The organism is Desulfobacca acetoxidans DSM 11109 (genome assembly GCF_000195295.1).
Classification (GTDB): domain Bacteria; phylum Desulfobacterota; class Desulfobaccia; order Desulfobaccales; family Desulfobaccaceae; genus Desulfobacca; species Desulfobacca acetoxidans.
The window spans coordinates 2,938,739-3,125,000 of the sequence record NC_015388.1 but is presented as its reverse complement, the minus strand read 5'-3'; the positions used below and the strand labels follow the sequence as shown (position 1 = coordinate 3,125,000).

Sequence of the window (186,262 nt, the reverse complement as noted above, 5' to 3'; positions counted from 1 at the left end):
TGGTTCGCTCTTTGCCGCCCAGACCCAAAATGACGTATTCGCTCAGTTCCAAACCGGCCTGTCGTACCATCCGACCGGCGGCGATCTGTATCTGTTGGTTGCAGCCTTTCTTGACGCGCCTCAAGATCTCATCATCACCGCTCTCCAGACCGACATGAATCCGGCTCAGACCGGCCTCTGCCAGTTGTTTGAGTTCGATTATCCCTTTTTGATTGATGTAGGGAGCCGAACCATAGACCGTGATGCGCTGCAAGCGCGGAAATAATTTCCTGCTATAACGGCAGATCTCTGCCAGGGCGGCGGTGGGCATGGCAATCGTGTTGCCGGCCGGGAGAAACAGTGTCCGGATGGCGTCGCCGTAGATTTTATAAGCCTCGTCCAGATCTTCTTTGATCTCTGTCGTGGCTCTCACCTTAAAGCGTACATTATCTTTATAAACCATGCAGAAGGTGCACTTATTGTGAGGGCAACCGACCGTAGCCTGGATCAGGAGGCTGTCGGCTTCGCTGGGGGGACGGTAAATAGGGCCTTCGTAACGCATGGAAGAGTTAGATCAGGAGATTTTTTCCACTAGCACCACCGCGGTCGCGGCGATGCCCTCGCCCCGGCCGGTAAAACCCATGCCCTCGGTGGTGGTGGCTTTGATGTTTACCGCTGCTGGTTGAACTTGCAAAACCGGGGCTAGGCGGGAGATCATTTCGGGGACGTAGGGAGAGAGTTTGGGGGCCTGGGCGATAATAACGGCATCCACATTGCCGACGCGGTAGCCCCGGGCGTGGACCACCGTCAGGATACGGGCTAACAGGATCAGGCTGGAGATGCCCTTCCAGGCCGGGTCGTTGTCCGGAAAATGGCGGCCCAAATCTCCGGCCCCCACTGCTCCCAGCAAGGCGTCGCCAATAGCATGGGTGAGGACATCGGCGTCGGAATGCCCGGCCAGCCCCAAAGCATAAGGGATTTCCACTCCGCCCAGAATCAGGGGGCGGCCGCTCACCAGACGATGGGCGTCGTAGCCGTTTCCAACCCGTATCGTCGTCATGGCTGATCTTTTCTGTCCCGGGTGGTAGTTCGAGATTGCTGCCGGAGTGCCAAGATGGCCTCTGCCAGGACCAGGTCTTCGGGTGTAGTTACTTTAATGTTGTAAACAGAACCGGGAATCGCGAAGACTGGTATCCCGATGGCCTCCACCAGGGAGGCCTCGTCGGTACCGTAAAAATCTCGGCCGTAGGCCTCAACGAAGGCCCGCCAGATGATAGGAGCCTGAAAAGCCTGAGGGGTTTGGGCAAGCCAAATATCCTGACGGTTCAGGGTCTTCTGGATGCGGCCGGTGTGGTTAACTTTTTTCACGGTATCATTGGCCGGCGTGGCTAGGATCGCTGCCCCGTGCTCTAAGGCGGCACCGATTACCCGGCGAACTTCCTCCGGGGTGACAAAAGGCCGTACGCCGTCATGCACTACGATAAGATCGTAGTCATCCTGCCGCTGTAAGGCCTTAATGGCGTTGTAGACGCTGTCTTGGCGCTCTTTACCGCCAGGCACCAGCCGTAGCACTTTTTTAAATCCGAAGGGGGTGATGATTTGGTTCTGGCAGAACTCCAAGGCCTTGGTTTGGGCTACCACGGTTATCTCATTGATTTCGGGCAGGTTCTCAAAGACCTCAAGAGTATGAGCCAATATGGGTCTGCCCCCGAGACAGAGATATTGTTTGGGGGTGGCTTGGTGCATCCGTCGCCCGGTTCCGGCAGCCGGAATAATAACCGCCACTCTCATACTGTGCCTCTCTTTGAGTGCTGGCAACTAACAGTTCCAGCCCGTCCTGGCAACCTTCCCGGTGCAACTTCCGCCTTTTCCAAAAGCTCCGGGTATCGCCAAAGCTCCTGGGCGTAATCAAGCAGACGGATGAATTTTACCCCTTTGTCCTGAATCTGATCAAGCAGGGAGGAAAACTCTGCTGCATACAGTCGACCCTCAACTTCGGCATGAATCGTCAATACTTGGGTCTGTCCGGATTTGAGGCTGGCCAGAATCTCCCGGTTAAAATCAGCCCCGGTGCGTCCATTTAGTCCCAACAGTTCATCCATGGTTGGAAGCGTCGTGGGAATCTCTAACAACGGCCAGGTTCGGTCGGGCGTGCAGGGAAGGTAAGGACCATACCCTCGGGTGTTGCTGCAATAATAAAATTTTTCCTGTACCAGGACGTCCAAAGCGGCTGCGGTGCATTGCCAACCCGGCGCCGCGAAGGAGACTGCAGGATAGCCCATGATCTCTACAAAAACTTTCTGGGCCTGGATTATTTCCTTAAGCACCGCCGGGGTGGAAAGTCGGCTTAAGGAATCCTGCCAACGGACGTGGTCGTAGCCATGAAGCCCCAATTCATGCCCGGCCGCAGTAATCTTGTGCAGCAGTTCGGGAGCGGAAGCAGCAATAGGGGGACCGGGAAGAATTGTCCCATAACACATGGTCTTGAAACCGTACAACCGCGGCGCGCCGGTCCGCAGCATTTTCTGCAGGAATCCCTTGTGGGTAAAGAGGCGGCGGATGGCCCGACCGGAATGATCCGGCCCCATGGCCACAAAGAAACTGGTTTTTATGCCCTTCTGGGCCAATAAAGCCAACAGGGCCGGAACACCCTCTTTAAATCCCACCAGGGTGTCAACGTCGATTTTCAGAGCCAGGCGCATCAATATGTCTCTTGTCCGGCAATCTGGTTGTTATACTGCCGAACCTCTTCTAAAAAGGCATCAAGCGTAATTCGCAAAGAGGTTGCCAGATCCGTCTCAGGCGTCCAACCTAAATATTCTCGGGCATTAGCGATAGAAGGTTTCCGGGTAAAGATATCCTGGTAGCCCTGACCGTAATATTCTTCGTGGGGAACTTCGATAATCTCGGCATAATCCTCATCCTGGCAATGCTCCGGATGCTCTTTGAACATCTGCAGCAGCATCAGGGCCAGTTCCTTTACCGAAGCCTCGTTGTCGGGGTTGCCGATATTAAAGATTTTGCCATCCGCAACACCTCCCGGATTTTCGATGATCTTCATCAAACAACCGATACCGTCTTCTACAAAAGTAAAACAGCGTTTTTGCCGACCGCCGTCGACTAGGCGGATGGGCTCCCGATTCACCAGGTTGATGATAAATTGGGTTACTACCCGGGAACTGCCTTCTTTGGCGGCATAGATATCATCTAACTTCGGCCCGATCCAGTTAAAGGGACGGAAGAGGGTGAACTGCAGGTTTCCTTCTTGTCCATAGGCCCAGATTACCCGATCCAACAGTTGTTTGGAGCAGCTATAAATCCAGCGCGGTTTATTGATCGGACCCAGAACCAAGGTACTGGAGTCCTCATGGAATTCAGCTTCAGGACACATACCATACACTTCAGAGGTTGAGGGGAAGATGATCCTGGTGCCATACTTGACACACTGGCGTACTACCCGCAGATTTTCCTCAAAATCAAGCTCAAAGACGCGAAGTGGCTGCTTTACGTAGGTCATGGGCGTGGCGATGGCCACCAGAGGAAGCACTACATCACATTTTTTGATGTGGTATTCAATCCATTCCTTGTTGATGGCGATATCGCCTTCCAGAAAGTTAAAACGGGGATGGTTGAGAGAATGGTCCAATTTATTATTATACAGGTCCATGCCGTAGACTAGCCAATTCGTGGTGTTGAGTATTCGGCGGACCAAGGCGTTGCCGATAAAACCATTCACTCCGAGGATGAGTATCTTCAAAAATACCTCCACATTGCTGTCCTACATGGTAATTGTATTGTTCCAGGTCTTTTAGGCGGCAGACATTATGGCGCTGACCTGGTTTAAAGTTCAAGGGGGTAGGGTGCTAGTAAAGCGACTACTCTTTATAGAAGGTCTCTTCAGGACCTCCCCAAGATCTCGCCCGCTAGAAATCCCAACTGCTGAACCAGGGCCTCGCCAACCACTTCCGGAGATCCCTCCAACTGGGCTGCAATCACCGCCAGTCTTCCCTGGCCAGCACCGATGACCAGTTGTTGGGCCGCCGAATCTAATGCTACTTCGCCCGGCTGCAATAGCGGTCCCTGATTCTCCGGTTTCGGCCTGCCAGCCCAAAGAAATAGTCTCTTGCCTCGCCAGAAGGTAAACGCGCCAGGGAAAGGATGGGTCACGGCTCTGATAAGATTATAAATCTGCACCGCTGGCTGTTCCCAGTCAATCCGGCCGTCCTCCGGCTTCCGGCCACCGAAATAAGTAGCGCGGTTATGGTCTTGCATAATCCGGGGTGCCAGATCCACCCGCAGGAGAGGATACACCTGTCGCATCAATGTTCCAGCCGCAATAGCCATCTTGTCGGACAGGGTCAAGGCTGTATCTTCCGGAATGATGGGGACCTGTACCTGGGCTACCATGTCGCCATAGTCCGGCTTTTCCTCCATATAGTGAAGAGTGAGGCCAGTCAAAGGTTCCCCGTGTAACAGAACCCAATTAATGGGGCAGCGTCCCCGGTAACGCGGCAGCAGGCTGCCATGCAGGTTGAGAGCACCCTTAGGAGGAATGTTCAATATGGCCTTTTTAAGCATCTTGCGATAATAACAGGAAAAAATAAAGTCGGGCGCTAACCCGCGCAACAATTCCACGAATTCCGGATTATTGGGGTCTTCCGGGGTATATACTGGCAAGTTATGGGCTAACGCCAATTCCTGAACGGACCTGAACCAGATCTGCTCCTGAGGATTGTCCTCGTGCGTCACCACCGCAACGATATTATCGTCAAGTTGGCGACACAGATCGATAAGCACCTTCAGACAGGTATGACCGATATTGCTATAACCCATAAAGAGGAGGCGCATAGTTATCCTGCCAAAAGGGATTCTTTGAGATTCAGCAAATATGTGAAGTTAATTTGCAGACGGAATAAATTACCGAGGATACCGTATCCTACCGGTTACCTTCGTTAAGCTGACGGCTGAGAGCTAAGTACGGAAAACTTACCTAATCTGCTCGGATAGAGAAAAAAGCTCGCTTAGTTGCCGTCTGGCAAACATATGACTACGATATCAAGAAGAAAATTGTTAGTCAACCTGATAAGAAATCAACTATCTTAAAATAATTGCATATTCAGCGACTTTTATTATGAATCTGGATTCCGATGGCGCCGTTTGCTATGAAAAATTGCTACGATAGTAATAGAAGGATAACTTACTGCTATTCCTTTTCTATTTCTATTTCTTTTGCAACTCCCATTCTTTCAGGTCAACACCTCCCGGTGCCGGGTCACCGAATCCAGTCGACCCGGGTGGGGAGAAACGCCCAGCCCGAATCCATTGCTCAGGACATTGCCGACGCTTAGATAGCCGCCAGGATCCCCTCGGAAAGGGTCCTGCTGCAGGAGAATTCGAGGGAAACCGAACTCAACATGCCGGAACGGGCACAGCCCCAAACAGGCCCGGGCTGCGGCCGTCAGAATGGACGTTTCACCTACCAAGGTTCCCAGTTGCATCTGGGGCCGATAGCCGGTTACGAGGGGTTTGGGGGTCCAGGGCAACGGGAAGCCAGCGACTTCGAGCATAGCCAGCAGACCGGTAAAACCCCCGATCTTGGCCAGCCGCAGGTTCCAGATATCGGCGGCCTGATGTTCTAAAAGATTTTTGGCGTCTGTAAGGGTGCAGAGGGACTCATCCGCCATTACCGGAAGACCTCCCTCCCGCTGTACCAGGGCCAGTGTCTGAGAATCTCCGGCGGGGATAGGCTGTTCCACTGAGCTAACTCCGAACTGCTTAAATTCCTGGATCCGGGTTATAGCCTGGTCGACGTTCCACCCCCCATTGGCGTCTACTCTCAGGTCCCGTTGGCGTCCGATAATCTGGCGCACCAGTCGCACGGTGGCTAAGTCACTGGAATTGCCGACTTTCAATTTAAATTGCGAAAATCCCAGGAATCTCATAAGACTGGCTAGCTTCCAGACCCGATGTAATGAGCCGACCCCCAAGGGTCCGGTGATGGATACCGGCAAGGGCCGCCTCTGTCCAAAAAGGCTGTAGCCCGGTCGTTTGGCGGTTCGGGCCCAGGCATCCCACACAGCCAGATCGAGCCCGGCGTAAGCCGCCGTCTTCCGATGAGCTGTGGCCCAGGCGAAGCAAGGCTGCAGCGCCTCCCAGGGAGAGGCCGCGGTGGACAGTTTCAACTCTCGGATTGTGGGCCAATAATGAGATCTGATATCCTGCCAGGCGGTCTCAACAGATTCTCCGGTGAGATAAGTGCGAGGGATGACCTCGCCATACCCAATTACCCCGGCATCGGTTGCCAGCGTCAGGATGAGATTGTGGGCCTCGCGTCGAACTGCCAGAGAATGTTTAAAAGCAAAACGGAAAGGGATTCTTACTTCCCGCAGTTCCAGCCTGGTGAATCGCAATGTCATAACTCCGCCTTGAAGTGTATCGGTCTGTCACGATGTGTGGAGAACATTGCCCTGAAGGAATGCCTAGGGCAGCTATTGGAAGAGAAAGGCAATGGTCCGAATGTCAGCCTCCGGAATAATTCAGTGTTTTTGAGCGCCTTGTTTGGCAGTAATATATAACTGTCGGTTTCTAGGCTATTATCGGAATCTATGTCTTCCTATGTAACCTATCTGTCGGGTTGTTGCACAGAAATAAATCCTTTTACAGGTGTCGGGGAAGAAATTTATGGTTGGGTGTAGCCCGAAAGGTCCAAGTTTCCGGTTTGCTAATAGATTGCCGGAATAATCTACCACGATTAGAGTACTAGTGCTACCCGAAAACCTTTCCCTGGCAACAGACAAGAGGGAGCAGCTATTAGACCTTTTGCTTTTCGGATAGTATTGACATTACTTCTCCAAGTATGATTAACTGACTATAAGTTCAGGTGATTTTCCTAAATTTGCTATAATGGCCGTTTGATATAACCGGAAGGTCATGCCAGGCGGCGCAGGAGGAGCGATGCAGGTTAGAATCGGATGGATTTTTACGTTGGCGGTGGTTGTGGGGTTGGCCTCAGTAGCAATCGGTTGGGCCTATAACGGCGGCCAGGGACCTGGCTCCGGCGGGTGGGAATTTTTTTCATCACCCACCGGCGGTCCGGTAGGGCTTATGTGGGGTGGATATAAAAATGAGATGCGGTTGGAGCGTGAGGCCGCGGCGGCCAAGCATAATTATTGTCCCACCGGTGGCTGCGTCGTTCGGCTGGAGAAATTAGCCATCTTTCCGAAACGGGTGCAGCGGGGCCGCACCGCCTATATCGATCTGGCCTATACCATATTGACGGCGAGTGATATCGGTATTCCGGTAACCATCAGCCGGGAAATCTTTTTCCAGGGGAAATCACTCGGTAAAACGTTCTCTAAAAATTTGCGTACCCCCAACGGCTCCTTCAGCCAGGAGGTCTCTTTTGTTATGCCGGATAACAGCGCTCCCGGCGTATACAGCCTCAAGACCCAGGTTATCACCGGCTACGGTCAGGATGAGAAGACCATTGACTTTACGGTGGAATAAAAAAAGGACTATCCCGAATCTTTACTAAAAAAAGTATAATACTTCAGCTATCTGAGAGAATAGATCAAGGAATAGTGGGTGGTGCCCAATCTACCACACTACAGCACCGACAGGCCCGTCTGGAGGGGCGAATCTTGTATTCGCCTCAAACAACTGAAGTGTTACAAAAGAGAAACTTGCCACCGCGATATGATAAAATTAAGGGCGTCATGCGAAGATATTCCTGATAAAAGGTCCTCTGCAGCGTCAATCGGCTGAACTCTGCTCCTTCGGGTCGTTTGCCTAAAAGATTCCTTTCCCAATCATGCCTCTGCCCAAGACTCGCGTCATCTCATTTCCCTAAGATTTTAACCTGGTTGGTCATTTTTCACATAAATCTATTTTTTGAGAGAGGATAATCTCTACGATTACTCTCCGCCGGAAAGGAAGATTTAGCGTGTTGATTACCTAAGGGGGCAACGCCATGTCGCCAATTTTATAGGTCGGACCCTGCCCCCGATAAATGCCGTAGCGATTATCAAGAAGGTAGATTATCATGAAAACGTTTCCTAAGCTGATGCTGTTGTTTGGTTTGACCTTTTTATTACTTACCTCTTCTTCCTGGGCGCAGGGCCGTACGGCCTCGAGGGCAGATAGAGGGCGGATTCACTACAGTACCCTCTACAAACCCGAGACAGTCGAGAAGATTCGCGGCGAGGTCGTCTCTTTGGGGAAGACCATCTCCGGCAACGGTAGGGATATGTGTGAGTATCTTACCCTTAAAACCTCCAAGGGCAATGTCTGGGTTATCTTGAAACCTCAGAGTTACAAGCCTGCAGTAAATCTAAACATTAAGCCGTCGGATCAACTGGAGATTACCGGGTCTCGGATCATGCTTCCCGGGAAGACCTCTTTGATTGCAGCCAAGGTTCAAATAGGCAACGACATAATGCTGCTCCGAGATGTCAAAACCGGGCGTCCGGCATGGGCCGTGGGTGATGATTGGCATGTGCGCTGAAATTCTGGATAACGAGAAGGTGCTGCTGATCTGTTTTTTGGCTTTTTTATCTGATGGTTGAAAGGATGGTGCGGATGGATAAAGGCAAGTTGAACTTCCTCATTGATGCCTTGATGTTTCTGTGTATGGCCGGTATAGCAGGCATTGGTTTTCTGATGAAATACGTGTTGCTTCCCCGCAGTGCAGCTCGGGCGCTCTATGGCAGGAGGGTTGAACTATCCTGGCTGGGCTGGGACCGGCATGACTGGGGCGAAGTGCATCTCTACCTGGCATTTCTCCTGTTGGGGCTTCTTGTGCTCCATATCATTCTGCACTGGGATATGATTGTCGGCCTGTTCAAGAGATTTTTTGCTAATGCTGCCTACCGTCCGATTATTATGGTCAGCTTTGTCTGTCTCTGCGCGGTGTTATTCCTCTTCGCTTTCTTTATCCAGCCGGATATTGAGGAGAGGGGGCCAGGGAAGGGTAGGGGACAGGGCCGGGTGGAATCTCGCGAACAGGCTCCCAAACATCTGGCCGCACTCACGCATTTTGACAAGAGCTCTTTACCAGGTTGCCTTTATTCAACCGGACAGGGACAGAACAAATCAAGCTTGGCCTGACGCCTGGAAGAAAATGAAAAAGGGCAGGGCCGCTTTTGCGGCCCTGCCCAGAGTGATGTTTTACGTGATGCGATCAGGTCTTAGAAGTCAATCTGAAAACGGGTTTGGGCAACGTGTGCCGTGCCGTTGACGATGTCTTGAGGATAGGTCGGCGGGCGCGGGGTAACCAGGCGACCATCAACATCGGCATAGACGTAGTTAAACATCCAGCGGGTGTTGGGGGTTAGGTACCAGTTCAGACCGGCAGTGAAGTTGTTTTCTCTGCCGCCCCCGACGCCTTTATCGCTCAGGCTCAGATAGGAGTAGCGGGCGCCGAGTTCCCAGGCACCCCAACCGCCTTTCAGGTCAAAGTTGTTGTTCGGCTTAATTCGATCAAAACAAGCGCCAGATTGGCTATAGTTACGGCTTTCGCCGGTGAGAAAGACGCTGCCATAGATATACGCTCCTTGGAACGTCGGATCACTCTGGTTTAGGAACAGGTTTTGGGCTGGTGACTGCCGGCGGCTGGCCTCGGTGAAGGCAAACATATATTCCCCTTGCAGGGAGAAGGGTCCCCACACAAAAGCGAGTTCGGGGTTGACTAGATCGATGTTTTCGGTCCATAACCGGTTAGTAAACATGTCCACCGTCCGGGCGTCGGTGGTATGCACCTCGGGGCGCTGCCGGTAGCGCAGTTGAAAATCATTGCTGTTGCGGAACTGGTGGCTGTAGGATAAACCGACGTGGAGTAGGTGCCTGCCCTTATCCTCATACCATGGGGTTCCGGCGATTCGCAGCGTCGTGTTCCAGTCCTGGTTATTGTCAAAGTCATTGCCGAAGTCATCCACATCCTGAAAAACCCCAAATCCCCAATACATCCGCTTATTAAACGCCGTATTGTACGCCATGATCCCGGTGTTGCGGGAAGGGGCGAAAACGTTCGGCAGCCCGCGTTCCATAAAGGTGATGAACCGGCTGCTGGTTTGCTCTTCCAGAGAGAACGGCTCTTTCTGATGGCCGATGCGGATATGCCCGATACCGGGGATATTTTTCATGCCGATGAACACGTCTTTGAATCCCACGGTGCCGTTGCCTTCCGCAAAATCATACTCCCCCTTGAAAAAGTAATTGTCATAAACAGTTCCCGACACATAGATCCGGGCCCGCCGGAATTCGCTCCCGAAACCGGTTAGGGGGGTTCCTTCATCCTGCCGGACCTGGTCGGCAAATCTACGGCTAGTTGAAGAGACGCTGGCGAAATCCACCATGATTCTTCCCCCTAAACCGAATTTGTTTTTGCCGTCCGGACTCTCTATTTTCAAGCCGTTCTTCCAGTGAACCTTCCAGGAATCTTTGGGCGCCGGTTTCGCGGCCACCTTCTTTTCCACTGAGGTTAGCTTCTTGTCGACCTGGTCAACGACTTTCTGCTCCGATGCCTTGACTTTTTGGTCGACCTGCTGTTCCCGGGTTTTTTCCAAATCTCGGGCCTCTTTTTCTATCTGCATGGCCTCACCCGGCGTGAGTACTCCTTTCCTGATGAGCACCTCAATTAGCGGATCGCTGGTGGCCTGAGCAGGAGATATCGCTATTACGCCGCAGAGCATGACTGCAAATGCCGCGGCAAAGCCGAGCAGAGCTCTGCCTCGCAGCATGGCTGCGACAGCCGTCAGCAGCCCGATTCTAAAAGGTGGTTTTTTTCTCATTTCTCTTCTCCCCCTGAATAAAGTTTTAAAACTTCCTGATGGGGGAGTATGATTGAGAATTATTTGGAAAATAATATTCTTCGAATAGAATTTGATTTAATCTGAGGTCTTCTCAGGAGGGCAGAAATTCTTTCATAGAGAATCTTGGGTCAAAAAGATTAACTGAGGTATTACCTCATTTCAAGTTTAAATCGATTCCACTGTATCGGGTTGGATCCTGGCAGATTTCGCCATTACCGTAGTAGGTTCCTAAAGTGTATTGCCAGACAGGCAAAACTTGGCGTTATTGGTTGAGCTTTACCAACGGGGGGAGAAAAATTGTCAGGACGGGATATCCCCGCCCTGACACGAAGATATTCATTTTTGGGGGAAGCCCAAAATGGCCAGGAACGTTTCTCGGTACTGCCATTGGAGTTTATTCACCTTTTGGCGGTCCCGTTTCCAGTTCGTAGGGCCATTGTACCCAGCCGCCGTCCATAAACTGTACATTGGTGAATCCCATCCCCTGTAGAATCTTCTGGGCCTCGTAGCCCCGCAGACTGAGTTTGCAGAAGGGGATAAAACGTTTGTCTTTCGGGAACTCCTTGGCCTTCTCCCTAAGTTTTCCGAGGGGCATGAAGAAGACCTTGGGGTGTTTGAGACGGACTTCCTGAAACTCTCCCGGACTGCGGACGTCAAGCAGCATAAAATCTTCGTTTTTGGTCGTTAATTCCTGCACTTCCATGGGAGTCACGGCTTGCGCCAACCCGGTAAGCTTGTTCTCCATCACCCAGGCGGCGTTGATGAGTACATCGATGGCCGTGGAGTAGGGCGGGGCGTACCCCAGGTTGAGTTGAGTGAGGTCGGAAACGGTAGCCCCCATGGTAATCGCCGTGGCGGCGGCATCGAGGCGTTTGGCGGCGTCGCCCGGGCCTACCACCTGAACCCCCAGCACCCGGCCGCTGCTCCGGTCGGCGATCATCTTTAAACCGACGAATTTGGAACCGGGATAGTAATGAGCGTGATCGGGGCTCGGCGCCAGGGTCGTGATAACGTCATATCCCTCTTTCCGGGCCACTGCCTCTGTCAGACCGGTGCAGCCGGCAGTAAACTCGAAGACTTTGGCAACTCCGGTTCCCACCATGCCCTGATAGGCAACCTTGCCGCCGGTGATGTTGGTGCCGATGATGCGTCCATGAACATTGGCTATCTGACCGGAAGAGATGAAGACCGGTCGTTTGAGCAGGCGATGATAGACCTCAGCGCAGTCGCCGCCGGCGTAGATATTCTCATCTGAAGTCCTGAGGTAAGAATCCACCTTAATGGCGCCGGTCTGGCCGATCTCCAGTCCGGCCTGACGGGCCAGTTCGACGCTGGGCCGCACCCCGATGGCAAGCACCGCCAGATCTGCCGGATACTCGCCTCTGTCGGTGTAAACTACTTCCAGACGGCCATCCTCATCTCCGCCAAAGCTGCTGACCCGCTCGCCAGTGCGGACCTGAACCCCTTTGCTGGCGATATGACGCTGCAAAATAGCGCCCATTTCGAAGTCCAGCCAACCGGGGAAGACCTGATCCATAGCCTCGACAACCGTAACTTCCAAACCCCGATCTACCAGGGCCTCGGCCACCTCCAGGCCGATGGCGCCGGTGCCGATGAGTACGGCTCTCTTGGGTTTGTTTTCCTGCAGGCTGGCCAAAATATTCAATCCATCACCCGGGTGGCGGAGGACATGGACGTTTTTCAAACTGATACCGGGTAGCGGCGGGCGCACGGGAACGGCCCCGGTCGCCAGCACCAGCCGGTCGTAGGGGTAGGTCTCCTCTTGGGAGGTGGCCAGGTCCCGGACCTTGACCAGGCGGTTGGCCCGATCGATTGCCGTGGCTTCCTTTCCCGTGAGGACAGTAACCCCTTTCACGGCCCGGAAAAAATCGGCGTTGCGCATCACTCCCACCGGCGTCGCCAGGAGTTCCTTAAGGTCCGGAACCTGGCCGCCGATAAGATAAGGCAGACCGCAAGCGCCGTACGAAATAAACTGTCCCTTCTCCAGGACGGTTATCTCCGCCTGGGGATCACATCTCCGGGCTCGCGCTGCGGCTTTAGGACCCGCAGCAACGCCGCCCACGACGACAATTTTTAAGTTTTCAGCCATAACAGCCTCCGAAGGTTAGCGTTGAGGTCACCCCGTTGACTTTTAATACTTCACCACATTCCATATTGGGTTGCGCGCCGGAACCCACCAAAAAGTCAAGCGGTCTTGCTATAGTAAAAAGCTTTTTTACCGATTAAGCAAGTATAATAATGAACCACTGTTCTGCTGTTAACTATCAATTAATTGTAATAATCGATAGTTAATTAAAATTCAAGAAAAATAGAAAAGGAGATCAGCGCGAAGACTCAGGCATTAAGATTAATCTGACCGTCTCTGAGGCGATAAATAAAATCAAATCCTTCGATCATCCGTTCATCATGGGTAACGCAAATGACCGCGGTCTGGTTTTCCCGAGCGATCTTTTTTAACATCTCCATGACCTTCTTGCCACGGACGCTGTCAAGAGCGCCGGTAGGTTCATCAGCCAGCACCAGTTTGGGGGAGCCGGCCAAAGCCCGGGCAATGGCCACCCGCTGCTGCTCTCCGCCCGACATCAAAGCTGGCAGGTAGTCGGCCCGATCGGCGATTTCCATGTACTCCAGCAGTTCCATGGCCCGGCGGTGGGCCTCACGTTGTGTCATCCCCAACAGGTTCAAGGGCAGCAGGACATTTTCCAGGGCCGTCAGGAAAGGAATAAGATTGCGCGCCTGAAAAATAAAGCCGATCTTTTCAAGGCGCACCTGCCGGATGTTTATGTTCCGCCACCCATGATCCCAAAGAGTCGCCCCGTCCAACTGGATTTTGCCGCCGCTGGGTTCCAGAATCAGGCTGATGCAGAGTAACATGGTGGTCTTCCCGGAGCCGCTCGGACCCAGGAGGGCCACCAGGTCCCCAGGTTTCACGGAGAGGTTAATGTTTTTCAATGCCTCTACCGCCAGGTGGCCGGTACCGAAGGTTTTGCTTAAGCAGTCGATTTTCAGGATTTCAGTTATGTTCATTGTTCTCCCAGTGCCAGAGCGGGAGGCGTCTTCAGGGCCTTCCAGATGCCCAATAGACTGGCGATGATGCCTCCTATCAGTGCTAATCCAAAGGTGACCAGGTCATCCAGGGGAGTCAGCAGCACCAGTCGAGGCCAGACGTGATACGTATTATGAATTATAACCCAGCCAATCAGATAACTGCAGGAGGTCAAAAGGATGGACTGCTCCATAATCAGCCGGATGATCACCCGGTTGGGGGCGCCGATGAGTTTCATCACCGCAATGCTGCGAATTTTTTCCATAGTTAACGTAAAGATCACCATGGCAATGATCACCACGCAAACAATCAACAGCAGAGTGCGAAAAAGAAACAACTGCATGCGAGGGCGGTTCAAACGTCCCTGGGACATGATTTCGATCTGTTCAGGAGTAGTGAAAACTGAGAGATAGAGGTAGTCTCGAATACTCTGGGCAACTTCTCTTGCCTGGGCGCCTGGCATCAGGCGAACTAACACGGCGTTGATGCGGTGCATTTCGATAGAATAGCGGGAAAGATATTTTTCTGCTTCCTGAACGGTGAAAAGGCCGGGATGCACCAGGCTCTGGTAAATTCTCAGCCGCTGGTTGCGGACTTCTTCGTTATCCGGCAGCCATATTACCTCCTGGGCGTCAGGCAGGGAGAGATAGAGGAGGGGTTCGCCGTCGGGAGAGGTTCCTTCTTTGGTTAATCCGACCACGGTGTAGGTGTGTAGACCCAGTCGAAAGTTTTCATTCAGGCGCAAACCAAGTTTCTGATGAGCTACGGCCTCATAATGGGCTTGGGTGATGGGACGGCCAGCCAGAAGTTTTTTGGGCCCGCCCAATCCGGTAAAGACATCATAGCCAACGATAGTGAAACGTCGACTTTTCCCGGCAATGCGGCGCTCCACTGGATAGACGATGAAAGGACTGGCCTTCTCCACCCCGGGCATGGCGGCGACGCTATAATGAAAAAACTCTGGGAGAATGGATTGCTCGTTAATAGGGCCGCCACGGTAGCGCTCCACCACCCATAAGTCCGGATTGGTGCTGTTGATGAGAGCAAGTCCTTCAAAGACAAACCCCCGATAGATGCCGTTCATAGACAGGACAATGGCAAAGAGCAGGCCGATGCCCACGACGGTGGCCAGAAACCGTCCCAGATGCTGCCGAATGTCCCGAATGGCCAGGTCCATGGGATTATTTCCCCGCCACTAGACGGCTTTTGACTTTCACGCCGGGTTTGGTTTGGGAGGATGGCGAAACAATAAGTTCGCCTTCTTTTAGACCTTGTTTTACCGCTACCCGTTGGCGGTCTCGCAATCCCAGGGTGATAGGACGAAATTTGACCACTCCGGCATCCACGACCAACACCCCGGGATGACCGTCTTGCTCCTGCACGGCATTCCAGGGGGCGGCAATAACCCGAGTATAGCCGGTGGCAATGGCCACTTCGGCTTCTTCACCTATCACCAAAGGCTCAGGGAGAGAAGCGAACTTGATATTTACCTCCATTTCCCGAGTCACCATGTCGGCTTCCTTATTCAGGCGCACTACCGTGCCAGTGAAATTGCGGCCGGAGCGCAAACGAATCTGGGCCTCCTGCCCCGCCTTTAAGACCGCAATCCGGGTTTCATCAATCCAGGCCGCTACCCAAATCCAATCCATATCTACCATGTGAAAAATAGGGGTTCCCGGCGTGATTGTATCTCCAACCTCAGATCGACGTACGGTGAGCAGCCCGTCCATAGGAGCCAAAATACGAGTGTAATCCAAAGTTGCCGCCGCCGCCTGGGCTTCGGCCACAGCTTGTTTAAAAGCCGCTTCGGTCGCTGCGACACTAGCCTTAGCCTCAGCAGTCTCTCCCGCTGCCACTTTCAAAGCGGCGCTGGTGGTGTCAAAGGCTGCTTCTGAGATGTAGCCGGGTTTGAAGACCTCCTGGTCGCGGCGATAATTGCTCTGGGCCAGGTTTAGATTGGCCTGGGCCTTAGCCAGGGTAGCCCGAGAGCGAGCAACATCCTTCTGGGCCCGGTTTTGTGCCGCTCGAGCCGCTGCCAAGCGGGCCTTGAGTTCCGCTGCGTCCATTTCCGCCAGGAGCTGACCTTTTTTCACCCGGTCTCCCTGGTCAGCATAAAGCTTCTCAAGAATCCCCGTTATTTTGCTGCTCACTACCACAGGCACCTTGGATTGGACCGTGCCCGGTCCCCGAACCTCTCCCCGAATCTCCACCGGTTGGGCCGCTATAACCATGACGGTCGGGCGGTAGAGGAACAGACTATATCCCAAGAGAAGCAGAACAATAAAGGCGAGGGCGGCCACAATGATCTTTTGCCCTCCCCACGGGTTTTTCATTTATTTCCCTCCCTTGGCTTCCTGCTTGAGACGGTTGCGGGGTCAGAACCGACAAGCTGTTGCACCCGGGCCCGGCCAATGCCGTAGCCAGCCTGATAACTGATGAGACTCAGGCGGGATCGAGTCAACTCTACCTGAGCGGTAAGCACGTCCAGGGCGATAGCCTTGCCGTAACGGTACAAGGCCAAAGCGCTGGCATAGGCTTCTTCATTAGTAATCAGCGTCTGCCGGGCAGTGCTCACGCCTTGCCTGCTGTTCTCCTGGTCCTTCCAGGCTGTGGTCAGGTCAGCCTTGAGACTGTTCAGACGGTCCCGCTTTTTCTCCATGAGTTGTAGGTATTGAGATGAAGCCTTAGCGACCTGGGCTTTGGTCAGCCCACCTTCAAAAAAGGGATATTCCAAAAAAACCGCGGCCAGCCATTCGGTTTTTGTGCCTCCCAAATCGCGGTGGCGGAAATCGCTGGTGGCCTGCAGGCTGACTTCGGGGAGATATCCCCCTTGCGCGGCTTTTACCAGGGACCGGCTCTGGGAGATTTCCAGGTCCAGCCGTTTGATTTCCGGATTGTTCTTAAGGGCCTCCTGCCAAAGCGTCGGGATATCAGGAGCCGCAGTAAATTGCTGGGGCAAATGGCCTCTCACATCCACCGGAATTGTCTCCTTAAGCCCAATAGTGCTTGCGAGAATTTCCCTTGCCAGGCACACGGCATTTTGGGCCTCCACCACAGCCTGCTCGGCCTGGGAAACCTGCGATTGGGCCCGGAAATTATCCAACCGGGTGACCTTCCCGGCATTAAAAAAAGCCTCGGTAAGCTTGGCAAAATCTTCTCTTTCCTTCAGAGCCTCATGGGCTACTTGGAGATTTTCTTTGGCCTCTACTAATCGGTAGAAGGCCTCGGTTACGTTATAGGATACTTCAAGAGCAGTTTTATGGACTTCCTGTCTCTGGGCCTGGGTGCCGGTTCGAGCCGCCTGAGTATTATAGTAGGTTTTCAAACCATCAAAAACGAGTTGTTTACCGGCGATGCCTGCATACCCCTCACGTTTAAACAAGGCGAAAGGGGTGGAGCCGCCGGCGGCAAAGCGATTGGTCGGCTGTCGATCATAAAACGATAACAGTGTCAGGTGAGGGAAGAACTTGGACCTGGCCGCCTGGTAATCAGCCACCAACTCCCGAACTCTATCCCGACTGGCAGTAAGGACCGGGTTTTGCTCCCTCGCCAAGGCTAGACAGTCCTCCAGGCTGAGGGCGTGAAAATCTTGTCCCACCGCCGTGGTATTGCCTATACAACCGATAATGACGAAACTGACTGAAAGGATAAATTTCCAGCCTTGCAACAATGACAGCATATCCCATACTCCATAGCACAATCCATAGGATTGATATCTCTGTGTAAACCTCGCCCTGTGATTTTTCAGGATCATAGGCTTATCCGACTTAATTCTAAAGTCTGCCGGTCAACGGTTGCTCCTTAGGTTGTTCTGAGATGAGTTTTTACAGCTCAAAGAAAATAATTCCTCTCTTTGACGCCTGCGGTGAAGACGGCAAAGGGATAGCGCAAGCACCACAAAGGGATCGCCGTGATCACCAGGATGCTACTCTCCTGAGAATTAAGAACTCGGGACTTATTTTCTGACCAGGCAAATGTGAATAACCGCATTAACAATTACATAAACCTAAAAAAAATCATACGACCGGAAGTCCTTGGGATAACTGCCTTGGCCCATCACCCCCGCTTTGGGTGTACCTGTGTTGATTTTTGGTAATACTCCAGCTATCTGAGAGAATAGATCAAGAACTGGTGGGCGGTACCCACTATACAACATTACAGCACCAATAGGCCCATCTGTAAGGGCGGATCTTGTATTCCCACCAAACAATTGAAGTGTTATAATTCCCGGCTTTCGGGAGAAATGAAAGTTTTTCCCGCAGCATTTGTGCCTCATGATTCTCAGCAAATATTCTACGCAAAAGTCTGAGCAGCTTCTCATTGGGGCTGGCAGGGATTACGGTCAGGTGATACTGCATCCAGGGACCATCCCGGCGGTCGCTGGCCCAACCCAAATGCTAGAGGCGGCAAGAGGCCTTGGACTGGGTGATCTCTAAAAAACTCATGATGCCGCAGACACAGAGTTTCTCGGTGATTGGCAAGAGCCAGAGAATTATCAGGCGGGTCTTGTCCGCCAGGGATTGGCAAAGCTGTGATACCTGTTACAAGTTTAGATTATAACCGGATATACGGATATTGTCAACTTACCTTTTTACTTTAGGCTATCAAGAGTTATTCTCACCCATCAGCTTGACGCCCTGAGAGAGAAGGGGTAGCGGTATTGCAATCAGAAGGCGGGATGCCTCTCGTTTTCCCGCCTTATCGAGACTTAGGAGAGACGCCGTTTTAGAGCGAGCTTTTTGGCCTGCCACCATAAAAATACACTGGCGATAAACATAAACAGACCGACGCCGAAGAAGGCTTTAGTTCCAAGGTTGGTTGACCCGGAGGACGATGGCGTCTGCTGTCCTATCAGGCCTTTTTCATCCACCTGTACCTCCAGATCAAGGCGATGCCCCATTTCGTCATTAAATACCAGATGCCATTTCCCCGGCTTATCGGGAGCGAAGGCGAAACGGCCGTTTTTGTCGGACCGGCCCACTTGAAAAGGCTTCTCCGATTCCGGCGACGTAACGGTTACCTTCGCATAACTCATGGGCTCTCCCCCCTGATAATTGGCTGTCGCTACCAGCCCGCCCGGTGCAACGACTCCCTCTACTCCATGGCTATGGGCGAGAGCGGGAAAAAGCAGCAGCAACCACAACAATCCCATAATATTCAGTACGAGTCTAAACATGGATAATCTCCTCCGACCGAAGTTTAAAGTGAAAGAAAATACTTAAATTCTGCACTAGAAGCTATTTTAAAACCTTTCATCCTACAATGTTATCGGTTTGAGCATAGCGAAGCATCTTGTATTTTTAAAGACTTGAGAACTTCACTGCACCTTGGCTGACAGAAAAAAGGGTTTGCAGGTAGCTTTTAACGAAAAAAAGGCCCAACCTCTAGGTAGTTGAGCCTTCATGGTTCATTATTGAATTTGATTAGGTACTTTTATACCCGGAGGGTTCTCCCCCCATTGTTAGAGTGGAAAGTATAATAAAAAATAAAACAATGTCAAGCATCCTTTTCCTAAACAGTAATACTCCAGCCAGTTGAGAGAAAAGATCAATTAATGGTGGGCGGTGCCCATCCTACAGCACTAGAGCACCGACAGGCCCATCTGTAGAAGCGAATCTTGTATTCGCCCCAAACAACTGAAGTGTTGCCCGGAACACAATCTGGAGATTGCAACGGTTGACAGATCTTTTTCTAGCCTAACGGTTCTGCTCCACCCGCGTCTTGTCCCGAAGGATATAATCAAGCAATTTGCGGGCGAAGGGGGAAATCAAGTGGATTCGATCCGGGTCCAGAGTGGCATTGAGGTACTGGAGGCGCAAGAAGTCTCCGTCGGAGGCGAAGCCTGGCCGGACCCCGGAAAAAAAGAAGCCGATTGTCTCGGCGGCTTCGCAGAGATCAGGGGTACCACCTTGAGACAGCGGTAAATCGAGGAAGACCGCTACGGATTCGGCCAGATCACACAAATCCCGGCAGGCCTGCTCAATTTTCGGGAAAGTATCCGAACCGATGCGATCGACCTGGATGAGTCCTACACCGTAGTTCTTCCTATACTGTACTGACAGCCGTCCGTTTCCTGCAGCAGGCTCAGGCTTTAGAAATTCCACCGGTACTCCGAGGTTCCTATAAATATCCGTTAGAATCTGCCGATGGCGGTCCGGAGCATAGAGGCGCGTCGTTTTCGGGGGCGACAGGTAATCGAAATAGAATACCAGCGCCGTCTCCCCCTGAAAAACCGGCCCCGGTTTTGTATCCCGATAGCCGAGATTGTGTTGGATGATCTCCAGTTTTTTAAAATGAACCCCTAGATGTAAGAGCTCAATGCCGGCCGCGTGCAAACCTTTATTTTCGCTACCCTCCTGGCTGATGGTATGAACGGTGACGGCCTCGGCGTAGAGACCAACCAGTTCCATCCGCTGGATTTCTCCTTGCAGCAGCTTATCCATGCGCTTAAATAAACCTTGCCCCCGGTGCGATGGCGCTATCGCAAGTTGCTCCAATTCGGCCAGGGAGCCTAACTCCGGTCGGATTAACCCTACATGTCCGACGATCTCGCCATCTGCAGTCACGGCCACCACACCCACGTGGATGCCGCACTTAATGTTGTGGGCCAGACGATCGGGGTAATAGATATTGACCCGAGGATAGGTATAGCCGTATACCCGGTACATTAATTGTGCCACCCGAAGAGCATCTTCAGGGTCAACAAAGCGGATGGTATAATCTTGAGGGCTTTGAGCAACAGGCGGCTCGTGAGGGGGGCCGTGCGGCGCTGCGGTTTGCGGCTGAAGACGGCAGCACTCACTGCGGTATTTCGTAAGGCGCAGCTCCTTGCCCTGAGGCCCATGATTAATCCAGTGCACCTCGTCGACGCATCGGTGGATCAGGGATAAGCCCAGAGTGTGCTGCGAGAGATGTCGGCAGGCATCTGTATCAATGGGGTGAAGTTTCGGTTCGAGAGTCTCGTCGAAGGGCAGGCCTTGATCGTGTACCGCCAGGATCAGGGCATTAGGCGTCAATTCTCCAACCACGGTGATAATACCGGGTTCATCATCATAGGCGTGCTGAATGCTGTTCTCGCAGGCCTCCCACAGGGCCTGGGCCAATAACTCCGCCTGATGCTGGGGAAAATCTGCCAGGACCGCCAGATTATAGCCATAATCATGTACCAGTTGCAGTATTCTGGCATCTGCCGGCAAGGTAATATCAGTCCGGAAATCAGGAGTCATCGGGTACCTTCCAAGAGTTTTAGAAAAAGCCGAGATCAGGCAGCAACCGTGGTTATCGCGGTAAAAATGGTTTAAGGGGCCTGCCCGGACAGGATCAATACAACTTTCTGCCTTAAGAAGAAAGCGGACATGGTTATCTTACTGACCGAGACCTGCGATTGCCTCCCTAAGCCCCAAGGCCGCTACCTCATCTTGCTGCCCCTCTGGACTCAGCCGCCGTCCCCGCGCCACTAGTTGGGCATACGACCTCTGCGGACCGAAGGTAATCCGGATGGGATGGGGACGGGGAAAGGCCATACCTACCCCCCAGGCCTGGCGGGAGCCCTGAATAAAGGCCGGGATGATGGGAATATCCAACTCTTTGGCCAGGATCAGCACGCCCTTCTTGATCTCCCGCAACTCCCCGGTGATGGTGCGGGCGCCTTCCGGGAAGACGCACAGGCTCTTGCGGTGGCGCAGCACGTAGGCCGAAGCCTGCATAGCCGCCACCAGGTGGCGGGCCGAATCCACCGGAATAACCCGCAAGGCCTGAACCAGATGGCGGACTAACGGCAAATCAAAGTAAAAGGTCGTGCCCAAAAAAAACAAGGACTGCCGCCGCCGGTGGGGGACAGCCAGGAAGATGAGAAAACCGTCCAAAAAACTGGCGTGGTTGGGGCAGATGAGCGATGCGGCAGGGCTGAGATGCTCCTGCCCATAGACCTGCAGCCGGAAAAGCGTTTTGGCCAACAGGCCGAAGCAGATTGAACATCCGAGGGTGAAAAAGCGCGCCCCCCAGGGGTGGCCCAGTTCGATGCGCCGGAGCAGTTCCGGCGGAGGGTCCTGTTGTAGGATTTCTTCCCAGGAGCGCTGTCTGGCCAAGGCGACTTCCCCGGCCTGGGATTGTTGCGCTTCAATAAACCGGATCAGTTCGCCCACCGTGAACAGATCGGCAAAACCATCTTCTTTGACGGGCGCCTGAAACCGCTCTTCCAATGCCACCGCCAGTTCTACCAGGGCTAGGGAATCCAGCCCCAGATCCAGTTCCAGGTGATCGTCCAGGGCAATGAGCCGCCGACCGGTCTTATCCAGGAGCAGATTGACCACCTCAACCCCCGCGGGCGAGAGATTCTCTGTTAGAGCGGACTTTTTGGCTTCATATTGCTTACCGGTCCGAGCTTGATAGATTTTTGCCGCTTCCTGCATCTTGATTTTGCCCAACCGGGTCTTGGGCAGTTCCTGGTTGGTCAACACAAAATCCCGCACCCGTTTGTAGGACTCCAACTGCTGTGAATAGAAATCCAGATACCACTTCACCCGGTTGTAAACGTCGGTTTCTCCGAACTGGCGGAAATATTCGAAATCAGGGACCACCACGGCCACGAGTTTTTCCTCCCGGGCGTCGGGCATAATGAAGATTTCCTTGATGGCCGGGGCCTGAAGATAATGCGCCGCCACCTCCTCCGCTGAGATATTCTTGCCGGAACTCAGGATAATAATATCTTTGGCCCGTCCCTGGACGTAGAGGTAGCCATCCTCATCCAGGCGGCCCAGGTCGCCGCTGTAGAACCAGCCATCCGGGATGACCGCCTCGGTGGCGGCGACGTCGTGCAGATAACCGGCCATGACATTATCCCCGCGGATCAGGATTTCTCCCACTCCCTGGGTATCGGGTTGGGCGATTCTCACTTCGACGCCGGCCAGCGGCCGACCGACCGAACCGAAACGGGGGGCCTCCGGCGGGTTGATGCTGACCACCGGAGAGGTCTCGGTGAGGCCATAGCCTTCGAGGATGACAAAGCCCAACCTGGCGAAACCCGCCGCCAACTCCCCCGGCAGCTTGGCCCCGCCACTGACAAAATAGCGGAATTGCCTCCCCAAGGCCTGCCGGAGAGGCTTGGTGAGCGGACCGGTCAGGTTGAGGCTGCATTTCTGTCGCCCGCGTTGAGCCAGATCAAGTCCCAGGTTGAGAAGCCGGCCCAGTCCTAATGGCAACTCCTCCAGCTTTTTGGCGATACCCCGATAAAAATGCTGGAGCACCATGGGAGTGACCGGCAGGATGGTGACCTGCTGTTCTTTGATACAGCGGATTATGGCTTCGGCCTTCAGGGTGTCGATAAAGGTTACCGTGGCGCCGGAAAAGAGCGAGCTGATCATGGTGATAAAAGGAAAGGCGTGGAACAGGGGCAGAATAGCTAAAAAGTTGTCCCTGCCGGTAATAGCCTCGAGGGCGGCAATGCCGACGTAGTTGGCGGCAAAATTTCTTTGGGTCAGCATGACGCCTTTCGGCGGTCCGGTAGTGCCCGAAGTAAAGATGATGGAGGCCAGGTCATTTAATTGCACAAGCGGCAGATCATTAGCTTCCGGCGTTTTCCGGAGTTCATCAAAGTCGATAATCCGGGGGTGAGGCCGATCGCCGCCAGGGATTTTAGCATTTCGATTCTCTCGGCTCGTGGGCCAAAGACCAGGGTGAGCAAGGAAATCTCCCACTATCACAATATGTTTAACCGACGGTGCCGCGGCAATCTCGGCTAGCGGCGCCTTGGCCGAGGCGAAGACCACTCGGGCCTGCGTCTGTTCTAAAACATAAGCGACAAACTCCGGTCGGGACTGGAGGTCCACCGGTACGGCCGTCCCCCCGGCAAGCAGCAGCCCGAAATAGCAGATAGGCCACTCCGGCCGGTTTTCCATGATGAGCAGGCCGCAGTCATTTTTGCCGATACCGCTCTGCCGCAGCCAACCGGCGGTCCGGAGGGTCTGTTGATAGAGTTCCCCGTAGGAAATCTGCTGAACCGTCTTACCGACCACGTTGATGATGGCCGTCCGGTGCGGCTCCGCCTGAACCCGCCGCCGCAGGTGTTCAATCAGGGTGAGGTGCATGAGTTCCTCGGTTTTAATGGCGGATACTGAATACAGCAGTTCATAAATTCACTACCGCATTTTTCTGTCACCCTGAGCCGAAGGCGAAGGGTCTTAGGTCGTGGTTTTAAGATTCTGCGCTGTTTCCGAAGGCTCAGAATGTCAAGATTGAATATATAAAATGATGTAGTAAGGCTGGATACTGTTTGTCAGTTAAAAAAAGTATCGGCCTTATTTTCTCTTAGGCTCATTCATTAAAAAACCAGGGGTGACCTCATCCAGCCGCCCCTGGTTTTGTGTTAAAACAGCCCGACTGCCACTGATCGCTAGGAGGTGGCGATAATCAGCAAGACGGCATCCTTGGCCACCGAAGCACCGGGTTCGTAGTTGATAGCCTTCACCGTGCCGGTTGCCGGGGAGGGGAGATTGTTCTGCATCTTCATGGCTTCAAGGATACACACCGGGCTACCGGCTTCGACCTTATCGCCCAGGGCGACGCTGTAACTGATGATCATGCCCGGCATGGGGGCGCGCAGGGCCACTTCGCCGGCCGCCACTTCTTCTTTGGCTGCCGGGGCGGCAGGTTTGGGCGGAGCCGGGGCCGCCGCCGGGGTAGGTTTAGGTGGCGCCGCCGGACGCGGGGCCGTAGCCGCCGCCATCGGGGTAACGGCGCTGATGACCGGAGCGCCGGAGGTACATTCGACCTCTACCTCATAGTAGTCGCCATCCACAAAGACGTTGAAGGTGCGCAGGCCTTCACCTTTGGCTGGAGGGGTTTTTTCCAAACGGTCGAGGTATTCCTGAACTTTGGCGAAGAGGTTTTTCTGCTTGATGCGGTTGTAGACGTCATCCTGCATCTTGATGCGGTCCAGCTCTATGGGCTTGACCTCTTCGGGAACGGGTTCGACGCCGTACTTCCATTTCAGATAACGCAGGCCGGTAGTAGGATAGATGGCGTAGATGAGAACGTCGCCGATGTTTTTGGCCAGACCTTTGGTGGCTTCCCGGGCCTTTTCCAGTTCCGGCTCTATCTCGTCGGCCGCCCGACAGGAGATAGGTTCTTCACCGCGTTCGTACCCCTTCAGGCAGATCTTTTGGACTTCTTTGTCCATCGGGGCCGGAGTCCTGCCGTATAAGCCGTAGGCCATGCCTTTGACCTCGCCGGTGATCATCTTGTAACGGCCAAAAAGTACGTTCTGTACCGCCTGGATGCCGACAATCTGGCTGGTGGGGGTGACCAGCGGCGGGTAGCCCAGTTCTTTCCGGGTGCGGGGCAGGTCTTCCATCACCTCGAGGATGCGATCCAGGGCATCGGCCTGTTTTAGCTGGGAGACCAGGTTGGAATACATGCCGCCGGGGATCTGGTGGAGGAGGACGCCGGTATCGATGATCGACATCTTGCTGGTGTCCAGAAAGTCGCGGTACTTGGGGGCCACTTTTTCCAGATCCTGGCCTAATCCAATCATGGTGGCCAGATCGATGGCGGATTCCCGCTCGGTGCCCTCTACGGTAACCAGGATAGGTTCGATAGCCGGCTGTGAGGTCCGCAGGGCGAAGGGAGAGAGGGCGGTGTCGATGATGTCCACCCCGGCTTCGATGGCCTTGAGGTAACTCATGGAACCCTGGCCGCTGGTGTAATGGGTGTGAAATTCCACCGGGATCTTGACCGCCGCCTTCAGGGCGGAAATCAGTTCGAAAGCGTCGTAGGGAGAGACCATGCCAGCCATATCTTTCAGACAGAAGGAATCGGCGCCCATGGCTTCGGAGCGTTTGGCGAAATCGACGTAATATTCCTTCGTGAAGACCTCCCCGCCCATTCGCCGCTGGGTCAAGGAGTAGCAGACAGCGGCCTGAATATGCACGTCCAGCCCCTGTTTCTTGCAGTCCTGGAGGGCTTTGAAGGAGGCCTCAAAGTTGCGGATGTCATTTAAGGCGTCGAAAACCCGGAAGACGTTCATCCCGCAGTCGGCGGTATATTTCACAAAGGCGTCAACTACATCATCGGGATAGTGGCGATAACCCACCAGGTTCTGACCCCGGAGCAGCATCATCAAGGGGGTTTTTTTGATAAATTTTTTCAGGGTGCGCAACCGCTCCCAGGGATCTTCACCCAGGAAACGGTGGGTGACATCAAAGGTAGCGCCGCCCCAGACCTCGATGGCCCAAAAACCGGCGTTATCCAATCTTTCCGCCAGGCCTAGCATGTCTTCGGTGCGCATCCGGGTGGCCAATGAGGACTGGTGCCCGTCGCGCAAGGTGGTATCGGTAAATCGGATCGGATTCTTTCCTGCCATGATAATCTCCTCAATCTTTCAAACTAAAGTGATAAACCCTTCAGGGTGTAGTTTTTCAATGTATTTCTCATATCGGCCATGAGCTGGCACCTGTCTGAGGCCATGCAAAAGATCAGGTTTCATTATCAAAAATATGAAGATCACTTTTACTAGTGTCTGTCGACAGCTAACCGCTGAGGATCAAACATTATGTCAAGCTCCGCCTCTGAATCAGATAACGCATCTGCATACCGTGCTGCCGACCGGCCAGACCCCAGATATTATGGGTAGTGGAGGGAACCGGTGCCGCCACCATGGCTGGGGCGGCCGCCTGGGAGGCCAGCCAGGCCTCTTCATCCTGGATGTAGGCCTGAACGGCGGCTGCAATGACTGCTCCCACTTTTGGATTGATGGCCATACGCTCCCCTTTCCTTACATCGGAATATTGCCGTGCTTCTTCGGCGGCAGATTTTCCCGCTTGGTGCACAGCAGTTCCAGAGCGTCGATCAGACGGGGGCGGGTTTCCCGAGGAATAATGACCTGGTCAATATAGCCCCGGCTGGCGGCAATGTAGGGATTATAGAGCAGACCTTTATACTCCTCGATCTTCTCCTCCCGTTTAATCTTGGGGTCGGACGCTTCCTGGATTTCTTTGCGGAAGATAATGTTGGCCGCGCCTTCGGCTCCCATAACGGCGATCTCGGCAGTGGGCCAGGCCAGGACCATATCAGCCCCCAGGTCCCGGGAACACATGGCCAGATAAGACCCGCCGTAATCTTTCCGGGTTACCAAGGTAATTTTTGGTACGGTGGCCTCGGAGTAGCACCACAGGAGCTTGGCCCCATGCCGGATGATACCGCTCCATTCCTGATCACTGCCGGGTAGATAGCCCGGAACATCGGCGATGGTTAATAGTGGGATGTTGAAGGCGTCGCAGAAGCGGATAAAACGGGTGGCCTTGTCCGAAGCGTTGACATCGAGGCAGCCGGCCAGGACAATCGGTTGGTTGGCAATGATGCCGATCGGCCGGCCGTTGAGCCGGGCAAACCCGGTAATGATGTTTTGGGCGAAGATTTCGTGGGGTTCGAAGAAGTCTCCATCATCGACAATGGCCCGGATGACATCCTTCATATCGTAACCCATATTGGGATTGTCGGGGATAATGGCATCCAGGGCGGCATCCTGCCGCTCCACCGGATCGCTGCAGGAAGAGATAGGCGGATCCTCCATATTGTTATTGGGCAGGAAACTGAGCAACCGCTTGATCTGCTCTATAGCTTCGGTATCATTGGCGGCGATAAAATGCGCCACGCCACTCTTGGTGTTGTGCGCCATGGCACCGCCTAAGTCCTCCTGGGTGATGACCTCGCCGGTAACGCTTTTGATCACGTCCGGTCCGGTGATAAACATGTAGCTGGTCTTGTCAACCATGAAGACGTAGTCGGTCATGGCCGGGGAATACACTGCCCCGCCGGCACAAGGACCCATAATGGCTGAAAGTTGGGGAATGACGCCGGAGGCAATAGCATTGCGGTAAAAAATCTGGCCGTAGCCGGTGAGGGAGTCAACACCCTCCTGAATGCGGGCACCCCCGGAATCATTAAAACCGACGAACGGGACCCCGGCTTTCAATGCCAGGTCCATGACCTTGCAGATCTTACGGCTATGCATCTCACCCAGAGTCCCGGCCCGGGAGGTAAAATCCTGCGCAAAAGCAAAGACCGGACGGCCGTTGACCCGGCCGTAACCGGTGATGACGCCGTCCGCCGGGATGTCCATGCGGTCCATGCCAAAATTGACCGAGCGGTGTTTGACGAACATGTCCGTTTCCCGGAATGTGCCCGGATCGTAAAAGAGCTCAAGGCGCTCCCGGGCGGCCAACTTGCCGGTCTGGCGTTGTTTCTCAACCGCCTTGGCGCCTCCCATGGCTTTGATTACGGCCTCTTTCGCTTGTAATTCAGCTAGGCGTTCGGCCACTGATTTCATACATTCCACTCCTTTCGCTCCGGACGCCAGATATCGTCTTGATGTAAAAGCTTTGTGCTGAGCGCCGGCCTTTCCGGATTCACCGGTTTTAGACAAAGTATATATAAATTGGCATGTTCTGGTGATCACAACGAGGCGTGAAAACAGAACCGTGGCTGCTGTTCACAATAATGCTTTTTCTGCTCACCGCCCACTGCCCACTGTTGTCATATAACAATTCGCTAAGAATATGATCACGAAAACCTGAAGGTGCAAGTCTTTAGAAAAATTTTTTATGACGGGTACCGAATATGAATCGGAACCTGATAAAAGAGGTACCAAACGTTATACTTTTTCTACAATTTAACCATTATTGTCAAGGGAAAAGAATATTATCGGGATATCGGGATGAGCTCTTTGGCTGTGGTCAAGAGACCCTTCACCCCCGGTCCGGGGTGGCACAATCGTGAGATTTCGTCCGAGTATTTATGACGCGATGTCTGCTTCTGACGCAGAAATCTGAATACTTCCAGTGAGAGGGATCAAACCGGCGATATTTAAGAAGTCTGAAAAAAAACCGATATGTAAAAATAGGGCGCGTTTCTGCCAACTGTTCTGCAGTTTCATTAAGGTTGTCTCCTGAGAAAACCGTTTCTTGCCTTCCCCCCCTACGCCGAGATAGCTCGATAGGGTCATTGAGATATGGAAAAAAAATATCACATCATGGTGGCAGATGACGAACCATCCGTCCGAGAAATCTTGAAGGACTTGATCCTGGCGTTGGGTGATGAATATAATGTCTACCCGGTGGCTGACAGCTTCGAAGCCCTCCATTTCCTGCGAAGTATGCCAATAGATTGTATTCTGGTTGATATATTTATGCCCGGATTGAACGGCTTAGACTTCTTAAAAAAGATTCGCCCGAAATATCGGGATCTTATGGTAGTGATTATCACCGGCCAGCCGTCTTATGATATTGTTCTGGAGGCCCTCCGCTTAGGTGCTACGGATTTCCTGGCCAAACCGATTTCCTTATCTGAATTGAGAAAAATACTAGATAAACTCAAGCAGCAGAAAGAGCAGGCGCAACAGCAGAAAGAACCAGCTTCCAGATCGGAGCAGTTGAGTCTAAAAACCATGACCGAGCAGGTACACCAAAAAATGCAGGAGCAATATACGCTGCATGCCTTAGGGGAGCAATTAGCGAATATTCGCAATACCGAAGAATTTTATGCCAATCTGGCGAACATGGCGTTGATTCTTACCGGCGGTATTCAATCGACTTTTTTCCTCTACGATCAGGTTCTTGGTCGTCTCCGGGCAGTAACTCACACCGGAGACCAAACCAGCAGTGATAATGTCTTGAAGGTGGCCAGCCAGGCAATTTCGCAGAGTGATCCTCTTTATCTTCCGGCAGAGAAAGGATCAGGGAAGCAACGGGCATCGCTATCGAGCATAAGTCTTCCCATCAGGCTGCGAGGAGAGCTGTTAGGAGTGCTGCATGTCAATGGCGCTCCGGGTAAGGATATTAAACCGGAGGATATCGCCCCGCTTCAGCTCCTGATAGATCGCTCACTCATGACTCTGGAGAATCTCACCCTGCATGAAAGCGCTTCTGCTAATCTCTATGATACCTTGAGGGCGCTTATTAATTCTCTGGAGGCCCGAGATCCTTACAGTCGTCATCACTCTGTGCGGGTGACCCGCATCGCCGCCTACTTTGCCGAAAAGATGGGTCTTTCCGCCGAAATGATTGATTCGATCAACCTGGCCGGCCCGTTGCACGATATCGGCAAGATCGGCATTCCCGACGCCATCCTGCTGAAACAGGATGCGTTAGTACCGGAAGAAATCGAAATTATGCGCCAGCATCCCGTTGTCGGGGATAACATCGTGGCCCCGCTTAATCTTCTCCCGAGAGAGAGATCTATTATTTTACACCACCATGAGCGGTGGGATGGTCTGGGTTATCCCATGGGTTTAGCCGGTGAGAATATCCCTTATCTGGCCCGCATCATAGCTTTGGCGGACGCCTATGACGCTATAACCACCGATCGGCCATATCGTCTGCGTCGTACCAGTATGGAAGCCTTGGCGGAAATTCAGGCCTGCGCCGGGACCCAGTTTGATCCGGAACTGGCAGGACGTTTCGTCGATATTATGGGCCAATTGGGAGCGGCTGACGAAATCAGCGGTGATATGGCGCCGGTACCTCAATCTACGGAGCTATTGTTGTCCCGACAACAATTTGACATGCTAAAAAAGAAATATCATAGTAAAATAATCCCATTGAAGGACCACAAAAGGAGTTCGGCGGCCCCGGAGCAATCCGCTGCTGCCCGGACTGAGATAAAATGAGTCTTACCGGCCAACGGTTTACCGGAATTTTCCCGGCGGACTGGTCGAATAGCGCCTGAGACTTACCGAAATGGTTTTGCATGCTTTAGCGCGAAGGCGTATGGAGGTGAACCTGAACACCCGAAAACAGGTAAATAACACCGATGATTGGGATCGTCTTTTTCAAGAGCTAAGGGTCTATTATCGGCATTCCGCCGTCGGGCGGCGCACTACCGGCATTATCCACCATTTTAACACCCCCCTGCAGGCCATCCTCATGCAGTCCGAATTAATGGTGCGGAAACTCCAAGAAGAAGAAAATACCTTTGCTCCTCGCCTGTCTCCGGAACTCAAAGCGGAGTGGCAAAAGTTTTTCGACTACCGCCGGAAGAAAAACCGCCAACTTCAGGAGGAATTGGCCCAATTACAACGATTGGTGCATCTTATAAGATATCAGAGTTTCCACGAAGATGACCAGGGGGTACAAAATATTGACCTCAATGAGCTGGTGCGGGAAGAATTGGCCGCCTACCAGACAGAGTGGTTCTTTAAATACCGGGTGGAAAAACACTTGCAGTGGCGGGACCGGCTGCCCCCCATTTCGGGTTTCTATATTGACTTTAGCCAAAGCTTCCGCAACATCGTGGATAACGCCTTGGAGGCCCTCTCATCGGTCGATAAGCCATCTTTGACCATCGAAACCAGATTGGATGCAAACCGCCGGATAATCGCCGTGGGTGACAACGGTCCGGGTCTGGCTCCGGAGATCCGAGATATTTTGTTTACCCCTTTTGTCACAACCAAAGGCAATCCCGAAAAACCCCGCGCCGGTCTGGGGCTTTTTATGGCACAGCGATTGCTCTCTCCTTACGGGGGCGTTATTACGGTAAAAAGTCGTCCCGGTGAGACCTGGTTTCTTCTTTCTCTCCCCTGATAACCCATACCTATTCTATTCCTAGCCGATTAACTGTCATTTGTAGAAGTAGTTTATTCGTTGGGGCGAAATCTTTAAAGCACTCCTTTGGTGGAGGGTGTGCCGCTAAGGCGGGGTTCAGGCAAAGTAGCCTGGTCTAAGGCGCGGCCGGCAGCCTTAAAGATGGCCTCGATGAGGTGGTGAGTATTCTCTCCGTAAGGGGCTTCGATATGCAGGGTCATGCCGCCGTGTTGGGCCGTGGCCCGCCAGAACTCCTTGACTAACTGGGGGTCGAAGCGACCGCCGCCGGCAAGGAAATTGACGTTATAGACCAGGAAAGGGCGGTTGCTCAAATCCACTGTAACCTGGGCCACGGCCTCATCCATCGGCACCCGAGCAAAGCCGTAACGTTTAAACCTTGGCAATACCTGAAGGGCCTGCCGGAAGGCCTGACCCAGGCAGATGCCGATGTCCTCTACCGTATGGTGATCGTCGACCTCCAAGTCGCCTTTGGCTCGGAGGTTCAGATCGAAAAAACCGTGCGCCGCAAAGAGATGGAGCATATGATCCAGGAAGGGGATGCCGGAATCGATCTCAACCTGGCCACTGCCATCCAGGCGCAGTTCCAAAACGATATCAGTCTCACGGGTGGTGCGGGCGATACGGCTCTGAGCGGTCATAGGCGGGTTCTCCTTGCTGATCGGATTGTTTTATAAGTTGGCGAAATCTTCCCTGCTGCTATAATAAGTGGCATATTTTGAGCTGTAAGCATAGTCCAAAATATAAAAAAGTGTAGAGTCCTGAGTGCAGAGAGAAAACGGAGGGTGGGAAGGCATCGCGCATCCCGCTGTTAACTCTTGGGGCGTATAGCGGAGGAAATTAAAAGCAATATGTTGCGGGTTGTTTGGTTAGCATTATTTTTGATGTGGGGAGGGTGGATCGGTTTAGGCAGTCTATTAGTCATTCCAACGGCGGCGGCCGCGGCGCCCAGATTGGAGATTGACCAGCCGGTATATAATCTGGGAGAGGTTTTCGAAGATCAGCCCCTGGAGCATACCTTTATGCTGAAAAATACCGGTGAAGAATGGCTGCAGATCCGGAAGATAGAGTTAGACTGCGCTTGCAGCCTGGTAAACTATGATCGGCAGATTCCTCCTCACGGTGTTGGCAGAATAGTCTTTAAGATCAAACCATATTCCGTCATTCACCAGTTCTGCAAAAAAGGTGAGGTTTTTAGCAATGATCCCGAAAAGCCGGTAGTGGTGATTCAATTGTGCGGCAGGGCCAAACCGTTCATCGAGATTCAGCCCTCGCACATTATCCGGTTTGTGGGTAATCCTCAGGAAAGTATGAACGCCATAGTGCGCCTGATCTCTCACCAACAGGCGCCGCTCAAAATCAATGGAATTGAGACGGATCTGGATGACAAGGTGACCGTAACTGTCAAGCCTGAAAAGCCGGGGAAGATTTTTAACGTGGAAGTGGCTAATAAAATTAAAAACCCGGCCCACTATAAAGGCAAGATTGAGATCTTGACCTCGAGTGACAAACGGCCGCGTCTGATCTTACGGGTGTTTGCCGATCTTTATCCTTCGTCGGCCGGGGCACCCTGAGGGGCGGAGGGGATGATTACGGGCTCCAAAGGCGTCGGCGGCAGCAGCATTTCGTTCAGGAGGTTGATGGCAAAACGCCGGGCCGCCTGGCGGGCGATAAGCTCTGGCTCCAAGGTTGGACGACAGCGCGGGTTAATGGCCGGGGCAATGGTCACCTCATCCTGAAAGGCAAAGACAACTTCCTGTCCCTGGCGGATTTCCCCTTCGATTCGTAAATCGGCCCGGCCTTTGCCGGTAAAAAAGCGCAGGGCGGGCGAACGGATAGCGAAGCGGCGGACTTGGCCACTGAGGATATAACGGGGGTTGTTCCCGCTTACTGTCAGACCGTTGGCCTGGATCGCCTGCAGCAATTCTTCGTTAAAGAGGCGGCCGCCGGCCTCAGCGTCAAATCCGGATACCTGTTCCACCGAAAAGGGTTCCACTTGAAAAATGGCGCCAACTGGTGCCAGATCGGGGCTGCGGTAAAATTTCTGCAAGAAGCGTCCCGACTGCAACGGTGCGCCGGAAAGCCCGGACGGATGCCAGGATGAAGTGCAGGCCGATAACAGCATCATTCCCAGCAGGCAGCTAGCTAAAACTTTGGCGGTTCGCGTCAGCATGTTTTTTCATATCACATATGTCAGCCGACTGACAACCCGGAAGACGGGCGGCGGAGAAAAATGAATCCCCTCAGGAGCATTGTCATTGGCCTCATATGGCTGACCGTTATCCTCTTGGCAGGAAGTTTCGGCTACATGGTCCTCGAAGGCTGGCATTTCTTTGAAGGACTGTACATGACGGTCATCACCCTGACTACCGTGGGGTATGGCGAGGTGCGGCCACTGTCGGAATACGGACGGTTCTTCACAATGCTGTTGATCTTTTCGGGTCTTGGCTTTATGTTCTATGTAGCCGGAGCGCTGGCCCAGGTAGTGGTGGAAGGGCAACTTCGAGATGTTTTTGGAAGGCGACGTTTGGAAAGAGAAATTCACGGTTTAAAAAACCATTATATTATCTGCGGCTTTGGCCGTATTGGCGAAGTTATTGCCCGGGAGCTTCGTCATAACCACATTCCCCTGGTAGTAGTCGATAACCGCCCGCAGCACACCCAGATCATGGAACGGTCGCACTACCTCTATGTCATCGGCAACGCCACCCAGGAGGAGGTATTGCTGGCGGCGGGTATCGAGCAGGCCCGGGGCTTGATCTCGGTGGTCACCTCTGATGCCGATAATGTCTATATCGTACTGAGCGCCCGGAGCCTGAATCCGAACCTGATTATTGTGGCCCGCGCCGGTGAGGCCGGCTCCGAACAGAAGCTCAGGCGAGCGGGGGCCAACGAGGTCATCTCACCGTATGAATTAGGCGGGCAGCGCATGGCCCAGACTATCTTGCGGCCAACGGTGGTGGACTTTATGGACGTGGCCCTGGGAGAGGGCATCGATCTGAGTCTGGAGGAGATTCCCGTGGGCGGGGGCAGCGACATTATCGGGCGGGCAATCAAAGACTCCGGCATCCGGCAGAACCTGGATCTGATCATTGTTGCCATCAAAAGATTGGATGGCGCCATGCTTTTTAACCCCCAGTCCGATACGCCCATCCTACAGGGGGATACCTTGATTGCTCTGGGGGCCAAAGCTAACCTGGACAAGCTTATGCGTCTGTTGCAGGCTTGAGGGAGGTTTCATGAGTCAGTCGGTTATCGGTAAAGGCGTCAAAATTACGTTCTATGGCCACTCGGCCGTGAAACTGGAAGGGGTCGGGGCCAGCGTCCTCATTGATCCCTGGATCAGCAACCCCCTGCTTACCACACCCATTGCGGCCCTGGGAACGGTGCAGTTAATTTTAGTGACCCACGGACACTTCGACCACCTGGGACAGACGGTCGAAATTGCCCAGGCCACCGGCGCCGAAGTGGCGGCTATCCACGAGTTGGCTCAGTACCTGCTTGGCAGAGGCCTGAAAAAAGTCATCGGCATGAATAAAGGGGGGAGTATGACGACCGGCGGGGTGACGGTGACCATGACCCACGCCGTTCACTCCTCTTCGATCGAAGAAAGGGGGCAACTTCTTCCGGCCGGTGAAGCAGCAGGTTTTATAGTGAAGTTTGCCAATGGTTTTACGGTCTATCACGCCGGCGATACCGCAGTTTTTAAAGACATGGAGCTCATCCGGGAGCTCTACCGGCCACAGGTGGCCATGCTGCCCATCGGCAGCCATTATGTCATGAGCCCGGCGGAGGCGGCCCTGGCCTGCCGGATGTTGCAGCCGGAGTTTGTCATCCCGATGCACTATGGCACCTTTCCGGTGCTGACCGGCACCCCCGAGGAGCTGGCGGCCCACCTGCAGGATCAGCCCCGGATAACCATCATCGCCCTGCGGCCGGGAGAGTCCGTTGCGTAGCGGCTTTGGAACCGGGCTGACCGGGTCCGGGACCTCCGCATGAGGCGGCGGCAGCGATGGCGGCCATACCCCTCCCAGCCCGAGTTGGTACGGGATGTGAGCCGTCGGCATCAGGTGCCGGAACTGGTGGCCCAGATCCTCTTGAATCGAGGGTTGGCCCAGGCGGGGGAGATTGACTCTTTTCTGGATCCGTCCCTGAACCGGTTATTGCCGCCGGGAGGTCTGCAAGACCTGCCATCGGCGGCGGCGCGTTTGGTCCAGGCCTTGGAAAAGGGTGAGACCATCGCCATCTATGGGGATTACGACGTTGACGGCCTCACCGCCACCGCCCTGCTGCGGCATTTCCTTGAAAGTCTGGGGGCGGCAGTCATCAGCTATATCCCCAACCGATTGAACCAGGGCTATGGCCTGCATGAATCGGCATTGTCCGAGTTGGCCCGGAGGGCGCAGGTCGTAGTCACCGTCGATTGCGGCATCAGCAATGCTTCGGAAGCCAGGGTGGCACGAGATTTGGGTCTGGACGTCATTATTACCGATCACCATGAGGTCCCTGCCACCCTGCCGCCGGCCATCGCGATACTCAACCCCAAGCGGCCGGATTGCGGCTATGCCTTTAAAGAACTGGCCGGAGTAGGAGTAGCCTTGAATCTGGCCCTGGGTCTGCGGGCCTACCTGCGGGAGATGGGTTGGTTTGCCAGGCGCCCGGAACCTAACCTCAAGGCCTATCTTGACCTGGTGGCCCTGGGAACTGCGGCGGACGTGGTGCCGCTCGCAGGGGTGAACCGCATCCTGGTGAGTCAGGGACTGAAAGTATTGGCGAAAAGTCGGCGTCCGGGGATCGAAGCCCTCAAGGCCGTTACCCATCTGGAAGATCGGCCGGTGTCGCTGCGGGAGGTAGTCTTTCGTTTGGCCCCCCGATTGAATGCCGCCGGTCGGATGGGCCAGGCCCAGGCGGCTTTAGAGCTGCTGCTTACCGAGGACCGGGATAAGGCCCGGCTGTTGGCCGGAGCATTGGACCGGCTGAATCGGGAGCGCCAGTCGTTGGAGGCAAAGATTATCCGCGACGCGGAAACCCAGATACTGCAGCAGGGGTTCGGAAACCGCCCGGCCCTGGTGTTGGCCGGCGAAGACTGGCATCCCGGCGTTATCGGCATCGTGGCCGCTAAACTGGCGGAGCGTTTCTTCCGACCGGTAGCGCTGTTAACCTTAAAAAACGGGGTTGGTCGGGGCTCGGCCCGGTCGGTGGAAGCATTCGATCTGTATAAGGGTCTAACCTCCTGTCAGGAACACCTCCTCCAGTTCGGGGGCCATGCTGCGGCCGCTGGCTTCACCCTGGCCCCGGACAGAGTCGGCGATTTTCGCCAGGCCTTTGAGGCTACAGTTTTGCAGGAGTTGGGGTCTGAACCCAAACGGCCGGAACTGGCGGTGGACGCCGTAGTGACGCTGGCGGAGCTTGACGACGAATTCTTTTTTCACCTTGATCGACTGCGTCCATTCGGACAGGGCAATCCTGAGCCGGTGCTGGCCTGCCTGTCGGCCCAGCTTGTCGACTCCTGGGTGGTGGGGGAGAAACACCTGAAATTAAAGCTGGCCAGCGAAGGGCGGATTATGACCGCTATTGCTTTTGATCAGGCCTCCCTCCATCCTCTGCGGGGCTGCTACGATGTGGCCTTTGGCACGCGGCTGAACTTTTTCCAGGGCCGCAATCAACCGGAGCTCAGGGTTCTCGATCTGGGGAAGGCTGTAAGCTAATAACAGGTTCGCTCGGAGTTTTTCTGCCTCCCGAGGCCATTTGAAAAAGTGCAGTTTTTAAGTCGGCAAACGCTTGACAGAGTAAAACTGATCTGTTAATAAGAAAAGAGAATCGACGTGGGGCTGTAGCTCAGTTGGGAGAGCGCTTGAATGGCATTCAAGAGGTCGTCGGTTCGACTCCGTCCAGCTCCACCATATAATGCCAGTGATAAAGGCAAGTTACGGGGATAGAACCTGAGCTTGCCTTTTTCTATTTGGAAAGCATTCTTATGCTTCGTTGTGCTCCGGAGACCATGTAAACTTGCATGAAAGCAGTGCTCTTAAAAACTATCCCCGGGTGTGGCGGGCCCTGCTGCTGGCCGGTCTGAATCCCCACATCAGTTTCTTGCATTCCTTCCAGGAACAGAAGCCCACTTTAGCCTTTGATCTCATTGAAGAATTCCGCTCCCAGGTGGTGGACCGAGCCATTCTCAGCATGTTGACCCGGAAAGCTACCGCTCTTTTCGGGGCCGCTATTGAGGCATTTAACGGGCCGGACATCTTCAAACTTTTCGAAAATCGGTCCAATGAGGTTTTTTCTCTTTGAATACCAATAGGTTGGAGCCGATAAAAGCCGATTTTGGTCTTGGGTCAAAAAGTTTGAAGATCCCCCCTTTCGGGACCGGCCGTTAGGGGATCTTCAAACTTTTTGGTTTTGGCCCCTCAAGGCCCAACAATCGCATCTATATCTATAAATAAATCAATATGATAGCCATGACAAAAAATAGATACAAGCTCACAAGCGCCAAAAGTTTGAAGATGTCCTTTTCAGGAAATATTTTTTGGGATCTTCAAATATTCAATAATCCTAATATACTAGTATTAATCAATAGATATCGAGATTGTGAACATGCACTCTGCGAAGTCGGCATTTTATTCCGGGACATCTTCAAACTTATTTCGGGAATAACGAAAAGAGCAATTTTTCTCTTGACATGTCCTCTATGGTTGTGGTTAGCTAAAAAGCAAGGATGCTCGCTGAGCGGCATAAAACCTGCTCTCTGCTTCATTGACCTGATTACGAAGGGATTGCGACACCGCCCGTGATGGTCTTGATCAACGTCAAACTCGAAAGCTCTGCTTCATTGACCTGATTACGAAGGGATTGCGACGATAAAGCCAGGTACGAGTAGCGAGGACTGAGGACTGAGTAAAATACAACGCTTCGAAGATTTGATTGCTTGGCAGAAGGCTCGGTAGCTGGCTAAGGCGGTGTACCTGGTTGCCACGAAGGGGGAATTGTCTCGGGATTTTGGGTTTCGGGATCAGATCAGGCGGTCGGCCGTATCAGTCATGGCCAATTTGGCGGAAGGGTTTGAACGGGGCCGACGGACCGAATTCCATCAGTTTATTTCCATTGCCAAATCCTCTTGCGCCGAATTACGGTCGCATCTCTATCTCGCCCTTGATATTGGCTATCTTGATTAAGAAACATTTTCCCGGCTGCATGCTATGACCGAGGAACTCTCCCGCATTTTAGGAGGTCTCCGGGCGTCCGTGGAGAAGCAGAAGGGTTGAGGAAGCTTCACCACTCAGTCCTCAGTCCTCGGCCCTCGTTACTGCCCTTGGCCTGATTACGAAGGGATTGCGACGATAAAGCCAGGTACGAGTAGCGAGGACTGAGGACTGAGTAAAATACAACGCTTCGAAGATTTGATTGCTTGGCAGAAGGCTCGGTAGCTGGCTAAGGCGGTGTACCTGGTTGCCACTAAGGGAGAATTGTCTCGGGATTTTGGGTTTCGGGATCAGATCAGGCGGTCGGCCGTATCAGTCATGGCCAATTTGGCGGAAGGGTTTGAACGGGGCCGACGGACCGAATTCCATCAGTTTATTTCCATTGCCAAATCCTCTTGCGCCGAATTACGGTCGCATCTCTATCTCGCCCTTGATATTGGCTATCTTGATCAAGAAACATTTTCCCGGCTGCATGCTATGACCGAGGAACTCTCCCGCATTTTAGGAGGTTTGGGGGCGTCCGTGGAGAAGCAGAAGGGTTGAGGAAGCTTCACCACTCAGTCCTCAGTCCTCGGCCCTCGTTGCTGCCCTTGGCCTGTGCCAAATCCTCTTGCGCCGAATTACGGTCGCATCTCTATCTCGCCCTTGATATTGGCTATCTTGATCAAGAAACATTTTCCCGGCTGCATGCTATGACCGAGGAACTCTCCCGCATTTTAGGAGGTTTGGGGGCGTCCGTGGAGAAGCAGAAGGGTTGAGGAAGCTTCACCACTCAGTCCTCAGTCCTCGGCCCTCGTTACTGCCCTTGGCCTGTGCCAAATCCTCTTGCGCCGAATTACGGTCGCATCTCTATCTCGCCCTTGATATTGGCTATCTTGATCAAGAAACATTTTCCCGGCTGCATGCTATGACCGAGGAACTCTCCCGCATTTTAGGAGGTTTGGGGGCGTCCGTGGAGAAGCAGAAGGGTTGAGGAAGCTTCACCACTCAGTCCTCGGCCCTCGTTGCTGCCCTTGGCCTGTGCCAAATCCTCTTGCGCCGAATTACGGTCGCATCTCTATCTCGCCCTTGATATTGGCTATCTTGATCAAGAAACATTTACCCGGCTGCATGCCATGACCGAGGAACTCTCCCGAATTTTAGGAGGTCTCCGGGCGTCCGTGGAGAAGCAGAAGGGTTGAGGAAGCTTCACCACTCGGTCCTCAGTCCTCGGCCCTCGTTACTGCCCTTGGCCTGATTACGAAGGGATTGCGACGATAAAGCCAGGTACGAGTAGCGAGGACTGAGGACTGAGTAAAATACAACGCTTCGAAGATTTTGATTGCTTGGCAGAAGGCTCGGTAGCTGGCTAAGGCGGTGTACCTGGTTGCCACGAAGGGGGAATTGTCTCGGGATTTTGGGTTTCGGGATCAGATCAGGCGGTCGGCCGTATCAGTCATGGCCAATTTGGCGGAAGGGTTTGAACGGGGCCGACGGACCGAATTCCATCAGTTTATTTCCATTGCCAAATCCTCTTGCGCCGAATTACGGTCGCATCTCTATCTCGCCCTTGATATTGGCTATCTTGATTAAGAAACATTTTCCCGGCTGCATGCTATGACCGAGGAACTCTCCCGCATTTTAGGAGGTCTCCGGGCGTCCGTGGAGAAGCAGAAGGGTTGAGGAAGCTTCACCACTCAGTCCTCAGTCCTCGGCCCTCGTTGCTGCCCTTGGCCTGATTACGAAGGGATTGCGACGATAAAGCCAGGTACGAGTAGCGAGGACTGAGGACTGAGTAAAATACAACGCTTCGAAGATTTGATTGCTTGGCAGAAGGCTCGGTAGCTGGCTAAGGCGGTGTACCTGGTTGCCACTAAGGGAGAATTGTCTCGGGATTTTGGGTTTCGGGATCAGATCAGGCGGTCGGCCGTATCAGTCATGGCCAATTTGGCGGAAGGGTTTGAACGGGGCCGACGGACCGAATTCCATCAGTTTATTTCCATTGCCAAATCCTCTTGCGCCGAATTACGGTCGCATCTCTATCTCGCCCTTGATATTGGCTATCTTGATCAAGAAACATTTTCCCGGCTGCATGCTATGACCGAGGAACTCTCCCGCATTTTAGGAGGTTTGGGGGCGTCCGTGGAGAAGCAGAAGGGTTGAGGAAGCTTCACCACTCAGTCCTCAGTCCTCGGCCCTCGTTACTGCCCTTGGCCTGATTAGAAGGGATTGCGACGCCTTTGCCCTTGCTTTTGCCGTTGGGGACTTTGCGCTCTCTGCTTCATTGACCTGATTACGAAGGGATTGCGACATTTCTCTTAATTGCCGTACTAATGCTGGCATGCGGAGCGTAATCCTGGTATTTGAGCCTTTTATGTTTCTTTGCGATCCTCCCCCTTTATTGTCCTAGTAAATTTCCGAGTATTTTTTTCGAAGAAGACCTGAAAAAATATTTCCCTAACAGGATTTTTGTGCTATGATGCGGCACCATTATGGGGATATTCGTACGAAGTCAGATGTTTACTTATTTGGTAGCGTATTGGTAAATGGGGGCAGACCGATTGTTGAAGCCATCGTCTGGAGGCTTAATTATTATGGTGAAAATTTCTGCCAATCCGGGGAAAGGATGACGCATGTCATTTTTGGTGCTCTTTGATACAGATCGAATTCAGGAATATGTTTTTGCCACTCAAAAGCTGAAGGCCATCCGGGGCGGCAGTTTCCTGCTGGAAGATTTGAATTTGAACCGGCAAACCTTAGGCCTTATTAAAAAATATAAAGGTCAGGTAATCTATGTGGGCGGGGGTGCCGGGGCCGCCACCTTTGACGAAGCCAAACGGGCGGGTAATTATTGCCAGGAATTAGAGCAGTTATACCGTGACGAAACAGTCATTGCCGGGATAACCTCCTGGATTGAACCGGAGAAGGCGGGAGAATCTTTCCTGAAATGGGTGGAACGTGCCGAAAGAGGTTTGCGCCGCCGCAAGGACGAAAAAGTTCGGATAATACCTTTGGTAAGCAATCCCTATGAGAAAGTCTGCGAGCTCTGCGGCCGGCTGCCAGCAACAATATGCCAAAAAGATGAGGGTTATATCTGTAGGTCCTGTCAGATTCAGATGGAAAATGGGGCCAAATACAAGTACTCACTCATGTACCAGGCCATCGAGGACAGTTTATCGCCAGGGAGTGTAAAATGGCCTGAAAGTCTGGCAAATATTGGTGAAAAGTCAGACCCTGAGGGTTACATCGGCCTGATCTACTCCGACGGCAACCGCATGGGGTTGCGGCGCCAGGAACTTTTAGAGGAAGAACCACAAAAGGCCCGGGAGAATTACGCCAGGTTCAGTAAATGTGTGGATCAGGCGACACGCTGGGCCATGGTTCAGGCGGTAATCGAAGTTTTGGGCCAACCGCAGGACAACCGGACCTATCCGGTGCAGTTTTTCATCACCGGGGGGGATGATATGCTGGCTGCGGTTCCGGCTCACCAGGCTGTTCCCATTGCCTTGAAGTTCGCGGAATTATTTAGGGAATACTATAAAAATGGCCGAAAAGATGAAAACGGGGAAATTCTTTTCACCGGTCTGGATAATACTGCCTCCGTGGCCATCGGCGTGGCCCTGGCCAAGCAGAATTACCCTCTGTACAGTCTTATCGATACCGCCCGGGAGCTGCAGAAGTTGGCCAAACAGCGGGCCTGGAAGGAACGGGAAGGTGATGTTTCCACTCTTGATTTTCTGGCCACGTCTAGTTCACTGCTGCAGCCCGTAAAGGAGCAACGGCAGAAGGAACTGGCCTATGACAACCTATCTTTGACCCAACGCCCCTATACTATCGAGGAGGCCAAAATCCTGTTGGAACGGATACGGACATTAAAAAAGAGTGGGTTCCCCCGGAACAAGATCAACGATTTGTGGCAGCCTCTTTATAAAGGGCGTCTGGCCGCCAGCCTGGATTACTTGGTTCTCCTTTCCCGGCTGTCCGACCAGGGCAGTCCGTCACCCCGGCAGGCGCTGTTGCAGGTGGCCGAGGCCTTTGGCCTTTCACCCTTCCCCTGGCGTTTAAATAATCACTTTACCTACCACACGCCGCTTTTGGATTTAGCTGAGCTGTATGATTTTATACTAGAAGAGGAGAACTGACTATGCCGGCGCATGAACGCCACTTGCAGATTACTTTCAGCACGCCATTTCGGGTGGGCAGCGGCTTGGGCCGTGGTCTGGGAGTGGATCACACCGCAGTGCGGGATGCCGACGGCCTGCCGTATATTCCTGGCTCCATGCTCAAAGGCCGCCTGCGCAGTATGTGTAAGCGCCTGGCTTTGAGTCTGCCGGGGGATTTTGGCAAAGTTTGCCAGACCGCCACTGATACCGAATCGTGTAAGTCCCCTCACCCCTGCGTCATCTGTCGGCTTTTTGGTTCGCGGTTCTGGCCGGGAGCATTGCGCTTTGGCGACGGCCGGCTGGATGACACCAAGCGCACCGAACTGCTGCTGCGCCAGTGCCTCTACCCCGGCGGCATCGATCCCAAGGTGGCGCAGGCCCGCACCCAGGTGCGCCTGAACCGGCGCCGAGGGGTAGCAGAGGCTAAATTGCTGTTCTGCGGGGAGACCATCTCTCCGGAATACAGCTTTACCGCCACCGTTTTTCTGGTCAAACCTCTGGATAAGCAGGCCGAACAATTGTTTACCTGGGGAGTGCAGCTCCTAACTCATCTAGGGGCCAACAAGTCCCGGGGGTTGGGCCGGTGCAGTCTCAGTCTGACTTAAGGGAGACGCTATGACCTGGAAACTGACGGTAAAGCTTCTGTCCCCTGTCTGTCTGGTGCAAAATCGGGGAGTAGGCAACACCCTGCCCACCTTAGATTATATCCCCGGATCCACCGTGCGGGGTCTACTGGCCCAGTTGTATCTGGAACAACCCGGCTGCAGCGCCGACGCTAACTTCCGGGATCTCTTTATCAATGAGGTCGTGAGCTATCCTAATCTCTACCCCGAGGGTGCCCAGGTTATCCCTTTCTCGGCCCTTACCTGTAAGTATCATCCTGGATTTGGGACAATGAATGATATTCACGGGGCCGTGGACGGGGTCCTCCCCTGGCTGCGCCACCAGTTCAATTCCCAAGTCCCTCTGGAAGAGCTGGCTAAAGTTTGCCAATGGGAGGGTTGCGGCGCCCCCCTGGACCGACTGAACGGCTATTACCTTGTGGCAGGCGGCTCAGAACGACAGGTTACCGTCAAGAAACGTCTCCTGGCCCGCACTGCCATCCTCGAAACCCTGGAGGTGGCCAAGTCCGGAGACCTCTACTCCCTGGAAGTCTTACAGGAGGGGCAGGAATTTTTGGGGGACCTGGCGGCGCCGTCGGACAAGGTCCAGCAGCTCTTGGCCTTGCTGGCGACTCAATCCCGGGGCTGGTTGGGCACGGCCCGGAGCCGTGGGCTAGGTGAGGTTGAGCTGTCCCTGGCTGAGGAAGAGGATACAGCATCGTATACCGTGGGCCAGCGTCTGGCCGGGTTCAACGCCGGGCTGCATCAGGACGGTCGGCTGCGGTGTTTCAATTTGACCCTGCTCAGTGACGCCATAGTCCTGGATGAATTGCTGGGCTACCGCTGTCAGCCCCTCATTGAGGATCTCAAGCTTGCAGTTGGCGTTACCGGGAAATCAGTGTTGGATGAATTTCGCCTCTTCACCGCCTGGAGCGGTGTCCAGCGGCTGAGTGGCTGGCAGGCTGCCTGGAAGCTTCCCAAACCCGAGGAGCAGGCCATTCGCCGGGGCTCGGTGTTTGTTTTCGGACTGAATCGGATAGATCAGGCCCTCGACAGCCAGCAGATTTCCGAGGTGGTGAAGATTTTGGCCGACCTGGAAAGGAACGGGTTGGGGGAGCGCCCCGCCGAAGGCTTCGGCCGGCTGCGGGTCTGCCACGAGTTCCATTGGGAGAATCCATTCAAATGATTGCCGAAACATTAGTAGAGGAATTACTGACCCAAACCCACGATACGGTGGCGGAACAGGCGTGCGTTTTTTTCAAACAGCATAACGGTCTGGCAGACCTCAAAGCCAGCCAGATGAACATCCTAAAGGGGGAGTGGGAAAAATGGTCGGATTGGCCATCCTTAAAAGAAAATCTTGAACAATTCCTTAACCATCAAAAAAAACGGGATGAGCGGCAGGGTGTCACCGGCTGGGGGAAGATTGCCGCCGATCTTCCGAAGACCGTCAAGAACCTGGTCAAAAAACTACAAGATGACGTCTTGGCGATGGTGAACAAACTCGCTGAAAATGTAAGAGTCATTGCTGGGGATGTGGCTGACGACGTGCGCAATTATTTTGACGAACCCGAAGGCGACCTTTACCAGCAGCGGGTAGCAATGGCCAAGTATTGTCTGGCCCGAAACTTTCTGGCCTGCCTCTACCGTCTCTACCGCAGCAGAGATGTCTTGGAGGTGACTCTTACCCAGGGGCAACTCTATTCCCAAGGAGACTGCTCATGATAACCTTTGAAAAAATGTATAACCGCTACCATCTCACCGGTACGCTGATGTTAAACCAGGCCGCCCATATCGGCAGCGGCGCCGGGAATGATGAAATTGATTCCTTGTTTATCTGTGACCATCAGGGCCGCCACTTTATACCCGGCTCCTCCCTGCGAGGGGCCTTGCGGTCCACGGTGGAGCGGGTTATTGGTGTCTTGCTGAAAAATGGGAGTTGCTGTCTGGACCCAATGAGTGACCTGGCTTGCCCGTCGGGAAATCGCGCCAAACAGGAAAAAATGAATGAATTCGTTGGGAAAAATAAAGAGACGGAGATCTGCCAAAAGATCGCAACCGATCTCTGTCCCACCTGCCAGATCTTCGGCTCACCGTTTCTGTCTTCCCGGGTCCGCCTGGCTGATCTTTTCCCGCAGAACAACTGCCATCCCCAGGGGCAGAAACGCTTCGGTGTGGCCATTGACCGGGATACCGAGACTGCAGCCAAGGGTCTGCTCTTCACCTATCAGGTGGTGGAGGCCGGGGAAAAATTCGATTTTGAGCTCTGGGCTGAAAATATGACCGATGACAATTGGGGGGTGTTGGCCATAGGCCTTTTGGAGATGATCTCTGGCCATTTCTGGCTGGGCGGCAAGAAAAACACCTCCGGTCTGGGCCAGTGCCAGCTCCGGGAAGATTCATTAAAGCTGGAATACTTTGACGGATCCTCCGGGCTGAAGCACTATCTTCTCAAGCAAGCGTGGCCGGTAATTAAAAACGGCGGCCAGGTCAAGGCTTTCCTGACCGAAAAAGTAAAAAATTTGTTGGAAAAAGCTGCTGCCTGAGGGAGGACCGGAAAATGCTCAAGCGACTTGTCAACGAATGCCGGTTCACCTTGACCATCGAGACCAAGGGGCCGTTTATCATTCGGGAAGGGCGTCTGAAAAAAGCTGAAACCGAGGAGGAAAAGGCCAAAAAGGTGAAGGGCGACCCGGACAGTCTGCCCATCCGGCGGGTCTGGCATGACAACCGCCAGGATTTTCAGAAAAATCAGGAGTACTATCTGCCCGGGACGTCGTTGCGGGGAGTAATGCGCAGTCATCTGGAGCGCATTGTGCGGACGTTGCTACCTAATCCCCCGGTCTGCTGCGACCCTCTGAGTCCAACTGACCCGGAAATGGGCTGCAGCACCTGGTTCGGCAACCTGAAAGCGAAAAAGCAACCTCCCGGCTTTGCCTATAGCCATGCCTGCGTGGTCTGCCGCCTCTTCGGCTGCACCGGCCAGGCCAGCCGCATCCGCATCGCCGACAGCCCTACCGTGCAAGTTCCCGCCGACAAGCTGAGCTACCGGGATCATATCGGCATCGACCGCTTTACCGGCGGGGTCTGCTCCGGGGCCAACTTCCGGGACCTGGTCATCGAAGCCGGAGTGAAATTCCACAATGCCATCCTCATCCGCAACTTCGAGCTTTGGCAATTGGGCCTGCTGGCCTACGTCATCCGGGATTTCTACTGCTGGGAGGACGGACTGATCCGCATGGGCTACGGCAAGACCAAAGGCTACGGCCAGGTGCAGGGGGTAGTGGGGGATATCATCATTTCCTATTACGGCCAGGCGGCGCTGACCGCACCGCCGCCTCTCCAGGACATGGGAGATTTGGTGGGCGAGGAGGAAAAGAAACGATATGACCTGAAACCAGGCACGGGTGAAGCTGGTCTTTTAGAGACGTACTGCAGCGATCGGCCCTACTGCACTTCCTGGAAGGTAAAGGAAAATAAGAAATTTTGGGCCGCGGCAGCCAAGGCCTGGGCCAAAAACCAAGGTACGTTTAGTTCCCTAGAAACCTTACGGGCGGCCGGAACCGACTCTGCGGCTGAGCCGGTCCCGGAGGTGGAGGAGCAGCCATGAACGTGGGCTACCGTCTGGGCGCCAATATAACCGATTTAGCCTCTGTCCTCACGGCCATACCTGACTGGCGATACATGATCCTCCAAAAACCGGCTGATATTCAATGCACCACCTATGACCCTGCTACCTCCTGGGCCGATTGGGAGCAGGGCGTCGTCTTCGGTCCCACCGCCCATTTGCAGTGGCGGCGACGCCGGGGGGGAGCTTTTCATCTGATGCTCCTAAGCTCGCAGGAGCTGCCCGCAGGTTTTACCTCAGTGGGACAGACTGACTCATGCAAGACCGCCTCGGTTTACCTCTGGGGCGAAAGGCAGTTTACCTCAAAAGGCCAGCCGACAGCCGAGTGGGTGGAGGGCCGCATCCCCCAGGTTATCACCGGGCTTCGGGGCTATCCACTGGATACCAGCCCGGTCCAGAAAACCTGCCGGGTCAAGCTGGAGATGGAGGTGCTGGAACTTCCCCGGCCGAATGGCGATAATCCAGAGCAGTTTGATCCCTCGCCGGCCAAGTGGCTGGAACGCTATCTCAGCCTCAAGGAAGTCTGCGGGGAGGAGGTATGAGCAGATTTATCCATCCGTATAATTTCGTGCCCCTGCCGGCCTCAGTGCCCCGGCAGCCGGTGGAAACCGCCCCCGGCTGGGGCAGGTTGGCTGAAGACACCTACAGCGGCTATCTCCAGGCCGACATCACCGTTTTCACCCGCCTGTTTATTCCCAGCCGACGGCCGATGGATGTGGGCTGGGAAATCACGACTGATAAACACCAGGAAAACAAGCATCCGGTTTATAAAAAATTCCTTTACCATTCTGTGGGCAACAAGAAGATGATACCGGGGTCCTCGATAAAAGGGCCGGTGCGGTCGGTCATGGAGGTCCTCAGCGATTCCTGTCTGGGCTTGTACGGCGGAAAGTATAAAAAGGATCAGCACGATAAAAAACGGCGGTTAGATTATAGTAACAAAGCCTCTGCCGAGGTCAAACCCGGCCGTTGCCGGCTACGGGCTGAAACCGGCGGTCCGGTTACAAATCCGGCTGATGGCCTCTGCGTCTGTTGCCGCCTCTTTGGTCTGGCGGCTGGCGGCGGGGCGGAACCGGAATCAGGAGAGTATACCGCCCTGCAGGGTAGATTGACCTTTGATGATTTTTATCTGAGTGATGCTGACAAAAAAGTAATCTCCACCTCTCATTTTACTCTGCCGGAGCTCTCCGACCCCAAACCCTGGCATGCCCAATTTTACCTGGACACCGGCGGCCAGATTAGAGGGCGAAAATTCTACCTGCACTATGATCCTGATCCCACTAAGTTAAATACGAAGGATAAGACTGAGCGCAACTGCACCATCCAGGAATCCATCCTGCCGGGGGCGGTGTTTACCGGCCGCATCCGCTTTACCAACCTCACGGGTTGGGAATTGGGCCTGCTGCTTTGGGGCCTGGAATTGGACGACCTGCCCCCCTTTGATGCAGAGGGTAAACGGACCCCTGATCTCAAGGCACATAAGCTGGGGATGGGCAAACCTCTAGGTCTGGGAAGCGTTAAGATTCGGGTGACAGGCATGGCCCTGATGCAACCGGCCCGACGTTATGGTGAGTTCACCTGGCCGGAAGATGGGAAGGACGGATTAGAGACCTCAGTGACCGGAGATGAGCTGCGTACCCAGGTACGGGAGCTGAAAGAAACCTGGGCTGCAGATGCCTTCCAGGACCGGAGCCAGCTCAGTACCCTGCTCACCTTTCCCGCCAGGCGGGCCATATCGGTGCGCTATCCGGGCTACGGCTGGTTCCGCCCGTGCAGCCACGTGAACTTGGCGGCCGACGGCATTCTCGCTGACCCATGCCCACCCCCGGCCACTCCCCCAAAGCCCGAAGGGTCGCCTCAAGGGCTGCAGGATGACGTACAAACTGACCCTGTTCCTCCACCCAGACGGGTCCCCAAAAAGCCGGAGAAGGCCGGACCAAAGGAACGTGTGGTGACCGTGCTGGCGGTTACCGCCAAGGGGGCCAGGATTGAGTTCGACGGACAGACCCTGACCGTCACCGGGATTAGTTCGTATCTGAACATCAAGCCGCAGGACAAAATCAAAGTCCGGATCAACAAACAGCCGGATGGCCGCCTCAAAGTCGATTTCAAAGGCAAGGCTTCATAAGAAACAGGAGATGACCGCATGACTGTGCAGGTGTTTGTGACCGTGGGGACGTCGGCAGTTACCAATAATCCTGATCTGATGGGAAAAATGTCCCTGGAAGCATTGAAGAAAGAATTAAAAAAGGAAGAATATTATGATTCCCTAAAAGCCAAGTTAATCAAGCGGATCGGCGGAAATCTGAAAAGATACTCGGGACCCGAGGACACCAAAGACTTCAGGTATTACACTGCCGAATTGGGCAGCCTTTTGGCGATGAAGCGTACCGAAGGTATGTTAGAACAAGGTGAAAAAGCCGACGATAACGAGTTTTTCCTGCTGCACACCGATACGGATGATGGCAAGCTCTGCGCTGAGGTCTTGGAGGAGGTGATTAAAACTTCGTATGGCCCAGCCAAGTTGACGGTGAATGTCAAATCTATAAAAACTGAGTTTCTCAATTTGGATGACTCGGAAGGTTTTAAAAAGGGTTTATTAAAGCTCCAAGAAACGGTTGAAATACATTGTAAGAATTCCGACAAAAAAGATACCCGACGTTATTTTAATGTTACTGGCGGTTATAAGGCCATTATTCCATACGCCACTATTCTTGCTTGGAATAAAGACATGGATGTTTGTTATTTATATGAACAAAGCACTGATCTTATCATTATTCCAAAAATAGCTGTAGATTGCTTCCCTTCATATGAGAAAATTGTAGAGGAATCAAAAATAAGTCGAAAACAAAAAAGAATACGAACGCTTGATGACTAGAGAAGATGCAATAAAGACTTTTGACTGGACTCTGGAGGATTGGCGCTCGGCTGAGAACGACGGCAAAATCTCCTTGATAGGGGTATTATCCAGTGAAAAGTGGGAGGAATTCGAAAAATTTCATGCCATCCGGGCCTTGGCCTGGGCCTATATGACCTCTCCTCAGAAAGCTATCGAGAAGCCCGACTATTGGGAGGACTATCGCAGTGCCCTGCATGATTGGTTAAGGATATGTGTTTCACCCAAGCCTCCCGATGAGTTTTATTTTCAGACGTGCACCCTCAAAGGGAAAGATGGTAAGGGCTATACCCTGGATAGAGAAACCTGCATTAAAGACCTGATGCGGGATGGTGATGGCCTCAATAGTTTCTTTTTCGGCAGCGAAATTAAAACCCTTGACAAAGAAGGTGAACTGCACCTGCGCTATCTCATCACCTGGTTCATCCGGCGCTATGATTTGAAAACCGCCTCCTGGTTACTACAACAGCTTAAAAAATATCAGCCCCGACCGGAGTCTAAAAAGGCCTCGCCAACGAGTGGGAGTGGGTCGGCAACATGGCAATGGGGAGGGGCCTTCCAAGGTCTTTTCTTGGTTATCATGCTGGTTCTGGCCCTTGGACCTCTGCTCACCCTCTGGTCACGCTATGTGTATACCTTTTTTATCTCTCTGACGTATCTCGCTTTGCCGCTGGGTGTCATCTGGCTTCTGACTGATCCCATGGCCAATCTTTATATCCGACTCCTGGTGCCCCGGATGGCTGGATGTATTATTGTCGGGTATCTGCCTCTGGTAGTGGGTATCGAAACCTGGCAGGCGATAAGTTTTTTGGCGCAAAGTCCCTCTTCCTGGCAAATGTTGTTTCTCATCGGTCTTGCGGCGGCGGCAGCTTTCGGCTACCTGATCTTAGAGATACAGCATATCACCTTGAAAAGATGGGAACTTCTTTGTCGAGGTTTTAGGGTCTATACCCTTGGGTTGGGCTGGTCTCTGGGCATTGGGCTGGTCATATTAGACATGTTAGCTCTGTCTTACCAAAAAATGGATGAGCATATATTCCTTGATGAAACCCAGCTTACCTGGCTACCGGGTCTTCTCGGCAAAATCCCTTGGGAAATACTGGTGGGTTATGTCCCACTGGCTCTCCTCATCGGCATCTTTCTGCAGATTATCTGGGAGGAGAAGCCCATCACCGAACCTTTGTAAGCGGACGAGGGTTGCTCTATGAACGGCAAAAAAAAGAAAAAGAAAAAAGAGGGTGCCCAGAAATATCCCGGAGCATCCCAATCTCCTCCCGCAGCCTCAGAAAGTAATTTTCCCGATAACAACCCCTATAATTTCATTCCTTTCGGGCCGCCGGTGCGGCTGCGTCCGGCCCCGCCTTCCCATAAGCGCCTCCAGGGACTCAGCGGCACCATCACCCTCCATCTGACCAACGAGACCCCCATGTTGGTGGCCCAACGGGTCAATCCGGAAGACGAAACGCCCCCCAAACTGGAGAACTTCAAAATTGGGCACAAGTTGGCCCTGCCCGGCACGGCCCTCAAAGGCATGCTCCGGAGCGTCCTGGAGGCCGTCACCAATGCCTGTTTCGCCATTTTTGACGGCGAGCGCCTGGACTACCGCATGGCCACCCAAAACGCCCTTCGTCTGAAAGCCGGCCGCATCACCAAGATGCCAGCCCATGGTCAGGATGGGGAAATTGAGGAAATGGACCGGGCCTGGGTGGCCATGAATGGAGCGCCTAATCAGGTAAAGGCCAAGATAAAGGGTACTTCGCAAGATATTACCCTCGCCCGAGTTCTAGCCGGTACGAGGAGCGGGCAGGAAGTTTGGGTAAAGGGCAGGGCTATAACCGAATATATTAATTCCCGCGGCATACCCATTCGTGCTCCCAGTGGCTCATTTAACTTGGTGACGGCGGTTTCTCCAACCCGGGCCGCCGGTTTTTCCAGAGCCATCTACAAAATCACCGCAGGCAGCATCAATAACAAAAAGCGGGATCGGTTTTTTGTTTTTAAAAATCCAGCGCCTACCTACACATTCGGCAACGCCGAAGTGGAGGACTACAATAAAGTTCTGGCAGGGCAGTTGGAGGAAAAGAAGAAACGCGGCGGTTTTGTCATAACCGAGGATCAACCGTTAGCCGTGGGAGCCCTGGTTTATTTTCTTGTGGAAGGCCACTGCGCCGTGCGCCTCAGCCGGGTGGAAATCCCTCGCACCCGGTATAATAAAAGCCGGGCCGACCTGCTGCCCCAAATGTTTCATAAATGTACTGACCCGAATAATCTCTGCGCCGCCTGCCAGCTTTTCGGGTTTGTAGCGGACGTGCACAGCGCCCGGGGGCGGGTCAGCGTCAGCGATGCCGAATGGCTTTCCGGTCCGGGCGAACTTGACCAGTTCTTCCCCTTGAAAGTATTGGGCGAACCGCACCCCACGTCCTACAACTTTTATCTCATTGATCCCACCAACCCTGAACAGGTTCGCAACTATGACGGCCACCCCGTTACCGACACTAGAGGACGGATAAATGAACAGGTCACCGGTGAGGTGCAGCTCCGGGGCCGGAAGTTATATTTCCACCACCCGAGAAAAGACTGGGCCGCGTACCGATGTCCGGATCCTCAGCAATTCCGAAAAGTCATCAACGAAGTCAAACCCCTTAAGTCTAATAACACCTTTAAATTCAGGGTGAATTTCCGCAACCTCAGCGAGATAGAGCTCGGCCTGCTCTTGTATTGCCTGGTGCTTGAAGACAACCTCCGGCACAAACTGGGGCTGGCCCGGGCCGTGGGTTTCGGGACCGTGAAGATTACCTGCCAATCTTTGCAGCTTTATCAAGACGGAGACCGCTACAGCTCTCTTGAAACCACTCCCCAAGATGCCACTACTGATTTGCAAACATATATTGACGCCTTCAAAGCGGCCGTAGCCACGAGCAACGACGAGGCAAAACCTTTTGATGAGCTTTCAAACATCCAAAAGTTGAAAAAAGTCCTGGATCCGTCCCAGGTGCCAGCCAACCCTGATTATCCTGGGTTTCAGTGGTATGTCCACAACCGTAACGTCTCTTTAAAGCCGTTATAATAGTCCTTATTCGAAACCAACAGCGCCTTTATGGTGGCGTGAGAGCGAGGCTGGCAGACGACAGAAGCAGGATAACATTATACTGTAAAGGAAACACAATGCCTTCTAAAGCCTTCCCCCACACCTGGATTACCCTGTCCGGCCACCATCTTTATGAGACCTTGAACCCGTTCTGGCTGCACCTGGACCAGCAACTGGCTAAACCCAAAAGCCTGCATCTCTGGATCACCCCAGAGCAGGCCGATCTACAGCAACAGCTGCAGGCTGCCCTGATTCTTCTGGGCAAACATTATCACGTGAATTTTAAACTGGAGTTCCATGCCTTCGATGAAGAAGACGTGGACCAGTTTGCCGGTCAGGTGCGGCAACTGTTCAGCCGCCTGCAAGCAGATTCTCCTCAAGTAATACTGGACATCTCGCCTACCACCTGGAGCTTCGTGCCGCTGATACTGGTGGGCCAGGCCGCCAACCTGCAGCCGCCGTGTCAGATCATCTATCTCCAGTACGGCAGCCACCTGTTCCGGCAGCGGCCTTATCCCCTGATACCCCGACAGGCCGTGCGGCTGCATCAGGTGCCAGTTTCAGGATGGCACAGTGAGGAAGAGACCCCATGAAAAGTTTTGTGCTCCCGGCGCCCCAGGCCATCCTGCTATTCAATGCGCTCTGTGATTTGGAGTTTGCCCGCGACCTGAGACTCCAGGTCCCATTGTTGCGGGACCTGACCCTAGTCCATTGTCAAGCCGGGGCTGGGGGGATGCATCTGGAGAACCTGGTCTCTCCTAAGACCTACGAAAACAGGCATCAGCAGATAACCAGGGTATTGAGGGAAAGTATACGGGAGGAAATCCCGGACTACCGCCGTTTTCGGGACAGCTTTTACCAATGCGGCGCCCTGCTGCCCCAGGGCTGCGAAACCCTGGCGAATCTGATACAGGAGGCCGGCCGCCGCCCCCTGACTCAGGGAGGAGACGTGTATTATCTGGCCTTGGACACCAATCTGTTGCGGGATCGGTTCTATTCCACCTATCTGCGCCAACTCCGCCAGCGGCCCGGCATCGATTTTGTCCTGTGCGATACGGTTCGGGAGGAGTTGAAAAACCGTCGGGCCAAATTCAGCCGCAAAGCCTTGCAGGAGTTCGACGTCCTGAATTTTCCGTTTTTCCGGGGACTGTTCAGCAATCAAAACCACCTGGAGGACCGCCTGCGTTACCTGGGATTTCTGGAATATAACCGCTTGCGGGAAGAGACCGGTTGCGTGGAGTTGGATTCCCCGCCGCCTTTGCCGGGAATGTCGGCTGATCGCCTGATCCGGGATGCCTACAGTAATTTTGTGGAGGCCGGGCGCAAAGTAGTCTTCTTGTCTCGAGACCAGGAAATCATCCGCCTTATGACCGGTGAGGATAATGTCATTCCCCTGGCCCTGGTTCAGGGCGAAGACCTACCGGACACCCTGGAAATGGGCTGGGACCAGTTTCTGACCTGGCTTTATATCCTTGGTCTCCACTATGGCCGCATCACCCTGGCGGTAGGCACCCTGCCGGTGGCGGTCCTGGACGCCGTCTGGAGCCGGAAAAAAGTCCAGGAATGGGAAGAGTCCCGGCTGAGGCTGGAATTGTTGCTGCCGGTAGCCGGAGAACAGGCCGATCCCGAAGCCGTCTTTTTGGCCAGATCGATCCAAAGGCACGTGGAAGTGCTGCCGGCCCTGGAACAGATCACGGGAAAACGTTGGGTCCTGTAATGCCAGGGGGGAGGTCTACCTTTTCCTGACAGAAAGGTTCTGCCGGCGGGAACTTGCCAGAGGGGTCCTTATCATGATGGCGGCACCGACCTCGCTGTTTTTAGAGATCTGCTCCATTACAGTCCTCCTGGATGCCTGGCGGCGGATTCAAAAAAAGGGGGCCCGGGGAGGTTTGGACGGCGTCAGTGTCCAATCTTTCGGCGACCAGGCCGCCAGCCATCTCGAAGACCTGCGGCAGGCGCTCCAGGCTGGAAACTACACACCCGAACCGCACCAGAGAATTAAAGTGCCGAAACTGGACGGCTCCGGCGAGTTGCGCCCCCTGTCTCTGCCCACCATTAAAGATAAAATTGTCCAGGAGGCGGTGCGGCGCATTATCGAACCGTTGTTCGAACCGGAGTTTCTTCCCTGCAGCTATGCCTACCGACCCGGCCAGGGTCCCCGGCGGGCTATTGGCAGGGCTATTCATTACCTGGAGCATGATAAATGCCGGTGGGCCGTACATGCCGACTTTGATAAATTCTTTGATACTCTGGATCACGAAGTTCTGCTGCGGCGTCTCCAGGAAAAGATCAAGGAGCTACCGGTCCTCAAACTCGTCCGCATGTGGCTGCGCACCGGCAGTATCGGCGCCAAGGGAACCTATGATGATGCGGATCTGGGCGTTGGCCAGGGCGGCATCCTCTCACCCCTCCTCTCAAATATTTATGTTCATCCGTTGGACGTTTACCTTACCGACAAAGGCCACCGTTATATACGCTACGCCGACAACGTCCTCATCCTGGCCGACAGCCAGCCCCGGGGGACAGAGGGTCTCAATGATTTAATCTATTTTTCCCAGGAAATGTTGAAACTGCGACTTAATCCCGAGGCCAAGCCCCTGCGGCACGTGGCCGATGGCTTCACCTTTTTGGGTATCCATTTCAAAGGTCGCCACCGCCGCTTGAGTGACCCCAAAATGGAAAAAATCCATCGGAAAATCGATTGGCTGACCAACAGGCGCCAACGTCGGGACCTGACGAAAATTGTTGCCGACCTGCAAGAAGCTCTGGACGGCATCCGGCGTTACTACACGGTGATCAATCCCCAGGCCCAGTTTCAGCAGTTGGAAAAGCATCTTAGAAATCGCCTCAGCCAACTAGTGGCAGAACATTTCCGCCGGGGAACTTTCAAAAAGATCAGTGATGCCGCCAACATCTTGACCCCTCTCACCTGGCTGGCCCGGCCGGACCCCGAGGCCCAGGCCCAAAAAGCCCAGGAAGTAGCCCGTCAGGGCCGGGAAATGGCCCGTGAGTTCAAGGGCGCTCCCGGTAGCAATGCCGCCCTGCAGTCCATTTCCAAACCCCCGAAAGAAAAAAGAGATAGAGCAGTAGAACAGACCTCCAGGTCTGTTCCCACGCCGATCCCAACGTCTGTCCCGGCGACTGACCCTGCGGCCGCAGCCTACCAGAACGGCGGCCAGGCAGATGGTGCAACGCCTCCCTTCCCAACCCCGGCCGCAGATCAGAAACCTGACCAACAGGCTGGGAAGTCTGCCCGGACAGATACCGCAGGGTCTGGGGCAGCCCCAGCTGCTCCCGGTATTTCCGAGATTTCGGAGGCGGCCCCCTGGGACGAGACGCCGCAGGCCGCCCTGGCCCAGGCGGATCAGGCCGTAGCCCGTAAAAAACGAAAATATATCAAAAAACTGGCAGTTGAAACCGAGGTGGCGGTCACAAGCCCCGGGACCTTTGTCGGCAAACAGGGGGGGCGTCTGTTTATCCGCCGGGAGCGTAAACAGGTCTACAGCATTCCCCTCATCAAGGTACGGGGGCTGAACGTACACAGCTCCGGGGTAACCCTTTCCAGCGATCTTATCAAAGCCCTGAGCGATAAGAAACTGGCCATCCACTTCTGCACTCCGGGAGGCGAACCCTATGCCCTGCTGCACGCCCCCATCTCCCCCCAGGCAACTTTAAGCCGGTTGCAGCTCACTGCGTCGCAATCCCGTACCGGTTTAGAGCTGGCCAAAGAATTTGTTGACGGCAAAATTCGCAATCAACTTAATCTCCTGAAATATTATCTTCGATCGCGTCAGGCCGAGACTGAGGATCCTTACACCAGCCTCTATCCTGAAAAATCGTCCATCCTGCAGCGTTGCCAACAAGAATTAGGAAAGTTACAACTTGACGAAGACTATGATACCGGACGCAAGCGCTTATTCGCCCTCGAGGGACAGGCCGGTGCTGCTTATTGGGCCATGATCAAAACCTTGCTGGCTCCCGAGATAGACTATCCCGGCCGAGAACGGCGCGGCGCCGTTGATCTGGTTAACTCTTTGTTAAACTATGGTTACGGTATGCTCTATCCCCGGGTGTGGCGGGCCCTGCTGCTGGCCGGTCTGAATCCCCACATCAGTTTCTTGCATTCCTTCCAGGAACAGAAGCCCACTTTAGCCTTTGATCTCATTGAAGAATTCCGCTCCCAGGTGGTGGACCGAGCCATTCTCAGCATGTTGACCCGGGGCGAAAAACTGACGCAGATAAAATCGGGGGCACTGCTGACGCAGGAGACCCGACGCAAAGTCATTACCCAGGTGGTGGAGCGTTTAGGATCCCTGCATCCGTATCGAGGCCAGAAAGTCTCGCTGGAGGAGATTATTCGGCGACAAGCCCGCCTGTTGGCCGACCACCTGGAGGGCAAGAAACGCTACCGCTCTTTTCGGGGCCGCTATTGAGGCATTTAACGGGCCGGACATCTTCAAACTTTTCGAAAATCGGTCCAATGAGGTTCTTTCTCTTTGAATACCAATAGGTTGGAGCCGATAAAAGCCGATTTTGGTCTTGGGTCAAAAAGTTTGAAGATCCCCCCCCTCGGGACCGGGCGTTAGGGGATCTTCAAACTTTTTGGTTTTGGCCCCTCAAGGCCCAACAATCGCATCTATATCTATAAATAATTCAATATGGTAGCCATGACAAAAAATAGATACAAGCTCACAAGCGCCAAAAGTTTGAAGATGTCCTTTTCAGGAAATATTTTTGGGATCTTCAAATATTCAATAATCCTAATATACTAGTATTAATCAATAGATATCGAGATTGTGAACATGCACTCTGCGAAGTCGGCATTTTATTCCGGGACATCTTCAAACTTATTTCGGGAATAACGAAAAGAGCAATTTTTCTCTTGACATGTCCTCTATGGTTGTGGTTAGCTAAAAAGCAAGGATGCTCGCTGAGCGGCATAAAACCTGCTCTCTGCTTCATTGACCTGATTACGAAGGGATTGCGACGCCAGTGGCCTCCAGGGACTCTAGCCCCCAAATGGTCTCTGCTTCATTGACCTGATTACGAAGGGATTGCGACCTTTGGCTCTATTCCGAAGCGCAGTTTCCACTTGCTCTCTCTCTGCTTCATTGACCTGATTACGAAGGGATTGCGACTCAGCTCTTCGTAGCTGATCCCCTCAGCAGCAGCTTTGGCTTTCCTCTGCTTCATTGACCTGATTACGAAGGGATTGCGACGCCGAGATCAAGGCTGCATTGAAATCCCTGTGAATATGTGACTCTGCTTCATTGACCTGATTACGAAGGGATTGCGACAAGACCAAATCCCGGCACTACCCGAGGAACAAGAGACCGCTCTGCTTCATTGACCTGATTACGAAGGGATTGCGACCAGGATTTTCTCAATCAAATTGACGTTTTCCACGGCCCATACTCTGCTTCATTGACCTGATTACGAAGGGATTGCGACGATAAAGCCAGGTACGAGTAGCGAGGACTGAGGACTGAGTAAAATACAACGCTTCGAAGATTTGATTGCTTGGCAGAAGGCTCGGTAGCTGGCTAAGGCGGTGTACCTGGTTGCCACGAAGGGGGAATTGTCTCGGGATTTTGGGTTTCGGGATCAGATCAGGCGGTCGGCCGTATCAGTCATGGCCAATTTGGCGGAAGGGTTTGAACGGGGCCGACGGACCGAATTCCATCAGTTTATTTCCATTGCCAAATCCTCTTGCGCCGAATTACGGTCGCATCTCTATCTCGCCCTTGATATTGGCTATCTTGATCAAGAAACATTTTCCCGGCTGCATGCCATGACCGAGGAACTCTCCCGAATTTTAGGAGGTCTCCGGGCGTCCGTGGAGAAGCAGAAGGGTTGAGGAAGCTTCACCACTCGGTCCTCAGTCCTCGGCCCTCGTTACTGCCCTTGGCCTGTGCCAAATCCTCTTGCGCCGAATTACGGTCGCATCTCTATCTCGCCCTTGATATTGGCTATCTTGATCAAGAAACATTTACCCGGCTGCATGCCATGACCGAGGAACTCTCCCGAATTTTAGGAGGTCTCCGGGCGTCCGTGGAGAAGCAGAAGGGTTGAGGAAGCTTCACCACTCAGTCCTCAGTCCTCGGCCCTCGTTACTGCCCTTGGCCTGATTAGAAGGGATTGTGACGATAAAGCCAGGTACGAGTAGCGAGGACTGAGGACTGAGTAAAATACAACGCTTCGAAGATTTGATTGCTTGGCAGAAGGCTCGGTAGCTGGCTAAGGCGGTGTACCTGGTTGCCACGAAGGGGGAATTGTCTCGGGATTTTGGGTTTCGGGATCAGATCAGGCGGTCGGCCGTATCAGTCATGGCCAATTTGGCGGAAGGGTTTGAACGGGGCCGACGGACCGAATTCCATCAGTTTATTTCCATTGCCAAATCCTCTTGCGCCGAATTACGGTCGCATCTCTATCTCGCCCTTGATATTGGCTATCTTGATCAAGAAACATTTACCCGGCTGCATGCTATGACCGAGGAACTCTCCCGCATTTTAGGAGGTTTGGGGGCGTCCGTGGAGAAGCAGAAGGGTTGAGGAAGCTTCACCACTCAGTCCTCAGTCCTCGGCCCTCGTTACTGCCCTTGGCCTGTGCCAAATCCTCTTGCGCCGAATTACGGTCGCATCTCTATCTCGCCCTTGATATTGGCTATCTTGATTAAGAAACATTTTCCCGGCTGCATGCTATGACCGAGGAACTCTCCCGCATTTTAGGAGGTCTCCGGGCGTCCGTGGAGAAGCAGAAGGGTTGAGGAAGCTTCACCACTCAGTCCTCAGTCCTCGGCCCTCGTTGCTGCCCTTGGCCTGTGCCAAATCCTCTTGCGCCGAATTACGGTCGCATCTCTATCTCGCCCTTGATATTGGCTATCTTGATCAAGAAACATTTTCCCGGCTGCATGCTATGACCGAGGAACCCTCCCGCATTTTAGGAGGTTTGGGGGCGTCCGTGGAGAAGCAGAAGGGTTGAGGAAGCTTCACCACTCAGTCCTCAGTCCTCGGCCCTCGTTACTGCCCTTGGCCTGTGCCAAATCCTCTTGCGCCGAATTACGGTCGCATCTCTATCTCGCCCTTGATATTGGCTATCTTGATCAAGAAACATTTACCCGGCTGCATGCCATGACCGAGGAACTCTCCCGCATTTTAGGAGGTCTGCGGGCGTCCGTGGAGAAGCAGAAGGGTTGAGGAAGCTTCACCACTCAGTCCTCAGTCCTCGGCCCTCGTTACTGCCCTTGGCCTGATTAGAAGGGATTGCGACGATAAAGCCAGGTACGAGTAGCGAGGACTGAGTAAAATACAACGCTTCGAAGATTTGATTGCTTGGCAGAAGGCTCGGTAGCTGGCGAAGGCGGTGTACCTGGTTGCCACGAAGGGGGAGCGGAGCGCACCCCGCCTGCTGGAATGGTCCGACACCGATTTTCATGGTTTGCGGGTGACCTACAGGCAAGGGCAATTATCGAGCCATCGAGGTTTTTACATGTAGGGTGGGCACTGCCTACTATTCCTAGATCTATTCTCAGAAGGACATTTCAATAAAATTGCATTCAAGCGGTCGTCGATTCGACTCCGTCCAGCTCCACCAAAGCCTAGAATCGAAGGGCTAAGTTTACCGGAGCTAACCTTTTTTCTTTTTTAGCGACACCCCGGTATACTGATAGGAAAGGGCAGGCTAAAAGCGCCTGCCCTTTATCATATCCTTCCGCTGGTGTGGGGAGGTGCTTAGACCTTGTTGACCTTCCTATATCCCAAGAGAATGATCATGCCGCTGGCCAGAAGCAGTAGGCTGCCCGGCAGCGGGACCGTCCCGCCGGCCATATCACCGGTCATATTGTCAACTTCCCAATAATTGCCGCTATCATGGACAATGACGTAAGAAATGTTTTGGCCAACCGGCGCATCTACCCGCAGCCATACCATATCGGTATAACCCTGCTGGCGGGTACAAGGCCCGGTTGATGCACTGTCGAGGAGATTATCAGCGGCGTCATAAGCCTCTACAGAGAAATTCGAGTAGCTGCTGACGCCGGTTTGGAACCAGGTGCCGTTCTGATCGTCAAAATCAATCCGGCCCCAATTACCCGAGGTTCCCAACCAGGCGCAGACATAATCATACATGTTGTAATAGCCGGTGCCATAGCTAACGCCTTTATTTACAGACGTAACATTGTAGCCGCCGGTAGTGATGTCGCAATACCTCCAGTTCAAGCCGGCGGAATTAGTAAAGGTTACCCCCGGGATACCGACGATTTGGCCACCGTCATTGCCCAGACCCTCTTCGAAGTTCATGAAGAAGGCCGAAGCGCTTCCGGCGAGAATCAGAATAAAACCTAATAAAACTAAACCGGTTAAACACCTTCTTTTCATAATCTCCCTCCCGAAATGAATACCTTCAGTTAAATCTCGAAAGAACGTTAAAACAATGAAATACTTTCACCTCCTTTGGGAAAAATAAAAACTATACCGTGACCTGCTGCAATAATTACGCCAGTAAAAAGAGGCTAATAATTCAATGGGTTATATTCCTGTCCAATTACCCAACGCCTATTAATGTATTAATTTTTAAACATAAATTTGCGATAATATTAATATATATAATCATATCAAGTAGATGATATGTTTAAAAAGATTAACACAGATAATAACTAATAAAAAGAATTTTACAATAGTGAAGATTATGAAATTATTAGAACTTTTCCGGATGGCGGAAGAGCGGCAGGATGACGGGCAGCCAGGTTGGATGACTTATATAAAAACAGAATGTATTTGTAGTAGGGTGGGCAATGTCCACCTACGCCTCTACGCCTCTGTTTTCATGCTTCGTTGTGTTCGGCAGAACATGTGAACTTATATAAAAACAGTGAGCGGTGGGCAGTGGGCAGAAAAAACATTATTGTGAGCAGCCGCTACGGTTCGGTTTTTATATTTCGTTGTGATCATCAGAACGTGACAACTTGGGCGGAATTTTGATGGGCGGCGGGAATATGAGAACATTATGATATGAGCGCCGATCAGGGCAGATGCATTGCCTGCTTTTCCTGTTCCTCTGCCTCAATCAGGTGCAGGTTGATATGCCGCCGGCGGAGGTCCACGCGGGCTACCTGAACGGTGACCTTGTCGCCGATGTGGAAGCTGCGGCCGGTGCGTCGGCCAACCAATCGCATGCGGGATTCTTGAAAGGCATAGTAGTCGTTGGGCAGGTCGACCAGCCGCACCAGGCCCTCGGCAAAAATCTCGTCCAGGGCGACGAAAAATCCGAAGGCGGTAACGCCGACGATGACGCCGTGGAAGATTTCGCCCACGTGCTCCGCCAGGCACCGGACCTGCATGCGGGCCAACATTCCCCGTTCGGCCTCGATTGCCACCCGCTCCCGAACGGTAAGCTGTTCGGCCTGTTCCCCTAGTTGTTCGGCCTCCTGCGGGGAGATGGTTTTACTCTCGAGGCGTCTTAACAGCAACCGGTGGACCAATAGATCAGGATACCGCCGGATGGGGGAGGTAAAATGGGTATAGGAAGAAGACGCCAGACCGTAGTGGCCGACGTTGTGACTGGAATACCGGGCCTGCTTCAGGGAGCGCAGGAGCATGACCTGCACCATGAAGGCCAGGGGCAGGTCCTTGATGCTGTCCAGAAAATTTACTAAAGCGCGGGGGTCGCGGTCAACCTCTTTGGGCAGGACAAACCCGAGTTTGGCGAGGAATTGTCGGAAAGCGGCCAACTTATCACCCTCGGGGACATCATGCACCCGGAAGATGCAAGGCTCGCCTAAAAATTCGGCTACCGCCTCATTGGCGGCGATCATGAATTCTTCAATCAACTGATGAGAGAGCAGGTGATCCAGGCGGCGGATATGGTAGGGTATACCCTGATCATTGAGCAGCACTTCGGCCTCGGGTATAGTAAGCAGGAGGCTGCCTCGCTGACGGCGGTGCTCCCGCAGCAGGAGGCAGAGGTCGGACATCTGGGTGAGCATTTTGACCAGAGATTTACGCCCCCGTCGGAGTTGGCGGTCTCCCTGGAGAATCTGCTCCACTTCGTCATAGGTCAACCGGTCCTGGCTGCGAATGATGCTGCGGGCAAATTCTTTGGTCTTCAGCCGTCCGTGCCGGTCATAGGTGAGAATGACCGTTACAGCCAACCGTTCCACCCCCGGATTCAGACTGCAGATGCCGGTAGACAGCTCCGGAGGAAGCATCGGCAGGACCCGCTGAGGGAAGTAGACGCTGGTCCCCCGTTTGGCCGCCTCCTGGTCCAGGGCCGAACCGGGTTGAACGTAGTAGCTGACATCGGCAATAGAAACGTAGAGCACCGAAACGCCGCCGGGTTTTTTGATGAGGGCGACGCCGTCGTCAAAATCCCGCGCCCGCAAAGGATCAATGGTAATGATGGGCAGGTGGGTAAGGTCCAGACGTCCTGAACGGGCTGATTCCGGTATATCTTGAGGTGCAGCCAGGGCCTGCCGCTGAGCGGCAGCAGGAAACTCGTGAGGAAGTTCGTATTTCAGGATGACCACTTTGACCTGCACTGCGGGGTCTTCCGGGGGACCTAAGACTTCCACGATTTTGCCCAGGGGATTGAGCCGCGCCGAGGGGTAGTCGGTAATTTCGGCAACCACCATCTGGCCCACCACCGGCGCCAGGGAGTGATCATCCGGGATGACTAGATCAAAAAGCAGGTGTTCGTCTTCGGGAGCGACAAAATACCTGCTGCCGGTCTCATGCAGAATCCCCACAACCCGCGTCACGCGGCGCTCCAGGACCCGGATGATCCGACCCTCCTGTTTGCCCCGCCGCCCCCGGCGCTCCAGGCGCACGACCACTTTGTCACCGTGCAGGGCCTCGGTGAGATTGCCAGGATTGATGAAGATATCTCCGGTTTGGCTCTCGGGGGTGACAAAGCCGAAACCGTCGGGATGAACCGAAACCTGGCCGACAACGAGGTTCATGGCGGCAGTCAGTCCGTAGCGGCCTCCCTCCAGAGCTACCAGCTTGCCCCCGTTGATGAGCTCTTGAAGATACTCCTCTAATTGTCGCTTTTTGGAAGGGCGCTCTCCCAACCGCGCGGCCAGCTCCTCCAGACCAAGGGGATGCTGGACCTCCCGGAAAACCTGCATGACTGCCTCCAAGAGGCGGCGCTGGCGTTGGCGGGTCTTTTTCATAATCGTTCTATATAGATTCCTCACCCTAAAAAGGCTCATCTATCTCTTGGAATTGAATCAAGCCGAGACAAGAAGAACCGAAATAAATTGCTAACCGAATGTATCATGTTTTTGATCTGTCGGTCTACAAGAAGTTTTCTTGGCCAGGCTGCTAGCTGCCAGCATTGGAGTCATAATTTGTAGGAGATTGACCTGCTGACTTTTTTTGTATACCATTCTCATGTGAAAGCAGTGGGCAGTGGGCAGTAAGTGGAAAAAGCATTATTGTGAGTACTGCCAAGGTTCGGTTTGCAGGATCCGTTGTGGTTTTTAAACATAATGAACCTCGTGCCAAATAGCTGTCTTGGTCATCCTTGACAAAGTGGGAAATCTTTGCCTCTTAGGGACATTAGATTATTCGCTCAGCTCAGAATGACCAAGGAGGGAAAGATTAATCTTGCAAGAGCCGATAATGATAAGTGGTTTCTAAGAGATGCGCCCTTCCTGGGATGAATATTTTATGCTGATCGCCAAGCTGGTGAGTACCCGTTCCACCTGTAACTCCCGGCCGACTGGGGCGGTGTTAGTCAAGGACCGGCAGATTCTGGCCACCGGCTATAACGGTTCCATGCCCGGCGCACCCCATTGCACCGACCAGACCATGCCGGATGGCAGTCCCTATTGCCATCGCCGGGCTTTGCAGGTGGCTGATTCGGATAAATATAACTTCTGTCGGGCTTCCCATGCCGAAGCCAATGCCATTGCCCAGGCCGCCCGGCACGGTGTCGCTATCAAGGGGGCTTCCCTATACGTCACTCTGGAGCCCTGCTATGTCTGTCTCAAGCTGTTGGCCACGGCCCAGATCGACCGGGTCTACTTCGAGTTGGGTTATGACTCCAAAGACGCCGACCGCGATCGCTACTGGCGGCGGCAGGCGGTCTGGGAAGCCGGATTTTCCGTCTACCAGCAGCTTGTCATCAGTCCTGAAACGCTGGCCAACGTCGTACCGGCTCTAAGCGAAATTACCTCCCGGCGGCGTCTGTTGTCGGTTTGAGGAACTGAAACGGCTTGACCGGCGCTTGGGGTTGAAAGACTGGCTTCCTGATAACGCCCCGACTACCTTCATCCAAACCATCGATATTGGTCTAACGTCTTTTTCCCTTTTGAGCTTATGCGCCTCTTGACGCTCGGCCGCCTCGTGCTTACCTAATAAATATACGACTCAAAAACCGATTTAATCAAATATATCTTAAAGATAAGGAGGGTATAAAGATATGCCGTGGTATACCTTTGAGCCGTCCTGGGAACCTTTTCGCGATCTGGATCAATTGCGTCGGGAAATGGACCGGTTATGGGAACAGGCTATTGGTCCGGAGCGTTATCGCCGCCGGGTTGGGGTTTTCCCTCTCTTAAACATCTCGGAAGATAAAGAAAATTTTTACGTCCGGGCTGAACTGGCCGGCGTCCATCCCGAAGATATTGAAATCACTCTAGAGGATTGTAAGCTCAGGGTTCGGGGTGAACGCAAGATTCCGACTGAAGAAAAGGTCGTGGGCTATCACCGCCGGGAGCGGGAGGCCGGCTCTTTCCGCCGCGTCATCCGCCTGCCCGAACGTCTGGATGCCGCCAAAGTGGAAGCAGCCTTTAAGAACGGTATTCTCACCGTCACCCTGGCAAAACCGGAAGAGGTAAAACCCAAACAGATTACTGTGAAGTGCGTCTGACAGGAGGTGAGCTTTATGGCTGATAAGGAACTACAACCCAAAGAGAAAGAAGCCGCACCGGTCAAGATGGAGACCACCCGCCCGGGAAGGGTTTTTCTACCGGCAGTAGATATCTACGAGACCCCTGAAGCCATCGTCCTGCTGGCAGACATGCCAGGGGTAGCATCGGATAAGGTTAATATCGATTTGAAAGAAGATCAATTGACTATCAGCGGTGAGATCAGCCCGCCTATGGGTCAAGGGGAACATCTCCTGGTTCGGGAGTATGACACCGGGAACTTTCTCCGGGAATTTACCCTGGGCCAGATAGTAGATCAGAGCCGCATCGAGGCTGCTATGAAAGATGGTGTCCTGCGGCTGGTGTTGCCCAAAGTGGAGCGCGCTAAACCTCGCAAAATTGAAGTCAAGACTGCATAATCCCATCAATTCAACCTTTCGGGGAGGCCAGGGGGCCTCCCTTTTTCATTTTTTATATCGTATAATAGCTGATACGGCGCCGGATGGGTGATCTATAAGTGTTTTAGTTAGCAACACCCATCGCCAATTTTTATAGTGCCTTTGGTGAGATGGTTTTCTGCCGCCTGAAACATCTCGAAGGATCGCCGCACGTTTCATAGCAACAAGATTCTTCGCGGTATTATCCGGATGACCGCCAGGGGAAAGTCGATGTCCGTAGAGCCTCACGTGGTGGGTAGGGACCTGGAGGGCTACGCGGTCAGTTTCACTTTACAGTTAAGGAGTGGCCAGCATGGATTGCCAAAAAATCCAGGATTATTTCTCGGCCTATTTAGACGGGGAGCTTTCCGAGAGCCAGCGGGATTCGGTCAGCAGTCACCTGGCCGTCTGCAGCCAATGCCGACGGGAGTACGAAGCCTGGTGCCGACTGTGGGAAGCCCTGGCGGCGGAGCAGGTGCGAGCTCCGGCGGATTTAGCAGACCGGGTGCTAACTCGGCTGCCCTCCCGCTGCCGTTCGTGGTGGCCTTCTCTGGCCCTGGCGGCTTCGCTGGTAGTCGGAATATTTCTCGGAAGTCAGTTGGGGATGAGTCTGCATGAAGTTGCCAATCCCCAGGGGCTTAATGGGTCTCAAGTGGCCTGGGAGGAGGAGTTAGAAGCAATTCCCTCACAGTCATTAGGCGCTATGCTTGCTTCTTATGACCCGGACAACGGCAATAGTCTATGAAAAAAAATTGGCTGCTTTATCTGGTAATTTTTTCCCTGGCCCTCAACTTCGGTACCATCGGGGCTCTGATTTACTTCCGTACCCAGGATACCTTGGCCCATAGGATGGAAGTCAGGCCCCCCAGACCACATCTGGGTAAGGTTTTGCACGCTTTAAATCTCGATGAGCAGCAGAAACTGGACCTGGAGCAACGGCTCCGTCTCAATCGTCAGAAGGGCCATGATCTCCTGGGAAAGTTGGCCCAACAGCGGCTGCAACTCTTTCATCTGTTACAGGCGGAGAAGCCGAACGAAGAACAGATCTTCGCTACCGTCAGAACGATCAATGAGAATCAGCATGCCTTGGAGCAGCAGATGGTCGGTTTTCTGCTGGAAGCCAAAAAAATCCTGCGGCCGGAGCAGCAACAGGAATTGTTGCATCGGGTCGGCCAGCGACTCTGTGGGCCCGGTTCCTGTGGGCCGCCTCCCCACCGGGGTAGGGGGCTGGGGGGGCCGAGGTAAAGATGCTCTGTTGGACAACCTGGGGATCAGGGTTTGTTCCCATAAGGCGAGGTCAAACAATCATCACCCCGGGCTTTATACTTTTAATCCGGCCGATCTGTTCGGGTTGGGTTAATTTCAATAAAAAGGTTTTTTAACAGTCGGAGGAAACCAATGAATCTGAAAAAATGGTTGGGCGGCGTTCTGGTGTTGGCCGTGGGATTAGGTTTCTTGCTCACGGAAGTTTCCTGGGCGCAGTCCAGAGGTCGCGGCCCGGGCGGAGGCGGCCGCAGCGGCGACTGCCCTTATGCTGCTACTGATCAGGAAACCGGGAGCGGCTGCCAGGCGGATCAAAAACGTAGCCGTCAATCAAAAGGCAACAAACAGCGGCAGCGCTTGCGGGATGGCAGTTGCTCTAATCAACCGGCGAAGACTCCCCAGCAGTCCGCTCCGGCCAATTAATGGAGGTTGATTATGCCATGCGAGTTCAGACTGGTTCTGCCAGCGTTTTTCCTGGCGCTGGTCCTGGGTTTGGGATCAGAAGCCTGGGCTCAAGGCGGGCGTTTTTATGATCCGCAGACCGTTGTTACTGTGAAAGGACAGGTGGAAAAACTGGAGGTGATCAACCGACGTGGCGGGGCGGCGCCCTCAGGCCGGCAGGTGCAGTTAATCCAGCTCAAGACCGCTCAGGGCACCTTTCTCATACACCTGGGGCCATCCTGGTTCATGGAACAGCAGAAACTTGCCCCTCAGGTAGGAGACTCTCTGGAAGTAACCGGGTCCAAGGTTTCTACCCGCCGAGGGGAAGTCATCATGGCGGCTGAAGTTACCTGGCACGGTAAGACCTTGAAGCTACGCGATGCTCAGGGAACGCCGGTCTGGAGGGGCCAGGGGGGAGGCCGCCAACGCCCCGGAGGTCCCACTCAACCCCAATGATCAGGGGAAAGGCGGTTATACTTTTATCGGATAAAAATCTTGCCAAACCGAGAGCTTCATGTTACACATAGCCTTATTTAAGGGCGGTTAACTCAGGGGTAGAGTGCCATCCTCACACGGTGGAAGCCGCTGGTTCAAATCCAGCACCGCCTACCATAAAAAAGAATAAGGGGGAAACGGTTAAGACCGCTTTCCCCTTTCTGGTTTTTGGAGTTATGACCAGGTCCAACAGGAGGGGGTTAGCTCATGGCCGAAGAAAAAGCGACGTCTGAATGGAGAAAAGAGACTCTAGCGGTTCATGCTGGCGGCATGAAAGAGGCCATCTTCGGAGAAGTGTCGCCTCCTATTTTTCAGACCTCCACCTTCGGCTTCACCAGCGCCGAAGAGGGAGCGGCCCGGTTTGCCGGGGAACAGTCGGGGTATATTTATACCCGGATGAACAATCCCACCGTCAATGCCCTGGAAGACGCCGTGGCGGTCTTGGAAAACGGTACCTGGGCCGTAGCTGCCGCCACCGGCATGGCGGCCATTTCTACCGTGTTACTGAGTTTATTGAGCCAGGGGGAAGGGGTAGCGGCTGGAGACTGCCTCTACGGTCCGACTCGCGTGGTCATACAACGGGAACTGCCACGATTTGGCATCCGATCGTTCTTTGTCGACACTTCGAACCCGGAGTTATTGGAGGAAATCCTGGGTACCCGACCGAAGCTGGTGTTTCTGGAGACGCCGGCCAATCCTACCATGAAAATTACCGACGTAGCCGCCGCCGCCCGCCTGGCCCATGCGGTAGGTGCCTTGCTCATAGTGGACAACACCTTTGCCACCCCGTATTGTCAGCGTCCGCTGGAGTTGGGGGCGGACCTGGTGGTGCATAGTCTGACCAAGGCCTTAAACGGCCACAGCGATGTCCTGGGGGGTATGATTGTGGGCCGGGATGATGGCCTAGAGAAGAAGATAAAAAAATTCGTGACCCTGACCGGCGCGACAATGGATCCGCATCAGGGCTGGCTGATCTGGCGGGGGATGCGTACCTTGGCCCTGCGCCTCGAGCGGGCCCAGGCCAATGCCTTGAATCTGGCGGAATTTTTACAGAATCATCCAAAAGTTGCCTGGGTGAGTTATCCGGGTCTCCCCAATCATCCGCAGTACCGGATTGCCCGGCGGCAGATGGAGGGGTTCGGCTTTATGCTCAGTTTCGGGGTCAAAAGTGGTCTTGAGGGGGGGCGAATCCTGATGAATCACCTCAAACTGATCACTGTGGCGGTTTCTTTAGGCGGGGTCGAATCACTCATCCAACACCCGGCTTCCATGACCCACGCCAGCCTGCCCCGCCAGGAACGGGAACAGGTCGGCCTGACCGATGATTTGGTACGCCTGTCCGTGGGGTGCGAGGCCATAGAGGACCTCCGGGCCGATCTGAATCAGGCATTGAATCGGATTGCTTAGTTGGCGGTAGCTGCCAGTGAGTATATCCGGTAGCAGGGTATGAAGTTGGTAAGCCTTACTCCACCGGATTACGTTCACTCTGAGGGGCGAAAATCCGACTCTTTCCGGGGGCCAAACCGTTGCGGCAAATCGATCAGCACTCGGGCGCCGCGGCCAACTTCGCTTTCAATTTTAATCGTCCCCCGGTGTTCTTCGATGATCTGTTGGACAAAGACCAGACCCAGACCGGTACCGCCGATTTTGGTGGTGTAGAAGGGGGTGAAAATTCTCTCTACCACTTCGGCCGGCATTCCCCGGCCGGTATCTTGGATTTCCAGATGGGCCAGCTCACCCTGTACGGTGGTGGACACTGTGATGACGCCGCCGGGAGGGGTGGCTTCAATGGCATTGCGCAGCAGATGCGATAGGGCCACCCGCAAGAGATGGGCATTGATCTTGCCGATAAGCGGCTGAGGCCACCAGGAGGTCTGAACATCAATCAACTTGTTGTCGAATTCCGGTCTGAGGGTCGTGAGGGTGTTCTGCGCCACGTAATTGAGGTCCTCCTGACTGAAGAAATAATCCCGTTTTTCTGCCAGGGCCTCGAATTTGGCCACCATTTCTTCCATGCGTTTGGTTTCTGCAGCTATGCTCGTCAGCCACTCGCGCGTCGGGTCATCAGGTTCCAACCGGCGTAGAAGCAGGCGGCTGAAGCCCCCGATGACGCAGATGGGGTTGCGGATGCCATCCGCCACGCCCAGGGCCATTTCCGCCATAGTGCGTTCCATCACCATAGTTTCCAGGTCGCGGTTGAGGTTTAAAATATCACGGCTGAAATTCTCCAGCTCTGCGTGGTTGGCGGACATGCGTTGATAGATGCGCCGGAAATGATAAAAGAAGGCCGTAACGCTGGTGATCAGGATAAAGGTAAAGGTATTGAGGGAGCCGCTGAAGGGTGCCAGAATTCCCCAGATTTCAGGATGTTCGGCCATAATCAAGGTGTGGCTCAGGATGTGGCCCAGGGAGCGGGAGATGGCGAAGGTCATCAGGGCCAGACTTAACCAGAACAAGAATATCCAGGTAGCGTTGTCCGGTTCCCGCCGCAGCAGGCGACGCGCCGTTATGAAACTGAGGCCGGCCAGGGTCATGACCAGCAGCGAGCCGATAATATCAACGAACAGGACCGGAGTCAGCGACCAAATCATCTGTCCTCCAGGAATTGCCCTTCGGAAGCGAAAGCCCTCAGACCCAGATAAAACATCAACATAGCTGGCACCAGAATCAAATGGTCCAATTTAGCCAGGTAATAGAGTAGGGTAGGGAGGTCAGTAATCTGTATCTGCCTGGAAAAGTATCCCGCCTGATCGCTTACTGCGGTCGGACTGAGCCGCTCTTCAGCCCAATGCCCCCAAAAAGTCAATAAGTTCCAGAGCGCCAGAAGAATGCCGGCACGAAAGATATAACGGAAACCGCGCTGGCGGCGCAGGCCCCGCCTCCAGATGACCAAGCAGATAAACACCATAGCGGTAAGAAAGCACAGATGTCCTAGTTGATGGACATACAAGCCCTCGGGAGGACCATGCGTCTGAATCGCGCCAGCCGCCCGCGGGGCCAGCGTAAGGCAACCGCCCAACAAGATGATCACCGATTTTATCTGAGAAGCAGAGAATGACATAATCTTATTGAGTGCCGGGTGCTTGATCTTGAGTAAAGACAAGAACTGTAGAAAACGTGGACGGGAAAGCGAAGCGCATCCCGCCTTCCGGATTCTCAGATTGGCCTAATACATATTTATCGAACTTTTCGGTCAGGAAATTAAATATCCTAGTTCCTTGAGGGCTCGCGGGTCCTTACGCCAATTTTTCCAGACCTTGACCCATAGTTCGAGATAGACCTTGCATCCCAAAAGAATTTCCAGATCGATCCGGGCCTCCTGGCCGATGGCTTTCAAGCGGGCGCCCTTTCTGCCGATCATGATGGCCTTTTGAGAGTCGCGCTCCACATAGATGACGGCCCGCAGGCGGATCAGGCGGGGGCGATCCTTTTCGTCAAATTCTTCGAGCTGTACTGCAGCGGCATAGGGAATTTCCTCGGCAGTGTGGTGAAAAACCCGTTCCCGGATAAATTCCGCGGCCAGAAAGCGCTCGGTCTGGTCGGTGAGCTGATCATCGGGGTAGAGAGGGGGCGCTTTCGGCAACAGGTTAATAATTTCAGTTAAGAGATGGGGCAGGCCATCCCCGGTAAGGGCGGCCACTGGCGTCACTGGCGCTTCGGGTAGAAGAGAGTGGTAAAACTCAATAAGGGGGAGAATCTCCAACTTCGGGATTGTGTCGATTTTATTGATGGCGATGACCACCGGTTTGGCCAGCAGGCGTATGTGGGGAAGGATCACCCGGCTTTCGGCCGCGGTTTCCTGAGGCGTTACCAGCCAGACCACTACGTCGGCATCTTTTAAGGTTCCGAGGGCGGTGTTGACCAGGCTCTCATTCAAGAGGGAGCCAGGGTCGATAATGCCGGGCATGTCCATAAACAGCAGTTGAGCCCGGGGGAGATGAACTATTCCCAGGAGACGGTGACGGGTGGTTTGGGGTTTGGGTGAGGTGATGGCCAGTTTTTCCGCCACCAGGCGGTTGAGGAGGGTCGATTTGCCGACGTTGGGAACGCCGCCTAGAGCCACATAGCCACAGCGGAATTCGGTTTTGACTCTTTCCCTTTCCGTCTGACTCATCGCCGCCGTCTTCCAAGGGCCAGACCGCTGGCCAGCCCCAAAATAGTCAGGCCAATAGCCGACCAGGAAAAAATATCGCCATAGCGGGTATAGAAACTGCCGCCCGAAAGCAACGGTAGGGCGGCGGTGTGGGCCGCAGTTGTATAGAGTTCGGAGGTCCAGAGAATGCCGCCGTCCGGGGTTGCTAAGGCGCTGACGCCGGTGTTGGCGGCTCGGGCCAGCGCCACGCGATTTTCCACTGCCCGGACTACGGCCATGGCCAGATGCTGATAGGGGGCGCTGGTCCGGCCAAACCAGGCGTCATTGGTGATGTTTACCAGGACATTCGCCCCGTTCCGTACCATTGCCCGGCTTAAATAGGGGAAGATGGATTCAAAACAGATGAGCGATCCCAGATTGACCTGGGGTAGTGCCAGCACCACGCCGGGGGGACCCTCTTTAAAGTCTCCCACCATCGGTACCATTTTGCCGATAAAGGGAAAAAGACGCCTCAGGGGGACATATTCGCCATACGGTACCAGGTGGGCCTTATCATATGAACCAACTACCTCGCCGTCCGGCGACAACAGGTACGCCCGGTTAAAAAAGAACTCTCCAGCGGGGCCGAATTCAAAGGCCGGGCTGCCGAAGAAAAGATAAGACCCGTTCTGCCGGGCAATGTTAATCAGCCGGGCTGACAGTTCTTTATCACGCAGGAAAAAGAAGGGTGCGGCGGTCTCCGGCCAGACAATCACCTGTGGCTGCTGAATGCTGCTTTTTCGGGTTAATTCACCGTAAATATTGATTGTCTCTCCCTGATAGTGAGGATCCCATTTCCGCCCCTGCTCGATATTTCCTTGAACCACCGAGAGCTTCGCCGTAGGGCTCTGGGCCATCTGCTGCTGCACCTGCGGCAGGCGGAAGTAGCCATACCCCAGGGCAATACCAAGAAAAACCAGGCTGATGGCCAGCGGGCGGAACCTGGCGCGACCGACGGCCCAGCCTTGCAGCAATTGATACAGACCGATATTAACCATGACGATGAGGGCGGCCAGACCGTATGTACCTGTTATATCTACAACTTGTATGAGATAGGGGGATTGGTGCAACCCGTAGCCTAACAGCATCCAGGGGAAGCCGGAGAACATATAGGTCTGCACAAACTCCAGACTCACCCACAGGGCTGGACCCCACCAGTAGCCGGCCAGTCCGCGGGTTTCTCCCCAGGTGTAGAGCCAGGCCCAAAGACCGCGGTATAAACTGATATAGGCGGCCAGCAGGAGAAGAATGATTCCCCCCACGGGTGCCGGTAGCTTGCCATACACCACGGTGACGTACATGATCCAATAAAGGGTGCCCAGGTTTTGGGCCAGTCCGTTGATCAAACCGACCAGAAAGGCCTTGCGGCCGCTGGTTCCCTGGAGGGCCCAGAGCAATGGTATGAGTCCGATCCACAGGCAATAGGCAATATTGAATTTTGGCAGCGCTATGGCCAGCAACAGACCGGAAAGAGCGGCCGCGAGAAGTTTGAAAAGCATAGAGATAGAAATCCTCTGCAGATTAAATGACCTTGAACCATTGAGCTAGTTGACGCTATAATTGCTCTGGCCGTATATATTATTATGCGGTATTTCTGGAGTCGGCACAACCGTTAATCTCTCCTGGCGGAGCTTTTGCCGCTAGCACTGCCGGTTGCTGCAACAGCCCTTGACAGAAGAGGCATATCCATGTATTTTCAACTAGAAAGTCTAGATTTGGCCGGGCGCTTAGATACTTCGGCATGAGTCGGCAGGATAAGCTAATCGTGTTACTAGCCTCCTGGTTTGGGGCGGGCAGGCTGCCGCTGGCGCCCGGCACCTGGGGATCATTGGCGGTCCTGCCTTTGTGGTGGCTTCTCCAACCCCTAAGTATTCTAAAGTACAGCCTGACGATCATAGTACTGCTCATTGGCGGAATCTACCTGAGCGGCAGGGCGGAGACGCTGCTGAAGCAGCATGATGCGCCGGTTATCGTTATTGATGAGGTTGTGGGGCAGCTTATCGCCCTGGCGGGCTGTCCCAGGAATGTTTTCTTTATGCTTATGAGCCTGGCGCTGTTCCGGCTGTTTGATATTGTCAAACCTTTTCCCGCCGGTCTGATAAATACCCGTCTGACCGGGGGGCTGGGGATCATGCTGGACGATGTAGTGGCCGGACTCTATGCCTGGCTCGTGCTGACTGCACTGATAAGGTTTATGATTCCGTGAGTACTGCAGATTTCTTAGGAGAGATAATCACTACCGGCAATGAGCTTCTTAGCGGTCGGATCGCCGATGCCAATGCGCGTTATGCCGCCGTCCGCCTCCATGCTGCGGGACTCAAGGTTCAGGTCATCACCATCCTGGGCGACGCCGCCCCGCTGTTTCAAGATACCCTGTCCCGGGGGCTCAGCCGTTCCCGGTTCATTATCGTTACCGGTGGTTTGGGGCCGACGGAGGATGACATCACCGCCGCGGCAGCGGCGGAAGTGCTGCATCTACCGCTGCGTCAGGATGAATATCTGCTGGCGCGCCTAAGGGAGTGTTTTCGTTTGCGGGGGCTTCCTTGGGAGGAGCGGTTTGCCCGTCTGGCCCTGGTACCGCAGGGCGCTTGTATCTTGGATCCTAATGGCGCCGCCTGCGGCTTCTACCTGAACCATCAGGGGGCGAGGCTCTATTTTCTTCCCGGCGTGCCTCGGGAAATGCGCCTGTTATTCGACAACTATGTCTTGCCGGCCCTCCTCCTGGCAGCCGCCGGGGGCGAAGCGGTCTGTGAACGTACCCTGCGTTTTTTCGGGCTGCACGAAACCGAACTGGAGGACCTTTTCCAGAACTTGGCCCAGGACCATCAGGGGGTCAGCGTTGGCTACTATCCCAATTTTCCCGAGAACCACCTTACCCTGACTGTGCGCGGGCCCAAGTCGGAGGCACTGGAAAAAAAGCTGGAGGCTGTAGCCCAAGAGCTTGCCGCTCAGGCTGGCGACGCCTTTTTGGGTGGAAGCGACGACACCCTGGAGGAAATTCTGGGTCGACAACTGCGGGTTCGGCAGTTGACCCTGGCAGTGGCCGAATCCTGCAGCGGCGGCCTGATCTGCCACCGGCTGACGAATATCCCTGGCAGTTCCGACTACTTTCAAGGTGGGGTAGTGACTTACAGCAATCGGGCGAAAGTAAACCTCCTGCATGTTCCGGAGTCAACTCTGCACACCCACGGCGCCGTCAGCGGACCGACAGCAGCGGCCATGGCGGTGGGTGTCCGGGATGTTTTCGGGGTGTCGTACAGCCTGGCAGTCACCGGTATCGCCGGGCCTACGGGAGGATCGCCCAAAAAACCCGTCGGCACCGTTTACCTGGGTCTGGCCGGACCTCAGGGGGTCAAAACCCGACACTGTCTCTTCCAGGGCAGCCGCGAGGAAATCAAAATACTCACGGCCCAGACCGCCATGGACTGGCTCCGGCGAGAACTGCAATGATCCGGGCCTTTTTAGCCGTTGATCTGCCCAAGAGTTACCGGAACGGGTTGTCAGAGGTACAGGGTTATCTCAAAAAGAGCGGCGCCGACGTGCGGTGGTCGTCGGTGGATAATATCCATCTGACATTGAAGTTTTTCGGAGACATCGATGCCTCTCAGATCGAGGCGATTATCCAAGCGGCAGCCGGTATCGCCCGGACTACCCCGCCTTTTCTGTTGGGAGCAGAGGGAGTGGGGGCATTCCCCAGTTTCCGCAATCCCCGGGTGATCTGGCTGGGCCTCAACGGCCAGACCGAGAGCTTGACGCGCCTGCATCGGAGTTTGGAGCAGGTTTTTGCTCTCCTCGGATTTCCTGCTGAAAAGCGGAAGTTTACCCCGCACCTGACCCTGGGCCGGGTCCGTTCCAACCGAGGGCGGGAGCAGTTGCAGCAACTGCTGGAGGGCGTCGTCCTCCCCAAGTTTGACGATTTTTCGGTAACTTGTGTAGTTCTTTATCGCAGCACTCTACGCCCTCAGGGATCGCTCTACACCGTGCTGCAGGAGATAAAGTTAAATGGTGACACATTGACTGCTGGGTGCTGACTAAGATGCTTGATTGCAAGGTAAATTATCCATTCATAGTTATAAATCACCTGTCAATCATAAAAATCATTTGCCGGTAGCACAGGCTTTCTAACCTGTGCCAAAGTTATCGGTCATTAAATAACTTCCTAAAATTCCTCTTCCTCTGGGAGAGAGTTAAGGTGAGGGTAATAATAAAAACCTTTCCATGGTGCGCGGGTGATTGAGAGGTCATGACAATCAGTCTTAAAGTCTGAAACCGGAAACTAGAAACTAGAAACTTTTTATTTAACCAAGAGGGTATTCTACTATGGCCACCGCGTTGGCGAATGACAAATCCAAGGCCCTGGAGCAGGCCTTGAACCAGATCGAAAAACAATACGGTCGGGGCTCTATCATGCGGTTGGGTGCCGATGAAAGAACGGCGGATATTGGGGTGATCCCAACCGGGTCCCTCTCTCTCGATCTGGCTCTGGGCATCGGCGGCATCCCCCGAGGCCGGGTTGTAGAAATTTTCGGCCCCGAATCGTCCGGCAAGACTACACTGGCCTTGCACATCATTGCCGAAGCGCAGAAGTTGGGAGGAGTGGCCGCCTTCATCGATGCCGAGCACGCTTTGGATCTTAATTATGCCCGGCGGTTGGGAGTCAAGACCGAGGATCTGCTCATTTCCCAGCCGGATACCGGCGAGCAGGCCCTGGAGATTGCCGAAATCCTGGTGCGCTCCAATGCCTTGGACGCCATTGTGGTGGATTCGGTAGCGGCGTTGGTGCCCCGTTCCGAGATCGAGGGCGACATGGGAGACGCCCAGATGGGTTCCCAGGCCCGGTTGATGTCGCAGGCCCTGCGCAAGCTCACCGCGGCGATCAGCAAATCCCAGACCTCGGTGATCTTCATCAATCAGATCCGCATGAAGATCGGTCTGGTCTACGGCAATCCGGAGACCACCACCGGCGGTAATGCCCTGAAATTCTACGCCTCTCAGCGGTTGGATATTCGCAAGGGGCTGCCGCTCAAAGACGGCAATGAGATTATCGGTTCGCGCACCAAGGTCCGGGTGGTCAAAAACAAACTGGCGGCGCCCTTCCGGGAATGTGAATTCGACGTCATCTTTGGCCAGGGCATTTCCAGGGAGGGGGATCTTCTAGACCTAGCTGCAGATCTGAACCTGGTCCAAAAGAGCGGCTCCTGGTACAGCTATGGCTCTGAAAGGATGGCTCAGGGCCGGGAAAATGCCAAGGCCTTCCTGCGGGAACATCCGGAGGTATTGGCCGAGCTTGATACTCAAGTAAGGGCAAAATTCGGCGTTACGAAAAATCCGGGGTCCGAATCAGAGGCGGTTAAGGGAGAAACGGCATGACCGGAAAAGAAATCCGTGAAAAATTCTTGGCCTATTTTGAGAGTAAACGTCATGTGAGGGTGGCCAGCTCCTCTCTGGTTCCGGCCCATGATCCGACTCTGTTGTTTACCAATGCGGGTATGGTGCAGTTTAAGCGGCTTTTTTTGGGAGAAGAACAGCGTGGCTATTCTCGCGCCGCTTCGGCCCAGAAATGCGTCCGGGCCGGTGGCAAACACAACGACCTGGAGAACGTCGGCAAAACCGCCCGCCACCACACCTTTTTTGAGATGTTAGGCAATTTTTCCTTTGGCGATTATTTCAAAGCCGGGGCCATCGAAATGGCATGGGAGCTTCTGACGGAACATTATAAACTGCCCACCGAACGCTTATGGGCTACGGTCTATCATGATGATGATGAGGCTGCCGACCTGTGGCACGATGTCATTCACCTTCCCCGGGAGCGGATCGTCCGGTTGGGAGAGAAGGATAATTTCTGGGCTATGGGCGACACCGGTCCTTGTGGCCCCTGTTCGGAGATTATCATCGACCAGGGGGAAGAACGGGCCTGCGGTCCTGACTGCGGTATCGGCCGCTGTGACTGCGACCGCTACCTGGAGATCTGGAATCTGGTCTTCATGCAGTTCAACCGGGATGAACAGGGCAATCTGACGCCTCTGCCCAAACCGAGCATCGACACCGGTATGGGGTTGGAGCGCCTCACGGCGGTTATTCAGGGCGTTCCTACAAATTTTGATACCGACCTCATCCGGCCGGTCATTGCCCGCACCGAAGAGCTGGCTGGGATAGCCTATGGTCAAGATCCGGCTTTGGACGTGGCTTTCAAGGTCATTGCCGATCATTGCCGGGCTATTACCTTCCTGATTACGGATGGCGTTCTGCCTAGCAACGAAGGTCGGGGCTACGTACTGCGGCGCATCCTGCGCCGGGCGGTGCGTTTTGGCCGCCTCCTAGGCTTCAAGCAGCCGTTCCTGGCGCCGGTGGGCCAGAAGGTAATTGAGCTGATGGGAGGAGATTACCCCGAATTGCTGGACGCCCGATCCTTTATTGACCAGGTGGTACACAATGAAGAAGAGCGGTTTGCTGAAACCCTGGATCACGGCTTGAAGATTCTCACCGACAATCTGGAGGACCTCAAGGCCAGAGGGGAGCGTCGGCTTCCCGGTGATATCGCTTTCAAACTCTACGATACGTATGGTTTCCCCCTGGACTTGATTACCGATGTCCTGCAGGAACAGCAGCTCGAGTTGGACCTCAGCGGTTTCAATGAGCACATGTCCCGTCAGCGGGAAAGTTCGCGGCAATCCTGGAAGGGGGGCTTGCCGGGTGAACTTCCTCCGGTCTATCAAGTCCTTCAGGACTTGGAGGCCACGGTATTTGTGGGCTATGACCAATTTGAGGCGGAATCCCAGATCCTGGCCATCATCCAGGAAGGTGCGACGGTGAGCGGGGCCAAGGCCGGCCGGTCGGTGGAAATTGTCGTTGAAACCACACCTTTTTATGCGGAATCCGGCGGCCAGGTGGCTGACACCGGCACGATCCGCGGTCCCGATTTTTTGATCACGATCACCGATGTCCAGCGGCTGCCCAATGATGTGGTTATTCATAAGGGTGAAATTAAACAGGGAGAGATCAGGGTCGGAAAAAAGGTGGTACTGGCTATAGACGCCGGTCGCCGCCGCCAGATCGCCTGTCACCACACCGCCACGCATCTGTTGCATGCCGCCTTGCGCCATCGTTTGGGCGACCATGTCAAGCAGGCCGGCTCTCTGGTGGCGCCGGACCGGTTCCGCTTTGATTATAGCCATTTTACCGGCCTCAGCGATGCGGTCCTGGCCCAGCTGGAAGTCGATCTCCTGCACGATATCCAACAGAATCTACCGGTGAATGTCAGCTATATGCCAATGTCCGAGGCCCTGGAAACCGGCGCCATGGCCCTCTTCGATGAAAAATACGGCAACATCGTGCGTCTGGTGGCGGTGCCGGGAGTAAGTCTAGAATTATGCGGCGGGGCTCACGTGGACCAAACCGGCGATATCGGATTCTGCAAGATTATTTCAGAATCCAGCGTTGCGGCCGGCATCCGGCGCATTGAAGCCGTGTGCGGTGCTGCGGCGCTGCGTTACCTTCAGGAAGAGAGCCAGGAACTTTCCGCTGTAGGTCAGCGGCTCAAAGCCGGTAAGGGGGAGATTCTTGCCAGGCTTGATAAGCTCCTGCAACGTCAGCGGGAGTTGGAAAAAGAGGTGGAAGCCCTGCAGGGACAGTTGGCCGCAGCCCGCTCCGGCGACCTGCTGGAACGGGTGCGCCACGTGGATGGGGTCAAAGTACTGGCCCTGGAGGTGGACGTTGCCGATCCCAAAGGTCTCAGGGATTTTGCCGATAAGCTCAAAGACCGGCTTCAGAGCGGGGTTATCATCTTGGGGAGCGGTCGGGGCGATAAGGCGATGCTCATCACCGTGGTCACCAAAGACCTGACGGACCGGTTGCATGCCGGCAAGATTGTTGGTGAGCTGGCCGCCAGACTAGGAGGGAAGGGCGGCGGTCGGCCTGATATGGCTCAGGCCGGTGGGCCTGCTAAAGAGAAGCTGCCGGAGGTATTGTCAGAAGCCTATGGTGTCGTTGCTAAGTTAATGTGATTTATCACGATATCTGATTCGGTCTGTCAAGGCCATGTTGTATCCATAACCTTTCCGGGCAGATCATGCGGGCTGCTTTGGTGTGCTTCCCGTTGAGATATCTTCATTTCCCTCTTTTTTGAAGGAAATAATCATAAGTAACAAAATGGCATGGATGTTGTGCTATAACAAGCCATATTTCAAGTTTTGCAGTCCGCCGGCCTTAAAAATCGACGTACTCCCCTCGAGCCATACCGCGCAGGTGCGAGACGTCGTTCAGGGAAATAATCTGCCAGGTGGCGCCGGTCCAGATAAACCGGTTGACCGCGGTGGTGTCCTGGCCGATGCGCCAGAAGTGGGAGTCATCCAGGCCGATAAAGGCGGCGATAAGCACCTTATTGACGGCGCGGTGAGCCGATAGCAATACGGTTTCATCCGGATGCCGGGCGACTACCTTGGCCACTGCCGACCAGGCGCGGCCGCGCACTTCTGCTAAGGTCTCCCCTTGAGGAAACCGCACCATATGCGGTGTTGCCTCCCATTGCCGGTAAAGGTCGGCATAATTGACCTTGACCTCCGTCAAGGGCAATCCCTCCCAATCCCCATAACAGAGGTCGGTGAGGCCGGGAAGGTCTTGGACTTCGACATAGTGATGTTGAGCAATAGCCCGAGCCGTATCCCGGGAGCGGGAGAGGGGTGAAGTATAGGCGGCGTGGATGGTTTCTTCCTGCAGCCATTCCCCGGCCAGGCGGGCTTCCTCCCGGCCCTGCTCATTCAATGGGATATCCTTGGAGCCGCGAAAAATCTTGTCCTTATTCCACGGGGTCTGGCCATGGCGCACCAGGATGATTTTAGTCATTGTCCTATTCCTCCATCGGGATGCGATGCATCATAATACGATATGAGTAGCTTTGGATGGCAAAATTTTCGTTAGAATATAATTGTCATTATTTATGAATCACCCGTCAACCATGAAAATGGCTTCCTGGTGGCACAAGCTTTCTAGCCTGTACAAAACTTATTTTTTGACCAACAACCGGAAACCGGTCAAAAAAAAGGGGGTCGAATAAACGATCCCCCCGCTCTTAGTTAACCATTCGTGCTACCCCTCTCAGGACAGAATATCCCAATTCTCCTGAAAAGTATTGTCATCTAGGGTATATAAGAATCCCATGGTCTTTCCCATGCCTGGTTCCATGTCTTTCTGAACGCGCCAGTAATTGAGATAGATGGCGTAGGTCCAGCGAGGTTCTTTGGTTGCCGGATCATCTTCCAGGGGCTGCCAGACTTCCCGCTTTTCCATGACCCGCCAGATAGTGTGGTACTTTTTGCTCTTCACCAACTGCCCAACGTTCGGCAGACCCTTTTTCCTAACAATTTCATCATATTCCTGCATGGCCGCCTCCTGACTCATGCTCTTTTGAGGCCGGTAGCAATCTCGACCACAAAGAAGCGGAACAATAAAGATGAAATTCTATCATCATGCAATAATATCCCAATTCAACAAAAAAGTATTGTCGTACAAAGTATACAAGAACCCCATCATCTTGCCGACGCCCGGGGGACTGCCCTCCTCGATCTTCCAATAGCTCAAATAGATGGCTGGAATCATGCGAGGTTCTCCGCTCTTTGGGTCAGGATCGATATTATTCCAGACTTCCCGCTTTTCCATGACCCGCCATCTGGTACCATACTTTTTGCTGCGTACTGTCTGCCCGACATGGGGGAGACCCTTTTCGGCAATGATTTGATCGTACTCTTTCATAGCGACCTCCTTTGAATGGGAAGGTTAGGAAATAAAAAAGATTAAGATTTCACCCGTGGCCCCTATGGCCGTCTTATACAATAATTTAAATTTAATACTGGGCAGTCTTAATGTAAAGTAGCAGAGATCTGCTCTTTTAAAGTTAATAGAGCTGCTTCGGCCTGCAGGATAGCCTCCAATCGCCTGTCCAGTTCCCCCAGTCGGGTTGCAACAGTTTGGCTATTGTCCTTTTTTTGAGCCAGGGCGCGTTCAAGAGCTTGACGGATACTGTCTGTGGTGTAATCGATTTTGGCCAGCCAAGTTTGCCGAAATTCACGGGCCATGTCGTTGAGCCTGTTTTGAAAATCATAGCGCAAGCGGCCACAATGTTTGTCCACCAGTTCGTCGACGTTTTCCAAAAGTTTTTTGAGGAGCATCCCTTTGGTCAAGGCCCGCGGAAGTAGAGAGGTTATTGTTATTTGAATGATTTCCAGGCCAACCGGGTCTTCTTTAAACTTAAACCAAAAATGACTTTTTTCGGTCAGGGCGGTTTCGGCGCTAAATCCCCGAAGAGAAAAGTCAAAAATCCGGGCCGTAAGTTCGGTCAACCGCTCCAGGATAGAATTTATGCGGTCGGCGAATTCCTGATGGACGCCCGCCAGATTCTGAGTAATTTTTTCGATTTCACTGCTGCGCCATAAGGTGAAAAGGTTGCGGAGGGTGCCAAAGAGAAACTTCTCCATCTCCTGGCGCAGATCTCCCGAGGCTTGAAGTTTCTGTTGGAAGGCCTCCTGCACTTCTCGACGCAGTCGGGTCATGGTTTCATTTTTAAAGGTTTCCAGATCGGTGTTGACTTCCTCAATTACCCCCTTCATGCGTCCGTCCAACAGGAGCAGGGACATTTCACGCTCTTTTTCCAGGCCCTGCAACTCAAGATTGAACCGTCCGATCTTTTCTTCCAACTCCTTGAGAGGCATGGAGCTGGCATGCCGTTCCACCTTCAGAGCCAGGGTTGAGTCGGTGATGGACTTCAGGGCCCCGGTGACGCACGAAATCAACAGAACCCGACCCTTTTCTTGATAGAGGAAGGTCCGCAAATGATCTTCAAATTGGGGCAGCAGGCTTTCTTCCAGCAGCTTGGGTTGCCCGGCCTGTTTGCCTTCAAGGGCAAGCTTGGCGGTTAGGGGAAAGATCTGGAGATTGTCCGTCCCTAAACTAGTTGTTAATACCTGCCGGGTAAAGTCCAGGGCCTCCTGCCGTTCCGCTTCGGCTACATAATCGATTTTATTCAGCACAAAAAAGAGCTTATGGACATATTCCCGAATATCCTTTAAAAACTCTTCCTCAGAGGCTGATAGTGGCGGGTCCACCGTGACCACAAAAATGGCGGCATCCACCTGCGGCAGGTAGTTATAGGCGACCTCGGTATTGTGGCTGTAAACTGAACCGACTCCGGGAGTATCGATGATCCGGACGCCGTCTTTAAGATATGCCGACGGGTAGGCGATATCGACTTCCAGCACACCTTTCTTATTATGAGGATTGCCCCTTTCCGTTATATAGGCTGCTAATTCGCTACCGGCTATCTGCCGCCGCTGACCATTATGAAAGAGGACATCAATTCGTAGTTTTTCGCCATAGCCGATGATCGTAACCACCGAAGTTAGGGGAATAACCGCAGTGGGCAGTAAGGATTCACCCAGGAGGGCGTTGATCAGGGTGCTTTTGCCCCTCTTAAATGCACCCAACATAACCAGATTAAAGCGATTCTGGCGCAGTTTATCCAAAATAAAAGAAATATTGGTTCGGCTGATTTCTGGGAAGCGTGCTAGATTTTTCAGTTGTTGTTCCAGAGATTGCTGAAACTGCTTATAAATACTCATTTACTAAAACCTCAGCACAAAAAAAACTTCTGCCCTAAGTGTGGGGCAGAAGTCATCATCCCGGCCAATTCCTCGGCAAGGCAGTTATGGTGGACCTCATCACCTATTTGCACTAATATTACCGTTTCTATATATATCAGTCAACCGGAAAAACCCTAAAAAAGATAAAAGCGGGAAAAAGATTGCTTTTTTTATTTCATATTGGTAATTTGAAAAATGTAAACTGGCGATGGGGTCCGCCTTCAACCGCCTGAAGCAAATGTTTTCGGGATGATGACTTCTACTGGGATTCCATGATTTCAGTAGAATTTTTTTTTTGGGGGGGCGAAACGGGCCGAAGATTTCCGTTTCAGTTAAATCAGCTAATTATATCATGATGATATGCGTTTAAACTTTTACAAAGACTTATCCTGGCCAAGACTATTCTTTGGGGTCTGCAAGATAGTGCGCTTCCGCAAACTGCTCAATATAAATTGTTTTCGACGGTTGATTTCGTTCGAGAGTTGGATGATGAAAATACTCTTGGTGATGGCTGGCGGCAGCCTGGGAGCTCTTTCGCGCTATGGGGTTTCTTTGTTCGCCGTAAAACTATTTGGTGCCAAATTCCCTTATGGAACGCTCATCGTTAACCTTTTAGGGTGCTTCCTCATCGGTCTGGCTTTCGCTCTCGCAGACCGCGGTTTGGGCATCATGAATCCCTCTATGCGTCTTTTTTTTATGACCGGGTATCTCGGGGCGTTGACAACGTTTTCCACGTTTGGCCTGGAGACGGTAAATGCTTTCCGAGAAGGAAGATATATCGTCTCGACGGCCAACATTCTAACCAACAATGTCATCGGTTCGGCCCTGGTTTTCTTGGGCCTTGTGGTGGGTCGGCTGCGGTAACGGAGTCCATGTATGCAGCACTATAAGCTCATTGAAATCTTTACTGATGAAGAAGCCCGCTGGCGGGGGGAGCCTCTTTATAAGGCCATTGTGCAGTATGTCCACGACCTGAAAATCGCAGCGCGCACTATGGTAACCGGAGGGATTGAGGGTTCTTACGAAAGCGGCGAGATCGCCACCCGCAGTATTGAGGTTCTGTCCTACAACATGCCGGTGCAGATTACGATTATCGCCCCGTTAAGTGGAGCTGAGAATATTCTGATCAAAATGCAGGAGATGGTCACTGACGGTATTGTGGTGGTTCAGGATGTGCAAGTAATCTCCCATAGGACTCGGGGTCTGCTCATTCCCAGGCAGACCCAGGTGCGGGAACTGATGACTTTACAGCCGAGAAAGGTCAATCTGGAGACTTCGCTGGCCGAAGTGACACGCCTGCTGCTCTCCTCCACCTTTACCGGCCTTCCGGTGGTGGACGCAGAGAAACATCCGGTAGGCGTCATCTCCCAGACCGATCTAATCTACAAAGCAGGGATGCCGATGCGGTTGGGATTGCTATCCGAATCAGCCGACGAAAAAGTGGATGCGGTACTGGAGGCTCTGGGTTCGAGACAGGCCAGAGAAATTATGACCAAACCGGCGGTGACCATAGGGCAGGAGCAAAGGGTTACCGAGGCCGTGAATCTCATGCTGGAAAAAAAGGTGAAGCGTCTACCAGTAGTTGATGCCGAAGGGAAGCTCGTGGGCAACCTCTCACGGGTGGATATATTTCATAGCATCCTACGGGAGTGCCCGGATTGGCAGACCTTTCAGAAACAGAAAATCAACGTGGAGAACCTGCGCTTTGTTTCGGACATCATGCGTCGTGAAACTACTACGGTTCTTCCTGAGACACCGGTGGAGGAGGTGATTCGCTTGATCGACTGCGGGGATATACAGCGGGTTTGTGTCGTAGACCAGCAAGGCAATTTCCTGGGATTGATTTCGGATCGCGATCTGCTGGTGGCCTTTGCCGACAGGCATCCCGGGATCTGGGATTACTTTGTCAGCAAACTGCCTTTTACCGAGCGGAGACGTCGGCATAAGCACCTCCAGCGGCACCTGGAGGTGAAAACTGCCTCCGAAGTTATGAATACCCATATTATCACCATTGAGGAAGATGCTCCAATTAATGAAGCCATCCGGCTGATGTTGGAAAATTGCATTAAACGGCTGCCGGTTCTCGATGCCCAGGGAAAATTTAAAGGCATGGTCAGCCGGGAGGCCCTGTTGCGCACCGGTTTTGCCTCTTCTTAACGCCTGGATAAAACGAATCGTTAGAAAATAAAACGGGAACTTGCTCTGAAACTGTATATCAAGGGGGGGGAGCTTACCGTGGAACATGTCTGGTTCACGGCAGCAAGTTGGATCGGCCTGGCTTTACTGGCCAGCCTTATCTCCATCCGCACCGGGGTTTCCGTGGCCCTAGTGGAGATTTTTTTAGGGATGGTTGGTGGTAATTTTTTGGGTTTCCATACCGTCCCCTGGATCGATGTGTTAGCCGCCTTCGGCTCCATGATGCTCACCTTTCTGGCCGGGGCCGAGATCGACCCCGTCTCTTTTCGCAAACATCTCAAACCCAGCCTGGTTATCGGTGGCATATCCTTTTTGGCGCCGTTCCTGGGAGCCATGGCCTTTACTTATTTTGTCAATGGCTGGGACCTGCGGGCGGCGCAGATCGCTGGCGTCGCCCTGTCCACCACTTCGGTGGCCGTCGTCTACGCCGTGATGATCGAAACTCGGCTTAATGAAGTTGATATAGGCAAGCTTATCCTGGCCGCCTGCTTTGTCACTGACCTGGGAACGGTACTTGCCCTGGGGGTGCTCTTCGCCACATATAACCGTTGGATGCTCGTGTTTGTAGTTGTAACCGGCCTGGCACTTTGGGTCCTGCCCCGCCTAAGCCGCTGGATGTTTAAAAAATACGGGGGGCGGGTCAGTGAACCCGAGGTCAAATTTATTTTCCTGGTCCTTTGTTTTCTAGGCGCCTTGGCTGTCACAGCCAGTAGTGAGGCAGTGCTGCCGGCTTACCTCTTTGGTCTGGTCGTGGCCGGCGTCTTTGTCCAGGATAAAATATTGATCCAACGCATGCGCACAATTACGTTCACCTTACTCACCCCTTTCTTTTTTATTAAGGCGGGGGCCCTGATTTCACTTCCGGCTCTGGCCGCCTCATTAGGTCTGATCGCACTGCTGTTCATGGTCAAAATGGTTACCAAAATAGTCGGTGTATGGCCTTTAACTCGGTTCTACCGGATGGGCAAACGGGAAGGCAACTATTGCACCCTGTTAATGGCCACCGGCCTAACTTTCGGCAGCATTTCGGCCTTGTATGGTCTGACTAATGGCATTATCAACCAGGCGCAGTATTCGGTTCTGGTGACCGTCGTCATCGCCTCGGCGGTGGTACCCACATTTATCGCCCAAACCTGGTTCCAGCCTAAAACCACCGTGCCTTATGAACCGATAGTTTTTGGGACATCAGATCATTTTTTGCATTATCCAGAGGAAATATAGTCATGTAGGCCGTATCCATAAAGGTTTGGGCTAAGCATCGAACCAAGAGACACTCGATCTTTCCAGATAAATATATTTAGGGGAAACAACTTCGGGAGGTGAAGATGTTTCAGAAAATCTTATTGGCCTACGACGGGTCGGAGGGGGCCAAGAAAGCCCTGGAGACAGGCATTAATCTTGTTAAAATCCATCAAGCGGAGCTTTGGGCCGTCACTGTCCAGGAAAAGTTGCCGCGGTACGGGGGCACCATTGATGAAGTCCAGGAAGAGAAAGAAGTGGTGGATGCGCATTATGGAAAGATCGTGGAGCAGGTGCGGGCCAGAGCCCAGGAGGCTGGCATAGAAATCAAGGTCTTGCGGCCTTTCGGCCATCCGGCCCGTACCATCGTCGAAATAGCCAAAGAGGGGCAACATGACCTGATCCTGATGGGGCACAGGGGCGTTTCCGGGGTCTGGGCGGCCTTCCTGGGCACCACGGCCGAAAAAGTCAGCCGTCATGCTCCCTGCAGCGTTCTTATTGTCCGATAAGAAAAGGGACAGGCAACGACAATATGCCGCAGGAAAACCAACCTGAATCAACATCAAGGGATATTACCCAACCCTCGGCGCTGAAATTCGTCATCCTGCTTGGAGTAGTGAGCCTCCTGAGCGATATGACCTATGAAGGGGCCCGGAGCATCAATGGGCCTTTTCTGGCCTTACTGGGGGCGGGCGCCACGGTAGTAGCCACCGTGGCCGGGTTGGGAGAACTCATCGGCTATGCCCTGCGCCTGCTCTCTGGCTACCTGACTGACCAGACCAAGCGCTATTGGACCATCACCTTGGTGGGCTATGCCCTCAATCTTTTTGCCGTGCCGTTGCTGGCCTTGGCCGGGCGCTGGGAAATCGCCGCGGCGCTCATGTTGACCGAACGGTTAGGCAAGGCCATCCGCAACCCGGCCCGGGATGCCATGCTGTCCCATGCCGCCTCTACCATGGGCCGGGGCTGGGGCTTTGGGTTGCATGAAGCCATGGATCAACTGGGGGCAATTTTTGGCCCCCTTATCGTCGCCATAGTTTTATTTTTTCAGGTCAAAGGCGGTTACGCCAGCGGCTATGCCATTCTACTGATTCCAGCGATATTAGCTCTGTTGGTGCTGTTAACCGGGCGCTACCTCTATCCCCAGCCGCACCAGTTAGAAGTAAAGGTGCTTAAGGTGGAATCAACAGGTTTATCTCGCCCATTTTGGTTGTATATCGCCGCGGTAGCTCTGATCGGGGCCGGCTATGCGGATTTTCCGCTGGTGGCCTATCATTTCAAAAAAGAAGCGGTTATGACCGATACCTGGATTCCCTTGGCCTATGCCGTGGCCATGGGCACTGACGCTGTTGCCGCGCTGATCCTGGGGTATATATATGACCACCTCGGGATTATGGTAATGGTGGGAGCCACGTTGCTGTCCGCTTTTTTTGCGCCATTGGTCTTCTTAGGCGGATTTTTCGGGGCCATGACCGGCATGGTGCTGTGGGGCATCGGCATGGGTGCCCAGGAGTCCGTGATGCGGGCCGCCATCGCCGATATGGTGCCGTCCCCGCGCCGGGCCTCGGCCTATGGCATTTTTCAGACCGGCTATGGGCTGTTCTGGTTTTTGGGCAGCCTGCTCATGGGCCTATTGTATAATAATTTCCTAATATACCTCATCATTTTTTCAGTGGCAAGCCAGTTGCTGGCTTTACCGATTTTCATCCTGGTGGCCAAAAAATTTTGCGTGATCAAATATTAGCGGACGAATTCCGGCTTTAGGAAAATCAGCATAATCTCCGTTTCTTAAGCCTGAAGAAATTGCTATAGTTAATAACCGATTTCAATCATACTACGGAAAGGACAGAGCATATGAACCGCAGCATTCGTTCGGTCAAGGCTATGGAGATTTTGGATTCACGTGGAAACCCAACCCTGCGGGTCTTTGTCGGGTTGGAAAATGGCATCATGGCTTCGGCCTCGGTGCCGTCCGGTGCTTCTACGGGAGAAAATGAGGCGGTGGAATTGCGAGACGGGGATCCCCGGCGCTATGGCGGCAAAGGGGTGCTGCAAGCAGTCAACCACGTTAATATGCTGATTGCTCCCGAGGTCATCGGCCGGGACCCCATCTGTCAGGCCGAGATCGACCGGCTGATGCTTGAACTTGATGGGACGCCTAATAAAGGCAGGTTGGGGGCCAACGCCATTCTGGGCGTTTCGCAGGCAGTCGCCCGGGCCGCGGCCTTGAACGCTAATCTCCCTTTATATGCCTATCTGGGAGGACCGGGAGAGTTTCGCTTGCCCATGCCGATGATGAATATCTTGAACGGCGGCAAGCATGCCGACAACAGCGTCGATTTTCAGGAATTTATGATCATGCCTTTGGGCGCCGCCTGTTTTGCCGAGGGCCTGCGCTACTGCGCCGAAGTGTTTCACACCTTAAAGAATATCCTGAAGAAAAAAGGCTACAATACCAATGTCGGTGATGAAGGCGGTTTTGCTCCCAACCTCAAGAGCAATGAAGAGGCCTGTGAGGTGATCCTCGAAGCCATTGAGGCTGCCGGATATCGCCCGGGGCAGGACATTGCCCTGGCTTTGGACCCGGCGGCCAGTTCTTTCTTTGAAGCTGGCACCTATAATCTGTCCAAATCCGGTCAGGGGAAGAAATCCACCGACGAGATGGTTGCGCTTTACGAAGAGTGGGTGCGGCGCTATCCGATTGTCTCGGTCGAAGACGGCCTGGCCGAAAACGATTGGCCGGGATTCGAGAAAAAAACGGCGCTCCTGGGAGATCGGCTCCAGATCGTAGGAGATGATCTCTATGTCACCAACCCGCACTACATCCGCCGTGGCATTGCCGAGAAGGCCAGCAATGCCGTCCTGATCAAACTCAATCAGATCGGCAGTGTGACCGAGACGATAGAGGCAATTCAACTATGCCGGCAGGCAGGGTGGGCCTTTGTCATCTCCCACCGCTCCGGTGAGACGGAAGACACCTTCCTAGCTGATTTTGCCGTGGCCATGGGCGGTGGCCAGATTAAAACCGGTTCGGTCTGCCGCAGCGAACGCATTGCCAAGTATAATCGACTCCTGGAGATCGAAGCGGAGTTGGGCCAGGTGGCGCTGTTCCAAAATCCCTTTGGAAAGCAGTAATCATAAGTTGCGGTAGTTGAATAACCTGTGCAATTCTGTTAAACTTCTTCCAATCCCGGGGAAGTTGCCGCAAAGTTCCCAAGGATGGCAGAAAAGCTGCCGTTGTCGGTTTTAACCTTTGACAAGAACCCGGCTTTCTGCCATGATTGGGAAAAATCCTTAATTTTAAGGAGTTGAAGATATGAGCAGCAAAGAAAGAATGTATCTCATCAGCTTTCAGGAGATCAGCAAGGCTATCAGTTCCACCCTGTCGGTGAGGGAGATATTAAACCTCGTCGTCCGCAAAGTGACGGAGGTGATGAATCTGAAGGGTTGCACCATCCGCATGGTGGACCCGAAAACCAGCACCCTGGAACTGGTGGCGTCCTTCGGTTTGAGTGAGAAGTATCTGCACAAAGGCCGGGTAGACATGGACAAAAGCATCTCCGAAGCCTTGAGCGGCCGTCCGGTGGCAATCTATGACGCGACCACCGATCCGCGCATCCAATATCCCCTGGAGGCCAAAGAGGAGGGTATTGCTACGCTCGTGGCCATCCCCATTTTGGTAAAGGGCAAGGTCATCGGCGTCATGCGGATGCTCACCGCCGAACCTCGGGAATTTCTGATGGATGAGATTGACTTCGCCGGCGCCGTGGCCGAACTCGGCGGCCAGGCCCTGATTAATGCTGAGATGTATGAGTCGAAATTAAAAGAACTGGAATTTTTAAAAGGATTGCAACAGGTCGTCAAGGCAATTAATTCCTCCCTGGAAGTGCAGAAAGTCCTCTCTCTGATGGTCAAGACCGCCACCAACGCCCTCGATATCAAGGCTGCGGCCGTCCGCCTGCTGGATGAAAAGCGCAAACAGATGGCCCTGGTGGCCCACTTCGGGTTAAGTGATCGTTATATCAACAAGGGGCCGGTGGAAACGGATCAGTCCATCACCGAAGCCATGACCGGCAAGGCCGTGATCATGTATGATGTGGCCTCCGATCCCCGGGCCAACTATCCCCAGGCCGCGGCTGAAGAAGGCATCAAGTCTATTATTTCCATCCCCATTGCACTGAAGGGAAATGTCGTTGGCGTCCTTCGTCTTTATACCAGCGAACCCCGAAGCTTCTCCGAAGAGGAGATCATGTTCATGACCTCGCTGGCGGAACAGGCGGCCCTGGCACTGGAAAACGCCCGTATGTACCAAAAGCTCAAGCAGGAACATGAAGAACTGATGAGCGACCTCTACCGTTTCAGCGGTTTTACTCGGAGCATATAAACCGGTGCAAGACCTGGTAGGAAGACCTCCAGGTCTGACCCGGATTTATCTCGCCAGACCTGGAAGTGTGGGGCCATCAAGAAATTATTTGGGTTGGAAGCCTGATCTATTATCCGTAAACCGATTCAAGGAATTCTGCCTGGCGGTCTGTTAACCACCTCTCTGAGGTGAATGCGGCATGAGCAATAACCACAACGCAGTTAGGAAGACCCTGCCACTGATGATTCATGATTCCAGGCCGGAAACCTCATTACCTGCGTCTTTACCGGCCGGCTCGGCTCGCGGCCTGGTAAACATCAGCGATCACCTGGGCTGAAATGCGTTCCATGGCCCGGCTCATACCTCCCGCCAGACCTAGCGGGGTCTGGTCCGGCATACTCTCTTCCGAGCAATAATTCTGCTGCATGATTACCCGCCGGGTGATTTCCTCCTGATTGGTATCCAATAGATTGATGGAAATGGCCAAGACCGCCTTCCAGCCGTCCGGGGCATCGACTTCGGCAAATTCCTGGACCGCGCCCTCGAGCTTAAAGCGACTGACCCCCCCGGATTGCTGATAGCCGAAGACCCCCTGAAAGAGACCTGAATTCCTCAGATCGCGCAGCAGATAATCGGTGACCAGATGACTGGGGCTTACCTGCCAGCGATTGTAGGCATAGGAGCTGGCCTCATAAGGTTTGGGACGGTAGATCATGGCAGTGGTGGTGAGGCTTTGAACCGCAGCGAAGAGCTCCACCCGGATGCTGTCCGGCAGGGTTGGTCTGCTACCCGAAACCGGGGAGGGATATTCCAGGAGGTAGCGATTGAGCGTCACCGGTGGTTTGCCGCAGCCGATCGCAGTCAGAGTCATCATGATAACGGCTGCCGTTGCGGCGGCAAGCTGGCGATTAAATAAATTGCTGATTCGTTGCACCTGTCGCTTCCTTGGTCTAATGGGTTATCGAGCCGTCTTTTCATTCCAGCGCGGTGTCGGTGGCTTGCCGAATAACAGATCCGGCGGGCGTTCATAGATCCTATCGGCGAACATCTCCAAAGACTCGGTAGTGCGGTGAAGATTTTCGCCGATGGCTTGGGCCTCCCGGAGCAGATTGCGGGTTTTCCCCATAGTTTCAGGGAGTTTGAGATCATAGAGCTGGCGATTAAGGTCAACGACGAATTTTCTGGCCTCGCTGATGGTCGCGGTAGTCTCCCTGATCACTTCAGTGAGTTTCACTTCTCCTGCCAGGGTGTTGGCCTTGCCAGTCAAGGCTTCCAGATTCGCCGCCGTTTTCTCGGTTTTTGCCAGGATTGACTGAACCTTATCGCCTTTAAGGAGGAGAGTGATTTCCCGAATGGCATCTTTTAATTGAGTGGAGATACCCTCTATGTCGATCTGGTTCAACCGACTGATAACGTCATTGATGCCGGAGATGATTCTGGTATATTCCGACGGCTTGGATGGGATGATCGGGTACTCCGAAGGGAAGTCGATTTTAGGAGATAAGTCGGGTGCTCCGGGACGCCGGTAATCCAGGTCTATAAACATGATGCCGGTGATGCCCGAACTGGTGAGTTGGGCTACTATGTTCTCCGTCAGGTCTCCCGGCAGGTTTATTTTCATGATGATGGCGACGAGTTTATTGTCCGGTGCAATGCGGATATGCTCTACTCGACCGACATCAACCCCGCGGAACTTGACGACGGAATCCTTTTGCAGACCCTGGACCGATTCGTCCACGTAGGTGACATAGGTAGCGCCTTGTTGGAAATAACCGGTCACGCCGACCCAGATGATGGCGAATACTGTCAGGGCGACCCCGATGATGACAAAGAGCCCCACCAGAAAACTCGAAGTCTTCCTGGCCATGCGCGGTTTCCCTTTCCTTTAGCTAGTCATCGGCTTGCGGTTAAAGAAATTAACCACCTTGGGATCGGTGGCATGGTCTTTGAGATATCTCGGGTCGCCTTCAGCGATAATCCCCTTGGCGGCTTTATCCAGCATAATAATTCGATGAGCAATCATAAAGATAGACTCTAATTCGTGAGTTACAATGACCATGGTGGTTCCCAGGCCGGAGTTAAGATTTTTAATTAAGAGGTCAAGTTCCACTGCGGTGATCGGGTCCAATCCGGCGGAGGGTTCATCAAAGAAAAGAATAGCCGGATCAAGGGCCATAGCCCGTGCCAGTCCGGCCCGCTTTTTCATGCCGCCCGAGATTTCCTCCGGTAGATGATTTTCATAACCGGCAAGATTTACCAACGCCAGCTTCATCTTGACAATCAGATCAATCTCGGTTTCGGAGAGATCAGTGTATTCCTGCAAGGGCAGCGCCACGTTTTCCGCCAGGGTCAAGGAACCCAGCAAAGCTCCGGCCTGAAAGAGCATACCGACGTTCTTTCTTACCTGCCGCAGTCGCTGCAGATTCGGGGTAGCGATATCGATGCCGTTGACTACTACCCTGCCGGCCGCGGGCTGATACAGGCCGATCAGATGTTTCAGCAGGGTGGTTTTGCCACAGCCGCTGCCTCCTAAAATGACAAAGATCTCCCCCCGGTTAACCTGGAAACTGACGTCTTGGAAGATGAGGTTGTCCCCAAAACGAGAGGCCATATGCTCAACGACAATGACCGGCTCCGAGGGTGCGGCAGAATGATTGCCGCCGTTGCTTCCATTCAACAGATGGCTCCCGATGTAATAGTTATCACTAATGAATCACCCATACACCATTAAAATCAGTTACCGGTGGCAGAGGTTTTCCCGGCTGTGAACGGGTTATTTTCTAACTAACTCGCCGTAAGACATCCATAGAAAGTAGATTTGTATCGCAGGGGCGAATCTTGTATTCGCCCTGAGCACTCTTAGCAGTCAGTTATATACCTGACACCTAGCTCAAACATATGTCAAAACGATGGCAAAGATTGAATCCACGACGATAATCAAAAAAATTGCCGCTACCACTGCCGAAGTTGTCGCCGAGCCGACGGCTGAAGCGCCGCCGCGGACCTGAAAACCCCGTTGGCAACCGATGGCGGCAATCAGAAAGGCAAAGACAACCGACTTGATGAAGCTGGAGGTAAAGTCGAAAAGGGTTAGGATTCTTCGGGTTTCTTGGATATACGAGTAGACCGTCAGGTCAAGCATGGTGACGCCAACGATCAGACCGCCGATGATACCCAGCAGATCCGCATAAATAGTGAGCAGCGGTACTACCACCAGAGAGGCTATTACCTTGGGAGTGGTTAACATCCGCATCGGGTTGAAACCCATAACTGTCAGAGCATCAACCTCTTCACTGACTTTCATCGAACCGATTTCGGCGGCAAAGGCGGAGCCGGAGCGGCCGGCAACCAGAATGGCCGTCATGATGGGTCCAAGTTCCCGGACCATAGCAACCCCCAACAGCGAAGCCACATAGATGTTGGCGCCGAACTGCTGCAATTGCAATGAAGACATAAAGGCGATGATCAGGCCGAGCAGCAGGCCGATGAGACTGACGATAGGCAGACCATCGACTCCCGCCCGTTTCATGTAAAACATAACATATTCCCAGCGAACCCGGCGGGGACGGAGACAGACCGAGGCGAGGTCCAGCAGCAACTCTCCAAAAAAGGCAATTACCTCAATGATATCACGCCAAAAGGCCAGGGAGGCTTCACCCACCTGGCTGATCCACCCAAACCTTTTGCCAACGGTGATGAGGGGTGGGTGGGTCAAGGCCTGGATATCGATCAGGTCCAAGATTTTTTTGATTTTTGGAGAAATATTGTCTAAGGTGCAGATGATTCCTTGAGACTTAAGCTTTTCCGCCAGTTGCAGGACCGCTAGGGCCCCGGCACTGTCCAGGTATTCCAAGCCTCCGAGATCCAAACCCACACTGGATAGCTGCGGCTGCTGTAGAAGGGGTTGGATCTCTCGGGAAAATATCGCCAGATCGAATAACTCCAGACGGCCGGATATGAGGAGCTTCTGGCCACCATCGGGTTGCGGCTGGATGGTGATCGTATACTGTCTCTTAAGAGTTGGCTTCATGCAGAACCGAAGGGTGCGGGTAGTGCAACAGCCGCTAACTTTAAGCTGTCGCAGATGACTAGCTTGCTTCTTACTCGGACCAACTGCTCGCCAATCCAGATCCGGTATTAAAATCAATGGAGGGGAATTCCTTTTTTGAAATGCCCCATTTATTTTCCAGATCAATGCTGCGGACCGCCAGTGCTAGGGCCCCAATAATCTTACTTCCTCGGTTGACTGGGGCGCAGATGATAAAGTCTGCCTCACCTTGCGGGGTGAATATCGGTTGACTGCCGATGCGTCCTCTCTGCAAAGCCTCGGTTACGGTCTGATACGTTGAAAAATTAATGCCTGCCAGACCGATCTTGGGGTAGGTGGCCAGTACAATGCCTTGCCGGTCTAAGACCCCAACTCGAAAAGAGCAGGTTATGCAAATGCTGTCATGGGTTTCCAGATGTTTTGCCAAGGAGGTATGAATTGCCGGGATATCGCGTTTTTGTATCGGTTCGATCAGGGATGGCGCCAGGACCCCGATCAAACTCTGAATCTCTTGTTTAAATTTTTGGGCGCCCGGACTCAGGGGTTTCTTTTTGAGTCCACAATGTACGATTATCAGGAGTGCCAGGAATAAAAGGATCAGGCGCCAGGCGGTTGCCCGGCGGATATTCAATAGCTGCATAAGAAACTCGCTTTAATTGAAACGGCTGGAAGGTTTTCAGCAAATTAATCTCTAAGCTCTGTTTACTATATCATGCAACTGGTTTTTTTTAAATGAATAATTCCGGCGGCAAGACTTGCAAGGGGACTGGCAAGAAGATATTAGCAGGTGAATGAAATTGCTGGGATTGAAACCCTCGTTAAGAAACACCCGCAAGCTCTGGAAATCATTTGCTGGCAGCACAGGCTTACTATCGTGTGCAGAACTTGTTTCCTCGGCAATTAATAGCGGTAATTTTTATTTCGGCTTACTTAGGCGGCGCTATCTCCCTGGAGCGCAGTATCTGGTTGAGTACTACCGCGAGTACCGTAGACAGCGTCAAGGAGGAGGAAGTCAGCGACCGCAGCCAGTTGGGGATTCCGGTGTATAGGGAACCTGATCACCTCAAATTCTCCTCAGAATGCATATTGGCAGCTTTTGACGGTTACATTAGCGACCGGGTTGCAGTCTTGATATTATTCAATAATAATATTATATAGATAGAATATTGCTATCTTCCTCGAGGCGGTATTCGGTTACCTATCCCTGATCCGGGTGGGGGGGGATGAGTGAAATCGGGTTGCCCTTGAGTTATAAGGACGTATAGGGGTTGACGTACCAGGGATCGAACCAGTGGCCGTAAGCGGGGTCGTAATCGTACCACGAGGGCGGTATGGTCCCCGGGCCGCTGGGAAATTCCCGCTGGATTGCCTGCGGTTGCCGATAGAGGCCGGTGGTGCAGGCGGCTACGCTCAGGGCTAGGAGAATCGCCAAGCCGAAGGTGATCAGAGTTTTCATATTTCCGCCCTTTTCGGACCAGATGAAGAATCCTGACAGCATTGACCGTTTATCGTTCCATGATTCCTTTCAACTTTCGGGCGAGGTTGGGATTAAGGCGACTAAGGGTGCGGTATTCCTCCATGGCTTGCTGAGTATCTCCCGAGACATGGTAGGCCACGCCCAGATGAAAGTGAAAGACTGGGTTGTTGGGTTGCAGCCTGACCGCCTGGCGAAAGTTGTCAATGGCTAACTGATGCCGCCCCATAGCGCCATAGGACATGCCGACGCCATAATAGGCTTCGGCAAAATCCGGTTTAACGCTAATGGCCTCCTGAAAGGCCTGGACGGCTTTGTGGTATTTTTTTTGGGTATGCAGGAGCCTTCCCCGCTGAAACTGCTCCAGGGCGGTTCCCGGCATTTCCTGGGAGAACTCGCCAAAAGTTTGGCCGCCGCCTGATCTTAAACGTAGGACTTTTTCCCCGGGGACGGCGAAGTTCAGGTTTTGCCCGGTGCGATAGGTCGCCCGAGCAACGCCGATAACCCGGCCGGAGGCGTTAAATACCGGACCGCCGCTGGAGCCTTGGGAAATGGGCGCCGTGATCTGGATGATCTCGCCCAATCTGGGCATCTTGCGAATGGCTGAGACGATGCCTTCGGAGACGGTTTTTTCCAGTCCCATGGGGTGGCCGATGGCGTACACTTTTTCCCCCACTTCCGGCAATTTTCCCGTCACCTCGAGGTAACTGACGGTATGGGGGGGGATATCGATAGCCAGCAGCACCAGGTCGGCCTTTTTATCTTCGGTCAGCACCTTTTTGACCAGATAACGCTTACCGTCGTAGGTTTTCACCGTCGCCTGGTCCGCACCAAAGACCACGTGATAATTGGTGACAATATGCCCCTGGGAATTGATAAAAAATCCACTGCCCAGCCCTCGGCGGCCGCCTTTGCGGGTTTCCACCACCACCACGGCGGGCGAGATGCGCTTGACGATGGCCGGCAGGTCTTCTTGGGGCCAGGCCGCGGTATTGGGGGCGAAGAGGGCTAACAGCACGCAGCAGAGAAGGGCTTTTTTGATAGGAAGCATAGTTGGCCTAAAAATTCTGCCAGGCGTTCAGCTATAAGCTGTCAATAACTAAATATCGGTAAATTGAAGGGCTAAGTTAATTTCTAATGATCAAAAAAATTCTTGCCCGGTCTAATCGCCAGGTCACATCCTATCCAATGACTGGCGGCAGCAAGAGGAGTCCTGAGAGTCATCTGTCATAGTAGCACTAAGAGAAATGCTGATCCAGAGAATTATCTGTCTGCCAAAAAGGCTTCTAGCTGCGGTAGTCGGCATTAATGTGGACATAGTCGGCAGTCAGGTCACAGGTGAGATAGTAATCCGTGTAGGCCCCTAAGTTGAGATGGATGCGCAGATCGAAACTGCCGTCTGCCATCAATCTGTGGGCCGCCTGCTCGTTTGCTGCATCGGTAGCGACACCCTGTCTGACGACCTGGTGGGGGCCGAAGAAGATATCTACGCGGTCAGGATTAAGTCTGATCCCGGCCCTGCCTAAGGCGGCCATGATGCGTCCCCAATTGGCGTCGTTGCCGGCTACGGCGGTTTTGACCAGTGGTGATAAGGCCACGGTTCGGGCTCCTTTAACGGCATCGGCGGCACTGGCCGCACCTTCAATAATAACTTTGAAGACGTGGGCGGCGCCTTCGCCATCGCGTACAACCTGGGCCGCCAGGTCTGCCATGACCGTTTGCAGCGAAGTGCTTAGGATTTCACCCCCAGGGGATTGCAACTGCTCGATAGGGCTGTGGCCGGCAATACCGTTGGCCAGTACCAGCACACAGTCATTGGTGCTGGTGTCGCCGTCCACCGTAATCCGGTTAAAACTGGTGACCAGTCCCTGTTTGAGAGCAGCTTTGAGGGTATTGGGAGCGACAACCGCGTCGGTGAGCAGAAAGACCAGCATAGTGGCCATATCCGGATGGATCATGCCGGCGCCTTTGGCAATTCCGGCGATAGTGACAACTGACCCATTGATTTGGGCCTGAACCCGAGAGGTTTTCGGGAAGGTGTCGGTAGTCATAATGGCCTGCGCCACTTCTGGCAGGCCGTCAGGGCGCAATCCTGCCGCCAGGGAGGGGAGGGCGGAGTTCATGCGGTCCAGGGGCAACGGCTGGCCAATAACTCCGGTAGAGGCCGGTAAAATCAGGGTTTCGGACAGACCTAACAGTCTGGAGATGGTCCTGGAAGTTACCACTGCGGCCTCCAATCCTGCTTCACCGGTGCAGGCGTTGGCGTTACCGCTATTTACCAGGATGGCTTGGGCCCGGCCGCGGCGCAGTCTTTTTTGGCAGAGCAGGATCGGTGCAGCCTTTACCTTATTGTTCGTAAAAACTCCGGCGGCCGCAGCCGGGTACTCGGAGACGATGAGGGCCAGGTCAAGGCGGCCGGGTTTTTTGATAGCGGCTTCCACCGCGGCGGCTCGAAACCCGGGAACGAGCAGGTTTTGTAGGTGTTGCATGACAATATCCTGAAAGGTCTGATGAGGGCTAAGAGATCTGCCCGGAAAAATTCGGTTTAGAAGATGAATTAAATACCCTAAACTTACCTCCAGCCTCTGAACTTGATCTCTGCCCCTCTGATTATGTTTTATTGCCGCAGCATTTTTTATATTTTTTGCCGCTGCCGCAAGGACAGGGGTCGTTGCGGCCGACCTTTTTAGCCGTCTTTTTGACCGGCTGGCTTTCACCGGTGCCACTGTGGCTGTAGCTCATGGGGGTCTGACGGCCTTGCAGCAGGGCAATTTCCTCAGGCTGCCGCAACCTGATGAGGAAGATAGTCCGCACGGTGTTTTCCTGGATACGTTGCATCATCTCCATGAACATGTCATAGCCTTCTTTTTGGTAGGCCCGGAGCGGATCTACCTGGGCGTAACCCCTGAGGCCGATGCCATCCCGCAAATGATCCATGGCCAGGAGGTGGTCCTTCCAGTGGGTGTCCACCATTTGCAGCATAATCTGTTGTTGGAGCGACGGGAAATATTCTGGACCGATGGCCTGCCGTTTGCCCTCAAAAGCAGCCAGTACCTGTTGGTGTAGCAATTCCGGTAATTTTTCTCCGTCGAGGTTTTCGGGGCTCAGGCGGGATAGCTCAATATGCAGGCCGAATTGGCGCCACAGGGCTTCCTCCAGGCCTTTGAGGTCCCAATCCTCGGGCATGGTGCGGGGATCGGTGAACTGTACCAGGAGTCCGTCCACCATATCTGCGGCCATCTGTTGGATCTCTTCTTCGAGATCTTCGCCGCCCAGGATTTCCCGGCGTTTTCCGTAGATGACCTCCCGCTGTTTATTCATGACATTATCGTATTCGAGGAGGTGTTTGCGGATATCGAAGTTATGGGCCTCCACCCGCTTCTGAGCCCGTTCGATGGCGCTGCTGACCATCCGGTGTTCGATAGGCTGACCATCCTCCATACCCAGGCGTCCCATGAGGTTTTTAATGCGGTCGGAGCCGAAGATGCGCAGCAGATCATCCTCGAGGGATAGGTAGAATCGGGAGGAGCCGGGATCGCCCTGGCGGCCGGAGCGGCCCCGCAACTGGTTGTCGATGCGGCGACTTTCGTGGCGTTCGGTGCCGATAATGTGCAATCCGCCCCGATCTACTACTCCTGTTCCGAGGACGATGTCGGTTCCCCGGCCGGCCATATTGGTAGCGATGGTGACCATCCCTGATTGGCCGGCTTGGGCGACGATCTGGGCCTCTTTTTCATGGTGTTTAGCGTTGAGCACCTCGTGTTTGATGCCCTGCGCCTTCAGCATCCGGCTTAGGCGCTCAGACTTTTCTATTGACGTGGTGCCCACCAACACCGGTTGTCCCTGCTGGTGGCAGTCCTTGATTTCTTCTACCACTGCCTGAAATTTTTCAGATTCACTTTTGTAGATGGCGTCGGGGTGGTCTACCCGGATCATCCGTTTGTGAGTGGGGACTACCATAACCTCTAGATTATAAATCTTTTTGAACTCCTCGGCTTCGGTGTCTGCCGTGCCGGTCATGCCGGCCAGCTTCTGATACATACGGAAATAATTCTGGAAGGTGATAGAGGCCAGGGTCTGATTCTCATTTTCGATTCGCACCCCCTCTTTGGCCTCCAGTGCCTGGTGCAGACCATCGGAATAGCGCCGGCCCGGCATCAATCGACCGGTGAACTCGTCGACGATGATGACCTGGCCGTCCTTAACGATATAGTCAACGTCTTTCTTAAATAAGGCGTGCGCCTTCAGAGATTGGTTTAAATGGTGCAAGATTTCGATGTTGAAGGGATCGTAAAGGTTGTCCAGATTCATGATCTTTTCCGCCCGTCCGACGCCGGCTTCGGTCAACACCACGGCGCGGGATTTCTCATCTACAGTATAATCTTTGTCCCGCTGGAGCATGTTGCCGACGCGATTAATGCGGTGGTACAGTTCGGTGGATTCCTCCGCCGGTCCGGAAATAATCAACGGCGTCCGCGCTTCGTCGATTAGAATGGAATCGACCTCATCAACGATGGCGTAATTGAATTCGCGCTGGACATAGTCTTCCAGAGAGAATTTCATATTGTCCCGCAGGTAATCAAATCCGAATTCATTGTTGGTGCCGTAAGTGACATCGGCGTCGTAGGCCTGCCGGCGCTGGTCGTCATTGAGACCGTGGACGATAACGCCTACCGATAATCCCAGGAAACGGTAGATGCCGCCCATCCACTCGCTGTCACGCCGCGCCAGATAGTCGTTTACCGTAACTACATGGACGCCCAGGCCGGTGAGGGCATTGAGATAAACCGGCAGAACGGCCACCAGGGTTTTGCCTTCACCGGTCTTCATTTCAGCGATCTTGCCTTCGTGCAGGACGATACCGCCGATTAGCTGGACATCGAAGGGACGCATCCGCAAAACTCTCAGCGATGCCTCACGGGCGACGGCAAAGGCTTCGGGAAGCAGATCATCCAAGGCCTCTCCCTTCGCCAGCCTTTCTTTGAATTCTCCGGTCTTGGCCTGCAGACGGTGGTCTGGTAGTTGGCGGATCTCGATCTCCAGGCGGTTGATGTGATCCACCAGGGGCGCCATCCGACGTAGTTCGCGTTCATTTTTACTGCCGAAAAATTTTTTTAGAAAATATCCAAACATATCTATCCTCAGTGAGGTGGCCAGACCTGACGGACAGGCTTCTTGCCTCGTATAATGTCGTCCTCTCAGGTTGGTTTGTCGGTCTTTTGATAGTTGAGATGGGCGGTGAGAACGTACTGTTTCAGGTGTCTAAGAATATAAATACAATTCTCTTCTTAGGTAGTTTTGACATATATGTCAATGTACTCCCCTCAGAGGTGCTTGTCAAGATGGCCAATAGGGCGGCGGGACATGCTGAAACGATCCGGCCGCGGTCAAAATTTGAGGAGCATGGCGATTTCATCACATTCGGGGAACTTGGGGCAGCGGACACAGTCGGCCCAGACGATATGCGGCAATATATTTTTATCCACCACTTCAAAGCCGAATCGTGCAAAAAAATCGGGGCGGTAGGTCAAGACAAAGACCCGTTCCAATCCTAAAGTGATGGCTTCGGAGAGGCAGGTTTCGACTAATCGGGCACCCACGCCCCGGCGCTGGTACTGCTCTAAAACTGCTACGGAGCGCACCTCTCCCAGAGCTTCCCAGCATACATGCAGGGCCGAAACGCCGATGACAGGGCTGTTGTGGTCTTCCTGGTAAACGTAGTAGTCACGCACCAGGCTGTATAATTCCGCCATAGTACGGGCCAGCAGTTCTCCTTTGGCGGCAAAGAGCTGTAAAATCTTCCTGATGGCGTTGATGTCGGCAATGCGCGCCTTTCTGATTAATCCGGTGGCCATGCTCTCCTCTAGACTGAGGTCTGCCGATGTTTCCATCGCTTCACCCCAGGCATCTCAACAGTTTCAGGGTGCGGTCAGCTTTTAGCTGTCGACTCCATATACCGCAGCATTATATTAATAAAGAGGAGGTTTGCCAAAATATTTCATGACCCTAAATTCTCGCGAGGTACGAAAGCAAGATGGGAACAGTATTGGTGTTCTGATCACACCTTATTTCACTGCCAAAGGCATCTCCACCTCCCTCACCCCCTGGTCGGCGGCCTTAATGGTAAAGCCTAATTTTTCTACCAGACCCAACATTGGCAGGTTGGCAGCCAGGACCTCGGAATAGAGCTTCGTGACTTCGTTATCCCGGGCAATCTCAATGATCCGTTCCAGAAGTTTTTCACCCAGGCCTTTCCCCTGCCAGGGGTCTGCCACAATCACGGCAAATTCCGCAGTGGACCGGTCGGAGGCCATTACCAGGCGGCTTACTCCCAACATAACCTCTGGACCCGGCGGCTGGCCAACTGCCATCAGACCCAGCTCTCTGTCGTAATCGTTTTGGGTAAAGCGAATGAGCATTTCATGGGTCCACTTTTTTATATGTTGGAAGTAGCGGAAATAAATGCTGTCTTCCGAACAATTACTGAGAAACTCAGATACCAGGGATTCATCTTCAGGCTTCATGGGCCGCAGCAGCACCGGCGTTCCGTCTTCAAGGAGCCAATCGCTCTCATATTGGTTGGGGTAGGGGGCGATAATCAGATGCCGGGGAGCTCGAACGGGACTGGGTTCCAAAAGGATCCTCGCATCTACGCAAACTGGACGGCCATTGCTGATTAGCAGGGGGTTGATATCGAGTTCCGCTATCTCCGGGAAGTCTGTTACGAGTTGGGAGAGGCGTACAAGCACTTCTTCTAAAAGTTCCAGATTGGCGGACGGGATGTTGCGATATCCCTTAAGAATCTTATAGATGCGGGTTCTCTCCATAAGCCGCCGGGCCAGGAGCAGATTGAGGGGTGGAAGATCCACAGCCGCTTCCTGGAGGACTTCGGTGTGTATGCCTCCCAGCCCAAAAAGCAGTAAGGGGCCGAACTGAGGGTCTTTCTTGGCTCCGAGAATTAGTTCCAGAGTCGATTTTTCCACCTGGGTCTGAACGGTTACGCCAAAGATCCTGGCTCCGGGTTTGGCGGCCCGAGACCGATTCACGATTTCCTCAAAAGCGGCTGCCACTTCCTCCTCAGTTTTAAGAAAGGTCCGTACTCCATCCACATCCGACTTATGAGATATTTCAGGGGAGTGGATTTTCACCACCACCGGGAACCCCAACTTTTTGGCGGCGGCGGCCGCTGCGGCAGCGGAAGACACGGTCACCGTGGGATTTACCGGTAGGCCATACGTCGAGAGAATGGCTTTGGCTTCCACTTCGGTCAGGAGCAGTGTTTGGCGTTTGAAGCACTCATCAATGAAGGTTCGGGCCGGCTTTGTATTCACCTTCAAATCAGCGGATAGCCGAGGCGGCGTTTCCTGAAGCAGCTCCAGATTACGGGTGTAGGAGTACATCTGCATAAAGGTATCCACCGCTTCCTCGGGGGTTCCGAAGGTGGGGACCTCAGCCTCATTTAACAGCTTGATCCCCGCAGTCACGTCCTGTCCCCCCATCCAGACAGCAAAGAAGGGCTTGGCCTGTTTTTTGATCTCGGGTATCAGGGTCTGGGCTACGGCGGTGGGATCGGTCATGGCCTGCGGTGAGAGGAGGGCAAGCACGCCAGAGACTTCCGGGGCAGCCATGACCCCACGCACGGCGGTTAGATAACGCTCCGGCGGTGCATCGCCCAGAATATCAATCGGATTGCTCCGGCTCCAATAGGGCGGCAATCCTTTATCAAGCAGCGCCACGGTTTCAGGACTCAAGACCGCTGGCTCCCGCTTCCACTTACTGCAGGCGTCCACTGCCATTACCCCTAATCCCCCGGCATTGGTGATGATTGCCAGATTCCCTCCCAGAGGACGGTTCGTTCTGGCCATGGCCTCGGCACAGTCGAAGAGCTGAGCAATAGTGTCCACCCGAATGATGCCCGCCCGCTGGAACGCAGCATTATAAGCTGCATCATTGCCGGCCAACGCGCCCGTATGCGAGGTTGCCGCCCGGGCGGCCGCTTCGCTTCGGCCAGACTTTACCACGATGATTGGCTTTACCCTGGATACCGAACGGGCGGCGCTCATGAACTTGCGGTGGTGCACCAGGTTTTCCATATAGATAAGGATGCTGCGCACCTGGTCATCGTTACCCAGGTAGTCAATCATTTCGGCAAAATCGAGGTCCGCCATGGAGCCGATGCTGACAAAGTGACTAAAGCCGATGTTCTGAGACTCGGCCAGGTCGAGGATGACGCTGCAAATGGCGCCGCTCTGGGAGAGAAGGGCCACACTCCCGGGTCGTACCGAATGCGCCGCAAAACTGGCGTTAAGGCGGGACCGGGGACAGAGAATCCCCATGCAGTTGGGCCCAAGATAGCGGATACCGTAGGCCTGCGCCGCAGCATGGATGTCGGCCTCGATCTTCTCCCCTTCTTCTCCCACCTCCTTGCCGCCAGCGGAGATGATGATTGCCCCGGAGACCTTGGCCTGGCCACACTCCCGCATGACATCCGCTACCCCTTTAATGGGAACGGCAACAATGGCGAGGTCAATGTCGGCAGGCACGGCCGCAATTGACGGGAAAACCGGAATACCTAAGATTTCTTTGTGCTTGGGATTGATAGGATAAATGTTCCCAGGGAAGCCGTCCTTCTGGAGATTCTCTACCAGGGTGCGGCCGATGCTGTTCTCCTTGGGGCTGGCTCCAACAACGGCAATGGACTGTGGTTTAAAAAATGTATCGAGGATGTGGTTGGGCATCCTGGCCTCCGCTTGGCTGCGTCATCCCAGACCGCAGTTGAAATTCACATTTACTCTGCAAAACCTGTCAGAAAACAGTTGAAAAGAGGTTTGAGATTCGATTAGCTGCATGATTATGAGCCTCCTGACCAAGGGATAACCCCAAAAATAAAGCTCTTTCCGACTGGAGACTAATTAAGTATAAAGAATTATTTTTAAAAGTCTTTATTATTATTCAAACCTCATCCGTTGTGGATGTCTATGAGATGGCTCAGGTGTCCTGACAGAAAGAGAATATTTTGCAGTGGGGCGTGATTGCCTGATTCAGAAATTTTAGATATCATAGGCATAAAAATTAAGTCGATTTTTGAGGAGAATTATACATGATCATTCATCGTGATTGTTTTGTGCGTCTGGCTTATTGGTTGCAGATGGCGTCCGGCGAGTATATCCGGGGATCGGCCGAGCAGCCGGAGGAGCTTACCTTCGTGGTCGGCTATCGGGAACTGCTGCCAGCTCTGGAGAACCAACTCCTGGGGATGAGACCGGGGGAGGAGCGTCGATTCATTATTCCGGCGACCGAGGCCTTCGGGTTGCGTGATCCCTGGCTGGTACAGGAATGGGATCGCAAACGCTTTCCATACCATGTTGATCTGCAACCCGGACAGGCGGTAGTGCCATACCCCTGCGCCATTCCCGTCGAGTACCCCTATAAAATTGTCGAAGTCAAAGGTGAGGTCGTGATAGTGGATCAGAACCATCCCCTGGCGGGAGAGGACCTGCATTATCGGGTTAAGATCTTAGAAGTGCGGCCGGCGACGCCGCCGGAATTGGCACCGTTGCAACAGTGCGAGGCCTGTGCGGGGGAGTTGGAGAGCTGTGAAACCTGAGAGGCAGGTGCTAGAACCAAACAACGCTGGCTGCGTCGGTGCGGCCAGCGTCGTCTGACCGTGGTCCAGTGATTAGGTTTCGGTAACGGTGATAGCGCCGGCCTCGCAAACCTCAACGCAGCTTTCACACCCCAGACATTCATCAATATTGACCGGAGTAGATTTGCCGTCTTGCATCTCAAGGACACCAGCAGGACAGACGTTAACACATTCCTCGCAACCGGTACATTTGTCATGATCAACTTCAACATTCCAGGCCATGAGAGATTCATCCTCCTTTTAAAGATTACCGCGCATGCTAGGATTAAATTATCCTTCACAATCACATCTGTCAAGAAATTCTTGCCATTATAGTATATATAATGATTCCAGGGAGATTTGTAATTATAGTCGTTGTTTTTCCACGGAATAGTATTTTTCGGCTTCGGTAAAAATAATTTTTTTCACATAAAAGTTTTGTTAGATATCACTGAATGTGGTATTCTCACAGGCAACCAATGATTGATAAGGCTGAGCGGAGGAGGTTTTTTTTATGGAGGTACAGACTATTCTGTGGCCTACCGATCTGTCCAGGAATTCTCTAAAGGCTGCGAGGCATGTGGTCTCCCTGGCGGATAAATATCAGGCTCGGGTCGTATTGATGTACGTGGGGACCGATCTGACTGCGATGACCGGCGCTTACAGCTATCCCAGCGCCGAACACCTGAGACATTTTCAGGAATGGGAGTTAGATCAGGCAAAGAAACAGATGGAGGCCATCTGCGATCAGAATCTCAAGGCATGTCCCTTTATGAGTTTGAAGTTGGTCCAGGGGGATCCGGCGGCGGAAATCCTCAAGGCAATACAAGAGGAGAAGGCGGATATCGTGGTGCTCACCGCCCATGGCCGGGGCCATGACGACCTGGATCAGAAGAGCGCCGATTTTGGCAGTGTCGCCCGCAAGATCATGGCGCAGTCGACGGTGCCGGTGCATTTGATAACCCCCATGGCGAGTTAAACAACGCCGGATTTCAGGAATTTTGCCGGTTCGAGCAGATCCGATGCGATGGATTTTCGGTTTTGGCGTGCGCTTCTTTTGCTGTTTTATTGCCGCCAAGTTCCTCTTGAGGGCAGTGGAGGCGGATAGTCCGGCTTATATTGTCGGTCTGAGCCTCTTATTGACCGTCAACCTCTATTGGTTTGACCTGTCGAAGTATGGCGGGAAGCTTCCCTTCCCCTGGCGGTCGCCGACGCCGGAACAAGGGGACAAGCATGAAAAGCGGGTCCTTCGCCTGCCGCCTCCTGAGGCTGACACGTGAGGGCAACTTGTCCGGCAATTTACCGCCTGAGAAGGCCGGATCAGGCTGTGATCGATGGAAGGCTATGAGAGCAGCAAGCGGACGACAATGAGCCCCTAAATTTATAATATAATATAAATATCAATAACATACGGCAGAAGAGGGATGGTGCATTTTTCCCTTGACACCAAATTTGAGAATGTTGTATCTTTCACAAATAAAATGGACGGGATAATCGGGCGATGGCATTAATTGATCTGTTGGCGGCAAAAAGGGCTGAAATTTTAGAGCAGTGGCGCAATTTGGTCTTTGAAAGTTATGTACCGGAGACGGCTCGTTTCCTAAAAACGCAGAAAGATCGCTTTGCCAACCCCATATCTTATCAACTTACCCGGGGATTGACCGGGGTGCTGGATGCCTTTCTTTCGGATATCCAAGCCGAGGAGTTGTTTACCCATCTGGATGAGGTCTTAAAGATTAAAGCCCTCCAGGAGCACACCCCTGCGCGGGCGATGGCTTTTTTATTTCTTTTAAAGAAAATCATCCGGTCGGAACTTGCCCAGCAGTTGCAGAATCCCGCCTATATCCAGGAGATGTATGAGATTGAGGATCGCATCGATGGTTTGGCGCTGTTGGGTTTTAACGTCTATATGGAGCGGCGGGAAAAATTGAACGAAGTTAAATTATCAGAGGTTAAACGATGTGTCAGCGGCCTGTTGCGCCGGTTTGGTTTAGGCTCTGAGGTTTTTGAGGAGCGGTCTGGAACTTAAGCACAAGATAGGCATGGTTATCAATTTAATGATGAGGTGACTGTAGATGGATTTTTTTAAGCGTCATTTCCTTGTGCCCTTGATAGCGGTCCTAGCCCTCGTGGCCATCGCCTACATCGGGGTCAAAGCCAATTTAGAGTTTGTTTTCGGGGTGGTGATCCCGTATCTGGCCGTGCTCATCTTCTTTGAGGGCCTGATCTATCGGATCATCAGTTGGGCGCGGTCGCCCGTCCCTTTCAAAATTCCCACCACGTGCGCCCAAGTTAGGACGCTGCCCTGGTTTAAGAGAACTATCGCCGATAAATTAGACAATCCGGATACCAGGCTCTGGACGGTGGCGCGCATGGCGCTGGAGGTATTGGCTTTTCGCAGTCTCTTCCGCAACATTCGCAGTGAGTTGCGGCGGGATAAAGACAACCCGGAAAAGTCCCGCCTGGTCTACTGGTCCTACAAGTGGCTATGGCTGGGGGCTATTGCCTTTCACTATGCCTTTCTGGTGGTGATCTTGCGGCATATCCGGTTTTTCACCCAACCGGTGCCGCATTTTGTTACGGCTCTGGCGGAAGCCGACGGTTTTGTGCAATTCTACGTGCCCACGGTATACCTGACCGGGGTTATTCTGGTTCTGGCGGTTACCTATCTGCTGGCCCGCCGCATCTACACCCCGACGCTGCGCTATCTCTCTTTGGCGGCGGATTATTTCCCCCTGCTGCTGATCATCTCCATCGGCGTCAGCGGTATCCTGATGCGTTACTTCTATAAGGTCGATATCGCTGCAGTGAAGCAGTTGGCCATCGGTCTGGCGACCTTAAAACCGGTGGTTCCGGCGGGCATCGGTTCGATCTTTTATATCCACCTTTTCCTGGTTTGTGTGTTGTTTGTTTATTTTCCCTTTAGCAAACTGATGCACGCTCCGGGAGTGTTTTTCAGCCCCACCCGGAATCTCCCCGGTGACAATCGCTGGCGGCTGCATGTCAACCCATGGAATTATCCGGTAAAATTTCCGGATTATATGCACCAGGAAGATCATTATCGCGAAGCTATGATTGAGGCTGGACTGCCAGTTGAAAAGGAGAAGTAATGGCTAAGATTCCTAAACCTGCAGAATTAATACAGATAGATTACAAGCTTCCGGCCAAAAGTTGGATGGAAACCAAGGCTGATATCCGGCCCGGGTACTACGTCAACGCCGCCAGCCGCAAGTGGGTGGAATTAGTTGATTATCCCTATCCAAGAGACTGGAACGTCGCCGAGGACGACTGGAAGCTCCCGGATAATTGGAAAGAGATTGTTCTTCAAGGTATGGAAGACCGGTTGGAGCGGTTTCGGTCCTTGAAGCTTTTCTTTGATATTTGTGTCCGGTGTGGTGCCTGTGCCGACAAATGCCACTTTTTCCTCGGCACCGGCGACCCCAAGAATATGCCGGTCATGCGGGCCGAACTTATGCGGTCGGTGTACCGGCGGTATTTTAAGACCGCGGGTAAAGTTTTAGGGGAACTGGCCGGCGCCCGTGACCTTACCGAAGACGTGCTGAAAGAGTGGTTCTTTTATCTGCATCAATGTACTATCTGCCGGCGCTGTTCGGTCTTCTGTCCCTACGGCATAGATATGGCCGAAATGACCCTGATTGGCCGGGAATTGCTGTCATCAGTAGGACTCAATATCGATTGGGCCATGGCTTCCGTGGCCCAATGCTATGATCGCGGCAGCCACATCGGCGCCACTCCGCAGGCCTTCAAGGACATGATCGACTTCTTGGCGGAGGAGAACGAACGTATCACGGGTATTTCCACTCCGGTGCCCATCAACAAAAAGGGTGCTGAGATTCTCTTCATCGTGCCGTCGGGGGACTATTTTGCCGATCCCGGGACCTACACCCTGATGGGCTATCTGTTGTTGTTCAAGTATATCGGTCTCGATTACACCATGAGCACCTATGCCGCCGAGGGAGGTAACTTCGGATGGTTCGTGTCCCATGAGATGGGCAAACGGTTGAACGCCAAGATGTATGAAGAGGCCAAGCGCCTGAAGGTGAAGTGGATTTTGGGGGGCGAATGCGGCCACATGTGGCGGGTCTGCAACCAGTATATGCCTACGTGGTTCGCGCCGGTGGATTTTCTGGAAGAGCCGGTCTCTCCCATCACCGGCACTAAATTCGAGACCGCCAAACTCCACAAGATGGTGCATATTTCCGAATTTACCGCCGACCTCTTCAAACACGGTAAGCTCAAAGTTGATCCCCAGAGAAACGCCCATATCAAACTGACTTTTCATGATTCCTGCAACCCGGCGAGAGCTATGGGTCTTCTCGAAGAGCCGCGGTATATTATCAACCAGGTTTTGCCGAAAGAGAATTTCTTCGAGATGCCACCCAACACCATCCGGGAAAAGACGTTCTGCTGCGGCAGCAGTGCCGGTCTGAATGCCAATGAGAACATGGATATCCGGATGTTGGGCGGTTTGCCCCGAGCCAATGCAGTCAAATATGTGGCTGAGAAGTATGGCGTCAACCATCTTGGCTGTGTCTGCGCCCTGGACCGGGCGACCCTGCCGACGCTGATGCAGTATTGGGTGCCCGAGGTCGATGTTACCGGCATCACCGAAATGGTGGGCAACGCCCTGATCTTCGATGACGAGATTGAACGTACCACCGACCTGCGGGATCGCGATCTGGTTGGGTTCGGAGAAGAGGCTGCCGAAGAGGAGGAAGCGGAATAAATGGAACACAACGGCGATTATAAAAACGAATTCGGCTGGTTTGCAGACAAACCCAAGGTACCCAAGAAGCTTTATAATATCAAAGGCATCTTGGCCGGTCTGGCGATATTTCTGATTCTGGTGACGATGCCGCTATGGAAGAACATCGGCAAGGTGGTGCCGGCGCCTGATCCTAAACTCAACACCGCTGCTATCATGGCGCTTCCTGAAAAAAACCGCACCTGTATCGAGGACAAAGAGTTCATGCGGGCCAACCACATGCTGCTGTTAGTATCCTGGCGGGATGAAGCGGTCCGCAATGCCCATCGCGACTATATCAACAGCAAGGGGAAGAAATATCTCGCCAGCTTGTCGAACAATTGTTTGGAATGTCACTCCAACAAGAGTCAGTTCTGCGATCAGTGCCATAACTATGTCGCAGTCGTTCCCAACTGTTGGGGCTGTCATTTTGAAAAAGAGAAAAAGCAAGTGGCGCAGTCGGAGGCGAAGTAATGGGTATAAACAGACGAGAATTCTTACGCTTAGCTGGTCTCTCCACGCTCCTGGGATTGGGTGGTAAAACGGCTTTTGAACTGCTGGCGCCCGGCCAATTGGAGGCCCAAACCTACGCCCCGGAGCCTAATGCCTTAAAAGCCAAAAGATGGGCCATGGTGATCGACATGCGCAAAATGGACGAGAAGACCGCCCAGAAATGTATGAACGCCTGTCACCTTACCCACAATGTTCCAAATATTGCTCAGCCGAAAGAAGCGGTTGCAGGCGTCTCTCCGGAAGACCAGAACCGCTTTCGGATTAAGTGGCTCTGGACGGAAGATTTTCACAACGCCTTTCCGGGCGATGAGCATGCCAATCTAGCGGAAAAATTGCATCATATGAAGTTTCCGGTGCTCTGTAACCACTGTGATAATCCTCCCTGCGTGCGGGTCTGCCCGACTCAGGCCACCTTCCGGCGTCCGGACGGCATGGTCATGATGGACATGCATCGATGTATCGGCTGCCGCTACTGTATGGCGGCCTGTCCCTTCGGGGCCCGCAGTTTCAACTGGAAAGACCCCCGTCCTTATCTGAAGGAAGTGAACATGAATTATCCCACCCGGGAGATCGGCGTGGTAGAGAAATGCACCTTCTGCGATGAGCGGGTAGCCAAGGGGCAACTGCCGGCCTGCGTCGAAGCCTCAGGGGGTGCCATGGTGTTCGGCGATCTAGCTGATCCCAAGTCTAAGGTGCGGGAGTTGCTGCGCGCCAACTTTACCTTGCGGCGCAAAGCACATCTGGGCTCAAATCCCCAAGTCTATTACATCGTGTGAGGTGTCTATGCTTGAGCAAGCGTTTGTAGGAACCAAAAAATATTTTGGGGTGCTGGCCGGTCTGGGTTTTCTCATCGCCTTGGGCGCCCTTGGTTATTATCAACAGCTTACTACCGGGTTAGGCATTACCGGCATGGGCCGGGACGTCTCCTGGGGTTTTTATATTGCCCAGTTCACCTATCTGGTCGGTGTGGCTGCCTCCGGGGTTATGGTGGTTCTGCCCTACTATCTGCACGATTATAAGGCCTTCGGCCGTATTACCATCCTGGGCGAATTCCTGGCCGTGGCCGCCGTTTCAATGTGTCTGCTGTTCATTGTTGCTGATCTGGGGCGGCCGGACCGGTTATTTAATATTATTAAATATCCGACGCCGGGATCGGTGCTCTTCTGGGATATGGTGGTGCTCAACGGCTATCTCCTGTTGAACATCGTCATCGGCTGGAATGTTATGGAAGCGGAGCGCAACGACACCAAGTACAAACCCTGGGTGAAATTTTTGATTTACGTCTCTATTCCCTGGGCTATTTCCATTCACACCGTCACGGCGTTTTTATATGCCGGTCTGCCCGGCCGGGGTTTTTGGTTGACCGCCGTCATGGCGCCCCGCTTTCTGGCTTCAGCCTTCGCCGCCGGTCCGTCTCTGCTCATCCTGCTCTGCCTGTTGGTGCGCAATAACACGAAATTTGATCCCGGCAAAGAGCAGATCCAGACCCTGGCAAAAATTGTCACCTATGCCATCCTGGTTAATATCTTCTTATTTTTCTGCGAGATCTTTACCGTCTTCTACAGCCAGATTCCGGATCACATGCTGCATTTCAAGTATCTCTTCGTGGGTCTGGAAGGCAAAGGCCAGCTTGTGCCCTTCATGTGGTTCTCTCTTCTGGGCATGATTGCTACGGCACTGTTCATGGTGTCGCCGAAAGTCCGGCAGAATGAGAATCACCTGGCCATAGCCTGCGTTTTTATCATCATCACTACCTATATTGACAAAGGTTTGGGTCTGGTCTCGGCCGGTTTTATCCCCAACCCCTTGGAGCACATCACGGAATACTGGCCTACCGGTTTGGAGGCCATGATTACTTTGGGTATCTGGGCTACCGGTTTCTTTATCCTGACGGTTTTGTATAAGATCGCCGTCTCCATTAAGGAAGAGATCAGGGCCTGATTCCGGTCGCCGGGGCGGCCTCGTGCGCCGGTCCTTTTTCAAATAAGTCTAGAGTCATAAAAATGGGCGGGTTTTTATACCCGCCCGTGCAATTTCGGTATCCAGGGTTGACAATTTACCTGCGGCCCATCATCAGTTCCAGGTCTTCCAGCAGAGATTGCAGGTCCTCCTCGTGCTCCACCTCCTGCTCTAGGATGGTGGTGACCATATTAAAAGTAACGATATCGCTGTCCCGGGTTTTTTTCATCAATTGGTCGTAGTACGAGATGGCACAGCGTTCCCCGTCAATGTTCTGTTCCAAGATCTTCTTGACGTAGTCGTCATCAGGGGGAAGATACCCGCAGCCGGACCATTCATACCACTTCTTGGGTTCAGTAATGGGTTTCCCGCCTAGCTGAATGATACGGTTGGCCACCATGTCGGCGTGCATCAGTTCTTCGGTGGCATGCTGCAAAAGTTCGGCCGCCACTGCGTCCTTCATCGGCCCGCGCACGACCTTGGCTCCCACCCAATATTGATAATAAGCAAGCCATTCATCGGCAAAGGCCTTGTTTAACAGGTCCAGCAATTCTTTGACATCCATTCCGACGATTTCTGTTCCTCTTTTTCCCATACGTGCTATTCCTTTCGTGCGAATGTATTTGATGTGATTGTTAGGATGGCCTCGAACACGGTTTGGTTGGATGTGCAGACCATCCGGCGCAAGGCAAAAACATTTGAAAGGACTTTTTTAACCTATTTCAATACTAATTATCCGGCAGGGATTTGTAAAGACCGGGGCCATTATATCGTTTCCGGTTTCCGGTCGGAAAGTAAAGCGCCGATTGCCCTATCTTTGAGAAAGCAGGGGTTTGAGCCCGGTCTATTTTCAACTCTGGACGCATACATGCAAAAGGCGAACCCTTGAGGGGGTTCGCCTTTCGTAGCCTGTAGTCTTATCAACTAGTTAATGGGCATGATCGTGCACTTCGGCATAATGTGCCGGATGTTCATGCTCATGGGGGCCATGCTCACCCATGTGTTCATGGTCGTGCTTATGGACGTTTGCCACATGCGTATGGGGATGACAATGCTCATGGATATGTTCATGCTCATGGACGTGAGTATGTTCGTGAGAATGAACCACCTCGCCGTGGCGATGCTCATGATCATGCCGGTGTGTATGCTCATGATCATGCAGATGCCGATGTTCGTGGACTCCTTGCATTTCGTTCTCCTCCCTTCATAGGATTACGTATGGTCTTTCATAGACCGATTAATGAAAATTTTATAATTCAAAAGGATTAAAGTCAAGAGACCTTTTTTAAAAAGTTTATCGCCTTACCTCCCGAAAAGTAAGGGTTTGTGACATCTTAGGATTATGGTCATTCTGAGCGTAGCGAATCTAATGTATTGATAGGCTTAAGATCATTTATTCGTTCAGGATGGCAAAAAAATAATTTGCCTAAGCCTCCGGTTGATTGCTCAATTCATCGCCATCCGGAAAGTCCTCTATTTTTGGGGTTATCCCTAATAGGGGCGGGGTAACCGGTCTCTACAATCTTCGAATATGGTCAAACAGGGGCTTTGGCAATTCCAGCTCGGGTACAACCTTCTTCATGGAGACCAAGACATGCTCGAACGTCGCACGCGAGCAGTTGCGAATGACGTCGTTCTTTTGTTCATATGGCGAACACGAAGAAAACGAGTGGATGCTTATGACGCAGGTCCGGGTATTTGTCGGGAGCTCGGGCCATTTCCACAAGCCAAGAGCATCCAGGGTTTGACAGACTGATTCCATCTGCTCCCGAGACACCCGTGTTGAATGTTGGCATATAGCATAGATGTCCGTGCGTCTCAATAAGTCTGATTCAAACCAGAGAGGAGCTTCAATCCTAAAGAATGGCTTTTGCTGGTTCATCTGATTAATATCAAGGTAACCTGTGATGGCGGTACAGGAGCGATAAAAATTCTCCCGAATCTTCTGGACAGTCGTAAATGAATTTATCAATCGATCAGGTTGAGGCAAATCGCCGATTGATTGCCCGGTCATCGCTGCTTTGGTCGGGGAGGGAGGATCAGGGGTTATTGTCGGGCGCAGTCGGAGCCTTGACTTGAGCCATTGCTTGAGTTCCAGCCAGATCAGCCTCATGATCACCTCCTTTAGTTCCTGGTGATTGCCATTACTTGTCGGTCACCCGCGCACCATGAGAATCATCTGCCGGTGGTACAGGCCTCCTCTCCGGTGCGGAAGTTATTTTCCTATTAACTCTGATCCCCAAACGTATTTTCTAATCTGTAAATTATAGCATAATTATTGTTCTGGTTGCAGTTTGTTACAGGACAGACCAAAATCGGTATTAATGGTTTCTGGCGCCGGCCTCCCTTGTATAAAAACAGGTTATAGGTAAGGTGTAAGAGGTAAGAGGTAATGACTCCTGGCAATCCGTTGGAAGTCGACTGTTTTTATGCTTCGTTGTGTTCGGCAGAACATATGGACTTGTATAAAAACAGTGAGCCGTGAGCCGTGAGCCGTGAGCAGCAAAAACATTATTGTGAGCAGCCGCCACGATTCTGTTTTCATGCTTCGTTGTGTTCGGCAGAACATGTGCACTTGTATGAAAGAAGGTGGTGCAGGCTTTGCAGCCGGCACGCTGATGCACAGGCCAGGAGGCCTATGCCACCAATCATTCTTTCATGCTTCGTTGTGTTCGGGAGAACATGTGAACATGTATAAAAACAGTGGGCAGTGGGCAATGGACGGTGAGCAGAAACAGCACTATTGTGAACAGCCGCCACGGTTCTGTTTTCATATTTCGTTGTGATCACCAGAATATGACAATTTATAAGCGGTGGAAAGTGTCTGATCTCCGTTATTTTTTGGCATCAGACTTTTAACTTGACTAACAAAAGCTAATATTTTAAGTTTCATAAGATAAATTAATAGTAGAAAGAATCAATGCCAGCCCTCGCCTTTTTAAGCCACTTGAACTGCTTGTGCCGTTAGTGGGTGCGGTTTGGGCGTCATAATGAATGCCTAGCCGCGGGCGGCGGTGTGGCGTGAGAATAATATGCAAGAAGAATCAAACATCATCGGACAGCGCCGGAAGAAGGTTCAGGAGTGGCGTGACGCCGGCCTCGAGCCGTTTGCAAATACCTTCCATCCGGAGCATCGCATCAGTGAGTTGATGGCGGCGTATGGGGGGTTGACCGGGGCGGAACTGGATGGGTTAGGCCAGATCTTTAGTCTGGCTGGCCGCTTGGTGCTGATGCGGCAGTTCGGCAAAGCCAGTTTTTTCCATTTTCAAGATGATGGCGGCCGTCTGCAGGGGTATATCCAACGCCAGGAGGTCGGTCCCGAGGCTTACACTTTTTTTAAACGGCTGGATTTGGGGGATATTGTCGGTTTTCGCGGCAGCCTCTTTCGGACCAAGACCAATGAACTTACCTTGCAGGTTAAGGATTTTATCTTATTGACCAAGGCCTTGCGGCCGCTGCCGGAGAAATATCACGGTCTGAGCGATGTGGAGCGCCGGTATCGTCAGCGGTATCTAGATCTATTTGTCAATCCGGAGGTAAAAGGCGTTTTTCGGGCCCGGTCCCGCATTATTCGGTTAGTGCGGGATTTTATGGAACAGCGGGAATTTCTGGAGGTCGAAACCCCCATGATGCAGCCCATTCCCGGCGGTGCCACGGCCCGGCCTTTTCAAACCTATCATAATGTATTGGCGATGCCTCTTTATTTGCGCATCGCCCCGGAGTTATATCTCAAGCGTCTCTTGGTGGGAGGCTTCGAACGGGTCTTTGAAATCAACCGGAGCTTTCGCAATGAGGGTGTCTCTACGCAGCATAATCCGGAATTCACCATGATGGAATTCTATCAGGCCTATGCCACCTATGAAGACCTCATGATGTTGACCGAAGAGATGTTCGGCCAGATTGCCACGCAGATTACTGGCGGCCGGCAGATCGATTATCAGGGTCACAAAATCGATCTTACCCCTCCGTGGCAGAGGTTGGAGATGCAAGAGTCTTTGACCAGGGTGGGCGGCATCCCGGCGGCCCTGGTGCAAGACCGGCAGGCGTTGGTGCAGTTGGCACTGGAGCAGGGTGTGACCCTGCGCCCCGGCGAAGGCTATGGGCGAGCCATGGCCAAGCTATTCGATCTACACGTGGAGCCGAAGCTGATCCAACCGACCTTTATTACCGGTTTCCCCGTTGAAATTTCGCCGCTATCCCGCCGGAACCAGGTCAACCCCGAATTGGCCGACCGCTTTGAACTCTTTATTGCCGGCAAGGAGATTGCCAATGGTTTTTCGGAACTCAATGATCCGGATGACCAACGGCAGCGTTTTTTAAAACAGGTGGCGGCGCGGGAGGCTGGCAATGATGAGGCCCATTTTATGGACGAAGATTTTGTCCGGGCTTTGGAATACGGAATGCCGCCCGCGGCGGGGGAGGGTATCGGCATTGATCGTTTGGTGATGCTCCTCACCGATTCGGCATCTATCCGGGACGTCATCCTGTTCCCTCAGTTACGCCCCGAAGGATAACAATTCATGCAATTCGAGCGGCTCGTGGCTTTAAGGTATCTTAAGGCCAAACGCCGGGAAAAATTCATCTCGCTCATCTCTTTTATTTCGATTGCCGGGGTCGCGGTGGGGGTTATGGCCCTGTTGGTAGTGATCGGGGTGATGACCGGCTTTGATCAAGACCTGAAGAGAAAAATCCTCAGTGTCAACGCACATGTCATCCTGATTAAACCCGGCTATAGCATTGTCGACTACGATGCCTTGGTAAAAAAAGTAGAAGCCGTGCCGGGGGTGGCCTCAGCCAAGCCATTTATTTATACCCAGGTGATGTTTTCGGGTCCGAACAATATTTCCGGCGGGGTAATCCGGGGGCTGGACCTGGCCAGTATCCATCAGGGCGGTCCTGCTGCCATCGAAGTGCGGGACGGCAGCTTCACAACGTTGGATAAAGTGCAGCCGGCAGAACTGCCATCAGTCGCCGTGGGCAACGAATTGGCCAAAAATATCGGTGTCAGGGTCGGCAGCCAGATCAAAATCATCTCTCCTCTGGGGACACTGACCCCAATGGGGCGCATCCCACGCGTGAAAAATTTCCAGGTCGGGGCCATCTTTCATTCCGGCATGTTTGAATTTGACAATACCCTGGTATATGCCAGTATTCCCCAGGTGCAGGAGTATTTGGGACTGGGCGATAAAGTCACCGGTTTGGAAATCCGGGTTGACGATATCTACGCCGCCGATACCGTTGCCGCAGCCGTTCAAACCGCTTTAGGTCCGGGGTATCAGACCCGCGATTGGATGCGTATGAACCGGAGCCTTTTTGCCGCCCTTAAGCTTGAAAAGATTGCCATGTTCATCATTCTCACCCTGATCGTCCTGGTGGCCGCTTTTAACATAACCAGCACGCTCATCATGTTGGTCATGGAAAAACATAAAGATATCGCTATCCTGAAATCGTTGGGGGCCACCCGGCGGAGTATAATGAAGATATTTATCCTGGAAGGGTTGATTATCGGCGCCATCGGTACCGTTTTAGGCCTCGGGCTGGGTTATCTGCTGACCGCCATGTTGAAAAAATATGAATTTATCAAACTACCCAGTGATGTCTATTACATTTCGACTCTGCCGGTGAAGGTGGAATCCCTGGATGTCGCCTTGATCGCCGGGGCCACGATGCTCATCAGTTTTCTGGCGACTATTTATCCTTCCTGGCAGGCCTCCCGGTTGGACCCGGTCGAAGCCATTCGTTTCGGTTAAGCTTGGCGAAGTTTTTGGGGGCTGAGAAACCCGCCCAAGGCATTTTTATTCAACAGACAGTCATGAGAATGGCCAGGAAAGTCCGGAGACGCTTTCCGGTGCCAGATTCCTTGAGAGATGCAACATGATAACAACACCCGGTCTACGCCTCGGGTCTCAGATACGTTTAGAAAATCTCATCAAGACGTTTACTTCCAACGGCAATCGGGTCGAGGTGCTCAAAGGCGTTGATCTGGAGATTATGCCGGGGGACAGTCTGGCCATTGTGGGCGCCTCGGGTGTGGGCAAGTCGACGCTGTTGCACATCATCGGTGCGTTGGAGCGTCCTACTGCGGGGAGGCTATTGTGGGGCGAGGAAGAGATCTTCACCTTTAATGACGAGCAGCTGGCCGCCTTCCGCAATCGCAAGATAGGGTTTGTCTTTCAGTTTCATCATCTCCTGCCCGAATTCAATGCCCTGGAAAATGTCATGCTGCCTGGTTTAATTGCCAGGCTTGCCAAGTCCGAAGCCCAAGACCGGGCTGAGGCCATATTGCAGCAGGTGGGACTTCAAGAAAGGTTGCGGCACCGTATCGGTGCCCTGTCAGGAGGGGAACAACAACGGGTGGCAGTGGCTCGAGCCTTGGTCATGAATCCGGATGTCCTATTGGCTGATGAACCTACTGGAAATCTGGACCCCCGCATCGGCAGGCAGATTCACGAACTGTTGATCGGTTTGAATCGGGAAAAAAGGTTGACAACCGTAGTAGTCACCCATAATCTGGAACTGGCGGAACTTCTCGGCAACCAGATCACCATCAGAGAAGGCAAGGTGGTGCGGCTTTCCCAAGATCACAATTGAGGTGTTTTTTGTGAAAAGACTATCTCTGACCCTAATCTTATGTCTGTTCTGGATTACGCCCTCGGCTGCTCAAGAGATCACCTTAAAACGCTTGGCGGTCTTTCCCTTTACTATCTTGAGCAAAGAGCCGCTGCCCGGCGTCAGTGAAAAAGTTCAGCAGACCATTCAGGAGCAGATGGAAAAAGATGGTTTTGGGATGGTTCCGATCGGAGAGGTAGAACGAGAGATTGCTCTCCGAAAAGCTCCCCTGACTCCTGAACTAGCGACGGAAATCGGTAAGAAACTGAACGTTGATGCCATCATCGCCGGTTCATTGGTCAAAATCGGACCCACGGTGGCACTGGAGGCACAGGCAGTCGATCTTACTGGGAAACTAGCCCCGATCAATCTGAAGTTTGAAGGGGTCGGTCTGGCCTCGGCATCTCAACTTGCCCGGAAGTTGGCTCAAGAAGCCGGCCTGAAAATTATGGGTCAGGAAAGAATCGCCAAGATCGAATTTAAAGGCAACCGACGTATTGAGAATGATGCCATTCTGGCCACTATCCAATCCCGGTCGGGAGATTTGACCTCTACTATTAAGCTGCGTGAGGATTTAAAAGCTGTCTATGCCATGGGATACTTCTCTGATGTCAAAGTTGACGTCACCGACACCCCACAAGGACGGGTGGTCACCTTTCTGCTGGAGGAAAAACCGTCCATTGACCAGATCTTGGTTCGGGGCAATAAGAAAATAAAGACCAAAAAAATCCTGGAGACCATGGACATTAAGCAGTACTCCATCGCCTCCGACGCCACTATCCGGGACAATATCAACAAGGTTAAGGCCCTCTATCGTGAGAAAGGCTATTATGAAGCCGAAATTAATTATAACTTAGAGCCAGAGACGCCTACTGAAGTAAATTTAGTCTTAGATATTAGTGAAGGTGCAAAACTCTACGTCCGACAGATCAATTTTACCGGCAATGCCGCCTTCAAAGATAAAGAGCTGAAAGAGGTAATGGAGCTCAAGGAAAAGACCCTATTGAGTTTCATTACGGGTTCGGGAATAGTCAAGAAGGATGTCCTGGAGCGGGATGCCGAGAAAATCTCCGCTTTTTATTTTAATCACGGTTATATCAAGGCCCGGGTGGGCGAACCGGAGATCGAGGTCAGATCAAAGGGCATCTATATTACAATCCCTATAGATGAAGGTCCTCAATACAAAGTTGGCAAGATTGATTTTCAGGGGGATTTAATCGAACCGGCCGATAGTCTGCTTGGAAAAGTGAAGATACTGAAAGAAAAGGTTTACAGCCGGGAAGTGATTCAGCAGGACCTTACCACCCTGGCGGATCTCTATGCCGATCAGGGTTACGCCATGGCGGATATTTCGCCGGTATTAAAGGAGAATGATCAGGACCTGACGGTGGATATCACTTTTGATATCCGCCAGGGGGAGAAAGTCTATTTTGAGCGGATCGAGATCGCCGGCAATGTCAAGACGCGGGACAAGGTCATCCGTCGGGAATTGCGGGTTTATGAACAAGAATTGTTCTCTGCCACCAACATCAAAAAAAGCACGCAGAATCTAAGGCGTCTGGAGTTTTTCGAAGACGTCAATTTTAGCACTAGTCCGGGGAGTGCGCCTGATAAGATGAATCTTAAAATCACCGTGAAGGAGCGTCCTACCGGGCAGTTCGGCGTCGGCGGTGGTTACAGCAGTCAAGATCGGGTTGTCGGCATGGTGGAGATTTCGCAGTCAAACCTTTTTGGCCGAGGGCAGCAGTTGCGTCTTCAGGGCGTCTTGGGTGCTATCACCCGCCGCTATCGACTCAACTTCAGCGAACCTTATCTTTTTGACAAACCCCTCAGCTTCGGCTTCGACGCCTACAATTGGGAGCGGGAATTTTATGAGTATACTCGGGATAGCCGCGGGGGGGATATCAGGCTGGGTCATCCCTTGCGGTGGGAATATACCCGTCTGTTGTGGATGTATCGATTTGAAAATGTCAATTTAACCGACATGGTGGCAAACGCCTCGCCGGTGTTGCTGGAAGCCGCTAAAATTCATAATACCAGCTCTACTTCGCTGACTATCCGCCGTGACTCTCGGGACGCCATTTTTACCCCCACTCGTGGGTCCGACAATAGTTTTACCGCTGAATTGGCCGGGTTGGGCGGCGACGCCGCCTTCACGCGTTTTGTGGCGGATTCCGGGTGGTATTATCCTTTATTTTGGGGGACTGTGGGTGTTATCCACGGTCGATTGGGATATGTTCTGAAAAACAGTTGGGGTGCCTTGCCAGCCTATGAAAAATTTTACCTGGGCGGTATTGATTCGATTCGCGGTTTCAAATACGCTGAAATCAGTCCCCGCGATCCTGTAACCAATGACCGCATCGGCGGTGACAAATTCCAATTTTTCAACTTCGAATTCCGCTACCCCTTATACAAAAAAGTCGGCCTGACCGGATTGGTGTTTGTCGATACCGGCAACGTCTACGGTTCCGGCGAATCGTATCTGAGTAGCATGCGAACTAGCGTCGGTACGGGTATCCGCTGGTATTCGCCTATGGGACCGCTACGCGTCGAGTGGGGTTATAACCTCAACCCCAAACCCTGGGAGCGGCGCAGCAACTGGGAATTCTCAGTGGGTGGCAACTTCTGACGATTACTGTCTTAGCTCTGATGGGAAAATGGCTTTTGCCATAGAGAAAATAAGTTTCGAGCTTCGAGAAAAAAATGACTGCAGCACAGATTAGAAAATCTGTGCTGCCGGCAAATGATTTGCCTGGTTTGCGGGTAATTGCATTAAAACAATGCTCTTAAAAACGGCGGGCGCGGCCAATGGCCGCCGCTGATGTTGAACATGGTCGATGAGCAAAAATTTGTATGAAAACAGTGAGCGGTGAGCAGAAAAAGCATTGTTGTGAGCAGCTGCCACAGCTCTTAAATGAAAGATGGTGGTGCAGGCTTTCCAGCCGGCACGCTGATGCACAGGCCAGGAGGCCTATGCCACCAATCATTTTTTCATATTTTGTGGTATTCTTTCGAACATGATGACTTTTGCAGGAATGACAATTTGTTTAACAGCGCAGTGATTTTTGAATCTGCCCGGTATGGCCTAAGGAAAAGACCTGTATATTGGTAGAACCTTATTTCTCAAAGATTTGCCAACAGATTCCCGCAAAGGGGCAAATATAATATCTCCATAAGGAGGAATGGATGAAATTAAAAGTATTTCAGCTGTGCACCACTCTGGTTTTAATTCTTAGCTTTGCTGCTGCCGCGCCAGCGGCTGATGTCAAGGTTGCCGTCGTTGATATGGCGGATGTGATTTTTAATTCTTCCGAGGGCAAGCGGGCTCAGGAGTCTATCAAACGCAAAGGCGAAGAGCTGGGCCGAGACCTTGAACGCCGCCGTACTGATTTTGGCCGCCAGGTGGAGGAGTACCAAAAGCAGGCAGCAGTCATGAAAGATGATGCCCGTAAAAGGAAAGAAGAGGAATTTGGCCGCAAGGAAGCGGAATTACGGCAAAAAGTCGGCTCCTCGCAGCAGGAAATGGCCAAATTGGAAGAAAAGGAATTGAAACCTTTGTACGATAAATTTAAACGGGTTATCGAGCAGATTTCCAAGGAGGGGAAATATTCCTTGATTCTCGATAAACGCGTGGTCATCGGCTTTGATCCTTCTGTTGATATTACCGAAAAAGTGAAAGATGCCTTTGGTCGTTAAATCTCTGTATGACTAAGACGCTAAAAGAATTGGCCCAATTGGTGGGAGGCGAATGTCGGGGCCCGGAAGACCTCCCTCTGAGCGGCATTAACGCCATCGATCAGGCCGGACCGCATGAGATCACCTTTGTGACGCGTCCGAAATTTGCCAGGCGGGTGGAACAGAGCCGTGCTGGGGCTTTTATTGTCTCACCCCACCTGGGCCATCTCGGACGCCCGTTGCTTATTACCGACGACCCATATCTGGCCTATGCCAAGATTGCCGAAGTTTTTGCCCCGCCCCTGTGGCGCTGGCCTGGCGTCAGCAACCAGGCCTACCTGGGAAATGCCTGTCGTTTGGGAGAGCAGGTGTCTATCGCTCCCTTTGTCTGGATCGGTGATAACGTCAGTCTGGGCGATCGCGCTATTCTCCTGCCTGGGGTGGTGGTCGGTAACGGAGTGAGTATCGGCGCCGACGTGGTGCTGCATCCCAATGTTACTATTCGCGACGGCTGCACCATCGGCAACCGGGTCATCATCCACGGTGGGGCGGTAATCGGCGCCGATGGTTTCGGGTTTGCTCCGGATCGAGAGTCCTTCCATAAGATCCCGCAATTAGGTTCCGTGGTGATTGAAGACGATGTGGAGATTGGGGCTAACTGCACCATCGATCGGGGAGCCTTGGGAGATACTCGCATCTGCCGGGGAGTGAAAATTGACAATCTCGTCCAGGTAGCCCACAACGTGGTAATCGGCGAAAACTCCATCATTGTGGCGCAGGTAGGGATTTCCGGTTCCACCCAGGTTGGACGGAATGTGATGTTGGCCGGACAGGTCGGCCTGGTGGGGCACATAACTATCGGTGATGGTGTGCGCATCGGCGCCCAGTCCGGCGTGTCAAATTCAGTCCCGGCCGGTCAGACGGTTATGGGCAGTCCGGTGCTGCCGCACGGAGAATTCTTGCGCATGATCACCGTCCAGAAAAAACTGCCAGAGATGTATAATCGCATAAAAGTGTTAGAAAAGCAGGTGGCCAAGCTGAGTTTGGCCCTTGCCAAGGAGTAATCTGCATGACGCAGCCTGATCAATTGGCCGTGGAAGACATCATGCACTATCTTCCACATCGTTATCCTTTTCTGCTTGTAGACCGGATACTTCAGGTAACGCCGGGAAAGTTCATCAAGGGCTTGAAGAACGTTACCCTGAATGAACCTTTTTTTCAGGGGCATTTTCCTGGTCGTCCGGTGATGCCCGGAGTTCTCATCTGCGAAGCCATGGCCCAGGTAGGAGGCGTCCTGGCCTATATGTCCACTCAGGCGCATCTGGAAAAGAAATTGTATTTTTTTGTCGGGATGGACAAAGTCCGCTTTCGGCGACCGGTGGTTCCTGGAGACCAGCTTATTATGGAGATGACTACCATCCGGGGCGGGAAAAAGGTCTGGAAGATGCTCGGCAAGGCGTTGGTCGAGGACAACGTCGTTGCCGAAGGGGAATTTATGGCCGCTTTGAGTCGGGAGGAGAGTCCTGCAGATGCCTGATGTTCATTCCAGTGCCATCGTTCATTCAGATGCCCAATTGGCCGCCGGGGTGAGCGTGGGGCCTTACAGCATCATCGACGCCAACGTTGTCATCGGAGCCGATACGAAGGTCGGTCCTCATGTCGTCATTCGGCCATATACCACGATTGGCGAGCGCTGTAACATCTTTCAGTTTGCCGTCATCGGCGAAATTCCTCAGGATCTGAAGTTTCAGGGTGAGGAAACCAGGCTTGTTATCGGCAACGACAATACTATCCGGGAATTTGCTACCCTGCACCGGGGTACCGCTGGCGGCGGCGGCCTGACCCAGGTCGGGGACGGCAATCTGCTGATGGCCTATACCCACGTTGCCCATGACTGCTCGGTGGGCAATCACGTCATCATGTCTAATGCTGCTACTCTGGCAGGACATATCTCAGTGGATGACCATGCGATTATCGGGGGGCTGTCTGCTATCCATCAGTTCTGCCAGATCGGAGCCTATGCCTTTGTCGGCGGCTGCTCGGCAGTGGCTCGGGACATTCCTCCCTTTTGCATGGCCATCGGCAACCGCGCCAAAATTGTCGGCCTTAATTTAGTCGGGTTAAAGCGGCACGGATTTACGAGTGCCACCTTAGAGGCGTTGAAATCTGCCTATGAAATCCTGTTTGCCTCCGGCTTGACCCTGAAAGAAGGAATAGTTCAGGTCCGGCAGCGGTTTCCGGCAGAGCCGGCCATCCACAAGATGCTGCAATTCCTTGAATCTTCAGAAAGAGGCCTGGCGCCTATTGATGTCCGGGAAAATCGGTCTCATCGCGGGAAAGAATAAATTTCCCCTGATATTTACCCAAGCTGCACAAAAACAGGGTCTAGAGGTAGTAGCGGTCGCCCATCATGGCGAGACCGATCCGGCCCTGGAGCAGATGGTCAGCGCCCTAAAATGGGTGTATGTAGGTCAGTTGGGGAAGATAATCCGATTTTTTCAACAGGCCGGCGTCAGTCAGGCGGTTATGGCCGGCGGCATTACCAAAGGCCGACTCTTCACCCACCTGAGGCCCGATTGGCGTGCCCTTAAGATTATCCGCCGGGTAGGTCAGGCCCGCGATGATGGCATCCTGCGGGCCCTGGCTGACGAATTGGAAAGTGAAGGCATTACCATTGTTTCGCCTACACTATTTCTAGAGGAACTGCTGGCTCCGGCTGGCGTTCTCAGCCGACGGCGGCCATCGGCTGGCGAGCAACGGGATATCCGGTTCGGCTGGTCTATCGCCAAAGAAATCGGCAAGCTGGATATCGGCCAGTGCGTCGTCGTCCGCCGCCAGGCCGTGCTTGCCCTGGAGGCCATCGACGGCACTGATGCTACCATCCGCCGGGGCGGTCTATTGGCCGGTGAGGGGGCGGTGGTGGTGAAAGTCAGTAAACCAGGGCAGGATTTGCGTTTTGATGTCCCGGCCGTAGGCGTGGAGACTATTCAGGTTATGAGGGAGGTCAAGGCGAGCGTTCTAGCCCTGGAAGCGGGCAAAACCCTTGTCTTTGATCGCGATGCCATGCTGCACTTGGCCGATCAGGCGAAAATTGCCGTTGTCGGCCTGAGCCTGTAATATTTATAGGTTCTCAGATATGGGTTGCTTGGGCCGAACACAAAATTCGTACCTTCCCGGTAGTTGTCAAATCGTGGTAAACCCGGAAGGTAGCGTCATCCTCAGGGGGGGCGAATACTAGATTTGCCCCAAACAACTGAAGTGTTATAAAAGAACAAAAAAGCCCGGGGGGTATGTGTTCTCCACCCCAGGCTTTTCTAGAGTGTGGACAGCCGATAGCGCCCTAGGCCCCCATGAAAAATTCCTCTTTCAGCAATGGCGGTTTGAACTCGATGACTCGGATCAACAATACCGGCGCAGTGGCATGGCTCACCACTTTTTCCGCGGTGCTGCCCAACACCCAGGCAACTTCACCCTTGCCGTGGGTGGCAAGGGCAATAAGATCAACATCATTGTCATCCGCATACTTGATGATTGCCTGGGCTGGCATACCTTGTAAATAGGCCCAGTTTACCGTCAGGCCTTTACCTTGCAGATCGCCGGTGACCTTTTGTAAGTACCGCTCTGAAGCCCGTTTATCATGTTCGGCTGCTGTCTGGAAAACCTCTGGGCTAGCCACTCCCGCCAGATCGATCCCGGAAGATCCTACCGTGATCAGAGTCACCTGGGCGCCACACATTTTTGCCAGTTCTTCTACCTGGGGCAGAATCTTTGCCGCCAGGTCCGAACCATCCAAAGGAACCAAAATCTTCTTAAACATGCCGTCCTCCTGCTGCGTAGGTAAGATTAGTAGTTAACCTCAATTCCTCGGTTCCCAAGATTCTCTTCTAAGAGGCCTATCAGGTTTGTATTGCTGTAGGTTTCCACCAACTCCAATAATACACCAACGGCACTTAAAAGGTAAACAACTTACGATTGCTTAATAACAGAAAATCATTCTTGACCTAAAGCATAATGTCAGAAGATACCGGTGTCAATGGAAATTATTCCTGTGAATTTAAAAAGTTTAGGGTTTCAGGGCAGGAGCCCGGCGGGTAGGGCACTGCCCACCAGTTAATTAATATCTCCCATCTCCTGTTCTTCTGCGGGTTCCCCGGGTTCCTCGATTGCTTTGTAGAGTTCACGCTGGAGGAGGCGGTGGTAGGCGGTAAAGCGGCGTTCGGAGGTATCAGCCTTGAGATGTTGTTCAAACATCTTGAGTTTGGCGTCAAGGTCATCCAAAAAATAGACCATCAGGGCCTCCCGGGTCTTGGGTGGAGTGGGTGAACCGAACTCCTGATAGCCGTGGTGGGATATTATAATATGTTCCAATTGCAGCAGCAGCTCCGGATCGGGAAACTCTATTGCTGTGGCTGTCTGCCGGATCATCTCCAATCCGAGGACAATATGCCCCAGAAGCTGGCCGACGGTGGTGTACTCCGGTGAGTAGGGCTTGGCCAGTTCCTTGAGCTTGCCGATGTCGTGTAAGATGGCCCCGGCCAGAGCTAGTTCCCGATTTATATCGGGGTAAAAAGCCGCCACCTGCTGCGCCAATCGGCCCACAAACCAGGTATGTTCCAGCAATCCTCCGAAATAAGCATGGTGGTTGTGACGGGCCGCAGGGGCTGCCTGCCACGCCTCGGCATGATCAGACATCAGACGTTGGACCAGATCCCGCAGCGGCCCGGTCAGGTGCTCTTGCACTAAATCCTCCAACTCTCCCCACATCTGCTGCCGGTCATATGCGGTGCAGGCGTGGAGCAGGGAGGCATCAAAATCTTTGGCCTCTTTTTTGACCTGTAAAATCTGCTCCAAGGTCCAGATTTTCTTAATGTTAAGTTGTAATTCGCCGTTATACGATTCAACTCTCCCCACCACTCCCACATAATCCCCGGTCTGGAAAGAACCCGGGAATTCCTGGCGCACATTCGACCAGACCTTGCAGGGGATAGCCCCGCTTTTATCGGCCAGCACCATCGCTAGATAAGGCTCCCCTTTGCGAGTCAGACGTTCCTCGACTTGCCGCACGATAAAAAACTGCTGGATATCTATTCCTTCTTTCAGGTTGACCACAAATTCATGGGCCATGTTGGGAGTCTCCTTTTTTACAACCGAGCCGATTTAAGGCCACAGGTTTTCCTCAGGTTCATGCCTGCGGCTGAATAGACAACCGGGGAAACTTCTTTTCAACCTGCAACCGGGGAACCGGTCGGCAAGAAGAATGGACAGGTTATCGGGGTGGTCCGAAGAATGCTTCTTGACATCTAACTCTGCTATAATTAACTTAAAATAATAACTTAGCCGATAAGTTATTAACCCGGTGTAAATGACAATAAGCCCTTTCAACCTGGAATAGCGATCTCTTGCAATTATGCGCTCAAGGAAAGAGTGGGAATTTAATCTATTACCCCCGGAACGAGCGGTATCGCGACGGCAAGGAGGTTCTCCAACTGTCCCCGAAAGGATTTTTAGTTATTGATTCCTGGCCGAAGGACCCTTGGAAAAGCAATATATTTTGAGTTATCACATAGATGTAGGTAACAGAATCTGTTCTCCAAACTTGAAATGCGGCAGTCTGACCTGCCCACGTCAAACTTCGTTATAGTTAATAATTGATTGTCGCAAAAATTATTTTGATAAAAAAAAATTTTTATGATAGTATCACTCTTTATTGCTTACTGAAGCTTCCAGCGGAGGTTACGAAAAATCTCTCATGGATAGAGATTATATAGACAAAATTATCCACTTGGGGAAGGAAAAAGGCGGCTACCTTACCTACGACAACCTGAATGAGCTGATCCCTTCGGATATCATTGATCCCACTGAGATTAAAGAGGTCTTTGATTCCCTGCAGGAGGAGGAGATTGAGGTAGTCGACAGTATTGAGGACGTCTCTTACCCCAGTATGGAACTGACTGAAGAGACCGGGGAAGCGGAGATTGAAGAGGCCTTCGATACTGAAGAGGTGCCAGAGCAGGAGGGTATCGTCGCGGCCTATTTCCGGGAGATGTTGCGGTATTCGGTTCTCACCCCTGAGGAAGAGAAAGAGTTGGGCCGCATCATCAAAAATGGCCAGGAAACCATCCTCAGGTTGGTGAGTCTGGTTCGCTCGGATCATGAAGAGGTCTGTTATCTGCAGTCCAAGGTACGGGATTGGTTCCAAAACGAGGAAAAAACGGCTCAAGCCAAGGAAAAGCTCTTCCGTTTCATTAATCGGACTTTAAAGGAAGTTTTACGGCATTATCCCAACGCTGAAGAAATCAAGCAGTTGGCCAAAAAGATTAGAGAGAAAGAGAATGAAGTGGTGCGGGCGCGTGATGAAATGATCAAAGCCAACCTGCGTTTGGTGGTGAGTATTGCCAAGAAATACCTGCATCGCGGCCTGAGTTTTTCCGATCTCATTCAGGAAGGCAATCTGGGTCTGATGAAGGCCGTTACGCGCTATGATTACACTACCGGCTATCGACTGAGCACCTTCGCCTCCTGGTGGATTCGGCAGACCATAACGCGGGCGATTTACGATAAGACCCGCACTATCCGGATTCCGGTGCATCTCCAAGAGATTCGCAATCGCTGCTACCGGGCTTTTTATGATCTGCTCAAGGAGTTGGGCCGCGAACCGTTGCTCAAAGAGATTGCCGAGCGCTCTGGTGTGCCGGAAGATAAAATTCTCGTAGTGACTAATTTATCTGATGAACCCATCTCCCTGGAGACCCCTGTGGGAGATGAAGGCGACCGGTTAGGAGATTTCATCCGTAACGATCAGGCGATTTCTCCTTTTGACTCAATCATCAGTTCAGAGTTGTCTGAAAAAACGGATGCTATATTGTCGACCTTAACCCCCCGGGAAGAAAAGATCATGAAGATGCGTTTCGGTATCGGGGCGGAAGTAGAACATACTTTGGAGGAAATCGGCCGGGAATTTAAAGTTTCGCGGGAGCGCATCCGTCAGATAGAAAAGAAAGCCCTCAAGCGTCTCAAACATCCCACCCGGAAAGCTACTCTGGAGGATTTCCTGGAGTAAACGATGGTTTTTTCATTCTGTATGGCACCGATTGCTTGTTAGAGGGAGGGATAACTCCATGACAGTCATGGACGTCGATAAGATGGCGGAACTTAAAGAACGCCTGTTAGAACGCAAACGCAAGCTCTGGCGGGAAGTTAAAGGCCAGATCAAGAGTGGTTTAGGAGAGAGCTATCAAGATCTGTTGGCCACCGCCCGGGACGAGGAAGACCAGGCTCAAGTGAGCCTTTTGGAAGAAACGCAGTTTTCCCTCATAGAACCGAAACGTCAGGAGCTGATAGCCATCGAGGAGGCCCTGGAGCGTCTGGAGGGCGGCACCTACGGTGAATGCGAGGTCTGCGGCAAGCCCATTGAGCCTCGTCGCTTGGAAATTATGCCCCAGACGACGCTCTGCCGCGACTGCCAGTCTCAGAGAGAAAAAATCGCTAAGGCTGGCCTACGTTAACCCTCAGCCAACAACCTCAGGACGATTGGTTGCATATTTTCTCCTGATGCTGTTGGCTTTCTATTTTGCCGTTACAGAAAAACCGTCGGTTGGATTTGCCTATGAAGAAGAAGAAAACCATTTCAACGTCTTCCGCCCCCGGCACGGTTACCCCGGCTCCGATCCCTGTGGGTCCGGTGCGCTATGACATCTCCCGGCTCACCGATGATGATCTGTTCATTTTTAACGAAGGTAATCATTTCCGGCTCTACGATAAATTTGGGGCGCACTGTATGGAGGCCGACGGTGTCCGGGGGGTGTATTTTGCCGTTTGGGCGCCAGATGCCGAGCGCGTTCTGGTCATCGGGGATTTTAACGGTTGGCACAAAGAATCGCACCCCTTGGGTTCCCGCGGGCAATCGGGCATCTGGGAGGGTTTTATCCCAGGGGTAGTGAAAGGGGCAAAGTACAAATATTATATCCATTCCCGCTACAACGGCTACCGGGTGGAGAAGGCCGACCCCTTTTCGGTATTTTATGAGGGTCCGCCTCGCATGGCCTCGATCATCTGGGAACTGGATTACGCCTGGGGCGATCAGGATTGGCTGGCCGAGCGCCATCGCCGCAACTCTTTGAAGAGCCCCATATCTATTTACGAGGTGCATCTGGGTTCCTGGATGCGGATCCCCGAGGACGCCAATCGTTCACCGAGTTATCGGGAGATCGCTCCCAAACTGGCCCACTATGTCCAAGAGATGGGTTTCACCCACGTAGAATTTCTGCCAGTCATGGAGCACCCCTTCTATGGTTCCTGGGGCTATCAGACCACCGGTTATTTTGCCCCCACCAGCCGCTATGGCAATCCCCAGGATTTCATGTATCTGGTAGACCTGCTGCACCAGCGCGGTATCGGGGTCATTTTGGATTGGGTGCCGTCTCACTTTCCGGCCGATGAACACGGTCTGGGTTACTTCGATGGCACGCATCTTTACGAGCACGCCGATATGCGCAAAGGCTTCCATCCGGACTGGAACAGTTATATCTTTAATTATGGCCGCAATGAGGTCCGCAGCTTCCTCTTGAGCAGCGCTTTCTATTGGCTGGATAAACACCACGCCGACGGTCTCAGGGTAGACGCCGTGGCTTCCATGCTCTATCTGGACTATTCCCGCGAAGAAGGGGAGTGGATTCCCAATATCTATGGCGGCAAGGAGAATATCGAGGCCATCTGGTTTCTGCGCAAGTTCAATGAAGAGGTCTACAAGAACTTTCCTGACGTGCAGACTATTGCAGAGGAATCCACCGATTGGTCCATGGTCTCCCGCCCGACCTACCTGGGCGGTTTGGGCTTCGGGCTGAAGTGGGACATGGGCTGGATGCACGACACCTTACAATACCTGACTCATGACCCCATTCACCGGCGTTATCACCACAATACCATCACCTTCCGCATGCTCTACGCCTTCACCGAAAACTTTGTGCTGCCCCTTTCGCATGACGAAGTGGTGCATGGCAAGGGTTCCTTGATTCACAACCTGCCGGGCGACTATTGGCAGAAATTTGCCAACCTGCGCCTGCTCTTCGGCTATATGTATGGCCAGCCGGGGAAAAAGCTCCTGTTTATGGGGATGGAGTTCGGCCAATGGAATGAATGGTACCATGAAACCAGCCTTGACTGGCATCTGCTGGACTTTCCCAGCCATGCGGGCGTACAGCGTTGGCTGGCCGACCTGAACCGGACCTATCGGCAGCAACCCGCCCTTTATGAAGTAGATTTCAACTGGACCGGCTTTGAATGGATCGACTGCAATGACGTGGACGCCAGCGTCATCACCTTTCTGCGCCAGGGCCAGCGTCCCGAGGATGTTGTCCTGGTGGCCTGCAATTTCACGCCGGTGCCCCGCTTTAACTACCGCACGGGCGTTCCTCACGGCGGCTTCTGGAAAGAATTACTCAACAGCGACGCCCTCGAGTATGGGGGCAGTGGCTTGGGTAATGCCGGCGGCCTCTACGCCGACCCCTGGCCGCATCACGGACGCCCGTTCTCTCTCAACCTGACGTTGCCGCCATTGGCGGTGGTCTTTTTAAAAGTGGCTGGCTAATCATTATGAACCCTTTCACCTGGCGTTGGGGGGGCGAATAACCCCCCCCTGATGAGCATGCGGCAGGAACTACGATTTTCCCTTGCTGGCCTCACTGGCGCCACAGATGCAATCCGCCACGGCCTTGGCAAAACCCTCTTCAACCGTCTCTATAGTCGTAGATCCCCCATAAATCCCGCCCCAAGCAAATCTCTTGGAAGCTTCGTATCTGCATAAGGTTTCGCTAGAGGAGCTGTCGCAGATACTCACGTCGGCGTTGATTTTTATCTGACCCAAGCCCGCCAGCATGGCCCTTGCAAAGGCGTTGCCTTTATCATACTGGGTGATGTTAACGATGGCCCGCAAAGTGGCGGGATCGTCGCCGCCTTCGTTAACACCTTTAAATCTGGTAGGATAATCTCTTTTCACCGCCGCAATAATTTGCATTAAAATTCTTTCTTTTTCGGAGGCGGTTATCTGTATGTTATCGTTGTTTTTAATCTCTATCAGCACCTTTTCATACTTTCCCAGGGAGACATCAGTTTGCAGAGGGGCAACCGCTGAGACCGAACCTTTGCTGCTGGCACAACCGGCACAATAGAGACCGAGAAGAAACAATCCAACCGAAACCGCAACCAACTTAGAACTTTGCTTTTGCATGGCCAACCCTTCCTTTCAAAAAGATGAACGCCAGAACAACCACCAATAACCCCAAAACCAATCCACCGCGATAAATACCGGCCCCAACGGCGAGAACACAGATGATTCCCCAGAAAAGGTTCTTTATGTTTTTTGACATGGATTTTTCCTGCCAGGATGGTCAAAGAGAGGCGCTCGGGTACCTGGATATGAATGCCTGAAGAGGAAGGAAGGCTTTGCGGCTACCATCTTTTTGGCACCTGAGGAAGATTATGGCAAATTGTATTTTACGTAATACTTCAGCTACCTGAGAAAATAGATCAAGGAATGGTGGGCGGTGACCACCCTACAGCACTACAGCGCCGACAGGCCCACCCCTAGGGGAGAATCTTGTATTCGCCCCAAACAACTGAAGTGTTACGATTTTACTACTTATGCAACTTTGCTTTCCACTAACACAATTATAATATATTGTCACTAAAAAAAATGAGGGTTTTCACCCGCATTTTTCACCAGATGTTGAAGTTTTTATCTTTCCATTGCTGGTAGACGGGCTTTCTAGCCTGTGAAACAATCATTTCCTAACTGCGGCGGCATGCGCTGCGCTTTCCCGTCCTACCGGCTATTTTCTATGTAACTATTATTCTTTAAAATCGCCCGCAAACTATGAAAATCATTTGGCGGTGGCACAGGCTTCCAGCCTGTGTAAAAGTTATTTCTTTATTAATCCGAAACTCGGAATTTAAAACTCGAAACTCTTTTCTTGCCAATCTCCTGTGAAGCTTCAAAACGTGATCTTAAGTGCAACGCGGTTTTATCACAAGCCATTATCCATCGGCTTGTTCTCCAGTCTTGGGAGGGTAAACCAAAATGTGCTTCCCTGGCCCGATTGGCTTGAAAGACCTATTTCTCCACCATGGGCTGCAATGATATTTTTGGCCAGGGCCAGACCCAAGCCAACACCTTTCCAGCTACTACCGGAAACCTGAAAATACTTTTCGAAGATCTGGGACTGATATTCCAGCGGAATGCCTTCACCGGTATCTTTTATTTCAATCCGTAGGAACTCTTTTTCAGGAAGGACCCGGATTTCGATGGAGCCGCCGGCTGGCGTATGTCGGATGGCATTAGTGATCAAATTGGCAAAAACCAGTTCCAAACGCTCGGGATCGGCAAAGACCTCTTCATCAAAAGGAGGATAGACGCAGGCCAGATCAAGTCCCTGCTCCTCGGCTAGAAGGCGGTGCTGGTCGATAATGTTCTTGATGATGGAGAAAATCCGGATCACCACCCGCCGCAGTTCAATCTTGCCGGATTGGAGGCGGACCAGATTCAGGATGTCATCCACTAGGTTTTGCAGCCGTTCACAATCCTCCCGGGCAGCATAAATCAGGTCAAGCTGCTTTTCCGTCATCGCACCGGCCAATTGATCCAGCAAAATGTGAATGGCCAGATGTAACGAAGTCAAGGGCGTCCGGAATTCATGGGCAAAAGTAGCGACCAGGCTTTTGCTCATGGCATCCATTTTGCTCTGGGGAGTAACGTCCCGGAGAATCAGACTGACGCTGGCCAAGTTGCCGTTTTGATCATACACCGGTACAGCCAGGGGCAGCACCGAGCGTTCCCCCTCGGGTGCATGTATGTTTACCGCATCTTCCAGGTCCGAAGGCCGATACGCCCCCTTACCGGCCAGCACATATTTTCTGGCCTTCTTGATGGCGGTAGTCAATACGGGTTCCGGATTTTGCCCGGTTTCCTCACAAGAGCCGGATAAAATCGGGCCAAACCACGCTTCGGCAATACGGTTGGCGCCCAGAATTTTTCCCTCCAGGTTGGTAGCCAAAACCGGATCGGGAAGATTGTCGATGGCAGCCTGGGAAGCTTGTTGGGCCTGGAGCAATTCCCCTAAAGAACTCCGGCGATAACGATCCAGGCTGTCGGTCATCGTGTTGAATTCCTGGGCTAACAGGGCAATCTCATCAGACCCCTCAACCCGGGCCCGGACCGCCAGATCACCCTCCTTGATCCGGCGAGCGGTTTGAGTCAGAACCGAAAGGGGTCTGATAATCCTGGTGGTCAATACGCTAGAGGCAAAAATGCCAGCCAGGGCGGCGACCAGGGCGGCGAAGGTAATCAATCTCTCCAGGCGCTGGGAAACCTGGCGCACTTCATCGCTTTTTCTGATCATGGCATCCTGGTTCAGGGAGAGAATATGGTCCGCACCCTCTTTGATGGCAAGAAATTTAGGGAAAAGATCGGAGAAAACACGATCCCTCAAAGCCTCGTTTGACGTTTCCTGGATGAAGTTCTCATAGGCTGTCAAGTAATCCCGCCAGCGGGCGGCCAAGGCGTTAGAGACCTCTCGTTCCCCTTTTTCGGTGATATTCCTTACTTGCACCGCCAATTCTTCTTCAAAAACCTTGCGGTTGCTGAGGGCCAATTGCTTTCCCTGCTCCCGCCGTCCCAAAGCGATAAAGAGAGCGGCTGAATCCATACGCTCGATGGCTTCCTTCATGCGCTGGGCGGCCAGGACGCTCCGATAGTTGTCGTGGAGGATTCTTTCCGAATGGGACCCCAACTGGCCGATGGTGGCGACGGCAACGATGCCCAGCACCAAGAGGGCCAGGGCCAGGGGAACCTGGGCTAACAGGAGTTTGGTTTTCAGGAGCATGCCGTCTTACTCCTCCTCTTCGAAAGAGATAACATGGACATCAAACCCCGCAGCCTCATCGATGATCCGGTGAGACACGGAACGGCCCAGGAGTTTTCGCCACCAGGGTTGCTGGGAGCGGCCGATGACAATGTGGCCGACGCCATGGGAACGGGCAAAGTCGAGGATGGCCGGAACCGGGTCCTTGGCCTGGAGGCGGATAACCTCGGCGCCCAATTCCCGGGCCTTTTGAAAGTTTTCCAAAAGATGGCGTTGGGTTTCGGCTTCGATCTGGGTTGGGGCTTCGCCTGGGGTTTCCACATACACCACAAACCAATGGGTATTGAGACGACCGGCCATGCGGGAGCCTTTCCGGAGAAGCGTTTTGGCCCGGGGAGAGGCCGAAGCCATGCAGACCATGACCCGTCCCAAGGTCCTAAGGGAGACTCTGTCTTGAAGTTTCAATTCCTCAGGACCGGAGGGCTGCCGCCGGCCCAGGCTCTCGGCCACCTCCAGGAGCGCCAGTTCCCGCAACGTAGAGAGGTTGGCGATCCGGAAAAAATGCTCCAAGGCCCAGGGAATCTTGTCCCGGGTGTAGATTTTACCGCTCTTCAGGCGTTCCATGAGGTCGTCCACCGACAGATCCACGGTGACCACCTGATCGGCTTCCTTAACAAAGGTATCGGGGATAGTTTCCCGGACCACCACCCCGGTTACTCGTTCGATGAGGTCGTTGAGACTCTCCAGGTGTTGGATATTAAAAGCGCAAATGACGTTGATGCCTGCCTCGGTAATTTCCAGAATATCCTGATAGCGTTTCCGGTGGCGGCACAAGGGTACATTGGTATGCGCCACCTCGTCCACGATGGCAATTTCCGGGCGCCGGGCCAAGACCGCGTCCAGGTCCATCTCTTCCACCGTGATGCCCCGATAGACAAACTGCTTCCGGGGAATGACCTCGAGATCGCCGATCAACTCTGCGGTTTCCGCCCGGCCATGGGGCTCGATGTAGGCCAGGACCACATCCACGCCGCGCAGCTTCAGGGCATGGGCCTCTTTGAGCATGCGCACGGTCTTGCCCACGCCGGCGGCAAAGCCGAGGTAGATTTTCAGCCGGCCGCGCTTGGCGCGTTCCAGCAGGTCCAGGAAGTCTTGGGCGCGGTTGGTAGTGGGGTTCATAGTTTAAACCAAGTCAAGGCCTGCCAAACTGCCGATCCAGGGCCAGGTTCAAAAGAAGAACATTTACCCGGGGTTCTCCCAGAACTCCCAGGGTCCTCCCTTCCAGATTTGCTTTCACCACGGTGGTGAGACGCTCCGGGGCCACTCCCCGGGCTTTGGCCACCCGAGGCACCTGCCACAACGCTCCTGCCAAGGAGAGGTGCGGGTCCAGGCCGCTGGCGGAGGCCGTCACCAGTTCTGCCGGGACCGGAAAGTCGGCTTCGGGATTGTTTTTCTTTAAATCTTCTAAGACATTTATAGCACGATCCCGCAGCTTCTGGGAAGTGGGGCCTAAATTGGAGCCACCCGAAGCGGTTGGGATATACGCATGCCCTCAGGCGGCAGTGCGGGGGGAACTATCCATAAATATTGGAAGCTTCTCCTCACTGCTGGGGTATGTTATTTAAATCAGGAGCATTTTAATAGTATTAAAGCCTGACTTGGACCCCGAGTTCCACCACGCGGTCGGATGGGATGCCGAAATATATGGTAACGTTCCAGGAGTTCCTGGAAAGGAAGGCGAACAGTCCTTTGCGCCAGCTAGACATGCCGCCATCCCCGTTGGTGATCAGGGTTTCCCGGCCCACGTAAAAAGTGGTGGAAAACTCGTCCAGTTCCAGGCCCTGTTCAGTGGCGATCTCCATGATTTTCGACATGTTGGGGGTCTCCATGAAGCCGTAGGTTGCTATCACCCGGTAGAAATCCTGGCCCAAGGCGGTGATGACCAGCCGCTCTTGCCGGGAGACGAAAGGTGTATTGGCGGAAACGATGGACATCAAGACCACCTTCTGGGGCAGGGCTTCGATGTGTTTCAGAAGGTGCAGTAGGGTAATGGGGACCCCCACGGGGGAAATGGAGAGAAAGGCGCCGGTCCTGGGGGTGCGGACCAGTTTGTAGGTCTTGATGTCTCTCAAGATAACCTCCACGGGAACCCTGGCGTCCTCATAGCGCTTAGCCAGGAGACTCCGGCCGTCCCGCCAGGTAATCATCACAATGGCCAGCAGTACCGCCACAGATACGGTAAACCAGCCGCCATCCACAAACTTCAGCATGTTGGCGCCGAAATAGGCGAGATCGAAAAAGATGAAAACCCCCACGGGGAGGAGTACTTTCCACCGTGGCCAGTTCCAGTTATAACGGGCCACATAATAGTAGATAACGGTGGTGATGCCCATGGTGCCCGTGACGGCGATGCCGTAGGCCGCCGCCAAACGGCTCGATTCCTGGAAAGCGATCGCCAGCCCCAAACAGCCGATCAACATCCCGGTGTTTACCCACGGCATATAAATCTGCCCCTTGGTCTCCCCAGAGGTGTGGACAATATGGAGCCTGGGTAAATAACCGATCTGGATGGCCTGCTGGGTGAGGGAATAGACTCCGGAAATCATGGCCTGGGAGGCGATGACGGTGGACGCCGTGGCCAGAACTACCATGGGATACAACAGGAACCGGGGGACCAACTCATAGAAAGGATGGTAAGTTGCTTGGGGGTTTTCCAGGAGCAGGGCGCACTGCCCCAAATAGTTGAGCACGAGCGCCGGAAAGACAATGGTCAGCCAGGAAAGTTGGATGGGCCCCCGGCCAAAGTGTCCCAGATCGGCATACAAGGCTTCACCTCCGGTGATGACCAACACCACAGCTCCCAATACCACCATGCCGTGCAACTGGTTGGCGGCAAAAAAGGCCACCGCATGGCCGGGGTTCAGGGCTACCAAGACCTCGGGGCGCCTGAGTATCTGCATCAGACCTAAACTCGCCAGGGAAAAGAACCACAGCAGCATGGTGAGTCCGAATACCTTGCCCAAGCGCGCCGTCCCCTGCCGCTGGATCATAAATAGGCCGATCAGGATAGCGCAGGTGATGGGCAAGACATAAGCTTCGAACGCCGTGGTGGCGACGTTTAACCCTTCCACCGCCGAAAGCACGGAGATGACCGGAGTGATAAGGCCGTCGCCATAGAGCAGGGCTGCCCCGAAAATGGCCAGCAGGGAAAGATATTTGACCGTTTTTAGTGAAACCAGCTTGCCCCCTTTTCGCAAAAACAGGGCGGTCAGGGCATAGATGCCGCCTTCACCTTCATTGTCAGCTTTAAGAATAAAGGTTACATACTTGATGGTTACCACAATGGTCAGTGACCAGAAAATCAGGGACATGACGCCTAGGATGTTGGCTCGGGTAACTTCTATGGCATGGAAGCCGTGAAAGCATTCCTTGATGGCATACAGAGGGCTGGTGCCGATGTCGCCGTAAACTACCCCCAGGGCCCCTAACGCCATGACGAGAGTTTTACGCCGGTCTCGCTTTTCAAGTTGAATGTCAGGTAGACGCCCGGCCGATGTGGCGGAATGGGGGGACTGCGAGGGCTTCTCGTCGTCACGGAAAGCAATACTCATGAGAACAATTCCTTAAAAATGCTCCGGCCACAGCAGCGCATAAAGCAAATATATGAGGAGCATCAGGGAAATAAGGCTGCCGATAAGATATTCCCATGTCATGTTGTTCTCCTACAACCTCTCAGCCAGCAGCACATACCCCCACGAGAGAATCAAGAAGATAAAAATTCCACCGAAAACAGCTAAGTCTAGCATAGCTTTCCCTTTTATTTGCAATTCGATTCCATAAACCCTTAAAACAGCTATTAGTAATAGTGCAAAGATTAGACCGGGAACGAAAAGAAGAATAGAAAAGTTATTTCAATAGATTACAAATAGAAAGTCGGAGGCGAGAATTGCAAAATGCAAGATTTCCCGGAGAGGATATTGCAATATGCGGTAGTTGGGCGGTAAAAGACTCTAATCGAACTTGGACGTTTAGCTTTCTTCGTCGTATTTTTTCCGTCTGCGCCAGAGGGTGGAGGAATCGATGCCGAGAATGTGAGCTGCTTCCTCTAACGTGGTGGTCCGCGCCAGGACTCGGAGGATATGCTCCCGATCGATACGTTCCAGGGTATAATCACCGCCCAAAACCGGCGCCGCCGATATTTGGGAGGCAATGTTCTCTGGGAAAGCCCCCGGCTCAATGACTTGGGAAGGCCAGAGGATCATGGCCCGCTCCATGACATTGCGCAGTTCCCGAATATTTCCCGGCCAGGAGTAAGAAAGAAGGGCGTTCAGGGCTGAAGAAGAAAGTTCGGGGGTAGGTCGCCTAGTCTGGCGGGCAAAAAAATCCAGGAACCGTCGGGCCAGCATCGGGATGTCCTCCCGGCGCTCTCTAAGCGGCGGGATACTGATTTGTACGGCGTTCAGGCGAAAAAACAAGTCTTCCCGGAACCGGCCAGCCTTGACTTCTTCTTCCAGATTCCGATTGGTGGCCGCCACCACCCGCACATCTACCCGGCGAGTGCGATTTTCCCCCAGTCGTTCGAACTGCTTTTCTTGGAGCATCCGTAGGAGCTTGGCTTGTAAACCTAAAGAGATCTCACTCACTTCATCCAGAAATAAGGTTCCCCCGTGCGCGGCTTCCAACCGCCCTTCCCGGTCCCGAGTGGCGCCAGTAAAAGCCCCTTTTACATGACCAAACAACTCACTGGCCAGGAGCTCCTCGGAAAGGGTAGGACAACTGACCAGCACAAAGGGACCTCCGGCGCGCCGGCTTTGGGTGTGCAGCCAGCGGGCGATAACTCCTTTGCCGGTGCCGTTCTCGCCCAGAAGCAGCACCGAAATCTCGGTCGGCGCCACCTTCTCCACCAGGTCCAGCGTCGCCTGCATCTTGACGGATGCCGTTGCCAAGATCACCTCCGGGACGGCTTCACGGAGATGCGCCTGGAGCTCTTCCACCTGACGATAGAGATTGAGACGTTCGGCCAGCCCATCTACCACGTGCTTGATCTGAGCCGGTGACAGCGGTTTGGGAAGATAGTCCCTCGCTCCCCGTTTGATGGCTGCCACGGCGGTATCAATGGTGGCGTAGGCGGTAATCATCACTACGGCTAGACGAGGGTTGACTGACAGGAGTTTAGGAAGAAGTTCCAGGCCGCTGATCTCCCTGAGCCGGAGATCCAGAAAGGCAAGATCAAAAGGCTGGCTCTCCAGGGCGGAAAGAGCCGCGCCAGCCGTAGCCACCGTCAAGACCCGGCAGCCCATCCCTTCCAGATAAGCCGCGAGCGCCACGCGGATGTTCTTTTCATCATCGATAACCAGGACTTGAAGCGGGTGAACACTGGGGGGCTTGATCGAATATGACGTATCCATGGATATTCTTTTAATTTTTCGATTCTCCCGGCCAAAATGCGTCTTCCAACCATTTCGACTGGCGGATACAATCCAAAGCGGCCACTTAAAGAGAAAGCGTTGCCGAATACTTTATCATAAAAAAGTGGCCGGTTAAGTCAAGGGTGAAGTAATCTTTCTAATTCCAGGCGATAAGAGTCGTAGACGAGTTGATCTGGTGCAACAATTTATTTAGTTTTTCTTCTCCATGCCGGGAATTACCCTGCTGAACCGCGACCAGAGAGCGCAACGTGTCAAGAGCCTTTCCTGCGGCCAAGGTCTGCCGGGCCTGTTCCACCGCAGCAGGCCAGGATGGAGCCAGATTCAACAGATAGAGCACTGCGGCGGCGTTGGCGGCCAGAAAGTCGGCGGCGGCACCATTGGTTCCGGCGCTTAACACCTTGAGGAGAGCCAGGGCATTCTGGTAAGTATCACCTTGGGCAGCAATTTTTTCATAAGGATATCGCCGCAGACCCAGGTCTTCGGGTTCGAGGACATATTCGGTTATTTGATCATGGCGCAGCTCTACTACCAGCGTAGGACCGCAGACCGAGACTTCATCCATCCCCTGATCCGGCTCATGCTGATCGCTCTGGCCGTAGAGGCCCAAGGCCCCCGCTAAGCCGATCTCCCGGCAGATATTGACCAATTGACGCGCCAAATCAGCGCTATAGGCCCCGATCACCAGGTAGCGGGTAGGGCGGCAGGGTAGGAGGAGCGGACAGGCCAGATTGAAGATGGTCCGAAAACGCATCACCGCGATCAAACGTCCCCATCCGGAGCGCAGGAACCTTTCGCCGGGGATGTAACAGAGGCGGTGGGCTGTCAGGGCTTGGGCCGCCTGAGACAAAGGGGCCTTGAGGTCGACTCCGAAGGTCTCAAAGATATCGGAGGCGCCGCTGACACCGGTGGCGGCCCGGGCCCCCTTTTTGGCCACATAGGCTCCGGCCGCCGCCGCCAGGATGGCGGCGCCGCTGGAGGCATTGAGGGTCTTGAGATAATCCGAGCCGGTGCCAACGATATCGGCGCAGGGACCTGGGAGGGGAGGATCGATGGTTTCCACGTCATAATCCATCTGGGCCTCCCAGGCACCGGCAATTTCGTCCAGGGTAGGAGATTTTGCCATGTGCGCCGCCAGAAAAGCTCCCTGTTGCAGGTCTGGCTGCTCGGCCAGGAGAATCTGGCGGTAAAGCTCTTTGGTCTCTTCCCGGCTCAGGTGTTGGCCCTGGGCCAGCTCGGTAATGGCCCGGCCAAAGCGGCGTAGCTCTAATTCATCATAATTCTTGGGATTATTCATAAAATAACTCCGAGTCAGGTACATTCGATGACCACTTTTAGCCCCCGGCGGCTCTGCACGAGCTCGAACCCCTCCTCCACCCGGTTTAGAGGAAGGCGGTGGGTAATCAGACGATCAACGCGGATGCGTCCCTTGGCCATGAGTTCCAGGGCCAGGGCGTTCTGCCGGGAGGTGCAGCCGTAGGCGCCTACCAGAGAAGCTTCCAGATAATGCAACCGGTTGAGGTTTACCGGATGAGTTTCTACCTCCTTGGGCAGACCCGAGTAAAGACACAGACGGCCTCGTTTCGCCAGTACCGCCAAACCCCAGTCAAAAGCCTCCAAAGAGCCACAGGCTGGAATCACCACCTCCACTCCCTTGCCGGCCGTGGTCTCCAAAATGGCGGTTACCGGATCTTCCTGGAAAATGTCCAACAATAGATCGGCCCCGGCTTGGACTGCATCCTGCAAGCGTCCGGGATCATTTTCTACCAGGATTATCCGGGAAGCTCCCCGCAACCGCGCCACCTGGACCTGCAGCCAGCCCTGGGGACCGGCCCCCCAAATGGCAACCTGGTCCCCCATGCCAACCCTGGCCAGTTCCTGGGCGTTCAGGCAGCAGGCCAAGGGCTCGGCCAGGGCGGCAAGGTCAAAGGCTAGAGCGTCAGGCAGGTGCGATACCGCCCCCTGGTGCACACCGGCGGCGGGAACGGCGACGAACTCGGCCAAACCGCCGTCGTGGTGAAAACCGATAATCTGCATAGCCTGGCACATGTTCGGAGCGCCCTGTAGACACCAGCGGCAGCGGCCACAGGGCAATCCCGGAGCCACCTGCACCCGGTCACCCACCTGAAAGTCAGATAAATCATCGGAAACGGCGGCAATTTCTCCGGCGAGCTCATGCCCCAGGATGCGAGGCAACAGCAGGTCACGATGTCCCCGCTGCCACATCTTGACGTCGGTGGCGCAGAGCGAGCAGGCGCGCACTTGTATGAGGAGACCGCCGCTCGGGCAGAGAGGGCGAGAGACCTCGGTGATCGCTAAATCTTTGGGTCCCCGGAGGACCGCTGCTAACATCTGATCAGCCATTTTTCCACCTGTAGCGTTTGCCAAATCTTTTCCTATTTTATTGTCTTGACTTAGCGGTTACCCGCCCATCATGAGTAATGACTTCCCGGTAGCACCGGCTTTCCAGCCTGTGCTGCGAACAATTGCTAACTACGGCGGTACGGCGCTACGGCACTGCAGTACCGGCAGGCCCATCGGTAGGGGCGAATCTTGTATTCGCCTTATGCAACTTAGACCGGTTGGGCACCATAAAAAAAGCCCCTGGCGCGTCTGGCCAGGGGCGGTTGTTGCCATAAACCTGCCCTGAGGATCGACCTGCTCGTCTTCTGGCTTCCGGATCAACCTCCCCCGGCCCTTCCCGCCTGAGTGGGCTCAGACAGTGGTTCTGCCGGTTTTGTCCCCGGTTACAGCGGCGGGACCGCCCCGGATTCACACCGGGTTCCGTAGTTGGCGGCAGCCAACCCGCAGATCAACTCTACTGTTATGATACCTTATTATCACGACATCTGTCCTCCGTCAAGTCTGGTTTAATAAGGCTGAACAATAAAATTTATTGACGCAGAGAGGTCATTCCATTACATTTATAGTTCAAAAAAATGCTATCCAATAACCCGCATATAAACCACCCCCACTTAGGGGAGCAATACGCCCTTCTCACCGATCTCTATGAGCTGACCATGGCAGCCAGCTATCTGGAGGAGGAAATGCATGAGGAGGCGACTTTTAGCCTCTTCATCCGCAAGTATCCCCCGGATCGGGGCTATTTTGTGGCCGCCGGGTTGGAGGAGGCGCTTAATTATCTGGCAACCCTGCGCTTTGGCGAAGACGATCTGGCCTATCTGGATTCAACCCGCCTGTTTAAAATCGCCTTTCTGGATTACTTAAAAACGGTGCGATTTACCGGGGAGGTCTGGGCCCTGCCGGAAGGGAGCATCTTTTTCAAGGATGAACCGATCCTGGAGGTAACCGGGCCTATTATCGAAGCGCAGTTAGTCGAGTCCTTTCTCATCAACGCCATCAATCTGCAAACTATGATCGCCACCAAGGCGGCCCGCTCTACGGTAGCGGCCGGGGGGCGGCGGCTGGTGGATTTTTCCCTGCGCCGCACGCAAGGAACGGATGCGGGGCTCAAAGTTGCCCGGGCCAGCTACCTGGGCGGCTTTGTCGGGACGAGCAATGTCCTGGCCGGCAAGCTCTACGGTCTGCCTATCTTCGGTACCATGGCTCACTCCTATGTGACCAGTTTCAAAAGCGAGATTGAGTCTTTTCGGGCTTTTGCGCGGGCCTTTCCCCACAACACGGTGCTGCTGATCGACACCTACGACACCATCGCCGGGGCCAAGAAGGCCATTCAGGTAGGCCTGGAAATGGCGGCCCGGGGCGAGAGACTGCGCGGGGTACGGTTGGACAGCGGCGATATGGCGGCTTTGAGCATTGAGGTCCGCCGCCTGCTGAACGAGGCCGGCCTCGACTACGTTACCATCTTTGCCAGCGGCGGCTTCGATGAATTCAAGATCACCCGTACCCTGGAAGCTGGCGGGGTTATCGACGCCTACGGTGTCGGTACCAAGATGGGGGTTGCCGCAGACGCCCCTTATTTTGATATTGCCTACAAGCTGGTGAAATATGGCGATAAACCGGTGATGAAACTGTCTACCGGCAAAGTCACCTACGTTGATAAAAAACAGCTCTTCCGTTTTTATGAGCACCAAGGGCAGATGGCAGAGGACGTCATCGGACTGCGGGAAGAATCTTTTTCCCAAGCCAAGCCGCTGTTGCAGCCGGTGATGACCCAGGGACGGCCGCTGGCACCCCTGCCGCCGCTGAGCGCCTCTCGGGAATTATTTTTACGTGAATTTGAGCAGTTGCCGACACAGTACAAAATCCTTCAAGATCCACCTAACTATCCGGTGCGGATCAGCGCCGGACTACAACATTTACAGGAGCGGGTGGAGGATAACATCCGTCGGCAGGAATTAGGGGTGAGGGAATAGGGAAGAGGAGATATCTGAAGTTGGTTTGGATTCCTTCATATTCCTAGTTGAAACTTGAAACTCGAAACTTCATATGGGTCTAACCGAAACATTACTACACTATATCACGGAGCTCATCTCTTTTTTGGGTTATACCGGCGTCTTTGTCCTGATGGCCCTCGAGAGCATGATCGCTCCGGTTCCCAGCGAAATGGTCATGCCATTCGCCGGATTTTTGATTTACACCGGCGAATTTACCCTGTTAGGGGTGATGGCGGCAAGCACTCTGGGATCTATCATAGGTTCGCTGGCGTCGTATTGGATGGGACGCAAAGGCGAGATTGTGGTTCTGCGTTTTGGCCGTTATCTCATGCTGAATCCGCACCACCTGGAATGGACCGAGGCATTTTTCCGCCGCTACGGCAGCCGGACCATTTTCATCTCCCGTTTCATTCCCATCGTCCGCCACCTGATCTCTATCCCGGCGGGTTTGGGGAAGATGAACCTAACGCCATTTCTGGTTTACACTACCATTGGGGCCGCCATCTGGAATATGTTTCTGGCCTATCTGGGGTTGAAATTAAAGGAACATTGGGAGATCATTCATCATTATTCTCACACCCTGGACATTGTCGTAGTGGCGGCGGGCGTCGTTGGGGCGGCGGCCTATGTCTTCTGGTGGCGACGGCGGGTCAAGAACCGCAAAGCGATTGAACCCAACCCGATGGCCCAATAATGGGAGCGGGATAGGTATCGCTTTCCGGTATCGCGGCCCTGGGAGTAAGACCCCTCCAGCCGTTCAGTGAAGGGGAATCGATTTTTAATCGGACCGGCGCTGGCATCTTTTAGAGGCTGGCAGTCCTATCAGTCTTTTTCCCTTTCATCGAAGCGTTCATCAAAGACCTTCATGGCGCAGAATCGGCCGCACATAGTACATTGATCATCCTTGGCGCGGCTGGACAGACGATATTGCCTGGCTTTGTCGGGATTGACTGAGAGGCCGATCTGGGTTTCCCAATCCAGGGCGCGGCGGGCTTGGGAGATTTTCAGGTCCCAGTCTGCGGCGCCGGGCAGCCCCCGGGCAATATCGGCAGCGTGAGCGGCAATCCGGGAGGCGATGACGCCGTCGATGACGTCCTGAACCTCGGGCAGTTTGAGGTGTTCAGCGGGGGTGACATAGCAGAGAAAGGCAGCCCCCAGGCTGGCGGCCAAAGTTCCGCCAATAGCTCCGGCGATGTGGTCATATCCGGCAGCAACATCGGTGACCAGCGGTCCCAGGACATAGAAGGGGGCGCCATGGCAGTACTTCTGCTGCAGGCGGATGTTTTTTTTGATAAGGTGTAAGGGGACGTGTCCGGGACCTTCGATGATCACCTGGACTCCGGCGGCCCAAGCCCGCTGGGTCAACTGACCCAACACTCTCAACTCGTGGAACTGGGCCCTGTCGTTGGCGTCGGCCAGACATCCGGGCCGCAAGCCGTCCCCCAGACTGAGGGTGACGTCATAGGTGCGGGCGATGTCCAGAAGTTCATCAAACCGCTCGAAGAGCGGGTTTTCCCGGCCGAACCGGCGCATCCAGGCGACCAGGAAGGCGCCGCCGCGGGAGACTACGCCAGTAACCCGATTTTTCAGCAATGGCAGGGCCTTGCGGGTGACGCCACAATGAACTGTAACAAAATCAACCCCCTGCTGGGCCTGAAGTCGGACGGCCTCGAGAAGGTGGTCGGCGGTAATATCGTCCAGTCGTTTGGCCTCGGCCATGACCTGGTATACCGGCACCGTGCCGAAAGGCAACGGGCACTCGCTTAACAGGGTCGTGCGGATAGCATTCAGGTCGCCGCCGGTGGACAGGTCCATCACTGTATGGGCGCCGTAACGGATGGCGGCGGCCAGTTTTTCTCTCTCTTTGGCCAGACTGATGTCGTGGGGCGAGGCGCCGAGGTTGGCATTGATCTTCACCCGGACGCCGGTGCCGATGGCAATGGGGTCCAGATTGTGGTGGCCCACATTAGCCGGAATGGCGAGGGTTCCTTGGGCCAAGCCGGTTCGGATGAATTCCGGCGGCATTCCCTCTTTCTGAGCTGCGGCTATCATTGCCGGCGTCAAATGGCCGGCCAGGGCTGTTTCCCTTTGGGTCATATCATCTCCGAATAATCAATTTCTTAAGTTTTCTAGGGACCCGCGATTTTATTGCGGAGCGTTTTTATTCCTTCCTGAAAACTTAATATTGTTTATATTTTATCAGATGCTAAGGCAAAAAAAAAGCACCTAGGCGATTCCTAGAACCAACGATGAGCGGTGGGAGCGGGTGGTGAGCAGTTGCCCCAGTTCTGCGTTCATGCTTCGTTGTGTTCCTCAACTTATGGAGACTTTTGCCAAATAGCTTTTTAGTCATCCTGAACGAAGTACAGGATCTTAAGTCTATAAAACCATTAGATTCTTCGCTGCACTCAGAATGACCATAACCCCATAACCAGAGTTTTGCAAGAATCTCATATGGATATGATAATCTCTTCTCAAAATTCGGAACTCGGAACTTCCGGGTAGCAGGTTTTTCTCTGTAAGGAGAGAGATATTGTTTTTCTTAGAGAAAATAGCTGAAAACCGTATCTTGGAGGCCATCCAAGAGGGGGTTTTTAACAATCTGGTGGGCAAGGGGCGGCCCTTGAAATTAGAGGACGACAGCCAGATTCCGGCAGAGCTGCGGATGCCTTACAAGATATTGAAGATGGCGGACTGCCTGCCCCCTGAGCTGCAATTGCAGAAAGAGATACTTACTTTGCAGGACATGATGGCCAACATGCCCGATGAGAAGGAGAAATTAAATCAGATGCGGCGGTTGAATTTCCTTACCATGAAGTTGAACCTGATCCGGAAAACGTCTCCCCTATTAGAGGAGCATGGCATTTATACGGAAAAAATCCTGGCAAAATTAGAGCGCCTGCCCCAGGGCAAGAAGCTTCTTTAATTTCATCTGAATTTTCATGTTCCAAGGAGCACAACGAAGCATGAAAACTAAGCCGTGGCAGCTGTTCACAATAATGCTTTTTCTGCTCACCGCTCACCGCCCACTGTTCACTGTTTTCATATGAAACTACGTCATCCCTTATGGCTGCGGCTCGTGCCACCTATTGCGAGAGCAGTCATGATGAGCATCTTCGGTAGTTGTTCTCACATTATAATCAACCCGAAAGCGGAAGCCGAACTCGAAGCCCAAGGCCACCCGATACTCTATACCTGTTGGCACGGCCAGCTTGCCTATGTATTTTACCATTTTCGAGATCGGCCCCGAAAGATAGTGCTGCTGGCCAGCCCCAGTTATGACGGCGAGCTGGTGGGCCGCATCGCCGAGAGGTTTGGGGCCATGATTCTCTCAGGCTCCCGCAATAAAGGTGGCCTGGCGGCCTTGAAAAAGATGGCCGGTCTCATACGCCGGGGACAGTCTGGCGGCATTATCGCCGATGGCTCCCGCGGACCCTGTCACCGGGTACAAAAGGGGGTAGCGGTGTTGGGCCGGGAGGCTGGGGTTCCTGTCCTGCCGGTAGCCGTGGCCAGCGAAAGGAAAACTGTTCTAAACACCTGGGATCGATTTGAGCTGATATGGCCGTTCAGTCGGGTAGCGCTTTTATTCGGAGAGCCAGTGTGGGTTCCTCCGGATGCGCGGGGCAAGGCCTTGGAAGGATTCCGGTTAGAATTAGAGAAACGACTCAACCGCCTTTTTGACCGCAGCCGAAATTTCCGCTTCTAATCCAAGAAATTATTTCAAAAAAAATTTCTTTAAGCCTATATTCGAATTGCCTTTTGCAAGAAGCAGATATAAACTTAACTGGTAAAGTTGAGACTAAAGGGAATTATTTATGCGTTTTGAAGAACTTGATGCAGATAAAATACAGCGGTTGGGGTCAGAAGAACAGTGGCTGGCGGCGCAGGAGTTGGTCCGCCAAAAACAGGTACATTTCCGTTTTCGAACCCCCGACCGTCTGGAGGCGGCGGTTCAGAATAATGAGAATTGGTGTACTGCCGCCGTGTCAATTATCGATGGAGGGTTACAGAGCACCTGCACCTGCCAGCATGAAGGCGAGGGTTGGTGTGTCTGCGCCTTGGCAGTGTTGGCGGCCTGGCTTGACAAGCCGGAGAGTTTTTTAGATCGAACCGCTTTAAGAGACCAGTTGAAACAGTATTCCAAAAGTGAACTGATCAAGATAATTTTGGAGTTAGCTGATAAGGTATTGGAATCCAGGGAGCTTCTTAAAGAGGAAAGCCCGGATCTGGATACCATCTTGGAGAGCATCGATTCTATTATCGGCCAGGTCGGACCGACTGGCGCCGCGGAGACCGGTGAGCTGGAAGAAAAGCTTCGCCTGGCGCAGGAGAAAGCAGACCGCTTGGCTCAGATGGGCCGGTTATCCGAAGCCCGGGCGACGTATTTCTATCTCTTGGACAATGTCTTCGGTTTAGAAGAAGATTTGGGCAAGCCGGGATTGTTTTCCGAAGAATTGAAGCAGGAGTTGTATGAAGAATACTGCCAACTGATTCATGAGGATCGCCATCTGGATAGGACCTTGGTCCAGCAGGAGATCGAGCAACTTGAAAGCCGGGCCGCCTTCTCCCAGAGCCAGTTGAATTTCGCCGATCTGAAGAAAAATTTTATCGGAGAAGGGGAGTAAAGTCTCGGTTTGCTTCTGCGGCTAGAGATGCGTCATCAGGCTGGGGCCTACTCTGCTCCAGCCTTTTGTATGAAAACAGTCCTCTTAAAGGCGGCGGGCGCAACCCGCCCTATGAGTAAATTGCCAATAAATTATCGATCATGGGATAAGGCGGCCCCTGGCCGTTGCTTAGGTTTAACATGGTCGATGAGAAAAAATTCTGTATGAAAACAGTGAGCGGTGAGCAAAAAGCATTATTGTGAGCAGCCGCCGCGATTCTGTTTTTATGCTTCGTTGTGATCACCGGAACATGACAATTTATATGGTATCGTTGTTTCCCGGAGTTGCGGCGGATGACTCGGCAATCGGCAGGGCTGCATTCGATGGAGGTGTTTGACTTCTGATGAGGATTGTCTTGCGATAGATCTCCAATACCGACAACAGGAAAGAGAGAATCAACGGTCCCAGAATAAAACCGATCATGCCGAAATAGGTGATGCCCCCCATTATGGCGAATAAGGTAAAAATAGTGGGGGTCTGACGCGCCCCCTTCATAAGATACGGTTTGACCAGGTTATCAATAGAGCCGATAAAGACCCCACCCCATAAAACCATTCCTAAGCTTTGCCAGATATGACCCTGAAAAAACAGGAAGAGCGCGGCCGGCAACCAGATAATAGCCGCGCCGATCACCGGTATTACCGAAGCCGGAATCATGACGGTTCCCCAAAAAGCGGCCCGGGGTACCCCGAAACAGAAGAAGCCCAGGCCCCCCAGGATTCCTTGAATAATTGCTACAATAACCGTCCCCCGGATAGTGGCCCTGATAGTATTCTCGACGTCGCCTAAAATCTCATCATTATGCGCCTGATCCAACGGCGACAACCGCTTGATCTCATCGATGAAATCGTCTCCTTCCAGGAAACAGAAGAAAGTGATAAAGAGGATCAACAGCAGGCTGAAGAGGAAAGTGGTAAAGCCTTTGACCAGACCGATGCTGTTGTTATAAATGAATTGGCTGGCGCTGATCAGGGCGGTACGGATGACTTCTTCAATTTTGAGATTTTCTAAATTTACCGGGAGGTTTAGATGCTTGGCATAGTCTTCCAAAAAGGCCAATTTTTTGGTCAGAACCTGCCATAAGGTCCCGCTGTGCAGGCCGGCGCTGATAAGGTTATACAAATCCAGCGCCTGGCTGGCGATGATGCCGGCCAACATGAGAATGGGCAGGATGATGAAGAGGGCCAATAGGAGACAGGTCAAAGCCGAACTGATGCCGCGCCAGCCGCGGCAGAACCCGAGGATTGCCTGGTAGAGCGGTTTACTGATAAAAAAGAGGACCAAAGCCAGAAAAATCTCCACCAGGTAGGGCTTTACGATCAGATAGGAAAAATACAGGATAACAACGGTGAGCACCCCGAAGAAGGTCTTGGCGAACTGGCTGGGGAAATTATCACCCATGGGAGGAGATGGTGATGGCTGCTGGGGGGAGACAGTCGAAATCACAGCCTCTTCTTTTTCCGGCTGCGAAGTGTTATCCATCGGCATAAGCGGTGAACCTGAGTTCCGAGTACTGGCTAGTTAAGTTGTTGTTTTCTGATTTCCGGTTGAAATGATTAATAGCGCAGACCTCCGGGTCTGCGTTATGAGGAGAACCTGATACGAGCAGACTTGGAGTTTTGGGCCTCTCAAGCAGAAATTATTATATGAAAACAGTGCTCTTAAAGACGGCGGGCGCGGCCCGCCCTATGAGTAAATTGCCGATAAATTGTCGATAATGGGATAGGACGGCCCCTGGCCGCCGATTAGGTTTAACATGGTTGTTGAGAAAAAATTTATCTAAAAACAGCGAGCGGTGAGCCGAAAAAACATTATTGGGAGCAGCTCACGATTCTGTTTTCATGCTTCGTGGTGATTTTTAAACATGATGACTTTTTGGGTGAGTCCGGACCCCCTGAAAAATCTTATTCGGTTACCAGCAGCGGCGGCCGGCTGAAAAATGGCAGGGAGAGCAATTTGCGAGGTTTATGAGTTTTGGCGATTTCAAGGGGTGTGGCCAAGACCGGACTTGCCGCTGGCTGGCGGAATCGGGCCAGATTAACAGGTTCGCCGCAGTAATCCTGCATAACCAAGCTGACGAAATTTTGGGTCTCGGCAAACGGCGGCAACCCCTGGTATTGGTCCACCCGCTCCGGACCGGCATTGTAGGCTGCCAGGGCGAGGACGACGTTCTGGTTGAAGCGGTTCAGGCAGAGCTTCAGAAAGCGGATGCCACCCGTAAGATTCTGTTCGATATTAAACGGGTCCTCCACTCCGAGTTGGGCTGCGGTCTCAGGCATGAGCTGCATCAACCCCATGGCGCCCTTAGGAGATACTGCCAGAGAGTTAAACCCCGACTCCCGGCGAATGACAGCCAATACCAGGAGAGGATCGACCCCCTGGCGACCGGCAAGCTTCTGGACTAACTTCGCCAGATGAGACTTGTTGACCACATTTTTTATCGCCGAACCATCTAAACTCAAGGGCAGCATTGCCTCCGGGGGAAGCCAGAGGCGCGTGTGGTTCTGATAGATATAGATCCGCACCTGAGTGGCCAAAAGCTCTGGAACAGGGTCGGTGGTGGCTCTCAACGCCAGCATTTGGCCGCCGGTTGGACCTGTCAACCCCGACTGCCCCTCTCCGGCCAAAACTGGGCTCTCAGATAGACAGAAACACAATAATATGAAATAGATCATATGGTGTTTCAATATTAATGCCTTAGAATATAGAAATAATCTGCCGGGCGGCAAAGCGCGGCGCCTTCCGCCCCTCGTGTTAACAAGCAATAATAATAAGTTATACAGCAGAAAGATATCGCCACGCAGGAATGATGCTTTTCAAGTTCTCCATTGTCCGCTGTAGGGGCGAACCTTGTGTTCGCCCGCCCTGGTGTCGAATAAAAGATTCGTCTCCCCCAGTGTTCAGCAACCGTAGGGGGGTGAATACAAGATTCACCCCACCATTGATCGGCGGCCGAAGGGGGATGAATACAAGATTCACCCCTACAATAAAATCGACGTCTTAAGAATAAAAAAACCCATTGTCCGCTGTAGGGGCGAACCTTGTGTTCGCCCGCCCTGGTGTCGAATAAAAGATTCGTCCCCCCAGTGTTCAGCAACCGAAGGGTGATGAATACAAGATTCACCCCACCATTGATCGGCGGCCGAAGGGGGGTGAATACAAGATTCACCCCTACAATAAATCGACGTTTTAAAAATAAAAAAACCCATTGTCCGCTGTAGGGGCGAACCTTGTGTTCGCCCGCCCTGGTGTCGAATAAAAGATTCGTCCCCCCAGTGTTCAGCAACCGAAGGGTGATGAATACAAGATTCACCCCACCATTGATCGGCGGCCGAAGGGGGGTGAATACAAGATTCACCCCTACAATAAAATCGACGTCTTAAGAATAAAAAAACCCATTGTCCGCTGTAGGGGCGAACCTTGTGTTCGCCCGCCCTGGGTGTCGAATAAAAGATTCGTCCCCCCAGTGTTCAGCAACCGTAGGGTGATGAATACAAGATTCACCCCACCATTGATCGGCGGCCGTAGGGGGATGAATACAAGATTCACCCCTACAATAAAATCGACGTCTTAAGAATAAAAAAACCCATTGTCCGCTGTAGGGGCGAACCTTGTGTTCGCCCGCCCTGATGTCGAATAAAAGATTCGTCCCCCCAGTGTTCAACAACCGAAGGGTGATGAATACAAGATTCACCCCACCATTGATCGGCGGCCGTAGGGGGATGAATACAAGATTCACCCGACCATTGATCGGCGGCCGAAGGGGGATGAATACAAGATTCACCCCTACAATAAAATCGACGTCTTAAAAATAAAAAAACCCATTGTCCGCTGTAGGGGCGAACCTTGTGTTCGCCCGCCCTGATGTCGAATAAAAGATTCGTCTCCCCCAGTGTTCAGCAACCGTAGGGGGGTGAATACAAGATTCACCCCACCATTGATCGGCGGCCGAAGGGGGGTGAATACAAGATTCACCCCACCATTGATCGGCGGCCGAAGGGGGGTGAATACAAGATTCACCCCACCATTGATCGGCGGCCGTAGGGGGATGAATACAAGATTCACCCCTACAATAAAATCGACGTCTTAAAAATAAAAAAACAGCCCGGGTAGTGAGAAAATATCATTTGCACAGGCTGGAAACCTGCGCTACCAATAATCCTTTTTATTGTTTGCGGGTGTGTGGTGTTTTTGGAAAAATGACGATAGCATCTTCAGTATACTAGAGAGCGGAATTATTTCAAGTTATTTTACCTGCTGGCCGACATTAAAGATTATATTCAATCCTGTCTTTTTGGCGATTTTTTTGTTGACAAAATCAGGGCATTGCCCTATATTAGCGCTAAGCAATGAATATATCTAATCATAGTGATTATGAGGGAGAAGGGGGGGATAAGAAAAACGTAAAGCGAATCAAGTGCTTGACGGAAGCGAAGGTGTGCTAACCTGAAAGGGGAAAAGGTTAACCTTTAACAATTAAGGGGGGAATGATGAAAAAGAGAATGTTTATAGCCCTGATGGTGGCGGTGGGGATGATGTTGCCCCTGTCCGCTTTTGGGGCGGCGGATTTCACCCTGGGCGGCTACATCAAGATGGAGACCATCTGGGACTCCACCCAGGTAAATAAAAACCTGCTGCAGTTTATTTCCCGCAACAATGACGCCAACTTCCAGCACGGCCGCCTGAAGTTCACCGCCGAAAACACCCGGATGAACTTCACTATCAAGGGGCCGAAGCTGTGGGGCGCGACGACCACCGGCTTTATCGAGTGGGATTTCGACAATCATTCTAATGAATATATCATGACTGGAACTCCCGGCGGCGGTTGGGCTTCACCCCACAAGGCCCGCATCGGCCTGCGGCATGCCATGTTCCGGTTGAACTGGCCGGAAACCGAATTGATGATGGGTCAGTACTGGTCGCTGCTCACCGAAGAAGTGCCGGAGACGGCCAACTTCGGCGCCTGCACCACCGCCGGTCAGCCCTTCTTGCGGGAGCCGCAGATCCGCATCAGCCAGATGTTTGGCATTGGACCCGGCAAAATGACCGCCTCCTTCGCTCTGGCCCAACCCACCAACGGCCTCTGGGGTTTACAGGTAAACGGCACCCAGGCTGGCACAAACCCGTATAGTTGTGAATCTTCCGAAACTCCTAAGATCGTGGCCCGCGTGAAATATGATGCTGATCTTTGGGGCAAGGCCGCCTTCTGGGGTGCCCCGCGGCCCTTCTCGGTGCGCGTCGGCGGCGCCTGGTGGCGGGAACGTTTCCGCAGATTCGCTGCTGACCCGGCTGCAGCTGCAAATGGGCAGGTATTCGGCAATAACAATTTTACCGCAGCCTATGTCTCATCCAGAGACCAGCAGTATCTCAATCATTGGTTGGTGGAAGGTAGCGTCTTCATTCCGGTTATTCCGACTACCACCAAAAATCTGGCCGGAACCGCCTCCTTGCTGACCCAATGGTGGGTAGGCGCGGGGTTGGACGGCTACTTTGAAGATTTTGCTACCACAGCCTCATACTTGAATTATGTTTCCGGGGCCGGCGTTGCCGCTAATCCTCTCATCGGCGATCGGCAGCTCGTGCAGCGGTTTGGTGGTTATGTCCAGGCTCAGTACTATTTTACCAACCAGTGGTATACGAACATAGTCTGGGGTATCAACCGGGCTTTCGGAGTTGATCAGGACCGCTGGATCGGTGACACCACCGCCAACGACCCGGTCAAGACCAACCAGCACTATTATGCCACCCTGTGGTATCAGCCCATCAAGGCCTTGAAGTTCGGTCTGGAATATACTTACGTCCGCACCGATTACTTCCAGAAAAGGACTACTAACAGCCAAATCTCTGATTACGGCGAAAACCACCGGATGATGTTCTGCGGCTTCTTCTATTTCTAAGCCGTTGCTGACAAAGTTGAAAAAAAGCCCTGGGGGGACACCCTGCAGGGCTTTTTTTTATAAAAAAAGGTTGTTAACTTTTGGTTAAAAGTATGTTAAGATGCGTTTACGTTTACCGTTGCCATGGCGCTCAAATGGCAACAGCCCCCGCGGGGAGAAAGCGGGGAATTTTATTAAATAAGAGGGGAGAATATGCGTACCTGGAAACAATGGAAAGGAGCGGCGCTTCTCACCGCCTTGCTCCTGGCGGTACCCGTAGGCGTTCAGGCCGCCGCCGATTTTACCCTCGGCGGTTTTATCGCCCTGTACGGCATCTGGGACTCCACCCAGATGAACAACAACCTTTCACAGCTTGTCTCGCGTAACAACGATCCCAACAACCAACATGGCCGGCTGAGATTTTCAGCCGAGCGTATTCGGATGAACTTCACTATCAAAGGCCCGCAGCTCTGGGGTGCCAAGACCACGGGCTTCATTGAATGGGATTTTGACGGGGGCGGCAACGAATATATTATGACAGGCACTCCCGGTGGTGGCTGGGCCTCGCCTCACAAGGCCCGCCCGCGGTTGCGGCATGCCATGTTTCGGCTTAATTGGCCGGAAACCGAGCTGATGCTTGGACAATACTGGTCTCTGTTGTCTGATGATCCGCCGGAAGTCGCCAAGCCCGGCACGGCTGGAATTCCTGGTATCATCTGGTTCCGGGAGCCGCAGATCTGCGTGAAGCAGAAGTTCATGGGCATTTTTGAGGTGGCCGCCTCTATCGCCAACCCCGGCAACGGCCCGGATGGCATTCAACTCGCGTCCGATCAATGGACCGCCAATAACGCTTACCCGGGCGAATCCTCAGAGACTCCGCGATTCACTGGCCGCGTCAAATACGAACAGGATCTCTACGGCAAGGCCCCCTTCTATGGCCGGCCGCGGGGTGTTTCGGCGTTTGTGGCGGCGGCCTGGCAGCGTCTGCGGTATCGCCCCTTCGTCGGCGCGCTCGTCGGCACCACCGACAACCGCGGTGTCATGTTTGGGCAGAATAATTTTAATACTGTCAATGTGGAGCAGCGGGACCAGCAATATCTCAATCACTGGGTGGTGAATAGCAGCCTCTTCCTGCCGATCATTACCACAACTACTCAGAACCTGGCCGGGACCATGTCGCTGCTGACCCACTGGTATGTCGGCGCCGGACTGGATCTCGAGAAAGAGGGGGTTCCCAACAATACCTCCTATATGAATTTTGTTACTTTTGATGCAGTTAACAATCGGTGGGTTGGAGATCGGCAACTGGCGCAGCAGTTCGGCGGTTTCGTGCAGTTGCAATATTATTTCACCAACCAGTGGTATACGACCGTCCTGTGGGGTATGAACAAAATCTTTAACATAGACCGGGACCGCTGGATCGGCACCTCCAGGCAGGCCGACCCGCCCAAATTGAATCAGCATTACTATTTGACTCTGTGGTATCAACCCATTAAGGCCTTGAAGTTCGGCGCCGAGTATACGTATGCCCGGACCGATTATTATCAGAACCGGCTTCAAGGGTCTAATCTGGATAATTATGGAGAGAACCACCGGCTGTTGTTCGTCGGTACCTTCTTTTTCTAACCCGAAAACCTGTTGACTTCCCTAAGCCCGCGGGATATCATGCCTGTGGGCTTTTTTTGTTACATTACAGTTTGATGGAGTTTCAGCATGCACCAATCATGGATAGCTCGGGCCAGTTTCTGGGTAATTGTGTTCACTACTCTATTCCTCCTCGTCACCGGCTGCGGCAAGATGAAAAAAATGGTCGGCATCACTCAGGAGGATGAAGATGAGGAGTATCCGGCGGAAGTCAGCCAGGAGACCGTCGTGATCGACAATAAGACCTTTGTCCGCAGCCGCAACCCCTACTACCTGATTTATCCGGAGCAGCCGGAATACATCTATGCTGAGAAAGGCACCGAGTTTGAGGGTCTGCAAGTCAGCCTGGCTAAGAGCGTGGCTAAATATATTTCCAAGGAAAAGGGCAAGGCCGGAACGGGCATCCCACCGGAAAAGCTGCAGGAGATGGTACGCCAGGAAGTAGAGCGTATCTTGCGGGAGCAGGGTCAGGGTGGCGTGCTCTACGCTTCCCGCGTAAAATCCACCAGTCCTTACACAGGCCGCGCCGTGGCGGTGATCCCGGCTCTTTCGGAAACGCCCAAAGGATATGACGGTATCAATCTGACCCTGGCCAACGGCTTGCGGGCCGAGCTGCAGCGGCAGAAGGACCTCACGGTGATCAACGAAGAGGCGACCAAGGAAGCTCTGACCAAGGTTACCGGCAGCAAGTTGGCCGCCCGGCACAATATTCAGGCCTTGGGAGATGCCCTGGGCGTCCAGGGGATTATTATCACCCAGGTCATCCCGCCCGGTACCCGGGACAGCTCCGGCTATCTAGTCATGGAAGTCTATGAAACTTTTCTGGGCTCGCAAGTCAAGGCCCTCCCCGAGGCATCCCCTCCTGGCGCCCTCACTATCGATGCCGCCTATACCGCGGTGCGCAAGGATGCCGGGCTGCTGGCGGATCAGATTCGAGGGCTGGATTGGTTCGGCCGGATAGAGTTCATGAAAGAGGGCAAGGTCTTTTTAAACGTCGGCAACAACTCCGGTTTGAAACCGGGGAGTTTGTTGGCCGTGGTCCAGCCAGGCAAGGAGATCATCAATCCCCAGACCCAGGCGAGCCTTGGTTACACTGCCGATATCATTCAGGGCGAGCTCAAGGTGACGGATGTCCTGGGCAACAACGGCGCCGCGGCCACGATCGTAACCGGCGGACCGTTTAAACCCAACGAGAAGGTGAAGGGAAGGTAGGTCAGGAATCCAAGTCTTCTCCGCCGCGGATTGGGATCGGAGGATTAAAATCGTAAGCGGCGGTCATGGGCTGCCTTATCCCATTATCGATAATTTATTGGCAATTTACTCATAGGGCGGGCCGCGCCCGCCGTCTTTAAGAGCTGCGAATAACCTCCATACCCCCCATATAAGGGCGCAGCTTGTGAGGTATGACCACACTGCCGTCCGCTTGCTGATAATTTTCCAGGATAGCCACCAAGGTGCGGCCCACTGCCAGGCCCGAGCCGTTCAGGGTGTGTACCAGGTCCGTGCCTTTGGCGCCCCGGCGGCGGAAACGGATATTAGCCCGCCTGGCCTGGAAGGCCTCGAAATTGCTGCAGGAGGAAATTTCCCGATACAATCCCTGTCCTGGCAGCCAGACCTCGATATCATAGGTCTTGGCGGCGGCGAAGCCCATATCGCCGGTGCACAGGACCACCACCTGATAGGGCAGTTCCAACTCTTGCAGCACCTCCTCGGCGTCAGACAAGAGCTTTTCCAGTGCCTCATACGAAGACTCGGGAGCGGTAAATTTCACCAACTCCACCTTGTCGAACTGGTGCTGGCGAATCAATCCCCTGACGTCCTTACCGTGAGAACCGGCTTCAGAACGGAAACAAGGGGTATAGGCGGTATAAGAAATGGGAAGAGCTTCTTCCGCCAAGATTTCGTCGCGATGGATATTGGTCACCGGTACTTCGGCAGTGGGTGTCAGATAGTAATCCCAGTCCTCAAGTTTAAAGAGATCTTCTTTAAATTTCGGCAACTGCCCCGTCCCCTGGGCGCTGGCCCGGTTGATAATAAATGGCGGCCAGACCTCCAGATAGCCATGTTTTTGGGTATGCAGGTCGAGCATGAAATTGATCAGAGCCCGCTCCAGGCGTGAAGCCGGGCCTTTCAGGAGGGCGAAACGGGCTCCGGTGATCTTGGCTGCGGTTTCAAAATCTAAAATGCCCAGATATTCTCCTATCTCCCAATGCGGCCGGGCCGGAAAACCAAAGACCGGCGGTTCCCCCCAGCGTTTCACTACCGGATTGTCGTCACTCGTGGACCCTACCGGAACCGAGGAATGGGGCAGATTGGGCAGGTTCAGCAGAAAATCCTGTACGGCCGATTCCTTATCCCGCAGGTCGAGTTCCAGGTCCTTGATCTCCTGATTGATCTCCCGTACCCGCTCCATCAAGGCGGCAGCGTCTTGTTTGGCCTTCTTCAATCGGCCGACTTCTTCTGAAAGGGCGTTGCGCTCCCGGCGCCGGTCTTCCACCTGGCCCAGCAGCAGCCGCCGTATCTCATCCAGGGCTTCAAAATCTTCCAGCAGAAATTCCTGTCCCCGGTGAATCAAAGCCTGTTTGACTTCTCCCAGGTGGGTGCGGATGAATTTTAGGTCTAGCATTATAATCCTCGGAAAACATGCGGGTGTAGAGGTTTGCCCAGGCGGTCAAGGTATTTCAGGGCAACACTGATAATCAGGCAATATGGTGATCAGCCCCTACGATGAGGGTTGTTTCCACTTTTCAAAGTAACGCTGATTTTCCTCCAGCACCTGAACCAGGGCGTCGGCGTCCCTGGCCAGGACAATCTGCCGCAACTGCCGCACCGCCTCTTCAAAGGCCGCATGAGTGGCCTCATTCTGTCGATTCATGAGCTGAATATAGGCATACAGCGGAAAATTTTGGTTGACCAGATGATACACCTGGTCATACACCGCCCGGAAGGTGGGCGTGGCCAGCAGTTCCATGCGATCGATATCAGCGTTTAATTTCCGAAAGGTAGTCCCGAGGGTGATGAGAGTGAAATGGGTCAGACCCTGCACCAAGGACATGGTGCGGTCGTGTTCTTCCGGGGTGGAGACCTCCAGACGGGCCCCGGCCTGCCGGTAGAGATCTTCCAGCCAGGGTACCCATCGGTCCCCCCTTCCGGGACAGACAACAATGGTCTGCCCCTCGAGGGATTTTTCCCCCGGGCCGAAGAGGGGGTGAGTTCCTACCACTTCTCCGGCAAAATGGTCCAGCATGGCTGCCATCGGTCCCTGTTTCAGGGAGGTCAGATCAGTCAGCAGAGCCTCCGGCCGGATATGGGGGGCGAGTTCCCGGATAACGGCTTCGGTCAGGTGCAACGGGACGGAAATGACTACGATATCTACCTGAGCAGCCACCTCGGCGCAGGTAGGGTTTATCCCCGGTTCACCGATGAGTACCGTCAGCCCCTGGCTCTCAAAAAAACGCCGGAACCATCGGCCCATCTGCCCCAGGCCGCCGATGATGCCGATTACCGGCTGCATGTGACCGCTTTCTGCCGCAGGAGGAAGTCTGCCAGGGTCAATTTCACCATGGCGGCGATGACGGGCGTGATGCGGGGGATGGCGCTGATGTCATGGCGGCCGGCGATGCTGATGGTCTGCGGTTGGCCGTGTTGATCAATAGTCTGCTGTAGCTTGGCAATGGAGGGAATGGGTTTCACTGCCGCCCGGACAATAATCTCATCGCCATTGCTGATGCCTGCCAGGATACCCCCGGCGTTGTTGCTGACAAAACCTTTAGGAGTCAGAGGGTCGTTATGTTCCGAGCCGGTCAGGCGGGCGGCGGCAAACCCGGCGCCAATCTCTACGCCCTTGACGGCTCCGATAGACATGACCGCCTGGGCCAGTACCGCATCTAATTTGTCAAACACCGGTTCTCCTAATCCTGCCGGACACCCCTGTACTCTCACTTCCACAATCCCTCCCAATGAATCTCCCTGTTTTTTGATATCCTGCACCCTTGCCGCCATGGAGGCAGCCGCTTCGGAATCCGGACAATAAAATTGATTTTGGTCTATTTCGGTCCAATCAAACGTTTGAGCCCGCACTCCTCCCAACTCAAGGGTGTAGGCCAACACCCTGATGCCACCGGTATCCAGAACTTTTTGGGCCACGGCGCCGGCGGCTACTCGGGCGGCAGTCTCTCGCGCCGAAGACCGACCGCCGCCCCGATAATCCCTGATGCCGTACTTCGCCTGATAGGTAAAATCACCGTGACCGGGACGGAAGATCTCTTTCAGGGGCTCATAGGCCTCAATTTTGGCATCTTTATTATAAATAATAAGGCTGATGGGCGTGCCGGTAGTCTGGTCGGCAAAGACGCCCGATAAGATTTCCACCGCATCCGGCTCCCGGCGCGTGGTGCTGGCCAGTCCCCCGCCAGGCCGGCGTTTGGCCAACTCGACGGCAATATCGGCTGTGGTCAGGGGCAGCCGCGGCGGACAGCCGTCGATCACCGCTCCCAGGGCCGGGCCATGCGACTCTCCCCACGTAGTGACCCGAAAAATTCTGCCAAAGGTATTGCCGCTCAAGGCTTTGATTGCTCCCAAGACTTTATTAAGATCAAAAGGCGTTGCGTTATCTCATCCGCAGTAAGTGCATCGGTCTCTATGATGGCCTCGGCTGCAGCCTGATACAAGGGCGTCCGACTGACCAGCACCTCGTCAATTTCATTCAGGGTGCCTTTATCGGTCAGACCGGGACGGGCCGCGTGCTCCGGCTGACTGCGGCGCAGTCGTGCCCTGATAGTCTCCGGGGCTGTTTTAAGCCAAACAAGCCGGCCGGAGGCCTTCAGTCGGGTGGTGTTTTCCGGGTCCAGGATGACTCCGCCCCCTGTGGCCAGGACTAATCCTTTTTGAGAGGCAAAGCGCTCTACCAGGGCCTTTTCCCGACGGCGGAAGGCAGGCCAGCCTTCTTGGGCAACGAGGCGGGCGATGGTCTCACCGGCCTCCTGCTCCAGAACCTGGTCCAGATCATAAAACGGTCGGTTCAATAGTTCCGCCAGCCTGCGGCCAACGGTGGTCTTACCCGCCGCCCGGAAGCCGATCAGAACAATATTATAAAAACTATCCAAAGGTTGATCAAACATATATGACCTCGCCTTCCCGAGCTGCGGCGACGTCGAGATCGGCCCCGTTAGCTTTTACCAATTCTCTGGCCTTGGCCTCAATCTCCCGCATCTGGTGGTCGGTTCGAGCGGGATCATGGTGAAAGAGGAGCAGACGCCGGGTTCCGGCCTGCAAAGCCAACTCCACAGCCTCCACATAGGTGGAATGGCCCCAACCTCGGCGGTCGGCAATCTCTTCCGGAAGATATTGGGCGTCGTGAATCAACAGGTCGCACCCCCGGGCAAAGTGGGCGAAATCCTGCGGCCGTCTCCCAACCGGGGCATCCGACCTGAGTTCGTTATCGGTCAGGAAAACCATGCAGCGGTTGTGTTCCATCACCTTAAAACCCATGCCGCCCTGGGGATGATTGATTTCGATCCCTTCCACGGTTAGGTCTCCGACCTGCAAAGGCCCATTGGCGATCCTTTCGGAATGGCGAATATTGGCCTTTAATTCATCAAAGGCCACCGGGAAGTAACCGTTGCCCTTGCGATCATCGAAGACTTTAGCCAATCCCCAGAATGCCTTGGGACAGCCGTCAATGGTGATATCGGTGTTATCCAGATAGACCGGCCGGAAAAATGCCATCCCCAATATATGGTCCCAGTGAGTATGGGTCAACAACAGGGTCAGACGCACCGGTCGACCGGATTGCACCAGCTCGTCCCCCAGGGCCCGGATGCCGGTTCCGGCGTCGATTACCAGCCGCCTTCCCTGTTCGCTCACTATTTCCACACAGGAGGTGTTACCGCCGAACTCAACCGTATCCGAACCTGGGGCAGGAATAGAGCCTCGCGTTCCCCAGAATTTTAGGTACACGATGATATAACCTCAAACATGGTATCCACTGCTGGTCAGGCCAAGGGCAGGGGGGTGCTCCACTTTCCGGTCCCGATGGCGGCCGGCGATGAGCAGAAAGCCGCTAACTCCGGGCATTCTCATATCCACCCGGTGAACCGTTGGCCGCGCCTGTCTTAGGCTGTGGCAACTGTTTGAAAGGAAGCGAGAGCATCTAAGGCCACTGCGGCCGCCAACCGCCGACTCTGCTGGAAAACCTCCTGCCGAGCGCCATGGCGCCATTTCAAGTTGAATAATTCGTCCGAGACCACTAGAAGTCCGGCAAGCGCCGCGCCGCGATATTGGGCCACGTTGAACAGGGCCGACATCTCCATCTCTACCGCCAGCATACCCCTGGCGCCGTAGGTCTCAACCTTATATTTGGTTTCCCGGTAGATAGCATCGGTAGTCCAGACTTGACCGGTATGAAACGTTGCCGCGGATTGAAGTAATTGTTCGTTAAGGCTTTGAAATAATCGCAAATCTGGCCGAGGTTCCAGGTCTGCTCCGGGATAATGTGCCGAGGTTCCCTCTTCACTATAAGCCCTCTCGGGGAGAACCAGCTCCCCGATCGTAACCTCAGGGCGCAGCGACCCACACCAACCCAAAGCTATCACTATCCGGGCTCCCAGGGCGAGGAGCTTCTCCAAAACCATCACCGCGAACGGCGCCCCTAAGACAGGCCCTGCTAAGGTAATGGCCTCGCCCTGCCAACATCCCTCCCGAACCGGGCAATCGGCAAAAGTCCGGGCCTGTCCCTTGGCCTGGGCCAGACGGCAGACCTCAAAATAGTCCGGACGGGTGAAAGTCATGAGGGTGCGCGGCGCAACCGGTGCTTCGGTTCCGCCGCGCCGAGGGGTGATCACCGCCTCCTCGCTCTCCGGCGGCGTGAGATACGACATGGGTGCTATTCTACCAAACCTTTTGTATTAGTCAACTTCTACTGAGTTTTCTCATCTCTCCCCTCATCTCTTTTTCTTTATCCCTTTCCCCTTAAAACGGCCTTTTTGCCCTTTTCAACCCCTTGACCGGTCTCGCAAGTTTACTGACTTTCTCAAAAACGAGGTAAAAAATCGCCTCAGTTTATCAGAAGTCTGACGTTTTTATCAATCTGAGCAGGATCGGTAATCCGAGGCAAGGCCTTTTTCAATTTCAAAGCGCGCTTGAGTCTGATATTTAGGAGGCAGGTTTTTGTGGCAATCTATATGTATCTGAAATAACTCACATATAAAATTATTTTCTACTTTGGCAAGCTCATTGCATTAGAGATAAAACAAGCGCCGGTTGGCGCTTAGATTAAAGTAAAAAAAGGAAAACAGATATCATGAAGAAATTGGTCAGTACCACCACCGCCCTCGTGTTCGCCCTTGGCCTGACAGCGGCGGTTCAAGCTCAGCCTGCCGTCGATAAACCGGCTCCGGCCCCGGTTCAGAAGGTAACTGAAACCGCCCCGCAGGCGATTCAAACCCCAGCCGCCCCCGAGGCGACCAAAGTAGCTGCCCCCGAGGCCAAGAAGGCTGAAAAGGCTCTGAGGGTAAAAAAACACAAGCGCGATAAAGCCGGAAAATGCAAGGAAGCTTCCGAGGATGTAGGCCAAAAGACCGGCGCCGGTCTCAAAACTCCCGTGGCGCCCGATAAAAAAGCCGAAATGGAGGTACCCCAGGCTGAAAAGAAGTAGCCCCCGTAGGCGCGTTGTCTGCAGTTCTCCTGTTCTCCTTACCTTAACCTAACCCAGATCGGGCGGGAGATATCTCCCGCCCGTTTTTGGTGTGTCTATCCCGATGCTCGGAAAATGACACCTTATTAATTGAATACCGGAAGCCTATAAAACCTGCTTATCCCCGCTGGCCTATCGCAATGGCGCCTTTAGCTCAGCCACAAAGTCGCCGATATCTTGCACTACCTCTCGACCTGTCCGGCAGGCAATCCGTTGCACAATAGCGCTGCCCACCACAATGCCGTCTACATATGGAGCCAGGTCCCGGACCTGCTCCGGTGTAGAGATGCCAAACCCGACCGCCAGGGGGCACTTGATCAGGCTGCGCACCTCCGCCAGAGAGGTTTTGAGGTCATCGGGCAGGCCCGCCCGGGCGCCGGTAATACCCGTCACTGAGACATAGTACAGAAAGCCTCGCGTCAAGGCGCCGATCTTCCGGATGCGGCTGGGACCGCTGGTAGGTGCGGCCAGATAAATGGGCGCCACCCCCGCGTCGCAGGCGGCGCGATGCCAATCTCTGGCCTCTTCGCCTGGGAGATCCGGGATGATAAAGCCGTTCACCCCGATTTCGGCAGCGTCGCGGGCCAGCCGCGCCAGCCCATAAGAAAGGATGGGGTTATAATACCCCATGAGCACCAGGGGTATGTCGGTATCCTGGCGGAGCGATTGTACCAGCGTTAAGATTTTGGTCAGGTTGACCTCCTGTTTGAGGGCCCGTTGGCAGGCGGCCTGGATGGTAGGGCCGTCGGCCAGTGGATCGGAGAATGGGATACCCAGTTCAATGAGATCGGCGCCTCTCCGGGCCATTTCCAATACCAGGTCATGGGTCGTCTTCAGATCTGGATCCCCCGCGGTAATATAGGGTATGAGGGCCTTTCCTCCCATTGCCGCCAGCCGTTTAAACATGGCGTTGATCTTTTTCATATCTTCTCCAGAATCTCGGCCACCGCTTCTACGTCTTTGTCTCCCCGGCCGGAAAGGTTGATGATGACAATTTCATCTTTTTTAAAATCCTTAGCCGCCTTCTGGACGTAAGCCACGGCATGGGAGCTTTCCAGGGCTGGCAGAATGCCTTCGGTCTGAGAAAGCAGTTTGAAACCCTGCAGGGTTTCTTCGTCGTCGATGGCCACATACTGCGCCCGGCCGGTATCCTTGAAATAAGAATGTTCCGGTCCGACACCAGGATAATCCAGTCCCGGTGCCAGTGAGTGCGCTTCGCAGATGTTGCCCCAGGGATCCTGGAGGAGGTAGCTGCAGGCCCCGTGCAAAACGCCGACGCTGCCGGCGACCAGGGTTGCCGAGTGCCGCCCCGTCTCGATGCCGTGGCCGGCGGCCTCAACGCCGATGAATCGTACCGGGTCCTTTAAGAACGGATAAAACAGCCCCATGGAGTTGCTGCCGCCGCCCACGCAGGCTACCAGGCAATCCGGCAACCGCCCTTCCTGTTGCCGTATCTGGGCCTTGGCCTCCTGGCCGATGATCGACTGGAAGTCGCGCACCAGGCGGGGATACGGATGGGGCCCGGCCACGGATCCGATAACGTAGTGGGTGTGCCGCACATTGGTCACCCAATCCCGAATGGCCTCGTTCATAGCATCCTTGAGGGTGCAACTGCCGGACTCTACCGGTATGACTCGGGCGCCCAACAGTTTCATGCGGATAACGTTCAGCCGCTGTCGGCGGATGTCCTCCGTTCCCATGTAGATATCGCACTCCATGCCCAAGAGGGCGGCGATCGTGGCCGTGGCGACGCCGTGTTGGCCAGCCCCGGTCTCGGCGATGACCCGCTTTTTGCCCATCCGCTGCGCCAACAATCCCTGCCCCAGGGTGTTATTGATCTTGTGGGCGCCGGTGTGATTGAGGTCCTCCCGTTTTAAATACACCTTTGGTCCGCCTAACTCGGCGGTCAGGTGTTTGGCAAAATAGAGCGGCGATGGCCGCCCGACGTAATCTTTCAACAATCCGGCCAGTTCTTTTTTAAAATCCGGGTCCCGTTTGATGCGGCCATAGGCCTCTTCTAATTCCAAAAGGGCCGGCATCAATGTCTCCGGTACAAAACGGCCCCCGTACTGACCGAAATGACCTTGTTTATCAGGTAACAATGAAAACCTCCGAAAAGTTTTACTGGTAAATATTTTTATCGTCGAACAGGTTCCGCAACGGCGCGTGAAGTTTCATCTGGCCCGGAGCCGGGCCAGTTTTCTTGCCCCGCAGTTGCTGCGGCTACAGCCTGAAAAAAGGCCCGCAGCTTGTCAGGATCTTTCCTGCCCGGCGAGGCTTCCACGCCGCTGGCAACGTCGACTGCCGGCGGGGCGGCCTCTCGAATGGCCGCGGCGACGTTTTCCGCATTGAGCCCGCCGGCCAATACGATGGGGCCGTACTCTTTGGCCTGCCGGGCCAATGACCAGTCGAAATGTATACCGGTGCCGCCGCGCTGACCGGACTTATAGGTATCCAGCAGAAAGGCGCGGACACTCCCCAGATAGTGCCGCATCTGCATCAGAGAGCCTGCGTCTTTAACCTGGATCGCCTTCATAACCGAGCATTGCAGTTCCCGGCAATACTCAGGCGGCTCCTCCCCATGCAGTTGTACCCAATCCAGGCGGACCCGTTCGGCCACCGCTTTAACAGTAGTTAGCTCCTCGTTGACAAATACCCCGACGCTGAGCACCAGGGGCGGCAATTGGGCCACGATGTTGCGCGCCGCCTCCGGGGAGATGGAGCGAGGACTCCTAAGATAAAAGATAAATCCCAAAGCCTGGGCGCCCAGGTTGGCGGCCAAAATGGCGTCCTCCGGATTCGTTATGCCACAGATTTTAACGCGCGTCATGGAAGTGGTCTTTAGGCGGTTGCGGGCCCCTCTATAATTTTAAAAGGTCAAGACTTTGTCTGCTTCCGAGATCAATTCGTACAGGTCATCCATCCAGGCTATAGGGCATGATCCTGATCCCACCAAGCCGTGGGATTTGAGACAGACCCCTCAAACGTAAAAATCGCCGGTAAAGTGATTGATCTCACCCATCACATCAAATTGCGGCGAGCTGCTCTGCTCGAAACAGACGCCCTGTCCCAGCATGAAGACGCTGACCTCGTCACCCTTCTTGACGGCCACATTTGCCAGACGCATGGCATTATAGATGGTCTCGCCGACATCGGAAGAGATAATAATCATGGTTTTCATCATGCTGTCCTTTCAGATTATTCTGTGACCTTGCGATCTTGTGAGGGCCGGGGCAATGATCCTTTTTGTCTGGCGGCCAAAGATTCCGCTAGCGGTTATCCCCCAACAACTCTCTAAGCTTTTCCCCTGGATCCGGCGCTCGTACCAAGGTTTCGCCGATGAGAAAGGCCTTGATGCCGCTGCCGCGGAAGCGCTCCAGGTCGGCCCGGCAGTTCAGCCCCGAGGCGGCCACTAAGGTAACGTCAGCCGGAGCCAGGGGGGCCAACTCCAGGGCGCGGTTCATATCTACCTCGAAGGTGTGCAGATTTCGGTGATTGATCCCGATGAGGGTGGCTCCCACCTCCAAAGCCAGCTGCATTTCCGCAGCGCTAAAGACCTCCACCAGGGCCTGCATGCCGAGGGATTCGGTGAGCAGGAGCAGCGCCCGCAAAGCCCCCGGCGGCAGGCAGGCCGCAATGAGCAGCAGGGCATCGGCCCCCAGGGCAGCAGATTCATACACCTGCACCGGTTCCAGGATAAAGTCCTTGCGCAGCAACGGAATACCGATCAGGGGGCGTAGTTCCGCCAAAAAATCGGGGCTTCCCTGAAAGAACTGGCGCTCCGTGAGTACCGAGATACCGGCGGCGCCGGCTGTTTGATAGGCACAGGCCAGGTCGATATGATCCAGGTCGGGGCGCAGCACTCCCTTAGAAGGCGAGGCCTTCTTGATTTCGGCAATAATAGCCGGAAAGAGGGCCTGATCCAGAGCTGCTTTAAGACTTAAGACCTCCGGTCGACGCTCCCAACGGGAGCGTAAATCTTTCAGCGACGTCGTCTCCCGCAACCGGGCATTCTCTTGAAGCTTGGCGGCAACGATGCGCTCCAGGAAGTCCTTCATGCCGACCTCTCAAAAGATTTACTCTTGGCGATCAGGGCGTCTAACTTGGCCTGGGCCCGACCGGAGGTGATCACCTCTCTGGCCAATGTCAGGCCGGCGCCAAAATCCGGCGTCAGCCCGGCGGCGATGAAGGCGGCGGCGGCGTTCAGGGCCACCATATCCTGTTTGGGGCTCGGTTCTCCAGCCAGGACCCGCCGCACGATCTTGGCGTTTTCGAAAACATCGCCTCCCCGGATATCATTCAGAACCCCCCGCCGCAGGCCGAATTCCTCCGGCGTAATAGTGTATGTCTTAATCTGACCATGCTGCAACTGGCTCACGCGGGTCGGCCCGGTAATGCTGATCTCATCGAATGACCCCTCGCCATACACCACGAAGGCGCTATCTGTTCCCAGATTCAGGAGGACACCCGCCAATAGTTCGGTCAACCGGGCCTCATATACCCCGACTACCAAGATATTGGCACCGGCCGGGTTGGTGAGCGGCCCCAAGACGTTAAAAATGGTACGGATGCCAATCTCCCGCCGGGGACCGATGGCGTAGCGCATGGCCCCATGCAACTGCGGCGCAAAGAGAAAACCGATGCCCACCTCCCGGACACATTCTCCTACCTGCTCCGGGGTTAGGGCGAGATTAATCCCGAGGGCCTCAATAACATCGGCGGACCCGCAGCGGCTGGAGACCGCTCGGTTGCCGTGTTTGGCTACCTTCAGACCGGCCCCGGCGACGACAAAGGCGGTCGTAGTGGAGACATTGAAGGTATTAGTGGCGTCACCCCCGGTACCCACCGTATCTACTATAGTCTCCCGATCGATATTGATCTCATCGCGGTCCAGGTCAATCAAGGTATCGCTTATCGGAATACGGGTGGCCTTGGCGCGCATGACCTGAGCGGCGGCGGTGATCTCGGTTACCGTCTCCCCCTTCATCCGCAAGGCGGTGATAAAGGCTCCGATCTGGGCATCGGTGGCCTGGCCGGTCATGATTGTCTCCATGGCCTCGGTCATCTCGGAAGCGGTTAAATCCTGCCGGTTTACAGCCTTAAAAATAAGCTCCTGTATCATGGTCAGCCCTCTCTGCTCATCGGCTTTTTCATAGTGCACTGCACACAGGTACCATTGTACTGCTAAATTTACTCCCGTGCCAAGGGATTTGGGGCTTCCTCCAAACAATGCGGGAGCCTTTTGGATAAAAGCTGCTCCGCCGCCGCTACCCCCGAAGCCAGGGCCTGGCGGTTTAGTTCCGCTGTGCCGGTTGGGGCCCGAGCCAGAACCGCCATTTCTAGGCTTTCCAAAGAAACTACTCCGGAAATCTTGACCAGCGCCCCGAGCGCGACAATGTTGGCCACCATCTCCTTCCCGCATTCCTGCCGGGCAATCTGGGTGAAGGGCAGGGCAATGACCCAGGGGATGGGTATGTCTTTCACCAGCGTGGCGTCGATGATGAGGAGACCCCCGGGCTTGAGATCGTAGCAATAGGTATCGCAGGCCTGCTGATTCATGGCCAGGACAATGTCCGGTTTGATTACCTTGGGATAATCAATCTCACTATCGCTGATGACGACCTCGGCCTTGGAGGCCCCGCCTCGCGCCTCCGGGCCATAGGCCTGTGTCTGGCAGACCTCCTTACCTTCATAGACCCCGGCAGCTTCCGCCAGGATAATGCCGGCAGTGATAATCCCCTGTCCACCGGAGCCGCTCAGACGCACTTCATATCGTTCCACTGGCCCACCCGCTTACTTGAACTGGGAGTAAATCGCCGCCAGACCTATGGGAATGAGGATCCAGCCGGAAATTTTGTGAAAATGGTAGTAAACCAGTTCCCTAAAAGATATCTGAGATAACTGCCAAAGTTTGGCCAGCCCGAGATCAATGCCCGGCAGGAATTGATCTAGGCTTAGGAAAAATCGAAATACTACGGTTTTCGCCTTCCCCTCCTGCCGCAGCCAGTTCCATTGGCTGACGAAGGTCGGGTCAAAACTTCTTTCATCAAACACCAGCATGCCTATAAAGACGATGACCAGACTGATCCAGAAAGTTCGTTCCGGTCTACGGCCATATCCGGCTAACAGGTCCCAGAAAAACAAAGTGGCAAGATTATCCGGCCGCCACCATTTTTCTTGAACCTGTCGGCGCTTTCCCTGGATAAAGACTGCATCCGCCCGGTCTTTATGTCCCCCTTGTTTGAAAAACGTCTCCAGGAGGTTATAATTTCGGGAGTCATAGCGGCCCTGGTCCAACCAGGCCAAAAGCACCTTCCAGTCATCGCCTCCTTCACCGGCGCTTACCGACTGATAGGTCATCCCTTCCAACCACAGACTATCATCTCTGTCGGGCCAGGCAACTTCCTGGAAATTTAAGAGGCTAAAAGAAGTTTCTCGCAGGTCGGCCTTTTCCTGAAACCTCACGCCGGTCAGATAGGCGCCGTCTTTGACCGTTAGTTTTCTAGCTGCAAGCTGGCCGATCTGGATATGCTCAATCTTCAACACCCGCTCAACGACGGCATTTTCTAACGTCAGTCCAATTATTGACCCGGAATTTTCAGCCGCAAAGCCGATGGTGGCATTAAGCAATTTTGCCCCGGAGAGATCTATTCCACCTGAACAGGTTGCCTCCCAGAAATAGGCCGTCGCCCCAACCTTTATCTCTTTAAGATTGACCGCTTGGGAAGGACAGAGAAATCGGCTTTTGATCGCGACAAATTCACCCCCGATATCGGCGCCGATGAAATCTACCGGTCCATGGAAGTTTGCTCCTCGAAAGAAGGCGTGTTGGGAGACTTTAAGGTTGTTAAAATTCACTTCCTGGCTGGTGTTTTCGAATCTGGCGCCGTCAAACTGCAATTCGCTGCCTATTGCCGCAGTCACGAAATTCACCGGCCCGGCAAAGGCCGTTCCCCGAAATGCCGCCGAATGCGACACCCGCAGGCCGTTAAAATTGACCGGCTCGGAAGGGTGGTGAAACCTGGCCCCATCGGCAATGAATTGGGAACCCACATGGACGTTGCCGAAATTCGCCGCCGCCCTAAACTGCCCCTGCATGATTACTAGTTGGCTGCCGATTTCGGCCCCAAAAAAATCGACCGGTCCGGCAAAGGCGGTACCGATAAACAGACCCACATCTCCGATCTTGGAACCCGAAAAATTCACCGGACCCATAAAGACCGCTTTTCGAAAAAAGACCGCCTGGGATACCGTCATGGAACTGAAATTCGCTCCCGTCGACGCATCCTCGCTTCTCAGGCCGTCGGCAATCAAAACGCCGCCGATCTGAGCCCGCCATAAATCGAGTGGCTGCTGAAAGATCGATTCCGATATGTTGGCGCTGAGCAAAACCCGCAGCCGCTGCATCTCGACCTTCTGAGCAAACTGATCCCGGCTGAGAGTAAGCCCCTTTTTAAACAGACAATCCCTGAAATTAACCTCTCCCTGAAACCGGCAGTCCAACAATTCTACCCAATGATTGACCTCGGCATTTTCTAAATCGAACGACCCGGTAACGACGGCCTGCATAATCCTTATACCCGGATAGGGAATTCTTACTCCCTCCAAACCGTCCGTAAGGAGCTTTACCAAAAAACGGGCCCGAACCTGCCGGAATTTTTCCCCCTGACCAAAATGCTGTTGTAGATCGGCCACCTTACCGGAAGAAACTTGCTGGACAATCCACTTCTCCGCGAGGCTGAGCTGGCCGAGACTACCATTTTTATCCGGATCGACCTGCCCTGAAACCGGGCTGCTTCCTGACAGGAAAAAAATGAGCAGAAAGAGAATATACGGTAACACTAAATCTGTACACCTCCGGCATCTCTGGCCGCATCTCGGATCCGGCGTAATTCCTTAGTATAAACCGGCAGATCACGATCAATCAAGGTTCCGATCGTAATCTTGCCGACCAGTTCCGCAGCAGTCATGGTTTTCGCCTTTTCCACCGGCACGGCCACAGCCTTCTGCCAGTTTAACATTTCCACCGGACCGCCTAACTTATTTTTGCGGCCATAGAGAGTCGGACAGTGGCTGATCGCTTCAATGACTGCAAACCCCCGTTTGCGGATGCCGGCTTCAATCAACTGATCCAAGAGGTTGGCATGGAACACGGTGCTGCGACCCACATATGCGGCTCCAGCAGCCACCGCCAGTTCGGCAATGGACAGAGGATGCTCAATCGTGCCAAAGACAGCCGTGGTAGCCAAGGCCCCATAGGGCGTGGTAGGGGAATACTGTCCGCCGGTCATGCCATACGTGCTGTTATTGACAATCAGGGCTGTCAGATTGATATTGCGCCGGGCGGCATGAATAAAATGGTTGCCGCCGATAGCGGTGGCGTCGCCATCCCCCATAACGACAATCACCTGCAACCGGGGATTTGCCAGCTTTACCCCGGTGGCAAAAGTCAAGGCCCGTCCGTGCGTGGTGTGCAGGGTGTTGAAGTCCACATACACCGGCATACGGCCAGCGCAGCCGATGCCGGACACCAGGACAATGTCATCTTTCGTATAGCCGGACCGGTCAATGGCCCGGATCAAGGCGCCCAGGACTATGCCATTGCCACACCCCGGACACCAGACGTGGGGAAACTTCTTGTCATGGCGCAGGTATTTATAAATAAGCTTGGTTGTCTCAGCCATCGCCTAGCCAGCAGTCAGTTGTCACAGGATGTAGGTCCACTCAATGAATCATCCATCAGGAGCTTGTAAGTATATGAGGTTCCTGCAAAACTATTTTTCTCTCTCGTTCCCAAGTTGTAACTTGGAGCCAGAAAAGATTATTTTCTGCGTTTAGATTGCAAAAACAGGCATTTTGCATAGACTTTTTATTATATCAGAAATATATGCAATAATGTCCGCTTTAGTTTTTGCATCTGGACGTGGTAGCTTGTAAAGACGGCGGGCGCATCCCGCCCTAAGAGTAAATTGCCAGTAAAATATCGAGAATAAGATAGGGCGGCCCATGGCCGCCGCTGATGTTGAACATGGTCGATGAGAAAAAATTTATATGAAAACAATGGGCCGTGGGCGGTGCCCACTAAAGCGCTGCGGTACTGACAGGCCCATCCGTGGGGGGTGAATCTGGTATTTACCTCAAACAACTGAAGTACTACCTATTTTGCCAAGGGATCATAATCCGGATAATTTGTCGAAACCCACATACCGGGTGGCACAGGCTGCCCAGCCGGTGCCAAAACAGTCCGTTTCTCTCATATGTCTTTTAATCTCCTGAATATCAATAAGTTGGTTTTATTTTTCCAAAAGTCATGAATAAAGCCGGATAAGTCATTTGCTTTTATAATGAACATATGATTAAATAGCAGCATTATGGGGGGCATTTTCGGGTGAAGCCGAAAACCCGTTGTTTTGCGCGGCGGACCAGCGCCGCCAATAATCACAACGAAAGGAGATTTTCATGAAAAAGGTTATGATCGTCGGCTGTGGATCCTATATGGACAGCGGTTACGGTTGTCCAGGGGAATGGCGTTGTCTTAAGGCAGCTACGCTGGGTGAGGGCAAATTCACCGAACCGGTGCAAGTCACGGCCTTCGTCAAATGTAGCTGCCCAGGCCGCAGTCTGGTCTCCAATGTGGGCATGGCTATTAAGTTAGCCGACATGAAACCGGATACTATCTATCTCAGTTCTTGCTTTGCCAACGCCAAACCGGGATGTCCATACAGCTCCCCTGAAGAAATCTCCAAGCTTATCCAGGGGAAAACCGGGATTTCGGTCGTTTTAGGGACCCATGAATACCATTAATGACGCACCTTTCGGCACCTGATCCATGCGCAGGTGAGCCGTTGGCATTTATCTTCTTCCTCCGCAGGAGTCTGACGTCGAGACCTCTGCGGAATTTTTCTTTACCGGCTTTATTTAGGCGGTTTAGCCCGCTTTATTCATGATATTTTGAAAAAGATAGCTAACTCATTTTAATGCCATAGATTAACAGGCTTACCTGAAATACAGACTGTTTTTTTGCACAGGCTGGAAAGCCTGTGCCACCGGGTATATGGGATTTTGATGAATTATCCGGGTTAGAAAAGTATGATTAAGCTATTGAAATATCATAGATTAAAAGATTTGATCAAAAAACAGACGGTTCTTTGCACAGGATAGGAAGCCTGTGCCACCACTCAGATGCTATGCAGTTGAATTATCCGGGGAAACCGGAAACCGCCAACTTTTACTGGAAGTAATTACTCCAGGCTAAATCTATACTTCTGATCTCCCAGGGGAACGTACCATTCCACAAAATTATAGTCTATTCCCGCCGGCGCCGGTTTGATTCCCCGAAAGCGTTGGCTGATTGCCGGCAGGGCCTCGGGTACAAACAGGAAGGTATAAGGCTGGTCTTCCGCCAGAATCTCCTGAAAGCGGAAGTAGCAGGCTTTTCTCTTGGTCTGGTCAAAGGTGTGGCGTCCCTGATCCAGGAGCCTGTCGACTTCGGGATTATGATAGTGGATAAAATTTAATTCGCCCGGCCTGCTCTTGGAGGAATGCCAGATGTCATAGACGTCGGGATCCTGGCCGGTGGTCCAGCCTAACAGTACCGCCTCGAAACGCCCCTTTTCGATGAATTCCTTCAGGAATGCCGCCCATTCCACCGTGCGGATGTTAACCTGGATACCCACCTCCTTGAGTCGCCGTTGGATGATCTCAGCGGTACGCACCCGTACTTCGTTTCCCTGATTGGTAAGGATAGTAAAGGCAAAGGGCTGGCCGTCTTTTTCCTGCACTCCGTGGGCATTCAGCCGCCAGCCAACTTCGGCCAGCAGGGTCTTGGCCTTTTCGGGGTTATAGGGAAAAGTGGGAACATCAGGATTAGCAAACCAAGTTTCAGGTTTGTATGGGCCGACGGCCGGTACCCCCAATCCGAGGAGCACCCCGTCAATGATCTCCTGTTTGTTAATGGCCGAAGTCAAGGCCTGCCGCACCCGTCGATCCTTAAACTTGGGATCTTCCAGATTGTAGCCCAAATAGGTGTAGGCAAAGGCAGTATATTTATATTTATTATACATTTTGGCAAAACGCGGGTATTCCGTCTGCCTTAGATACTGGAGCGGGGTCAACCCCATGCGGTCGATATTGCCAGCCTTCAGCTCCAAAAAGATAGTGGCCTGATCCGGTTTTACCATGGAGATATAGCCATTTAAATAGGGTCGACCGGCAAAGTAATCAGGGTTAGAGGTCAGGACAATCCGGTCCTGAGTCTTCCATGACTTGAATCTATATGGGCCGGTGCCGATGGGATGCCGGCTTAAAGGGGATCGGGTGATATCCTGGCCGCTAAGAAGGTGTTTAGGAAGAATGGCCAGACCCCAACTCCCGAGCGCCGGAGCAAAAGGTCTGGGGTAGGTGACCCGGAAGGTGTAATCGTCCGGGGCTTCAGCCCGGCGCACCTGTTTATAGTCGCCGGAGTAGGCCGTGGGTGTCTTCGGATCTACCATGAGCTGGTAGGTGAATAAGACGTCCTGGGCGGTGAAAGGAGCGCCGTCATGCCACCGAACGCCCCGGCGCAAGGAAAAGGTAATGGTCAGCCCGTCCGGGGAGATCTCCCAACTTTCGGCCAGGTCTCCCACCAACTGTAGGTCGCCGTTGTATTTTACCAGACCGTTATAAACCAGGGAGGCGATTCCATGGGAAGCCGAATCCGACGCCAGAGGCGGGATCAGGGTGCTGGCATCGCCGATGGAGCCGTCGATAAAAAGGTCGCCGTAGGCCGGGCCGGTATCCCGCCCGACAGGAGGCGGCGGGCTCTCGCTGCCCTGTTGGCAGCCGAGCAGCAGCGCCATACCCGCCAACAGGCATAACATGAGCACGGATTGGCCGGATAGCGCTTTCCGTCGGGTAGTACATCTCATTCGGGCAAACAACCGCATGGTTATTTAGAAAATAATTTTTACACAGGCTAGAAAGCCTGTGCCACCGTCAAATGATTTTCATGATTTGTGGGTGCTTTTGAAAAGAATGATAATTACATTGTATGTATCACAGGATCACCGGGGAGACAAGGCCGTCTCTGCCGGTCGTTTGTAATTTTTTCTTGCCGTCAGGCTGAATCTTGGATAGAATTTAAGCAGTCGGGACGTGGCTCAGCCTGGTAGAGCACAGCGTTCGGGACGCTGGGGTCGCTGGTTCAAATCCAGTCGTCCCGACCATTTTTATCTGGCTCCCATTCTCTGCTTTTTTATTATTTCCCTCAGCGTTAGAGCCGTTTTTTCTCACCGCCGTTTCATGGTTATCGGAGAATCTCTCTGCATGAAGTACAATTTATCGGATTCGTTTGTTTTACGTGAACCCGGCCTCCAGATCGTCCGCCTCAGCGGCCCTCCTGCGACTCTGGGCTTTTCTCACGGACAGATGCTCGGGCCGCAGATCAAACACCTTCGCCGCCAGTTCCTGTCTTATCTGAGTAGACTCTCTTTAGGAGTAGGCGCCCTGCCGCTCTACCTGCTTGCCTGCCTCGCCGCCTGGCGTCTGCGGCCTTTTATTCCTCAACCCTTCTGGGAGGAGATGAGCGCCATAGCCGAGGGAGCTCGGGTACATCTCAGCCTCATTGTGTTGATCAACGTCATCGATGACCTGCTCAATAATATCCCCCGCTGCTCTACCTTTGCCGCGTCTCTGGGGGGGAATCAACCGCCGGAATTTATTCTGGCCCGGAATCTGGACTACCCCTTATTCACCCAGTCTATGTGCCGCCTGAACACGGTCTTTATGCTGTCGCCATCGGCCGGACAGCCCCTTATCTCAGTGGCCTGGCCGGGATATATCGGCGTCTGTACCGGAATGAACGCCTCTCGGATTGCCCTGGCGCAGCTGACTGCTTCCTCCCGCGAAACTTCTCTGGCCGGCGTCCCGACGGCCTTGCGCAACCGTTTAGGCTTACAAGATCATGATTCTCTTCTCGGCGTTGCCGCCCGTATCGCCAGCCAGCCGGGAACTATCGGCAACAATCTGCTGCTAACTGCGCCCCACGACGCCCTGCTGCTGGAGACCTCCTCCCGCCATACAGCCGTCCGCCTGCCGGTCAACAACATCCTGACCGCCACTAACCACTATCAATCCCCGGCCATGCAGGCTTTGAAGGGCAAGGCCTTCCGCCGTCCGCCGTTCTCGCCTCTACCCCTCTACTGCTTCTCGGACGAGTATAGCTTCGCGCGGGATCGCCAGATGCAACAACTCCTCAGCGATGGACCCATCGATATAGTTCAGGCTCAACACATCCTTGCCGACCCCCTGGTCGCTAATCCCGGCGATGTCACCAGCGCCATCTTTCACCCAAATGCCTCGGAACTCTACGTGGCGCAATCCCTTACCACCCCTGTCTCATACGGGCGCTATCGCCGCCTCTCCGGACTCTTCGGTCATCAACCCCAGGTTATTTAAAGATATCTCCCTTTTTGCCAGAGCTTGCTTTTTTGACAAATAAGGTGAGGGCCGTCAGATACTGTTCCATTCCCCGGTAAAACAGGTCATTGTGGTTGGCGCCGGGAATCTTCACGAACGTCTTGTCGGTGGCCGGACAGGCGTCATACAACGCCCGGCCGTCGCTTAAGGGGATGATGTGATCAAACTCGGCGTGAATGACCAGCAGCGGTTTCTGCCAGGTCTCTATCTTGGCGATATGATTAAACCCGGCCTCCTCCTGAAACCCGATGGCGTCCGGATCGACCCCCAGGAGCCTGAGGAGCGGCCCGGCAAAGGCAAAGCCGCTTTCGAGGATGAGGCCGGCCAATCTCTCCGAATAGTTGGCTGCCAACTCGAGGGCCGAGGCGCTTCCCAGAGACCGCCCCATGACCAGCAGCGGACCGGTGTAGCCGTGTTCTCGCAGCCAGTCCTCAATATACTTCAGAATCGGATGACAATCCTGCATCATGGCCGAAATTGTGGGCTGGCCACCGGAGCGGCCGTATCCCCGGTAATCCACCGGCAAAAAATTAATGCCCAGGCGGTTATAGAACGGCCCCAGTTCGTCGTAATCGGCCACAATCTCACCGTTGCCGTGGAAGAACAGGATATTGGGATGGTCCTGGCCGCCCAGATGCAGCCTGCCCCCGATCTTCAGGCCGTCGGCTACCGGGATCAGGATATCCTGCCCCATGCCGCCTCCGCCCCCGAACAGGCCGCCTAATTCCGGCCGGGGATGAAACAGGACCTGGAGTATCTCCGGTCGATCAAATTTACTGAAATCCCGTTGGGGGGATATCTTCAGCGTCTCAACCATGACTGACTCCCTGGTTCGGCGTCTCTTCCACCTTACACCTCGCGCCTCAGGCGGGTTCCTGCTCCTGATTAGTGATGATGGTGTTCTCCCGGAGTATGCCCGCCGGCGGCAATATAGACCACCGGGGCCTTTTGATGGTTCTCCAGGGTGTAGACGACATCGCCCTTGAGATAGAAGGCCTCCCCGATCCTGAGATCCTGGGGGCCATCCGGGCCGATGAGGGTCGCCAGCCCGGCGACGATGCAGATGATCTCTTCATGTCCCGGACCCGGATTCAACACCCGGCCCTTGGCGCCGGGGTCAAGGATGCCATAGAGCAGATAACAGGCCTCGGTCTCCAGATCGGTTGTGCCCAATACCGTTTCTCCAGCTTCGGCTTTGGCCCTGGTCAGTAAATCATACACTTTTACCATATCTTATCTCCTGAATGTAGTGGGATCGTAACACTTCAGTTGTTTGGGACAAATACAAGTCCTCATGTTTTCAAGAACACAACGAAATATGAAAGAATAATTGGTGGCATAGGCCTCCTGGCCTGTGCATCAGCGTACCGGCTGGAAAGCCTGCACCACCGTAACACTTCAGTTGCTTGGGTCGAATACCAGATTCGCCCCTACAGACGGGTCTGTCGATGCTGTGGTGCTGTAGGGTGGGCACCGCCAACCATGTTCCTGATCTATTATCTCAGATAGCTAACCCGGATAATTCACCAAAATCCCATATACCCGGTGGCACAGGCTTTCCAGCCTGTGCAAAAAAACAGTCTGTATTTCAGGTAAGCCTGTTAATCCATGGCATTAAAATGAGTTAGCTATCTTTTTCAAAATATCATGAATAAAGCGGGCTAAAGTATTGCGTGGGATCAATGCCATACCGGGCACACATCACCGGGTCCGGCCCCAGGCCGCCGCCCGCCCGGAAGCGGCAGCCCCCCCGGCAGTCATGTACATAGGGGCAGGGGGCGCAGTCGAGAACGCTCAGGTGTAAATGCAACAACCGCAGCCAACAGGTCTCCAGGCCTTCCGAGAGCTTGCCGAGCGGTTGATCGCGATATAGCCCGCACTTGGCCACCGTTGCGTTTGGCAAGACCGCCGCCAGATGCCGGCCGCAGGCAAAATCACCGGTAGCGCCGTGATCCGAGCCGCCAAAGCCCAGATCCAGGAATTTCGCCGCCTCAGTGGGCTCAACCCAGAGGTCCTGATTCTCCGCCAACCGTCCGCTGAGGCAGGGGATATCGAGATTCCACTCCCGCACCTCCGCCTGTTGCAGCCAGCGGCTCATTTCGGCCAACTCAGCCACATTGCCCCGGTGGATCATGGTAGCCACCGAAACTTCAAAACCGGCGCTTTGCAGGGCCTGCATCCGATCAACGGTTTTCTTCCAGGTTCCGGGGCCGCGCAGCAGGTCATGGCCCGGTTCCAGACCGTCCAGACTGAGCTGTACCTCGTGCACCCGCAACGCTTCAATTACCTTATCAGTCAACAACAGGCCATTGCTCAACAGCACAAAGCGGAGTTCGAACTCTGGCAGATGGTTGTTTAATTCCTGCCAATGGCGGTGCATGAGCGGCTCGCCGCCCGAGAGCAGGACCCTGAGTCCCTGCATCTCCTGAAATTCCTGCAAGGTCTGGAGCACCGCGTCCAACGGCAACTCGGCCTCCCCCACCTCCCCTAAATAGCAGTGCCGACAACGCAGGTTGCAGCGCTCCGTGATCATCAGTTCCAGGTAACGCAGGGACGGTATGGGGGAGCGGCGCCAACGGAGGGTTCGGGGGGAGGGCGCGGCACAACCGGCGAGCATCGATTCGGCCAGCAGAAAATCCAAGAACTCCCGGTCGGCCAGAACCGCCAGACCCGGCGTGGTTCCGTCGCCGCGGGTCAGCCAGTCAAACCCGGCATCGTTGACTTCGTACAACTCGTCACTCAGTCGGTCGTAGAGATGCGGGGTCTCCGGATATCTCAGCGAGACATGCTCCGCCAACCGGAGATACAACTGCGGCAATACCTGCTCCCAGATCTTTGCCAGATCCGCCGCCGCCAGCCAGCCGCTCTCTAACAGCGCCGCCAGGGCCCGCAGCCCGCCGCACGGCGCCGCCTCCGCAAGCGCCTTGGCAAAGTCGCAGCCGTGGCGTCGAAAGGCACAGCGGGAACAGACTACCTCCGGTAGTATTTGGGGGACAGGTTGAGGCAGATCGGGATTGACCGAGATCGCTGTCAGGGCTGGCAGCAGGGCCGGCTCGAGTTGCTGCCAGGCCGAGAGCCAGGCATAGGCCAGACATTTTTCCGCCTCATCCTTGTGAGGCTTATAATACTCACAAAATTTCTGACAAACCGCCTGCCGCAGCATAGTATGATATACGACCATTTCTGGGAACTTATCTTATTGACGGAGCTGGTCAGTCCAGTTTTTCACCAGGGACACCCAGTTCAAATTTTCTTCGGCGAATTTTCGCCCATTTTTTCCCAGCTCCTGGGCCAGCTTCGGATCATGCAATAATTGCCTGATGGCCTGAGCCAAAGCCTCGGGGTTCTCGGGGGGGGCCACCAGTCCCGCCCGGGCATTTTCAATCAATTGCGCCCCTTCTCCGGCGCCGCCGTACACCACCGGGATGCCGGAAGCCATAATTGGAAAGACCTTGCTGGGGCGGGCGCCGTTGAAAAGCGGCAGGTTGCGTAAAACGGCGATGCCGGCAAAGGCAAAGGAATATAACCGGGCGACATAGGGCAATGGGGCTGCCTCGAAAAATAAAACATTGTCCAAAAGATACTTTTTTGCCAGGTCCTGTAGTCTGGGTTTTTCCGGCCCATCTCCCAAGAAGACAAAGACGAGATCTTTTTGATCGTGCAGTAATTTTGCAGTTTCCAGTATAGTTTCCAGCCCTTGGGCATATCCTAACAGGCCGGCATAGAGAATTATCTTTTTGCCATCCAGCCCCAAACTCCGGGCAAGGTCTCTATCCGGTTGGTTGGGCCGGAACAGGCCGGTATCAACCCCGTTGGGCAAGAATACTAATTTTCCAGCGGCTATGCCCTTGGCGATAATTCCGCGGCGGATGCCTTCGGTTACTGCAGAAACTTTAAAGGCATGGTGGTACGACCATTTTTCCAGTTTTTCGGCGAGGCGCAGGAGGCGTTTATCCTGAATGATGCCCATTTCCCGGACTGAATCCGGCCAGAGATCGGAGACATTAAAGATCATCTTGGCCCGCCAGAGCCATTTCATGAATACGGCGGGGATGGCGAGAAACAGTGGAGGCGATTCAACAAAGACGATATCCGGACGGCGGACCCGCCAGAGAGCGATGAGGGAGGTAAAGGCAAAGGAGAAGTAGTTCAGAAGACGCTTGATCCCGGCGCCGGTGGCGGCATAGAGCCAGATGCGATGGACGGGGGCGCCTTCGATGCTTTCCCGAACATACAATTTGCCTCGATATTTTGGGAATATCCTTCCTGAGGGATAGTTAGGCAGGGCCGTAACTATTTCCGCTTCATGCCCCAAGTGGTGCAGGGCGCGTACCATTTCCTTCAACCTGACTTGAGGGGCGCCGATTTCCGGAAAATAATATTGCGTTAAGATTACCAGGCGCATGGCTCAGGGCCTTCTGGCAATTGAGGTTTAAAATATTTGCCGATATGGTTCATTCCGGTTCCGCCGATGATTGTAATAAATTTTTGTAACACTTCAGTTGTTTGGGACAAATACAAGTCCTCATGTTTTCAAGAACACAACGAAATATGAAAGAATAATTGGTGGCATAGGCCTCCTGGCCTGTGCATCAGCGTACCGGCTGGAAAGCCTGCACCACCGTAACACTTCAGTTGCTTGGGTCGAATACAAGATTCGCCCCTACAGACGGGTCTGTCGATGCTGTGGTGCTGTAGGGTGGGCACCGCCAACCATGTTCCTGATCTATTATCTCAGATAGCTGAAGTATTACAAATTTTTTATATAATAGATGCTGCCGTCCGGCGTCCTGCTTTCTTCGATAAAGCCATTCTTTTGATAAAACCGAACCGCCGGCTGATTGTTTCCTTTTACTGATAAACCATATCTAAAAATTCCCTGTTGTCTTAAGTTATCTTCAAATGCGTCCAGGAGCGCTCTGCCGACGGCGCGTTTTTGACTGTTCGGAGATACGGCGATAGAAGTCAAACGCATTCTGGCCTGACTAGGACTACTTTCCCGGTTAAATAGTGCCCTCAGTCGTGTTTTGGCTTTATTGAGCAGAGCCAGTGGGTGGAGCAGGGAGGCGGCGGCGATGGCCAGATAGTTGGCGGCGACGAAGTTTTTTCGAGCCCGGCCGACCTGTTCAGCGAAGTGGCCGACGACGAAGCCGAGCACCTGGCCGGAACTGTCAGTTGCTATCAGGGAAAAGGGGTTTTCCCGGCAGAGTTCGGCATACATGTTTTCCAGCAGGGTATTGGTAAAGTGGGCCGAGAAATGATCAGTCAGGTAGGCTGCTTTATGAATGGCGGCAACTGCCGGCATATCGGTTGGCGATATTTTCCTGGTCATGATTGGTCTTGGAGGCATAGGTCGAGACTCCCTTATAGCTGAATAAAATCATGGAATTTTCGCAGCCAGATTTCCAAAGCCAAGGGGTTAAAGATATCTATCAGCCAGATATTGCCTTTCAGAGCCGACTGCTGACAATAGGCGCGGTATTTTTGCCTCAGGTTATCGTGGTTAACCAGGCCGAGTTTAAACATCAGGCTGTCTTGGCCAAAATAATCGAGGACG

The 186,262-nt window shown here is 53.5% G+C and carries 173 protein-coding genes, 3 tRNA genes, 2 pseudogenes, 1 CRISPR repeat array and 3 riboswitches (2 of these 182 cut by a window edge); of the genes and pseudogenes, 93 read left to right on the top strand and 85 right to left on the bottom strand.

The annotated features are described in order from the left end of the window. From DESAC_RS14125 to DESAC_RS14095, 7 genes and pseudogenes are all read right to left on the bottom strand, one after another. Positions 1 to 541, bottom strand: the 5' portion of a protein-coding gene (locus DESAC_RS14125; RefSeq protein ID WP_013707746.1) for a radical SAM protein. The gene continues 335 nt to the left of window position 1, outside the view; only the first 541 of its 876 coding nucleotides appear in the window; the start codon lies at positions 539 to 541; its stop codon lies beyond the left edge, outside the window. 12 nt (positions 542 to 553) lie between these two features. Then, on the bottom strand, positions 554 to 1,039 hold the full coding sequence (gene ispF, locus DESAC_RS14120) for a 2-C-methyl-D-erythritol 2,4-cyclodiphosphate synthase (RefSeq protein ID WP_013707745.1): 486 nt from the start codon (positions 1,037 to 1,039) through the stop codon (positions 554 to 556). Further along, complete coding sequence (gene ispD / locus DESAC_RS14115; RefSeq protein ID WP_013707744.1) at positions 1,036 to 1,770, bottom strand: 2-C-methyl-D-erythritol 4-phosphate cytidylyltransferase; 735 nt, start codon at positions 1,768 to 1,770, stop codon at positions 1,036 to 1,038. The genes ispF and ispD overlap by 4 nt, the downstream gene beginning before the upstream one ends. Then, on the bottom strand, positions 1,767 to 2,681 hold the full coding sequence (locus DESAC_RS14110) for a polysaccharide deacetylase family protein (RefSeq protein ID WP_013707743.1): 915 nt from the start codon (positions 2,679 to 2,681) through the stop codon (positions 1,767 to 1,769). Before DESAC_RS14110 ends, ispD begins: the two co-directional genes overlap by 4 nt. Then, positions 2,681 to 3,733, bottom strand: a pseudogene (locus tag DESAC_RS14105) (bifunctional UDP-4-keto-pentose/UDP-xylose synthase); the annotation flags it as partial. The gene DESAC_RS14110 and the pseudogene DESAC_RS14105, both read right to left, overlap by 1 nt. A 143-nt stretch (positions 3,734 to 3,876) precedes the next feature. Continuing rightward, the gene (locus DESAC_RS14100; RefSeq protein ID WP_013707741.1) at positions 3,877 to 4,827 is read right to left on the bottom strand and encodes a formyltransferase; all 951 of its coding nucleotides are present in this window, start codon (positions 4,825 to 4,827) and stop codon (positions 3,877 to 3,879) included. A 398-nt stretch (positions 4,828 to 5,225) separates the two neighbouring features. After that, positions 5,226 to 6,395, bottom strand: coding sequence for a mandelate racemase/muconate lactonizing enzyme family protein (locus DESAC_RS14095; RefSeq protein WP_013707740.1), 1,170 nt, complete (start codon positions 6,393 to 6,395; stop codon positions 5,226 to 5,228). Positions 6,396 to 6,933: 538 nt separating this feature from the next. Between DESAC_RS14095 and DESAC_RS14090 the strand changes: the two genes are divergently transcribed. The 3 genes from DESAC_RS14090 (at position 6,934) to DESAC_RS14080 (ending at position 9,084) form a co-directional block, all read left to right on the top strand. Further along, complete coding sequence (locus DESAC_RS14090; RefSeq protein ID WP_013707739.1) at positions 6,934 to 7,485, top strand: hypothetical protein; 552 nt, start codon at positions 6,934 to 6,936, stop codon at positions 7,483 to 7,485. 535 nt (positions 7,486 to 8,020) lie between these two features. Beyond that, complete coding sequence (locus tag DESAC_RS14085; RefSeq protein ID WP_013707738.1) at positions 8,021 to 8,482, top strand: MamS/MamX family magnetosome protein; 462 nt, start codon at positions 8,021 to 8,023, stop codon at positions 8,480 to 8,482. Between the two features lie 74 nt (positions 8,483 to 8,556). Further along, the gene (locus DESAC_RS14080; RefSeq protein WP_013707737.1) at positions 8,557 to 9,084 is read left to right on the top strand and encodes a DUF4405 domain-containing protein; all 528 of its coding nucleotides are present in this window, start codon (positions 8,557 to 8,559) and stop codon (positions 9,082 to 9,084) included. An 80-nt stretch (positions 9,085 to 9,164) separates the two neighbouring features. Here the strand turns inward: DESAC_RS14080 and DESAC_RS14075 are convergent, their stop codons facing one another. From DESAC_RS14075 to DESAC_RS16355, 14 genes are all read right to left on the bottom strand, one after another. After that, the gene (locus DESAC_RS14075; protein ID WP_013707736.1) at positions 9,165 to 10,766 is read right to left on the bottom strand and encodes an OprO/OprP family phosphate-selective porin; all 1,602 of its coding nucleotides are present in this window, start codon (positions 10,764 to 10,766) and stop codon (positions 9,165 to 9,167) included. Between the two features lie 415 nt (positions 10,767 to 11,181). Beyond that, entirely contained in the window at positions 11,182 to 12,897 is a 1,716-nt protein-coding gene (locus DESAC_RS14070) for an FAD-dependent oxidoreductase (RefSeq protein WP_013707735.1), read from the bottom strand. A 245-nt stretch (positions 12,898 to 13,142) separates the two neighbouring features. Further along, positions 13,143 to 13,835 carry an ABC transporter ATP-binding protein gene (locus tag DESAC_RS14065; RefSeq protein ID WP_013707734.1) on the bottom strand — a complete coding sequence of 231 codons (693 nt, stop codon included), beginning with the start codon at positions 13,833 to 13,835 and terminating at the stop codon, positions 13,143 to 13,145. Then, entirely contained in the window at positions 13,832 to 15,031 is a 1,200-nt protein-coding gene (locus DESAC_RS14060; RefSeq protein ID WP_013707733.1) for an ABC transporter permease, read from the bottom strand. Before DESAC_RS14060 ends, DESAC_RS14065 begins: the two co-directional genes overlap by 4 nt. Before the next feature lie 4 nt (positions 15,032 to 15,035). Next, a complete protein-coding gene (locus DESAC_RS14055) occupies positions 15,036 to 16,187 on the bottom strand; it encodes an efflux RND transporter periplasmic adaptor subunit (protein WP_013707732.1) in 1,152 nt (383 codons plus the stop codon). Then, entirely contained in the window at positions 16,184 to 17,533 is a 1,350-nt protein-coding gene (locus tag DESAC_RS14050; RefSeq protein WP_013707731.1) for a TolC family protein, read from the bottom strand. Before DESAC_RS14050 ends, DESAC_RS14055 begins: the two co-directional genes overlap by 4 nt. A gap of 718 nt (positions 17,534 to 18,251) precedes the next feature. Then, positions 18,252 to 18,353 (bottom strand): hypothetical protein, encoded by a 102-nt coding sequence (locus DESAC_RS17060; protein ID WP_373419372.1) that lies wholly within the window; start codon positions 18,351 to 18,353, stop codon positions 18,252 to 18,254. Between the two features lie 209 nt (positions 18,354 to 18,562). Continuing rightward, positions 18,563 to 19,030 carry a hypothetical protein gene (locus DESAC_RS15505; protein WP_013707730.1) on the bottom strand — a complete coding sequence of 156 codons (468 nt, stop codon included), beginning with the start codon at positions 19,028 to 19,030 and terminating at the stop codon, positions 18,563 to 18,565. A 520-nt stretch (positions 19,031 to 19,550) separates the two neighbouring features. Beyond that, complete coding sequence (locus DESAC_RS14040) at positions 19,551 to 21,080, bottom strand: GNAT family N-acetyltransferase (protein WP_013707729.1); 1,530 nt, start codon at positions 21,078 to 21,080, stop codon at positions 19,551 to 19,553. Between the two features lie 138 nt (positions 21,081 to 21,218). Continuing rightward, positions 21,219 to 23,939: an AMP-binding protein gene (locus tag DESAC_RS14035; RefSeq protein WP_013707728.1), complete on the bottom strand. Its 2,721-nt coding sequence runs from the start codon at positions 23,937 to 23,939 to the stop codon at positions 21,219 to 21,221. Between the two features lie 305 nt (positions 23,940 to 24,244). After that, on the bottom strand, positions 24,245 to 26,212 hold the full coding sequence (locus DESAC_RS15500; protein WP_013707727.1) for a pyruvate carboxylase subunit B: 1,968 nt from the start codon (positions 26,210 to 26,212) through the stop codon (positions 24,245 to 24,247). Positions 26,213 to 26,399: 187 nt separating this feature from the next. After that, positions 26,400 to 26,609: a hypothetical protein gene (locus DESAC_RS14025; RefSeq protein WP_013707726.1), complete on the bottom strand. Its 210-nt coding sequence runs from the start codon at positions 26,607 to 26,609 to the stop codon at positions 26,400 to 26,402. Positions 26,610 to 26,623: 14 nt separating this feature from the next. Next, positions 26,624 to 28,177, bottom strand: a complete 1,554-nt coding sequence (locus DESAC_RS14020) for an acyl-CoA carboxylase subunit beta (RefSeq protein ID WP_013707725.1) — start codon at positions 28,175 to 28,177, stop codon at positions 26,624 to 26,626. A gap of 465 nt (positions 28,178 to 28,642) precedes the next feature. Continuing rightward, on the bottom strand, positions 28,643 to 28,783 hold the full coding sequence (locus tag DESAC_RS16355; RefSeq protein WP_169311550.1) for a hypothetical protein: 141 nt from the start codon (positions 28,781 to 28,783) through the stop codon (positions 28,643 to 28,645). A gap of 75 nt (positions 28,784 to 28,858) precedes the next feature. Here DESAC_RS16355 and DESAC_RS15495 point away from each other — a divergent pair, with 75 nt between their 5' ends. Together DESAC_RS15495 and DESAC_RS14010 are read left to right on the top strand one after the other, a co-directional pair. Further along, positions 28,859 to 30,514 carry an HD domain-containing phosphohydrolase gene (locus DESAC_RS15495; RefSeq protein WP_013707724.1) on the top strand — a complete coding sequence of 552 codons (1,656 nt, stop codon included), beginning with the start codon at positions 28,859 to 28,861 and terminating at the stop codon, positions 30,512 to 30,514. Positions 30,515 to 30,620: 106 nt separating this feature from the next. After that, complete coding sequence (locus DESAC_RS14010) at positions 30,621 to 31,427, top strand: sensor histidine kinase (protein WP_169311549.1); 807 nt, start codon at positions 30,621 to 30,623, stop codon at positions 31,425 to 31,427. Positions 31,428 to 31,501: 74 nt separating this feature from the next. On the opposite strand, the gene hisB is transcribed toward DESAC_RS14010, so the two are convergent. Further along, positions 31,502 to 32,086 carry an imidazoleglycerol-phosphate dehydratase HisB gene (gene hisB, locus DESAC_RS14005; protein ID WP_013707722.1) on the bottom strand — a complete coding sequence of 195 codons (585 nt, stop codon included), beginning with the start codon at positions 32,084 to 32,086 and terminating at the stop codon, positions 31,502 to 31,504. Between the two features lie 210 nt (positions 32,087 to 32,296). On the opposite strand from hisB, the gene DESAC_RS14000 reads away from it, so the two are divergent. Then, entirely contained in the window at positions 32,297 to 33,019 is a 723-nt protein-coding gene (locus DESAC_RS14000; protein ID WP_013707721.1) for a DUF1573 domain-containing protein, read from the top strand. Here DESAC_RS14000 and DESAC_RS13995 read toward each other — a convergent pair. Continuing rightward, a complete protein-coding gene (locus DESAC_RS13995) occupies positions 32,992 to 33,618 on the bottom strand; it encodes a hypothetical protein (RefSeq protein ID WP_013707720.1) in 627 nt (208 codons plus the stop codon). The two genes, DESAC_RS14000 and DESAC_RS13995, sit on opposite strands and share 28 nt — an antisense overlap. Positions 33,619 to 33,678: 60 nt before the next feature. Here DESAC_RS13995 and DESAC_RS13990 point away from each other — a divergent pair, with 60 nt between their 5' ends. The 31 genes from DESAC_RS13990 to DESAC_RS13835 all read left to right on the top strand — a co-directional run bounded on the left by DESAC_RS13990 (position 33,679) and on the right by DESAC_RS13835 (position 60,199). After that, positions 33,679 to 34,674, top strand: coding sequence for a potassium channel family protein (locus DESAC_RS13990; RefSeq protein WP_013707719.1), 996 nt, complete (start codon positions 33,679 to 33,681; stop codon positions 34,672 to 34,674). Positions 34,675 to 34,684: 10 nt separating this feature from the next. Then, on the top strand, positions 34,685 to 35,401 hold the full coding sequence (locus tag DESAC_RS13985; RefSeq protein ID WP_013707718.1) for a metal-dependent hydrolase: 717 nt from the start codon (positions 34,685 to 34,687) through the stop codon (positions 35,399 to 35,401). Positions 35,402 to 35,440: 39 nt separating this feature from the next. After that, entirely contained in the window at positions 35,441 to 37,153 is a 1,713-nt protein-coding gene (recJ, locus tag DESAC_RS13980; RefSeq protein WP_013707717.1) for a single-stranded-DNA-specific exonuclease RecJ, read from the top strand. Positions 37,154 to 37,272: 119 nt separating this feature from the next. After that, a tRNA-Ala gene (locus tag DESAC_RS13975) sits at positions 37,273 to 37,348 on the top strand. A 106-nt stretch (positions 37,349 to 37,454) separates the two neighbouring features. Continuing rightward, positions 37,455 to 37,739 (top strand): CRISPR-associated endonuclease Cas1, encoded by a 285-nt coding sequence (locus tag DESAC_RS13970; protein ID WP_041283999.1) that lies wholly within the window; start codon positions 37,455 to 37,457, stop codon positions 37,737 to 37,739. A gap of 665 nt (positions 37,740 to 38,404) precedes the next feature. Beyond that, the gene (locus DESAC_RS16525) at positions 38,405 to 38,620 is read left to right on the top strand and encodes a four helix bundle protein (protein WP_218915689.1); all 216 of its coding nucleotides are present in this window, start codon (positions 38,405 to 38,407) and stop codon (positions 38,618 to 38,620) included. A gap of 252 nt (positions 38,621 to 38,872) precedes the next feature. Further along, the gene (locus DESAC_RS13960) at positions 38,873 to 39,190 is read left to right on the top strand and encodes a four helix bundle protein (RefSeq protein ID WP_237671399.1); all 318 of its coding nucleotides are present in this window, start codon (positions 38,873 to 38,875) and stop codon (positions 39,188 to 39,190) included. Further along, positions 39,187 to 39,405, top strand: coding sequence for a four helix bundle protein (locus DESAC_RS13955; RefSeq protein WP_237671364.1), 219 nt, complete (start codon positions 39,187 to 39,189; stop codon positions 39,403 to 39,405). The genes DESAC_RS13960 and DESAC_RS13955 overlap by 4 nt, the downstream gene beginning before the upstream one ends. Next, positions 39,402 to 39,620, top strand: coding sequence for a four helix bundle protein (locus DESAC_RS13950; protein ID WP_237671364.1), 219 nt, complete (start codon positions 39,402 to 39,404; stop codon positions 39,618 to 39,620). Before DESAC_RS13955 ends, DESAC_RS13950 begins: the two co-directional genes overlap by 4 nt. Positions 39,621 to 39,660: 40 nt before the next feature. Next, positions 39,661 to 39,828 (top strand): four helix bundle protein, encoded by a 168-nt coding sequence (locus tag DESAC_RS13945; RefSeq protein WP_237671363.1) that lies wholly within the window; start codon positions 39,661 to 39,663, stop codon positions 39,826 to 39,828. A gap of 175 nt (positions 39,829 to 40,003) precedes the next feature. Then, a complete protein-coding gene (locus tag DESAC_RS16520) occupies positions 40,004 to 40,219 on the top strand; it encodes a four helix bundle protein (RefSeq protein WP_218915689.1) in 216 nt (71 codons plus the stop codon). Between the two features lie 252 nt (positions 40,220 to 40,471). After that, the gene (locus tag DESAC_RS13935) at positions 40,472 to 40,789 is read left to right on the top strand and encodes a four helix bundle protein (RefSeq protein ID WP_237671399.1); all 318 of its coding nucleotides are present in this window, start codon (positions 40,472 to 40,474) and stop codon (positions 40,787 to 40,789) included. Between the two features lie 470 nt (positions 40,790 to 41,259). Further along, positions 41,260 to 42,768 (top strand): Cas10/Cmr2 second palm domain-containing protein, encoded by a 1,509-nt coding sequence (locus DESAC_RS13930; protein WP_013707715.1) that lies wholly within the window; start codon positions 41,260 to 41,262, stop codon positions 42,766 to 42,768. Positions 42,769 to 42,770: 2 nt separating this feature from the next. Continuing rightward, on the top strand, positions 42,771 to 43,394 hold the full coding sequence (locus tag DESAC_RS13925; protein ID WP_013707714.1) for an RAMP superfamily CRISPR-associated protein: 624 nt from the start codon (positions 42,771 to 42,773) through the stop codon (positions 43,392 to 43,394). Positions 43,395 to 43,404: 10 nt separating this feature from the next. Then, a complete protein-coding gene (locus DESAC_RS13920; protein WP_013707713.1) occupies positions 43,405 to 44,577 on the top strand; it encodes an RAMP superfamily CRISPR-associated protein in 1,173 nt (390 codons plus the stop codon). Next, positions 44,574 to 45,116: a hypothetical protein gene (locus DESAC_RS13915; protein ID WP_013707712.1), complete on the top strand. Its 543-nt coding sequence runs from the start codon at positions 44,574 to 44,576 to the stop codon at positions 45,114 to 45,116. The genes DESAC_RS13920 and DESAC_RS13915 overlap by 4 nt, the downstream gene beginning before the upstream one ends. Continuing rightward, on the top strand, positions 45,113 to 45,937 hold the full coding sequence (gene csx7 / locus DESAC_RS13910) for a type III CRISPR-associated RAMP protein Csx7 (RefSeq protein ID WP_013707711.1): 825 nt from the start codon (positions 45,113 to 45,115) through the stop codon (positions 45,935 to 45,937). The genes DESAC_RS13915 and csx7 overlap by 4 nt, the downstream gene beginning before the upstream one ends. Positions 45,938 to 45,951: 14 nt before the next feature. After that, positions 45,952 to 47,001, top strand: a complete 1,050-nt coding sequence (locus DESAC_RS13905; protein WP_013707710.1) for an RAMP superfamily CRISPR-associated protein — start codon at positions 45,952 to 45,954, stop codon at positions 46,999 to 47,001. Beyond that, entirely contained in the window at positions 46,998 to 47,561 is a 564-nt protein-coding gene (locus tag DESAC_RS13900) for a hypothetical protein (RefSeq protein WP_013707709.1), read from the top strand. Before DESAC_RS13905 ends, DESAC_RS13900 begins: the two co-directional genes overlap by 4 nt. Beyond that, entirely contained in the window at positions 47,558 to 49,147 is a 1,590-nt protein-coding gene (locus DESAC_RS13895) for an RAMP superfamily CRISPR-associated protein (protein ID WP_013707708.1), read from the top strand. The genes DESAC_RS13900 and DESAC_RS13895 overlap by 4 nt, the downstream gene beginning before the upstream one ends. An 18-nt stretch (positions 49,148 to 49,165) precedes the next feature. Beyond that, a complete protein-coding gene (locus tag DESAC_RS13890; protein WP_013707707.1) occupies positions 49,166 to 49,897 on the top strand; it encodes a putative CRISPR-associated protein in 732 nt (243 codons plus the stop codon). Next, a complete protein-coding gene (locus DESAC_RS13885) occupies positions 49,890 to 51,101 on the top strand; it encodes a hypothetical protein (protein ID WP_013707706.1) in 1,212 nt (403 codons plus the stop codon). Before DESAC_RS13890 ends, DESAC_RS13885 begins: the two co-directional genes overlap by 8 nt. An 18-nt stretch (positions 51,102 to 51,119) precedes the next feature. Then, the gene (locus DESAC_RS13880) at positions 51,120 to 52,982 is read left to right on the top strand and encodes a TIGR03986 family type III CRISPR-associated RAMP protein (protein WP_013707705.1); all 1,863 of its coding nucleotides are present in this window, start codon (positions 51,120 to 51,122) and stop codon (positions 52,980 to 52,982) included. A gap of 98 nt (positions 52,983 to 53,080) precedes the next feature. Beyond that, a complete protein-coding gene (locus DESAC_RS13875) occupies positions 53,081 to 53,596 on the top strand; it encodes a hypothetical protein (protein ID WP_013707704.1) in 516 nt (171 codons plus the stop codon). Further along, on the top strand, positions 53,593 to 54,720 hold the full coding sequence (locus tag DESAC_RS13870) for a PIN domain-containing protein (RefSeq protein ID WP_013707703.1): 1,128 nt from the start codon (positions 53,593 to 53,595) through the stop codon (positions 54,718 to 54,720). Before DESAC_RS13875 ends, DESAC_RS13870 begins: the two co-directional genes overlap by 4 nt. A 73-nt stretch (positions 54,721 to 54,793) precedes the next feature. Continuing rightward, complete coding sequence (gene cas1, locus DESAC_RS15490) at positions 54,794 to 57,436, top strand: CRISPR-associated endonuclease Cas1 (protein WP_013707702.1); 2,643 nt, start codon at positions 54,794 to 54,796, stop codon at positions 57,434 to 57,436. Between the two features lie 518 nt (positions 57,437 to 57,954). After that, positions 57,955 to 58,454: a CRISPR direct-repeat array (repeat unit 37 nt; unit sequence CTCTGCTTCATTGACCTGATTACGAAGGGATTGCGAC). Positions 58,455 to 58,542: 88 nt separating this feature from the next. Next, positions 58,543 to 58,860: a four helix bundle protein gene (locus DESAC_RS13860; protein WP_237671398.1), complete on the top strand. Its 318-nt coding sequence runs from the start codon at positions 58,543 to 58,545 to the stop codon at positions 58,858 to 58,860. After that, complete coding sequence (locus DESAC_RS13855) at positions 58,857 to 59,075, top strand: four helix bundle protein (RefSeq protein ID WP_237671361.1); 219 nt, start codon at positions 58,857 to 58,859, stop codon at positions 59,073 to 59,075. Before DESAC_RS13860 ends, DESAC_RS13855 begins: the two co-directional genes overlap by 4 nt. A gap of 161 nt (positions 59,076 to 59,236) precedes the next feature. Next, positions 59,237 to 59,554: a four helix bundle protein gene (locus tag DESAC_RS13850; protein ID WP_237671397.1), complete on the top strand. Its 318-nt coding sequence runs from the start codon at positions 59,237 to 59,239 to the stop codon at positions 59,552 to 59,554. Positions 59,555 to 59,765: 211 nt separating this feature from the next. Then, positions 59,766 to 59,984, top strand: coding sequence for a four helix bundle protein (locus DESAC_RS15925; RefSeq protein WP_237671362.1), 219 nt, complete (start codon positions 59,766 to 59,768; stop codon positions 59,982 to 59,984). After that, positions 59,981 to 60,199 carry a four helix bundle protein gene (locus tag DESAC_RS13835; protein WP_237671361.1) on the top strand — a complete coding sequence of 73 codons (219 nt, stop codon included), beginning with the start codon at positions 59,981 to 59,983 and terminating at the stop codon, positions 60,197 to 60,199. Before DESAC_RS15925 ends, DESAC_RS13835 begins: the two co-directional genes overlap by 4 nt. Positions 60,200 to 60,733: 534 nt before the next feature. Here the strand turns inward: DESAC_RS13835 and DESAC_RS13830 are convergent. Next, entirely contained in the window at positions 60,734 to 61,378 is a 645-nt protein-coding gene (locus tag DESAC_RS13830; RefSeq protein WP_013707701.1) for a hypothetical protein, read from the bottom strand. 644 nt (positions 61,379 to 62,022) lie between these two features. After that, positions 62,023 to 64,170, bottom strand: coding sequence for a ribonuclease R (rnr, locus tag DESAC_RS13825; protein WP_052301970.1), 2,148 nt, complete (start codon positions 64,168 to 64,170; stop codon positions 62,023 to 62,025). A 499-nt stretch (positions 64,171 to 64,669) separates the two neighbouring features. Here rnr and DESAC_RS13820 point away from each other — a divergent pair, with 499 nt between their 5' ends. From DESAC_RS13820 to DESAC_RS13780, 9 genes are all read left to right on the top strand, one after another. Continuing rightward, positions 64,670 to 65,203, top strand: a complete 534-nt coding sequence (locus DESAC_RS13820) for a deoxycytidylate deaminase (protein WP_218915685.1) — start codon at positions 64,670 to 64,672, stop codon at positions 65,201 to 65,203. A gap of 220 nt (positions 65,204 to 65,423) precedes the next feature. Continuing rightward, the gene (locus DESAC_RS13815; protein ID WP_013707697.1) at positions 65,424 to 65,873 is read left to right on the top strand and encodes an Hsp20/alpha crystallin family protein; all 450 of its coding nucleotides are present in this window, start codon (positions 65,424 to 65,426) and stop codon (positions 65,871 to 65,873) included. Between the two features lie 15 nt (positions 65,874 to 65,888). Continuing rightward, positions 65,889 to 66,290 carry an Hsp20/alpha crystallin family protein gene (locus tag DESAC_RS13810; RefSeq protein WP_013707696.1) on the top strand — a complete coding sequence of 134 codons (402 nt, stop codon included), beginning with the start codon at positions 65,889 to 65,891 and terminating at the stop codon, positions 66,288 to 66,290. Positions 66,291 to 66,621: 331 nt separating this feature from the next. Continuing rightward, positions 66,622 to 67,053: a zf-HC2 domain-containing protein gene (locus DESAC_RS15485; RefSeq protein WP_013707695.1), complete on the top strand. Its 432-nt coding sequence runs from the start codon at positions 66,622 to 66,624 to the stop codon at positions 67,051 to 67,053. Beyond that, complete coding sequence (locus DESAC_RS13800) at positions 67,050 to 67,553, top strand: Spy/CpxP family protein refolding chaperone (RefSeq protein ID WP_013707694.1); 504 nt, start codon at positions 67,050 to 67,052, stop codon at positions 67,551 to 67,553. Before DESAC_RS15485 ends, DESAC_RS13800 begins: the two co-directional genes overlap by 4 nt. Before the next feature lie 153 nt (positions 67,554 to 67,706). Beyond that, entirely contained in the window at positions 67,707 to 67,994 is a 288-nt protein-coding gene (locus DESAC_RS13795; RefSeq protein WP_013707693.1) for a hypothetical protein, read from the top strand. A gap of 12 nt (positions 67,995 to 68,006) precedes the next feature. After that, the gene (locus tag DESAC_RS13790; protein ID WP_013707692.1) at positions 68,007 to 68,468 is read left to right on the top strand and encodes a MamS/MamX family magnetosome protein; all 462 of its coding nucleotides are present in this window, start codon (positions 68,007 to 68,009) and stop codon (positions 68,466 to 68,468) included. 81 nt (positions 68,469 to 68,549) lie between these two features. Further along, a tRNA-Val gene (locus tag DESAC_RS13785) sits at positions 68,550 to 68,624 on the top strand. Between the two features lie 90 nt (positions 68,625 to 68,714). Further along, a complete protein-coding gene (locus tag DESAC_RS13780; RefSeq protein WP_013707691.1) occupies positions 68,715 to 69,914 on the top strand; it encodes a trans-sulfuration enzyme family protein in 1,200 nt (399 codons plus the stop codon). A 74-nt stretch (positions 69,915 to 69,988) separates the two neighbouring features. Here DESAC_RS13780 and DESAC_RS13775 read toward each other — a convergent pair whose 3' ends face one another. The 4 genes from DESAC_RS13775 to lnt form a co-directional block, all read right to left on the bottom strand. Beyond that, entirely contained in the window at positions 69,989 to 71,098 is a 1,110-nt protein-coding gene (locus DESAC_RS13775) for a sensor histidine kinase (RefSeq protein WP_013707690.1), read from the bottom strand. After that, a complete protein-coding gene (locus DESAC_RS13770) occupies positions 71,095 to 71,568 on the bottom strand; it encodes a hypothetical protein (protein WP_013707689.1) in 474 nt (157 codons plus the stop codon). The genes DESAC_RS13775 and DESAC_RS13770 overlap by 4 nt, the downstream gene beginning before the upstream one ends. Before the next feature lie 132 nt (positions 71,569 to 71,700). Then, positions 71,701 to 72,621, bottom strand: coding sequence for a GTPase Era (gene era, locus DESAC_RS13765; RefSeq protein WP_013707688.1), 921 nt, complete (start codon positions 72,619 to 72,621; stop codon positions 71,701 to 71,703). Continuing rightward, on the bottom strand, positions 72,618 to 74,138 hold the full coding sequence (gene lnt, locus DESAC_RS13760) for an apolipoprotein N-acyltransferase (RefSeq protein ID WP_013707687.1): 1,521 nt from the start codon (positions 74,136 to 74,138) through the stop codon (positions 72,618 to 72,620). The genes era and lnt overlap by 4 nt, the downstream gene beginning before the upstream one ends. A 242-nt stretch (positions 74,139 to 74,380) precedes the next feature. On the opposite strand from lnt, the gene DESAC_RS13755 reads away from it, so the two are divergent. The 5 genes from DESAC_RS13755 to alaS all read left to right on the top strand — a co-directional run bounded on the left by DESAC_RS13755 (position 74,381) and on the right by alaS (position 80,642). Further along, a complete protein-coding gene (locus tag DESAC_RS13755; protein WP_013707686.1) occupies positions 74,381 to 74,845 on the top strand; it encodes a phosphatidylglycerophosphatase A family protein in 465 nt (154 codons plus the stop codon). Continuing rightward, entirely contained in the window at positions 74,842 to 76,089 is a 1,248-nt protein-coding gene (locus DESAC_RS13750) for a competence/damage-inducible protein A (protein ID WP_013707685.1), read from the top strand. Before DESAC_RS13755 ends, DESAC_RS13750 begins: the two co-directional genes overlap by 4 nt. Then, positions 76,086 to 76,670 carry an RNA 2',3'-cyclic phosphodiesterase gene (gene thpR / locus DESAC_RS13745; protein WP_013707684.1) on the top strand — a complete coding sequence of 195 codons (585 nt, stop codon included), beginning with the start codon at positions 76,086 to 76,088 and terminating at the stop codon, positions 76,668 to 76,670. Before DESAC_RS13750 ends, thpR begins: the two co-directional genes overlap by 4 nt. Positions 76,671 to 76,959: 289 nt before the next feature. Further along, a complete protein-coding gene (recA, locus tag DESAC_RS13740) occupies positions 76,960 to 78,009 on the top strand; it encodes a recombinase RecA (protein ID WP_013707683.1) in 1,050 nt (349 codons plus the stop codon). Beyond that, the gene (gene alaS / locus DESAC_RS13735; protein WP_013707682.1) at positions 78,006 to 80,642 is read left to right on the top strand and encodes an alanine--tRNA ligase; all 2,637 of its coding nucleotides are present in this window, start codon (positions 78,006 to 78,008) and stop codon (positions 80,640 to 80,642) included. The genes recA and alaS overlap by 4 nt, the downstream gene beginning before the upstream one ends. Positions 80,643 to 80,844: 202 nt before the next feature. Here the strand turns inward: alaS and DESAC_RS13730 are convergent, their stop codons facing one another. The 4 genes from DESAC_RS13730 to DESAC_RS13715 all read right to left on the bottom strand — a co-directional run bounded on the left by DESAC_RS13730 (position 80,845) and on the right by DESAC_RS13715 (position 84,248). After that, on the bottom strand, positions 80,845 to 81,480 hold the full coding sequence (locus DESAC_RS13730) for a histidine phosphatase family protein (RefSeq protein WP_013707681.1): 636 nt from the start codon (positions 81,478 to 81,480) through the stop codon (positions 80,845 to 80,847). A gap of 252 nt (positions 81,481 to 81,732) precedes the next feature. Then, positions 81,733 to 82,017 carry a hypothetical protein gene (locus tag DESAC_RS13725; protein WP_013707680.1) on the bottom strand — a complete coding sequence of 95 codons (285 nt, stop codon included), beginning with the start codon at positions 82,015 to 82,017 and terminating at the stop codon, positions 81,733 to 81,735. Positions 82,018 to 82,101: 84 nt separating this feature from the next. Continuing rightward, a complete protein-coding gene (locus tag DESAC_RS13720; protein ID WP_013707679.1) occupies positions 82,102 to 82,386 on the bottom strand; it encodes a hypothetical protein in 285 nt (94 codons plus the stop codon). 107 nt (positions 82,387 to 82,493) lie between these two features. Further along, positions 82,494 to 84,248, bottom strand: a complete 1,755-nt coding sequence (locus DESAC_RS13715; protein ID WP_013707678.1) for a dynamin family protein — start codon at positions 84,246 to 84,248, stop codon at positions 82,494 to 82,496. A 39-nt stretch (positions 84,249 to 84,287) separates the two neighbouring features. Continuing rightward, positions 84,288 to 84,361: riboswitch (Fluoride riboswitch) on the bottom strand. Positions 84,362 to 84,464: 103 nt separating this feature from the next. Next, a riboswitch (Fluoride riboswitch) is annotated at positions 84,465 to 84,538 on the top strand. A 217-nt stretch (positions 84,539 to 84,755) separates the two neighbouring features. On the opposite strand from DESAC_RS13715, the gene crcB reads away from it, so the two are divergent. The 7 genes from crcB (at position 84,756) to DESAC_RS15480 (ending at position 92,088) form a co-directional block, all read left to right on the top strand. Beyond that, positions 84,756 to 85,133: a fluoride efflux transporter CrcB gene (gene crcB / locus DESAC_RS13710; RefSeq protein ID WP_041283997.1), complete on the top strand. Its 378-nt coding sequence runs from the start codon at positions 84,756 to 84,758 to the stop codon at positions 85,131 to 85,133. 12 nt (positions 85,134 to 85,145) lie between these two features. After that, positions 85,146 to 86,426, top strand: coding sequence for a DUF190 domain-containing protein (locus tag DESAC_RS13705; protein ID WP_013707676.1), 1,281 nt, complete (start codon positions 85,146 to 85,148; stop codon positions 86,424 to 86,426). A gap of 78 nt (positions 86,427 to 86,504) precedes the next feature. Then, positions 86,505 to 87,686: a cation:proton antiporter gene (locus DESAC_RS13700; RefSeq protein WP_013707675.1), complete on the top strand. Its 1,182-nt coding sequence runs from the start codon at positions 86,505 to 86,507 to the stop codon at positions 87,684 to 87,686. A gap of 104 nt (positions 87,687 to 87,790) precedes the next feature. Further along, positions 87,791 to 88,213 carry a universal stress protein gene (locus tag DESAC_RS13695; RefSeq protein WP_013707674.1) on the top strand — a complete coding sequence of 141 codons (423 nt, stop codon included), beginning with the start codon at positions 87,791 to 87,793 and terminating at the stop codon, positions 88,211 to 88,213. Positions 88,214 to 88,236: 23 nt separating this feature from the next. Continuing rightward, positions 88,237 to 89,448: an MFS transporter gene (locus tag DESAC_RS13690; RefSeq protein ID WP_013707673.1), complete on the top strand. Its 1,212-nt coding sequence runs from the start codon at positions 88,237 to 88,239 to the stop codon at positions 89,446 to 89,448. Positions 89,449 to 89,558: 110 nt separating this feature from the next. After that, on the top strand, positions 89,559 to 90,839 hold the full coding sequence (eno, locus tag DESAC_RS13685) for a phosphopyruvate hydratase (RefSeq protein WP_013707672.1): 1,281 nt from the start codon (positions 89,559 to 89,561) through the stop codon (positions 90,837 to 90,839). Positions 90,840 to 91,020: 181 nt separating this feature from the next. After that, positions 91,021 to 92,088 carry a GAF domain-containing protein gene (locus DESAC_RS15480; protein ID WP_013707671.1) on the top strand — a complete coding sequence of 356 codons (1,068 nt, stop codon included), beginning with the start codon at positions 91,021 to 91,023 and terminating at the stop codon, positions 92,086 to 92,088. Between the two features lie 262 nt (positions 92,089 to 92,350). Here DESAC_RS15480 and DESAC_RS13675 read toward each other — a convergent pair whose 3' ends face one another. The 5 genes from DESAC_RS13675 to DESAC_RS13655 form a co-directional block, all read right to left on the bottom strand. Then, on the bottom strand, positions 92,351 to 93,001 hold the full coding sequence (locus tag DESAC_RS13675) for an ABC-type transport auxiliary lipoprotein family protein (RefSeq protein WP_013707670.1): 651 nt from the start codon (positions 92,999 to 93,001) through the stop codon (positions 92,351 to 92,353). 24 nt (positions 93,002 to 93,025) lie between these two features. Next, a complete protein-coding gene (locus DESAC_RS13670; RefSeq protein ID WP_013707669.1) occupies positions 93,026 to 93,934 on the bottom strand; it encodes an MlaD family protein in 909 nt (302 codons plus the stop codon). 18 nt (positions 93,935 to 93,952) lie between these two features. After that, positions 93,953 to 94,744, bottom strand: coding sequence for an ABC transporter ATP-binding protein (locus tag DESAC_RS13665; RefSeq protein WP_013707668.1), 792 nt, complete (start codon positions 94,742 to 94,744; stop codon positions 93,953 to 93,955). Between the two features lie 213 nt (positions 94,745 to 94,957). Then, a complete protein-coding gene (locus DESAC_RS13660; protein WP_148231253.1) occupies positions 94,958 to 96,097 on the bottom strand; it encodes an ABC transporter permease in 1,140 nt (379 codons plus the stop codon). A gap of 70 nt (positions 96,098 to 96,167) precedes the next feature. Further along, the gene (locus DESAC_RS13655) at positions 96,168 to 96,755 is read right to left on the bottom strand and encodes a PDC sensor domain-containing protein (RefSeq protein WP_013707666.1); all 588 of its coding nucleotides are present in this window, start codon (positions 96,753 to 96,755) and stop codon (positions 96,168 to 96,170) included. Positions 96,756 to 96,964: 209 nt separating this feature from the next. On the opposite strand from DESAC_RS13655, the gene DESAC_RS13650 reads away from it, so the two are divergent. Continuing rightward, positions 96,965 to 97,273 (top strand): hypothetical protein, encoded by a 309-nt coding sequence (locus tag DESAC_RS13650; protein ID WP_013707665.1) that lies wholly within the window; start codon positions 96,965 to 96,967, stop codon positions 97,271 to 97,273. Between the two features lie 91 nt (positions 97,274 to 97,364). Here the strand turns inward: DESAC_RS13650 and DESAC_RS13645 are convergent, their stop codons facing one another. The 6 genes from DESAC_RS13645 to DESAC_RS13620 form a co-directional block, all read right to left on the bottom strand. Next, positions 97,365 to 97,571, bottom strand: a complete 207-nt coding sequence (locus tag DESAC_RS13645; RefSeq protein WP_013707664.1) for a hypothetical protein — start codon at positions 97,569 to 97,571, stop codon at positions 97,365 to 97,367. Between the two features lie 49 nt (positions 97,572 to 97,620). Then, entirely contained in the window at positions 97,621 to 98,640 is a 1,020-nt protein-coding gene (locus DESAC_RS15475) for a trypsin-like peptidase domain-containing protein (RefSeq protein WP_013707663.1), read from the bottom strand. Between the two features lie 235 nt (positions 98,641 to 98,875). Beyond that, positions 98,876 to 100,060, bottom strand: a complete 1,185-nt coding sequence (argJ, locus tag DESAC_RS13635) for a bifunctional glutamate N-acetyltransferase/amino-acid acetyltransferase ArgJ (RefSeq protein WP_041284633.1) — start codon at positions 100,058 to 100,060, stop codon at positions 98,876 to 98,878. Positions 100,061 to 100,199: 139 nt separating this feature from the next. Further along, positions 100,200 to 102,722 (bottom strand): preprotein translocase subunit SecA, encoded by a 2,523-nt coding sequence (gene secA / locus DESAC_RS13630; RefSeq protein ID WP_013707661.1) that lies wholly within the window; start codon positions 102,720 to 102,722, stop codon positions 100,200 to 100,202. Between the two features lie 254 nt (positions 102,723 to 102,976). Next, on the bottom strand, positions 102,977 to 103,480 hold the full coding sequence (locus DESAC_RS13625; protein WP_218915684.1) for an N-acetyltransferase: 504 nt from the start codon (positions 103,478 to 103,480) through the stop codon (positions 102,977 to 102,979). 174 nt (positions 103,481 to 103,654) lie between these two features. Then, positions 103,655 to 106,327: a bifunctional acetate--CoA ligase family protein/GNAT family N-acetyltransferase gene (locus tag DESAC_RS13620; protein ID WP_013707659.1), complete on the bottom strand. Its 2,673-nt coding sequence runs from the start codon at positions 106,325 to 106,327 to the stop codon at positions 103,655 to 103,657. Between the two features lie 362 nt (positions 106,328 to 106,689). Here DESAC_RS13620 and DESAC_RS13615 point away from each other — a divergent pair, with 362 nt between their 5' ends. Then, entirely contained in the window at positions 106,690 to 107,196 is a 507-nt protein-coding gene (locus tag DESAC_RS13615; RefSeq protein WP_013707658.1) for an FKBP-type peptidyl-prolyl cis-trans isomerase, read from the top strand. A 72-nt stretch (positions 107,197 to 107,268) separates the two neighbouring features. On the opposite strand, the gene DESAC_RS13610 is transcribed toward DESAC_RS13615, so the two are convergent. Further along, positions 107,269 to 107,457: a ferredoxin gene (locus tag DESAC_RS13610; RefSeq protein ID WP_013707657.1), complete on the bottom strand. Its 189-nt coding sequence runs from the start codon at positions 107,455 to 107,457 to the stop codon at positions 107,269 to 107,271. Positions 107,458 to 107,728: 271 nt separating this feature from the next. Between DESAC_RS13610 and DESAC_RS13605 the strand changes: the two genes are divergently transcribed. The 8 genes from DESAC_RS13605 to dsrP all read left to right on the top strand — a co-directional run bounded on the left by DESAC_RS13605 (position 107,729) and on the right by dsrP (position 114,433). Beyond that, positions 107,729 to 108,193, top strand: a complete 465-nt coding sequence (locus tag DESAC_RS13605) for a universal stress protein (RefSeq protein ID WP_013707656.1) — start codon at positions 107,729 to 107,731, stop codon at positions 108,191 to 108,193. 43 nt (positions 108,194 to 108,236) lie between these two features. Then, positions 108,237 to 108,494, top strand: coding sequence for a hypothetical protein (locus DESAC_RS13600; RefSeq protein WP_013707655.1), 258 nt, complete (start codon positions 108,237 to 108,239; stop codon positions 108,492 to 108,494). A 221-nt stretch (positions 108,495 to 108,715) separates the two neighbouring features. Then, a complete protein-coding gene (locus tag DESAC_RS13595; protein WP_013707654.1) occupies positions 108,716 to 109,243 on the top strand; it encodes an RsbRD N-terminal domain-containing protein in 528 nt (175 codons plus the stop codon). 46 nt (positions 109,244 to 109,289) lie between these two features. After that, positions 109,290 to 110,324 (top strand): sulfate reduction electron transfer complex DsrMKJOP subunit DsrM, encoded by a 1,035-nt coding sequence (dsrM, locus tag DESAC_RS13590; protein WP_013707653.1) that lies wholly within the window; start codon positions 109,290 to 109,292, stop codon positions 110,322 to 110,324. After that, the gene (gene dsrK, locus DESAC_RS13585) at positions 110,324 to 111,961 is read left to right on the top strand and encodes a sulfate reduction electron transfer complex DsrMKJOP subunit DsrK (RefSeq protein ID WP_013707652.1); all 1,638 of its coding nucleotides are present in this window, start codon (positions 110,324 to 110,326) and stop codon (positions 111,959 to 111,961) included. The genes dsrM and dsrK overlap by 1 nt, the downstream gene beginning before the upstream one ends. After that, positions 111,962 to 112,453 carry a sulfate reduction electron transfer complex DsrMKJOP subunit DsrJ gene (gene dsrJ / locus DESAC_RS13580; protein WP_013707651.1) on the top strand — a complete coding sequence of 164 codons (492 nt, stop codon included), beginning with the start codon at positions 111,962 to 111,964 and terminating at the stop codon, positions 112,451 to 112,453. After that, complete coding sequence (gene dsrO, locus DESAC_RS13575) at positions 112,453 to 113,268, top strand: sulfate reduction electron transfer complex DsrMKJOP subunit DsrO (protein ID WP_013707650.1); 816 nt, start codon at positions 112,453 to 112,455, stop codon at positions 113,266 to 113,268. Before dsrJ ends, dsrO begins: the two co-directional genes overlap by 1 nt. Before the next feature lie 7 nt (positions 113,269 to 113,275). Continuing rightward, positions 113,276 to 114,433 (top strand): sulfate reduction electron transfer complex DsrMKJOP subunit DsrP, encoded by a 1,158-nt coding sequence (gene dsrP / locus DESAC_RS13570; protein WP_013707649.1) that lies wholly within the window; start codon positions 113,276 to 113,278, stop codon positions 114,431 to 114,433. A 115-nt stretch (positions 114,434 to 114,548) separates the two neighbouring features. On the opposite strand, the gene DESAC_RS13565 is transcribed toward dsrP, so the two are convergent. Next, positions 114,549 to 115,046, bottom strand: coding sequence for a ferritin-like domain-containing protein (locus DESAC_RS13565; RefSeq protein WP_013707648.1), 498 nt, complete (start codon positions 115,044 to 115,046; stop codon positions 114,549 to 114,551). Positions 115,047 to 115,382: 336 nt separating this feature from the next. On the opposite strand from DESAC_RS13565, the gene DESAC_RS16350 reads away from it, so the two are divergent. Beyond that, a complete protein-coding gene (locus DESAC_RS16350) occupies positions 115,383 to 115,661 on the top strand; it encodes a hypothetical protein (protein WP_013707647.1) in 279 nt (92 codons plus the stop codon). A 306-nt stretch (positions 115,662 to 115,967) separates the two neighbouring features. Here the strand turns inward: DESAC_RS16350 and DESAC_RS13550 are convergent, their stop codons facing one another. Further along, on the bottom strand, positions 115,968 to 116,564 hold the full coding sequence (locus DESAC_RS13550; protein WP_013707646.1) for a hypothetical protein: 597 nt from the start codon (positions 116,562 to 116,564) through the stop codon (positions 115,968 to 115,970). Between the two features lie 919 nt (positions 116,565 to 117,483). Between DESAC_RS13550 and lysS the strand changes: the two genes are divergently transcribed. From lysS to bamA, 4 genes are all read left to right on the top strand, one after another. Beyond that, positions 117,484 to 118,965: a lysine--tRNA ligase gene (gene lysS / locus DESAC_RS13545; RefSeq protein ID WP_013707645.1), complete on the top strand. Its 1,482-nt coding sequence runs from the start codon at positions 117,484 to 117,486 to the stop codon at positions 118,963 to 118,965. A gap of 6 nt (positions 118,966 to 118,971) precedes the next feature. Continuing rightward, on the top strand, positions 118,972 to 120,201 hold the full coding sequence (locus tag DESAC_RS13540; RefSeq protein ID WP_013707644.1) for a lipoprotein-releasing ABC transporter permease subunit: 1,230 nt from the start codon (positions 118,972 to 118,974) through the stop codon (positions 120,199 to 120,201). Positions 120,202 to 120,325: 124 nt separating this feature from the next. Then, positions 120,326 to 121,042 (top strand): ABC transporter ATP-binding protein, encoded by a 717-nt coding sequence (locus DESAC_RS13535; RefSeq protein ID WP_013707643.1) that lies wholly within the window; start codon positions 120,326 to 120,328, stop codon positions 121,040 to 121,042. 10 nt (positions 121,043 to 121,052) lie between these two features. After that, on the top strand, positions 121,053 to 123,689 hold the full coding sequence (gene bamA, locus DESAC_RS13530; protein WP_013707642.1) for an outer membrane protein assembly factor BamA: 2,637 nt from the start codon (positions 121,053 to 121,055) through the stop codon (positions 123,687 to 123,689). A gap of 90 nt (positions 123,690 to 123,779) precedes the next feature. On the opposite strand, the gene DESAC_RS16135 is transcribed toward bamA, so the two are convergent. Next, the gene (locus DESAC_RS16135) at positions 123,780 to 124,019 is read right to left on the bottom strand and encodes a hypothetical protein (RefSeq protein ID WP_148231251.1); all 240 of its coding nucleotides are present in this window, start codon (positions 124,017 to 124,019) and stop codon (positions 123,780 to 123,782) included. Between the two features lie 227 nt (positions 124,020 to 124,246). Here DESAC_RS16135 and DESAC_RS13525 point away from each other — a divergent pair, with 227 nt between their 5' ends. From DESAC_RS13525 to DESAC_RS13505, 5 genes are read left to right on the top strand one after another with little or no spacing between them, the layout of a single operon-like run. After that, positions 124,247 to 124,756 (top strand): OmpH/Skp family outer membrane protein, encoded by a 510-nt coding sequence (locus DESAC_RS13525; protein WP_013707641.1) that lies wholly within the window; start codon positions 124,247 to 124,249, stop codon positions 124,754 to 124,756. A gap of 8 nt (positions 124,757 to 124,764) precedes the next feature. Further along, positions 124,765 to 125,799, top strand: a complete 1,035-nt coding sequence (gene lpxD / locus DESAC_RS13520) for a UDP-3-O-(3-hydroxymyristoyl)glucosamine N-acyltransferase (protein ID WP_013707640.1) — start codon at positions 124,765 to 124,767, stop codon at positions 125,797 to 125,799. 5 nt (positions 125,800 to 125,804) lie between these two features. Then, positions 125,805 to 126,272, top strand: a complete 468-nt coding sequence (gene fabZ, locus DESAC_RS13515) for a 3-hydroxyacyl-ACP dehydratase FabZ (protein ID WP_013707639.1) — start codon at positions 125,805 to 125,807, stop codon at positions 126,270 to 126,272. Next, positions 126,265 to 127,080, top strand: a complete 816-nt coding sequence (gene lpxA / locus DESAC_RS13510) for an acyl-ACP--UDP-N-acetylglucosamine O-acyltransferase (protein WP_013707638.1) — start codon at positions 126,265 to 126,267, stop codon at positions 127,078 to 127,080. Before fabZ ends, lpxA begins: the two co-directional genes overlap by 8 nt. Next, a complete protein-coding gene (locus DESAC_RS13505) occupies positions 127,010 to 127,852 on the top strand; it encodes an LpxI family protein (RefSeq protein WP_218915683.1) in 843 nt (280 codons plus the stop codon). Before lpxA ends, DESAC_RS13505 begins: the two co-directional genes overlap by 71 nt. A gap of 223 nt (positions 127,853 to 128,075) precedes the next feature. Here the strand turns inward: DESAC_RS13505 and DESAC_RS13500 are convergent, their stop codons facing one another. Continuing rightward, the gene (locus DESAC_RS13500) at positions 128,076 to 128,552 is read right to left on the bottom strand and encodes a universal stress protein (protein WP_013707636.1); all 477 of its coding nucleotides are present in this window, start codon (positions 128,550 to 128,552) and stop codon (positions 128,076 to 128,078) included. A gap of 293 nt (positions 128,553 to 128,845) precedes the next feature. Then, positions 128,846 to 129,859, bottom strand: coding sequence for a 3'-5' exoribonuclease YhaM family protein (locus DESAC_RS13495; RefSeq protein WP_013707635.1), 1,014 nt, complete (start codon positions 129,857 to 129,859; stop codon positions 128,846 to 128,848). A 625-nt stretch (positions 129,860 to 130,484) separates the two neighbouring features. Between DESAC_RS13495 and DESAC_RS13490 the strand changes: the two genes are divergently transcribed. From DESAC_RS13490 to glgB, 3 genes are all read left to right on the top strand, one after another. Then, entirely contained in the window at positions 130,485 to 131,795 is a 1,311-nt protein-coding gene (locus DESAC_RS13490; RefSeq protein WP_013707634.1) for a sigma-70 family RNA polymerase sigma factor, read from the top strand. A 58-nt stretch (positions 131,796 to 131,853) separates the two neighbouring features. Beyond that, a complete protein-coding gene (locus DESAC_RS13485; protein ID WP_013707633.1) occupies positions 131,854 to 132,240 on the top strand; it encodes a TraR/DksA family transcriptional regulator in 387 nt (128 codons plus the stop codon). Positions 132,241 to 132,341: 101 nt separating this feature from the next. Next, positions 132,342 to 134,321, top strand: a complete 1,980-nt coding sequence (gene glgB, locus DESAC_RS13480) for a 1,4-alpha-glucan branching protein GlgB (protein WP_013707632.1) — start codon at positions 132,342 to 132,344, stop codon at positions 134,319 to 134,321. A 69-nt stretch (positions 134,322 to 134,390) separates the two neighbouring features. Here glgB and DESAC_RS13475 read toward each other — a convergent pair whose 3' ends face one another. From DESAC_RS13475 to DESAC_RS13435, 10 genes and pseudogenes are all read right to left on the bottom strand, one after another. Beyond that, on the bottom strand, positions 134,391 to 134,960 hold the full coding sequence (locus DESAC_RS13475) for a DUF4410 domain-containing protein (protein ID WP_013707631.1): 570 nt from the start codon (positions 134,958 to 134,960) through the stop codon (positions 134,391 to 134,393). After that, positions 134,941 to 135,099 carry a hypothetical protein gene (locus tag DESAC_RS16345; protein ID WP_169311548.1) on the bottom strand — a complete coding sequence of 53 codons (159 nt, stop codon included), beginning with the start codon at positions 135,097 to 135,099 and terminating at the stop codon, positions 134,941 to 134,943. The genes DESAC_RS13475 and DESAC_RS16345 overlap by 20 nt, the downstream gene beginning before the upstream one ends. A gap of 657 nt (positions 135,100 to 135,756) precedes the next feature. Then, complete coding sequence (locus DESAC_RS13470) at positions 135,757 to 137,610, bottom strand: ATP-binding protein (RefSeq protein ID WP_013707630.1); 1,854 nt, start codon at positions 137,608 to 137,610, stop codon at positions 135,757 to 135,759. A gap of 6 nt (positions 137,611 to 137,616) precedes the next feature. Further along, entirely contained in the window at positions 137,617 to 138,768 is a 1,152-nt protein-coding gene (locus DESAC_RS13465; RefSeq protein ID WP_013707629.1) for a sensor protein KdpD, read from the bottom strand. A 13-nt stretch (positions 138,769 to 138,781) separates the two neighbouring features. Further along, positions 138,782 to 139,126 (bottom strand): annotated as a pseudogene (locus tag DESAC_RS15920) (potassium-transporting ATPase subunit C); the annotation flags it as partial. Between the two features lie 109 nt (positions 139,127 to 139,235). After that, on the bottom strand, positions 139,236 to 141,200 hold the full coding sequence (locus tag DESAC_RS13455) for a potassium transporter Kup (protein WP_013707628.1): 1,965 nt from the start codon (positions 141,198 to 141,200) through the stop codon (positions 139,236 to 139,238). A gap of 12 nt (positions 141,201 to 141,212) precedes the next feature. Beyond that, a complete protein-coding gene (gene kdpF, locus DESAC_RS17055) occupies positions 141,213 to 141,302 on the bottom strand; it encodes a K(+)-transporting ATPase subunit F (protein ID WP_041283993.1) in 90 nt (29 codons plus the stop codon). 315 nt (positions 141,303 to 141,617) lie between these two features. Then, positions 141,618 to 142,997 (bottom strand): sigma-54-dependent transcriptional regulator, encoded by a 1,380-nt coding sequence (locus DESAC_RS13445; RefSeq protein ID WP_013707627.1) that lies wholly within the window; start codon positions 142,995 to 142,997, stop codon positions 141,618 to 141,620. 157 nt (positions 142,998 to 143,154) lie between these two features. Then, entirely contained in the window at positions 143,155 to 144,312 is a 1,158-nt protein-coding gene (gene trpD / locus DESAC_RS13440; RefSeq protein ID WP_013707626.1) for an anthranilate phosphoribosyltransferase, read from the bottom strand. Positions 144,313 to 144,326: 14 nt separating this feature from the next. Continuing rightward, on the bottom strand, positions 144,327 to 145,379 hold the full coding sequence (locus tag DESAC_RS13435) for a zinc-dependent dehydrogenase (protein ID WP_013707625.1): 1,053 nt from the start codon (positions 145,377 to 145,379) through the stop codon (positions 144,327 to 144,329). Positions 145,380 to 145,657: 278 nt separating this feature from the next. Next, a riboswitch (cobalamin riboswitch) is annotated at positions 145,658 to 145,843 on the bottom strand. Positions 145,844 to 145,954: 111 nt separating this feature from the next. On the opposite strand from DESAC_RS13435, the gene DESAC_RS13430 reads away from it, so the two are divergent. Both DESAC_RS13430 and DESAC_RS13425 read left to right on the top strand, forming a co-directional pair. Further along, positions 145,955 to 147,352 (top strand): nicotinate phosphoribosyltransferase, encoded by a 1,398-nt coding sequence (locus DESAC_RS13430; protein WP_013707624.1) that lies wholly within the window; start codon positions 145,955 to 145,957, stop codon positions 147,350 to 147,352. A gap of 73 nt (positions 147,353 to 147,425) precedes the next feature. Beyond that, positions 147,426 to 148,067 (top strand): DedA family protein, encoded by a 642-nt coding sequence (locus DESAC_RS13425; protein WP_013707623.1) that lies wholly within the window; start codon positions 147,426 to 147,428, stop codon positions 148,065 to 148,067. Positions 148,068 to 148,195: 128 nt separating this feature from the next. On the opposite strand, the gene thiC is transcribed toward DESAC_RS13425, so the two are convergent. Then, positions 148,196 to 149,470: a phosphomethylpyrimidine synthase ThiC gene (thiC, locus tag DESAC_RS13420; protein WP_013707622.1), complete on the bottom strand. Its 1,275-nt coding sequence runs from the start codon at positions 149,468 to 149,470 to the stop codon at positions 148,196 to 148,198. 436 nt (positions 149,471 to 149,906) lie between these two features. Here thiC and DESAC_RS13415 point away from each other — a divergent pair, with 436 nt between their 5' ends. The 3 genes from DESAC_RS13415 (at position 149,907) to DESAC_RS13405 (ending at position 151,998) form a co-directional block, all read left to right on the top strand. Beyond that, positions 149,907 to 150,299 carry a DnaJ family domain-containing protein gene (locus DESAC_RS13415; RefSeq protein WP_013707621.1) on the top strand — a complete coding sequence of 131 codons (393 nt, stop codon included), beginning with the start codon at positions 149,907 to 149,909 and terminating at the stop codon, positions 150,297 to 150,299. 120 nt (positions 150,300 to 150,419) lie between these two features. Further along, entirely contained in the window at positions 150,420 to 151,079 is a 660-nt protein-coding gene (locus tag DESAC_RS13410) for a lysophospholipid acyltransferase family protein (RefSeq protein WP_083800301.1), read from the top strand. A 109-nt stretch (positions 151,080 to 151,188) separates the two neighbouring features. Then, positions 151,189 to 151,998 carry an SWIM zinc finger family protein gene (locus DESAC_RS13405; protein WP_013707619.1) on the top strand — a complete coding sequence of 270 codons (810 nt, stop codon included), beginning with the start codon at positions 151,189 to 151,191 and terminating at the stop codon, positions 151,996 to 151,998. Between the two features lie 297 nt (positions 151,999 to 152,295). On the opposite strand, the gene DESAC_RS13400 is transcribed toward DESAC_RS13405, so the two are convergent. Beyond that, positions 152,296 to 153,525, bottom strand: coding sequence for an AI-2E family transporter (locus DESAC_RS13400; protein WP_013707618.1), 1,230 nt, complete (start codon positions 153,523 to 153,525; stop codon positions 152,296 to 152,298). A 416-nt stretch (positions 153,526 to 153,941) separates the two neighbouring features. Continuing rightward, positions 153,942 to 154,616: a lytic transglycosylase domain-containing protein gene (locus DESAC_RS15465; protein ID WP_169311547.1), complete on the bottom strand. Its 675-nt coding sequence runs from the start codon at positions 154,614 to 154,616 to the stop codon at positions 153,942 to 153,944. 1,911 nt (positions 154,617 to 156,527) lie between these two features. On the opposite strand from DESAC_RS15465, the gene DESAC_RS13390 reads away from it, so the two are divergent. The 3 genes from DESAC_RS13390 (at position 156,528) to DESAC_RS13380 (ending at position 160,769) form a co-directional block, all read left to right on the top strand. Next, positions 156,528 to 157,934, top strand: a complete 1,407-nt coding sequence (locus DESAC_RS13390; RefSeq protein WP_013707615.1) for a hypothetical protein — start codon at positions 156,528 to 156,530, stop codon at positions 157,932 to 157,934. A 192-nt stretch (positions 157,935 to 158,126) separates the two neighbouring features. Further along, positions 158,127 to 159,539 (top strand): hypothetical protein, encoded by a 1,413-nt coding sequence (locus tag DESAC_RS13385; RefSeq protein ID WP_013707614.1) that lies wholly within the window; start codon positions 158,127 to 158,129, stop codon positions 159,537 to 159,539. Between the two features lie 87 nt (positions 159,540 to 159,626). Continuing rightward, positions 159,627 to 160,769: a hypothetical protein gene (locus DESAC_RS13380; RefSeq protein WP_013707613.1), complete on the top strand. Its 1,143-nt coding sequence runs from the start codon at positions 159,627 to 159,629 to the stop codon at positions 160,767 to 160,769. 136 nt (positions 160,770 to 160,905) lie between these two features. Here the strand turns inward: DESAC_RS13380 and serS are convergent, their stop codons facing one another. The 6 genes from serS to DESAC_RS15460 form a co-directional block, all read right to left on the bottom strand. After that, positions 160,906 to 162,183, bottom strand: a complete 1,278-nt coding sequence (gene serS / locus DESAC_RS13375) for a serine--tRNA ligase (RefSeq protein WP_013707612.1) — start codon at positions 162,181 to 162,183, stop codon at positions 160,906 to 160,908. Between the two features lie 96 nt (positions 162,184 to 162,279). Further along, the gene (locus DESAC_RS13370; protein WP_013707611.1) at positions 162,280 to 163,071 is read right to left on the bottom strand and encodes a prephenate dehydrogenase/arogenate dehydrogenase family protein; all 792 of its coding nucleotides are present in this window, start codon (positions 163,069 to 163,071) and stop codon (positions 162,280 to 162,282) included. Further along, positions 163,059 to 164,120: a chorismate synthase gene (aroC, locus tag DESAC_RS13365; RefSeq protein ID WP_013707610.1), complete on the bottom strand. Its 1,062-nt coding sequence runs from the start codon at positions 164,118 to 164,120 to the stop codon at positions 163,059 to 163,061. Before aroC ends, DESAC_RS13370 begins: the two co-directional genes overlap by 13 nt. Beyond that, positions 164,117 to 164,677 carry a shikimate kinase gene (locus DESAC_RS13360; protein ID WP_013707609.1) on the bottom strand — a complete coding sequence of 187 codons (561 nt, stop codon included), beginning with the start codon at positions 164,675 to 164,677 and terminating at the stop codon, positions 164,117 to 164,119. Before DESAC_RS13360 ends, aroC begins: the two co-directional genes overlap by 4 nt. After that, positions 164,670 to 165,515, bottom strand: a complete 846-nt coding sequence (locus tag DESAC_RS13355) for an MBL fold metallo-hydrolase (protein WP_013707608.1) — start codon at positions 165,513 to 165,515, stop codon at positions 164,670 to 164,672. Before DESAC_RS13355 ends, DESAC_RS13360 begins: the two co-directional genes overlap by 8 nt. A gap of 155 nt (positions 165,516 to 165,670) precedes the next feature. Further along, positions 165,671 to 166,435 (bottom strand): nucleoside phosphorylase, encoded by a 765-nt coding sequence (locus DESAC_RS15460; protein WP_013707607.1) that lies wholly within the window; start codon positions 166,433 to 166,435, stop codon positions 165,671 to 165,673. A gap of 422 nt (positions 166,436 to 166,857) precedes the next feature. Between DESAC_RS15460 and DESAC_RS13345 the strand changes: the two genes are divergently transcribed. Then, a complete protein-coding gene (locus DESAC_RS13345; protein ID WP_013707606.1) occupies positions 166,858 to 167,211 on the top strand; it encodes a hypothetical protein in 354 nt (117 codons plus the stop codon). A gap of 171 nt (positions 167,212 to 167,382) precedes the next feature. Here DESAC_RS13345 and trpA read toward each other — a convergent pair whose 3' ends face one another. The 9 genes from trpA to DESAC_RS13300 all read right to left on the bottom strand — a co-directional run bounded on the left by trpA (position 167,383) and on the right by DESAC_RS13300 (position 175,934). Continuing rightward, entirely contained in the window at positions 167,383 to 168,174 is a 792-nt protein-coding gene (gene trpA, locus DESAC_RS13340) for a tryptophan synthase subunit alpha (protein ID WP_013707605.1), read from the bottom strand. Beyond that, positions 168,171 to 169,352 carry a tryptophan synthase subunit beta gene (gene trpB, locus DESAC_RS13335; protein WP_013707604.1) on the bottom strand — a complete coding sequence of 394 codons (1,182 nt, stop codon included), beginning with the start codon at positions 169,350 to 169,352 and terminating at the stop codon, positions 168,171 to 168,173. The genes trpA and trpB overlap by 4 nt, the downstream gene beginning before the upstream one ends. A 35-nt stretch (positions 169,353 to 169,387) precedes the next feature. Further along, on the bottom strand, positions 169,388 to 170,080 hold the full coding sequence (locus DESAC_RS13330; protein ID WP_013707603.1) for a phosphoribosylanthranilate isomerase: 693 nt from the start codon (positions 170,078 to 170,080) through the stop codon (positions 169,388 to 169,390). A gap of 39 nt (positions 170,081 to 170,119) precedes the next feature. Next, entirely contained in the window at positions 170,120 to 170,431 is a 312-nt protein-coding gene (locus DESAC_RS16685) for a DsrE family protein (RefSeq protein WP_013707602.1), read from the bottom strand. 88 nt (positions 170,432 to 170,519) lie between these two features. After that, entirely contained in the window at positions 170,520 to 171,308 is a 789-nt protein-coding gene (gene trpC, locus DESAC_RS13320; protein WP_013707601.1) for an indole-3-glycerol phosphate synthase TrpC, read from the bottom strand. Further along, entirely contained in the window at positions 171,305 to 172,372 is a 1,068-nt protein-coding gene (trpD, locus tag DESAC_RS13315; protein WP_013707600.1) for an anthranilate phosphoribosyltransferase, read from the bottom strand. Before trpD (DESAC_RS13315) ends, trpC begins: the two co-directional genes overlap by 4 nt. Before the next feature lie 68 nt (positions 172,373 to 172,440). Next, positions 172,441 to 173,031 carry a 2-oxoacid:acceptor oxidoreductase family protein gene (locus DESAC_RS13310; protein WP_052301965.1) on the bottom strand — a complete coding sequence of 197 codons (591 nt, stop codon included), beginning with the start codon at positions 173,029 to 173,031 and terminating at the stop codon, positions 172,441 to 172,443. A 12-nt stretch (positions 173,032 to 173,043) separates the two neighbouring features. Next, positions 173,044 to 175,092 (bottom strand): pentapeptide repeat-containing protein, encoded by a 2,049-nt coding sequence (locus DESAC_RS13305; protein ID WP_013707598.1) that lies wholly within the window; start codon positions 175,090 to 175,092, stop codon positions 173,044 to 173,046. Beyond that, positions 175,092 to 175,934 carry a 2-oxoacid:ferredoxin oxidoreductase subunit beta gene (locus DESAC_RS13300; protein WP_013707597.1) on the bottom strand — a complete coding sequence of 281 codons (843 nt, stop codon included), beginning with the start codon at positions 175,932 to 175,934 and terminating at the stop codon, positions 175,092 to 175,094. Before DESAC_RS13300 ends, DESAC_RS13305 begins: the two co-directional genes overlap by 1 nt. Before the next feature lie 775 nt (positions 175,935 to 176,709). On the opposite strand from DESAC_RS13300, the gene DESAC_RS13295 reads away from it, so the two are divergent. Then, positions 176,710 to 177,054 (top strand): CGGC domain-containing protein, encoded by a 345-nt coding sequence (locus tag DESAC_RS13295; RefSeq protein ID WP_013707596.1) that lies wholly within the window; start codon positions 176,710 to 176,712, stop codon positions 177,052 to 177,054. 437 nt (positions 177,055 to 177,491) lie between these two features. Here DESAC_RS13295 and DESAC_RS13290 read toward each other — a convergent pair whose 3' ends face one another. Beyond that, a complete protein-coding gene (locus DESAC_RS13290) occupies positions 177,492 to 179,156 on the bottom strand; it encodes a peptide-binding protein (RefSeq protein ID WP_237671360.1) in 1,665 nt (554 codons plus the stop codon). A gap of 220 nt (positions 179,157 to 179,376) precedes the next feature. On the opposite strand from DESAC_RS13290, the gene DESAC_RS13285 reads away from it, so the two are divergent. After that, positions 179,377 to 179,453: transfer RNA gene (locus DESAC_RS13285), tRNA-Pro, on the top strand. A gap of 100 nt (positions 179,454 to 179,553) precedes the next feature. Further along, positions 179,554 to 180,684 (top strand): C45 family autoproteolytic acyltransferase/hydrolase, encoded by a 1,131-nt coding sequence (locus DESAC_RS15910; RefSeq protein WP_013707594.1) that lies wholly within the window; start codon positions 179,554 to 179,556, stop codon positions 180,682 to 180,684. On the opposite strand, the gene DESAC_RS13275 is transcribed toward DESAC_RS15910, so the two are convergent. The 6 genes from DESAC_RS13275 to asnB all read right to left on the bottom strand — a co-directional run. Next, on the bottom strand, positions 180,677 to 181,522 hold the full coding sequence (locus DESAC_RS13275) for an alpha/beta hydrolase (RefSeq protein ID WP_013707593.1): 846 nt from the start codon (positions 181,520 to 181,522) through the stop codon (positions 180,677 to 180,679). The two genes, DESAC_RS15910 and DESAC_RS13275, sit on opposite strands and share 8 nt — an antisense overlap. Positions 181,523 to 181,590: 68 nt before the next feature. Further along, entirely contained in the window at positions 181,591 to 181,935 is a 345-nt protein-coding gene (locus DESAC_RS13270; RefSeq protein WP_013707592.1) for a hypothetical protein, read from the bottom strand. A gap of 415 nt (positions 181,936 to 182,350) precedes the next feature. After that, on the bottom strand, positions 182,351 to 183,886 hold the full coding sequence (locus DESAC_RS13265) for a radical SAM protein (protein WP_013707591.1): 1,536 nt from the start codon (positions 183,884 to 183,886) through the stop codon (positions 182,351 to 182,353). A 15-nt stretch (positions 183,887 to 183,901) separates the two neighbouring features. Further along, on the bottom strand, positions 183,902 to 185,110 hold the full coding sequence (locus DESAC_RS13260; protein WP_013707590.1) for a glycosyltransferase family 4 protein: 1,209 nt from the start codon (positions 185,108 to 185,110) through the stop codon (positions 183,902 to 183,904). A 345-nt stretch (positions 185,111 to 185,455) separates the two neighbouring features. Then, the gene (locus tag DESAC_RS13255; RefSeq protein WP_013707589.1) at positions 185,456 to 186,055 is read right to left on the bottom strand and encodes a GNAT family N-acetyltransferase; all 600 of its coding nucleotides are present in this window, start codon (positions 186,053 to 186,055) and stop codon (positions 185,456 to 185,458) included. A gap of 14 nt (positions 186,056 to 186,069) precedes the next feature. Beyond that, a protein-coding gene (asnB, locus tag DESAC_RS13250; protein WP_013707588.1) for an asparagine synthase (glutamine-hydrolyzing) crosses the window boundary here: on the bottom strand, positions 186,070 to 186,262 show its 3' portion. It continues 1,679 nt past the right edge of the window; only the last 193 of its 1,872 coding nucleotides appear in the window; the start codon falls outside the window, past its right edge; it ends in the stop codon at positions 186,070 to 186,072.

Excerpts from the sequence above, each read along its gene's own strand:
- ispF (WP_013707745.1), bottom strand. The coding sequence starts at position 1,039 with ATGACGACGATACGGGTTGGAAACGGCTACGACGCCCATCGTCTGGTG.
- ispD (WP_013707744.1), bottom strand. The coding sequence starts at position 1,770 with ATGAGAGTGGCGGTTATTATTCCGGCTGCCGGAACCGGGCGACGGATG.
- DESAC_RS14110 (WP_013707743.1), bottom strand. The coding sequence starts at position 2,681 with ATGCGCCTGGCTCTGAAAATCGACGTTGACACCCTGGTGGGATTTAAA.
- DESAC_RS14100 (WP_013707741.1), bottom strand. The coding sequence starts at position 4,827 with ATGCGCCTCCTCTTTATGGGTTATAGCAATATCGGTCATACCTGTCTG.
- DESAC_RS14095 (WP_013707740.1), bottom strand. The coding sequence starts at position 6,395 with ATGACATTGCGATTCACCAGGCTGGAACTGCGGGAAGTAAGAATCCCT.
- DESAC_RS14090 (WP_013707739.1), top strand. The coding sequence starts at position 6,934 with ATGCAGGTTAGAATCGGATGGATTTTTACGTTGGCGGTGGTTGTGGGG.
- DESAC_RS14085 (WP_013707738.1), top strand. The coding sequence starts at position 8,021 with ATGAAAACGTTTCCTAAGCTGATGCTGTTGTTTGGTTTGACCTTTTTA.
- DESAC_RS14080 (WP_013707737.1), top strand. The coding sequence starts at position 8,557 with ATGGATAAAGGCAAGTTGAACTTCCTCATTGATGCCTTGATGTTTCTG.
- DESAC_RS14075 (WP_013707736.1), bottom strand. The coding sequence starts at position 10,766 with ATGAGAAAAAAACCACCTTTTAGAATCGGGCTGCTGACGGCTGTCGCA.
- DESAC_RS14070 (WP_013707735.1), bottom strand. The coding sequence starts at position 12,897 with ATGGCTGAAAACTTAAAAATTGTCGTCGTGGGCGGCGTTGCTGCGGGT.
- DESAC_RS14065 (WP_013707734.1), bottom strand. The coding sequence starts at position 13,835 with ATGAACATAACTGAAATCCTGAAAATCGACTGCTTAAGCAAAACCTTC.
- DESAC_RS14060 (WP_013707733.1), bottom strand. The coding sequence starts at position 15,031 with ATGGACCTGGCCATTCGGGACATTCGGCAGCATCTGGGACGGTTTCTG.
- DESAC_RS14055 (WP_013707732.1), bottom strand. The coding sequence starts at position 16,187 with ATGAAAAACCCGTGGGGAGGGCAAAAGATCATTGTGGCCGCCCTCGCC.
- DESAC_RS14050 (WP_013707731.1), bottom strand. The coding sequence starts at position 17,533 with ATGCTGTCATTGTTGCAAGGCTGGAAATTTATCCTTTCAGTCAGTTTC.
- DESAC_RS15505 (WP_013707730.1), bottom strand. The coding sequence starts at position 19,030 with ATGTTTAGACTCGTACTGAATATTATGGGATTGTTGTGGTTGCTGCTG.
- DESAC_RS14040 (WP_013707729.1), bottom strand. The coding sequence starts at position 21,080 with ATGACTCCTGATTTCCGGACTGATATTACCTTGCCGGCAGATGCCAGA.
- DESAC_RS14035 (WP_013707728.1), bottom strand. The coding sequence starts at position 23,939 with ATGCACCTCACCCTGATTGAACACCTGCGGCGGCGGGTTCAGGCGGAG.
- DESAC_RS15500 (WP_013707727.1), bottom strand. The coding sequence starts at position 26,212 with ATGGCAGGAAAGAATCCGATCCGATTTACCGATACCACCTTGCGCGAC.
- DESAC_RS14025 (WP_013707726.1), bottom strand. The coding sequence starts at position 26,609 with ATGGCCATCAATCCAAAAGTGGGAGCAGTCATTGCAGCCGCCGTTCAG.
- DESAC_RS14020 (WP_013707725.1), bottom strand. The coding sequence starts at position 28,177 with ATGAAATCAGTGGCCGAACGCCTAGCTGAATTACAAGCGAAAGAGGCC.
- DESAC_RS16355 (WP_169311550.1), bottom strand. The coding sequence starts at position 28,783 with ATGAAACTGCAGAACAGTTGGCAGAAACGCGCCCTATTTTTACATATC.
- DESAC_RS15495 (WP_013707724.1), top strand. The coding sequence starts at position 28,859 with ATGGAAAAAAAATATCACATCATGGTGGCAGATGACGAACCATCCGTC.
- hisB (WP_013707722.1), bottom strand. The coding sequence starts at position 32,086 with ATGACCGCTCAGAGCCGTATCGCCCGCACCACCCGTGAGACTGATATC.
- DESAC_RS14000 (WP_013707721.1), top strand. The coding sequence starts at position 32,297 with ATGTTGCGGGTTGTTTGGTTAGCATTATTTTTGATGTGGGGAGGGTGG.
- DESAC_RS13995 (WP_013707720.1), bottom strand. The coding sequence starts at position 33,618 with ATGCTGACGCGAACCGCCAAAGTTTTAGCTAGCTGCCTGCTGGGAATG.
- DESAC_RS13990 (WP_013707719.1), top strand. The coding sequence starts at position 33,679 with ATGAATCCCCTCAGGAGCATTGTCATTGGCCTCATATGGCTGACCGTT.
- DESAC_RS13985 (WP_013707718.1), top strand. The coding sequence starts at position 34,685 with ATGAGTCAGTCGGTTATCGGTAAAGGCGTCAAAATTACGTTCTATGGC.
- recJ (WP_013707717.1), top strand. The coding sequence starts at position 35,441 with ATGAGGCGGCGGCAGCGATGGCGGCCATACCCCTCCCAGCCCGAGTTG.
- DESAC_RS13930 (WP_013707715.1), top strand. The coding sequence starts at position 41,260 with ATGTCATTTTTGGTGCTCTTTGATACAGATCGAATTCAGGAATATGTT.
- DESAC_RS13925 (WP_013707714.1), top strand. The coding sequence starts at position 42,771 with ATGCCGGCGCATGAACGCCACTTGCAGATTACTTTCAGCACGCCATTT.
- DESAC_RS13920 (WP_013707713.1), top strand. The coding sequence starts at position 43,405 with ATGACCTGGAAACTGACGGTAAAGCTTCTGTCCCCTGTCTGTCTGGTG.
- DESAC_RS13915 (WP_013707712.1), top strand. The coding sequence starts at position 44,574 with ATGATTGCCGAAACATTAGTAGAGGAATTACTGACCCAAACCCACGAT.
- csx7 (WP_013707711.1), top strand. The coding sequence starts at position 45,113 with ATGATAACCTTTGAAAAAATGTATAACCGCTACCATCTCACCGGTACG.
- DESAC_RS13905 (WP_013707710.1), top strand. The coding sequence starts at position 45,952 with ATGCTCAAGCGACTTGTCAACGAATGCCGGTTCACCTTGACCATCGAG.
- DESAC_RS13900 (WP_013707709.1), top strand. The coding sequence starts at position 46,998 with ATGAACGTGGGCTACCGTCTGGGCGCCAATATAACCGATTTAGCCTCT.
- DESAC_RS13895 (WP_013707708.1), top strand. The coding sequence starts at position 47,558 with ATGAGCAGATTTATCCATCCGTATAATTTCGTGCCCCTGCCGGCCTCA.
- DESAC_RS13890 (WP_013707707.1), top strand. The coding sequence starts at position 49,166 with ATGACTGTGCAGGTGTTTGTGACCGTGGGGACGTCGGCAGTTACCAAT.
- DESAC_RS13885 (WP_013707706.1), top strand. The coding sequence starts at position 49,890 with ATGACTAGAGAAGATGCAATAAAGACTTTTGACTGGACTCTGGAGGAT.
- DESAC_RS13880 (WP_013707705.1), top strand. The coding sequence starts at position 51,120 with ATGAACGGCAAAAAAAAGAAAAAGAAAAAAGAGGGTGCCCAGAAATAT.
- DESAC_RS13875 (WP_013707704.1), top strand. The coding sequence starts at position 53,081 with ATGCCTTCTAAAGCCTTCCCCCACACCTGGATTACCCTGTCCGGCCAC.
- DESAC_RS13870 (WP_013707703.1), top strand. The coding sequence starts at position 53,593 with ATGAAAAGTTTTGTGCTCCCGGCGCCCCAGGCCATCCTGCTATTCAAT.
- cas1 (WP_013707702.1), top strand. The coding sequence starts at position 54,794 with ATGATGGCGGCACCGACCTCGCTGTTTTTAGAGATCTGCTCCATTACA.
- DESAC_RS13830 (WP_013707701.1), bottom strand. The coding sequence starts at position 61,378 with ATGAAAAGAAGGTGTTTAACCGGTTTAGTTTTATTAGGTTTTATTCTG.
- rnr (WP_052301970.1), bottom strand. The coding sequence starts at position 64,170 with ATGAAAAAGACCCGCCAACGCCAGCGCCGCCTCTTGGAGGCAGTCATG.
- DESAC_RS13820 (WP_218915685.1), top strand. The coding sequence starts at position 64,670 with ATGCTGATCGCCAAGCTGGTGAGTACCCGTTCCACCTGTAACTCCCGG.
- DESAC_RS13815 (WP_013707697.1), top strand. The coding sequence starts at position 65,424 with ATGCCGTGGTATACCTTTGAGCCGTCCTGGGAACCTTTTCGCGATCTG.
- DESAC_RS13810 (WP_013707696.1), top strand. The coding sequence starts at position 65,889 with ATGGCTGATAAGGAACTACAACCCAAAGAGAAAGAAGCCGCACCGGTC.
- DESAC_RS15485 (WP_013707695.1), top strand. The coding sequence starts at position 66,622 with ATGGATTGCCAAAAAATCCAGGATTATTTCTCGGCCTATTTAGACGGG.
- DESAC_RS13800 (WP_013707694.1), top strand. The coding sequence starts at position 67,050 with ATGAAAAAAAATTGGCTGCTTTATCTGGTAATTTTTTCCCTGGCCCTC.
- DESAC_RS13795 (WP_013707693.1), top strand. The coding sequence starts at position 67,707 with ATGAATCTGAAAAAATGGTTGGGCGGCGTTCTGGTGTTGGCCGTGGGA.
- DESAC_RS13790 (WP_013707692.1), top strand. The coding sequence starts at position 68,007 with ATGCCATGCGAGTTCAGACTGGTTCTGCCAGCGTTTTTCCTGGCGCTG.
- DESAC_RS13780 (WP_013707691.1), top strand. The coding sequence starts at position 68,715 with ATGGCCGAAGAAAAAGCGACGTCTGAATGGAGAAAAGAGACTCTAGCG.
- DESAC_RS13775 (WP_013707690.1), bottom strand. The coding sequence starts at position 71,098 with ATGATTTGGTCGCTGACTCCGGTCCTGTTCGTTGATATTATCGGCTCG.
- DESAC_RS13770 (WP_013707689.1), bottom strand. The coding sequence starts at position 71,568 with ATGTCATTCTCTGCTTCTCAGATAAAATCGGTGATCATCTTGTTGGGC.
- era (WP_013707688.1), bottom strand. The coding sequence starts at position 72,621 with ATGAGTCAGACGGAAAGGGAAAGAGTCAAAACCGAATTCCGCTGTGGC.
- lnt (WP_013707687.1), bottom strand. The coding sequence starts at position 74,138 with ATGCTTTTCAAACTTCTCGCGGCCGCTCTTTCCGGTCTGTTGCTGGCC.
- DESAC_RS13755 (WP_013707686.1), top strand. The coding sequence starts at position 74,381 with ATGAGTCGGCAGGATAAGCTAATCGTGTTACTAGCCTCCTGGTTTGGG.
- thpR (WP_013707684.1), top strand. The coding sequence starts at position 76,086 with ATGATCCGGGCCTTTTTAGCCGTTGATCTGCCCAAGAGTTACCGGAAC.
- recA (WP_013707683.1), top strand. The coding sequence starts at position 76,960 with ATGGCCACCGCGTTGGCGAATGACAAATCCAAGGCCCTGGAGCAGGCC.
- alaS (WP_013707682.1), top strand. The coding sequence starts at position 78,006 with ATGACCGGAAAAGAAATCCGTGAAAAATTCTTGGCCTATTTTGAGAGT.
- DESAC_RS13730 (WP_013707681.1), bottom strand. The coding sequence starts at position 81,480 with ATGACTAAAATCATCCTGGTGCGCCATGGCCAGACCCCGTGGAATAAG.
- DESAC_RS13725 (WP_013707680.1), bottom strand. The coding sequence starts at position 82,017 with ATGCAGGAATATGATGAAATTGTTAGGAAAAAGGGTCTGCCGAACGTT.
- DESAC_RS13720 (WP_013707679.1), bottom strand. The coding sequence starts at position 82,386 with ATGAAAGAGTACGATCAAATCATTGCCGAAAAGGGTCTCCCCCATGTC.
- DESAC_RS13715 (WP_013707678.1), bottom strand. The coding sequence starts at position 84,248 with ATGAGTATTTATAAGCAGTTTCAGCAATCTCTGGAACAACAACTGAAA.
- crcB (WP_041283997.1), top strand. The coding sequence starts at position 84,756 with ATGATGAAAATACTCTTGGTGATGGCTGGCGGCAGCCTGGGAGCTCTT.
- DESAC_RS13705 (WP_013707676.1), top strand. The coding sequence starts at position 85,146 with ATGCAGCACTATAAGCTCATTGAAATCTTTACTGATGAAGAAGCCCGC.
- DESAC_RS13695 (WP_013707674.1), top strand. The coding sequence starts at position 87,791 with ATGTTTCAGAAAATCTTATTGGCCTACGACGGGTCGGAGGGGGCCAAG.
- DESAC_RS13690 (WP_013707673.1), top strand. The coding sequence starts at position 88,237 with ATGCCGCAGGAAAACCAACCTGAATCAACATCAAGGGATATTACCCAA.
- eno (WP_013707672.1), top strand. The coding sequence starts at position 89,559 with ATGAACCGCAGCATTCGTTCGGTCAAGGCTATGGAGATTTTGGATTCA.
- DESAC_RS15480 (WP_013707671.1), top strand. The coding sequence starts at position 91,021 with ATGAGCAGCAAAGAAAGAATGTATCTCATCAGCTTTCAGGAGATCAGC.
- DESAC_RS13670 (WP_013707669.1), bottom strand. The coding sequence starts at position 93,934 with ATGGCCAGGAAGACTTCGAGTTTTCTGGTGGGGCTCTTTGTCATCATC.
- DESAC_RS13660 (WP_148231253.1), bottom strand. The coding sequence starts at position 96,097 with ATGAAGCCAACTCTTAAGAGACAGTATACGATCACCATCCAGCCGCAA.
- DESAC_RS13655 (WP_013707666.1), bottom strand. The coding sequence starts at position 96,755 with ATGCAGCTATTGAATATCCGCCGGGCAACCGCCTGGCGCCTGATCCTT.
- DESAC_RS13645 (WP_013707664.1), bottom strand. The coding sequence starts at position 97,571 with ATGAAAACTCTGATCACCTTCGGCTTGGCGATTCTCCTAGCCCTGAGC.
- DESAC_RS15475 (WP_013707663.1), bottom strand. The coding sequence starts at position 98,640 with ATGCTTCCTATCAAAAAAGCCCTTCTCTGCTGCGTGCTGTTAGCCCTC.
- secA (WP_013707661.1), bottom strand. The coding sequence starts at position 102,722 with ATGTTTGGATATTTTCTAAAAAAATTTTTCGGCAGTAAAAATGAACGC.
- DESAC_RS13625 (WP_218915684.1), bottom strand. The coding sequence starts at position 103,480 with ATGGAAACATCGGCAGACCTCAGTCTAGAGGAGAGCATGGCCACCGGA.
- DESAC_RS13620 (WP_013707659.1), bottom strand. The coding sequence starts at position 106,327 with ATGCCCAACCACATCCTCGATACATTTTTTAAACCACAGTCCATTGCC.
- DESAC_RS13615 (WP_013707658.1), top strand. The coding sequence starts at position 106,690 with ATGATCATTCATCGTGATTGTTTTGTGCGTCTGGCTTATTGGTTGCAG.
- DESAC_RS13610 (WP_013707657.1), bottom strand. The coding sequence starts at position 107,457 with ATGGCCTGGAATGTTGAAGTTGATCATGACAAATGTACCGGTTGCGAG.
- DESAC_RS13605 (WP_013707656.1), top strand. The coding sequence starts at position 107,729 with ATGGAGGTACAGACTATTCTGTGGCCTACCGATCTGTCCAGGAATTCT.
- DESAC_RS13600 (WP_013707655.1), top strand. The coding sequence starts at position 108,237 with ATGCGATGGATTTTCGGTTTTGGCGTGCGCTTCTTTTGCTGTTTTATT.
- DESAC_RS13595 (WP_013707654.1), top strand. The coding sequence starts at position 108,716 with ATGGCATTAATTGATCTGTTGGCGGCAAAAAGGGCTGAAATTTTAGAG.
- dsrM (WP_013707653.1), top strand. The coding sequence starts at position 109,290 with ATGGATTTTTTTAAGCGTCATTTCCTTGTGCCCTTGATAGCGGTCCTA.
- dsrK (WP_013707652.1), top strand. The coding sequence starts at position 110,324 with ATGGCTAAGATTCCTAAACCTGCAGAATTAATACAGATAGATTACAAG.
- dsrJ (WP_013707651.1), top strand. The coding sequence starts at position 111,962 with ATGGAACACAACGGCGATTATAAAAACGAATTCGGCTGGTTTGCAGAC.
- dsrO (WP_013707650.1), top strand. The coding sequence starts at position 112,453 with ATGGGTATAAACAGACGAGAATTCTTACGCTTAGCTGGTCTCTCCACG.
- dsrP (WP_013707649.1), top strand. The coding sequence starts at position 113,276 with ATGCTTGAGCAAGCGTTTGTAGGAACCAAAAAATATTTTGGGGTGCTG.
- DESAC_RS13565 (WP_013707648.1), bottom strand. The coding sequence starts at position 115,046 with ATGGGAAAAAGAGGAACAGAAATCGTCGGAATGGATGTCAAAGAATTG.
- DESAC_RS16350 (WP_013707647.1), top strand. The coding sequence starts at position 115,383 with ATGGGCATGATCGTGCACTTCGGCATAATGTGCCGGATGTTCATGCTC.
- DESAC_RS13550 (WP_013707646.1), bottom strand. The coding sequence starts at position 116,564 with ATGAGGCTGATCTGGCTGGAACTCAAGCAATGGCTCAAGTCAAGGCTC.
- lysS (WP_013707645.1), top strand. The coding sequence starts at position 117,484 with ATGCAAGAAGAATCAAACATCATCGGACAGCGCCGGAAGAAGGTTCAG.
- DESAC_RS13540 (WP_013707644.1), top strand. The coding sequence starts at position 118,972 with ATGCAATTCGAGCGGCTCGTGGCTTTAAGGTATCTTAAGGCCAAACGC.
- DESAC_RS13535 (WP_013707643.1), top strand. The coding sequence starts at position 120,326 with ATGATAACAACACCCGGTCTACGCCTCGGGTCTCAGATACGTTTAGAA.
- DESAC_RS13525 (WP_013707641.1), top strand. The coding sequence starts at position 124,247 with ATGAAATTAAAAGTATTTCAGCTGTGCACCACTCTGGTTTTAATTCTT.
- lpxD (WP_013707640.1), top strand. The coding sequence starts at position 124,765 with ATGACTAAGACGCTAAAAGAATTGGCCCAATTGGTGGGAGGCGAATGT.
- fabZ (WP_013707639.1), top strand. The coding sequence starts at position 125,805 with ATGACGCAGCCTGATCAATTGGCCGTGGAAGACATCATGCACTATCTT.
- lpxA (WP_013707638.1), top strand. The coding sequence starts at position 126,265 with ATGCCTGATGTTCATTCCAGTGCCATCGTTCATTCAGATGCCCAATTG.
- DESAC_RS13500 (WP_013707636.1), bottom strand. The coding sequence starts at position 128,552 with ATGTTTAAGAAGATTTTGGTTCCTTTGGATGGTTCGGACCTGGCGGCA.
- DESAC_RS13495 (WP_013707635.1), bottom strand. The coding sequence starts at position 129,859 with ATGGCCCATGAATTTGTGGTCAACCTGAAAGAAGGAATAGATATCCAG.
- DESAC_RS13490 (WP_013707634.1), top strand. The coding sequence starts at position 130,485 with ATGGATAGAGATTATATAGACAAAATTATCCACTTGGGGAAGGAAAAA.
- DESAC_RS13485 (WP_013707633.1), top strand. The coding sequence starts at position 131,854 with ATGACAGTCATGGACGTCGATAAGATGGCGGAACTTAAAGAACGCCTG.
- glgB (WP_013707632.1), top strand. The coding sequence starts at position 132,342 with ATGAAGAAGAAGAAAACCATTTCAACGTCTTCCGCCCCCGGCACGGTT.
- DESAC_RS13475 (WP_013707631.1), bottom strand. The coding sequence starts at position 134,960 with ATGCAAAAGCAAAGTTCTAAGTTGGTTGCGGTTTCGGTTGGATTGTTT.
- DESAC_RS16345 (WP_169311548.1), bottom strand. The coding sequence starts at position 135,099 with ATGTCAAAAAACATAAAGAACCTTTTCTGGGGAATCATCTGTGTTCTC.
- DESAC_RS13470 (WP_013707630.1), bottom strand. The coding sequence starts at position 137,610 with ATGCTCCTGAAAACCAAACTCCTGTTAGCCCAGGTTCCCCTGGCCCTG.
- DESAC_RS13465 (WP_013707629.1), bottom strand. The coding sequence starts at position 138,768 with ATGAACCCCACTACCAACCGCGCCCAAGACTTCCTGGACCTGCTGGAA.
- DESAC_RS13455 (WP_013707628.1), bottom strand. The coding sequence starts at position 141,200 with ATGAGTATTGCTTTCCGTGACGACGAGAAGCCCTCGCAGTCCCCCCAT.
- kdpF (WP_041283993.1), bottom strand. The coding sequence starts at position 141,302 with ATGACATGGGAATATCTTATCGGCAGCCTTATTTCCCTGATGCTCCTC.
- DESAC_RS13445 (WP_013707627.1), bottom strand. The coding sequence starts at position 142,997 with ATGGATACGTCATATTCGATCAAGCCCCCCAGTGTTCACCCGCTTCAA.
- trpD (WP_013707626.1), bottom strand. The coding sequence starts at position 144,312 with ATGAATAATCCCAAGAATTATGATGAATTAGAGCTACGCCGCTTTGGC.
- DESAC_RS13435 (WP_013707625.1), bottom strand. The coding sequence starts at position 145,379 with ATGGCTGATCAGATGTTAGCAGCGGTCCTCCGGGGACCCAAAGATTTA.
- DESAC_RS13430 (WP_013707624.1), top strand. The coding sequence starts at position 145,955 with ATGCTATCCAATAACCCGCATATAAACCACCCCCACTTAGGGGAGCAA.
- DESAC_RS13425 (WP_013707623.1), top strand. The coding sequence starts at position 147,426 with ATGGGTCTAACCGAAACATTACTACACTATATCACGGAGCTCATCTCT.
- thiC (WP_013707622.1), bottom strand. The coding sequence starts at position 149,470 with ATGACCCAAAGGGAAACAGCCCTGGCCGGCCATTTGACGCCGGCAATG.
- DESAC_RS13410 (WP_083800301.1), top strand. The coding sequence starts at position 150,420 with ATGAAACTACGTCATCCCTTATGGCTGCGGCTCGTGCCACCTATTGCG.
- DESAC_RS13405 (WP_013707619.1), top strand. The coding sequence starts at position 151,189 with ATGCGTTTTGAAGAACTTGATGCAGATAAAATACAGCGGTTGGGGTCA.
- DESAC_RS13400 (WP_013707618.1), bottom strand. The coding sequence starts at position 153,525 with ATGCCGATGGATAACACTTCGCAGCCGGAAAAAGAAGAGGCTGTGATT.
- DESAC_RS15465 (WP_169311547.1), bottom strand. The coding sequence starts at position 154,616 with ATGCTGGCGTTGAGAGCCACCACCGACCCTGTTCCAGAGCTTTTGGCC.
- DESAC_RS13390 (WP_013707615.1), top strand. The coding sequence starts at position 156,528 with ATGAAAAAGAGAATGTTTATAGCCCTGATGGTGGCGGTGGGGATGATG.
- DESAC_RS13385 (WP_013707614.1), top strand. The coding sequence starts at position 158,127 with ATGCGTACCTGGAAACAATGGAAAGGAGCGGCGCTTCTCACCGCCTTG.
- DESAC_RS13380 (WP_013707613.1), top strand. The coding sequence starts at position 159,627 with ATGCACCAATCATGGATAGCTCGGGCCAGTTTCTGGGTAATTGTGTTC.
- serS (WP_013707612.1), bottom strand. The coding sequence starts at position 162,183 with ATGCTAGACCTAAAATTCATCCGCACCCACCTGGGAGAAGTCAAACAG.
- DESAC_RS13370 (WP_013707611.1), bottom strand. The coding sequence starts at position 163,071 with ATGCAGCCGGTAATCGGCATCATCGGCGGCCTGGGGCAGATGGGCCGA.
- DESAC_RS13360 (WP_013707609.1), bottom strand. The coding sequence starts at position 164,677 with ATGTTTGATCAACCTTTGGATAGTTTTTATAATATTGTTCTGATCGGC.
- DESAC_RS15460 (WP_013707607.1), bottom strand. The coding sequence starts at position 166,435 with ATGTCGTATCTCACGCCGCCGGAGAGCGAGGAGGCGGTGATCACCCCT.
- DESAC_RS13345 (WP_013707606.1), top strand. The coding sequence starts at position 166,858 with ATGAAGAAATTGGTCAGTACCACCACCGCCCTCGTGTTCGCCCTTGGC.
- trpA (WP_013707605.1), bottom strand. The coding sequence starts at position 168,174 with ATGAAAAAGATCAACGCCATGTTTAAACGGCTGGCGGCAATGGGAGGA.
- DESAC_RS13330 (WP_013707603.1), bottom strand. The coding sequence starts at position 170,080 with ATGACGCGCGTTAAAATCTGTGGCATAACGAATCCGGAGGACGCCATT.
- trpC (WP_013707601.1), bottom strand. The coding sequence starts at position 171,308 with ATGAAGGACTTCCTGGAGCGCATCGTTGCCGCCAAGCTTCAAGAGAAT.
- trpD (WP_013707600.1), bottom strand. The coding sequence starts at position 172,372 with ATGATACAGGAGCTTATTTTTAAGGCTGTAAACCGGCAGGATTTAACC.
- DESAC_RS13300 (WP_013707597.1), bottom strand. The coding sequence starts at position 175,934 with ATGGCTGAGACAACCAAGCTTATTTATAAATACCTGCGCCATGACAAG.
- DESAC_RS13295 (WP_013707596.1), top strand. The coding sequence starts at position 176,710 with ATGAAAAAGGTTATGATCGTCGGCTGTGGATCCTATATGGACAGCGGT.
- DESAC_RS13290 (WP_237671360.1), bottom strand. The coding sequence starts at position 179,156 with ATGAGATGTACTACCCGACGGAAAGCGCTATCCGGCCAATCCGTGCTC.
- DESAC_RS15910 (WP_013707594.1), top strand. The coding sequence starts at position 179,554 with ATGAAGTACAATTTATCGGATTCGTTTGTTTTACGTGAACCCGGCCTC.
- DESAC_RS13275 (WP_013707593.1), bottom strand. The coding sequence starts at position 181,522 with ATGGTTGAGACGCTGAAGATATCCCCCCAACGGGATTTCAGTAAATTT.
- DESAC_RS13270 (WP_013707592.1), bottom strand. The coding sequence starts at position 181,935 with ATGGTAAAAGTGTATGATTTACTGACCAGGGCCAAAGCCGAAGCTGGA.
- DESAC_RS13265 (WP_013707591.1), bottom strand. The coding sequence starts at position 183,886 with ATGGTCGTATATCATACTATGCTGCGGCAGGCGGTTTGTCAGAAATTT.
- DESAC_RS13260 (WP_013707590.1), bottom strand. The coding sequence starts at position 185,110 with ATGCGCCTGGTAATCTTAACGCAATATTATTTTCCGGAAATCGGCGCC.
- DESAC_RS13255 (WP_013707589.1), bottom strand. The coding sequence starts at position 186,055 with ATGCCTCCAAGACCAATCATGACCAGGAAAATATCGCCAACCGATATG.